Origin of the sequence: Gandjariella thermophila (assembly GCF_005405885.1) — a bacterium.
In the GTDB taxonomy this organism is placed as follows: Bacteria; Actinomycetota; Actinomycetes; order Mycobacteriales; family Pseudonocardiaceae; genus Gandjariella; species Gandjariella thermophila.
The window spans coordinates 113,581-321,675 of record NZ_BJFL01000004.1; the positions used below are offsets into that span (position 1 = coordinate 113,581).

General features: G+C 72.5%; 176 protein-coding genes and 4 pseudogenes (1 of these 180 only partly in view). 79 read left to right on the forward strand and 101 right to left on the reverse strand.

Annotated features, from left to right (window positions below; all coding sequences use genetic code 11):
* Positions 1 to 1,033 carry the 5' portion of a PfkB family carbohydrate kinase gene (locus tag FFT21_RS06355; RefSeq protein WP_137812828.1) on the reverse strand. The gene continues 50 nt to the left of window position 1, outside the view, so only the first 1,033 of its 1,083 coding nucleotides appear in the window; the start codon lies at positions 1,031 to 1,033; its stop codon lies off the left edge, out of view.
* Between the two features lie 133 nt (positions 1,034 to 1,166).
* On the opposite strand from FFT21_RS06355, the gene FFT21_RS06360 reads away from it, so the two are divergent.
* From FFT21_RS06360 to FFT21_RS06375, 4 genes are all read left to right on the forward strand, one after another.
* Positions 1,167 to 2,519 (forward strand): family 4 glycosyl hydrolase, encoded by a 1,353-nt coding sequence (locus FFT21_RS06360; protein WP_137812829.1) that lies wholly within the window; start codon positions 1,167 to 1,169, stop codon positions 2,517 to 2,519.
* 84 nt (positions 2,520 to 2,603) lie between these two features.
* Positions 2,604 to 3,437 (forward strand): alpha/beta fold hydrolase, encoded by an 834-nt coding sequence (locus tag FFT21_RS06365; RefSeq protein WP_137812830.1) that lies wholly within the window; start codon positions 2,604 to 2,606, stop codon positions 3,435 to 3,437.
* Positions 3,438 to 3,641: 204 nt separating this feature from the next.
* On the forward strand, positions 3,642 to 4,415 hold the full coding sequence (locus FFT21_RS06370) for an MgtC/SapB family protein (protein ID WP_137812831.1): 774 nt from the start codon (positions 3,642 to 3,644) through the stop codon (positions 4,413 to 4,415).
* Between the two features lie 57 nt (positions 4,416 to 4,472).
* Complete coding sequence (locus tag FFT21_RS06375) at positions 4,473 to 5,051, forward strand: nucleotidyltransferase family protein (protein WP_137812832.1); 579 nt, start codon at positions 4,473 to 4,475, stop codon at positions 5,049 to 5,051.
* Positions 5,052 to 5,055: 4 nt separating this feature from the next.
* Here the strand turns inward: FFT21_RS06375 and FFT21_RS06380 are convergent, their stop codons facing one another.
* Positions 5,056 to 6,285, reverse strand: coding sequence for an MFS transporter (locus tag FFT21_RS06380; RefSeq protein ID WP_137812833.1), 1,230 nt, complete (start codon positions 6,283 to 6,285; stop codon positions 5,056 to 5,058).
* Positions 6,286 to 6,392: 107 nt separating this feature from the next.
* On the opposite strand from FFT21_RS06380, the gene FFT21_RS06385 reads away from it, so the two are divergent.
* Positions 6,393 to 7,124, forward strand: coding sequence for an SIS domain-containing protein (locus FFT21_RS06385; RefSeq protein ID WP_137812834.1), 732 nt, complete (start codon positions 6,393 to 6,395; stop codon positions 7,122 to 7,124).
* 59 nt (positions 7,125 to 7,183) lie between these two features.
* Here FFT21_RS06385 and FFT21_RS06390 read toward each other — a convergent pair whose 3' ends face one another.
* Positions 7,184 to 8,773, reverse strand: coding sequence for a Na+/H+ antiporter (locus FFT21_RS06390; protein WP_225978135.1), 1,590 nt, complete (start codon positions 8,771 to 8,773; stop codon positions 7,184 to 7,186).
* Between the two features lie 314 nt (positions 8,774 to 9,087).
* Between FFT21_RS06390 and FFT21_RS06395 the strand changes: the two genes are divergently transcribed.
* Together FFT21_RS06395 and FFT21_RS06400 are read left to right on the forward strand one after the other, a co-directional pair.
* Entirely contained in the window at positions 9,088 to 9,564 is a 477-nt protein-coding gene (locus FFT21_RS06395) for a DMT family protein (RefSeq protein WP_137812835.1), read from the forward strand.
* Between the two features lie 261 nt (positions 9,565 to 9,825).
* Positions 9,826 to 13,125 (forward strand): arabinosyltransferase domain-containing protein, encoded by a 3,300-nt coding sequence (locus FFT21_RS06400; protein WP_225978136.1) that lies wholly within the window; start codon positions 9,826 to 9,828, stop codon positions 13,123 to 13,125.
* 55 nt (positions 13,126 to 13,180) lie between these two features.
* Here the strand turns inward: FFT21_RS06400 and FFT21_RS06405 are convergent, their stop codons facing one another.
* From FFT21_RS06405 to FFT21_RS06425, 5 genes are all read right to left on the reverse strand, one after another.
* Positions 13,181 to 15,772, reverse strand: a complete 2,592-nt coding sequence (locus FFT21_RS06405; RefSeq protein ID WP_225978137.1) for a glycoside hydrolase family 172 protein — start codon at positions 15,770 to 15,772, stop codon at positions 13,181 to 13,183.
* A 313-nt stretch (positions 15,773 to 16,085) separates the two neighbouring features.
* A complete protein-coding gene (locus tag FFT21_RS06410; RefSeq protein WP_137812836.1) occupies positions 16,086 to 17,093 on the reverse strand; it encodes a substrate-binding domain-containing protein in 1,008 nt (335 codons plus the stop codon).
* Positions 17,094 to 17,156: 63 nt separating this feature from the next.
* Positions 17,157 to 18,098 (reverse strand): ABC transporter permease, encoded by a 942-nt coding sequence (locus tag FFT21_RS06415; protein ID WP_225978166.1) that lies wholly within the window; start codon positions 18,096 to 18,098, stop codon positions 17,157 to 17,159.
* Between the two features lie 98 nt (positions 18,099 to 18,196).
* Positions 18,197 to 19,783 carry a sugar ABC transporter ATP-binding protein gene (locus FFT21_RS06420; RefSeq protein WP_137812838.1) on the reverse strand — a complete coding sequence of 529 codons (1,587 nt, stop codon included), beginning with the start codon at positions 19,781 to 19,783 and terminating at the stop codon, positions 18,197 to 18,199.
* Between the two features lie 163 nt (positions 19,784 to 19,946).
* Positions 19,947 to 20,942, reverse strand: a complete 996-nt coding sequence (locus FFT21_RS06425; RefSeq protein WP_137812839.1) for a LacI family DNA-binding transcriptional regulator — start codon at positions 20,940 to 20,942, stop codon at positions 19,947 to 19,949.
* Positions 20,943 to 21,189: 247 nt separating this feature from the next.
* Here FFT21_RS06425 and FFT21_RS06430 point away from each other — a divergent pair, with 247 nt between their 5' ends.
* From FFT21_RS06430 to FFT21_RS30655, 3 genes are all read left to right on the forward strand, one after another.
* The gene (locus tag FFT21_RS06430; protein WP_137812840.1) at positions 21,190 to 22,602 is read left to right on the forward strand and encodes an L-fucose/L-arabinose isomerase family protein; all 1,413 of its coding nucleotides are present in this window, start codon (positions 21,190 to 21,192) and stop codon (positions 22,600 to 22,602) included.
* Positions 22,603 to 22,604: 2 nt separating this feature from the next.
* Positions 22,605 to 24,095, forward strand: a complete 1,491-nt coding sequence (locus FFT21_RS06435; protein WP_137812841.1) for an FGGY-family carbohydrate kinase — start codon at positions 22,605 to 22,607, stop codon at positions 24,093 to 24,095.
* 300 nt (positions 24,096 to 24,395) lie between these two features.
* Positions 24,396 to 25,358: an anti-sigma factor RsbA family regulatory protein gene (locus FFT21_RS30655; protein WP_225978167.1), complete on the forward strand. Its 963-nt coding sequence runs from the start codon at positions 24,396 to 24,398 to the stop codon at positions 25,356 to 25,358.
* An 81-nt stretch (positions 25,359 to 25,439) separates the two neighbouring features.
* Here FFT21_RS30655 and FFT21_RS30660 read toward each other — a convergent pair.
* Positions 25,440 to 26,588: pseudogene (locus FFT21_RS30660) on the reverse strand (glycosyltransferase); the annotation flags it as partial.
* Positions 26,589 to 26,764: 176 nt separating this feature from the next.
* Here FFT21_RS30660 and FFT21_RS06455 point away from each other — a divergent pair.
* On the forward strand, positions 26,765 to 27,013 hold the full coding sequence (locus tag FFT21_RS06455; protein ID WP_137812842.1) for a DUF6457 domain-containing protein: 249 nt from the start codon (positions 26,765 to 26,767) through the stop codon (positions 27,011 to 27,013).
* Positions 27,014 to 27,552: 539 nt separating this feature from the next.
* Positions 27,553 to 28,341 carry an IclR family transcriptional regulator gene (locus FFT21_RS06460; RefSeq protein WP_137812843.1) on the forward strand — a complete coding sequence of 263 codons (789 nt, stop codon included), beginning with the start codon at positions 27,553 to 27,555 and terminating at the stop codon, positions 28,339 to 28,341.
* Positions 28,342 to 28,504: 163 nt separating this feature from the next.
* On the opposite strand, the gene FFT21_RS06465 is transcribed toward FFT21_RS06460, so the two are convergent.
* From FFT21_RS06465 to FFT21_RS06485, 5 genes are all read right to left on the reverse strand, one after another.
* Complete coding sequence (locus tag FFT21_RS06465; RefSeq protein WP_225978138.1) at positions 28,505 to 29,413, reverse strand: glycine betaine ABC transporter substrate-binding protein; 909 nt, start codon at positions 29,411 to 29,413, stop codon at positions 28,505 to 28,507.
* A 95-nt stretch (positions 29,414 to 29,508) separates the two neighbouring features.
* Complete coding sequence (locus tag FFT21_RS06470) at positions 29,509 to 30,441, reverse strand: ABC transporter permease (RefSeq protein WP_137812845.1); 933 nt, start codon at positions 30,439 to 30,441, stop codon at positions 29,509 to 29,511.
* The gene (locus FFT21_RS06475; RefSeq protein ID WP_225978139.1) at positions 30,434 to 31,618 is read right to left on the reverse strand and encodes a quaternary amine ABC transporter ATP-binding protein; all 1,185 of its coding nucleotides are present in this window, start codon (positions 31,616 to 31,618) and stop codon (positions 30,434 to 30,436) included. Before FFT21_RS06475 ends, FFT21_RS06470 begins: the two co-directional genes overlap by 8 nt.
* 260 nt (positions 31,619 to 31,878) lie before the next feature.
* A complete protein-coding gene (locus FFT21_RS06480) occupies positions 31,879 to 33,069 on the reverse strand; it encodes an NAD(P)/FAD-dependent oxidoreductase (protein ID WP_137812847.1) in 1,191 nt (396 codons plus the stop codon).
* 91 nt (positions 33,070 to 33,160) lie between these two features.
* The gene (locus FFT21_RS06485; RefSeq protein ID WP_137812848.1) at positions 33,161 to 33,478 is read right to left on the reverse strand and encodes a bifunctional 3-phenylpropionate/cinnamic acid dioxygenase ferredoxin subunit; all 318 of its coding nucleotides are present in this window, start codon (positions 33,476 to 33,478) and stop codon (positions 33,161 to 33,163) included.
* A gap of 450 nt (positions 33,479 to 33,928) precedes the next feature.
* On the opposite strand from FFT21_RS06485, the gene FFT21_RS06490 reads away from it, so the two are divergent.
* From FFT21_RS06490 to FFT21_RS06505, 4 genes are all read left to right on the forward strand, one after another.
* Complete coding sequence (locus tag FFT21_RS06490) at positions 33,929 to 36,379, forward strand: GcvT family protein (RefSeq protein WP_137812849.1); 2,451 nt, start codon at positions 33,929 to 33,931, stop codon at positions 36,377 to 36,379.
* Positions 36,380 to 36,394: 15 nt separating this feature from the next.
* A complete protein-coding gene (gene solA, locus FFT21_RS06495; RefSeq protein WP_137812850.1) occupies positions 36,395 to 37,540 on the forward strand; it encodes an N-methyl-L-tryptophan oxidase in 1,146 nt (381 codons plus the stop codon).
* Between the two features lie 36 nt (positions 37,541 to 37,576).
* Positions 37,577 to 38,695, forward strand: coding sequence for an aromatic ring-hydroxylating oxygenase subunit alpha (locus FFT21_RS06500; protein WP_137812851.1), 1,119 nt, complete (start codon positions 37,577 to 37,579; stop codon positions 38,693 to 38,695).
* A gap of 79 nt (positions 38,696 to 38,774) precedes the next feature.
* The gene (locus FFT21_RS06505) at positions 38,775 to 39,227 is read left to right on the forward strand and encodes a PIN domain-containing protein (RefSeq protein ID WP_137812852.1); all 453 of its coding nucleotides are present in this window, start codon (positions 38,775 to 38,777) and stop codon (positions 39,225 to 39,227) included.
* A gap of 3 nt (positions 39,228 to 39,230) precedes the next feature.
* Here the strand turns inward: FFT21_RS06505 and FFT21_RS06510 are convergent, their stop codons facing one another.
* Both FFT21_RS06510 and FFT21_RS06515 read right to left on the reverse strand, forming a co-directional pair.
* The gene (locus FFT21_RS06510) at positions 39,231 to 39,596 is read right to left on the reverse strand and encodes an MFS transporter (protein WP_192909409.1); all 366 of its coding nucleotides are present in this window, start codon (positions 39,594 to 39,596) and stop codon (positions 39,231 to 39,233) included.
* 79 nt (positions 39,597 to 39,675) lie between these two features.
* Positions 39,676 to 43,092 carry a choice-of-anchor D domain-containing protein gene (locus FFT21_RS06515; protein WP_192909410.1) on the reverse strand — a complete coding sequence of 1,139 codons (3,417 nt, stop codon included), beginning with the start codon at positions 43,090 to 43,092 and terminating at the stop codon, positions 39,676 to 39,678.
* A gap of 249 nt (positions 43,093 to 43,341) precedes the next feature.
* On the opposite strand from FFT21_RS06515, the gene FFT21_RS06520 reads away from it, so the two are divergent.
* Together FFT21_RS06520 and FFT21_RS06525 are read left to right on the forward strand one after the other, a co-directional pair.
* Positions 43,342 to 44,073, forward strand: a complete 732-nt coding sequence (locus FFT21_RS06520; RefSeq protein ID WP_225978140.1) for a TetR/AcrR family transcriptional regulator — start codon at positions 43,342 to 43,344, stop codon at positions 44,071 to 44,073.
* Between the two features lie 28 nt (positions 44,074 to 44,101).
* Positions 44,102 to 45,304, forward strand: coding sequence for a cytochrome P450 (locus FFT21_RS06525; protein ID WP_137812855.1), 1,203 nt, complete (start codon positions 44,102 to 44,104; stop codon positions 45,302 to 45,304).
* A gap of 187 nt (positions 45,305 to 45,491) precedes the next feature.
* On the opposite strand, the gene FFT21_RS06530 is transcribed toward FFT21_RS06525, so the two are convergent.
* Positions 45,492 to 46,610, reverse strand: a complete 1,119-nt coding sequence (locus FFT21_RS06530) for a S1 family peptidase (RefSeq protein WP_137812856.1) — start codon at positions 46,608 to 46,610, stop codon at positions 45,492 to 45,494.
* A gap of 192 nt (positions 46,611 to 46,802) precedes the next feature.
* Positions 46,803 to 48,317, reverse strand: coding sequence for a class I adenylate-forming enzyme family protein (locus FFT21_RS06535; protein ID WP_137812857.1), 1,515 nt, complete (start codon positions 48,315 to 48,317; stop codon positions 46,803 to 46,805).
* A 184-nt stretch (positions 48,318 to 48,501) separates the two neighbouring features.
* On the opposite strand from FFT21_RS06535, the gene FFT21_RS06540 reads away from it, so the two are divergent.
* The gene (locus tag FFT21_RS06540; RefSeq protein WP_137812858.1) at positions 48,502 to 51,741 is read left to right on the forward strand and encodes an acetyl-CoA carboxylase family protein; all 3,240 of its coding nucleotides are present in this window, start codon (positions 48,502 to 48,504) and stop codon (positions 51,739 to 51,741) included.
* A 9-nt stretch (positions 51,742 to 51,750) separates the two neighbouring features.
* Here FFT21_RS06540 and FFT21_RS06545 read toward each other — a convergent pair whose 3' ends face one another.
* On the reverse strand, positions 51,751 to 52,587 hold the full coding sequence (locus FFT21_RS06545; RefSeq protein ID WP_137812859.1) for a glutamate ABC transporter substrate-binding protein: 837 nt from the start codon (positions 52,585 to 52,587) through the stop codon (positions 51,751 to 51,753).
* Between the two features lie 227 nt (positions 52,588 to 52,814).
* A complete protein-coding gene (locus tag FFT21_RS06550; RefSeq protein WP_137812860.1) occupies positions 52,815 to 54,353 on the reverse strand; it encodes a long-chain-fatty-acid--CoA ligase in 1,539 nt (512 codons plus the stop codon).
* Positions 54,354 to 54,660: 307 nt separating this feature from the next.
* Between FFT21_RS06550 and FFT21_RS06555 the strand changes: the two genes are divergently transcribed.
* Entirely contained in the window at positions 54,661 to 55,896 is a 1,236-nt protein-coding gene (locus FFT21_RS06555) for an ABC transporter substrate-binding protein (RefSeq protein ID WP_137812861.1), read from the forward strand.
* Positions 55,897 to 55,902: 6 nt separating this feature from the next.
* Here the strand turns inward: FFT21_RS06555 and FFT21_RS06560 are convergent, their stop codons facing one another.
* Positions 55,903 to 56,715: an SAM-dependent methyltransferase gene (locus FFT21_RS06560; RefSeq protein WP_225978141.1), complete on the reverse strand. Its 813-nt coding sequence runs from the start codon at positions 56,713 to 56,715 to the stop codon at positions 55,903 to 55,905.
* 986 nt (positions 56,716 to 57,701) lie between these two features.
* Here FFT21_RS06560 and FFT21_RS06565 point away from each other — a divergent pair.
* The 3 genes from FFT21_RS06565 to FFT21_RS06575 are packed head-to-tail and all read left to right on the forward strand — an operon-like array spanning position 57,702 to position 61,248.
* On the forward strand, positions 57,702 to 59,048 hold the full coding sequence (locus FFT21_RS06565) for a prenyltransferase/squalene oxidase repeat-containing protein (RefSeq protein WP_225978142.1): 1,347 nt from the start codon (positions 57,702 to 57,704) through the stop codon (positions 59,046 to 59,048).
* Between the two features lie 5 nt (positions 59,049 to 59,053).
* The gene (locus tag FFT21_RS06570) at positions 59,054 to 60,322 is read left to right on the forward strand and encodes a cytochrome P450 (protein ID WP_137812864.1); all 1,269 of its coding nucleotides are present in this window, start codon (positions 59,054 to 59,056) and stop codon (positions 60,320 to 60,322) included.
* Entirely contained in the window at positions 60,310 to 61,248 is a 939-nt protein-coding gene (locus tag FFT21_RS06575; protein ID WP_137812865.1) for a UbiA family prenyltransferase, read from the forward strand. The genes FFT21_RS06570 and FFT21_RS06575 overlap by 13 nt, the downstream gene beginning before the upstream one ends.
* Positions 61,249 to 61,563: 315 nt before the next feature.
* Here FFT21_RS06575 and FFT21_RS06580 read toward each other — a convergent pair whose 3' ends face one another.
* Both FFT21_RS06580 and FFT21_RS06585 read right to left on the reverse strand, forming a co-directional pair.
* Positions 61,564 to 61,812, reverse strand: a complete 249-nt coding sequence (locus tag FFT21_RS06580) for a hypothetical protein (protein WP_192909411.1) — start codon at positions 61,810 to 61,812, stop codon at positions 61,564 to 61,566.
* A gap of 157 nt (positions 61,813 to 61,969) precedes the next feature.
* Positions 61,970 to 63,184 (reverse strand): helix-turn-helix domain-containing protein, encoded by a 1,215-nt coding sequence (locus FFT21_RS06585; RefSeq protein WP_137812866.1) that lies wholly within the window; start codon positions 63,182 to 63,184, stop codon positions 61,970 to 61,972.
* A gap of 242 nt (positions 63,185 to 63,426) precedes the next feature.
* On the opposite strand from FFT21_RS06585, the gene FFT21_RS06590 reads away from it, so the two are divergent.
* Positions 63,427 to 63,711 (forward strand): Rdx family protein, encoded by a 285-nt coding sequence (locus FFT21_RS06590; RefSeq protein WP_225978143.1) that lies wholly within the window; start codon positions 63,427 to 63,429, stop codon positions 63,709 to 63,711.
* 115 nt (positions 63,712 to 63,826) lie between these two features.
* Here the strand turns inward: FFT21_RS06590 and FFT21_RS06595 are convergent, their stop codons facing one another.
* From FFT21_RS06595 to FFT21_RS06605, 3 genes are all read right to left on the reverse strand, one after another.
* On the reverse strand, positions 63,827 to 65,149 hold the full coding sequence (locus tag FFT21_RS06595; RefSeq protein WP_225978144.1) for a PucR family transcriptional regulator: 1,323 nt from the start codon (positions 65,147 to 65,149) through the stop codon (positions 63,827 to 63,829).
* A 21-nt stretch (positions 65,150 to 65,170) separates the two neighbouring features.
* Positions 65,171 to 67,702, reverse strand: a complete 2,532-nt coding sequence (locus FFT21_RS06600) for an ATP-dependent Clp protease ATP-binding subunit (RefSeq protein WP_137812868.1) — start codon at positions 67,700 to 67,702, stop codon at positions 65,171 to 65,173.
* A gap of 269 nt (positions 67,703 to 67,971) precedes the next feature.
* On the reverse strand, positions 67,972 to 68,955 hold the full coding sequence (locus FFT21_RS06605) for a sigma-70 family RNA polymerase sigma factor (RefSeq protein WP_137812869.1): 984 nt from the start codon (positions 68,953 to 68,955) through the stop codon (positions 67,972 to 67,974).
* A gap of 321 nt (positions 68,956 to 69,276) precedes the next feature.
* Here FFT21_RS06605 and FFT21_RS06610 point away from each other — a divergent pair, with 321 nt between their 5' ends.
* Positions 69,277 to 70,116: an LLM class F420-dependent oxidoreductase gene (locus FFT21_RS06610; RefSeq protein ID WP_137812870.1), complete on the forward strand. Its 840-nt coding sequence runs from the start codon at positions 69,277 to 69,279 to the stop codon at positions 70,114 to 70,116.
* Between the two features lie 124 nt (positions 70,117 to 70,240).
* Here FFT21_RS06610 and FFT21_RS06615 read toward each other — a convergent pair whose 3' ends face one another.
* The 9 genes from FFT21_RS06615 to FFT21_RS06650 all read right to left on the reverse strand — a co-directional run bounded on the left by FFT21_RS06615 (position 70,241) and on the right by FFT21_RS06650 (position 76,866).
* On the reverse strand, positions 70,241 to 70,570 hold the full coding sequence (locus tag FFT21_RS06615; protein ID WP_137812871.1) for a TcmI family type II polyketide cyclase: 330 nt from the start codon (positions 70,568 to 70,570) through the stop codon (positions 70,241 to 70,243).
* 21 nt (positions 70,571 to 70,591) lie between these two features.
* Positions 70,592 to 71,095: an SRPBCC family protein gene (locus tag FFT21_RS06620; RefSeq protein WP_137812872.1), complete on the reverse strand. Its 504-nt coding sequence runs from the start codon at positions 71,093 to 71,095 to the stop codon at positions 70,592 to 70,594.
* Between the two features lie 2 nt (positions 71,096 to 71,097).
* Entirely contained in the window at positions 71,098 to 71,358 is a 261-nt protein-coding gene (locus FFT21_RS06625) for an acyl carrier protein (protein ID WP_137812873.1), read from the reverse strand.
* A gap of 49 nt (positions 71,359 to 71,407) precedes the next feature.
* Entirely contained in the window at positions 71,408 to 72,625 is a 1,218-nt protein-coding gene (locus FFT21_RS06630) for a beta-ketoacyl synthase N-terminal-like domain-containing protein (protein WP_137812874.1), read from the reverse strand.
* Positions 72,619 to 73,893 carry a beta-ketoacyl-[acyl-carrier-protein] synthase family protein gene (locus FFT21_RS06635; protein ID WP_137812875.1) on the reverse strand — a complete coding sequence of 425 codons (1,275 nt, stop codon included), beginning with the start codon at positions 73,891 to 73,893 and terminating at the stop codon, positions 72,619 to 72,621. The genes FFT21_RS06630 and FFT21_RS06635 overlap by 7 nt, the downstream gene beginning before the upstream one ends.
* On the reverse strand, positions 73,890 to 74,279 hold the full coding sequence (locus FFT21_RS06640) for a cupin domain-containing protein (RefSeq protein WP_137812876.1): 390 nt from the start codon (positions 74,277 to 74,279) through the stop codon (positions 73,890 to 73,892). Before FFT21_RS06640 ends, FFT21_RS06635 begins: the two co-directional genes overlap by 4 nt.
* Positions 74,276 to 75,046 carry a SchA/CurD-like domain-containing protein gene (locus FFT21_RS06645; protein ID WP_225978146.1) on the reverse strand — a complete coding sequence of 257 codons (771 nt, stop codon included), beginning with the start codon at positions 75,044 to 75,046 and terminating at the stop codon, positions 74,276 to 74,278. Before FFT21_RS06645 ends, FFT21_RS06640 begins: the two co-directional genes overlap by 4 nt.
* A complete protein-coding gene (locus FFT21_RS29580; RefSeq protein WP_225978147.1) occupies positions 75,043 to 75,366 on the reverse strand; it encodes an antibiotic biosynthesis monooxygenase family protein in 324 nt (107 codons plus the stop codon). The genes FFT21_RS06645 and FFT21_RS29580 overlap by 4 nt, the downstream gene beginning before the upstream one ends.
* A 465-nt stretch (positions 75,367 to 75,831) precedes the next feature.
* Positions 75,832 to 76,866 (reverse strand): C40 family peptidase, encoded by a 1,035-nt coding sequence (locus FFT21_RS06650; protein WP_153816537.1) that lies wholly within the window; start codon positions 76,864 to 76,866, stop codon positions 75,832 to 75,834.
* Positions 76,867 to 77,102: 236 nt separating this feature from the next.
* Between FFT21_RS06650 and FFT21_RS06655 the strand changes: the two genes are divergently transcribed.
* On the forward strand, positions 77,103 to 78,020 hold the full coding sequence (locus FFT21_RS06655; protein WP_137812878.1) for a ribonuclease Z: 918 nt from the start codon (positions 77,103 to 77,105) through the stop codon (positions 78,018 to 78,020).
* An 18-nt stretch (positions 78,021 to 78,038) separates the two neighbouring features.
* On the opposite strand, the gene FFT21_RS06660 is transcribed toward FFT21_RS06655, so the two are convergent.
* The 3 genes from FFT21_RS06660 to FFT21_RS06670 form a co-directional block, all read right to left on the reverse strand.
* Complete coding sequence (locus FFT21_RS06660) at positions 78,039 to 79,016, reverse strand: DUF3048 domain-containing protein (RefSeq protein ID WP_137812879.1); 978 nt, start codon at positions 79,014 to 79,016, stop codon at positions 78,039 to 78,041.
* 153 nt (positions 79,017 to 79,169) lie between these two features.
* A complete protein-coding gene (locus tag FFT21_RS06665) occupies positions 79,170 to 79,829 on the reverse strand; it encodes a UdgX family uracil-DNA binding protein (RefSeq protein ID WP_137812880.1) in 660 nt (219 codons plus the stop codon).
* Positions 79,830 to 80,176: 347 nt separating this feature from the next.
* Complete coding sequence (locus FFT21_RS06670) at positions 80,177 to 80,920, reverse strand: cobalt-precorrin-6A reductase (RefSeq protein ID WP_137812881.1); 744 nt, start codon at positions 80,918 to 80,920, stop codon at positions 80,177 to 80,179.
* A 49-nt stretch (positions 80,921 to 80,969) separates the two neighbouring features.
* Here FFT21_RS06670 and FFT21_RS06675 point away from each other — a divergent pair, with 49 nt between their 5' ends.
* Entirely contained in the window at positions 80,970 to 82,073 is a 1,104-nt protein-coding gene (locus tag FFT21_RS06675; protein WP_137812882.1) for a cobalt-precorrin-5B (C(1))-methyltransferase, read from the forward strand.
* Positions 82,074 to 82,326: 253 nt separating this feature from the next.
* On the opposite strand, the gene FFT21_RS06680 is transcribed toward FFT21_RS06675, so the two are convergent.
* The 3 genes from FFT21_RS06680 to FFT21_RS06690 form a co-directional block, all read right to left on the reverse strand.
* On the reverse strand, positions 82,327 to 82,659 hold the full coding sequence (locus tag FFT21_RS06680; RefSeq protein ID WP_137812883.1) for a histone-like nucleoid-structuring protein Lsr2: 333 nt from the start codon (positions 82,657 to 82,659) through the stop codon (positions 82,327 to 82,329).
* Positions 82,660 to 83,024: 365 nt separating this feature from the next.
* Complete coding sequence (locus tag FFT21_RS06685; RefSeq protein ID WP_137812884.1) at positions 83,025 to 84,419, reverse strand: wax ester/triacylglycerol synthase family O-acyltransferase; 1,395 nt, start codon at positions 84,417 to 84,419, stop codon at positions 83,025 to 83,027.
* 165 nt (positions 84,420 to 84,584) lie between these two features.
* Positions 84,585 to 86,150, reverse strand: coding sequence for an ArnT family glycosyltransferase (locus FFT21_RS06690; protein ID WP_307722901.1), 1,566 nt, complete (start codon positions 86,148 to 86,150; stop codon positions 84,585 to 84,587).
* A 235-nt stretch (positions 86,151 to 86,385) separates the two neighbouring features.
* Here FFT21_RS06690 and FFT21_RS06695 point away from each other — a divergent pair, with 235 nt between their 5' ends.
* From FFT21_RS06695 to FFT21_RS06710, 5 genes are all read left to right on the forward strand, one after another.
* Positions 86,386 to 88,485 (forward strand): ATP-binding protein, encoded by a 2,100-nt coding sequence (locus FFT21_RS06695; RefSeq protein WP_137812885.1) that lies wholly within the window; start codon positions 86,386 to 86,388, stop codon positions 88,483 to 88,485.
* Between the two features lie 30 nt (positions 88,486 to 88,515).
* Positions 88,516 to 90,858, forward strand: coding sequence for an ATP-binding protein (locus tag FFT21_RS06700; protein WP_137812886.1), 2,343 nt, complete (start codon positions 88,516 to 88,518; stop codon positions 90,856 to 90,858).
* A gap of 149 nt (positions 90,859 to 91,007) precedes the next feature.
* Positions 91,008 to 91,274 (forward strand): GlsB/YeaQ/YmgE family stress response membrane protein, encoded by a 267-nt coding sequence (locus FFT21_RS06705; protein WP_137812887.1) that lies wholly within the window; start codon positions 91,008 to 91,010, stop codon positions 91,272 to 91,274.
* Positions 91,275 to 91,294: 20 nt separating this feature from the next.
* Positions 91,295 to 91,453 (forward strand): hypothetical protein, encoded by a 159-nt coding sequence (locus tag FFT21_RS28770; RefSeq protein ID WP_153816538.1) that lies wholly within the window; start codon positions 91,295 to 91,297, stop codon positions 91,451 to 91,453.
* 43 nt (positions 91,454 to 91,496) lie between these two features.
* Positions 91,497 to 92,486: a malate dehydrogenase gene (locus FFT21_RS06710; RefSeq protein ID WP_137812888.1), complete on the forward strand. Its 990-nt coding sequence runs from the start codon at positions 91,497 to 91,499 to the stop codon at positions 92,484 to 92,486.
* 34 nt (positions 92,487 to 92,520) lie between these two features.
* On the opposite strand, the gene puuE is transcribed toward FFT21_RS06710, so the two are convergent.
* The 10 genes and pseudogenes from puuE to uraD all read right to left on the reverse strand — a co-directional run bounded on the left by puuE (position 92,521) and on the right by uraD (position 101,997).
* The gene (puuE, locus tag FFT21_RS06715; RefSeq protein WP_137812889.1) at positions 92,521 to 93,429 is read right to left on the reverse strand and encodes an allantoinase PuuE; all 909 of its coding nucleotides are present in this window, start codon (positions 93,427 to 93,429) and stop codon (positions 92,521 to 92,523) included.
* 3 nt (positions 93,430 to 93,432) lie between these two features.
* The gene (locus tag FFT21_RS06720; RefSeq protein WP_192909413.1) at positions 93,433 to 94,695 is read right to left on the reverse strand and encodes a Zn-dependent hydrolase; all 1,263 of its coding nucleotides are present in this window, start codon (positions 94,693 to 94,695) and stop codon (positions 93,433 to 93,435) included.
* Positions 94,692 to 95,108, reverse strand: coding sequence for an allophanate hydrolase-related protein (locus FFT21_RS06725; RefSeq protein WP_137812891.1), 417 nt, complete (start codon positions 95,106 to 95,108; stop codon positions 94,692 to 94,694). Before FFT21_RS06725 ends, FFT21_RS06720 begins: the two co-directional genes overlap by 4 nt.
* Entirely contained in the window at positions 95,099 to 97,426 is a 2,328-nt protein-coding gene (pucD, locus tag FFT21_RS06730; protein WP_137812892.1) for a xanthine dehydrogenase subunit D, read from the reverse strand. Before pucD ends, FFT21_RS06725 begins: the two co-directional genes overlap by 10 nt.
* The gene (locus tag FFT21_RS06735) at positions 97,423 to 98,781 is read right to left on the reverse strand and encodes an 8-oxoguanine deaminase (RefSeq protein ID WP_137812893.1); all 1,359 of its coding nucleotides are present in this window, start codon (positions 98,779 to 98,781) and stop codon (positions 97,423 to 97,425) included. The genes pucD and FFT21_RS06735 overlap by 4 nt, the downstream gene beginning before the upstream one ends.
* Positions 98,782 to 98,870: 89 nt before the next feature.
* A pseudogene (locus FFT21_RS06740) lies at positions 98,871 to 99,326 on the reverse strand ((2Fe-2S)-binding protein); the annotation flags it as partial.
* Positions 99,317 to 100,183 carry an FAD binding domain-containing protein gene (locus FFT21_RS06745; RefSeq protein WP_137812986.1) on the reverse strand — a complete coding sequence of 289 codons (867 nt, stop codon included), beginning with the start codon at positions 100,181 to 100,183 and terminating at the stop codon, positions 99,317 to 99,319. The gene FFT21_RS06745 and the pseudogene FFT21_RS06740, both read right to left, overlap by 10 nt.
* A 155-nt stretch (positions 100,184 to 100,338) precedes the next feature.
* Positions 100,339 to 101,211, reverse strand: coding sequence for a factor-independent urate hydroxylase (pucL, locus tag FFT21_RS06750; RefSeq protein ID WP_137812895.1), 873 nt, complete (start codon positions 101,209 to 101,211; stop codon positions 100,339 to 100,341).
* 10 nt (positions 101,212 to 101,221) lie between these two features.
* Positions 101,222 to 101,530 (reverse strand): hydroxyisourate hydrolase, encoded by a 309-nt coding sequence (uraH, locus tag FFT21_RS06755; protein WP_137812896.1) that lies wholly within the window; start codon positions 101,528 to 101,530, stop codon positions 101,222 to 101,224.
* The gene (uraD, locus tag FFT21_RS06760) at positions 101,527 to 101,997 is read right to left on the reverse strand and encodes a 2-oxo-4-hydroxy-4-carboxy-5-ureidoimidazoline decarboxylase (protein WP_137812897.1); all 471 of its coding nucleotides are present in this window, start codon (positions 101,995 to 101,997) and stop codon (positions 101,527 to 101,529) included. The genes uraH and uraD overlap by 4 nt, the downstream gene beginning before the upstream one ends.
* Positions 101,998 to 102,279: 282 nt before the next feature.
* Between uraD and FFT21_RS06765 the strand changes: the two genes are divergently transcribed.
* The 4 genes from FFT21_RS06765 to FFT21_RS06780 all read left to right on the forward strand — a co-directional run bounded on the left by FFT21_RS06765 (position 102,280) and on the right by FFT21_RS06780 (position 108,193).
* Positions 102,280 to 103,680, forward strand: coding sequence for a nucleobase:cation symporter-2 family protein (locus tag FFT21_RS06765; protein WP_137812898.1), 1,401 nt, complete (start codon positions 102,280 to 102,282; stop codon positions 103,678 to 103,680).
* A gap of 30 nt (positions 103,681 to 103,710) precedes the next feature.
* Positions 103,711 to 105,207 carry a PucR family transcriptional regulator gene (locus FFT21_RS06770; RefSeq protein WP_137812899.1) on the forward strand — a complete coding sequence of 499 codons (1,497 nt, stop codon included), beginning with the start codon at positions 103,711 to 103,713 and terminating at the stop codon, positions 105,205 to 105,207.
* Between the two features lie 219 nt (positions 105,208 to 105,426).
* Complete coding sequence (locus tag FFT21_RS06775; RefSeq protein WP_137812900.1) at positions 105,427 to 107,073, forward strand: FAD-dependent monooxygenase; 1,647 nt, start codon at positions 105,427 to 105,429, stop codon at positions 107,071 to 107,073.
* A 52-nt stretch (positions 107,074 to 107,125) separates the two neighbouring features.
* Positions 107,126 to 108,193: a hypothetical protein gene (locus tag FFT21_RS06780; RefSeq protein ID WP_137812901.1), complete on the forward strand. Its 1,068-nt coding sequence runs from the start codon at positions 107,126 to 107,128 to the stop codon at positions 108,191 to 108,193.
* 38 nt (positions 108,194 to 108,231) lie between these two features.
* Here FFT21_RS06780 and FFT21_RS06785 read toward each other — a convergent pair whose 3' ends face one another.
* Complete coding sequence (locus FFT21_RS06785; protein ID WP_137812902.1) at positions 108,232 to 109,602, reverse strand: NAD(P)/FAD-dependent oxidoreductase; 1,371 nt, start codon at positions 109,600 to 109,602, stop codon at positions 108,232 to 108,234.
* Positions 109,603 to 109,633: 31 nt separating this feature from the next.
* Positions 109,634 to 111,010, reverse strand: a complete 1,377-nt coding sequence (zwf, locus tag FFT21_RS06790) for a glucose-6-phosphate dehydrogenase (protein ID WP_137812903.1) — start codon at positions 111,008 to 111,010, stop codon at positions 109,634 to 109,636.
* 365 nt (positions 111,011 to 111,375) lie between these two features.
* Between zwf and FFT21_RS06795 the strand changes: the two genes are divergently transcribed.
* The 6 genes from FFT21_RS06795 to ahcY all read left to right on the forward strand — a co-directional run bounded on the left by FFT21_RS06795 (position 111,376) and on the right by ahcY (position 119,380).
* On the forward strand, positions 111,376 to 111,813 hold the full coding sequence (locus FFT21_RS06795) for a pyridoxamine 5'-phosphate oxidase family protein (RefSeq protein WP_225978148.1): 438 nt from the start codon (positions 111,376 to 111,378) through the stop codon (positions 111,811 to 111,813).
* A 53-nt stretch (positions 111,814 to 111,866) separates the two neighbouring features.
* Positions 111,867 to 112,778, forward strand: coding sequence for an SAM-dependent methyltransferase (locus FFT21_RS06800; protein ID WP_225978149.1), 912 nt, complete (start codon positions 111,867 to 111,869; stop codon positions 112,776 to 112,778).
* Between the two features lie 933 nt (positions 112,779 to 113,711).
* Positions 113,712 to 115,418, forward strand: a complete 1,707-nt coding sequence (locus tag FFT21_RS06805) for a glycine/sarcosine N-methyltransferase (RefSeq protein ID WP_137812905.1) — start codon at positions 113,712 to 113,714, stop codon at positions 115,416 to 115,418.
* A gap of 120 nt (positions 115,419 to 115,538) precedes the next feature.
* The gene (gene metK, locus FFT21_RS06810) at positions 115,539 to 116,741 is read left to right on the forward strand and encodes a methionine adenosyltransferase (protein WP_137812906.1); all 1,203 of its coding nucleotides are present in this window, start codon (positions 115,539 to 115,541) and stop codon (positions 116,739 to 116,741) included.
* A 70-nt stretch (positions 116,742 to 116,811) separates the two neighbouring features.
* On the forward strand, positions 116,812 to 117,789 hold the full coding sequence (locus FFT21_RS06815; protein WP_137812907.1) for a carbohydrate kinase family protein: 978 nt from the start codon (positions 116,812 to 116,814) through the stop codon (positions 117,787 to 117,789).
* A gap of 115 nt (positions 117,790 to 117,904) precedes the next feature.
* A complete protein-coding gene (gene ahcY, locus FFT21_RS06820) occupies positions 117,905 to 119,380 on the forward strand; it encodes an adenosylhomocysteinase (protein ID WP_137812908.1) in 1,476 nt (491 codons plus the stop codon).
* A 77-nt stretch (positions 119,381 to 119,457) separates the two neighbouring features.
* Here ahcY and wecB read toward each other — a convergent pair whose 3' ends face one another.
* The 7 genes from wecB to FFT21_RS06855 all read right to left on the reverse strand — a co-directional run bounded on the left by wecB (position 119,458) and on the right by FFT21_RS06855 (position 125,705).
* Positions 119,458 to 120,621, reverse strand: coding sequence for a non-hydrolyzing UDP-N-acetylglucosamine 2-epimerase (wecB, locus tag FFT21_RS06825; protein ID WP_137812909.1), 1,164 nt, complete (start codon positions 120,619 to 120,621; stop codon positions 119,458 to 119,460).
* A 4-nt stretch (positions 120,622 to 120,625) separates the two neighbouring features.
* Complete coding sequence (locus FFT21_RS06830) at positions 120,626 to 121,276, reverse strand: NUDIX hydrolase (protein ID WP_137812910.1); 651 nt, start codon at positions 121,274 to 121,276, stop codon at positions 120,626 to 120,628.
* 8 nt (positions 121,277 to 121,284) lie between these two features.
* Entirely contained in the window at positions 121,285 to 122,061 is a 777-nt protein-coding gene (locus tag FFT21_RS06835; protein WP_137812911.1) for a sugar phosphate nucleotidyltransferase, read from the reverse strand.
* A 104-nt stretch (positions 122,062 to 122,165) separates the two neighbouring features.
* Complete coding sequence (locus FFT21_RS06840; RefSeq protein WP_192909414.1) at positions 122,166 to 123,182, reverse strand: hypothetical protein; 1,017 nt, start codon at positions 123,180 to 123,182, stop codon at positions 122,166 to 122,168.
* Positions 123,179 to 123,925, reverse strand: coding sequence for a hypothetical protein (locus tag FFT21_RS06845; RefSeq protein ID WP_371856730.1), 747 nt, complete (start codon positions 123,923 to 123,925; stop codon positions 123,179 to 123,181). Before FFT21_RS06845 ends, FFT21_RS06840 begins: the two co-directional genes overlap by 4 nt.
* Positions 123,926 to 123,978: 53 nt before the next feature.
* On the reverse strand, positions 123,979 to 124,536 hold the full coding sequence (locus FFT21_RS06850) for a hypothetical protein (protein ID WP_137812912.1): 558 nt from the start codon (positions 124,534 to 124,536) through the stop codon (positions 123,979 to 123,981).
* Complete coding sequence (locus tag FFT21_RS06855) at positions 124,536 to 125,705, reverse strand: hypothetical protein (protein ID WP_225978150.1); 1,170 nt, start codon at positions 125,703 to 125,705, stop codon at positions 124,536 to 124,538. Before FFT21_RS06855 ends, FFT21_RS06850 begins: the two co-directional genes overlap by 1 nt.
* A 207-nt stretch (positions 125,706 to 125,912) precedes the next feature.
* Between FFT21_RS06855 and FFT21_RS30665 the strand changes: the two are divergent.
* From FFT21_RS30665 to FFT21_RS06865, 3 genes and pseudogenes are all read left to right on the forward strand, one after another.
* Positions 125,913 to 126,131, forward strand: a pseudogene (locus FFT21_RS30665) (carph-isopro domain-containing protein); the annotation flags it as partial.
* Entirely contained in the window at positions 126,132 to 126,311 is a 180-nt protein-coding gene (locus FFT21_RS06860; RefSeq protein ID WP_137812913.1) for a hypothetical protein, read from the forward strand.
* A gap of 38 nt (positions 126,312 to 126,349) precedes the next feature.
* The gene (locus tag FFT21_RS06865; RefSeq protein WP_137812914.1) at positions 126,350 to 127,303 is read left to right on the forward strand and encodes an FAD-dependent oxidoreductase; all 954 of its coding nucleotides are present in this window, start codon (positions 126,350 to 126,352) and stop codon (positions 127,301 to 127,303) included.
* Between the two features lie 160 nt (positions 127,304 to 127,463).
* Here the strand turns inward: FFT21_RS06865 and FFT21_RS06870 are convergent, their stop codons facing one another.
* The 12 genes from FFT21_RS06870 to FFT21_RS06925 form a co-directional block, all read right to left on the reverse strand.
* Entirely contained in the window at positions 127,464 to 127,784 is a 321-nt protein-coding gene (locus FFT21_RS06870) for a nucleotidyltransferase family protein (RefSeq protein WP_225978151.1), read from the reverse strand.
* Positions 127,785 to 127,894: 110 nt separating this feature from the next.
* Entirely contained in the window at positions 127,895 to 129,154 is a 1,260-nt protein-coding gene (locus tag FFT21_RS06875; protein WP_137812915.1) for an MCE family protein, read from the reverse strand.
* On the reverse strand, positions 129,154 to 130,320 hold the full coding sequence (locus FFT21_RS06880) for an MCE family protein (RefSeq protein WP_371856731.1): 1,167 nt from the start codon (positions 130,318 to 130,320) through the stop codon (positions 129,154 to 129,156). The genes FFT21_RS06875 and FFT21_RS06880 overlap by 1 nt, the downstream gene beginning before the upstream one ends.
* Complete coding sequence (locus tag FFT21_RS06885) at positions 130,317 to 131,531, reverse strand: MCE family protein (protein WP_137812916.1); 1,215 nt, start codon at positions 131,529 to 131,531, stop codon at positions 130,317 to 130,319. Before FFT21_RS06885 ends, FFT21_RS06880 begins: the two co-directional genes overlap by 4 nt.
* Positions 131,528 to 132,601 carry an MCE family protein gene (locus FFT21_RS06890; RefSeq protein WP_137812917.1) on the reverse strand — a complete coding sequence of 358 codons (1,074 nt, stop codon included), beginning with the start codon at positions 132,599 to 132,601 and terminating at the stop codon, positions 131,528 to 131,530. The genes FFT21_RS06885 and FFT21_RS06890 overlap by 4 nt, the downstream gene beginning before the upstream one ends.
* Complete coding sequence (locus FFT21_RS06895; RefSeq protein WP_137812918.1) at positions 132,601 to 133,632, reverse strand: MCE family protein; 1,032 nt, start codon at positions 133,630 to 133,632, stop codon at positions 132,601 to 132,603. The genes FFT21_RS06890 and FFT21_RS06895 overlap by 1 nt, the downstream gene beginning before the upstream one ends.
* Positions 133,629 to 134,987, reverse strand: a complete 1,359-nt coding sequence (locus FFT21_RS06900; protein WP_137812919.1) for an MCE family protein — start codon at positions 134,985 to 134,987, stop codon at positions 133,629 to 133,631. Before FFT21_RS06900 ends, FFT21_RS06895 begins: the two co-directional genes overlap by 4 nt.
* Positions 134,984 to 135,853, reverse strand: a complete 870-nt coding sequence (locus tag FFT21_RS06905) for an MlaE family ABC transporter permease (protein WP_137812920.1) — start codon at positions 135,851 to 135,853, stop codon at positions 134,984 to 134,986. Before FFT21_RS06905 ends, FFT21_RS06900 begins: the two co-directional genes overlap by 4 nt.
* 4 nt (positions 135,854 to 135,857) lie before the next feature.
* A complete protein-coding gene (locus FFT21_RS06910; RefSeq protein ID WP_137812921.1) occupies positions 135,858 to 136,649 on the reverse strand; it encodes an MlaE family ABC transporter permease in 792 nt (263 codons plus the stop codon).
* Positions 136,646 to 137,773 (reverse strand): ABC transporter ATP-binding protein, encoded by a 1,128-nt coding sequence (locus tag FFT21_RS06915; RefSeq protein ID WP_137812922.1) that lies wholly within the window; start codon positions 137,771 to 137,773, stop codon positions 136,646 to 136,648. Before FFT21_RS06915 ends, FFT21_RS06910 begins: the two co-directional genes overlap by 4 nt.
* Before the next feature lie 155 nt (positions 137,774 to 137,928).
* Positions 137,929 to 138,699, reverse strand: coding sequence for a glucose 1-dehydrogenase (locus FFT21_RS06920; protein WP_137812923.1), 771 nt, complete (start codon positions 138,697 to 138,699; stop codon positions 137,929 to 137,931).
* A gap of 51 nt (positions 138,700 to 138,750) precedes the next feature.
* The gene (locus FFT21_RS06925; RefSeq protein ID WP_137812992.1) at positions 138,751 to 139,653 is read right to left on the reverse strand and encodes a 3-oxoacyl-ACP reductase; all 903 of its coding nucleotides are present in this window, start codon (positions 139,651 to 139,653) and stop codon (positions 138,751 to 138,753) included.
* 678 nt (positions 139,654 to 140,331) lie between these two features.
* On the opposite strand from FFT21_RS06925, the gene FFT21_RS06930 reads away from it, so the two are divergent.
* The 3 genes from FFT21_RS06930 to FFT21_RS06940 are packed head-to-tail and all read left to right on the forward strand — an operon-like array spanning position 140,332 to position 144,281.
* A complete protein-coding gene (locus FFT21_RS06930) occupies positions 140,332 to 141,516 on the forward strand; it encodes an acyl-CoA dehydrogenase family protein (RefSeq protein ID WP_137812924.1) in 1,185 nt (394 codons plus the stop codon).
* Between the two features lie 15 nt (positions 141,517 to 141,531).
* Positions 141,532 to 142,641, forward strand: a complete 1,110-nt coding sequence (locus FFT21_RS06935; RefSeq protein ID WP_137812925.1) for an acyl-CoA dehydrogenase family protein — start codon at positions 141,532 to 141,534, stop codon at positions 142,639 to 142,641.
* A gap of 5 nt (positions 142,642 to 142,646) precedes the next feature.
* The gene (locus FFT21_RS06940; protein ID WP_137812926.1) at positions 142,647 to 144,281 is read left to right on the forward strand and encodes a long-chain-fatty-acid--CoA ligase; all 1,635 of its coding nucleotides are present in this window, start codon (positions 142,647 to 142,649) and stop codon (positions 144,279 to 144,281) included.
* Here FFT21_RS06940 and FFT21_RS06945 read toward each other — a convergent pair.
* From FFT21_RS06945 to FFT21_RS06955, 3 genes are all read right to left on the reverse strand, one after another.
* Positions 144,269 to 144,643 (reverse strand): hypothetical protein, encoded by a 375-nt coding sequence (locus FFT21_RS06945; RefSeq protein ID WP_137812927.1) that lies wholly within the window; start codon positions 144,641 to 144,643, stop codon positions 144,269 to 144,271. The genes FFT21_RS06940 and FFT21_RS06945 overlap by 13 nt on opposite strands.
* A 245-nt stretch (positions 144,644 to 144,888) precedes the next feature.
* Positions 144,889 to 145,251, reverse strand: coding sequence for a VOC family protein (locus FFT21_RS06950; RefSeq protein WP_137812928.1), 363 nt, complete (start codon positions 145,249 to 145,251; stop codon positions 144,889 to 144,891).
* Positions 145,252 to 145,336: 85 nt separating this feature from the next.
* On the reverse strand, positions 145,337 to 146,563 hold the full coding sequence (locus FFT21_RS06955; RefSeq protein WP_137812929.1) for a cytochrome P450: 1,227 nt from the start codon (positions 146,561 to 146,563) through the stop codon (positions 145,337 to 145,339).
* 206 nt (positions 146,564 to 146,769) lie between these two features.
* Here FFT21_RS06955 and FFT21_RS06960 point away from each other — a divergent pair, with 206 nt between their 5' ends.
* Positions 146,770 to 147,933, forward strand: coding sequence for a steroid 3-ketoacyl-CoA thiolase (locus FFT21_RS06960; protein ID WP_137812993.1), 1,164 nt, complete (start codon positions 146,770 to 146,772; stop codon positions 147,931 to 147,933).
* A 76-nt stretch (positions 147,934 to 148,009) separates the two neighbouring features.
* Here the strand turns inward: FFT21_RS06960 and hsaB are convergent, their stop codons facing one another.
* From hsaB to hsaA, 4 genes are read right to left on the reverse strand one after another with little or no spacing between them, the layout of a single operon-like run.
* Complete coding sequence (hsaB, locus tag FFT21_RS06965) at positions 148,010 to 148,591, reverse strand: 3-hydroxy-9,10-secoandrosta-1,3,5(10)-triene-9,17-dione monooxygenase reductase subunit (protein WP_371856732.1); 582 nt, start codon at positions 148,589 to 148,591, stop codon at positions 148,010 to 148,012.
* 4 nt (positions 148,592 to 148,595) lie between these two features.
* The gene (gene hsaC, locus FFT21_RS06970; protein WP_137812931.1) at positions 148,596 to 149,501 is read right to left on the reverse strand and encodes an iron-dependent extradiol dioxygenase HsaC; all 906 of its coding nucleotides are present in this window, start codon (positions 149,499 to 149,501) and stop codon (positions 148,596 to 148,598) included.
* Complete coding sequence (hsaD, locus tag FFT21_RS06975; protein ID WP_137812932.1) at positions 149,501 to 150,391, reverse strand: 4,5:9,10-diseco-3-hydroxy-5,9,17-trioxoandrosta-1(10),2-diene-4-oate hydrolase; 891 nt, start codon at positions 150,389 to 150,391, stop codon at positions 149,501 to 149,503. The genes hsaC and hsaD overlap by 1 nt, the downstream gene beginning before the upstream one ends.
* A gap of 15 nt (positions 150,392 to 150,406) precedes the next feature.
* Complete coding sequence (hsaA, locus tag FFT21_RS06980; RefSeq protein WP_137812933.1) at positions 150,407 to 151,582, reverse strand: 3-hydroxy-9,10-secoandrosta-1,3,5(10)-triene-9,17-dione monooxygenase oxygenase subunit; 1,176 nt, start codon at positions 151,580 to 151,582, stop codon at positions 150,407 to 150,409.
* A 331-nt stretch (positions 151,583 to 151,913) separates the two neighbouring features.
* Here hsaA and FFT21_RS06985 point away from each other — a divergent pair, with 331 nt between their 5' ends.
* The 3 genes from FFT21_RS06985 to FFT21_RS06990 all read left to right on the forward strand — a co-directional run bounded on the left by FFT21_RS06985 (position 151,914) and on the right by FFT21_RS06990 (position 153,701).
* Positions 151,914 to 153,065, forward strand: a complete 1,152-nt coding sequence (locus FFT21_RS06985) for a ferredoxin--NADP reductase (protein WP_137812934.1) — start codon at positions 151,914 to 151,916, stop codon at positions 153,063 to 153,065.
* Between the two features lie 211 nt (positions 153,066 to 153,276).
* Positions 153,277 to 153,423, forward strand: coding sequence for a hypothetical protein (locus FFT21_RS28775; protein ID WP_153816539.1), 147 nt, complete (start codon positions 153,277 to 153,279; stop codon positions 153,421 to 153,423).
* A gap of 86 nt (positions 153,424 to 153,509) precedes the next feature.
* Entirely contained in the window at positions 153,510 to 153,701 is a 192-nt protein-coding gene (locus tag FFT21_RS06990) for a ferredoxin (RefSeq protein ID WP_137812935.1), read from the forward strand.
* On the opposite strand, the gene FFT21_RS06995 is transcribed toward FFT21_RS06990, so the two are convergent.
* The 3 genes from FFT21_RS06995 to FFT21_RS07005 form a co-directional block, all read right to left on the reverse strand.
* Complete coding sequence (locus FFT21_RS06995) at positions 153,698 to 154,024, reverse strand: hypothetical protein (protein ID WP_137812936.1); 327 nt, start codon at positions 154,022 to 154,024, stop codon at positions 153,698 to 153,700. The two genes, FFT21_RS06990 and FFT21_RS06995, sit on opposite strands and share 4 nt — an antisense overlap.
* 174 nt (positions 154,025 to 154,198) lie before the next feature.
* Positions 154,199 to 155,056 (reverse strand): TIGR03619 family F420-dependent LLM class oxidoreductase, encoded by an 858-nt coding sequence (locus tag FFT21_RS07000; protein ID WP_137812937.1) that lies wholly within the window; start codon positions 155,054 to 155,056, stop codon positions 154,199 to 154,201.
* Positions 155,056 to 155,292: a hypothetical protein gene (locus FFT21_RS07005; RefSeq protein ID WP_225978152.1), complete on the reverse strand. Its 237-nt coding sequence runs from the start codon at positions 155,290 to 155,292 to the stop codon at positions 155,056 to 155,058. The genes FFT21_RS07000 and FFT21_RS07005 overlap by 1 nt, the downstream gene beginning before the upstream one ends.
* Positions 155,293 to 155,421: 129 nt before the next feature.
* On the opposite strand from FFT21_RS07005, the gene FFT21_RS07010 reads away from it, so the two are divergent.
* Entirely contained in the window at positions 155,422 to 156,072 is a 651-nt protein-coding gene (locus FFT21_RS07010) for a PaaI family thioesterase (RefSeq protein WP_137812938.1), read from the forward strand.
* 3 nt (positions 156,073 to 156,075) lie between these two features.
* Here the strand turns inward: FFT21_RS07010 and FFT21_RS07015 are convergent, their stop codons facing one another.
* The 5 genes from FFT21_RS07015 to FFT21_RS07035 form a co-directional block, all read right to left on the reverse strand.
* On the reverse strand, positions 156,076 to 157,287 hold the full coding sequence (locus FFT21_RS07015; protein ID WP_225978153.1) for a glycoside hydrolase family 64 protein: 1,212 nt from the start codon (positions 157,285 to 157,287) through the stop codon (positions 156,076 to 156,078).
* 105 nt (positions 157,288 to 157,392) lie between these two features.
* Positions 157,393 to 158,997 (reverse strand): FAD-binding protein, encoded by a 1,605-nt coding sequence (locus FFT21_RS07020; protein WP_137812940.1) that lies wholly within the window; start codon positions 158,995 to 158,997, stop codon positions 157,393 to 157,395.
* Between the two features lie 10 nt (positions 158,998 to 159,007).
* Positions 159,008 to 160,051, reverse strand: a complete 1,044-nt coding sequence (gene dmpG, locus FFT21_RS07025; RefSeq protein WP_137812941.1) for a 4-hydroxy-2-oxovalerate aldolase — start codon at positions 160,049 to 160,051, stop codon at positions 159,008 to 159,010.
* A 17-nt stretch (positions 160,052 to 160,068) separates the two neighbouring features.
* Positions 160,069 to 160,980, reverse strand: a complete 912-nt coding sequence (locus tag FFT21_RS07030) for an acetaldehyde dehydrogenase (acetylating) (protein WP_137812942.1) — start codon at positions 160,978 to 160,980, stop codon at positions 160,069 to 160,071.
* On the reverse strand, positions 160,977 to 161,774 hold the full coding sequence (locus tag FFT21_RS07035) for a 2-keto-4-pentenoate hydratase (protein WP_225978154.1): 798 nt from the start codon (positions 161,772 to 161,774) through the stop codon (positions 160,977 to 160,979). Before FFT21_RS07035 ends, FFT21_RS07030 begins: the two co-directional genes overlap by 4 nt.
* A 203-nt stretch (positions 161,775 to 161,977) precedes the next feature.
* On the opposite strand from FFT21_RS07035, the gene kstD reads away from it, so the two are divergent.
* The 5 genes and pseudogenes from kstD (at position 161,978) to FFT21_RS07060 (ending at position 166,552) form a co-directional block, all read left to right on the forward strand.
* Positions 161,978 to 163,714: a 3-oxosteroid 1-dehydrogenase gene (gene kstD / locus FFT21_RS07040; protein WP_137812943.1), complete on the forward strand. Its 1,737-nt coding sequence runs from the start codon at positions 161,978 to 161,980 to the stop codon at positions 163,712 to 163,714.
* Positions 163,715 to 163,934: 220 nt separating this feature from the next.
* Positions 163,935 to 164,243 carry an EthD family reductase gene (locus FFT21_RS07045; RefSeq protein WP_137812944.1) on the forward strand — a complete coding sequence of 103 codons (309 nt, stop codon included), beginning with the start codon at positions 163,935 to 163,937 and terminating at the stop codon, positions 164,241 to 164,243.
* 84 nt (positions 164,244 to 164,327) lie between these two features.
* A pseudogene (locus tag FFT21_RS07050) lies at positions 164,328 to 164,498 on the forward strand (MFS transporter); the annotation flags it as partial.
* A gap of 211 nt (positions 164,499 to 164,709) precedes the next feature.
* A complete protein-coding gene (locus FFT21_RS07055) occupies positions 164,710 to 165,639 on the forward strand; it encodes a dihydrodipicolinate synthase family protein (protein WP_137812945.1) in 930 nt (309 codons plus the stop codon).
* 172 nt (positions 165,640 to 165,811) lie between these two features.
* Complete coding sequence (locus tag FFT21_RS07060; protein WP_225978155.1) at positions 165,812 to 166,552, forward strand: type 1 glutamine amidotransferase; 741 nt, start codon at positions 165,812 to 165,814, stop codon at positions 166,550 to 166,552.
* A 13-nt stretch (positions 166,553 to 166,565) separates the two neighbouring features.
* Here FFT21_RS07060 and FFT21_RS07065 read toward each other — a convergent pair whose 3' ends face one another.
* Entirely contained in the window at positions 166,566 to 167,729 is a 1,164-nt protein-coding gene (locus FFT21_RS07065; RefSeq protein WP_137812947.1) for an NAD-dependent epimerase/dehydratase family protein, read from the reverse strand.
* Between the two features lie 202 nt (positions 167,730 to 167,931).
* On the opposite strand from FFT21_RS07065, the gene FFT21_RS07070 reads away from it, so the two are divergent.
* Positions 167,932 to 168,486, forward strand: coding sequence for a GtrA family protein (locus FFT21_RS07070; RefSeq protein ID WP_225978156.1), 555 nt, complete (start codon positions 167,932 to 167,934; stop codon positions 168,484 to 168,486).
* Here the strand turns inward: FFT21_RS07070 and FFT21_RS07075 are convergent.
* Both FFT21_RS07075 and FFT21_RS07080 read right to left on the reverse strand, forming a co-directional pair.
* Positions 168,395 to 170,683: a glycosyltransferase family 2 protein gene (locus tag FFT21_RS07075; protein WP_137812948.1), complete on the reverse strand. Its 2,289-nt coding sequence runs from the start codon at positions 170,681 to 170,683 to the stop codon at positions 168,395 to 168,397. The two genes, FFT21_RS07070 and FFT21_RS07075, sit on opposite strands and share 92 nt — an antisense overlap.
* On the reverse strand, positions 170,680 to 171,603 hold the full coding sequence (locus tag FFT21_RS07080; protein ID WP_137812996.1) for an NAD-dependent epimerase/dehydratase family protein: 924 nt from the start codon (positions 171,601 to 171,603) through the stop codon (positions 170,680 to 170,682). Before FFT21_RS07080 ends, FFT21_RS07075 begins: the two co-directional genes overlap by 4 nt.
* Positions 171,604 to 171,722: 119 nt before the next feature.
* On the opposite strand from FFT21_RS07080, the gene FFT21_RS07085 reads away from it, so the two are divergent.
* Complete coding sequence (locus FFT21_RS07085; RefSeq protein WP_225978157.1) at positions 171,723 to 173,108, forward strand: alpha/beta hydrolase; 1,386 nt, start codon at positions 171,723 to 171,725, stop codon at positions 173,106 to 173,108.
* 11 nt (positions 173,109 to 173,119) lie between these two features.
* Here the strand turns inward: FFT21_RS07085 and FFT21_RS07090 are convergent, their stop codons facing one another.
* A complete protein-coding gene (locus FFT21_RS07090) occupies positions 173,120 to 173,959 on the reverse strand; it encodes an SDR family NAD(P)-dependent oxidoreductase (protein WP_137812950.1) in 840 nt (279 codons plus the stop codon).
* A gap of 62 nt (positions 173,960 to 174,021) precedes the next feature.
* Here FFT21_RS07090 and FFT21_RS29585 point away from each other — a divergent pair, with 62 nt between their 5' ends.
* The 5 genes from FFT21_RS29585 to FFT21_RS07110 all read left to right on the forward strand — a co-directional run bounded on the left by FFT21_RS29585 (position 174,022) and on the right by FFT21_RS07110 (position 178,476).
* A complete protein-coding gene (locus FFT21_RS29585; protein ID WP_153816540.1) occupies positions 174,022 to 174,180 on the forward strand; it encodes a hypothetical protein in 159 nt (52 codons plus the stop codon).
* Positions 174,181 to 174,485: 305 nt separating this feature from the next.
* Positions 174,486 to 174,938 (forward strand): FHA domain-containing protein, encoded by a 453-nt coding sequence (locus FFT21_RS07095; protein ID WP_137812951.1) that lies wholly within the window; start codon positions 174,486 to 174,488, stop codon positions 174,936 to 174,938.
* A 158-nt stretch (positions 174,939 to 175,096) separates the two neighbouring features.
* Positions 175,097 to 176,206, forward strand: a complete 1,110-nt coding sequence (locus FFT21_RS07100; RefSeq protein ID WP_137812952.1) for an NDMA-dependent alcohol dehydrogenase — start codon at positions 175,097 to 175,099, stop codon at positions 176,204 to 176,206.
* A 281-nt stretch (positions 176,207 to 176,487) separates the two neighbouring features.
* The gene (locus tag FFT21_RS07105; RefSeq protein WP_225978158.1) at positions 176,488 to 176,961 is read left to right on the forward strand and encodes an Hsp20/alpha crystallin family protein; all 474 of its coding nucleotides are present in this window, start codon (positions 176,488 to 176,490) and stop codon (positions 176,959 to 176,961) included.
* A 51-nt stretch (positions 176,962 to 177,012) separates the two neighbouring features.
* The gene (locus FFT21_RS07110) at positions 177,013 to 178,476 is read left to right on the forward strand and encodes a bifunctional aminoglycoside phosphotransferase/ATP-binding protein (protein WP_137812953.1); all 1,464 of its coding nucleotides are present in this window, start codon (positions 177,013 to 177,015) and stop codon (positions 178,474 to 178,476) included.
* A gap of 30 nt (positions 178,477 to 178,506) precedes the next feature.
* Here FFT21_RS07110 and FFT21_RS07115 read toward each other — a convergent pair whose 3' ends face one another.
* Positions 178,507 to 179,538 carry an Acg family FMN-binding oxidoreductase gene (locus FFT21_RS07115; protein ID WP_137812954.1) on the reverse strand — a complete coding sequence of 344 codons (1,032 nt, stop codon included), beginning with the start codon at positions 179,536 to 179,538 and terminating at the stop codon, positions 178,507 to 178,509.
* A 38-nt stretch (positions 179,539 to 179,576) separates the two neighbouring features.
* On the opposite strand from FFT21_RS07115, the gene FFT21_RS07120 reads away from it, so the two are divergent.
* The 3 genes from FFT21_RS07120 (at position 179,577) to FFT21_RS07130 (ending at position 182,474) form a co-directional block, all read left to right on the forward strand.
* On the forward strand, positions 179,577 to 180,482 hold the full coding sequence (locus FFT21_RS07120) for a rhomboid family intramembrane serine protease (protein WP_225978159.1): 906 nt from the start codon (positions 179,577 to 179,579) through the stop codon (positions 180,480 to 180,482).
* Between the two features lie 259 nt (positions 180,483 to 180,741).
* Positions 180,742 to 181,782, forward strand: coding sequence for a sodium:calcium antiporter (locus FFT21_RS07125; protein WP_137812955.1), 1,041 nt, complete (start codon positions 180,742 to 180,744; stop codon positions 181,780 to 181,782).
* Between the two features lie 323 nt (positions 181,783 to 182,105).
* Positions 182,106 to 182,474 (forward strand): hypothetical protein, encoded by a 369-nt coding sequence (locus FFT21_RS07130; RefSeq protein WP_137812956.1) that lies wholly within the window; start codon positions 182,106 to 182,108, stop codon positions 182,472 to 182,474.
* Here the strand turns inward: FFT21_RS07130 and FFT21_RS29590 are convergent.
* The 5 genes from FFT21_RS29590 to FFT21_RS07155 form a co-directional block, all read right to left on the reverse strand.
* Positions 182,449 to 182,727, reverse strand: coding sequence for a hypothetical protein (locus tag FFT21_RS29590; RefSeq protein ID WP_225978160.1), 279 nt, complete (start codon positions 182,725 to 182,727; stop codon positions 182,449 to 182,451). The two genes, FFT21_RS07130 and FFT21_RS29590, sit on opposite strands and share 26 nt — an antisense overlap.
* Before the next feature lie 86 nt (positions 182,728 to 182,813).
* Positions 182,814 to 183,500, reverse strand: a complete 687-nt coding sequence (locus FFT21_RS07140) for a helix-turn-helix transcriptional regulator (protein ID WP_225978161.1) — start codon at positions 183,498 to 183,500, stop codon at positions 182,814 to 182,816.
* A 487-nt stretch (positions 183,501 to 183,987) separates the two neighbouring features.
* Entirely contained in the window at positions 183,988 to 186,795 is a 2,808-nt protein-coding gene (locus tag FFT21_RS07145) for an ATP-binding protein (protein WP_137812957.1), read from the reverse strand.
* A gap of 4 nt (positions 186,796 to 186,799) precedes the next feature.
* A complete protein-coding gene (locus FFT21_RS07150; protein ID WP_137812958.1) occupies positions 186,800 to 189,523 on the reverse strand; it encodes a LuxR C-terminal-related transcriptional regulator in 2,724 nt (907 codons plus the stop codon).
* 33 nt (positions 189,524 to 189,556) lie between these two features.
* The gene (locus FFT21_RS07155) at positions 189,557 to 192,454 is read right to left on the reverse strand and encodes a helix-turn-helix transcriptional regulator (RefSeq protein ID WP_225978162.1); all 2,898 of its coding nucleotides are present in this window, start codon (positions 192,452 to 192,454) and stop codon (positions 189,557 to 189,559) included.
* A 434-nt stretch (positions 192,455 to 192,888) separates the two neighbouring features.
* Here FFT21_RS07155 and FFT21_RS07160 point away from each other — a divergent pair, with 434 nt between their 5' ends.
* Entirely contained in the window at positions 192,889 to 194,253 is a 1,365-nt protein-coding gene (locus tag FFT21_RS07160) for an FAD-binding oxidoreductase (RefSeq protein WP_137812959.1), read from the forward strand.
* Positions 194,254 to 194,266: 13 nt separating this feature from the next.
* On the opposite strand, the gene FFT21_RS07165 is transcribed toward FFT21_RS07160, so the two are convergent.
* Positions 194,267 to 194,755, reverse strand: coding sequence for a MarR family winged helix-turn-helix transcriptional regulator (locus tag FFT21_RS07165; RefSeq protein WP_137812960.1), 489 nt, complete (start codon positions 194,753 to 194,755; stop codon positions 194,267 to 194,269).
* A gap of 251 nt (positions 194,756 to 195,006) precedes the next feature.
* On the opposite strand from FFT21_RS07165, the gene FFT21_RS29100 reads away from it, so the two are divergent.
* Positions 195,007 to 195,525 carry an SAM-dependent methyltransferase gene (locus tag FFT21_RS29100; protein WP_192909416.1) on the forward strand — a complete coding sequence of 173 codons (519 nt, stop codon included), beginning with the start codon at positions 195,007 to 195,009 and terminating at the stop codon, positions 195,523 to 195,525.
* A 3-nt stretch (positions 195,526 to 195,528) separates the two neighbouring features.
* On the opposite strand, the gene FFT21_RS07175 is transcribed toward FFT21_RS29100, so the two are convergent.
* Complete coding sequence (locus FFT21_RS07175; protein WP_137812962.1) at positions 195,529 to 195,825, reverse strand: hypothetical protein; 297 nt, start codon at positions 195,823 to 195,825, stop codon at positions 195,529 to 195,531.
* 107 nt (positions 195,826 to 195,932) lie between these two features.
* Between FFT21_RS07175 and FFT21_RS07180 the strand changes: the two genes are divergently transcribed.
* The 5 genes from FFT21_RS07180 (at position 195,933) to FFT21_RS07200 (ending at position 199,161) form a co-directional block, all read left to right on the forward strand.
* Positions 195,933 to 196,280 (forward strand): histidine triad nucleotide-binding protein, encoded by a 348-nt coding sequence (locus FFT21_RS07180; RefSeq protein ID WP_137812963.1) that lies wholly within the window; start codon positions 195,933 to 195,935, stop codon positions 196,278 to 196,280.
* 59 nt (positions 196,281 to 196,339) lie between these two features.
* Complete coding sequence (locus tag FFT21_RS07185) at positions 196,340 to 196,792, forward strand: nucleoside deaminase (RefSeq protein ID WP_137813001.1); 453 nt, start codon at positions 196,340 to 196,342, stop codon at positions 196,790 to 196,792.
* 378 nt (positions 196,793 to 197,170) lie between these two features.
* Positions 197,171 to 197,392, forward strand: coding sequence for a hypothetical protein (locus tag FFT21_RS07190; RefSeq protein ID WP_137812964.1), 222 nt, complete (start codon positions 197,171 to 197,173; stop codon positions 197,390 to 197,392).
* A gap of 93 nt (positions 197,393 to 197,485) precedes the next feature.
* The gene (locus tag FFT21_RS07195; protein WP_137812965.1) at positions 197,486 to 197,686 is read left to right on the forward strand and encodes a hypothetical protein; all 201 of its coding nucleotides are present in this window, start codon (positions 197,486 to 197,488) and stop codon (positions 197,684 to 197,686) included.
* Positions 197,687 to 197,799: 113 nt separating this feature from the next.
* On the forward strand, positions 197,800 to 199,161 hold the full coding sequence (locus tag FFT21_RS07200; RefSeq protein ID WP_137812966.1) for a hypothetical protein: 1,362 nt from the start codon (positions 197,800 to 197,802) through the stop codon (positions 199,159 to 199,161).
* Between the two features lie 26 nt (positions 199,162 to 199,187).
* Here FFT21_RS07200 and FFT21_RS07205 read toward each other — a convergent pair whose 3' ends face one another.
* Together FFT21_RS07205 and FFT21_RS07210 are read right to left on the reverse strand one after the other, a co-directional pair.
* Positions 199,188 to 200,687, reverse strand: coding sequence for a CoA-acylating methylmalonate-semialdehyde dehydrogenase (locus tag FFT21_RS07205; protein WP_137812967.1), 1,500 nt, complete (start codon positions 200,685 to 200,687; stop codon positions 199,188 to 199,190).
* The gene (locus FFT21_RS07210) at positions 200,684 to 201,988 is read right to left on the reverse strand and encodes an aspartate aminotransferase family protein (protein ID WP_137812968.1); all 1,305 of its coding nucleotides are present in this window, start codon (positions 201,986 to 201,988) and stop codon (positions 200,684 to 200,686) included. Before FFT21_RS07210 ends, FFT21_RS07205 begins: the two co-directional genes overlap by 4 nt.
* Positions 201,989 to 202,164: 176 nt before the next feature.
* Between FFT21_RS07210 and FFT21_RS07215 the strand changes: the two genes are divergently transcribed.
* The 4 genes from FFT21_RS07215 to hydA all read left to right on the forward strand — a co-directional run bounded on the left by FFT21_RS07215 (position 202,165) and on the right by hydA (position 207,973).
* Positions 202,165 to 203,775: a PucR family transcriptional regulator gene (locus FFT21_RS07215; protein WP_137812969.1), complete on the forward strand. Its 1,611-nt coding sequence runs from the start codon at positions 202,165 to 202,167 to the stop codon at positions 203,773 to 203,775.
* Positions 203,776 to 204,036: 261 nt separating this feature from the next.
* The gene (locus tag FFT21_RS07220; protein ID WP_137812970.1) at positions 204,037 to 205,605 is read left to right on the forward strand and encodes an NCS1 family nucleobase:cation symporter-1; all 1,569 of its coding nucleotides are present in this window, start codon (positions 204,037 to 204,039) and stop codon (positions 205,603 to 205,605) included.
* A gap of 100 nt (positions 205,606 to 205,705) precedes the next feature.
* Positions 205,706 to 206,548, forward strand: coding sequence for a nitrilase-related carbon-nitrogen hydrolase (locus FFT21_RS07225; RefSeq protein WP_137812971.1), 843 nt, complete (start codon positions 205,706 to 205,708; stop codon positions 206,546 to 206,548).
* Between the two features lie 21 nt (positions 206,549 to 206,569).
* Positions 206,570 to 207,973: a dihydropyrimidinase gene (gene hydA, locus FFT21_RS07230; RefSeq protein WP_137812972.1), complete on the forward strand. Its 1,404-nt coding sequence runs from the start codon at positions 206,570 to 206,572 to the stop codon at positions 207,971 to 207,973.
* Positions 207,974 to 208,095 lie beyond the last annotated feature (122 nt).

Sequence of the window (208,095 nt, forward strand, 5' to 3'; positions counted from 1 at the left end):
CCCTGGCCTCCGCCGGCACCACCGCGTCCAGGAACCGGTACCCGCGCAGCCCCTCGTCGTCCCGCCGGCTCATGTGCCGCCACCACGCGGCGATCTCCGACCAGCCGGGCGCGGACAGCGAGCCACCGAAATGCTGCACGGACAGCGCCGCGCACAGGTTGGCGAACCGCACTCGGTGGGCCAGCGGCCACGCGGCGAGGGTGCCCAGCACGAATCCCGCGCCGAACACGTCGCCGGCGCCGGTGGAGTCCAGGGCAGCCACGTTCAGCCCGGGGACGTCCACCAGCTCGCCGGTGGCCGCGTCCACCGCGCAGGCACCGGCGGCGCCCCTGGTCACCGCGACCACCGGGACGAAATCGGCGAGCGCGGCCGCGGCCTCCTCGGGGCTGTCCCGCCGGGTGTAGCGCATTGCCTCCACCGCGTTGGGCAGGAACACGTCGAAGCCCTCCAGCCGGCGCAGCGCGGACGGCGCCCACGCCTCGGTCGGGTCCCAGCCCACGTCGGCGAACAGCAGCGCGCCGTGCCGCTTCGCGGTGCGCACCCACCGCTCCTCGCCGTACGCCAGGTGCAGGAAGCACGCCCGGGTACGGGGCGGCGGGTCGAGCAGCTCGTCGGCGGCCACCGGCGGCTGGTGCCCGTGGGTGACCATGCTGCGCTCCCGCCCCACCGCCATGGACACCGTCACCGGCGAGTGCCAGCCGTAGAACCGGCGGCTGCAGGACAGGTCCACGCCCTCCTGGTTGGCCAGCACCTCCCAGCAGAAGTCGCCGTAGACGTCCTCGCCGAACGCGGCGGCGAGCGCGGTACCGAGTTGCAACCGGCGCAGTGCCACCGCCAGGTTGGCGATTCCCCCGGGGCAGGAGCCCAGCCCCTCCGCCCACACCTCGGTGCCTGGCGCCGGTGGCCGCGGCAGGCCGGTGAAGATGATGTCCAGAAACACCGTTCCGGACAGCAGCACGTCGAACGACGGCGCGTCGTTCGCCTCGCCCCGGACCGGGGCGGCGGCCGGATCACCGGACGGCTGCTGGGTCACCCTCCCGCTCCTCCCTCGATCCGCCGAAGACGCGTTGACCAGGGCATCGAGTCTGCACCCGAGGATCCGAGCCGGCCAAGGGCCATCGGTGCGGGAGATAGGGTCGGCGGGAGGTGGCGAAGGGGGTACGGGGATGAGGTTGGCGCTGCTCGGCGGCGGTGGCTTCCGGGTGCCGCTGGTGCACGCCGACCTGCTCGCCGACCCGGACGGGCTGGTCGACGAGTTGGTGCTGCACGACCTGGACGCCGAGCGGTTGGCCGCGATCACCGCCGTGCTCCGGCAGCAGGCCGGCGGCGCGACCCGGCCCCGGCTGCGCCCGACCACCGACCTGGTGACGGCACTGACCGGCGCGGACGCGGTGTTCGTCGCCATCCGCACCGGCGGTCTGGCCGGCAGGGCCGCCGACGAGCGAATCGCCCTGCGGCACGGCCTGCTCGGCCAGGAGACCGTCGGCCCGGGCGGGATCTGCTTCGCGCTGCGCGCGATCCCGGTGGCGGTGGACATCGCCCGGCGGGTCGCCGAGCGGGCGCCGGGCGCGTGGGTGGTCAACTTCACCAACCCGGCCGGGATGGTCACGGAGGCGATGGCCGGCGTGCTCGGCGACCGGGTGATCGGCGTGTGCGACTCGCCGGACGCGCTGTGCCGGCGGGTGGCCGGCGCCCTCGGCGTCGACCCGGAGCGGGCGGCTTTCGACTACGTCGGCCTGAACCATCTGGGCTGGTTGCGCGCCGTCGTGGTGGACGGCCGGGACCGGCTGCCGGAGTTGCTGGCCGACGACGCGGCGCTGCGCTCGTTCGAGGAGGGGCGGCTGTTCCACCCGGAGTGGTTGCGCGCGCTCGGCGCGTTGCCCAACGAGTACCTGCACTACTACTACGCCACCCGGGAGACCGTCGAGCGGCTGCGGGCCACCGGCGCCACCCGCGGCGAGTTCCTGCGCGCCCAGCAGGAGGAGTTCTACCGCGCGGCGCGCCGCGACCCCAGGGCGGCGCTGCGGCTGTGGCGGCGGGCCCGCGCCGAGCGGGAGGACACCTACCTGGCCGAGGCCAGGGACGCGGTGGGCGCCGGCCCCCGGGACGCCGCCGACGTCGAGGCCGGCGGCTACCAGCGGATCGCCCTGGACCTGCTGCGCGCCCTCGCCACCGGCCGCCGGGACACGATGATCCTCGACGTGCGCAACCGGCATGGCCTGGCCGGCCTGGACCGCGACGCCGTGGTGGAGGTGCCCTGCCTGGTCGACGCCGGCGGGGCGCGCCCGCTCGCGGTGGCCCCGGTGCGGGAACACCTCGCCGCGCTGATGCGCGCGGTGCGCGCGGTGGAACGCGACGCCCTGACCGCCGCGACCGAGCGGGACCGGGCGGCGGCGCTGCGGGCCATCGCCGGCCATCCGCTGGTCGACTCGGTCGGCGCGGCCCGCCGCGTGCTGGCGGACTACGTGGCCACCTTTCCCGAGTTGGCCGACCTGGGCGAGCAGGACGGCCCGGATTAATTCGGTCTACACTGAAGAAATAGGGACCATTACGTTAGCAGCGTTACCTAACAGCGTTCGCCCGCCTCCGCTACAGTCGCCGGCATGATCGAGCACGTTCGCATTCCGACTTCCGCCGGCACCTTCGACGGGCTGGCCAGCGGCCCCGCCGACGCGCGGGGCGTGCTGCTGCTGCACGGCTTCCCCGAGGCCGCCACCGAGTGGGAGCACCAGCTCACCGAGTTGGGCGCCGCCGGCTACCGGGCGGTCGCGCCCGACCAGCGCGGCTACTCCCCCGACGTCCGCCCGGAACGGGTCGAGGACTACCGGATGGAAGAGCTGGTCGGCGACGTGCTCGCCATGGCCGACCAGCTCGGCTGGTCCCGGTTCGACCTGGTCGGGCACGACTGGGGCGCCGCGGTGGCCTGGGCGGTCGCCGCCGCCCACCCGGACCGGCTGCGCACTCTGACCGCGGTCTCCGTGCCGCATCCGGAGGCGTTCCGGCGGGCGCTGAAGGAGGACGAGGACCAGCAGCGGCGGTCCGCCTACATCCAGGTGTTCCAGCAGGCCGGCACGGCGGAGCGGACACTGCTGGAGAACGACGCGGCGGCGCTGCGTGCGGTCTACGAGCACCGGGTGCCGGCCTCCCGGGTGGAGGACTACGTCATGCGGCTGTCCGAACCGGGCGCGCTGACCGCGGCGCTGAACTGGTACCGGGCCATGAAGTTCGGCGGCCCCCGCGACACGATCATCGTGCCCACCCTGTTCGTGTGGAGCACCGAGGACGTGGCGCTCGGCTCCACCGGCGCGTTCGGCACCGAGCAGTGGGTGGACGCGCCGTACCGGTTCGAGGTGCTCGAGGACGTCTCGCACTGGGTGCCGGAGGAGGCGGCGGAGAAGCTGACAGCGCTGCTGCTGGAGCACCTCGCCGCGCACTGACAGCCCGTTCCGGAACTCGACTGACCTGCGATGCTGATTTTGCGGAACGCGCCGGGGCGAAGCCCCGCGATCGTGGGGGCGGGACGAGACACCAGGACAAGCAGGGCGTGCCAGGTCACCTGCGAGTCCCGGCGACGCGATCGCGGCGCGCGTTCTCACAACAGGCACTGAGTCTCGCCCGCCGACATGATAGGCAGGTCGGCTATGACCAACGTCCTGGGCGAACCCTTCGGCCAGGGGTGGACGCAGGCGGTCGAGCTGTTCCTGGCCCTGCTGCTGTCCTCGCTGATCGGTCTGGAACGCGAGCTGCGGCAGAAGAGCGCCGGCCTGCGCACGCACACCCTGGTCGGCCTCGGCTCCGCGCTGTTCCTGCTGATCAGCAAGTACGGGTTCACCGACGTGCTGTCCGAGCACGTGGTGCTGGACCCCTCCCGGGTGGCCGCGCAGATCGTGTCCGGGATCGGGTTCGTCGGCGGCGGGCTGATCTTCGTCCGCCGGGACGCGGTGCGCGGGCTGACCACCGCCGCGGTGATCTGGGTGGTGGCCGCGGTCGGCGCGGCCTGCGGCGCCGGGCTGCCGCTGCTCGCGCTCCTGGTCACCGGCGCGCACTTCCTCGTGGTATACGGCTACCCGCCGCTGCTGCGCCGGATCACCCGCCGCCAGCCGTTCTCGTCCGCGGTCCGGGTGAGCTACCTGGATGGTCACGGCGTGCTGCGTGACGTGCTCGCCGCGGCCACCCGGCACCATTTCGTGGTCGCCGAGTTCGACACCGCGCGCCGCGGCTCGGCCGAGGACGACCTGGAACGCGGCCGCGCGCAGCGGCGCGACCGACTGGAAACGTCCGCGCACGGCGACGTGATCGACCTGTCGCTGCGCGTCGAGGGTTCCGCCGATGTGCACGACCTGGTCGCCGCGCTGTCCGAGATGGACGGTGTGCTGGCGGTCGGGGCGGGTGAGCCGGAGGGCGGCGGCGACTGAGATGAGCGAGCAACTGGCCAGGCACGCGCCGGCCGGCTGATCGCTACGCTGGCGGCCATGCCCCCATCCCCGGCCCCGGTGGCCGGTCTGCTGCTCGCGGCGGGGGCCGGCCGCCGGTTCGGGATGCCCAAGGCGCTGGTGTCCTGGCGCGGCCGGCTGCTCGTGGAGCGCGCCGCCGACGTGCTGCACCAGGCCGGATGCGCCCCGGTGGTCGCGGTGCTGGGCGCCTCGGCCGCCGAGATCCGGGCTCGGGCGGCGCTGCCCGGCACCCGGCTGGTCGACAACCCGGACTGGCCGACCGGCATGGGCTCCTCGCTGCGCGCCGGCCTCGAGGCGCTGGCCGGCACCGCCACGCCCGCGGTGCTGGTGCTGCCGGTCGACGTGCCCGGCGTGACCGCGGACGCGGTGCGCCGGCTCGGCGCGCTGGCCGCCCCGGACGCCCTGGCCCGGGCCACCTACCACGGCGCGCCAGGGCATCCGGTGCTCATTGGCCGCGACCACTGGCCGGGGGTGGTGGAGCGGGCGCGTGGCGACGCCGGCGCCCGGGAGTACCTGCGCGACCACCCGCCGCGCGACGTGCCCTGCGACGACGTGGCCACCGGCGAGGACGTGGACCGCCCCGAGGATCTCCGCTGAGCCGTCACGGCGCGCCCGCACGCGCGGGCCGGTTCGCGGACACGGCCACGGCGACCATCGCGCCGCACAGCACCGGCAGCAGGGCGAGCGCCCACGGCAGCGACACGGTCTGGGCGAGTAGCCCGATCAGCGGCGGGCCCAGCAGGAACCCCGCCCAGCCGCCGGTGACCACGCCGGCGATCGCCGGACCGGGGTGGCTGCCCGGCACCTCGGCCGCAGCGCTGAACACCACCGGCACCACGCAGGACAGGCCCAGACCGAACGCGGCCAGGCCGGCCAGCGCCAGCCACGGCGCCCCGACCGCCAGGGCCACCGCCATCCCGGCGCCGCCCACCCCGGCCAGCACACCCACCACGGGCAGCCCGCCGAACCGCGCCGACCACCGGTCACCCAGCGCCCGACCGGCGAACATGGCCACCGCGAACGCCGCGTACCCGGACCCGGCGAGTTGCGGTGGCGCGGCCAGCGAGTCACGCAGGTACACGGCGGCCCAGTCGGCGGCGGCGCCCTCGCAGAGCAGCCCGGCGAACATCAGCGCGGCGAGCGGGGCCAGCCGGCGGTTCCGCCACGGCCAGGCCAGCCGCTGCTGCTCCACCGCGTGGTCGTCGGCCAGCAGCGGCCGCACCAGCGGGCCGGCGGCCAGCACGGCGATCCCGGCGAAGATCGCCATCTGCCGGGTGAGGTCCAGCCCGCCGGCGAGCGCGAGCACGCCGAGACCGGTGCCAGCGAACCCGCCCAGGCTCCACGCGGCGTGGAAGCTGGCCAGGATCGGCCGCCCGTAGCGCCGCTGGACGGCGACGCCCTGCGCGTTCATCGCGATGTCCAGGGCGCCCTGGAAGCCGCCCCACACCAGCATCGCGGCGAACAGCCCGGCCGCCGAGCCGGCCAGGCCCAGCCCGACCGAGGAGGAAGCGTAGCCGAGCAGGGTGACCAGCATGACCCGCCTGCTGCCCCAGCGGCTCACCGCGCCGCCCGCGGTGAGGGTGGCGAGCACCGAGCCCACCGGCGCGCCGAGCAGGGCCAGGCCCAGCGCGCCCGCCGTCAGCCCGAGATGGTCCTTGACCAGCGGCACGTGCGGCGTCCACGAGGCGAACAGCGCGGCGTGCAGGGTGAACACCGCGGCCGTGGCCACCCGCGCGGCGCGCAGCGGCGCGGCGGCCCCCGCATCGACTTCCGGCTCCGGCACGCCGGCCATGGTCTCGGCCACCGCGGCCCGCCGGGAAATCCTTTCCACGGGATGGGAGTGACCGGCACTTGACGCGGGCCGCACAATGGTACAGACCAATTAGCCCGCGCGAGTCGTGGCCGGGAACATCCCGGCGGGCAGCGGAGGTAACGCAGATGACCGCACAGGCGGTGACCGGCAGCGACTACGGCAGCCTGGTCCGCGAGCACCTGACCACGGTGGAGCAGCACAACGCCACGGCCGTGGCGGACACCGCGGAGCTGCTGCTGCGCACCGTGGCGGCGGACGGCACGGTGTTCACCGCGGGCGCCGGCCACTCGCTGGCCGCGGTCGCCGAAACCTTCTACCGCGCCGGGGGCCTCGCCTGCGTGCACCCGCTCTACCGCCCGGAGCTGCTGCCGCTGCACGGCGCGGCGAGCAGCACGGCCGCGGAACGACACGCGGGGCTGGCCGCGGAGGTGCTCGCCGGCGTGCGGATCGGCGAGCACGACGTGCTGGTGGTGTTCTCCACCTCGGGCATCAACCCGTACCCCGTCGAGCTGGCCAGCTCCGCCGGCTGCCCGGTGGTGGCGTTCACCTCGGTGGCGGCCAGCGCGAACGGGCCGCGCCGGGCGGGCCGCACACTCGCCGAGTGCGCCACCGTCGTGCTGGACAACCGGGTGCGCCCGGGTGACGCCAGCTACCCCGCCGACGCGCCCACCACGGCGCCGATGTCCTCGATCGTCAACGCGTTCCTGTGGAACCTGGTGCTGGTCCGGCTGGCCGAGCGGGCCGAGGCGGCCGGTGTCGAGCTGCCACTGTGGCGCAGCTCCAACGTGCCGGGTGGGGACGAGGCCAACGCCGGCCTGCTGCGCCGCTACCGCGACCGGATCCCGGAACTGGACTAAGCGTCCCCTCGCGCGGCAGGGCGCCCGGCAGCCGGCGGAAGGCACGGCCCGGCCGCGGGTCACGGTTCGTCGGCGGCCAGCCGGGCGTCCTCCAGGTCGAGCATCCGCTGGATGCGGCGGCGGGTGCCGTCGCTGATCGCGCCGGTCTCGTAGAGCCGGTCCAGCTCGCCGCGCTCCACGGCGAGCAGGTCGCGGCGCAGCCGCCGGTAGGTGACCGTGTGGTCGCTGTCCGGCTCGGTGCCGGCCCGGCCGCGCTGCCGCATCCGGTCGATCCGGGCCTCGAGGTCGTGGCGGAGCCGGTCGATCACCGCGTCCGGCGCGGCCTCCAGATCGGCGAGTTGCTCCAGGTGCGCCAGACTCGCCTCGGTCATGTGCAGCCGGGCCAGGGTGTCCTCGTGGCGCACGTCGTCCGGACTGCGGGCGACCCCGCTGCGCCGGACCAGCGGGGCCAGCGTGAACCCCTGCACCACCAGGCTGACCACGATCACCCCGGTCGCCAGTACCAGCAGCAGGTCGCGCTCCGGCAGCGGCGTACCGGCCGCCGTGGTCAGCGGCACCGACAGCGCGGCGGCCAGCGGCACCACGCCCCGTGCCCCCGCCCAGGACACCACCGCGGGGATCTGCCAGGAGGGCCGGCCCGCGCCGCGTCGCCGCTGGGTGAGCGCGGACAGCGGGAACACCCACAGCACCCGCACCGCGAGCAGCGTCGCGGTGATCACCACGACCTGCATCAGCCACCACCGGTTGGCGCCGTCCAGTTGCCGGATCGCGGTCGGCAACTCCAGCCCGATGACGCCGAACACCACGCTCTCCAGCAGGAAGATCACCGTCTGGTAGACCGCGCCGACCTGCAGCCGGATGTGCGCGGTGGTCAGCCGGGTCGCCTGGGTGCCGAGCACCACGCTGGCCACCACCACCGCGGTCACGCCCGAGGTGTGCAGCGCCTCCGCGAGCACGTAGGCGGCGTACGGGGTGACCAGCGCGACAACGCTCTCCAGCACCGGGTTCTCGGTGCGCCTGCGGACCAGGAACACGCCGCCGGCGACCAGCACGCCGAGCGCCGCACCGCCGCCGGCCAGCAGCAGGAACTCGCCGCCCACGCCGCGCGGAGTGATCGCGCTCCCGGCGACCGCGACCAGCACGGCGAGACGGAACAGCAGCAGGCTGGTGGCGTCGTTGAAAAGGCTCTCCGCCTGCACCAGCACCTGGATCCGGGGCGGCAGCGACAGCCGGCGGCCCAGCGCGGTCACCGCCACCGGGTCCGTGCTGGCCAGCACGGTGCCGAGCACCACGGCCATCTCCGGGGGCAGCGGGGTGACCAGCGCGGCGACCGCGCCCACCGCCGCAGCGGAGGCCAGCACCAGGCCCACCGCCAGCACGGTCACCGGCCGCAGCACCGCGCGCAGGTCCCGCCACGGCAGTTCCTCCCCGGCGGCGTACAGCAGCGGCGGCAGCACCACCAGGCTCACCATGTCCGGGGTGACCTGCACCGGAGGGACCCCCGGCAGCAGGCCGACGGCCAGCCCGGCCACCACCAGCAGGGAGGGCGCGGGCACCCGCAGCCGGTGCGCGAAGCTGGCCACCACCGTGGCCAGCACCACGAGGAAGAGCACCGTCTCCACGCTGCGCATCCCGGTCAGCCTCCCCACCGACAGCGACGATGTTCGCTCGTGTGCCGACCAGACTTCCCGGCGCGCCGGATTCACCCTAACCGACCACATGGCCCGCCAACCGATGAATCGGTCGGCGTCCGGACGTGCCGCAACCGCCCCGGAAACCCCCTGCGGAACACCTGTCTCACCAGAATCGGTGATCCGATCGTGACGCTGCGCCCGGAAGAACCGCACCCGGCCGGTTGTTGCCGGAGGCGGAGGCCGCGGCGGAAGGTGGTGAGGCGGGTGAACTCCTCCGGCGCGTCACTCGCGATCGCGATTCCCTCGGCGGCGCTCGGCGCGGCGAGCACGTGCTGTCGCTCGCCCTGGCCACCGGCGTGTGCTATGGCGTCACCGCGGCGCTGCTGAAGATCATATCCGGTCAGCTCCGGACAGGGGTCACCGAGCCGCTGCACCACTGGGTGCTGTACGTGACCTGCCTGATCGGCCCGACGGGCTTCCTGCTCAGTCAGAACACCTTCCAGCAGGGGCGGCTGGTCTCCCCCGCGCTCGCCGTGATCACCACGGTGGACCCGCTGATCGGTGTGGCGATCGGCGTGTCCTGGTTCGGCGAGGAGATGGTGGGCGGGCCCCTGGTCACCGCCGGTGAACTGCTCTCCGGCCTGCTGATCGTGGCCGGCATCGGCGTGCTGGCCCGCCACGGCGCCCGGCTGCTGCACCATGCCGGCACGCCCGCCGGTCGGGTCCCGAGTTCGCCCACCGAGCCCGCGCCGATCGTGCTGGGCGAACCCGCACTGTCCGAGGGACAGCTGCGCTCCCGGCTGTGACGGCACGGCTCCGCACCGGCCGCTCACCCGATGGTGTTGCGGGAACCGGAAAAATCGCGCACCTGCCGCGGCAAACCCGTCAGCAACAACGCGGAACCGGTGAACAAACGCGGACCGAACACGGACGCGCGGGCAACCCGTTGCCGGGCCGCAGCGGATCATCGCGTAGTCTCGGCGGCCGATAAGCCTGCCACGTCCCGCGATGCGGTAAGAGGGGACGTGGCGACAAGCCGGTGATGAACGACAATTACGGTCTCCCTCGTGCTGACATCCGGGTACCCAACGAGCAAAACCTCCCCCGGCCCTACGGAGCGGGAGGAGGAGCAGTCGCACCCCACCCCCGGTGGCGACCCGAACCGCAGGCTGCGGTGGCTCGCCGTGCTCCTCGGACTGTTCGGCACAGCGATGGGCGTCGCCGTCCCGTTCCTCCCGGTCGTCAACGACATCGTCACCCTGCACTGGCCCACCCAGCAGGGCACCCGGCCGGTCAACGCGCCGCTGGTCTCCTACCAGCCGGTGTGGCTGCACGCCAACGTGCCGTGTACCGCCATGCGGGACCTCAACGAGCGGTCCTCCGGGTCGGCGGTGCTGGTCGACACCACTCCGCCGGAGTCGACCTACGGCAAGATGACCGGGATGTCGCTGCAGGTGCAGCGCGGCGAGCTGGTGGTGACCAACCGCGGCCAGCAGGTGGCCACCGCCAAGGTCCCGGCCGGCGACTGCATGGTGACGCTGAGTTCGGACGCCCACCGCACCACGGTCACGCTGGCCGGTAAGCCGCTGGTCGACCTGCGGGCGGACGCCCGCCCGCAGGTCACCGGGATCTTCTCCGACCTGGACGCCGGCAGGGACAACGTCAAGGGTCTGTCCGTCGACATCCGCACCGACACCCGGTTCCAGACCAGCGCGACCGTGCTCAAGGACGTCGTGATGGTGCTGGCGTTCGTCGGCTTGGCCGGCTGCGTGTGGATCCTGCACCGGCTCGATGTGCGGGCCGGTCGGCGCGCCCCGCGGCTGGCGCCGAAGGGGTGGTGGAAGCCCACCGGCCGGGACATCGCCGTCTACGCCGTCCTGATCACCTGGACGCTGATCGGCGCGATCACCTCCGACGACGGCTACATCCTCACCATGGCGCGGGCCCGTGCGGCGTCCGGCTACGTCGGCAACTACTACCGGTGGTTCAGCGCCCCGGAAGCCCCGTTCGGGTGGTTCTACGAGCTGTACTCGGCGTGGGTGCAGGTCAGTACCGCGACGCCGTGGGTGCGGCTGCCCGCCCTGCTGATGGGCATCGGAAGCTGGTTGCTGATCAGCCGGGAGACGCTGCCCCGGCTGGGCAAGGAGGTGCGGCGCAGCCGCGCGGCGGGCTGGGCGGCGGCCGCGGTGTTCCTGTGCTTCTGGCTGCCGTTCAACAACGGGCTGCGCCCCGAGCCGGTGGTGGCGCTGTGCGCGCTGCTGGCCATGTGCGCGGTGGAGCGGGCGGTCGCGGCCCGGCGGCTGGTCCCGCTCGCGCTGGGGCTCTTCGCCGCCACCCTGGCCATCGCGGCCACGCCCACCGGAGTGATCGCGGTGCTGCCCTTCCTCGCCGCGGCGCGGCCGGTGACCAAGCTGCTGCGGGAGCGGATCCGGCCGTTCGGCTGGGCGGCCGTACTGCTGCCCCTGGCGGCGTCCGCGACCGCGGTGCTGGCCATCGTCTTCCAGGACCAGACGCTGGTCGCCGAACTGCAGGCGAAGCGGATCGAGACCCAGATCGGCCCGGCCGAGCAATGGTACGAGGAGTTCGACCGGTACCAGGCGCTGTTCAGCGGCACCGCGGACGGCTCGCTGGCCCGGCGGTTCCCGGTGCTGCTGGTGATCCTCTGCCTGGCCATCTGCCTGGTGGTGCTGCTGCGCCGGCGACGCATCCGGGGCGCCGCGCTCGGCCCGAGCAGCCGGCTGATCGGCATCACGATGATGTCGTTCGTCGTGCTGGCGCTCACCCCGACCAAGTGGACGCACCACTTCGGCGCGTTCGCCGCGCTGGGTAGCTCGCTGGCCGCACTCACCGCGCTGGCCAGCAGCGCGACCGTGCTGCGGTCCAAGCGCAACCGGGCGCTGGTGGTCGCCGGCCTGATGATCATTCTGGCCCTGGCCTTCCGTGGCCCGAACGCCTGGTGGTACGTGTCCGCGTGGGGCGTGCCCTGGTACGACAAGCCGCCTTCGGTGGGCGGGCACCAGTTCAGCACGATCATCCTGATCGCGGCCGGCATCGCGCTGCTGATCGCCGGCATCGAGCACCTGCGCATCCCCGACCACGGCGTGGTGGAGCACCCGCCGGAGACGCGCGGCAGGGCACTGCTGCTCGGCTCGGCGCCGCTGGCCATCGTGTGTGCCCTCCTGGTGCTGTTCGAGGTGCTGTCCTTCGTCAAGGTGCTGCAGAAGCAGTCGCACACCTACAGCCTCGGTGCGGACAACATCACCCGGCTCACCCAGGACACCTGCGGCCTGTCCGACCACGTGCTGGTCGAGGCGGACCCGCTGCGGGACGTGCTCAAGCCGGCGGCGAACCAGGCGCCCAAGCCGGTGCCCACCACGCCGCCGCCCAACCAGCCGCCGAACCCCACGGGTACGACCCCGTCCCCGGAGGAGGCCCTGCAGCCGGCCATGACCGGATTCCGCAGGGGGCGGGACGGGTTGCCGCCCGGCAACGGGCAGGACCCGGCCCAGCCGGACTGGACCCCGCCCTACCGGCTGGGTGACGACAACGCCCCGGTGTGGGGGACCTACGCCCCGGGCGCCCCGCTCACCGGCGAACTGCGCACCCCCTGGTACACGCTGCCGGACAGCGCCCGCACGGGTCAGGCACCGATCGTGATCGCGCTGGCCGGGATGGAGGCCGGGCCGAACGCGGTGTTCCTCGAGTTCGGCAAGAACACCCCCAAGGGCTTCCAGGTCATCGACCGGCACCAGATCATCAAGGGGCCGGCCAACGTGTGGCGGGAGGCCAGCGTCACGCTCAGCGGGCCGGACGCGCAGGCGGACCAGGTGCGGATCGTCGCCGAGGCCAACGCGCTGGGCGTGGAGAACTGGATGGCGGTCAGCGCGCCCCGGGTGCCGACCTTCGTCCGGATGACCGACGTGATCTTCGGGCGGCCGGTGTTCCTGGAGTGGCCGGTGGGCCTCGCCCACCCGTGCGCCCGGCCGTTCAACACGCTGAACGGCGTGGCCGAGATGCCCGCCTACCGGATCACCGGGGACGCGGACTTCCGCCGCCAGGGGCAGGGCTGGTCCGCGCCGGACGCCGGGGGACCGTTCGGCTGGCTCAACGTCGACGCGACCGTGCGGAAGCTGCCCGCCTTCCTGGACGGCCAGATCGACCGCGACTGGGGCACGCTGTACGCGATCGACCCGTACGAGCCGAACGCGCTGCCGGCGTCCGCGGCGGAGCGAGTGACCCACGAGGTCCACTCCGGCCTGTGGTCGCCCGGCCCGATGCCGAACGTGATCTACCTGCCGGGCAACGCGCCGAAGTCGGACAACCGCACCAACGTGCCGAGCGGCGCGAACCCGGGCAGCAACCCGTAACCGGCGACGCGAAAGGGGCCGGCCCCGCCGGCCGGCCCCTTTCGCATGCGCTGGCTCAGGCCGGACCGACCCGGGAGAGCACCCGGTACTGGGACGCCGACCACGCCGGTGCCCCGCCGACCGGGTTGAGCCACACCTGCACCGAGCCCTTCCCCGCGGTGAGCGACGCCGGGATCTCGAAGGAGTCGTCCAGCCACCGGGAGTGCTGGTTGCCCAGCGGTTCCAGCCAGGTGCCCGCCAGCCTGCCGTCCACGAAGACGTCCGCCGACTGGTAGGCCTGGTTCTGGTCGCCCGTCCTGGTCAGGCGCAGCCCGGAGTTACCCGGGTCCACGGTCACCGTGAAGCGGATCGGTCCGGTCGCCGCGGTCACCGCGCGGGTCACCGGCACGGCCCGGTCGTCGCCCTCATAGGTGGACGTGAGCTGCCCGGAGGTCTCCCCCTGCGCGCTGTACCCGTGCAGTGAGCGGCCCGCCGGGTCGGTCGGATCGACCAGATCGGTCTGCCGCAGCGTGACCGCGGGCTGGCCGTACCAGTAGGCGGTGGAGCTGTAGTCGGCGGGCGCGTCGTCCACCGGGCCGTGCTCGATGCCGAACCGCAGGCCGGTGGCGAACGACACCGCGTCGCCGACCATCAACCGGTAGGCTCCGGTGCAGTCGTTGGCGCAGCCGTCCCCGTCCAACTCGTAGGCGGGGTTGCCGGCCAGCGGCATCTCGTACGTGGTGCCGTCCCGGAAGTACCAGCCGGACTCGTAGAAGTCCTCGGTGCCGGTGCCGTGCCAGGCGGGACTGGCCGCGCCGTCCACGAACACCCGCTCGTCGCCCTCCAGGTAGGCCCGCCGGTTGACCTCGGCCAGCGACTTGGGCTGGTTGTCGGCGACCGCCGAGTTGGCCGAGATCAGCCCGCGCATGCTGTGCGTGACCCCGTAGAACACACCGGTGCCCGCGGTGTCCAGGAACGTGTAGTCGGAGCCGGTGGCCGGCACACCCCTGCGGTGGGTGGCGTTGAAGTAGCCGATCGTGCCGGTACGCAGGTCGGTGCCCACCGAAGAGTCGGCCGCGGAGGTCACCTCGACCACCGCACCGTTGACCGGCACGCCGCTGCCGTTGACCAGCTCGACGGTGGCGTGCGCCCCGTAGGGCATCGGCCACCAGGACGTGTACCAACCATCAGCCGCACCGTCCACGGAGGACATCAGGTTCATCACGTCGTACTTGCCCAGGCCGGTGCCGAAGAACTCGCCGATCGGCGCGTCCACGGTGGTTCGGCCGTCGAAGGTGATGCGAAGGTGGGCGCCGTCCAGGACCGCGTCCGAGCGGCTCACCGTGGCCGGGTCGATCCAGGAGTACCGGTAGACCCGGGAGCCCTGCCAGGTGGGCGCGGTGATGGTGTAGCCGTGCGCCTGCTCGGCTCCGGGGTGTCCCGGCCCGAGGTCCATCACGTCGGTGCGGGTCCACTCGCCGCCCACCCTGCTGTGCACGTCGTAGCGGAACTCGTTGACGTCCAGGTCGGAGGAGACGAACCGGTTCGCCACGTGCAGCACCGACTTGCCCGCGGTGAGCGACGCGGGCAGTTCCAGGGTCTGCACGTCCCAGCTCCCGCCCGGCTGGGCGGGCCCACCGCTCCAGGTGCCCACCGGCTGGCCGTCGACGAACACGGTGGCCCGCTGGTTGCCGATCATCGGGTCGAACCGCCGTACCAGCCGAACACCGGTGTTGGCCGGGTCGATCCGGACGGTGAACGCGCTGCCGCCGCCCGCGCCGAACGCGCGCCCGTCGTCCCCGGCCCTCGGGCTGACCGACACCTGCGGCAGTTGCAGCCGAATCTGGGTGATCCGCCCCGATCCGGTGATGTCGGCGACCCGGCGGGTGGCGCCGACCGGAACATCGGTCACCACCCGGCTGGTGCGCGCGCCCGCCGCGGCCGGCTTGGGGTCGCGCAGGCCGAAGGCGCGCAGCCGGTCCACCACGTCCTGCGCCCGGTCGCCCGGGTCGAAGGTGCTGACCCCGTCACCGCTGGCGAAGACGCGGTAGTCGACATGGTAAAAGTCCGGGTTGTGCTGCACGGTGACCCGCATGGAGTGCCGGTAGGGCATCGGCACCTTGATCACCGCGCCGCCCGCGGTGTCGTCCCCGTTGCCGACCAGCGGCCAGACGAACGGGGCGCCCAACCGGCCGTCCACGACGTCCTGTAACTGGGCGTTGAGCACGGTCTCGCCGTCCAGTTCGATCCTGATCCACCCGGTGGCGCGGACCACGCCGTAGTCCCGGGTGAACCAGATGGAGGAGATCTCCCCGGCGCCGGACCGCTCGGCGATCACGCAGCCGTCGGTGATCCGCAGGCAGGAGTAGGCGCCGTCGAACCCGTCGTCGTTGCCGCCGGTGCGGTCGAAGCTGGAGAACTGGCGGGTCTGCTCGCCGCTGCGCAGCTGGGCCAGCGCGTCCAGATGCCGGTAGCTGGCCCAGCCGGTGGGGCCGGGAGACAGCGTGACCGCGGCCGTGGTCACGGCGGGCGGTGCCGCGGCGCAGGCCGGGGCGGCCAGGGCGGTCGCCATGATCAACACGGCGACGCCGAGCATCGGTAAGAACCCGATGCCACGTGTCACGCCGCGCCGGCGGGCGCGGTGACCAGATGTGTGTGTGCCGCGCATGGCGAGCTCCCTCGGTCGACGGACATCGGTGTCCGTTGTGGACGGTCACATTGAGCCGGTCACCGCGGCGGTTTCCGGGTAGCGGTCACCGCGGTCGGTTTCCGGGGGAGGCGGAAATCGGCGTCGGGAATACGCGTGGACGGTTTCGATGTAGACGGTTTCACCGCGGCGCGGACGGCGGCGGTTTCCCGAAGCCGTGCCGTGCCGCGGAGGCGGGCGGGGGTGGACGGAATCCCGTCCACGCCGCCGCGCCCGGTGACGAGCGCGGCGACGTGGACGGGTCCGGTGAGCGGGTTGCGGGTGGGAGGGCCGGTCAGCCCCCGTTGGCGGCGCGGTAGACCGCCTCGGCGTTGTCCTTGGTCACCAACTGGGTGGGCAGGGTCTGTTTCTTGGGCACCTGCTGGCAGTCGATCAGCAGCTTCTTCGCCGCCTCGACGGCCTCCTTGCCGCCGGTCGGGTAGACGAATGTGGCCGTCAGCCGGCCGTCCTCCACGGCCTTGATGCCGCCGGACGGGATGGGCAGGCCGTCGATACCGGTGAACCTGATGGAGTTCTCCCGGCCGACCGACTTCGCCGCCAGGTAGGCACCCTCGGCCATCGGGTCGTTCTCCGAGTAGACGACGTCGATCTGCGGCTGCGCCTTGAGGATCGCGTCCATCTGCTGCTGGCCCTTGTCCCGCAGCCAGTCGCCCACGCCGGTGGCGACCACCTGGATGTTCTTGCCGGCGATCGCCTGCTGGAAGCCGGCGTCACGCTCCTGGGCCGGGGTTGAGCCGGGCAGGCCCTTGAGCTCGACCACCTTGCCGCCGTTCGGCAGCAGCTTCTGCGCGATGAACGTGCCGGCCTGCCGACCGATGTCGGTGTTGTCCGCGCCGATGAAGGTGGTGTAGGCGTCCCCGTCCACCTTGCGGTCCAGCACCACGACCGGGATGCCCTTGTCGTAGGCCTTCTTCACCACGCCGGTCAGCGGGGTCGACTCGTTCGGGCTGATGATCAGCAGGTCGATCTGCTGGGTGAGGTAGTTTTCCACGTCGGAGACCTGCTTGGCGTTGTCCTGGGCGGCGTCGGCGAACTTCACCTCGAACTGGGGCACGCTCGCCGCGGCGTTGCGGATGTCGTCGTTCATCCGCTGCCGGTACGGCTCGGCCACGTTGGCCTGGCTCATCCCGATCACGTAGTGACCGTTCGGGCCCTTGCACTTGGTGTTGGTTCCGGCGTTCGGTGCCTGACCGGCGTTCTCGTGCGTGGTGCCGCACCCGGCGGACAACACGAGCACGGCGCACGCCGTGGCGGCGAGGGCGATGGGGACCGGACGTGCCATGGTGCTCTCTCTCCTTCGGAGTCTGCGCGCGATCATGGAGACTCCTTCCTCCGTCACCCGGAATCACAGCGCCGGGCGAAGCCGTTGCAGCCCCGCTGCCGCAACGATGACCAGACCTTTGATCAACAGCTGGATGTTGGCGTCGATGTTGTTCAGCGCGAGCACGTTGTTCAGCACGCCGAGCAGCAGGGCGCCGGCCACGGTGCCGACCACCGAGCCGCGCCCGCCGGCCAGGCTGGTGCCACCGATGACCACCGCGGCGATGGCGTCCAGTTCGTAGCCGGCTCCGTCGTTCGGGCTGCCCTGGTTGAGCTGGCCGGCGTGCACGATGCCGGCCAGCGCGGCCAGCGCGCCGGAGATGCCGAAGACGGCGATCTTCACCCGGTTCACCGGCACGCCGGACAGCCGGGCCGCCTTCTGGTTGCCGCCCACCGCGTACAGGTGCCTGGCGAACACGCTGACCCGCAGGAAGGCGATGGCCGCGGCGGCGACCACCACGAAGATCAGCGCCGGAATGGGCACCAGGCCGTTGAACGTTCGCTCGCCGAGCAGGGAGAACGCCACCGGCGCCTCACCCGGCCCGTCGCCGTAGGCGATGGCCACGCCCTGCCCGCCGGACCAGATCCGGGCCAGCCCCCTGGCGACCTGCAGGCCGGCCAGCGTGACGATGAACGACTGGATGCCGAACCTCGCCGAGGCGATGCCCTGCAGCAGCCCGAACACCAGGCCGATCAGCAGCACCAGCAGCACGGTGGGCACGACGCCCATGCCGTTCTCCACCATGAGCACGGCCGAGCCGACCGCGGCCAGGCCGAGCACGGCGCCCACCGACAGGTCGATCCCGCCGATCAGGATGACGAAGGTCATGCCCACCGCGATGATCCCGATCTCGGCGACCGCGCGGACCACGTTGAACAGGTTCTCGCTGGTGAGGAACAGGATCTGGGCGCCGCGGTGGGGGGAGAACAGCACGGCGGCGATGAACACCGCGACCAGTCCCAGCATGCTCTGGAACCGGAACAGCACGCTCACCACGTCGAGCCGCCGCTCGGCGGGCGGTGCGGCCGCGCCGTCGGACTCCCGCTGGATGGTCTCCCGCTGGGTCATGTGCCGCCTCCCACCCGCGACGCGGGCCGCTCACCCGGCGGCGCGGCACCCGCCTCCCCGCCGTCACCCATCACCGCGGCGAGCAGTTCCGCCGCGCGTGCCTCGCCGGTGCCGAACTCCCGCACGCTGCGCCCGTCGCGCAGCACGATCACCCGGTCGCACACGCCGACCAGCTCGTCCAGCTCGGAGGAGGCCAGCAGGATGCCGACCCCCTCCCGGGCCACCTCGCCGAGCAGCCGGTAGATCTCCGCCTTGGCGCCCACGTCCACGCCCCGGGTCGGGTCGTCCAGCAGCAGCAGGTCCGGCCGCAGCAGCAGCATCCGGCCGAAGACCACCTTCTGCTGGTTGCCGCCGGAGAGCGTGCCCACCGGCTGCCCCAGGCCGGCCAGCTTGACCCGCAGCCGCCGCACCGCGTCCGCCGCGGCGTCCGTCTCGGTGCGCCGGCGCAGCAACCCGAACCGCGCGATTCGGTCCACAATGGACAGCGCGGTGTTGGCCAGCACCGAGTGCTCCAGCACCAGCCCGGAGATCCGCCGGTCCTCCGGGACGAAGGCCAACCCCAGCCGCACCGCGTGCCGGGGCCCGCGCGGCCGCACCGGCCGGCCGCGCAGCAGCACCTCACCGGTCCACTGGCCCGGCGTGCCGGCGCCGTACAGCGTCTCCAGCAGCTCGGTGCGGCCCGAGCCGAGCAGCCCGGCGACACCGACGATCTCGCCGCGGCGCACGGACAGCGTGATGCCGGCCGGCTCCCGGCGGCCGGGGCGCGGGCGGCGCGGCCGGACCGCGAGCTCGCGCACCCGCAGCACCTCCTCCCCCGGCTCGCCGCTGGTGGTGCGGAACATGGCGGACAGCGGCCGGCCGACCATGGCCTCGGCGGCCTGGCTGGCGGTCATCGACCGGGCGGCGAACTCGGCGACCACGCGGCCGTTGCGCAGCACCGTGGCCCGGTCGGCCACCGCGCCGATCTCCTCCATCCGGTGCGAGATGTAGACCACGCCGGCGCCGGCCGCGCGCAGCTCGGCGATCACCTGGAACAGCCGCTGCACCTCGGCCGCGGACAGCGCGGAGGTGGGCTCGTCCATGATCAGCACGCGGGCGTCCAGGGACAGCGCCTTGCCGATGGTGACCAGTTGCTGCTCGCCGGTGCGCAGCTCCTCGACCGGCTGGCGCGGGTCGAGCCGGATGCCGACCTGGCGCAGCAGCCGCCCGGTCTCCCGCTCCATCCGCCGCCGGTCCACGCCACCCCACCGGCTGCGCGGCTCGCGGCCCAGGAAGATGTTGTCCGCCACGGACAGCGCCGGCACCAGGTCGAGTTCCTGGGGGATCATCGCGATGCCGGCCCGCTGCGCGTCCGCCGGGCCGCGGAACCGCACCGGCGCACCGTCGATCTCGATGCTGCCCTCGTAGTCGGTGATGTCCCCGGACAGCACCCGCATCAGCGTCGACTTACCGGCGCCGTTCTCGCCGAGCAGCGCGTGCACCTCGCCGGAGCGCACCGCGAAGTCGACGTCCCGGCAGGCCTGGACGCCGCCGTAGCGCTTGCCGATGCCCGTCATCGCGACCAGCGGGGGAGTACTGCCCATGACACCCCCTCATCCGCCGCACCTCGACTCCGAGCTGCACCGTCGAGAAATCGATTCCTGGAGTGTGGAGAAGGGCCGAAGGGTGTGGGAAGTGCTTCCGCCAGGTTTCACCCGGCTGTCGTAAGGGCGGTTGCGCGCCGCGGGTTCCGGCGCGCTCGATCGATCAGCCGCGGCGGGAGCTGTCCCGCTCGATCAGCTGGGCGCTCAGCGTGGTGGTGGTCGGCTCGCGGCTGCCGTCCGCGATCCGCGCGAGCAGCAACTGGGCGGCCACCATGCCCATCTCGTACGCCGGCTGGGAGACCACGGTGAGCGAGGGAACCACCAGCGGCGCCCACGGCGCGTCGTCGAAGGACACCACGCCCACCTCGGTGCCGGGACGCAGGCCCAGCTCCGCCAGTGCCTGCAGCGCGCCGATCGCCATGGCGTTGTTCGCCACCAGCAGCGCGTCCGGCCGCTCCGGCCGGTCGAACAGGTCCCGCGTGGCCCGCTGAGCCCCGGCGGCCCGGTAGTCGGCCCGCCGGACCAGCGCCGCCGAGCTGCGCCGCTTGGCCGCGCGCAACCCGTCCCGGTAACCGGCGAGCCGGTCGTCCGCGGTGCGCACCCCGCTCGGGCCGGTGACGCAGGCGATCCGGTGGTAGCCCGCCTCCACCAGGTGCAGCGTGGCCTGCCGGGCGGCGAGCCGGGTGTCCACCAGGACGGTGTCGCCGGCCGGCGCGGCCAGCGGCCGGTCCACCGCCACCACCGGGATCGACTGCTCCAGCAGCGCGCCGACGTCGGTCTGCACGCCGGCCGGCGAGATGATCACGCCGGCGGCCCGCTCGGCCAGCGCGACGTCGACGTACCGGCGCTCCTTGGCCGGGTCGTCGTCGGCGTTGCACAGCACCACGGAGTAGCCGGACGCCTGCGCCACGTCCTCCACGCCGCGGGCGATCGCGGTGAAGAACGGGTTCTCCACATCCGCGATGATCAGCGCGAGTACGGTGCTGGCCTGCCTGCGCAGGTTGCGGGCGAAGGCGTTCGGCCGGTAGTCCAGCTCCCTGGCCGCGGCGACCACCCGTTCGGCCAGCCCGGGGTCTACTGTGGACTTCCCGTTGAGCACTCTGGACACGGTCGCCGGGGAGACACCGGCCCGCGCGGCCACGTCGCTGATGGTTGCCATCCGGCCCCTCCCTTCCTCCCCACCCGCGCGCCGCCATCGTGCCGGCAGGGCGGGCCGCGGGTTGCGTGGGTCGCGGGGTCCGGCGGGGGTCGACCGGACGGTGGCTGGCCGCGATCGGCCTCTTGACACGCTGGTATGCCCAGAATAGCGTCAAGAAACCGATTTCTCGACATACTCCGGGCGCGCGCGACGACGGCGCTGGCTGCCGGCCCTCGACGAGTCCGGCCTTGCCAAGGGAGGTATCGGCGTGGCTCGCATCGGCGTGATCAGCTTCTCCGACGGCCGGGACTACGTGCACGACGGCATCGTCGACTTCATCCGGCGCACCGAGGACACGCTGGTGGCCCGGCTCGCCGACGCCGGGCACGAGGTGGTCCGGGGCAAGCAGGTGGTCAGCTCGAACACGCTGGCCACGTCGGTGGCGCGGGAGGTGGCCGCGGCGGGCGTGGACCTCACCGTCTTCCACTACGCGGTGTGGGCCTTCCCGCACTTCACCATGCTCGCCGCGGGCGCGACCCCGGGCCCGCTGCTGCTGCTGTCCAACATCGACCCGGTGCAGCCCGGCATGGTCGGCATGCTTGCCGCGGGCGGCGCGCTGGACCAGATCGGCCGCGCGCACACCCGGCTCTGGGGCGACCCGGAGCAGCGCGACCTGGTCGACGCGATCACCGCGCGGGCCACCGCGGCCGCGGCCGTCGCCCGGCTGCGCGGCGCCACCTTCGGCCGGTTCGGCGGCCGGCCGATGGGCATGAACACCGCGGTGGCCAACACCGACCAGTGGCAGCGACTGTTCGGCGTGGACGTGGAGGAGATCGACCAGTGGGAGATCGTCCGCCGCGCCGACCTCGCCGACGCCGCCGAGGTGCGGCTCGCCCGGGAGTGGCTGGAGCGGCACGCCACCGTGCACTACGACGGTAAGAAGCTCACCCCCGAACTGCTGGAGCGGCAGATCCGCTCGTACCTGGCGGTGCGCGAGCTGATCGACGAGTGGCACCTGGACTTCTCCGGGATCAAGGGCCAGCCGGAGCTCACCCAGTACTTCGCCACCATGGACATCACCGAGGCGTTCCTCAACGACCCGTACGACTGGCACGGGCCGAAGGAGACGCACGTGTGCGCCACCGAGGCGGACATGGACGGCGCGCTGACCATGCAGCTGCTCAAGCACATCGCCGGCACGCCGGTGCTGTTCGCCGACGTCCGGCACTACCACGCCGACCGGGACATCTGGGACCTGTGCAACTCCGGGCAGCACGCCACCTGGTACGCGGCGCGCAGCGACGACCCGGCGGAGAACCTGCGCCGCGTGCACCTCTACCCCGAGGTGTTCTTCTTCCCCGCAGGCGGCGCCTCCGTGCATCACCTCGCCGCGCCCGGCCAGATGACCCTGGCCCGGCTGACCCGCCGGGACGGGGCGTACCGGATGCAGCTCATGCTCGGCGAGTTCGAGAACTACGACGACGCCACCAACGAGACGCTGATGCGGCAGTCCACCTTCGAGTGGCCGCACGCCTTCGCCCGGCTGGACGCGCCGGCCGACGACTTCCTGTCCCGGTTCGGCGCCAACCACATCCACGCCGTGCCCGGTGACCGGCGCGCGGAGGTCCGGGCGGCCTGCGAGCTGCTCGGCGTCACCGTCGACGAGTTCACGCGGGGCTGAGCATGGCCGGCGGGTTGCTGCTCGGGGTGGACATTGGCACGTCCAGCTCGAAGGGGGTGCTGGTCGAGCCGGACGGCACCATTGTGGCCAGGGCGCAGCGGCCGCACGAGGTGTCCACGCCGCACCCGGGCTGGGTGGAACACGACGCGGAAACCGTGTGGTGGCAGGACTTCCTCGCGATCACGCGGGAGCTGGTGGCCGCCGCGAACGGCCGGCCGCTGGCCGGTCTGGGGCTCAGCGGGATCGGGCCGTGCCTGCTGCCCGCCGACGAGGCGGGCAAGCCGCTGCGCCCGGCGATCCTCTACGGCGTGGACACCCGCGCCACCGCGGAGATCGCCGAGCTGGACGCCGAACTCGGCGCGGCCGCCGTGCTCGAACGTGGCGGCTCGCCGCTGACCAGCCAGGCGGTCGGGCCGAAGGTGCGGTGGCTGGCCCGGCATGAGCCGGAGGTGTACCGGCGCACCCGCATGCTGCTGATGGCCAGCTCGTTCCTGGTGTACCGGCTCACCGGCCGGTACGTGCTGGACCACCACTCGGCGAGCCAGTGCGACCCGATGTATGACCTGCCGGCCGAAGCGTGGTCGGCGGAGTGGGCGGAGCGGGTCGCGCCGGGCCTGCCCCTGCCCGAGTTGGCCTGGCCCACCGAGGTGGTCGGCCAGGTCGACGCCGCGGCCGCGCGGGAGACCGGGCTGCCCGCCGGGCTGCCGGTCACCGCGGGCACGGTGGACGCCTGGGCCGAGGCCACCAGCGTGGGCGTGCGGAGTCCGGGCGACGCGATGCTCATGTACGGCACCACGATGTTCCTGGTGCAGGTGCTGCGCGAACCCCGGCCGCACCCCGGGCTGTGGAGCACCTGCGGGGTGTTCCCGGGCACCCGCACGCTGGCCGCGGGCATGGCCACCTCGGGCGCGATCACCGACTGGCTGCGCCGGCTGGTCGGCGGTGAGTTCGCCGAGCTGGTCCGGGAGGCGGGTGAGGTGCCGGCCGGCAGCCGGGGGCTGTTGCTGCTGCCGTACTTCGCCGGCGAGCGCACCCCGCTGTTCGACCCGGACGCCCGCGGCGTGCTGGCCGGGCTGACCATGCGGCACACCCGGGCCGAGATCTACCGCGCGGTCCTGGAGGGCACCGCGTTCGGCGTGCGGCACAACCTGGAGGCGATGCGCGAGGCCGGCGGTGCGGCGCGCCGGATCGTCGCGGTCGGCGGCGGCGCGCAGGGCGGCCTGTGGACCCGGATCGTTTCCGATGTGACCGGCACCGAACAGCAGGTGCCGGCCGAGACGGTGGGCGCAGCCTACGGCGACGCGCTGCTCGCCGCCGTGGCCACCGGGCAGGAGGTGGACCCGGAGCGGTGGAACCCGATCATCGAGGTGATCCGCCCCGACCCGGGCCGCGCCGAGCGCTACCAGGCGTACTACCGGCGCTACCGGGAGTTGTACAAGGCGACCAGGGAGATCGCCCACTTCCTGGCTGAGGAGCAGCGCGCCGCCGACTGACGGGCTCAGCCGGGCCTGTTGCCGGCAGGCCCGGCTGACGGCGCCGGTGGGCGCGGTCCCGGGCGCGCACTTGAGCGAACGGGTTTTGCCGCACATGGTGGGGGGTACCTCGCTGTCCAGGCCACCGAGCGGCGAGGTACGGCCACCGGTGGCCGGAGCACGATGGTTACCGCGTGACGAGTGGGAGGGAGGCCATGACGGGAGCGTTGAGCGCCGCGGCCGGTTTTCACGGCCCCTGATCGCCTGGCCGGGCCGACCGGGACGTTCCTGCCAGCGGCGCTGCTCAGCACGTACGAGGCGATGGCATTGACCACGGCTTCTCCCCCATCATCATCCGAAGACACGTTTCGCCACGAGGCCCTGCTGTACGCCGACCGGACCGAGTTCCTGCGCGGGGCCCTCGCGTTCATCCAGGGTGGGCTGGCCGGCGACGAGCCGATGCTGGTGGCGGTCCCCCCGGACAAGATCGACATGCTGCGTGCCGAGCTGGGCGCGGACGCGGACCGGGTCCGGTTCGAGGACATGACGACGGTGGGCCGCAACCCGGCGCGGATCATCTCGGTCTGGCGGGACTTCGTCACCGAGCACTGCATGCCGGACCGGCGGGTGCGGGGCATCGGGGAGCCGATCTGGGCGGAACGCAGCCCGGCGGAACTGGTCGAGTGCGAGCGTCACGAGGCACTGCTCAACCTGGCGTTCGCGGACTTGCCGGCGTGGTCACTGCTGTGCCCCTATGACGTGACCGCGCTGGCCCCGGAGGTGATCGACCGGAGCTGCCGCCACCACCCGCTGGTGCGCGGCGACGGCGACCACCGAGCGAGCGACCGCTACGCCGGTGCCCCGGCCGCGCTGGCCGGACTGGAACAGCCGCTGCCGGAGCCGCCGCCGGCCCGCGAGGAACTGGCCTTCACCGGCGCGGACCTCAGCGCGGTGCGCCGGGCCGTGGCCCGGATGGCGGAGCGGGCCGGGTTGACCGGCGACCGGTCGACCGAGCTGGTACTCGCGGTGGACGAGCTGGCCACGAACAGTGTCCGGCACGGCGGCGGCGGGGGCGTGCTGCTGCTGTGGTGCGAGGGTGGCGCCCTGGTCTGCGAGGTGCGCGACCGTGGCCATATCGCCGACCCGCTGGTCGGCCGGCGGCGCCCGCTGCGGGACCAGCCGGACGGCCGGGGACTGTGGCTGGTGAACGAGCTGTGTGACCTCGTGCAGCTGCGGTCGTCGCAGGCCGGCACGGTGGTTCGGGTACGCGTCGCGGCCGGGTAAGTTGCCCACCGATCCGGCGGAGGCGGCACGGTCGGCCTCGCCGGCCACCCGGCGGTAGACGGCCGCGGCGTCCGCCGCGATCCGGTCCCACGAGTAGCGGGACTGCACCCGGTCGCGGCCGGCGACGCCGTACGCGAACCGCATGCCGACGTCCGCGAGCAGCCCGCGCACCGTGCGGGCGAGCAGGTCGGGCCGGCGCGGCGGCACGTGCAACCCGGTCACGCCGTCCACCACGATGTCCGCCAGCGCTCCCACCGCGGCGGCGATCACCGGCAGCCCGCAGGCCATCGCCTCCAGCGCCACTGTGCCGAACGGGTCGTACCACGGCACGCACACCACGGCGTCCGCGGAGCGCAGCAGCGCGGGCAGGCGCTCCGCCGGGACGGGATCGACCAGCCGCACCCGACCGGCGACCCCGGTCGCTCCGGCATGCCCGAGCAGCCGGCGCACCTCGGGATGCTCGGCGAGCCGGCCGGGTGGTGGCCCGCCGAGGATCAGCAACTCGGTCTCCGGCAGCCCACGTAGCGCGCTGACCACGGTGTCCAGCCCCGCGGCCGGCGCGGGGTCGCCGGCGGCGGCCACCAGCCGGTGGCCGGAGGGCCGCCGGGCGGCGGGACCGTGCGGGCTGAACCGGGTGAGGTCGACGCCGTCGGGGACCACCGTGATCCGGGTCCGCGGCACGCCCATCCGCAGCAGCACGGCGACCTCGTCCGAGCAGTTTGCCAGCACGTGCGCCACCCGGCGCCCGAGCATGCGTTCCCAGCGTGCCCGCGGCGCGGCACGGGAACCGTGCGCGGCCTCGCGGGCCCGCTGCCGGGGCGGGGGCACCGCGGCCAGCCCGTGGTAGCTCTGCACCACGGGAGCCTCGGCCACGGCGGCCGCCAGCACCGACGCCAGGCCCGCGGTCCAACCGTGCGCGTGCACCACGTCCGGCGGGTCCCGCCGCCACCGGCCGGCCAGCCCCTCGCTGAACCGGCCGAGGTGGCCGGGTGGCTCGCCGGCCACGGCCCCCTCCCCCGGCTCCACCGCGCCGACCGGAATGCCCACCACCTCGAACCCGTCCGCCAGCGACCGTTCCCGCTGCTCGCCGGCGACGTGGACGACGACCCGATGACCCTGCCGGGCCAGGGCCGCGGCGAGCTGGGCGACGTGCCCGCTCCGCCGCCCGGTCGCCCCCACCTGGTGCGGAGCGGGTGGGCCGGTGCGGTCGCACACCATCGCGATCCTCATCCGGTGAACCCCACCCCCGGTTCATTGCCGGTGGTTCGCCGGGTAAACGCCCGGGGAAGGCCCACTACGCCGGGTGGTTCGCCGCCACCGCTGCCATATCGGCGCGCCCACCCGAGCGGCGGGTCCGTGCCGGGACCGGGATCATGGTGGCGGACCCGCGAACAGGAAGGAACGCGATGAGCGTGTTGGACGACTGGACCCGGCGGGTCGCCGAGGAACTCGCGCTGGACCCGGCCGTGCTGGACCAGACCGCGGTGCTCGACGTGGCCAGGGACGTCGCGCACGCGGTGGCCCGGCCGGCCGCCCCGCTGACCGCCTACCTGCTGGGCGTGGCCGTCGGGCGCGGTGCCGACCCGGCCACGGCAGCGGCGGAGATCGGCCGGCTCGCGCGGGACTGGGCCGGCCGTGCCGAGAACAGCGGCTGACCGGCCGGTACGCGAGGAGGGCTCGGCCGGCAGCGGCAACCGGCAGCGGGGTGCGCGGCAGGCCGACAGCGCGAAGCCGAACAGCTGGGCGGTACTGGCACAGTCCACATAGCCGGTGTGGTCCCAGGGCCGCACCGCCGCCAGCACCGGCGCCCCGATCCGCTCGCTCGGCCCCACCCGGCCGGCGTCGCGGCGATCGGACCCGTGTGCGAGGAAGCACCCGGCTCCGCGGAGCAGAAGGCCCGCTGGCCGCCGAGATGGGGCGGGCTCGAGTGGATCGGCGCGTTCGCACTGTCCGAGCCGCACGGCGGGTCCGGTGTGGCTGGACACGGCGGCGCTGGCCAAGTCGTTCTGCACCACCAAGTTGCGCGGCGTGAGGAGCGCTCGGCGAGGAGTCCTCTGTGGACAGTGTGTTGGTATGCCGTTCCACCGCGCGAAATGCGCGCTGAGCAGGCCGGCGGCCGGGCCAGTCGAGCGCCCCGGGGACAACCTTCCGCGCGGGGGTTAGGTTTGGTCCTCTTAGCGGTTAGAGTTGCGTCATGGGCAACACAGATGGCACAGGCCGGGGTTCGCCCGCCCTCGTTCAGTCGGTCGACCGAGCCGTCAGCGTGCTCGAGCTGTTGGCGACCCACGGCGAGTTGGGCATCACGGAACTGGCCAGAGAGATGGAGGTGCACAAGTCGACGGTGTCCCGCCTCGTCAGCGTGCTGGAGTCGCGCGGGCTGGTGGAGCAGCTCAGCGAGCGTGGCAAGTACGCCATCGGGTTCGGCGTGGTCCGACTGGCCGGGGCGGTGGCCGGCCGGATGGACTTGGCCAAGCTCGGCCACCCGATCTGCCAGGAGCTTGCCGAGGAACTCGGCGAGACGGTGAACATCGCCGTCTCCGACGACGGCGCCGCCATCAACGTCAGCCAGGAGCGCGCGACCGCCGCCATCGCGGCAGAGAACTGGATCGGCCGGCGAACCCCGCTGCATGCCACATCCAGCGGCAAGATCCTGCTCACCGCGATGTCGCCCGGCCAGCGGGAGAGGATCCTCAGCGATCCGCTGCCCAGCTACACGCCCTGCACGATCACCGACGTCGACGAGTTGCTGGCCACCATCGAGCGGGCGGCCAAGGACGGGTACGCCGTCTCCCTGGAGGAGCTGGAGGTCGGGCTGCACGCGGTGGCCGTGCCGGTGCGCGGCAGCCACGGCTCGGTGATCGCCGCGCTCAGCGCCAGCGGGCCGGCCTACCGCCTGTCCCGGCAGCGACTGCGGCAGATCGTGCCCACCATGAGCGCCGCCGCCGGGGAGCTCTCCGCGCAGCTCGGCTACTTCGCCGGCTGACACCGCGCCGCCGGGCCGCCGGAGCGCGCCCGCCGGGACGTCCCGCATCGGAGGGGGCCCTTCGACCGGCGCCGGCGCGCCCGACCGGGCGGTGTAGCCCGGCGGGCGCGCCGCGGCCGCCCCGGTGCGCATGCCTCGACGCCCGGCCGCCTCGCGCCGTTGCTCAGCCGGTGAAGCTGCTTGCCACCTGCGGGTTCTGGTTCAACCACTCCTTGGCGGCGTCCTGCTCGTGACCCTTGCCCTTCTGCTCGATGAGCTGTTCCAGGGTGCCGAGCTGGTGGTCGTCCAGGTGGAACTTCTTCAGCCAGCCCGTCACGTCGGGCTTGCTCTGGGCGAACTTCTGGCTGGTCACCGAGTGCAGCTCGTCCGGCTTACCCCAGGCGCCCTTCGGGTCCTGCAGCACCTTGATCGGGAACTTGGTGAACGCCAGGTGCGGGTGCCACAGCGTCACCACGATCGGCTTGTTCTCCTTGATGGCGCTGTCCAGCGAGGCCAGCATCGCCGGGGTGCTGCCCTCGGCGAGCTGGTACTCGCCGTTCAGCCCGTAGGCCGGCAGCACGTTGTTGCGCGCGATCCGCATCTCGCCCGCGCCCGGCTCGATACCGACGATCTTGCCGTCGAACTGGCCGGCCTTGCCCTTCAGCTCGTCGATCGAGTTGATCTGCACGTAGTTGGGCACGGCCAGCACCAGGTCCGCCGGGCTGTACCAGGACCCCACGTCGTTGAGCTTGCTGCCGAACTTCTCCCAGTAGGACTGGTGCGTGCTGGGCAGCCACGCGTCGAGGTAGGCGTCGACCTGGTTGTTCGCCAGCCCGGTGAACGTGCTGGCGATGTCCAGCTGCTGCAGGTTGACCTGGTAGCCCTTGCGCTCCAGCAACTCCTTCCACAGGTAGCTGGCCGCGATGTCCTCGTCCCAGCCCTGGACGACGGCGAGTGTCACGGACTTCGAGTTGCTGTCGCCCCCCGTGCCCCCCACGGTTGCCGACTTGCCGCTACAGCCCACCACCACCGCGAGCACGGCGGCGATGACGCCGGCCAGGACCATCCTCCCCCGTCGAGAGGTCACGAACACCAGATCCATCTCCTTCGTATCGATAACAGCCGCCGCGGGAAAGAAGCATCGGCGGTGCTTGACTGCCGCTTCCGCGGGGGAAGCTGCGTCGGCGGTCAGGACGAGACGGCCCCGAGCGGCGCCCGCTGGGCACCCGCCTCGGACGGCCGCGTCTGGGGACCCTTCCTAGGCCGCCACGGCAGCCAGGAGCCGGCGGGCCGCCGTGCCGTGGCCAGCGAGTTGGTCACGCGGTCGAGGAAGATGGCGAGGAAGACAACGGCGAGGCCGCCCTTGAAGCCCACGCCGACGTCGAGGGTGCTGATGCCCTGCACCACCACGGCGCCCAGGCCGCCCGCGCCGACCATGCCGGCGATCACCACCATGGACAGCGCCAGCATGATCACCTGGTTGACGCCGGCCATGATAGACGGCATGGCCAGCGGCATCTGCACGTCGCGAAGTAGCTGGCGCGGCTTGGTGCCGAAGGCCAGCGCGGCCTCGACGACCTCCTTGTCCACCTGGCGGATGCCCAACTCGGTGAGCCGCACGGCGGGCGGGATGGCGAACACCGTGGTGGCCATGACACCGGGAACCACCCCGATGCCGAACAGGAACACCGAGGGGATCAGGTAGACGAACACCGGCAGCGTCTGCATGAAGTCCAGGATCGGCCGCACCACGTTGCTCACCGTGGCGTTGCGGGCCGCCCAGATGCCCACCGGCACGCCGATCAGCACCGCGATCACCGAGGCGACGATGACCACGGCGAGCGTCTGCATCGCCTGGGTCCACAGCTGCATCTGCTGGATGAGCAGGAAGGCGATCAGGGTGAACACGGCGAAGCCCCACCGCCGGGCGAGGAACGCGAGCACGGTGAACACCGCGGTGACGACCATCGCGTGCGGCGCGGTCAGCACGAACAGCACCGCGTTGATCAGCTCCACCATCACCGCCGACACGGCGTCGAACAGCGGTCCCAGGTGGCTCTTCAGCCAGTCGATCGCGACGTTGACCGGCTGGCCGATGTCGAAGTTCAGCAGGTCAGACATGTGCCGCCCTCTCCGGGTTCGCCAGCGCGCCCAGCACCGCGGCCCTGGTCACCACGCCGAGCAGCCGACCGCCGTCGTCGGTCACCGCCAGCGGCACGCGGTGCTTGCCCACCACCGGGAACAGGTCGATGAGCGGGGTCTCCGGCCCGACTCTGGCGAAGTCGTCGCTGGTGCACTCGCCGACCGACACGACGGAGCCGCGGGCCGCCTGCGCCAGCCGGTCCTCGTCGGCCACGCCGAGCACCCGGTCGCCGGCGTCCAGCACGTACATCGCGGACGCCTCGATGTTGCTCAGCCGGCCGAGCACCTCCTGCGGGCTGTCCTGCTCGCCGGCGGTGACCACCGGCTCCCGCATGATGGTGCCCGCGGTCAGCACCCGCGAACGATCCACATCGGACACGAAGTCGGAGACGTACTCGTCGGCCGGCGCGGAGAGAATCTCCTGCCCGGTGCCGAGCTGGACGACCTTGCCGCCGCGCATCACCATGATCTGGTCACCGAGGCGCATGGCCTCGTTCAGGTCGTGCGTGACGAACACGACCGTGCGCCGCAGCTCGTGCTGCAGCTGCAGCAACAGGTCCTGCATATCCCGGCGGATCAGCGGGTCCAGCGCGCTGAACGGCTCGTCCATCAGCAGGATCTCCGCGTCGGTGGCCAGCGCGCGGGCCAGCCCGACCCGCTGCCGCATGCCGCCGGACAGCTCGTCCGGCCGGCTTTCCCCCCACTTCTCCAGGCCGACCTGGCGCAACGCCCACTCGGCGCGCTCGTTCTGCTCCGCCTCGGCGGCCCGGCGGACCCGCAGACCGTAGGACACGTTCTGCCGCACCGTGCGGTGCGGGAACAGCGCGAAGTGCTGGAAGACCATGCTCACCTTGCGGTTGCGCAGCTCGCGCAGTTCGGGGGGACTCATCGCGGCGACGTCGCGGCCCTCGATGAGCAACTCGCCGGCAGTCGGCTCGACCAACCGGTTGACCATGCGGAGCAGGGTGGACTTGCCGGAGCCGGACAGTCCCATCACCACGAACAGTTCGCCGCGGTTGACCGTGAAGCTCACCCCGTCGACGGCGACCACCCGCTGTCCGGCCTGCCCGGCGGCGCCGCGCGGGCGCCATCGCCTCCGTTGTCCAGAACGGTCATCCGAACCGAACACCTTGGTCAGCCCCCGACCTTCGATCACCGGATCCCCTGGGGAATCCGTTGGCCCGCTTGACACGGGCTCCGCGACCGCTGACCTGGTCGCCACCGTCTGCCACCTCCCGAAGCCGCCGTTTCGCATAGCGAAACAATCTTCTAATGTGGACAACCATGCGCCGCCCGTGACACAGCCGTCAAGTGTTCGAGCTTTCTCGTTTGAGATGCGTCACTCTCGGCAGAAGATTGCCTCACACAGCGCGTGGTGCCTGTGGCAGACGGTGTATCGGGTGTGTGCCGATCGGTCTACCGCGCGTGGATCGCGGCCAATTGGCGGCGAAGTTTGGTGAACAGTCGCGGACTGTCGAAGGCAAGCACACCAACCACTGCGCCGTCGCGGTGATACGTTGCCACGAAACGACGATCCGCCGGCGCACCGTCGACGAACCGCACCTCGCCGGTCGGATCGACCTGGCCGGCGAACTGGATACGCACCCCGTACTGCTCGGACCAGACATAGCCGTCGGCCGCGTGGCGGGCCACGGTGCGCCCGGCGAGCAGGTTGCGCACCGCGGTCGCCGGCGTCGCCGCGGCGTTCGACCAGTGCTCGTGGCGCACCCGGCGCCCGGTGGCGTCCGCCTGGTAGCGCGCCACGTCGCCGGCGGCGACCACGTTGGGCAGCCGCGTCACGCAACCGGCGTCGCAGAGCACCCCGTCGTCCACGGCGATGCCGGAACCGGCGAGCCACTCCGTGGCCGGACGCATCCCCACGCCGACCACCACGACGTCGGCGTCGACGCGCCCGCCGTCACTCAACTCGACCGCGGTGACCCGGCGGCCACCGGCACCGTCCGGGACGCTGACCAGCCCGGCGACCGACACGCCGCAGCGCAGGTCCACGCCGTGGTCGGTGTGCAGGTCCGCGCACACCGCGCCGATCCGCTCGCCGAGCACCCGGGACAGCGGCACCGGCAGCGCCTCGATCACCGTGACCGGCACGCCGAGCGCGTGGCAGGAGGACGCCACCTCGGCGCCGACGAAACCGCCGCCGACCACCGCCACCCGGGTCGCGCCGGCGAGCAGGTCCGCGCGCAGCGCCAGCGCGTCGTCCAGGGTACGCAGCACGTGCACGCCGCGGATCCCGCGCGCGCCGGGAAGCCGCCGCGCCACCCCGCCGGTGGCGATCACCACGCCGTCCACCGGCAGTTCCGACCCGGTGGACAGGACCAGGGCGCCAGCCGGCGGCACCAACCGCTCGGCCCGCACGCCCAGCCACATCTCGGCGGACAGCCGCGCCACCTCGCCGTCGTCCAGCAGCGCGATCTCCGCCCGAGTCGCCTTGCCCAGCAACACGTCCTTGGACAGCGGCGGCCGGTCGTACGGCTGATGTGCCTCCGCGCCGACGACGACCAGCCGCCCCGCGTAGCCCTGGGCGCGCAGTTCCTGGGCCGCGCGCACGCCGGCCAGCGACGCGCCGACCACGGCGATCGTTCTCACGCGACGCCCCCTTCTTCGCGAGGTCGCGCGCGGCCCTGCGGCCCGGGCGCGCGCGTGGTGTGCTTGCCGGCTGCCGCGCTCGGCACCGGCGTCACGCGACACCCTCGGTCGGCGGGGTGTCCACGTAGACCACGCCGTCGTACACGTGCACCGGGTAGACGTTCACCGGCCGCTTGGCGGGCAGGCAGGTGGGCATCCCGGTGCGCAGGTCGAAGGACGCGGCGTGCAGCGGGCATTCCACGAAGCAGCCTTCCAGCCAGCCGTCCGCGAGGGACGCGTCCTGGTGGGTGCAGGTGTCGTCGATCGCGTACAGCGCACCGTCGACGTTGAACACCGCGATTGGCACGTGCGCGGAGACGCGCACCGACTCGCCGGGAGGCAGGTCGACCAGGCGACAGGCTTCGATCATGAGTGAAGTCCCCCTCCGTTGCGGCATCCAGAACGTGGCTTGAATGCTGCAACAGCGTGCTGGTTTGCCGCGGTCGCGTCAAGGGGCTCCGGCAGGCTACCCGGCGGTCACTTCCGCCCAGGCTTTCTTGCTGCTCGCAACGGTTTCCCGGGGCGGGAGACCGACCACGAATGACGTATTGACACGGCCGCACGCGGCTCGCATCGTGTTGCATCACGCGAGTCGCGTCTCGCTTAACACAACAAATACCGGACGTTCTGACCGCCGTAACACCGCGCACCGCCGCGCCGTCGCCGTGCCCGCCGTTCCGCACCGATCCCAGGAGGACGTGGCCGTGACCCACCACACCGCCGCCCCGAGCCACCGCCGTACCCGTCGAAGAAGCGAGCGCCGACCGACATTCCACAGTGGACAAGTCCGCAGTGGACGGAGCGGGGAGGTGATGCGCTGATGGGCGGCGGGCCGCGGGTGGTCGTCATCGGCGCCGGCATCGTCGGTTGCGCGCTGGCCGACGAGCTCACCGCGCGCGGCTGGACCGACGTCACCGTGCTGGAGCAGGGCGAGCTGTTCGCCACTGGCGGATCCAGCTCGCACGCGCCGGGTCTGGTGTTCCAGACGACCGGCTGCAAGACGCTGACCGACCTGGCGCGCTACACCGTGGGCAAGTACCGCGAGCTGACCCTGGACGGCGCGTGGTGCTTCCGGCCGGTGGGCGGGCTGGAGGTGGCCACCACCCCGGAGCGCTGGGCCGACCTCAAGCGCCGGCACGGCTGGGCCACCTCCTGGGGCGTGCCGAGCCACCTGCGCACGCCGGAGGAGTGCGCCGCGCTGCACCCGCTGCTCGACCCGGACGCGATCCTGGGCGGCTTCCACATCCCCGGCGACGGCCTGGCCAAGCCGCTGCGCGCGGCCGAGGCACAGGCCCGGCGGGCGATGGCGCGCGGCGCGCGGTTCCTGGCCCGGCAGAAGGTGACCGCCATCCAGCGTTCCGCCGGCAAGGTCACCGGCGTGGTCACCGAGACCGACAGCTTCCGGGCCAACGTGGTGATCAGCTGTGCCGGCATGTGGGGCCCGCTGATCGGCCGGATGGTCGACCTGGTGGTGCCGCTGGTGCCGATGGCGCACCAGTACGCCAGGACCGGGCCGGTCGCGGCGATCGCCGGCGCCAACGACGAGCGCACCGAGGCGAGCCTGCCCATCCTCCGGCACCAGGACGCCGACCTGTACTTCCGCGAGCACGTGGACCGCATCGGCATCGGCGCGTACGGGCACCGGCCGATGCCGCTCGCCCCCGACGAGATCGGCGACCCGCGGGCGATGGCCGGGATGCCGTCGGAGCGGCCGTTCACCCCGCCCGACTTCGAGGAGTCCTGGCGGGCCGCGGTGGACCTGCTGCCCGCGCTCGGCGAGACCAAGGTCGAGGAGGGCATCAACGGCCTGTTCTCGTTCACCCCGGACGGCAATCCGCTGCTCGGGGAGCATCCCGACCTGGCCGGGTTCTGGGTCGCCGAGGCGGTGTGGATCACCCACTCCGCCGGCGCGGCCAGGGCGATGGCCGAGTGGCTGGTGGACGGCCAGCCCGGGGTGGACCTGCACGGCTGCGAGCTGTCCCGGTTCGAGCCGGCCCAGCTCTCCCCGGAGTACGTGCACGCACGGAGCTGCCGCAGCTTCGTCGAGGTCTACGACATCGTGCACCCGTCGCAGCCCGCCGAGGTGCTGCGCCCGCTGCGCACCGGCCCGTTCCACGAGCGCCAGCAGCGGCTGGGCGCGGTGTTCAGCGAGGCCGCCGGATGGGAACGCCCACTGTGGTACGAGGCCAACGCGGACCTGCCGGAGGTGGCGCGGGTGCCGCCGCGCACCGGCTGGGCCGCCCGGTACTGGTCGCCGACCGCCGGCGCGGAGGCGCTGGTGGCCCGGCAGAGGGTGGCGATGTTCGACATGACCCCGCTGAAGCGGCTGTCCGTCACCGGGCCCGGCGCGCTGGACTTCCTGCAGACCATGACCAGCAACCAGATCGCGAAGAAGCCGGGCACGGTGACCTACACGCTGATGCTGGACGAGGCCGGCGGCATCCGCAGCGACCTCACCGTGGCCCGGCTTGGCGAGCAGCAGTTCCAGGTCGGCGCGAACGGCAACCTGGACCTGGCCCGGCTGCGCCGCTGGCTGCCCCCGGATGGTTCGGTGCGGATCGACGACATCACCCCAGGCACTTGCTGCGTCGGCCTGTGGGGACCGCTTGCCAGGGCGGTACTGCGGCCGCTCACCCGGGAGGACGTCTCCGCCGAGGCGATGCGGTACTTCCAGGCCCGGCAGTTCTCCGTGGCCGGCGTCCCGGTCACCGCGCTGCGCCTGTCCTACGTGGGCGAGCTGGGCTGGGAGCTGTACACCACGGCGGACCTCGGCCGCGCGCTGTGGGACGCGCTGTGGGACGCCGGGCAGGAACACGGGATCATCGCGGCCGGCCGCGCCGCGTTCACCAGCATGCGCCTGGAGAAGGGCTACCGGTCCTGGGGCACCGACATGACCGGCGAGCACGACCCGTATGAGGCGGGGGTCGGTTTCGCGGTGCGGATGGACAAGGGCTACTTCGTCGGCCGGGACGCGCTGGCCGGCCGGTCCCCGGACACCGTGCGGCGCCGGCTGGTCCCGCTGGTCAGCGACGACCCGGGCGCGGTGGTGATGGGATCGGAGCCGGTGTTCGTGGCCGGCACGCCCGCCGGCTACGTCACCAGCGCCGCCTTCGGCCACACCGTCGGGCAGTGCATCGCGTACGCGTGGCTCCCCGCCGAGGCCGCGGTGCCCGGCCGGCCGGTGGACGTCGAGTACTTCGGCGACCGGCTGCCCTACCGGGTCGCCGAGGAACCGCTGTTCGACCCGCGGATGACCCGGCTCCGCGCCTGAGGCCGAGGAGTTGCCATGCCTCCCTACGACGTCATCGTGATCGGGCTTGGCGGCATGGGCAGCGCCGCCGCCTACCGGCTGGCCCGGCGCGGCCGGCGGGTACTCGGCCTGGAGCGGTTCACCCCGGTGCACACCCACGGCTCCAGCCACGGCGGCTCGCGCATCACCCGCCAGGCCTACTTCGAGGACCCGGCCTACGTGCCGCTGCTGCTGCGCGCCCACGAGCTGTGGCTGGAGGTGGAGCGCGACTCGGGCCGGCACATCCTGCGCCTCACCGGCGGGCTGATGATCGGGTCGCCGGGCAGCCGCACCGTGGCGGGCAGCGTGGCCAGCGCGCGGCAGTGGGACCTGCCGCACGACCTGCTCGACGCCGGCGAGATCCGCCGCCGGTTCCCCACCATGCGGCCCGCCCCCGGCGAGGTCGCGCTGTACGAGCCGAACGCCGGGCTGGTGGTGCCCGAGGAGAGCGTGGCCGCGCACCTCGACCTCGCCGCCCGCGCCGGCGCCGACCTGCGGTTCGGGCAGCGCGTGCGGTCCTGGTCGGCGCTCGGCGACGGCAGCGGCGTGCGGGTGGAAACCGCCGAGGCGGTGCACACCGCCGAGCGCCTGGTGGTCTGCCCGGGCGCCTGGGCGCCCGAGATGCTCGCCGACATCGGCGTGCCGTTCACCGTGGAGCGGCAGGTGCAGTACTGGTTCGCGCCGCGCGGCGGTGTCGAACCGTTCCGCGCCGACCACCATCCCATCTACGTCTGGGAGCGTGGTGGCCGCCAGTGCTACGGCTTCCCCGCGCTGGGCCGGCCGGAGGACGGCGTCAAGGTGGCGTTCTTCCGCGGCGGCCGCACCTGCACCCCGGACACCATCGACCGCACCGTGCACCCGGAGGAGGTGGCCGCGATCGCCGAGTTCGCCGGCGCGGCAATCCCGGACCTACCCGGCACCTTCCTGCGCGCCGCCACCTGCATGTACACCAACACCCCCGACGAGCACTTCGTGATCGGCATCCACCCCGAGCACCACCAGGTGACCGTGGCCTGCGGGTTCTCCGGCCACGGCTTCAAGTTCGTCCCGGTGGTCGGCGAGATCCTGGCCGATCTCGCGCTCGACGGCGGCACCCGCCACCCCGTCGCGCTGTTCGACCCCAAACGTGCCTTCACCGGGTAACCCGACCCCGCCCCGAAGCCCGAGAGGCGACCCAGCATGACCCAGACCGACCTGCCCGGCAGCCTCGTGCCCACGCTGCCCGGCCACTTCTACACCGACCCTGACCTGTTCGGCCGGGAGCAGCGGCGCATCTTCGAGTCGATGTGGTGCTGCGCGGTGCGCGCCGCGGACCTCCCCCGGCCCGGCGACTTCCGCACCGTCCAGATCGGACGCGAGAGCGTGATCGTGGTGCGCGGCCGGGACGGCACGCCGCGCGCGTTCCTGAACGTGTGCCGGCACCGCGGCGCACGGCTGTGCGTCGAGGAGTCCGGCACGGTGCGGCGCGCGTTCCAGTGCGCATACCACGCGTGGACCTACGGCACCGACGGGAAGCTCGTCGCCGCGCCGAACCTGACCTCGATGCCGGACGTGGACCGGGCCGGGTACGGGCTGGTGCCGGTGCACCTGCGCGAGTGGCTCGGCTACGCCTGGGTGTGCCTCGCCGACCCACCGCCGTCCTTTGTAGACACCGTAGCGGGCACGGTGGCCGAGCGGCTGGGCTCGGACACCGCGATCGACGCCTACGGCCTGCCCGGGCTGGAGCTGGGCAGGCGGATCCGCTACGACGTGGCGGCCAACTGGAAGCTCATCGTGGAGAACTTCATGGAGTGCTACCACTGCGCCACGATCCACCCGGAGCTCACCGAGGTGCTGCCCGAGTTCGCCGGCGGGTACGCGGCTCAGTACTACGTGGGCCACGGTGCCGCCTTCGGCCCGGAGGTCGACGGGTTCACCGTGGACGGCGGCGCGGGCTTCGACCGGTTGCCCGGCGTCGGCGCCGACCAGGACCGCCGCTACTACGCGATCACGGTGCGGCCGCAGGTGTTCCTCAACCTGGTGCCGGACCACGTGATCCTGCACCGGATGTTCCCGGTCGCGGTGGACCGCACGATCGTGGAGTGCGACTGGCTGTACGCGCCGGAGGTGGTGGGTTCCGGCCGGGACCTCTCCCGCTCGGTCGAGCTGTTCCACCGGGTCAACCAGCAGGACTTCGCCGCCTGCGAGCGCTGCCAGCCGGCGATGGGTTCGCGCGCCTACGCCCGTGGCGGGGTGCTGGTCCCCTCGGAGCACCACATCGGCCGGTTTCACGAGTGGGTCCTCGCGGCGCTGGGTTGAGCCGGCGCCACCCTGCGCGGGCCGGCTTGTCGGGCTGTCCGCGTCCCACCGGGACCGCCGCGGGTGGCAGGCTGGCGGCATGGCCGTATCCGACGAACCCGCCGCGCTGCCGCTGATGGTCGTGGACGCCGCCAACGTGGTGGGCTCGGTGCCCGACGGGTGGTGGCGCGACCGGTTCGGGTCCGCCGAGCGGCTCCGCGACGCGCTGGTCGAGGTGGCGGCCCGCGGGCTGCCCGGGGATCGGCGCGGCACGGTGCCGGCGTGGGCGCGGCGGCCGCCGTTCGAGCTGGTCCTCGTGGTGGAGGGGGCCGCGCGGGGGCTCGGTTCGGCGCATGGAGTCCGGGTGGTCTCCGCGCCGGGCAGCGGCGACGACGCCATCGTCGACCTGCTGCGCGAGCGTGGCGCGGACCGTCCCTGCCTGGTGATCACCGCAGACCGGGAGCTGCGCGGCCGGGTCACCGGGCTCGGCGCGTCCGTGGTGGGGCCCCGCGTGGTGTGGCCACCCCCGCCGGAGCGCGCCGAGATCCCGTGAAGATCACCGGCGGGGATCCGGCAGCCCGCGGCTGGCCACCGCGAACACCACCGGCACCGCGGCCTGCACCAGCAGCACGGCGACGAACGCTCCGCGCACCCCCACCCCGCCGGCGGCGAGAGACAGGAACAGCGAACCCAGCGTGGCCACGCCGAGGGCGAGCGAGGTCTGCTGCGTGGTGACGAACACGCCGCTGCCCACCCCGGCGCGGGCCGACGGCACGTCGGAGAGGACGATCCCGATCAGCGGGCTCATCACCATGCCCTGCCCGACGCCGGCGACGGCCATGCCGGGCAGCAGGTGGACCACCTCCACCCCGGTCGACGCGCAGAGCCGGCAGCGCCCGCACGCGCTGCACCGGATGGTCACCGGGGCCCCGGTCGGCGCGCCCGGCTGACCGGGCGGTCCGGTGGCGGCGACACTGCGGCCGCCGCCACCGGTTCTTTGATCAGTAGTAGATCACCCGGGTGGCGCCGTTGGACGCGTACCACTCGATGGCGCCGTGCTGGAAGTTGTTGCGGCGGCCGCCGGTGATGCCGAACTCGTCGCTGGTCGGGTAACCGAGCCGGCCGCGTTCCCAGCCGAGCGCCGCCCACTGCTGGCGGATCGCGCCGTACACCGCCCACGCACCGGTGCCCGGCGTCCAGTAGATCGACGCACCACCACTGCCGCTGAAGTGGTTGTACCGGCCCACGCCGTCCGGCGTGCCCCGCTCGTCGGTGACCGGGTAGCCCAGCGGGCCGCGCTCCCATCCCATGGCGGCCCAGTGCTGCCGGATCAGGCCATAGATCGCCCAGGCGCCGGTGCTCGGCGTCCAGTAGATCGACGCACCACCACTGCCGCTGAAGTGATTGAAGCGGCCGACCCCGTCCGGCGTGCCGGTCTCATCGGTGACCGGGTAGCCCAGCGGTCCACGCTCCCATCCCATGGCGGCCCAGTGCTGCCGGATCGCCCCGTAGACGGCCCACGCGTGGGTGTTCGGCGTCCAGTAGATCGACGCCCCGCCGGTGCCGTTGAAGTGGTTGTACCGGCCCACGCCGTCCGGCGTGCCGGTCTCGTCGGTGACCGGGTAGCCCAGCGGGCTGCCCGGACCGCCGATGGCCTTGTAGTGGGCGAGGATTTCGCCGTGCACCTCGTGCGCGCCGGTGCTGGGTGACCAGTAGATGGTTCCGGCCCGGTAGTCCTGGGCCATGCCGCCGCCCGGCGTGCTGTACACGGAGCCGACCGGGTCGGAGAGGAAGCCGCGGGACCCGCCCAGCTTCTCGTAGTAGTCCTCGATGGGATGGGTGTTCCCGGCGAGCTGGACCAGCGTCTCCGGGTTGCCGTCGTCGCCCTTCACCAGGTACGTGGCGGTCGCACCGAGCGTGTCGGTGGGGATGAAGGTGACGCTCTGGTGGATCACGTCGCCGGGCGCGATCACCTGGCCCTCGGCGATCGGGTCGGTGGTGGAGAACACGCCGGCGGGCGCCTTGGCCTTGGTGATGGTCAGCGGCACGGTGCCGGTGTTGCCGATGTCGAAGGTCTTCGTCACCGACTGTCCAACCGGGACAGTGTTGAAGTCGAGCCCCTTCGGGGTCACGGTGAGCAGCGGCTGGCCGGTCAGCGCGGTCCCGGATAGCGGCACGGTGACCGAGCCGGCGTCGCCGTTGACCACGAGCTGGCCGCTGTCCGCGATGCCGGTGTCGCTGCCGGCGGTGGGCGTGTAGGTGACCGTGACGACGGTGCTGTTGCCGGGTGGCAGCACGGTCCCCGCGGACGGCAGGTTGGTCACGGTGAACGGGGCCGACGGCGCGGTGGCGCCGGTGATCGTCTCCGGCTGGGTGCCGGTGTTCACGATGCTCACGCCCAGTTCCTTGGCGGCGCCGGTGCGCACCTCCCCGAAGTCGAGGGTGGCCGGGCTGGCGCCGAGCCCGGGCTGGGTGCCGTTGCCGTGCAGGTCGACGCCCACGGTGCCGGCGTCGGTGGTGAACGACAGCGTGGCGGTGGCGGCACCCCAGGTGGACGGGGTGTAGCCGACCGAGACGTCCAGCGTCTGTCCCTTGAGGACGGTCGCTGGGAGTTGCGGTGGGCTGACCGAGAAGGGGGCGTCCGTGGTGATCTGCGAGACGGTGAGGTCGCGGCTGGCGGTCACGGTAACCGTGCCGGTCGCGGTGCTGCCCACCGCCACCGAGCCGAAGTCGTAGGGCTGCGCGGTGAGCACCGCGGTGCTGGGCCGGCCGAAGCCGAGCACCTTGCCGTCCCGGGTGCCCACGTACACCCGGCCGCCGTCGGTGCCGGGCACGGCGAACTTCGCCGCCACGCCGATCGGCGCGGAGTAGCGCAGGTGCATGACCCCGTTCTGCGGCACCGCGTCATAGGCGCGAAGCTGCGCGCCGGTGCCGCTCGGGCCGGTGCTGTAGACCACCCAGACCAGCGCGGAACCGGACGTGGTGCCCGAGGAGGTCACCACCGGGGAGCCGGAGGTGTAGCCGAAGGTGTCCACGCTGGTGCCCACGGAGGTGAGCACCGGGTTGCCGCCCTGGACGCCGTACCGCAGCGCGCGCAGCGGACCGTTGCTCTCCACCGTGTAGACGTAGCCGCCGTCGCCGCCCCACACCGCGGGGTGGCCCCACACGCCGTGGAACGGGCCGGTCATCCCCACCACGGCGTCGCCGCCGTTCGCGCCCTGGCCGCTGCCGCCGAGGTTGTCCCGGTCCAGCAGGTAGACCCGGCCGTCCTTGCCGACCTGCACGAGCAGGTGCGGGTGGCTGGTTCCGGCGCCGAAGGAGTCCGGCAGCGCCACCGGCCCGCCGGAACCGAGATCCGCGTCGTCCTGGTTGAGCTTGAGGTTGTCGTACGGGCTGAAGAAGCTCTGCGCGGCCAGCGTGCCGTCCGCGTTGACGCCGAGCCGCACCACCGATTCGCCCAATGTGGACGGTGGCGGGCTGCCCGGCGCGGGCGCCGGGGCGATCCCGTTGCCGGTGGCGAAGAAGATCCGCCCGGAGTCGTCGGAGACCAGCCCGCCGCCGGCCTGCCAGATGCCGCCCTCGGCGGAGGACTGCCCCGCCTCGGTGGTCCACATCGCGGTCTGCTTCCCGGTGGCGGCGTTGACCCCGACCACGTAACCCGCGTACGGGGTGCGGTCGCAGTGACCGCCGAACCCCGCGTAGACCACGCCGTCAAGGAGCAGCAGGCCAGGTCGCTGGTGCTGGGTCTTGGGATGGAACGGGGTGAGCGGGTCGTTGTCCGGCGAACCCTGAATGGTCACCGGGAAGTTGGTCTTCGTCGCGCCGGTGGCCGCGTCCAGCGCGAACAGTTTCCAGTGCGGGTTGTCGACGTCGGGGCCGTCGTTGACCTTGGCCATCACGTACACCGCACCGGTGGCGGGGTTGTACACCGGGGTGGACGTCACGCCGATGTTCGGGGTGAGGTCACCGCAACTGACCGCGGACGCCGGCCAGGCGGGTCCGAGGTCCACCGTCCACTTCTGCGCGCCGGTGGCTGGGTTGAGCCCGTAGACCTTGTTGTTCTCGGTGGCCACCACCAGCGTCCCGGCCGCCACGATCGGTTGGGCGTACACCTGGCCGTCCACGGTGGCGGCGAACTGCTGGCCGAAGTCCGAGGAGGACACCGCGGACGGCGCGAGGTTCGGCTCGGCGGGGTCCCAGGCGGTGCGCTGGTTGTCGTGCGAGATCGTGACGGTGTCCGCGACCGCGCCGAACGGCGCCGCGAGCAGCGCCAGCCCGAACGCGGCGGCCGCGCCGAGCAGTAACCGGCGGGTGAGGCGGCGGGCTCCGCGTCTGCCGCCGGATTCCTCCTGCCCGGCAGTGCCGCGCGCTGAACGACTGGTTCGTCTGCTTTGCCTGCTACGGCGTGACGAGAACACGGGTCCCTCCCCAGTGCCGACAGTGCGCACGACCCTCGCCGCCCCGCCAACGAGCGCTCCGTGATCGCCGACGCGAGTCCGCCCTCGACGTCGTGGTCATGTGATCGCTCGACCCGGGGGCGGGCGTTACGCAGTGCGAACCCGACCAAGGACGGGTTGACGGCCGCCCCGAGCCGGTCTACCGTCAACGGTGACTCGATGACCAGATTTCAAGATTGGTCACAGCGTCACGTCAGGCGGGAGGATCGGGTGACCGCGGACCGGGCGGAGACACGCCTCGACGAGGACGCGCGGTGGGCCAGGGCCGAGCGGATCCTCGACGCGGCCACCGACCTGCTGCTGCGCTGGGGGTACAAGCGGGTCACCGTGGACGAGGTGGCCAAGCGCGCCTCGGTCGGCAAGGGCACCGTCTACCTGCACTGGAAAACCCGGGACGCGCTGCTCTACGCCGCCGTGCTGCGCGAGTGGCTGGAGATGTTCGGTGCGCTCATCGACGGCATCCGACGGGACCCGGAGGAGTTGCGGCTGCACCGGCTGATCCGGGCGAGTTTCCTGGCCAGCATGGAGCGGCCGCTGATCCGGGCCACGCTCACCCAGGACCAGGAACTGCTCGGCCGGCTGACCGAGTACGGCGCCGGTGGTGCGTTGCAGGCGGAGCAGACCGCGGCCCGCCGGGAGTACTACGCCATGCTGCGCGAGCACGGCCTGCTGCGCACCGACCTCGATCCGGACACCCAGGCGTACGCGCTGAGCGCCACCAGCACCGGGTTCTACCTGGCCACCCCACTGGTCATCGCGGAGCAGCGGCCCGACCTCTCGGCGCAGGCGGACGCGCTCGCATGGACGGTTCGCAACGCGTTCGAACCGGTGCCGCCGGCCGGTGCGGCCGCCGTCCGCGCGCTGGCACCCACGATCATCCGGCTCTTCGAGCGGCAGCGTGCGTTCGCGGAGCGGGAGCTGAGAGTTCAGCACCAGCCCTGACCGGGCGCTCACCAAGGGGGTTTCCGCCATGACCGCAACCGAGGGCGGCATCGGCCTCACCGCACCACCGGCCGACCCGGACGATCTGCTGGACTGGTTCGCCGACGCGCGCGCGAACCACCCGGTGGCCTGCGACGAGCACGGCGTGTGGCAGGTGTTCCGGTACGCCGACCTGTCGGAGGTGCTGGCGGATCCGGTTTCCTACTCCTCCGACCTGACCGGGCTGCTGCCGCCGCAGGAGGACTTCGAGCTGTTCCAGCGGGGCAACTTCGCGCGGATGGACCCGCCGCAGCACCGGAAGCTGCGCGGCCTGGTGAGCAAGGCGTTCACCCCGCGGTTGGTCGCCGGGCTGGAGCCACGGATCGCGAAGGTGACCACCGACCTGCTGGACGCGCTGGGCGGCGCCGACCGGTGGGACCTGGTCGACCGCCTCGCTTACCCGCTGCCGGTGACCGTGATCGCCGAGATGCTCGGCGTGCCGGCCGCGGACCAGCCGACGTTCCGCCGGTGGGCGGACGCGATGTTCGAGGACATCGACCAGCCGACGGTGCTGCCGGACGCGGAGTTCATGGAGTCCCGCGCGCGCCCGCTCCGCGAGATGAGCGCCTACCTGCTGGAGCACATCCGCGCCCGCCGCGCCGCCCCGCGGGACGACCTGATCAGCCACCTGGCACTCGCCGAGACGGACGGGGAACGGCTCACCGACGAGGAGATGATCGGCTTCGTCGGCCTGCTGCTGCTCGCCGGGCACATCACCACCACCCTGCTGCTCGGCAACGCGGTGACCTGCCTGCACGAGTTCCCGGAGGCCGCCGCCGCGCTGCGCGCCGACCGCGGGCTGATCCCGGCGGCGGTGGAGGAGGTGCTGCGGTTCCGCACGCCGTTCAGCCGGTTGGCCCGGCTGACCACCCGGGACGTGGTGCTGGGCGGGCAGGCGATCCCGGCGAAGCGGATGCTGCTGCTCTGGGTGACCTCGGCGAACCGGGACGGCGCGCACGTTCCCGAGCCGGACCGGTTCGACGTGCGCCGGCAGCCCAACACGCACCTCACCTTCGGGCACGGCATCCACTTCTGCCTCGGCGCCCCGCTGGCCCGGCTGGAGACGAGGGTGGCGCTCGGCATCCTGCTGGACCGGTTCGCGGAGATCGCCGTGGCCGGCGGGGCGGTGTGGCACGACCCGCGGATCATCGTCGGCCCCCGGAAGCTGCCCGTGGTCACCCGGCCGGTCTGACAGCCTGTTCCGGAACGGGACTGACCTGCGATGACGAGTATGGGAACGCGCCAGGGCGAACACCCGCGTTCCGGAACGAGCACTGAGCGACCCCGGGGCGTGCCGGCGCGGCCGCACGATCCCGGCGGCGCGGGCGGCGGGGTCCCCCGGCGGCCAGGGGGCGCCGGGGGACCCCGCCGCCCGCCGATCAGTTCAGGTTGACGCCGTACGCGCTCAGTGCGGCGGTGACGGGTTGGAAGTAGTCGGTCTGGCTGTCGCCGCCGGACACGGTGCCCAGCGCGGTGCCGCCGTCGAACAGCGCGCCGCCGCTGTCGCCGTGGTCGGAGTGCACGTCGGTCTGGATCAAGCCGTAGACCACGTCACCGTTGCCGTAATCGACGGTCTGGTCAAGCGCCTGCACCGTGCCGCAGGTGAGTCCGGTGGTGCGGCCGCTCTTGCAGACCTGCTCACCCACGGACGCGGAACCGGCCGAGGTGATCGGCTGGCTGGTGCCGTCGTAGAGGTCGACGGCGCCGGGCGCGTCCGAGGAGTCGTTGCGGATCAGGCCGTAGTCGGTGCTGGGGAAGCTGGAGTCCACCGAGGGCCCGATGCCCTGCCAGTCGGGCAGTCCCTGGGTGCAGTGGCCGGCGGTGATGATGTAGTTCTGGCCGTTCCTGTTCACGTTGAAGCCGGCCGAGCAGATGATCGCGCCGGTGGTGATCTCGTCGCCGTCGAGCACCTGCCGGGTGATCGGCCGGCTGGTGTGTCGCACGCGGACCTGGTCGCCGAACCGCGCGGCGGCGGCGAGCAGCCGGGTGGCACCGTCGGCCGGGGCGGCGTCGGAGACGGTGAGCACGACCTGGTCGGTGGACGGGTCGATGCCCCATGCCGTGTTGGGCACGCCGGCCATCGCGTCGAACGCCCGCTTGGTGGCCTGGAGTTGGTCCATGCCGTAGCGGACTAGTTTCGCGGTGACGCCGGCGGCCCTCGCCCGCTCGGCGCTGGTCGAGTCGAGCACGTTGACCACGGGCGCGCCGGTGCCGGCGTCGAGGAAGGAGCCCGCCGCGCCGGCGCCCAGTTGGCCGGCGACCTCGGCGGCGCGGGCGGCCGCCGCCCGCTGGCCCGCCAGCCGGCGCAGCGCGTCCGGTGCGGCGATCCCGGTGGTGCTGGTGAGCGAGTCCACCGCGGCGCGTTGCACGCTGGCGGCGAGCCCGGTTCCGGCCGGCGCGGGCCCCGCCTGGGCCGCGGGCAGGGCGAACAGGGCGGCGAGTGGTAACGCGGCGACGGCGGCGAGCACGACCCGCCGGCGTTTCGGTAAGAACCTCATGTGCTGACCCCTCCGGTGCAGGGTGACGTGGGGACCAGCGCAGCTTGGCCCGATCAGCGGTGGATCATCAACCTACTGGGGGTGGTTAAAGGTTGACGTATTTCCGTCCCGCCGAGGCGGCCGACGGCACCGCCGAGGTGCTCCCTCCCGCCGAGGCGGCAGGGAGCATCCTCCGGCCGGGTGCCCGGGCGTTCAGCGCACCGGTTGGCCCCACTGGGTGTCGCGGCGCAGCGGTCCCTTGAGGATCTTCCCGCCCGGGTTGCGGGGCAGCGGCTCGGTGCGCACCGCCACGTACTGCGGGACCTTGAAGTCCGCCAACCTTTCCCGCAGGTACTCCAGCATGGCGTGGACGTCGAAGCCGGTGCCCGGCGCCGGTACCACGACCGCGCCGACCTTCTCCCCCATCACCTCGTCCGGCACGCCGACCACCGCGGCCTCGAACACGCCGGGAGCGCCGGCCAGCGCGTTCTCCACCTCGACGCAGTACACGTTCTCGCCGCCGCGGTTGATCATGTCCTTGGCCCGGTCCACGATGTAGACCAGCCCCTGCTCGTCGATCCTGGCCACGTCGCCGGTGTGCAGCCAACCGTCCACAAAGGTCACCGCGGTGGCCTCCGGCTTGTTCCAGTAGCCGCGCACCACGTGCGGGCCGCGGATGAGCAGTTCGCCCGCGCCGGTGGCGTCGTCGAGCACGTCCAGCCTCACGTCGCAGACCGGCACCGGGAAGCCGACCGAGTCGGCGTGGTCGGCGGCGTACTCGTGCGGCAGGTAGGTGGACAGGCTGGAGGTCTCGGTGAGGCCGAAGCCGTTGCCGACCCGGGCCGCCGGGAACGCCTTCTTGATTTTCGACACCAGTTCGGGCGCGATCGGCGCGCCCCCGTAGGAGAGCATCCGCACGCCGGACACGTCGATGCGGGGGAAGTCAGGGTGGTTGATGGCCAGCCAGTGGATCGCCGGCACGCTGGTCAGCCAGTCGATCCGTTCCCGCTCGATGGTGCTGAGGAAGGATGTCACCTCGAACTGCGGCATGATCACGCTGGTACCGCCCAGGTAGGTGGCGGTGAGCATCTGGCTGTTGCAGCCGGTGACGTGGAACAGCGGCACGGAGATCAGCGTGCGCGGGTGCGGATCGGTGTCGACGGGCCGGACCCGGTTGCAGCTCTCGCAGTTGGACAGGAAGTTGGCGTGCGTGGTCACCGCGCCCTTGGGGAAGCCGGTGGTGCCGCTGGTGTAGAAGATCGCCGCGACGTCCTCGACGGCGGCGTCCTCGACCGCGTACGGCGCGCCGTCCGGCAGCGGGGATTCCGGCTCGGCCACGTACGCCGCGCCGCTGTCCTCGATCACGTAGCGCGCCTCGGACTCGGTGAACCGGGTGTTCACGGGGACGGCGACCGCGCCGGCGAGTTGGGTGCCCCAGAACGCCAGGGCCCAGTTGATCCCGTTGGGCAGCCGGATGGCGACCCGGTCGCCGCGGCCCACGCCGGCGGCGCGCAGCCCGCCGGCGACCCGCGAGGCCCGGTCCCACACCTCGCGGTAGCTCAGCCGCTCACCGCCCACCTCGATCAGCGCCTCCCCGGTGCCGTTCTCGTCCACCTGGGCGCGCAGCATGTGCACCAGACTCTCGGGCAGCGTGTCGTACCGGGATACGCCGTCGGGTCCCCGGGTGACCCCGGCGGTGTCGAAGGGTGTGGGCGCCGTTGCCGTCATTCGGTCCTCCTCGTCCGCGAAGCCGCTGGAGCCATCCAGCACAACGCCCGGCCAGGCGACGCGCGCATCATCAGACCGACCGGACGGTATGTCAGGGAAACTAAGTGGCGCGCACCACGCCGTCAACCGCCGGCCGGCGCCGCGACCCTTCCGGCTCATACCGACTGGTCGGTACAGTGCCGCCATGGGCGAGCAGACGGTGCTGGTGGCCAACCGCGGGGAGATCGCCATCCGGGTCATCCGGGCCGCCGCCGAACTCGGCTGGCGCACCTGCGCCGTCTACTCCCCGGACGACGCCGACGCGCGGCACGTGCGGTACGCCGACGAGGCCCGGCCACTGACCGCTGCGGGCGCGGCCGGCTACCTGGACGCCGAGCGGCTGCTCGCGGTGGCCGCCGAGGTGGGCGCCGAGCTGGTGCACCCCGGCTACGGCTTCCTCAGCGAGAGCGCGGCGTTCGCCCGCGGCTGCGCCGAGCGCGGGCTGACCTTCGTCGGACCGCCGCCCGAGGTGCTGGAGCTGTTCGGGGACAAGGCGGCCGCCCGCCGGTTCGCCGCGGCGCACCGGGTTCCGGTGCCGGCCGGCACCGGCGGCCCCACCACGGTGGCGCAGGCCAGGGAGTTCCTCGCCTCGCTCGGCGCGGGCGCGGCGATCGTGGTCAAGGCGATCGCCGGCGGTGGCGGGCGCGGCATGCGGGTGGTGACCGACCCGGCCGAGCTGGACGAGGCGTTCCGGCGGTGCCGCTCCGAGGCGGTCGCCGCATTCGGCCGCGGCGAGCTGTACGTGGAGGAGCTGCGCGCCCGTGCCCGGCACGTCGAGGTCCAGGTGCTCGGCGACGACACCGGCGCCGTGACGCACCTGTGGGAACGGGATTGCAGCATCCAGCGACGGCACCAGAAGCTGATCGAGGTGGCGCCCGCGCCCGGGCTGGGCGAACCGATCCGCCGGCGGCTGGTCGACGCGGCGCTGCGGCTCGCCCGCGCGGCCGGCCACCGCGGGCTGGGCACCGCCGAGTTCCTGGTCGACGCCAACGGCGAGTTCGTCTTCCTCGAGGCCAACCCGCGGCTGCAGGTCGAGCACACGGTCACCGAGGAGGTGACCGGCGTGGACCTGGTGACCGCGCAGCTCCGGCTGGCCACCGGCACGACGCTGGCCGAGCTGGGCCTGGGCACCACCGACGTGCCGCCGCCGCGCGGCTGCGCGATCCAGGCCAGGGTGAACGCGGAAACCCTCGCCCCGGATGGTTCCGCGGTGCCGTCCGGCGGCACGCTGACCGCGTTCGAGCCGCCCACCGGCCCCGGGGTGCGGGTGGACACCGCGGCGCACACCGGCTACCGCAGCCATCCCGCGTTCGACCCGCTGCTGGCCAAGGTGGTGGTGCGCGCGCCGGACCTGGCCGCGGCGGCGGCCAAGGCGGTGCGCGCGCTGGGCGAGTTCCGCGCCGACGGCGTCGCCACCAACCTCGGCCTGCTGCGCAACGTGCTGCGCCACCCGGACTTCGCCGCGCACCGGGTGCACACCCGGTTCCTCGAGGAGCAGCTGGCGGAGCTGCTCGGAGAACCCGGGCCGGAGACCGCGCTTGCGCCGGCAGGGCCGGACGGCACGGTGCCGGCCACCGCGCCGATGCCCGGCACCGTGCTGCGCGTCGACGTGGCCGAGGGCGACCGGGTCCGAGCCGGCGGCACGCTCGCCGTGCTCGAGGCGATGAAGATGGAGCACGAGATCCGCGCCGGCACCGCCGGTGTGGTGCGCGGGATCGGCGTCGCCGCCGGAGACACCGTGCTCGCCGGGGAGCCGCTGGCGTTCCTGGAACCGTCCGATGTGGACGACGAGGGCGTGGCCGGCGAGGAGGTGGTGGACCCCGAGGCGATCCGTCCCGACCTGGCCGAGTTGCACGGCCGCAAGGAGCTGACCCGGGACGCGGCCCGCCCGGACGCGGTGGCCCGCCGGCGGCGCACCGGGCAGCGCACCGCCCGGGAGAACCTCGCCGACCTGTGCGACCCGGGCAGCTTCGTGGAGTACGGCGGGCTGGCCATCGCCGCGCAGCGCGGCCGGCGCGACGTCCGGGAACTCATCGAGAAGACCCCGGCGGACGGGCTGGTGTCCGGCATCGGCCGGGTCAACGGCGCGCTGTTCGGGGAAGACCGGGCCCGCTGTGCGGTGCTCAGCTACGACTACACGGTGCTGGCCGGCACCCAGGGCAAGCACAACCACGACAAGAAGGACCGGCTGTTCGAGATCGTGGAGCGGCTGCGGTTGCCGGTGGTGCTGTTCGCCGAGGGCGGCGGTGGCCGCCCCGGGGACACCGACGCGCCCGGTGTGTCCGGTTTGGACTGTATGGCGTTCGCGCTGTTCGCCCGGCTGTCCGGGCTGGTGCCGACGGTGGGGATCGCCTCGGGGCGCTGCTTCGCAGGCAACGCCGCGCTGCTCGGCTGCTGCGACGTGATCATCGCGACCGAGGGCGCGAACATCGGGATGGGTGGTCCGGCGATGATCGAGGGCGGCGGGCTGGGCCGCTACCGCCCGGAGGACATCGGCCCGCTGCCGGTGCAGGCGGCGAACGGCGTGGTCGACCTGGTCGCCGCGAACGAGGCGGAGGCGGTCCGGCTGGCCAAACATTACCTGGGCTTCTTCCAGGGCGACCTGGCCGGGTGGGACTGCGCGGACCAGCGGCTGCTGCGCGCCGCGGTGCCGGAGAACCGCCGCCGCGCCTACGACGTGCGCGCCGTGCTGGGCATCCTCGCGGACACCGGCTCGGTGCTGGAGCTGCGGGCCCGGTTCGGCGCCGGCATGGTCACCGCGCTGGCCCGGATCGAGGGCCGGCCGGTGGGCGTGGTGGCGAACAACCCCGGGCACCTCGGCGGCGCGATCGACCGCGACGGCGCCGACAAGGCGGCCCGGTTCATGCAGCTCTGCGACGCCTTCGACATCCCGATCCTGTTCCTCTGTGACACCCCGGGGTTCATGGTCGGCCCGGAGGCCGAGGAAACCGCGCAGGTCCGCCACTTCGGTCGGATGTTCGTCACCGCGGCCAGCCTGTCCGTGCCGTTCTGCACCGTGGTGCTGCGCAAGGGCTACGGGCTGGGCGCGCAGGCCATGGCCGGCGGCAGCTTCCGCGCGCCGGTGCTCACCGTGTCCTGGCCCACCGGCGAGTTCGGCCCGATGAACCTGGAGGGCGCGGTGCGGCTGGGCTACCGGCGGGAGCTGGAGGCGATCGCCGACCCGGCCGAGCGGGCGGCGGAGTTCGACCGCATGGTCGCCGCCGCCTACCAGCACGGCAGGGCGCTCAACGTGGCCAGCTACTTCGAGATCGACGACGTGATCGACCCGGCGGACACCCGCGAGGTGGTGGCCGGTGTGCTGCGCGCAGCCCCGCCGCCGGCACCCCGGCAGGGCCGCGGGCGGCCCTGCGTGGACACCTGGTAGGCCGCCGGCTCACCGCTCGGTGACCTGCGGCGGCGGTGGGATCTTGTAGCCGCCGCCACCCAGGTTGCGCTGCACGATGTCCCGCCACGCCCCGCTGGAGATCATCTTCTCGATGGCCGCGTTGATCGCGTCCCGGCTGGCGTTGTCCCCCTTCTTCAGCCCGATCCCGTAGCGTTCCTGGGTGAACGGCTTGCCCACGACGCGCAACAGTTCCGGGTTCTGCGCGGCGTAGCCGGCGAGGATGGTGTCATCGGTGGTCACCGCGTCCACGATGCTGGCGAGCAGCGCGGTGACGCAGTCGGAGAACCGGTTGTACTCCACCAGCTGGGTGCCCTTCGCGAACCGGTCCTTGACCGCCTGGGCCGAGGTGGTGCCCTTCACCGAGCACAGCTTCTTGCCGTTGAGCGTCTCCGGGCCGGTGATGCTGTGGTCGTCCAGCCGTACCAGCAGGTCCTGGCCGGCGATGAAGTACGGCCCGGCGAAGGTGATGGTCTGTTTGCGCCCGTCGGTGATCGAGTACGCGTCGATGACGAAGTCCACCGCACCACTGGTGATCATCGTCCCGCGCTGCTCCATCTGGGTGTCTTTCCAGGTGATACCGCTTTCGTCGACACCAAGTTCCTTGGCCACGTAGCGGGCCACGTCCACGTCCAGGCCCCCGTAGTGGCCGTTGAGGTCGCGGAACCCGAGGCCGGGCTGGTCGCGTGCGACGCCGATGGTGAGCTTCCCGGAACGCGCGTGGCCCAGCGCCGAGTTGTCGTCCGTGGCTCCGCCGCCACCACAGGCGCCGACCAGCGCGACCATGGCCGCCACCACACCGCAGCGCACCCACCGGCTCGCCCGCATGCCGCTCCCCTCCAGACGCCGGCCCTCGCACCGAGGGTCTCTCGCCGATCTCGGGGCAACCTAAGGTCGTTGGGCCATCCGAGTCCAGCCGGTGGGGGAAGGTATTACCGTCCGTGTCGAAACGCGGGGGTGTGCGGGCCTGGCTGCTCCGTCGGTGTCGGCGCCTGTTCCGGAAGGCGCGTTCCCATGCTCGTCGCCGCAGGTCCGCCCAGTTCCGGAACCGGCGGTCAGCGCAGTTCCCGCTTGAGGATCTTGCCGGTCGCGGTCATCGGCAGCGAGTCGCGGAACTCGACGAGGCGCGGGTACTTGTAGCCGGCCATGTTCTCCCGGCACCAGGCGACCAGTTCCGCCTCGGTGATCTCCGCGCCCGGCTGGCGGACCACGTACGCCTTGATCTCCTCGCCGTGGCTGTCGTGCGGCACGCCGACGACCGCGGCCAGGCTCACCGCCGGATGGGTGAGCAGCACCTCCTCCAGTTCCCGGGGATACACGTTGAACCCGCCGCGGATGATCATGTCCTTGGCGCGGTCCACGATGTAGTAGTAGCCGTCGGCGTCACGGCGGCCGATGTCGCCGGTGCGGAACCAGCCGTCGCGGAGCACCTCGGCGGTGGCCTCGGGCCTGCGGTAGTAGCCCTTCATCACGTTGTGGCCGCGAATGGCGATCTCGCCGACGCCCTCGCCGGTCACCTCGTCCCCCTGCGCGTCCAGCAGCTTCACCGCCACGCCCCAGATCGGCAGGCCCACCGAGCCGACCCGCGGCTCGCGGTCGGGCCGGTTGAACGTGGCCACCGGCGAGGTCTCGGACAACCCGTAGCCCTCCAGGATCGACACGCCGAACCGGTCGGCGAACCTCCTGTGGATCTCGACGGGCAGCGCGGAGCCCCCGGACACCGCGATCCGGAGGTTCCGCGCCGCGTCGGCCACGGCCGCGTCGCCGGTTCCGGCGCCGAGCAGGCCCCAGTACATCGTGGGCACGCCGGCGAAGAACGTCACCCGCTCCCGGACCATCGTGGCCAGCGCGGCCGCCGCGTCGAACCGGGGCAGCAGCACCAGCGTGGCCCGGGCGCTGAACCCGTAGTTCATCTGCACGGTCTGGCCGAACGTGTGGAACAGCGGCAGGGTCACCAGGTGCACGTCGTGCGGGTGGTCACCGAAGAGCCGGTGGCAGGTGAGCGCGTTGAGGACGAGGTTGGCGTGGCTGATCTCGGCGCCCTTGGGTTGGCCGGTCGTTCCGCTGGTGTAGAGGATCACCGCGGTGTCGGTGGGTTCGGTCAGCGCGGTGCCGAACGTGGTCGGCCGGTCCCGCACCGCCTCGGCGAACGTGCGGTCCACCGCACCCGAAGGGGCGTGCGGATCGGCCGTCAGCAGGAAGAAATGCTCACACTTGGCGGCCTGCTCGAAACCGGCGCGGCCGTGCACGCCGACCGGAAGATCGGGTGTGCCCTCGAAGCAGAAGTACACCTTCGCCTCGGAGTCGTCCAGGTGGTAGGCGATCTCCCGACCCTTCAGCAGGATGTTCAGCGGCACCACGACCGCGCCCACCTTGAGGATTCCGTAGTAGATGATCGGGAAATACGGCAGGTTCGGGCAACTGATCGCCACCTTGTCCCCGGCGCCGACCCCGCATTCCACCAGCAGGTTGGCCACCCGGTTCGCGGCCGCGTCCACCTCCGCGTAGCTCCACCGCTGGTCACCAAGCACAACGGCGTCCCGGTCCGGCACCTCGCGGGCGCTGTCCTCGAGCATGACGGCGAGATTGAGCATTCCGGGCTCCTCGATGGGCGGTCGGCATCGGCGGCGCACGCGCGGCGCCACGGGTTGCGCACATCGTCCGGACGTCGGGCACACTTCGCCATGTGCCGCCGTCACCGTCTCGCTGTGCGCGCGCATAGCCATCCGTGGCTCCCTCGGTAGTTGACCCGAGGCCGTTCGGGCGGCACCGAATAGCCCGCGCGACGCATTTTCCGGGCGCCCCCCGGAATCCCGGCACGTGCGCATTTCATGCCGCTATCCTCGCGGTTACACAATCGGCGACCCCATCACCGCCGATGTGTCCAGAAGGGGTCCACGGATGCGCCTCTCCCTGCCGCGCGCGCTCGCCGCCGGAGTCATGGCCCTGGTCGCGCTGACCACGGGTTGCGCCGGAACGGACGGCAACGTGCTCACCGGTCCGGGAGTCACCGCCGACACCATCTCGCTCGGCGTGCTGGGCGATCTCAGCGGCCCGTTCGCTCCGCTGGGCAAGAACCTGATGCAGGGCAACCAGCTCTACTTCGACAAGGTCAACGCGGCGGGCGGGATCTGCGGCCGGCAGGTGCGGCTGGTGGTCGCCGACCACGGGTACAACGCGCAGCGCGCCATCGACCTGTACTCCCAGGTGGAGCCGAAGGTGCTCGGCTTCGTCCAGCTGCTCGGCTCGCCGATGACCGATGCGCTCAAGCAGGACATCCTGCAGGACCAGGTGCTCGCCGCGCCGGCGGGGTGGTCGTCGTGGCTGCTGCGGCACCCGTACCTGATGGTCACCGGCACCACATACGACCTGGAGATGGTCAACGGGCTGGACTACCTGGTCAACCAGGGCGGCGTGACCCGGGGCGACGCGGTCGGCCACGTCTACCTGGACGGGGACTACGGCGGCAACGCGTTGCAGGGCAGCACCTTCGCGGCCGGTCAACTCGGGCTCAGCCTGGTCCCGGTGAAGGTGGACGAGAAGACCCGGGACATGACCGCGCAGCTCGCCACGCTGAAGGCGCAGCGGGTGAAGGCGATCCTGGCGAGCGTGACCCCGGCGCAGACGGTCGCCATCGCCACCGCCGCCCGGGCCGCCGGGCTGGACGTGCCGATCCTGTCCGACAACCCCGGATTCGACCCGGCCATCCTGCGCACCCAGATGGCCCCGTGGCTGGAGCAGAAGCTGCTCATGGTGTCCTCCTACGCGCCGTTCGGCGCGGATATCCCGGCGGCCAGGGATCTCGCCGCCGCGTTCCGGGCGCGCTACCCGTCGGACGCGCCGAGCGCGGCGGTGGACTACGGCTACGCGGTGGCCAACGCCTACGGCGAGATCCTCGCGACCGCCTGCGCCAACAAGGACCTGACCCGGGAGGGGGTGCACCGGGCCTTCCGCAGCCAGCACACCATCGACACGGGAGGTCTGAACCCGCTGCTGCACTTCTCCGACGCCGGCAAGCCCTCCGCGGACGCGGTCTACGTGCTGCGCCCGGACAGTCACGTGCCCGGCGGCCTGGCCATCGTGAAGAACCTCTTCGTCAGCGCCCTGGCCAGCAGGTACGAGATCGCCGCGCTGTAGCGGAGGTCAGCGGGTTCGGCCGAGCGCGGCATAGCCGGCGAAGCGCTCCGGGTGGCGGTCGGCGGACGCGTCCGGCTCCGGCCGCCACAGCGGTACCGGAACCACACCCGGTGGGACGAGTTCCAGGCCGGCGACGAGACCGGCGATCTCGGCCGGGGTGCGGAAGTTGAAGCGGGGCAACTCGTCGGGGTAGATGCGGGTGAACAGGGCCAGTCCCGCGCGGATGCCCGGGTCCTCCCGAGCGGTGTGGGAGAGCGCCAGGTAGCTGCCGGGGCAGGCCGATGCTGTGTAGGCGGCGATCAGTCCCGCCGGGTCGTCGGCGTCCGGCACCAGGTGCAGGACGTCGATCATCAGCACGGCGACCGGTCTGCTGGGGTCCAGCAGGCCTTCGCCGGTGACGGCGCCGAGCACCGCGCCGGGGTCGCGCAGGTCCGCGCAGAGAAACGCGACGCCCGGCGTTCCGCTGAGCAGGCGGCGGGCGTGCGCGGCGACGCGGGGGTCGTTGTCCACGTACACCACCCGGCAGTCCGGGGCCAGGCTCTGCCCGATCTCGTGGACGTTGCCCGCGGTCGGCAGGCCGGACCCGAGGTCGAGGAACTGCCGTACCCCGGCGGCGACGAGGTAGCTGACCACCCGGCGCAGGAAATGCCGGTGCGTGCGTACCAGGTAGGGCAGGTGTGGCGCGCACACGACGAACTGGCTGGCCAGCCGGCGATCGGCGGCCACGTGCTGGCTGCCGTCGAGCCAGTAGTCACGGATGCGGGCGAGGCTGGGCCTGCCCTTGTCGATCGTGCCGCAGACCGAGACCGCCTCGTTCACGCTGCGCCCTTCCCCGATCATCCCGCGTAGTGGCGCACCCCAAGGTAATGGTACCGAGGCAGAGGGTAACAGATTAATCGGCCGGATGGAGCCGTCGCTGCTCGCGATGTCCGATCGGGCGGCAGCCGGCCGCGCGACCCGCCCCGGTCCGGGCGGCGGCGCCGGGACGCACCCGGATGCCATGGACGCCTGCGCCGACGGCCGGGGGCGGCCCGGGCGGCCGGGCCCGACCACGCCGGACGTCCGCACCAAGACGGCCAGGGAAAGCCGCGCCACCTGTCGCCGGCCGATTCCGCGGATCGCGCCCGTTGACCCGCCCGAAACATCGCACGCCGGCACGACCGATTTCCGGCCATACCGCAACACGCGAGTACGTCAACAGCTCTTCACGCGACTGTTGCGGAACCGCGACACGGCAGCGACACAAAGATGCCGAACCTCCCCCGCCACAGTAACCCGTTCGAGTGATCAATTTGTGGCACCCATGGGCGACATGCCCGCTGACCTGCCACTCTGCAGTGGACGCCCACTTGACCCCATGGACATACACCCGTTCGGATGTTGATGTTGGGACACACGGCCCAATACGCTACTCGGGGTAGCCGTTGGGATATCTGATCGTGTTGTCTCGTTAGTTACTTCGTGCGGACCTTGTCGGGGAAGGACGCGCTGTGGGGTCGTGGCATGCCCGCATCAAGAAGGAAGGCACAACACTTTTGACTGAAATGTGTTCCGATCCTTGGGGGAATACCTCCGTCTCCGTTTACGAAACTGCTCGGCTGGTCGCATTGGCACCCTGGCTGGCCGGACACCGGGCACGGACGGATTTCCTCCTACGGCAGCAGCATCCGAATGGCCGATGGGGCGGCCCGGACAGTTACGGACTGATTCCCACCCTGAGCGCGACCCAGGCTCTGCTCGCCGGCCTGCGCCCGCGGAGTACCGGGCCCGAACCCGGCTCTGACCGCGCTGCACTGGTCGGCGCGGTGCGGCGCGGGCTGGCCGCGCTGTTCGAGTGGCTGCGCCGCGGGCACCGGGTGCCGGTGCCGGACACCGTCGCCGCGGAGTTCATCGTGCCGGCGCTGATCGACGAGATCAACGCCGCGCTGGCCGGGCTGATCCCGGAACGGGTCAGCGGGCTGGACGCCTTCCATGGCGCCCGCCTCCCGCTGCCACGCGGCATGCGCGCCGAGCCGCTGGCCAGGCTCCGCAAGGCGGTGGGCGGCGGGGCCGCACCGCCCACCAAGCTGTGGCACTCGCTCGAGGTCGTCGGCGTGCAAGCGCGGGAGGCGGCCGGCGTGCGCCCGGTGCTGGGTGCGGTGGCATGCTCGCCCGCCGCGACCGCGGCGTGGCTCGGAAACCCGCCGCCGGCCAAGTCGGACGCGACCGCGCGTTACCTGCTGGCGGTGCAGGGCCGTCATGGTGGGCCCGTGCCGGTGGGTACGCCGGTCGCCTTCTTCGAACGCGCCTGGGTGTGCGCCGCGCTGCTCGGTGCGGGGCTCACGGTTCCGGTGCCGCGCGCGGTGCTGGACGGCCTGCACGCCGGCTTCGGAAGGCTGGGGGCGCCGGCGGGACCCGGTCTTCCCCCGGACGCGGACGACACGGCCACCGCGCTGCTGGCGCTGGTGCAGGTGGGCAGTCCCCGCTCACCGGAATGCCTGTTCGCCTACCAGCAGCCGACGCACTTCGCCTGCTTCCCGGCCGAGCGGACCCCGTCGACCAGCACGAACGCGCACGTTCTCGAGGCGTTCGGCGCGACGCTGGGGCTGCGATCCCTGCCGGGCGGACAGCCCGTGCCACGCGACCGCTACCGCGCCGCGATCGGCACGATCTCCGCCTGGTTGGCCGACCACCAGGAGCCCGAGGGACGGTGGCGCGACAAGTGGCACGCGTCGGCCTACTACGCCACCGTACGGTGCGCGACCGCGCTGGCCCGCTACGGCACTCCCGCATCGGCGGGCGCGGTGCGCAGGGCGGTCCGGTGGGTGCTGGACACCCAGCATCCGGACGGGTCCTGGGGGCAGTGGGGCGGCACATCCGAGGAGACCGCGTACGCCGTCCAGACCCTGCTGCTCGCCTGGCCACGCGCGCGGGACGCGGCATCCCGACAGGCCCTGGCGCACGCCGCGGCGCGCGGCTGCGCCTTCCTGCTGCGCGGCGCCGATCTTCGGGTGCATCCCGCGCTCTGGCACGACAAGGATCTCTACCTGCCGGTGCGTGTGGTGCGTGCCGAGGTGCTGGCCGCGTTGTCCCTGGCGCGCACGAGGTCGCGGGTCAGGGCGATGGTCGACCGGGTACGCACCGAGCAGCCAGCGATCTCCGGGGAGCAGTGATACCGATGAACCGCGACGAGTTCCGCCTCGCCGTCCGCGCACCGTCCTTTCTGGACTCCCACGCCACCGCACCGGGTGTGCTGGAGTTGCGCCCGCGGCCGCGGCCGCGGCTGCTGGTCTGGCACCCGGAGGCGGTGGCCTGGATCCACCGCAACGATCAGGACCTGCGCCATGCGGGCAGCCGGTTGCTGACCCGCATGCTGGGCCAGCGTTCCCTGCTGTGGACCGACGGCCCCCGGCATCTCGCCTACCGCCGGGTGCTCGGCCCGGCGCTGACCGGCCGCCGACGGGAGGTCCACCGGCAGATCGTCTCGGACACCGCGCACTCCGCGATCGACGCGCTGGGCCCGGGAGACGTGATCAGGGTGCCCCGGTGGACCCGCGACCTCACGCTCCGGGTCATCTCGCGGATCGTCCTCGGCAGGGCGGACGGTGCACTGCTCGCCCCGTTCAGCGCGTGGATCGAGAACACCCTGGGGGCGCCGCACCGCGCCCTGGCCAACCGGTTCCTGCGCACCCACGCGTGGTGGCCGATCGCGATGGCGCCACGCCCGATGTTCCGCCGCGACCTGGACCGCGCGCTGGTGCGCTCGGCGGAAGCCGCGGCGAGCACCCGGCCGGCCGGGCTGGCTGGCCTGCTGCGCGCCGGCGACGGGCCGCTGGGCCACCTCGACGACGGTGAGCTGCGCGACCAGGTGGCCTCCCTGCTCTTCGCCGGGTACGAGACGACGGCCTCGTCGATCGCGTGGACGCTGTACTGGCTGGACCGGCACGACGGCGTGCGCCGCGACATCCTCGCCGAACTGGCGGCCACCTCCGACGACGGTTCCGACGCCGCCCGGGTTCCGCTGCTGCACGCCGCCGTGCAGGAGGCGCTGCGGCTGACCCCGCCGGCGATCGTCACCGAGAAGCGGATCCTGCCCGCCGACGCCGACCTGCTCGGCAGGACGCTGCCGGCGGGAAGCGTCCTCACCCCCTGCGTCTACCTCGCACACCGGCACCCCGACCGGTTCCCCCGACCACACCGCTACGATCCCGGCCGCTTCCTCGGCCGCCGTGTATCGGGTGCCCACTACTTCCCGTTCGGCGGCGGGTCCCGGTACTGCCTCGGCCGCGACCTGGCACTGCTGGAGATCCGCATGATCGTCGCCGCTGTCCTCCGCCGCCGCGAGCTTCGCTGTGTCGACCCGGACGTGCCGCGGCCGGAACTCCGCGGGGCGGCGAGCGCCCCGCCGGCGAACCTGCGAATGGTCGTGACCGCGTGCCACCGTTGAACGTCCCCAGCAAACCGGGCACCATGTGGCGCGATCTTCGCCGCGTCCATCGCCTCGAGTACCCGTTTCCGGTCCGGTACCTGTGCTACGCGTGCTGTGGCGCCGCCTATGCCGCCGGTACGGCCCGGCAACTGGCCGGGCCGCCCGTGCTCACCGCGATCACCATCAGCTTCGTGCTCATCATCGCGCTGAACGCGCTCAACGCCGCCGCCGACGTGCGCACCGACGCGCTGGCCGGGGACAAGGGCCGCGTGGCGAGCGCGGTGCTGCGCATCGGCCGCGACCGTGTCGTGCTCCTGGCGGGGGCGGAGATGGCCTGGGCACTGGCCATGGCCGTCGCGGTGTCGCTGCGGACGCAGCACTGGCTGACCGCGGCCGCCGCCGCAGCGACCGTCGCGGTGAACCTGCTCTACAACCTCGAACCGGTGCGGCTGAAACGGCGGCCGCTCGCCAACCCGGTCGCCCTCGGACTGTCCGTCGGTCTGCTGCCGTGCCTGGTCTCGGCCGGCGCGGTCCAGCCCGACCCGGCGTGGTCGGCATGGCCGATCTTCCTCGGGCTGGGCCTCCTGGTCACCGGGCGCGCCTCCTGGTGGTCCATACCGGACCGGGCCAGCGACGCCGCGACCGGGATGACGACACCGGCCGTCCGGTTCGGTGCGGCACCCACCCTCGTGGCGGCGAGCGTGCTCGCCGCCACCGGGCTGGGCCTGCTGGGTTGGGGCCTGGTCCGGCAGTACGGGCTCGCCTGGGCATTGCTCGGCGTCGCGGTGAGCGCGGTCTTCCCGGTGGACGCTCTGGCGCTGCTCCGTCGCTCCGCGGCCGACCGCCTGGCCAGCTCGGTCGCTATGCGCCGGCGCGGCGCCAGCCTGGTGATGGTCGCCGACACGATCCTGGTGGCCATCCCGTTGATCGCCAACCAGCCGTGATCGGTCGGTAGGCCGAGTTCGCGCGGCGGAGACCCACGGGTGGCGCCGCGGGTTTCCGCCGCGTGGACGGCCGGTACCCAACACCGCGTTCCAGAAGATCCGGCCGCCCAGTCAGATCAGCACCGAGGAAAGCACTCGACGCAGAGCACGCGCCCGCCGGGAAGCCTACTTGCCACCGGGACGCACACCGCTCCGCAGCGGGCGACGTGGAGACGGACGCCACGGAGATTGATGGAGTACGCGCCCGGCTCGACACGGTGCACCAGGCGGCGGAACACGCCACTGCCGTGTTGCTCCCCGGGCCTAAGCGGGGCGTCAGGCACCGGCCGGCAGTTCGGAGGGCGGAGGCGGCAGCGGAGCGCGCCAAAGACACAGGGTGCAGGGCATCCCGCACGGCTTCGTCAGTGCCTCGGCGGTGCCTCGGAGGATCAGTTCTCCGCAGTAGGCCGTCAGCGACTCGGGTATCTCCTCACCGTCCGGAAACGCCACGATGTGCACGACCCGGCGCGACTCTCCCACGACGCCGCGCCGCAACCGGACGAGCAGCAGTCTCGGCGCCGTCACCGCGGCCGCCCGCTGTGATGGTCGGCGGGCACCTGGCCGGGGAGCATCGGGCGCGGCGTGAGATCGACATGAACCCCTGCGATCACCTCCTGTCGGAGGCGACGCTATGGATCTTCGAGTCCGCGGAAGGTACAGCGTGTACCTCCACCCGGTCGGGTTACACCGCGAGGCCGACCCGCGCGCACAAGCTCCGTACCTCGTCCCGCGTTCCCGACGGGGGTCGCGCCGAGAGGTCGAGCAGCATCTCCCGCGCGAAGCCGTTGTAGCGGATGGTTTCCGACGCGGTGCGTTCCGCCTTGTCGAGCAGGGCCAGCGCCGCGTGTCGCTCATCGCGCTGGTGGTGAGCGCGGGCCACTTCGATCAGGTGCCGGCTTCGCCGCGCCAGTGACGGGATCGCGTCCGCGTCGATGCTGCTGGCCGCCTGCAACGCCTCACCGGGCCGACGCAGCTCCACGCCGACCGTGGTCGCATGCGCGGCCATCACCGCCTGCGAGAACGAGGTCTGCACGTGCCGGTACGCGGAGCCCAACCGACGTGCCACCGCGTCCGCCCGCTCAAGCGCCGCCCACGCTGCGCCGGGCCGACCTCGGCGCGCGTGCACATACGCGATCTCCGCGTGGAGCGCCCCCGAAATGCCGCGCCAGTCCTCCGGGGCGCCCTCCAGGTGTGGTCGCAGGGCACGGTTGGCGTCCTCGGCAAGGATGATCGCCTCGGACCACCGGCCAGCATCCCGCAGCGCCTGCACCATCGCCCACGCGCCACCCGCGATCGCGTACGGATCATCTGCTTCCTGCGCTTCGTGTAGTGCCCGATCGGCGACCAGCCACACCAGCTCCGGTGCCGGCTGGTAGGCGACGTAGAAGTCGGCGAGACGGTACACACCGGCCAGCACCCGGCGGGCGTGCCGTCGCTCTTCACCGGAAGTGGCACGCACCGCCTGCTGCGCGTCACGAATCAACCCGGGCAGCAGTGCGCCGAGCTGGGTGCGGTGGTCGGGTGTGGAGTGACGCACCTGCCAGGCTTGCCGCAGCCGCAGCGCCAGGTGCGTCACGTTCGGCGGCGTGGCCGGCTGGTTCACCCGGTACTCGGTGAGTGCCGCCTGTACCGCCGACAGCGCCGCGTGCCGTTCGCCTGCGAAGAGCTGAACCGGCACGGCGTGGCCATTGCCGGTCAGCTCGGCGAGGTCGGAGAGTTCGAGCGTCTGCGCGATCTTCAGCAGCATGGACAACCGAGGCATCTGCAGCCTGCCGGTCTCGACCGCTTTGACCCACTCCGCGGAGCGTCCGACGAGTCCGCCGAGCACTGCCCGGGACATGCCGGTGCGGCGCCGATACTGCTGCAGTCGTCGACCAAAAGACGTGCTCGCGTCCACGAGACCACCGTCCCCTTCGCGGAAGCCGTGCGGACCTCTTTCACCAAGCCCCGGTACCGTCCGGGCAACCGCGGGCTCCGGTGAAGAGGTGGATCAAGCGTACGCGGGACACCGCTGGCGGAACATGGTCGTGGGTCGGGGCGCGCCGAGACGTCGGCCGACCGGACAGTCGGCTTGGAACTATGCCGAGTTGGTCCCAGTATCGGCGGCACAACCCGTGGCCTGCGGCGATACTGAACGCCGTGACAGCAGGGCAGCCCCGCCTGGAGATCGAGTACTGCACGCGGTGCCGGTGGTTGCTGCGCGCCGGATGGACGGCGCAGGAACTGCTGACCACGTTCACCACCGAGCTGGGCGAGGTCGCGTTGATCCCCGGGACCGGCGGCGTCTTCGACATCCGCATCGACGGCGAAACGGTGTGGTCGCGCGCGGAGCGGGGCGGGTTCCCCGAGCTCGCAACGCTGAAGCAGCTGGTACGGGACCGAATCGCGCCCGGCCGCGACCTCGGGCACACCGACCGTCGTTAGCCGGGCGAGAGCCCGGCCGAACGGGTCCGGCGATCCGCCATCCACCGGATCTCGGTGGGCGACCGACGGTGGCGGTGGGCGGAAGGTACGGCGGCGACCCCGGGTCAGTGGGACGTCAGGAGGTCGCGAGCCGGGGTTGGTCGCCGGGTCCCGGTGCGGGGGCGGTGCGCGGCAGGGTACGTAAGGCGACCAGGGCCAGCCGGCAGGCGAGCTGGTGCCGGTCGTCCTCCAGGGACCGCCCAGTGAGCTTCTCGATGCGGCGGAGCCGGTTGAGCACGGTGTTGCGGTGGCAGTGCAGCGCCTGGGCGGCGCGGCTCGCGGACCGCTCGCAGCCGAACCACACCTCCAGGGTGTCCAGCAGCACGTCCCGCTCGGCGCGGTCCAGGTCGAGCACCCGGGCCAGGGTGCCGTGCGCGAGGCGCTGGGCGATCTGGGGGCTGGACACCACGAGCGCCTCGGGCAGGCGGTCGTCCAGCACGGCCACCGCCGCGGCGCCCTCGGGCAGGGTGCGCAGCGCGGTCTCCGCGAGCCGGTACCCGGTGCCGATCTCGGCGAGCCCGTCGACCTCGCTGGACACGCCGATCCGGCCGCGCGGGCCGGCCTGCAGCAGCGCGACCACCCGGCGCAGCGGTGCCCGGCCCAGGTACACCACGCCGATCTCCCGGTCGGCGCGCACCCGCCAACCGGAGGCGATGCCGTGCGCGGCGAGCGCGTCGCGGGGTGCGCGCGGCAGCCCGCCGGCCGCCGGGGCGGGCACCAGCGTGACCACGACGTACCGGCCGTGCGCGGGCAGGCCGAGCACCGCGCGCGCTTCGGCGGCGACCGCCGGCTCGGCGCCCCGGCCGTCCAGCAGCGCGTCCAGCACGGCGTCCCGGCGGCGCGCGTCGGACCGGCGCGTCTCCGCCTCGCGGGCCCGGTACCCGTCGGCGAACGCCACCGAGTACCGGTCCACCACCGACCACAGCTGGCTGGCCCGGTCGATCAGGTGGCCGAGCACCTCGGGCGGCCGGGACCGCGCCTCGGCGAGCAGCGCCTCCCACAGCAGCTGGGCACCCAGCCGGTAGACGTGCAGCACGCACTCCAGGGGCACCCCCTGCTCGGCGCGGCGCCGCCCGGTCTCCCGGGGCACCGCCGCCGCCTCCGGCCCGTCCGGCGTGGTGCCGGCGAACACGCGCAGCACCCCGGCCATGTTGTCGTGGAAGGAGCGCCGCATGTCCGCGTCCGGGATCGCGCCGCCGCGCCGGTAGGGGTGCTCCGCGCCCTGCACGATCTCCACGAGCTGGTCGACCAGCCGGGGCAGGTGGGTGAGGACGACGCCAACGACGTCGCGGATCAGCGCGGTGCCGTCCGCCCCGGGATCCGTCGCGGCGGCGCCGCGCGCCGGGGCGGCCATGCCGGCGCGGGTGGGCGAGCCCACGTCATCGGGTTCTCGCGGCATGCGCCCACCCTAAGGCTTCGGCTACCTGCTGACGCTGCCCTGGGCCGCGTCCACCCGGAACGTCAGCCGGTCGTCGTCGGCGTCCACCACGACCCGCCGGCCCGGCATCAGCCGGCCGTCCAGCATCAGCCGGGACAGCTCGTTGTCCACCTCGCGCTGGATGGTGCGCCGCATCGGCCGGGCACCGAACTCCGGCTGGTGGCCGTGCCGGGCGATGAGGTCCACCGCGGCGTCGGTGAACTCCACCTCGATGCCCTGGCCGTGCACCCGCCGCCGGGTGTCCTCCAGCAGCAGTTCGGTGATCCGGCGAAGCTGCTCGGGTTCCAGCCGGCGGAACACGATGATCTCGTCGATGCGGTTGAGGAACTCCGGCCGGAAGGAGTCCCGCAGCCGGCGCATCAGCCGCTCGCGCAGGTTCTCGCTGGGGTCATCGCGCTCAGCCGAGACGAACCCGAGGCCGCCGCCGGTGGAACTGGTGATCAGGTCGGAGCCGATGTTGCTGGTCATGATGACGACCGTGTTGCTGAAGTCGACGGTGCGGCCCTGGCCGTCGGTCAGCCGGCCGTCGTCGAGCATCTGCAGCAGCAGGTTGAACACGTCGGGGTGGGCCTTCTCCACCTCGTCCAGCAGGACCACCGAGTAGGGCCGGCGGCGCACCGCCTCGGTGAGCTGGCCCGCTTCCTCGTAGCCGACGTAGCCGGGCGGGGCGCCGACCAGCCGGCTGCTGGTGTGCGACTCCTGGAACTCGCTCATGTCCACCCGGACCATCTGGTCCTCGCTGCCGAACAGCGCCTCGGCCAGCGCGCGCGCCAGCTCGGTCTTGCCGACCCCGGTCGGGCCGAGGAACAGGAAGCTGCCCACCGGGCGACGTGGGTCACCCAGGCCGGTGCGGGAACGGCGGACCGCCTCGGCCACCGCGGCGACCGCCTCCTCCTGGCCGACCACCCGCCGGTGCAGGTGCTCCTCCAGGCGCAGCAGCCGGTCCCGCTCCTCCTCGGTGAGCCGGCTGACCGGGATGCCGGTGGCCCGGGACACCACCTCGGCGATGTCGTTCTCGGTCACCTCGGGCACGCCGGAGCCGCCCTCGTCCCGGCTGCCGCGCAGCTGCTCGATCCGGCCGCGCAGTTCGGCGATCCGGTCGCGCAGTTCGGAGGCGCGCTCGTACTGCTCGTCGGCGACCGCCTGGTCCTTGTCCCTGGCCAGCTGTTCCACCTGCTGCTCCAGCTCGCGCAGGTCGGTCGCGGGCACGCCGATCCGCAGCCGCACCCGGGCGCCGGCCTGGTCGAGCAGGTCGATCGCCTTGTCCGGCAGGTACCGGTCGGTGATGTAGCGGTCCGACAGCTCGGCGGCGGCCACCAGCGCGGCGTCGGTGAACCGCACCTGGTGGTGCGCCTCGTAGCGGTCGCGCAGGCCACGCAGCATCGCCACGGTGTCCGCCACGCTCGGCTCGGGCACCAGCACCGGCTGGAACCGCCGTTCCAGCGCCGGGTCCTTCTCGATGTTCTGCCGGTACTCGGTCAGCGTGGTGGCGCCGATGACATGCAGCTCGCCGCGCGAGAGCGCGGGCTTGAGCATGTTGCCCGCGCCCATCGACCCCTCCGAGGAGCCGGCCCCGACCACGGTGTGCAGCTCGTCGATGAACACGACGAGCCGGTCCCCGTTGGTCCGGATCTCGTCGATCAGCTTGGTCATCCGCTCCTCGAAGTCACCGCGGTAGCGGGTGCCGGCGACCATCGCGGTGAGGTCGAGCTGGACCAGCCGCCGGCCGGCCAGGTTCCGTGGCACCTCGCCGTCGGCGATGCGCTGCGCGATGCCCTCGACGACGGCGGTCTTGCCCACGCCGGCCTCGCCGATGAGCACCGGGTTGTTCTTGGTCCGCCGGGACAGCACCTCGATGGTCTGCTCGATCTGCTCGTCCCGGCCGACCACCGGGTCCAGCCGCCCGGTGCGGGCCAGGTCGGTGAGGTCCCGGCCGAACTGGTCCACGGTGGGGGTGTTGCTGGGGCCGGTGCGGGTGGGCTGCTCGGCGCCCGGCTGCCCGCCGCCCTGCAGGCTCTCCGGCGTGACGTGCGCGGCGCGCAGCATCCGCCCGGCCACCGAGTCCGGGTTGGCGGACAGCGCGAGCAGCACGTGTTCCGGGCCGATGTAGGAGGAGCCGAGCATCCGGGACACCTGGTGGGCGTCCAGCAGGGCGCGCTTCGCCGCCGGCGCCAGCGCGGGTACCACGTCACCGGTGCCGCCGCCGCGGTTGGGCCAGCGGGACTCGATCTCCCGGGCCAGCGCGTCGGGGTCGGCGCCGGCGCGGCTGAGCAGCTGCCGGGTGGGGTCGCCCCGGGTGGCCGCCCACAGCAGGTGCTCGGCGTCCAGGTCGGGCATGCCGCGCTCGGCGGCCTGCCGCGCCGCGTCGGCGAGCAGTTGGCGGGCCTGGTCGCTCATCAGCCGGGTGATGTCCACCCGGCGCACGGGCCCCCGTGGGCTGGCGCCGAAGAAGTGCGCGAGGAACTCGTCGAACGGGCTCCCACCGAATCCGCCGCTTTCGAAGAAGTTCGTCATCACGCTCCTCCACTCACCCCACCCGGGACCGGGTGTTGCGCTTGTTCCGAAACGCGTGCCCCGATCGCGTCGCCGGGGCGCGGCGATGGCATCGCACCCGCCGGTTGTGCCTGATGGGGCGCCCCGCCCCCGCGATCGTGGGGCTTCGCCCGGCGCGTTCCCGTGCTCGCCGTCGCAGGTCTGTCCGACTCCGGAGCACGCTGTTGCCCGTGCACTGGGGTTGCCGTGCCGATCGGCCGGCCAAACCCGGCGGGAGCCGGTGGGCCGGCTCAGCCGGCCCACTCAAGCAGCGGCGGCCGCCGGTCCGGGTTGCGCAGCTCGGCCGGCGCCGCCTTCTCCAGTTGCCGCACCCGTTCCCGGGTCAGCCCGACCTGCTCGGCCACCTCCTGCAGGGTCTGCGGCTGACCGCCGTGCAGCCCGTAACGCAGGGTGACAATCCGTGCCTCCCGCGGTGGCAGGGTGTTCACCACGGCCCGGATGTCCTCGCCCAGCGCCTGGTGCTCCAGCGCCTCGACGGCCTGCAGCGTCTCGGTGTCCTCGATCAGGTCGGCCACCCGGGTCTCGCCGTCCTCGCCGATCGGCGTGTCCAGGCTGATCGCCTCGCGGGCCGCGCGGCGCAGTTCCACCACGCGGTGTGCCGGGGTGCCGGTCTCCTCGGCGAGTTCCTGCACCGTGGGCTCCCGGCCCAGGCGCAGACTGAGCTGCCGGTCGATGCGACCGATCCGGGACAGCTCCTCGACCACGTGCACCGGCAGCCGGATCACCCGGGTCTGCTCGGCCAGGCCACGCTCGATGGCCTGCCGGATCCACCACATCGCGTAGGTGGAGAACTTGTAGCCCTTGGCGTAGTCGAACTTCTCCACCGCGCGGATCAGGCCCAGGTTGCCCTCCTGAATGACGTCCAGGAACGGCAGCCCGCGGTGCGCGTGCTTCTTCGCCGCCGAGACCACCAGCCGGAGGTTGGCCCGGATCATGTGATCCTTGGCACGCCGACCGTCGGCGGCCACCGCGGCCAGCTCACGGCGCCGGTCCGGGGTGATCGGCGCCGCGGACAGCGGCTCCTCCCCCTCGGCGTCCCGGCGCAGCTGCTCGGCGGCGTACACGCCGGCCTCGATACGCTTGGCCAGATCCACCTCCTCTTCGGCGGTGAGCAGCGGGGTGGATCCGATATCCTTCAGGTAGTGGTGCGCCAGGTCGGGCTCGTCGTGGGTCGCCGCGTTGCGGCGCGGTGCCTCGGTGTTCCTCTCCAGCACGCAGTCTCCTTCTTGGTTGGCCGGACGCCGCCGGCCGGGCGCCGACGGTGACTGGTTCCCGCATGACCGTGTGCGTCACCACGGGAAGCCCGGTGGCACGCGACGCCGGGGGATGTCGGGGAATCTCGGGACGTGGGTGCCGCGCCGGGGTGGTTGGGCCGCCGTACGCGGGTCCGCAGGAGAGTCAACGGATAACCGGGCGGCAACATTCCTGGCCGGTGGCACCGTTCGGGCCGGCGAGTCGGCGGGGAGACGCCCCGCGTGGTTCCATGCGGGCATGGCGTGCTGTGTCCGGGAGAAGCACCACCCTGGAGCCGAGGTATGAGGTTCGGTATCGCGACGTTCGTCACCGACGAGGGCATCCGCCCGGCCGAACTGGGCAGGGCCGTCGAGGAGCGCGGCTTCGACTCGCTGTTCCTGGCCGAGCACACGCACATTCCCACCAGCCGGGAAAGCCCTTACCCGGGCGGCGGCGAGTTGCCCCGCAGCTACTACCGCACGCTGGACCCGTTCGTCAGCCTCACCGCCGCGGCGGTGGTCACCGAGCGGCTGCTGCTGGGCACCGGCATCGTGCTGCTCTCCCAGCGTGACCCGATCATCACCGCCAAGGAGGTGGCCAGCCTCGACCTGGTGTCGAACGGCCGCGTGGTGTTCGGCGTGGGAGCCGGCTGGAACCGCGAGGAAATGCGCAACCACGGCACCGATCCGCGTACCCGGGGTGCCCTGGTCAACGAGCGGCTGGCGGCGATCAGGCGGATCTGGACCGAGGACGAGGCCGAGTTCCACGGCCGATTCGTCGACTTCGACCCGATCTTCTGCTGGCCGAAGCCGGTACGGCGGCCGCACCCGCCGATCTATGTGGGCGGAGACAGCCCCGCCGCGTACGCCAGGGTGGCCGAACACGGGTCGGCGTGGCTGCCCAACCCGCGGCCGAACCCGGCCGACCACGCCAGCGCGCTCAAGGAGATCCGCGAGCGGGCCGGGCGGGACGTGCCGTTCACCGTCTACGCCGCGCCGAACGACCCCGAGGTGATCAACGGGTACGCCGAGCTGGGGGCCGAGCGGATCCTGCTGTACCTGCCGACCAGGCCGAGGGACGAGACGCTGCGGGAACTGGATGAGCTGGCGGCCACCGTCGCCGCGCATGCCGCTCGTTCCTGACCGCCTGTCCCGGAACCGGACCGACCGCGATGACGAGTACGGGAACGGGCACTGAGCGTCCCGCGGTCACCGGGGCCGCACGCGCGTGGCGTGCGGCCCGGGACGTCCGGCTCGACCCGGCGGCTCACCGCGGCGGGCGCTCCCACCGGTAGAACTCCACGCCCATGGCGTCGCGCGGGCCGCGCCACCGCTCCGGGTCGTAGGCCGAGACGTACTGGCGCAGCGCTTCGGACACGCGGCGGAACTCGGGATGCTCGCCGACCGCGGAGACGGCCTCCCCCACCGGGTTGTCGCCCTCGATGAAGTGCATGTACAGGTCGCCGAACTGGAACAGGCTGCGCGAGGACACGCCGACCAGGCTGGGCAGTTCGGTCTGGTCGGACTCGGCGAAGATCTCCGCGATGTCCGGCGCGGAACCCGGGCGCATGCGGGCCACGATCAACGTGCGGTACATCTCTCCCCCAGGTGGTTCGGCTCAGGAGGTCCGGCTGGCCCGGCTGCGGGGCGGCGGTGCCGGGCGGGGCCGCCGCCGGTTGGCCCGCTGCTCGATCTTGTCCTTGATCAGCGCCATCTGGATTCTCGAGTTCTTGTTGATGTTGCCGGTCATCCAGTCGTCGTCCACCGGCGCGTCCGGCCTCATCGCGAAGTCCTGGACCCAGCGCATCCGGGTGCCCCCGTCGACCTCGTGGTAGGTCCACACGATGTTCATGTACTCGAACGGTCCGGGCTCCACGCGGTGCGCGCGGACGGTGTGGGTGCGCGGGTCGGCCTCCCGCTCGGACACCCAACTCCACACCTTCCCGTTGCCGTCCGGGTGCATGGTGAGCCGGAAGCGCACCCGGTTGCCCTCCCGGTGCTGCACCTCCACCGAGGCGTACTCGCTGAACAGTTCCGGCCAGCGCTCCAGGTCGTTGGTGATCTCCCAGACCTGCTCCAGCGGCGCGGCGATGGTGACCTCGTTCTCCGTGTGCCCGGCCATGTTCACACTCCCGATCGAATCTCGTCGTTGACGAACGCCATCAGGTCCCGCGGTGTGCGGCACTCCAGTGCCTCGGCGCGGGACGGGATCCCGTAGCGGCGGCTGAGTTCGGCGACCACGCCGAGCAGCGCCAGCGAGTCCAGCCCGAGATCGGCGAAGGTCCGGGTCGGCGGGTCGGTCAGCGACCGCGCGGTCACCGTGACCCCGGCCACCGTGGTGATCACCTCAGCCAGTTCCTGCGGTTCGAGTTCCCTCGCGGACATCGGCTCTCCCTTCCTCGGTTTCCTCGTCCCGGGTACGCCCTGCGTGGTGTCAGCCGCTGGCCCGCCGCAGCAGCAGGGCCGAGTTGCTTCCGCCGAGGCCGCGGGCCAACACCAGTGCGCTGCGCGGTTCCACCCGGCGGGCCAGGTGGGTCACCACGTCCAGGTCGACCCGGGTGGCGGTGACGTTCGGGGTGGGCGGCACCACCCCGTGTTCCAGGCTGGCCAGCGCGGCCGCCACGTCGAGGGCGGCGGAGGCCGCGTAGCCCCGGCCGTAGCCGGTCTTCGGCGCGGTCACCGGCACGTTCGCGCCGAGCACGGCGCGGATGGCGGCGGCCTCGGCGTCGTCGGCGGCGCGGGTGCCGACGGCGTCGGCGAACACCACGTCCACCTCCTCGGGCGCGCACCCGGCCTCGGCCAGCGCGGCCCGGATCGCCGCGACCAGGCCCTCGCCGCCGGGGTCGAAGCGGTTCAGCCCGCTGAAGGTGGTGCCGTGCCCGGCGACCACGCCCCACACCTCCCCGCCCCGCGCCTCGGCCGCGCGCCGGTCCTCCAGCACGAACAGCGCGCCACCCTCGGCCGGCACATACCCGGCGGCCGCGTCGGTGAACGGCAGGTAGGCCGTGTACGGATCGTCCGATGCGGACAGCAGGCCGGTGCCGAACTGACAGGCCAGCGCGAACGGCGAGGACAGCGGCGCCTCGGTGCCGCCGACCAGCATGGCCCGCGCGCCGCGGCGGATCGCCCGCCCGGCGTGCGCGATGGCGTCCAGGCCGCCGGCCTCGTCGGTGACCAGCACGCCGCACGGTCCCTTCAACCCGCGCCGGATGGAGATCTGCCCGGTGCTGGCCGCGTAGAACCAGGCGATCGACTGGTAGGGGCCGACGTGGTCAGGCCCGTCCCGCCACAGCGCCTGGATCTCCCGCTGGCCGAACTCCACGCCGCCGGAGTAGCTCGCGGTGACCACGCCCACCTCGAAGGGGTCCAGTGTGGACGGATCGAGGCCGGCGTCGGTCAGCGCCAGGTCGGCAGCGGCCAGGGCGAACTGGGTGAACAGGTCGGTCTGCACGATGATCCGGCCTTCCAGGGCCTCGGCGGGGTCGAAGCCGCGGACCTCGCCGGCGACCCGCACCGGATAGCCGGTGCCAGCCAGCCGGTCCACCCGGTCCAGCACGCAGTTGCCCTGCTCGGCGGCCTTCCAGAAGGCGTCCAGCCCGATGCCGGTGGGCGCGATCACGCCGATGCCGGTGACGGCCAGTTCGCTCACCATCGGCGCCCTCCCGCCCGTGCCAGCACGACGGCGGACTGGAACCCGCCGAACCCGCTGCCGACCGAGAGCACCGCGCGCAGCTCGCGCTCCCGCGCCGTCCCGGGCACGTAGTCCAGGTCGCACTCCGGGTCGGGGTGCGTCAGGTTCGCGGTGGGCGGCACCACGCCGTGCGCCATGGCGAGCGCGCACGCGGCCAGTTCGATCGCGCCGATCGCGCCCAGCGAGTGGCCGATCATGGACTTGATCGAACTCATCGGGGTGGCGTAGGCGTGCGCGCCGAGCGCCCGCTTCACCGCGTTGGTCTCGTGCCGGTCGTTCTGCCTGGTGCCGGAACCGTGCGCGTTGACGTAGTCGACGTCCTCGGGCGCCATCCGGGCGTGGTCGAGCGCCCTGGTGATCGCCTCGGCCATCTCCAGACCCTCCCTGGTCAACCCGGTCATGTGGTAGGCGTTGCCGAAGGTGGCGAAGCCGGCGAGCCGGCAGTACACGTGCGCGCCGCGGGCCAGGGCACGGTCCAGTTCCTCCAGCACCAGCACGGCGGCGCCCTCGCCCATGACGAAGCCGTCGCGGTCCCGGTCGAACGGTCGGGACGCGTGTTCCGGGTCGTCGTTGCGCACCGAGGTGGCCTGGATGGCGTCGAAGCAGGACATGGCGATCGGCGAGATGGGCGACTCGGCGGCGCCGGCCACCATCACGTCCGCCCGGCCCTCCTCGACGAGCTGGGCGGCGTAGCCGACCGCGTCCAAGCCGGCGGTGCAGCCGGTGGACACGGTCTGCACCGGGCCGCGCGCGCCCACCTGCTCGGCGATCTCCGCGGCCAGCACGCTCGGCGTCAGCGCCAGGTGCAGGAACGGGCTGATCCGGTGGTGGTCGACCACCCACCGCCGGCCGGTGTCGCTGGTGACCACGTAGTCCTGCTCGAGCCGGGTGGTGCCGCCGACCGCGGACCCCATCGAGGTGCCGACCCGCCACGGGTCCTCCCGATCGAGGTCGAGCCCGGCGTCGGCGACCGCCTCGGCCGCGGCGACGGCGGCGAACTGCACGTACCGGTCCATCCGCCGGGCCCGGTCGGCGGAAAGGCCGTGCGCCGCCGGGTCCCAGTCGCACTCGGCCGCCACCTTGGACCGGAACCGGGTGGCGTCGAACAGGGTGGCCAGCCGGGTGGCGGTGCGGCCGGCGGTGAGCATGTCCCAGAACGCCGGCACGCCGATCCCGCCGGGGGCGACCACGCCGACCCCGGTGACCGCGACCTGCCGGCCGGTTGTCATGTGGTTTGCTCCGTGTCCACGTGGCCGAGTTCCGGTCGCGGCGCGAGCGGGCACAGGTGGAAGACCGCCCGCGCCTCGACGTCGCCGGTGTTGCGCAGCCGGTGCCGCACCTCTTTCGGCACCAGCAGGCCCTGACCGGCGGCGAGGTGGTGGGGCACGCCGTCCAGGTCGACGGTCAGCTCGCCGTCCGTGACGTAGAGGAACTCCTCCGAGTACGGGTGGTAGTGCTCGGCGATCCGCTCGCCGGGCTGGATGATCGCGACGCCCAGGAACCCGGTGGTGGCGCCCACCGTGGCCGGGCCGAGCAGGACGCGGATGTCGCCGCCGCGCCTGGTGTTCGGCGTGATCTCGGCGACCGAGACGACACGGATCGTCTGCGCGGTCATGACGTGGCACTCCCCTCGGGTTGCGGATGGGATCGCGGCGCCGCCGCCCGGCGGTCGGTGAGCAGCCGCATCGCGCCGGCGCGGAACAGCTCCCGCCAGCCGTCCGGGCCGCGCAGGTCGGCGTCCAGCGCGAGCGCCCCGGCGAGCGCGCCGGGCGCGGGGCCGGCGGCCGCGGTGCTGGCCAGGTCGGCCAGCGCGTGGTCCAGCGGCGCGGGTGCGTCGAGCAGCCAGACCACCACGTCGCCGCGGGCGAACACGGTGCCGCGGGCGCCGGCCGGCGTTCCCCGGTCCACGCCGGCCAGCGCGTGGGCGACCGCGCCGCCCCGGCCAGCCAGCACCGGCACGAGCACCGCGTGCCGCTGCGCGCCGTCCGGGGGCGGACCGTCGTCGCCCACCCGGTGCAGCGTGGCGCGGGCGAAGAAGGCGGCAGCGGTGGCCGGGTCGTCCAGGTCCCGCCGCTCCACCAGGTGCGGGTTGATCGCCGCCTCGACCTCGCGCACCGCCGGCTGGGCGGCCAGGTGCCGCAGCGCGGCCCGCATGTCGCCCTCGATGTCCATCACCCGCACCACCCGGGTGCCGCGCATGAACACCGACGTGCGCACCAACCGGGTGTACCGGTCGACGGTGGGCGCCGGCCGGCCGTAGTTGGACAGGATCCCGGCGACCTCGGCCTCCGATCCCGGTTTGACCACGAAACTCAGCGCGTAACGTTGCATGGCGGTCCGCTCCTTGCGCGTGTGCTCGTCGATGTCGTGCCGTGCGGTCACGTCTCGCGGACCACGTGAAAGCGCAGCGACTCGCGCTGTTCCAGGCAGTCCCGCATGGGTTTGACCATTTCCCGGTGTTCCGGGCTGCGTTCCCAGGCGAGAAAGTGTTCGGCGCTCTCCCATTCGCTGGTGATCAGCCACTGCCGGGAGTCCTCTGTGGACTGGCAGACCTGGTCGAGCAGGTGGCCGGGCACCCGGGCGACCTGGTGCCGGATCGCCTCGTAGGCGGCCAGGAACCGCTGCTCGGCGCCGTCCGCGACGCGGATGAGGAACAGCACCCTCAGCTTGCCGTCGCGGGAATTCCGCTGCCTGCGTCCCATCACCGACCCCCCCGTCGTCACGCCTACGTCAAGCCCTTCCTCCCGCACCGGATGCGCATACATGCGCGAGCCACTCGGCGTGCCGATTCCGCCGCGAATCAGCTCCGTACACCAACGGTCAGGGTCACGCCGACCGCCGGCACAATCACCACGCCCAGTGGTCCCGGTGACGGGAGATACGTCCCCCACTACTGGTTGGCGGGCTCCACGTTCGGACTGCGATGTCGAAAGCCGGAGAGCCAGCCGGAAGTCAGGTTAGGTCGCGATACCCCGGCCGGAGGACCCCAAACGGGGCCCTCCACACCATTGGGTGGGTGCGCAGCGCACGGATCGACAGCGCCGAAGGCGGCCGCCGATACTCTCCACGCGCCGGCGGCCCGCCTCGACCCGACCGTCGCGCGTTTCGCGGCGACGTGCGAGCCGGAACGGGCCTGCCGGCGCGCGCGCCGGTGACGGGGAAAGCGATTACAGCCGCTTGGCCGCGTAGAAGTCGCCGTAGCTGGCGATGGTGTGCACGCCGACCGGCACGCCCTCGGTGGGCGCGTCAACCATCTTGCCGCCGCCGACGGCGATGCCCACGTGGTGGATGGAACTGGCCGAGCTGCCGAAGAAGACCAGGTCGCCCGGCTGGATGTCGCCTTCGGACACCGGGCTGCCCTCGCCGTACTGGGAGCTGGCCGAGCGCGGCAGGTCCACTCCGGCCTGCTTCCACGCCCACTGGGTCAGGCCCGAGCAGTCGAAGCCGGTGCTGGGGCTGGAGCCGCCCCACACGTAGGGCTTGCCGCACTGGGACAGCGCGGCCTGCAGGGCGGTCGCGGTGGGGCCGCTGCCGACGTTGACCGAGCCGCAGCTCACGCTGCCGGTCAGCGTCGACTTCTGCGCCGAGCTCAGCTTGGATAGCGCCTGCCGCACCTGCGCGATCTGGCCCTGCAGGTCCCGCTGGTGCGCGGCGATGGAACTGGTCAGCTTTGCCGCGGCGTCGGTGGCGGCCTGGGCGCGGTTGCGGGCGTCCGCCGCGCGCTTGCGGGCGTCCGCGGCCTGCTGGGTCGCCGCGTCCAGCTTGGCCATGGCCTCGTTGTTCTCCCCGGCCAGCAGGTCCAGCGCGGCGGCCCGGTCCAGGTAGTCACGCGCCGATGTGCTGGTGAGTAACGCGGACAGCTGGTTGAACCGGGCGCCCTGGTAGGAGGCCGTGGCGAGCTGGTCGACCTGGCCGCGCACCTGGTCCTCGGCGGCGCGGGCCTGCTGCTCGGCTCCGCTGGCCTGGGCCAGGTCCGCGTTGTCCTTGTCCAGTTCGGCCTGCTTGGCCTTGAGGTCGTCCTGCGCCTTGAGCAGGTCGTTGTTCACCTGCTCGGCCTGCCTGCTCAGCTGCTGGAACTGCTGGAGCGCGTCCTGGGTGTTGTTGGGGTCGGCCTTCGCCGGGGAGGCCACCGCGGCCACGGCGACCACCGCGCCTGCCGCCAGCGCGCCACGGGTCGTGCGCTTCGGGAGTGACGAGGTCACCGCTCGGGGCTCCTTCCTCGGTCTGTCCTGGGACAGCCTGCGCCGTCGGGGGATCGGCTTCCGAAGGTCGCGGCGAGGCTACGCAACCCCACCCTGCCGTGTCCAATCCCCCGGTCACGGCGGCGCGAAGCGTTCAGCGCGCCGAACTGACCAGCGGAAAACCTTCAGGTCGCGGTACCGGTGTGTGGTGGTGGGATCACCGACCGTCCGGCGCCGGGCTGGGTAGCCTCGCCGGCGTGTCCGTTCGCGAGCTGGTGGTGCTGGGCACCGCGAGCCAGGTGCCCGGCCGGCGCCGCAACCACAACGGCTACCTGCTGCGCTGGGACGGCGAGGGGCTGCTGTTCGACCCGGGTGAGGGCACCCAGCGGCAGATGCTGCTGGCCGGCGTCGCCGCGAACGACATCACCCGGATCTGCGTCAGCCACTTCCACGGCGACCACTGCCTCGGTCTGCCCGGCGTGGTGCAACGGCTGTCCCTGGACCGGGTGGCGCACCCGGTGCACGCGCACTACCCGGCGTCGGGCGGCCACTTCTTCGCCCGGCTGCGCGCGGCCAGCGCTTTCCACGAGACGGCGGAGATCCGGGAGGAACCGGTCGATGTGGACGGTCCGGTCGCGTCCGGCGCGTTCGGCACGCTGGAGGCGCGGCGGCTGGAGCACCCGGTGGAGTCCTTCGGGTACCGGCTGGTCGAGCCGGACGGGCGGCGCATCGTGCCGGAACTGCTGTCCCGGTTCGGCGTCAGCGGCCCTCGGGTCGGCGAGTTGCAGCGCGCCGGCGCACTGGAGGTCGCCGGCCGCACGGTGACCCTGGAACGGGTCAGCGTGCCCCGGCCCGGCCAGCGGTTCGCGTTCGTCATGGACACCCGGCTCTGCGACGGGGTGTACGCGCTGGCCGAGGGCGCGGACCTGCTGGTGATCGAGTCGACGTTCCTGGCCGAGGACGCCGGCCTGGCCGCGGAGTACGGCCACCTGACCGCGGCGCAGGCGGCCGCGGTGGCCGCCGAGTGCGGCGTGCGCCGGCTGGTGCTCACCCACTTCTCCCAGCGCTACCCGGACCCGAAGCGGTTCGCCGAGGAGGCGGCGGAGGTGTTCGACGGGGACATCGTGGTCGCCGAGGACCTGACCCGCGTCGCGGTGCCCAGGCGCCGCCGGTGACCACGCGCGGGCGCGGGTTCAGGCCGGCACGAGGAGGATCCACACCTGGCCGGGGGCCAGCGGCAGCGGCTGCCCGCCGGGCGTGGTGTAGCTGGTCGGGTCCTGCGGGCCGGGCCGCGACCAGGTGGCCGGGAACGCCTGCCCGTCGCGGAGCACCGTGGCGGCACCCTGGCCGACGGTCTGCGCTACCGGCGACACGTTGCCCAGCGCGTCCTCCACGTACGGACTGTTGTGCGTGGCGACCCGCTGGATCACGACGGTGCTGGCGGCCAGCCGGCCGGCCTCGGTGGACACGAACGGGCTGCCGTCCATGGTCACCAGCCACTGGCCCGGCGGCGCCCAGTGGAAGTCGTAGGACGCCGCCTGGTACTGCACGTGCTGGTCGGCGGTGGGCACCCCGCCGGGCGGGGCCGGTCCGAACTGCAGCACCTGCCTGGGCGCTCCGGTGCCCAGCGGCAGGTCCGCGGGGTGCACGTAGAGGTTGTGCGGCGTGGGGCGGCGGTTGTCCCGGAAGTAGGCGTTCGGCACCTGCGCCGGGGAGGCATTGACCACGGAGGCGGCCTGGATCATCGGCAGCAGCGGCGGCGCGGCACCGGAGTAGCCGAGGGTCGGCCGGCCGTACTCGGGCAGCAGTTCCAGGTCGGACTCGCGGGCGCTGCGCACCGGGCCGACCACGGGGGGCAGGCGGGTGCCGAACACCGCGGCGATCCGGGTCAACCCGCCCTCGACGGGTTCGACGTAGATGACGTCCGCGCCGGCCAACCCGGTGTGCGGGCGCGCGGGGGCGACATTGTCGATCTTGATGACCCGTACCGGCGGCTGGGCCGGCGGCGGTGGCGGCGGCGTGGTGGTCGGCGTTCCGGTGGTGGTGAGCGGCAGGGGCGGGGGCGGCGGGGCGGCGTGCGGGTGACGGCTCAGCAGCACGGCCGTCACCGTGCCGGCCACGGCCACCGCGGCGACCGCCGCCAGCGCCACCACCGTCCGCCGCCTGCGCATGCGTCAACTCCTTGTCCGCGGGTTGAGCGCCGCGGTCGCTTCCGTGCCGCGGCTTGACGCGATCACCGGAACTCCCTTGGTCGCTCCCGGGATGAAACGGTACGCCCGGCTGGCGACGTGCGGGATCGGATGAAGCGGCCGAGGATGCCGCGGCTACCAGCCGGCCATCGCGGAGGCGGCCACGCCGAGGTCGGCGACCAGGCGCCGGTAGGCGTCCTCCCGGGCCTCCGGGTCGGGGGCGCGCAGCACGGACGACGGGTGCACGGTGGCCACCACGACCAGCGGGTCGGCGTCGTCGGCGTAGCGGGGGCCGTCCAGCAGCTCGCCGCGGTGCGCGGTGACCCGGAAGGAGGTGCCGAGCAGCGCCTGTGCGGCGGTGGCACCGAGACACACCGCGAACTCCGGGCGGACCACGCCCAGCTCGGCGGCCAGCCACGGCCAGCAGGCCACCACCTCGGTGCGGCTGGGTTTCTTGTGGATGCGCTGCTTGCCATGCACCCGCTCGAACTTGAAGTGCTTCACCGCGTTGGTGAGATACACCGAGTCACGCGGCAGGCCGGCCTCCTCGAGTGCGCGGTTCAGCAGCCGCCCGGCCGGCCCGACGAACGGCGCGCCCTGCCGGTCCTCGCGGTCGCCGGGCTGCTCGCCGATCATCATCAGCCGCGCCCGCGGCGACCCCTGGCCGAACACCGTCTGGGTAGCGTCGCGGTACAGGGAACATCCCCGGCATCCGCTCGCCGCCTCGCGGAGCTCGTCGATGCCGGCCCCGGAAGGCACGAACGGTGCCGCGCTCTGCCGCTGCGCCACGCCCATCGCCGTCCCTGGAAAGCGTCGGCTGTCAGTGCCCGTCCCCGAACGCGCGCCGCCGGGGCGCGACGGAGACATGGCACGTGTCCGGGAGCTCCCAGGGGGAGTGCCCGCATCGGCGGCCCGCGAAACCGGGCAGCGCACCCGCGGCGAGGCGGGTGATCCACGTGCGGTGGGTGACGGCGGGCCGAGGGACCCCACATCCCCTCGGCCCGCCGCGCTCGACCCCCCGACGTGCAGCTACGCGCTCCGGACGCGGCCGGTTCACCGCGACGCGGAAAATCGCCGATCCCGTGACGTGGCTTTCCGGATCGGCTGGCGCGGTAGCTCCCCGCATCAGCCGCCGGCGCGGTTCAGCCGAGCACACCGGCCAGCCAGGCGAGCGCGCCCGCCACGGTCTCCACGTGCGGCGCGTCCGGGGCGGGTGGTCGGCGCACGATCAGCACCGGCAACCGGAGTCGGCGGGCGGCCACCAGCTTGGCCGAGGTCGCCGCTCCCCCGCTGTCCTTGGTGACCAGCACGTCGATCCGGTGCCGGCGCAGCAACTCCAGCTCGCCGTCCACTGTGTACGGTCCACGGTCGCGCAGCAGGTGGGCGCGGCGCGGCAGCGGCGGTGCCGGGTCGTCCACGGTGCGGATCAGGAACCAGTGCGCGGCGAGGCCGGCGAACGCGGCCAACCCCTGCCGGCCGATGCTGAGGAACACCCGCTCGCCCAGCCCGGCGAGGGTGTCGGCGGCCGCCGGCAGGGACGGCACCCAGCGCCAGTCGTCGCCGGGTTCCGGTCGCCAGCCGGGGCGGCGCAGCACCAGCAGCGGAACCCCGAGCGCGGTGGTCGCGGCCACGGCGGAGGCGGTGATGTGCGCGGCGAACGGGTGGGTGGCGTCGATCACCGCGGCCACCCGTTCCGCGCGCAGCCACCGGGCCAGCCCCTCCGGGCCGCCGAACCCGCCGACCCGCACCTCGCCGTCCGGCAGGACCGGCGCCGCGACGCGACCGGCCAGCGAGGACACCACGCGCAGGCCGGCGCGCCCGGTCAGCGCCTCGGCCAGCCGCCTGGCCTCGGCCGTGCCGCCGAGCACCAGCACCGTGGCCGGCATCGCACCACCTCCCGTCCGGCTCGCCGGGGTCGCCCTGCATGCTGACGGGGTGGCACGGCGCGGCGGCAACGAACCCCCCGGCGGTCTGCGGTACGGGTGGACCACCGGCGCCTGCGCGACCGCCGCCACCAAGGCCGCCTACACCGCGCTGCTCACCGGCGAGTTCCCCGACCCGGTGGAGATCGCGCTGCCCAAGGGCCAGCGGCCGGCGTTCGCGCTCGCCCGCGAGGAGCTGCGGGACGCGGCGGCGTGCGCCGGGGTGGTCAAGGACGCCGGCGACGACCCGGACGTCACGCACGGCGCCCTGGTCAGCGCGACCGTGCGGATCGGGGCGGCGGGCGGCGGCGTGGTGTTCCGCGCCGGTCCGGGCGTGGGCACGGTCACCAAGCCGGGGTTACCGCTGCCGGTCGGCGAGCCGGCGATCAACCCGGTGCCGCGCCGGATGATCCGGGAGGTGGTCGCCGAGGTGGCCACCCGGCACGGCGGCAGCGGGGACGTGGTGGTGGAGATCGCCGTGGACGGCGGCGCGGAACTCGCCCGGCGCACCTGGAACCCGCGGCTGGGCATCCTCGGTGGACTGTCCATCCTGGGCACCACCGGCGTGGTGGTGCCGTACTCGTGCTCGGCGTGGATCGACAGCATCCGCCGGGGCGTCGACGTGGCCCGCGCCGCCGGCTACCGGCACGTGGCCGGCTGCACCGGCAGCACGTCGGAGCGGGTCGCCGCCGAGCTGTACGGGCTGCCCGAGGATGCCCTGCTGGACATGGGCGACTTCGCCGGCGCGGTGCTGAAGTACCTGCGCCGGCACCCGGTGCCCCGGCTGACCATCGCCGGTGGGGTGGGCAAGCTGGCCAAGCTCGCCGAGGGGCATCTCGACCTGCACTCCGGGCGCTCGCAGGTGAACCCTGCCCTGCTGGCGGAGCTGGCCCGCCAGGCAGGGGCGGGCGGGTCGCTGGCCGAGGAGGTCGGCGCGGCGAACACCGCGCTGGCGGCGCTGCGGCTGTGCGCCGACGCCGGCCTGCCGCTGGGCGATCTGGTGGCCGAGCGGGCCAGGCGGACCGCCGCGGGGGTGCTGCGCGAGGCGCCGGTCGCGGTGGACGTGCTGGTGATCGACCGGGCCGGCACCATCGTCGGCCGCGCCGGACCGGCCTAGTCCGCTCGCCGCGACCGGGCGCGGATGCGGAGACCTCGGCCGCCGCCGGCGCTGCCGTCAAAAAGCGGTTTGCCGACTGGGCTCGGCGGCCGGCAAAGGACGACCAAATTCCGAACAACCGAACGGAACCGATTCGGTGACCGGCGTCCCGACGACCGGTGGCGGACGTGACGGTGCCACCTCTGCCGCGGGCTATTGGGCCGTCCAGAGGCATTGGCTACGGCGTGCCCGGGTTAACGCCGCCCGAGGCTTCTTACTTCTTACTGTGCGCCTGCTCGTAACGGAGCTGCACATCCACCGGGATACGGCCCCGGTCGGAGATCTCAATGCCCTGGCTGCGCGCCCACTGCCGAATGGCCTGGTTCTGCTCGCGGCCGGACTTCGGCCGCTGACCGCCGCGAACCTTGCGGCCACCGACGCGCCGGGCGTTCTCCACGTACGGCGCCAGCACCTTCGTCAACTTCTCGGCATGCTTGTCGTTGAGGTCGATCTCGTACTCGCGGCCCTCGAAGGCGAACCGCACCGTCCTACTCGCGTCACTCCCGTCGAGGTCATCGACGAGAGTAACCTCCACCTTCTGCGCCATAGCTGCCTCCAACTGCGCTAATGGAATGACATAGAGATCGTGCGCGTTTCGCGGGCCGCGTGTCAACTCCGCTGCACCGCGCCCGCGATCACCTCCCCGTACGGCAACGTTCCGCCGATCCCACAACACGAGCCCACACGCCGGGTCCGGCCGTGCCGATGACGTTCTCGTGGCCGGTGATATGTATCGACGATCTGCCGTCACAACCGCCTGCGGAAAGGCGTTCCGATCCCGGGATGGCGGCATGATCTCCGCCCTTTCCGGCAACCGCGGCGCGCGCCCGATACTCCGCCGATCCGCGCGGCCGGCACCGCCGGTCGACGCGGCCGGCGGATGAATCCGGAGCCCGGGTGGCGGTGCGCGGCTCAGCGCGCCGCGGCCTGGTCCTCGGGCAGTTCCTGCAGGTCGGTGAGCGCCCGGGTGACGGCCTCGCCGAGCCGCTCGAGGTCCGGCAGGGCCGCGCGGCAGGCGTGCAGGCCGACGTGGACGGCGTCCCGGTAGCGGGACAGCGCGATGCCCAGCGCGTGGTCCGGGGCCAGCGGCGCCAGCGGGTACAGCTCCTGCAGCTCGGCGCCGTCCAGGTGCAGCGGAATGGCCGGCAGCGGGACGTTGGTGATCATCGTGTCGAAGAACAGCGGCGCGCACCGCCCGACCAGCGGGGTGACCAGGCGGTGCAGCGCGGCCGGGAGCGCGTCGGCGAGCACCGGGATCGCGCCGGGGCCGCGGCGGGTGCCGGTGGCCTTGTTCCGGTCCATCTCCGCGCGGATGGCGCGCAGCCGGGCCACCGGGTCGGGTTCTCCGACCGGCAGGTCGCACAGGTAGCCGGAGAGCTGGTTGCCGGCCGAGCCGTCGCCGCCGCGCAGCCGGGTGCTCACCGGGATGAGCGCGCGCAGGGTGAGGTCGTCCACGAAGTGGCCGCGCCCGATCAGCCAGTGCCGCAGCGCACCGGCCATCACCGCGAGCAGCACGTCGTTGACCGTGCCGCCGTGGCTGCGGCGGATCCGCTGCACGTCGGCGAGGTCGATGCGGAGCAGCTCCACCTGCCGCCCCGGGCCGGACACCGCGGCCAGCGGCATGGCCGGGGCGCTGCGCGCGCTGCGCAGCACCGAGGAGGCGATGCCGAGCGCGTCACCGGCCTGCCGGACCGCTCCGGGCAGCCCGGCGGCGGCGTCCAGCACGGTACCGAGCACCCGATTGGGCAGGCCGAACACCTCGCGCGCCGAGCGCAGCGCGGTGAGCAGGGGTGAGGACTCCGGCGGCTCCGGCGCGTCCACCGGCGGCACCGGCGGGTCGAACCCGTCCAGCAGGCCCATGCCCAGGCCGATGGCGCCGGCTCCGTCGCACAGCGCGTGGTGCAGCTTGACCAGCACGGCGAACCGGCCGCCGCCCAGGCCGGTGATCACGTGCAGCTGCCAGGGCGGGGCGGTGAGGTCCAGCGGTTCCGCCATCAGCTCGGCGACCAGGTCGGTGAGCTGCTGCTCGCCGTCGCCGCGGTGCAGGTGGTGGGCGCGCACGTGGTCGTCGATCCGGAAGTCGGGGTCGTCCGACCAGAACGCGGCGCCCGGCCGGGTCCACGATGTTCGGATGTGCCGGCGCAGCCGGGGCATCCGCTCCGCCCGCTCGCCGAGAAGCTGGGTCAGCCGGGCGGGATGCACCGGCTGGGACGAGCGGAAGGTCACCACCGCGCCCATGTGCATCGGGATGGTGTCCTCCAGGCACAGGAACGCCACGTCCAGCGCGCCCAGCTGCTCGGTGGTCATTGGCAGTCCTCAACTCCCCCCGGGTCCGAGCGGACCCGGTATCTCAGCAGTGCGGCGCCCCGCCGCCCTCCACCCCAGCAGCGCCGGATGGCCGGCGGGTAGCCGCCGTGTTACGAGCACAACGCCGCTGGTGGAGGTGCTCACGCCGGGTGCTTCCATCGGGTGTCACCAGATGCGCCGCAGCTCGGGCCAGAGCACCGACCACGGCTCCCGCTGGCCGGTGCACAGCCACACGGTGAGCCCCCGGTTCAGGCCGGGGAAGCCGTGCGGGTTGTCCGGTGCGGCCAGCGGGCGCACGTCGACGAAGTGCGCGCGCATGTCGTCCGGGCTGGCGGCGACGAACAGCGCGGTCCTGGCCTGCTCCGGCGGCCGGCCGAAGTACCAGTAGCCGCGGTTGCGGCCGTATGCGCGGGGCAGGCCGCGCTCCGGGCCGTACCGGTCCAGCGCGGCGGCCTGCCAGTAGGTGTCGGTGACGATCACCGTGTCGCGCCGGGTGTTCTCGGGCAGCGTCCGGTAGGACGCGGCCACCGCGTCGGCCAGCTCGGGCCAGCCGATGCTGCCCGCCGAGATGAAGTCGCCGCTGTCCACCTGGGACGGCGGCAGCACGGGCAGCTCGGCGTACGCGGTGAGCGTCGCGGACAGCAGGAACACCGGCAGGGTGGGCAGCCACCGCCACCACACCGCCGGGCGGTGCCGTTGCATGTCCACCGCGGCGGCCGCCCACAGCACCGCGTACATGCCGGCCACGTAGTACATTCGGCCGCCGGCCAGGACGAACACCGCGGTCACGCCGAGCGCGGTGAGCCCGAGGAACCGGTACGGCCGCAGCTCGGCCGAGCGCAGCAGCCGCCACAGCCCGTAGCAGACCAGCACGGCGCCCACCGGCAGCCCGGCCAGGGCCAGCGCCAGCGGCACGAACCACGCGCGGCCGCCCGCGTACCGCTGCTCCACGGCGACCGCGTGGTTCACCTCGAGCTGCGGCCAGCCGTGGGTGGCCTGCCAGAGCACGCTGGGCAGGGTGACCAGCAGGGCGAGGGCGCCGCCCAGCCAGAGCATGCGCCGCCGGAGCAGTTCCCGGGGGCCGACCAGGAGCGCGGCGCCGGCCAGCACCACCCAGAACACGAAGATCAGGTACTTGGTCTGCAGCCCGGCGGCGGTGGCCAGCCCGGCCCACAGCAGCAGCCGATCCTGGCGCAGCCGCACCCACCGGACCACCAGCCAGGTGACCAGTGTCCAGCAGAACGGGTCCACCGTGGAGGTGGCCAGGATGTGCCCGGTGCCGACCATGTTGGGCGCGACGGCGTAGGCCGCGGCGGCGATCACCTGAGCGCGCCGCGCGCCGCCCATCTCCCTGGCGATCAGCGCGGCGAGCACCACGCCCAGCGCGGTGAACAGGGTCGCGGGCAGCCGCAGGCCCACCACCGATCCGGGGAACAGCATGTCCATCGCCCGGGCGAGCAGCGGCACCAGCGCGGGGTTGTCGGCGTATCCCCAGCTCAGGTGGTATCCGGCGGCGAGGAAGTACAGCTCGTCGCCGAAGTAGCCGTACCGGAAGCTGGCCGCGAAGAGCACCATCGCCACCGCCCCGGCCAGCGCGAACACCGGGCCGCGGGCCAGCGGCGGCACCGCGTGCCGCTCGGCCGCGACCGAGCCGACATCGTGGGGCGCACTGGCCCGCGGGGTGTCCACCGACAGCGTTCGGCCGGCGACTCCGAGCGCTGGTGGTTGCACGGAATCCTCTCCCTGGTCGGCTCGCCGGGTTGTTCCGTTCGCGGCCCATGCTTCGGCCCCGCGGGACGCGGACTTCAGTCCCACGTTCGGACGTCACCCGATCAGGTGGTGGCCGACGGGTCAGCGGGGCAACGGCACGGAAGGTCATCCCCGAGGTTAGGGGGCCGGCGCGCCGGCCGTCCGGGGCGGGAGCGCGTTGACCGCCCCCGGAACCGGGCCTAGCGTGAGTCTCGTCATGGCCGTTGCCACCAGGGCGCCGGCCCGGCAGGTCGGGAACTTGCCTGTCGATGCCACCAGCTTCGTCGGCCGTTGGCGCGAGGCGCCGAGGGCCCGAGGTTACCTGTCGCATTCCCGCCTGCTGACCTTGACCGGCGTCGGTGGCGTGGGCAAGAGCCGGTTGGCGCTGCGGGTCGCGGGCACGCTGCGGCACCCGCCGCCGGACGGCGTGTGGACGGTGGACGTGTCCGGCGTCGGCAGCGGCGAACTGCTCGCGCAGGCCGTGGCGGACGCCATGGGGTTGTGCCAGCGCGCCGCGGAGCCGGTGACCGCGCTGCTGGACCATCTCCGCGACCGGCAGTTGCTGCTGGTGCTGGACAACTGCGAGCAGATGCGGGGGCCGTGCGCGGTGCTGGTGGAGCGGCTGCTCGCCGCCGCGCCCGGGGTGCGGGTGCTGGCCACCAGCCGGCAGCCGCTCGGCGTGCCCGGCGAGCGGCTGTACGTGGTGCCCGCGCTGTCCGTGCCCGAGCCGGACCACCCGGTGCCCGCGGACCTGCTCACCCGGTACGACGCGGTGAGCCTGTTCGCGCAGCGGGCCGCGGACATCCGGGCGGACTTCCGCGTCGGCGCGGAGAACCGGGAACTGGTGATCCGGCTGTGCCGGCAACTGGACGGCGTCCCGCTGGCCATCGAACTCGCCGCCGCGCGGTTGCGCACGCTGTCGCTGGAGCAGCTCGTGGCCCGGCTGGGCGACTACTTCGGCCTGCTGGCGATCGACGGGCCGGCCGGCGCGTCCCGGCAGCGGACGCTGCGGGCCACCATGGACTGGAGCTTCGACCTGTGCTCCCCGGTGGAGCGGGCGGTGTGGGCCCGGCTGTCGGTGTTCTCCGGCGGCGTGGACCTCGCCGCCGCCGAGGCGGTGTGCGCGGGCGAGGGCATCACCAGGGAGGACGTCGACGACGCGGTGCTCGGGCTGGTCGACAAGTCCGTGCTGGCCAGGGAGGAGATCGCCGGCTCGGTGCGGTACCGGTTGCTGGCCACGGTCCGCGAGTACGGCAGGCAGCGGCTGGCCGCGGCCGGCGAGGAGCCGACTCTCCGCCGCCGGCACCGCGACTGGTACCGGGACCTGGCGGCCGCCTCGGCGCGGGCCTGGACCACGGACGCCGAACTGGGCTGGCTGGCCCGGCTGCGGGCCGAGCACGCGAACCTGCGGTGCGCCCTGGAGTACTGCCTGACCGTGCCCGGCGAGGCCGAAGCGGGTCTGGCTATCGGCGCGTCGCTGGCCGACTACTGGTACGCGACCGGCCACCTCGCGGAGGGCCGGCACTGGCTGGGCCGGGCGCTCGCCGTCACCCGCCGGCCGACCGCGACGCGGGCCAGGGCGCTGTGGGCGGACGGGTGGTGCGGTCTGCTGCAGGGCGACACGGACACCGCCCTGCCGCTGGTGCGGGAGTGCGAGACGCTGGCCACCCGGCTGCGCGACGAGGCCATGGTCGCCTACGCCAAGCTGGACCGGGCCATCGCCGAGTTGAACCAGCAGCGCCCGGATCGGGCGAGCAGCCTGCTCGGCGAGGCACTGCCACGGCTACGCTCGGCCGGGGACAGCCACGGTGTGTGGCTCACGCTGTACCTGCGCGTGCTCGCCGAATCGGTCCGCGGCGACGTGGACCGCGCGGCCGCCAGTGGCGAGGAGTGCGTGGCCCTTTCCGAGGCCCGCGGCGCTGGCTGGTCCCGGTCGCAGGGGCTGTGGGCGCTCGGCGTGCTGCGCTGCCGGCAGGGCGAATGGGCGCGGGCCGCGGCGCTGGCCCGGGACAGCCTGCGGCAGAAGTGGCCGCTGCGCGACCGGTGGGGCATGACGCTCTGCCTGGAGTTGCTGGCCTGGGCGGCGGCCGGGGCCGGGCAGGCGGACCGGGCCGCCCGGCTGCTCGGCGCGGGGCACGCGTGGTGGCGGGCCGTCGGCTCGTCCCCTGCGGTGCTCGGCGCGCTGGCCGACTCACACCGGCACTGCGTCGAGGACACCCGCCGGCTGCTCGGCGAGCACGAGTTCACCACGGCGTTCCGGGAGGGAGGTGGCTTCGCCACCGACGACGCGATCGCGTACGCGCTGCAGGCCGGCTGACAGCCTGATCGAGAACGTGGTGGTGCGATCATGGCACGAGGGTCGAAAGCCCGGATACCTCCGGGCAACCTGCCGGCGGACGCCAGCACCTTCATCGGCCGCCGGCGGGAACTGGCCGAGGTGAAGCGGCTGCTGGCCCGCTCCCGGTTGGTGACGCTGACCGGGGTCGGTGGGGTCGGCAAGACGCGGCTCGCCCTGCGGGTGGCCGCCGAGTTGCGGCGCTCGTTCCCGGACGGGGTGTGGTTCGTCGACCTCACGCGGCTCTCCGACGCCACGCTGCTGCCCCGGTGCGTCGCCGAGGTGCTGCGGATCCGGGACCACTCCCCGCGTTCCGCGCTGAGCGTGCTGATCGACCACCTGCGCGACCGGCAGCAGTTGCTGGTACTGGACAACTGCGAGCACCTGCTGGAGCCCTGCGCGGTGCTGGTGGACCGTATCCTCGCGGCCGCCCCGCGGGTGCGCATCGTGGTCACCAGCCGGCAGGCGTTGAGCATCCGGGCCGAGCAGATCCTGCAGGTGCCGCCGATGTCGCTGCCGGACGCTGCCCAGCCGGCGCCGCCGATCCCCGCGCTCAGCCAGTTCGAGGCGGTGACCCTGTTCAGCGAGCGCGCCGCGGCCGCGCTGTCCGAGTTCCGGCTCACCGAGCAGAACAGCGACGCGGTGGTGAAGATCTGCCGCGACCTCGACGGCATCCCGCTGGCCATCGAACTGGCCGCGGTGCGGTTGCGGGTGCTCTCCCCGCAGGAGCTGGCCGCCCGGCTGGGTGACCGGTTCCGGCTGCTCACCGGGGCCCGCAAGGCGGCGACGCCGCGCCACGAGACGCTCCGTGCGCTGATCGACTGGAGCTTCGAGATGTGCTCGCCCGCGGAGCGGCTGTTCTGGGCACGCGCATCGCTGTTCGCCGGCACCCTCGACCTGACCGCCGCCGAGGAGGTGTGCTCGGCGGACGGTATCGACCGCGAGGACGTGGTCGAGCTGATATCGGCCCTGATCGACAAGTCGGTGCTGGTGAAGGAGAACCACCAGCGCACGGTGCGGTACCGGATGCTGGAGACGATCCGGCAGTACGGCCGGGAGCGGCTGGTCGAGTACGGCGAGTGGGACACCCTGCACTGCCGGCACCGGGACTACTACCGGCGGCTGGCCGCCCGCGCCAACGAGCACCGGTTCGCCCCGGACCAGGTCCGCTGGTTCGCCCGGCTGGAGCACGAGCACCCCGACCTGCGCGCCGCGCTGGCGTTCTGCCGGATCGGTTCCCCGGAGACCGGCCTGGGGCTGGCCACCGACCTGCTCTACCACTGGATCACCAGCTACTACCACGGCGAGGGCCGGAGCTGGCTGGACGCGATGCTCGCGCTCGCCACCGAGCCCAGCCGGGAGCGCGCGGCCGCGCTGTGGACCAACAGCTGGCTGGCGATCATCCAGGGCGACCTGCCCGCGGCCAAGTCGATGCTGGCGGAGGCCCGCATCCTCGGCGAGGAACTGGGCGACGAGTCGGCGCTCGGCTACGCCGCCCTGTTCTCCGGGTTCGTCGCCATGTACGGCGGCGACGCGGACACCGCGGTCGGGCTCTACGACGAGGCGCTGCGGCGGCACCGGGCCATCGGCAACCGGCACGGCGAGGCGCTCACCCTGATCCGCAAGTCCATGGCGCTGTCCTACCTCGGCGACGCCCAGGGGTCGATCGCGCTGGCCGAGCAGTGCCTGGCCGTCTGCGACGGCAGCGGCGACATCTGGCACAAGTCCTACGCCCTGATCGCGCTGGGCATCGAGGTGTGGCGGCAGGGCGACACGCACCGCGCCGCGGCCCTGGAGCGGGAGAGTCTCGGCTACAACCAGTCGCTGAACGACCTGCTGGGGATCGCGCTGAACCTGGAGGTGCTGGCCTGGATCGCGGCCAGCGAGGGCGAGTTCGAGCGGGCCGGCCGGCTGCTCGGCAGCCTGCGCACGGTGTGGCGGTCGGTGGGCTCGCCGCTGTCCGGTTACGGCCACCTCACCGGCTACCACGACGAGTGCGAGTGCCGTACCCGCGAGGCGCTGGGCGACGCCGGGTACCAGGCGGCCGCCGAGCGGGGCGCGCGGGCGTCCCTGGAACAGGCCGTGGCCTACGCCGCGCAGCGGACCGGCGGCAGCCGCGCGGCGGCCCCGGAGCACGCCGCCGGGGTGTCCTCGCCGCTCACCCCGCGCGAGCGGCAGACCGCGGCGCTGATCGCCCGGGGCCTGAGCAACCGCGAGATCGCCAAGACGCTGGTGGTCTCCCAGCGCACCGCCGAGGCCCACGTCGAGCACATTCTCAGCAAGCTGGGCTTCGGTTCCCGCGCGCAGATCGCCGCATGGGCGGTGGAGCACCTGCCCGACGGCGAGCCGAGGTGATCCGGTCCCCGCGGGCTGTCCGCGGCGGCGCCGCTCTGGCAGGGTGTCGGCCGATCGGGTGAAGGGGTGCGCGATGATCGCGGTGCGCCGTCCCGGTTCGGGGCCGGGCGCCACGAGCACGCGACACGCGGAAGGAAAGGAGGGTGCCCGTGGGCATCCTGAGCTGGATCCTGCTCGGCCTCATCGCGGGCGCTATCGCGAAGGCACTCATGCCGGGCCGGGATCCCGGTGGGTGCATCATCACCATGCTGCTCGGCATCGCTGGCGCGTTCGTCGGCGGCTGGATCGGCAAGACGCTGTTCCACGTCCGGCTGGGCAAGTTCTTCGACCTGCGCACCTGGGTGCTGGCCATCATCGGGTCCCTGGTGATCCTGCTGGTGTACCGGTTGGTGGTGGGACGGCGCAGCCGGGACTGACCGGCCACGGGCATCCCCAGGTGACCACGCTCACGGCGCCGGGGGCCCGGGCGGTCGCCGCCCGGGCCCCCGGCGCCGGGTTCGCCCTCGGCACACCCTCCGACCTGCGGCGCGGCCCGCGCCGTGCGGTCGCCCGGCGGCCCGGCACGGCACCGGAACGCGCCGGCACCGGCGGCTAGCATCCACCTTGTCCCCTTCATCGCGAGTTCACAGGAGAACGAGATGGCCCAAGCTCCCGTCAAGGTCACGGTCACCGGTGCGGCCGGCCAGATCGGTTACGCACTGCTGTTCCGCATCGCCTCGGGCCAACTCCTCGGCCCGGACAAGCCGGTGCGGCTGTCCCTGCTGGAGATCCCGCAGGCGGTCCGGGCGGCCGAGGGCACCGCGATGGAGCTCGACGACTGCGCGTTCCCGCTGCTGGCGGGCATCGACATCACCGACGACCCGCGGCTGGCGTTCGACGGCGTCAACGTCGCGCTGCTGGTGGGCGCCCGGCCGCGGACCAAGGGCATGGAGCGCGGCGACCTGCTCGAGGCCAACGGCGGCATCTTCGGGCCGCAGGGCGAGGCCATCAACGCCGGCGCGGCCGACGACGTGCGGGTGCTGGTGGTCGGCAACCCGGCCAACACCAACGCGCTGATCGCCCAGTCGCACGCACCGGACGTGCCGGCCGAGCGGTTCACCGCGATGACCCGGCTGGACCACAACCGGGCCATCTCGCAGCTCGCGAACAAGCTGAAGGCCCCGGTCAGCTCGGTGAAGAAGATGACCATCTGGGGCAACCACTCGGCCACCCAGTACCCGGACATCTTCCACGCCGAGGTGGACGGCACGAACGCGGCCGCCGCGGTGGACGACGAGGCGTGGGTGCGGGACCAGTTCATCCCGACCGTGGCCAAGCGCGGCGCGGCGATCATCGAGGCGCGCGGCGCGTCCTCGGCGGCCTCGGCGGCCAACGCCGCGATCGACCACGTGCACGACTGGGTGAACGGAACCCCGGCCGGCGACTGGACCTCGGTCGCGCTGCCCTCCGACGGCTCCTACGGCGTTCCCGAGGGTCTGATCTCCTCGTTCCCGGTGGTGTCCCAGGACGGCCGCTGGGAGATCGTGCAGGGCCTGGAGATCAACCAGTTCTCCCGGGAACGGATCGACGCCTCCGTCGCCGAGCTGGTCGAGGAGCGCGAGGCGGTCCGCAAGCTCGGCTTGATCTGACAGCCTGCCTGTCCGCGGCACCGCCGGGTGCGTGTCACCCGCCCGGCGGGTGGTGCCGGGCCCAGTGCCGGGCGATGTCCACCCGCCGGGCCACCCACACCTGGTCGTGGGCGAGCACGTGGTCCAGGAACCGGGCCAGTGCGGCAGCCCGACCCGGGCGGCCGACCAGCCGGCAGTGCAGCCCCACGGACATCATCTTCGGTGACATCGCGCCCTCCGCGTAGAGCACGTCGAAGGCATCCCTGAGATAGCTGAAGAACTGCTCGCCCGAGGAGAAGCCGGGCGCGGTGGCGAACCGCATGTCGTTGGCATCCAGCGTGTAGGGCACCACCAGGTGCGGCCGGCCGGCCACGCGCACCCAGTAGGGCAGGTCGTCGGCGTAGGAGTCGGCGTCGTAGAGGAAGCCGCCGTGCTCGACCACCAGCCGGCGGGTGTTCGGGCTGTCCCGGCCGGTGTACCAGCCCAGCGGCGCCGCCCCGGTCAGCTCCCGGATGATCTCCACCGCTTCGGCCAGGTGCCGGCGTTCGGTGTCCTCGTCGAGGAGCTGGTAGCTGATCCAGCGCAGCCCGTGGCCGGCGATCTCGTGGCCGAGTTCGGTGAACGCGGCCACCGCCTCCGGGTTGCGGCGCAGCGCCAGCGCCACGCCGAACACGGTGAGCGGCAGGTTCCGTTCCTCGAACAGCCGCAGCACCCGCCACACGCCGGCCCGCGAGCCGTACTCGTACAGCGATTCCATGCTCATGTGCCGCATCGGATACGGCTGCGCGCCGGCGATGTCGGAGAGGAATGTCTCGGCGTGCGGGTCGCCGTCCAGCACGCAGTTCTCCGCGCCCTCCTCGTAGTTGAGCACGAACTGCACGGCGACCCTGGCGTTCCCCGGCCAGTGCGGGTGCGGTGGCCGGCGGCCGTAGCCGGCGAGGTCGCGCGGGTAGGACGGGTCCATCCGCTACTCCGGGTCGAGTTCGCCGTCCGCGGCGAGCAGGGCGTGCAGCAGCACGTCCGCTCCGGCGACGAGGTCGTCCGGGTCGGTGCGTTCCCGCGGGGAGTGGCTGATCCCATCGACGCTCGGCACGAAGATCATGCCGATCGGGCCGAGCCCGGCCATCACCTGGGCGTCGTGCCCGGCGCCGCTGGGCAGTTCGATCCTGGTCAGGCCGAGCCGGTCGGCGGCGCCGGCGACGCAGCCGGCCAGCCGCGGGTCGGTGCGCACCGCCGGCACCGAAGGTCCGCGGCGCACCTCGACGCTGACGTGCCGCGTGGCGCCGATCTCGGCGGCCGCCGTGTCCAGCAGGTCGAGCGCGTGCGTGATCCGCTCGTCGTCCAGGTCGCGGAGGTCGACGCCGAGCAGCGCCTCGCCGGGGACGACGTTGCGCACCCCCGGGGAGACCTGGACGAGCCCGGTGGTGGCCACCCGGACGTGGCCGTCGGTGGCCAGCCGGCGCACGGCGAGCACCAGGTCGGCGGCGGCGACCGCGGCGTCCTGGCGGGCGACCATCGGGGTGGTGCCGGCGTGGTTGGCCAGGCCGCGCACCAGGATGTCGGCGTTGGCGCGACCGGTGATCCCGGTGACCACGCCGATCCGGGCCCCTTCGGCGCGCAGCACCGGGCCCTGCTCGACGTGCAGTTCGAGGAATCCGGCCACCTCCCCCGGCGGCCACGCGGCGGCCTCGATCCGGCCCGGGTCGCCACCGGCGGCGGCCAGCCGGTCGGCCAGCGGCACCCCCTCGTCGTCCGGGCGGGCCAGGTCGTCCGAGGTGAGCCGGCCGGCGATGGCCTGCGAGCCGACCATGCCCGGCGTGCCCCGGGCGCCCTCCTCGTTGCTGAACGCGATCACCGCGAGGTCGTGCCGGAGCCGCACGCCGTCGCGGCGCAGCGCTTCGGCCACGGCCACCGCGGCGACCACCCCGTACACGCCGTCCAGCCGGCCGGCGTCCACCACACTGTCCAGGTGGCTGCCGGTGGCCAGGGTGCCGGCGGCCGGCCCGGTGCCGGGCAGCCGGCCGACGAGGTTGCCGGCCGGGTCGACGGTGACCGCGAGCCCGGCGTCGGCGAGCCAGCCGGCGACCAGCTCGCGGGCCCGCACGTCCTCCGGCGAGTACGCCAGCCGTGTCACCCCGCCGCCCGGGGTGGCGCCGACCGCCGCCAACTCGTCCAGCCGGTCCAGCAGCCGCCGGCCGTCCACTCCGGACAGTGTGGGTCGCGCGGTCACCGGCCCAGCACCTCGCCGACGCGCGCGTTGGCCGCGAGGAACGCCTGGTATGTACGCCAACCACCGAGGTCGGTGATGTCCACGACCTTGTCGGCCGGGTCGAGGCGGTCCGGCCGCAGCCGCATGGCGTTGACCGTCCGCCCGTCGGCCAGCTCGATGGTGCCCAGCTCCAGCTCCGGCGGTTCCTCCGGGAGCAGGCCGTGCAGCAGCAGCTCGTCGGTCATCTCGTACAGCTCCCCCTCGATCGATCCGCCGCCGGTCCGCACCGGCAGCAGCCCGGGGAAGGCGTCGCGGACCGCGAAGAACCGGTAGTGGGGCGCGGTGCGGGCCGGGCCGAGCGGGGTGGCGGACGCGATCGTGGCGTGGTCCGGCTGGCCGGACATGGCGGTGCCGTTGAGGAACATCAGTCGCATGGGACCTCCGGGCGGGACGGGACGGGACGGCTGGCGCTGCCCGCTAACGCGATGTCGTCGGGGCGGACCGGGACGCGGGTGAGCGCCCGGCCGGTGGCGGCGCGGATCGCGGCCACGATGGCCGGGGTGGACGAGATCGTCGGCGGCTCGCCGACGCCGCGCAGCCCGTACGGCGCGTGCGGATCGGCCAGCTCCAGCACGTCCACCACCATTGGCGGCATGTCCACAATGGTCGGAATGAGGTAGTCGGTGAACGACGGGTTGCGCACCGTGCCGTCCACCACCTGGATCTCCTCCATCACCGCCAGCCCGAGGCCCTGCGCGGACCCGCCGTGGATCTGCCCGAGCACCGCCTGCGGGTTGATCGCCCGGCCGACGTCCTGGGCGCAGGCCAGCTCGACCACCTTGACCAGGCCCAGTTCCACGTCCACGTCCACCACGGCGCGGTGCGCGGCGAACGCGTACTGGGTGTGCGCGTTGCCCTGGCCGGTCAGCGGGTCCAACGGGAAGGTGGGGCGGTGCCGCCACTCGACGGTGCGCTCGATCACCTCATCGCCGAGCACGTCGGCGATGCTGGCGGCCACCGCGCCGTCCGCGGTGACCAGCTTGCCGTCCACCAGGCCGACCTCCCGGCCGAGCCGTGTCGCGGCCAGCGCGCACAGCGTGTCCCGCACCCGCTCGCAGGCGGCCTTCACCGCGCCGCCGGTGACGTAGCTCTGCCGGGACGCCGAACTGGACCCGGCGCTGCCCACGCCGGTGTCCGCGGGAAGCACGGTGACCCTGGCGATGCCGAGTTCGGTGCGGGCGATCTGCTGCTGCACGGTGACCAGGCCCTGGCCCACCTCGACCGCGGCGGTGTGCACCGAGACGACCGGCTCGCCGCCGAGGACCTCCAGCCGGACCCGGGCGGTGGAGTAGTCGTCGAACCCCTCGGAGAAGGCCACGTTCTTGATGCCCACCCCGTAGCCGACGCCGCGGACCACGCCGTCGCCGCGGGTGGTGTTGGCAACGCCGCCGGGCAGATCGCGCGGGTCGGTCGGGTCCGCCGGCGGCGGCAGCGGCTTGTCCCGGACCCGGCGGAGCAGCTCGGCGACCGGGGCGGCGGAGTCGACCACCTGCCCGGTGGGCATGGTGGAGCCCTCCCGCATGGCATTGCGGATGCGCAGTTCCACCGGGTCCATGCCGAGTCTCTCCGCGAGCTTGTCCATCTGGGACTCATAGGCGAAGCACGCCTGCACCGCGCCGAACCCGCGCATCGCGCCGCACGGCGGGTTGTTGGTGTAGACGCCCCAGCAGTCCATCCGCACGTTGGGCACCTGGTACGGGCCGATGCCCAGGGTGGCGGCGTTGGCCACCACGGCCGGCGTGCTGGACGCGTACGCGCCGCCGTCCAGCACGATCTCCGCGCGGACGGAGACCAGCCGGCCGTGGCGGTCCGCGCCGTGCTCGTAGCGCAGCAGCGCGGGGTGCCGGTGCACGTGCCCGAAGAACGACTCCTCCCGGCCGTACACCATCTTCACCGGCCGCCGCGTGCGCAGCGCCAGCAGGCACGCGTGCACCTGCATGGACAGGTCCTCACGGGCGCCGAACGCGCCGCCCACCCCGGCCAGGGTGAGTCGCACCTTCTCCGGGGGCAGCCCGAGCGCGTGCGCCACCTGGGACTGGTCCACGTGCAGCCACTGGGTGGCCACGTGCAGGTCCACGCCGCCGTCCTCGGCGGGCACGGCCAACCCCGACTCGGGGCCGAGGAACGCCTGGTCCTGCATGCCGACCCGGTACTCCCCGGTGACCACCACCTCGGCGGTGGCCTCGGGGTCGCCGCGGCGGATGCGCACATGGCGCAGCACGTTCCCGCCCGGGCACTCCGGGTGCAGCACCGGCGCGCCCTCGGCCATGGCCAGCTCGGCATCCACCACGGGGTCCAGGACCTGGTAGTCGACCGCGATGCGGTCCAAGGCGCGGCGGGCGGTCTCCGGGTGGTCGGCGGCCACCACCGCCACCGGCTCGCCCTGGTAGCGGACCACGTCCTCGGCGAGCACCGGCTGGTCGCGGTGGTCCAGGCCGTACCGGTTCTCCCCCGGCACGTCGGCGTGGGTGAGCGCGGCGTACACGCCGGGAAGGGTCAGCGCGGCCGTGACGTCGATGGACCGGATGCGGGCGTGCGGGTGCGGGCTGCGCAGCGTGGCGCCCCACAGCATGTCGTCGGCGAACAGGTCCGAGGAGTACGCGAACTCGCCGCGCACCTTGAGCGCGGCGTCCGGGCGCACCGCGGAGTCGCCGACCCGGCCCGCCACGGTCTCCCTCGTCGCCGTGCTCATGTTGGTACTCCCACCCGCTCGATGATCCGGCGGCTGGCGGAGCGCAGCCCGGCGGCGACCCGGTCCACGTCGGCGGTGCGCAGCTCGCCGCGCTCGACCACCGGAGTGCCGCCCACCAGCAGCACGTCCAGCGGCGGCAGCGCGCCGAACACCAGGGCGGCCACCGGATCGTCGATGCCGGCGTGGTCCATGCCGGACAGCCGCCACACCGCGACGTCGGCCCGCTTGCCGGGTTCCAGGGTGCCGAGGTGGTCGGCCCGGCCCAGGCAGGCGGCGCCGCCGGCGGTGGCCAGCCGCAGCGCGTCCCGGGCGGTCAGCGCGGACGCTCCCCCGGCAAGCCGGGCCAGGTAGGTCGCGGCGCGCAGCTCCACACCCATACCACCGTCCTCATTGGACGCCGCGCCGTCGGCGCCGAGGCCGACCGGGACACCGGCCTCGAGCAGCGCGCGCACCGGGGCGATGCCGGAGCCGAGCCGGGCGTTGGACGACGGGCAGTGCGCCACGCCGGTGCCGGTGTCGCCGAGCCGGCGCACCGCGTCACCGACGTGCACGGCGTGCGCCAGCCACACGTCCGGGCCGAGCCATCCCAGGTCGGCGGCGTACTGCACCGGGGTGCGGCCGAACTCGGCGAGGCACTGCTTCTCCTCGTCCAGGGTTTCCGCGAGGTGGGTGTGCAGCCGAACGCCGCGGGCGCGGGCCAGCTCGGCGGTGCGGGCCATCAGCTCCCGGGTGGCGGAGAACGGCGAGCACGGCCCGACCGCCACCTGGACGTGGGCGTCCGGCCCGGTCTCGTGGAAGCGGTCGATCGCCCGCTCGGTGCCGGCGAGCGCGGCGTCGGTGCCCTCGACGATGTCGTCCGGCGGCAGGCCGCCGCGGGACTCGCCGCGGTCCATCGACCCGCGCACCGCGTGCAGCCGCAGCCCGATCTCCCGGCCGGCGGCGACCACCGCGGCGAACGGGTCGCCGCCGGCGCGCGGGAACACGTAGTGGTGGTCTGCCGCGGTGGTGCAGCCGGTGAGCGCCAGGCGGGCCAGGCCGGCCGCGGCCGCGGCGTGCGCGATGTCCTCGTCCAGCCCGGCCCACACCGGGTACAGCGCGGTCAACCAGCCGAACAGGTCGGCGTCCTGCGCCAGGCCGCGGGTGGCCCACTGGTAGAGGTGGTGGTGGGTGTTCACCAGCCCGGGGGTGACCAGGCAGCCGGTGGCGTCCACCCGCTGCCCGGGCGGGTCGTCCGGTGCTGGCCCGGCGCCCACCGCCTCGATCACGCCGCCGTCCAGCACCACGTGACCGGTCCGGTACTCGGTCCCCTCGGCGTCCGCGGTGAACACCGCGCCGCCCGTGATCACCGTTCGCATTCTGGGTCTCCCGTGTCCCGCGGGGCACCCGCACCCGGTCGGCCGGCACGATCGGGGCTCCGCCATTCTTGATCACGCCTGCCTCCGCCCCTGGTCGCGGCCAGCCGGACGGCGTCGAGGATGTGCTCGTAACCGGTGCACCGGCACAGGTTGCCGGCCAGCGCCTCGCGGATCTCGCCGTCCGAGGGATGGGATACCCGGCTCAGCAGGTCGTGCGTGGCGACCAGCAGGCCGGGCGTGCAGAACCCGCACTGCACGGCGCCGGCCTCGACGAACGCCTGCTGCACCGGGTGCAGCGCGTCGCCGTCCGCCAGGCCCTCCACGGTGCGCACCGAGCGTCCCTCGGCCTGCCCGGCGGCGACCAGGCAGGCGCACACCGGCACGCCGTCCAGGTACACCGTGCAGGACCCGCACTCCCCCTGCTCGCAGGCGTTCTTCGCGCCGGGCAGGCCGAGCCGGTCACGCAGCAGGGAGAGCAGGCTCTCGCCCTCCCAGACGTTGTCCTCGGTCCGCTGCTCGCCGTTGACCTCGACGTTCACCCGCATGATCCCCTCCCGGTGTGGTCGCGCCACGCCCAGGTCAGCGTCCGCCGGGCCAGCACGGCCAGCGCGTGGCCGCGGTAGGCGGCGGTGCCGCGCACGTCGTCGATCGGCCGCGCGGCGGCGGCCACCAGCTCGCCGAACCGTTCGGCCACGCCCTCGGGCAGCGGCCGGCCGCCGGCCCAGTCCAGTTCGGCGGCAAGGAACTCCTCGGCGTCCCGGGCGCGCAGCGGGGTCGGGCCGGCCGACCCGATCCCGGTACCCACCGTGCCGTTCTCGGGGTGCAGTGCCAGCGCGAACGCGCACACCGCGATGACCATCGCGTTGCGCGGGCCGACCTTGGCGAACTGCTGCGGCCCGGTGGCCGGGGGCACGCGCACCGCGACGACCAGTTCGTCCGGCTCGACGACGCTGCGCTTGGGGCCGAGGAAGAACGCGTCGACCGGTACCCGCCGGCTGCCGCGCACCGAGGCCAGTTCCACGGTGGCGTGGCCGGCCAGCAGCGGCGGGTGGCCGTCCCCAGCCGGCGACGCGGAGCCGAGGTTGCCGCCCAGTGTGCCGCGGTTGCGGATCTGGGGTGAGCCCACCGTGCGGGCGGCCATGGCCAGCCCGGGCAGCCGGCTACCCAGCTCGGTAATGATCCGCGCGTACGGCACCGTGGCGCCGATCCGGATATGCCCGTCCACTTCGGACCATTCGGCCAGCTCGGTGATCCGCGTGAGGTCGAGCAGCGCGGGCGGGCGGCGGCGGTCGAAGTTCAGCTCGACCATCAGGTCGGTGCCGCCGGCCAGCGGCACCGCCTCCGGATGCGCCGCCTTGGTCTCCAGCGCCTCGGCGAGGGTGGCCGGGCGCAGGAACTCCATCGTGGACACCGCGGTGTTCATGCCGCCTCCGCGGGAAGAAGTACGTCGGCGGTGTTCATGCCGCCTCCGCGGGAAGAAGTACGTCGGCGGTGTTCATGCCGCCTCCGCGGGAAGAAGTACGTCGGCGCGCAATACGTCGGCGGTGCTCATGGCCGTCACCACCAGGCCAGCCCGGCCGGCGGGGCGTCCTCACGCAGCACGGTGCCCTCGATCAGCCCGTACGGGCGGTCCGCGGCGTGGAACACCTCGCCGGGGTTGTCCAGGTCGAACGGGGTGAGGTCGACCAGGAAGTGGTGCCGGTTGGGCAGGCTGAGCCGGATCTCGGCCACCTCCGGCCGATGCCGCAGCACCCGCTCCCCCATCGCGTACAGGGTCTGCTGCAGGGAGAGGCTGTGCGTGGTGGCGAACGCGTCCAGCAGGTGCCGGACCACCTCGGCGTGCGATTCGGCCCAGTCGGCGGTGCCCGCGCCGGTGTGCCGCCACCGCGCGTCGACCGCGGTGGCCAGGATGCGGTCCTTGGTCTCCGGCAGCGTGGTGTACCGGTCCTTGTGGTAGCCCCAGAACTCCGATCCGGTGCTGTTCAGCACCACCAGGTCGGTGATCCCGGATACCACGGTGGTGTGCTCGCCGTCGCAGGTGACCGTGGCGGTGCGGGTGCCGCTGCCGCGGACGAACGAGTGCGGCGCCGGTTCGTCGCCCACGCTCATGCGCTGCCAGGTGTACCGCTCGATGTGCACCCTGGCCCGGTGCACGGCCGGCACGGTGGTCACGAAGTGCCGGGCCAGCCGCACGGCGAACGCCTCGATCTCGCCGACGCCGTCGTGGGCGAACGCGAACACGGTGTTCTTCTGCGAGTCGGTGGGCAGCACGTCGGTGTTGTCGCCGGTGAGGTGGGTACGCGCGAGGTCGCCGGCGAGCGTGGTGGTGACGTTGAGGTCGATGATCCGGTGCTCCTCGCCGGAGCGGTCCACCCGGACCAGACGGGTCTCCGCCTTGCCGTACTGGTTGTCGCCCAACACGATGGCCATCGGGCCCCCTCTAGCTGCCGCGGTAGGTGGTGTAGCCGAACGGGCTGATCAGCAGCGGCACGTGGTGGTGCTGCTCGGCGTCGGCGATCCGGAACACCACGGTGACCTCCGGAAAGAAGCCCTCGTGCAGGTCCGCGACGTCGAACACCAGCCGGTGCACGCCGGCGCCGGGACACCAGCCGCCGATCCGGCCGTCCGCGTCGGTCTCGCCGCGGGCGACCTCCCGCCACCCGTCGCCGGTGCCCTGCTCCAGCCGCACGGCGATGCCGGCGGCGGGCCGGCCGCGCGCGGTGTCCAGAACGTGCGTGGACAGGCTCATGGCGCGCCCACCAGCCGGCCCAGCCGCAGCCGGACGATCTTCGCCAGCTCGGCGCGGACCGCCTCCCGCTCGGCGGCCGGGTCGTTGCCCAGCCGGTCGCGCAGCGCGGCCAGCACCGCCTCGACCGGCAGCCCGTCGGCGCAGATGAGGAACACGTGCCCGAACCGCCGCTCGTAGGCGAGGTTGGCCTCGGCGAGTTCGGCGGCCAGCCGGGGGTCCCCGGTGGCGGCCGCCGACTGCTCGGCACGCGACCAGCGTGCCGCTGCGCCGTCCCCGGCCGCGCGCTCCCCGATGCGCGGATGCTCGGCCAGCGCGCGCTCCACCTCCGCCCAGTCCAGTGCGGCGAGAGCGCGGCCGGCGGCGTCCAGCACCGCGGCCGCGCTCGGGTACGGCGCGCCGGCCAGCATCGCGTCCACCCAGCGCGGCGACGCGCAGCACGCCCGCAGCCGCTCCGCTTCCAGGTTCATCTCCCGCCTCGCTCGCCTGCCTGCCTGTCCCGCCATTAGGCACCCGCGCCCTCGGCCGGGTACAGCGGCGGAAACTACGAAAACCGGCCCTGACCGCCGGCCGACCATTGTAGGAAGATACAAACGTTGAAAAACCGCGTTACCGCTGGTGGATGGCCTGTTGACAATGAAGTTCCGGCTACTCACACTCCACCGGCAAGTATTTCGGGCGGCCCGCCCCGAAATGCGGTTCGTCCCACCCGGGCGTCCTCCCGCGGCCCGAAATCGAAAGGTGGAGCAGCAATGTCCGGTTCATCGCCACCCCGCGCGAACCACCTTCACCCCGTGGACGAGGTGCTCCCGCTGCCCCGGCTCGCGGTGCTCGGCCTGCAGCATGTGCTGATCATGTACGCGGGCGCGGTGGCCGTGCCGTTCATCGTCGGCAAGGCGCTCAAGCTGGACCAGGCCACCATCGCGCTGCTGGTTGACGCTGACCTGCTGGTCGCGGGGATCGCCACGTTCGTGCAGGGCGTGGGCGTGTCCCGGCTGTTCGGCGTGCGGCTGCCGGTGGTCGCCGGGGCCACCTTCACCGTGGTCAACCCGATGATCACCATCGCGTCGAAGTACGGGCTGCCCGCGGTGTACGGCGCGATGCTGGCGTCCGGCGTCTTCGGTCTCGCCATCGCCCGGCCGTTCGCCAGCATGGTCCGGTACTTCCCGCCACTGGTGTCCGGCTCGGTGATCACCATCATCGGGCTGTCGCTGCTGGGTCCGGGTGCGGCGATGATCGCCGGGCACGACACCGGGGCACCGGACTACGGCACGGCGTCGCACATCGGGCTCGCCTTCCTGGTGATCCTGCTGATCGTGGTGTTCACCCGGTGCCTGCGCGGCTTCTTCGGGCAGATCGCCCCGCTGCTGGCGCTCGCGGTCGGCGCGGTGGTGTCGATTCCGATGGGCCTGTTCCAGTTCGCCGGCGTGCGGCAGGCGGGCTGGTTCGGTGTCGCCGCGCCGTTCCACTTCGGGGCGCCCACGTTCAACGCGGCCGCGATCGTCTCGATGTGCATCGTGATGCTGGTGACCTACACCGAGTCGACCGCGGACATGCTCGCCGTCGGCGAGATGACCGGGCGGCGCCTCTCCGAGCGGGACATCGCCAGGGGCCTGGCCACTGACGGGCTGTCCGGAGTGCTGGGCGGGCTGATGAACTCCTTCCCGGACACCGCCTACGCGGAGAACGTCGGCTTGGTGCAGATGACCGGGGTGCGCAGCCGCTGGGTGGTCGCGGTGACCGGGGTGGTGCTGGTGCTGATGGGTCTGGTGCCGAAGGTGGGCGCGTTCGTCGCGGCCGTCCCGGAGCCGGTGATCGGCGGCGCGGCGGTGGTGATGTTCGCGATGGTCACGGCGGTGGGTATCCAGACGTTGAAGAAGGTGGACTTCTCCGGCACGCACAACCTGTTCATCGTGGCGGTGTCGCTGGGCGTCGGCATGTTGCCGGCGGTGTCGCTGGACCGCTACGGCGACTCGATCTTCTTCCGGAACTTTCCGGACTGGCTGCAGACCATCTGCGGAAGCCCGATCACGATTACCGTAGTACTGGCGTTCACGCTGAACCTGCTGTTCAACCACACCGGGGCCAAACGGTTGGTCCGTGCGGGCGAGCCGGCCGCCGCCGAGATGCCGACCGAGGAGCCCGCCTTGTAGGTTCGCACGGGTAGTCGGGAGGCGAGGCTGGTGCTGTTGCGGACACTGGTCGTGCATCCCGACCTGGACCTGCGCGTGCTGGCCGGCGAGGACGACCTCGACCGGCGGATCCGCTGGATCTACACCACCGATCTGCACGACCCCAGCCGCTACCTCTCCGGCGGCTGCCTGGTGCTGTCCGGGCTGCTGTGGTGGCGCGGCCCGGGAGACTCCGAGGCGTTCGTGGCCACGCTCGCCGAGGCGGGCGTGGCCGCGCTGGGCGCGGGTACCGCCGAGCACGGCTTCGTCCCGGACGACCTGGTGGACGCCTGCCGGCGGCACGGCATCGTGCTGCTGGAGGTGCCCGAGCACGTCTCGTTCGCCACCATCACGGAGCTGGTGGTGCTCGCGCTGGCCGCCGAGCGGGACGCCGCGGGTGGGCAGCGGGAGCCGGCCGGGTTGCCGGAGGCGCTGCGCCGGGCGGGCGCGGCGCTCGATGCCGGATGCTGGCTGCTCAGCCCGACCGCCCGGGTGATCGCGGGCAGCGGCCCGGTGCCCGCGCTGGCCCAGCGCCAGTCGCTGGTGCGCCGCGCGCTGACCGGTTCCGACGCCGAGGCCGGCACCCTGCACAGCCGGGGACGCAGCTACACGGTGCTGCCCACCGGGCCGGGACACCCGCTGGCCGGGTGGGTGCTGGTGGTCGAGGGTGAGGCCGGCCGCTGGAGCGGGGCGCAGCGGCGCGCGGTGGACGGGCTACTCGCCACCGCCCGCGCCGAGCTGTCCCGGCTGGACGACGCCCGCCGCACCCAGGCCGTCACCCGGACGGCGGTGGTCCGCGCGGTGCTCTCGGCCAGCCCCACCCCGCCCGACGTGGTCAGCCGGCTGCGCCAGGCGGGGCTGTGCGAGCGGCTGTGCGTGGCCACGGCGTCCACCGAGGAGGGCGGGCCGGCGCTGGCCGTGCCGGTGCTGGAGGAACTGGCCCTGCATCTCGGCGTGCCCTCGGTGGTGGCCGAGGTCAACGGCGAGGTGTTCGGTCTGCTCGCCATCGGCCGGGAACGACTGGACTGGGCGGTGGCCGAGATGGCCGAGGCGGTGCAGGTGCTCGAGCCCGGGCTGCGCAGGGCGGGGCTGGCGGTCGGCATCAGCCCGGCGATGTCCTGGTCGGCGATCCGGGGCGCGGCCGAGGAGAGCCGGCACGCCCGGCAGCTCGCCGAGCACCGGCACCGGCGGGCCAGCGTGGTCAACGGTGCCACGCTCACCGCGTACCAGCTGCTGCTGGCCGCGGTGCCACGGGACCTGCGGGCCTCCTACCGGGAACGGGTGCTGGGACCGGTGGCCGCCTACGACGCCGAGCACCAGTCGGACCTGGTGCACACGCTGCGGGTGTTCCTGGACTGCTCGGGTTCCTGGAAACGCGCCGCCCAGCGGCTGCACCTGCATGTCAACACGCTGCGCTACCGGATCGAGCGAATCGGCGAGCTGACTGGGCGCGACCTGACCACCCTGGCCGCGCAGGTGGACCTGCACATCGCGCTGCACCTCGACTGATGGGTTGTGCCTGGCCTGTTCGGAACGGGAGAGACCTGCGACGACGAGCCGCGGCGCGGTCGGGCGGGCACTGGATACGCCGGTGCGCGCACATAGCGGACGCCCACCTTCAATTCGGTTTGCATAGAGTTCTGCGACTCTGACGCGGCGGGCGGCGTCCCCTTATTCTCGGCGCAGAACAATTGCCGACGATGTCAATTCTTTGAGGGGGGAACGTCGGTGAGCGAGGAGACACCGGTTCTGATCGTCGGCGGCAGCATGGTCGGACTGGCGTCCGCGTTGTTCCTCGCTCACCACGGAATCCGCCCGCTGCTGGTGGAGCGGCATGCCCGGCTGTCCATGCATCCACGGTCGATCTCCGCGACCCCGCGCACCATGGAGATCCTGCGCGCGCTCGGGCTGGAGCGGGAGGTCCGCGCCGCGGAGAACCCCAACGCCCGCTACGGCCGCGTGGTGCAGGTCGAGTCGCTCGCCGGGCGCGAACTCGGCTGGTTCGACGGCCCGTTCCGGGAGGACGACGATGGCGTGAGCGCCACCGGCTGGACTCTGATCGGGCAGGACCGGCTGGAGCCGATCCTGTTCGCCCGCGCCGAGGCACTCGGCGCGGACATCCGGCTGGCCACGGAAATGGTGGACTTTCACGCGGACGTCGACGGGGTGACCGCGGTCATCCGCGACCGGGCCTCCGGCGCGACACGTACCGTGCGCGCGGCATACCTGATCGCCGCGGACGGGAACCGCAGCGGCATCCGCGCCACCCTGGGCATCGGCACCCACGGCCTGGGCACGTTCAGCCGGCAACTGAACGTGCTGTTCCGCGCCGACCTCACCGAGTACGTGGCCGGGCGGCGGTTCTTCCTCTGCTTCGTCAACCGCCCGGAGGTGCACGGCGTACTCGGCCAGCTCGACGCCTCGCCCGACGGCCGGTGGCGCTTCGCCGCCAGCGTCTCACCCGGGCAAACCCACGACCGCTACAGCGAGCGGCGCTGCGCGGAACTGGTACGCACCGCGGTCGGCGTCGCCGACCTCGACCTCACCGTGCTGGATGTGACCAGCTGGGAGATCGCCGCGCGGGTCGCCGACCGGTTCCGCGCCGGGCGGGTCCTCCTCGCCGGCGACGCGGCCCACGTCATGCCGCCCACCGGCGGTTTCGGCGGCAACCTCGGCGTGCAGGACGCGCACAACCTCGCGTGGAAGCTGAGCCTCGTGCTGCGCGGCGCCGCGGCACCCGGGCTGCTGGACAGCTACGACGCCGAGCGGCGGCCGGTCGCCGAGTTCACCGTCGACCAGGGCGTGCTGCGCTACCGCCAGCACAGCAACCTCGACGAGGCGGAGGCCGCGCGGTTCCGGCCGCCAAGCACCGTCCAGTTCGGACACATCTACCGGTCGCCGGCGGTGCTACCGGAGAATCCGGACGACGGCGCGGTGGTGGAGGACCCCACCCGGCCCTCCGGGCGCCCGGGTACCCGCGCACCGCACCTGTGGCTGCGCCACCACGGCCGGGACATCGGCGTCCACGACCTCGTGCGGCGCGACTTCCTGCTGCTGGCCGCCGCGCGGGGCGGTGCGTGGCTCGCGGCCGCCGAACGCGCGGCGACCGATCTCGGCATCCCCGTCGACGCCTACCAGGTCGACTCGGCCGGCCTGGTCGACGTCGACGGGGCCATCCAGAACCGTTACGGGCTCACCGACACCGGGGCGGTGCTCATCCGCCCGGACGGCTTCATCGCGTACCGGGCGGCACGCCTGCCCGGGGACGCCGCGGCGGCGCTGACCGGCGTGCTCGGCCGCCTGCTCGGCGGGCGCGGGCCCGTGCGCCGCCAACCCGGCGCCGACCGCGCCGGCCTGGTGGCGGACCGGCCGTGACCGGCCAGACCTCTCGATCACGCCCGCCGAGAACGTCACTGGGGAGGCAGCCGTGCGAAGGAGACCGTGGCTGAGCGGCGCGGTGACCACCGCCGCGGTGCTGGCGGTGCTGGTGACCGTCCCCGCGGCCGACCGCGTGACGGTGACCGAGGTGCCGTGTGACCCGACCGGCGCGGCCCTGCGGGTCGCGGTCAACGCGGCCCGCTCCGGGGACACCCTCGTGCTGGCCGCGGGATGCGTCTACAGCATCGCCGCCCCGGACCACAACCGGGACACCGCGCTACCGGTCATCGCCAAGACGCTCACCATCCTGGGCAACGGGGCGACCGTGCAGCGCGATCCGGCGGCTCGGGCGCACTTCCGGATCTTCAAGGTGGTCGCCCCCGGGGACCTCCGGCTGGACAGCCTCACCGTGCGCTACGGGCACGCGCCCAATGCCGGCGGCGCCGTCCTCCTCGGCGGCGGCCGGCTCACGCTCAGCCACAGCGCCATCGTGGACAACACCGCCGATCTGGTGGGCGGCGGCATCAACGAGGCAAACGGAATCCTCACCGCCACCGACAGCGTGCTCAGCCACAACACTGCCGCGGCGGGCAGCGGCGGCATGCTGATGGACGGCGGCAGCGCCACGTTCACGCGCAGCAGGATCGACGGCAACTCCGCCGGCGGGGTGGGCGGCGGCATCGGGGGCGTCGGCGTCGCCCCGAAGCTGACGCTGACCCACAGTTGGGTCACCGGCAACATCGCCGAGTTCGGCGCCGGCCTGATGAACGACGGCACCGCCACGCTCGACCACACCACGGTCAGCGGGAACACGGCCACCGGCGTCAACGCCCGCGGCGGTGGCATCGAGAACGACGGCACGCTCGCTCTGGACAACAGCACCGTCACCGGGAACCGGGTCATCGGAGCCAACCCGCGCGGCGGCGGCCTGTTCAACGTGGGTGACGCCACGCTGACGGACAGCCCGGTGACCGGCAACCACGCCGAGGGCAGCGGTGAGCAGGGCGGCGGGATCTTCGGCCACGTGCCACCCGGCACCGTGCGGATCATCGGCCATACCGTGGCCGACAACAGCCCCGACCAGTGCGGCACGCCGAGCACGGTGCCTGGCTGCTGACGGCCCCGCCGGCCGCGGGTGGCGCGGCGGCCCGCGACTCACGGCGACCGGGCGGTGTTCCGGCCGCGGGCGGCCTGTTCCGGGATGGCGGCATGCCGGCCGTCCCGAAGGTCCGCGACCTGGCCGGCGGTCAGCGCGCGTTCTCGCCGCGCCGCCCAGCCGATGGTGATCATCCAGGTGAGCAGGGCGCCGGCGCGGTTGCGGAAGCCGGTCAGGAAGCCGATGTGGATGGCGATCCACAGGCACCACGCGACGAAGCCGCCGAGCCGGACCCGCCCGAAGGACACCACGGCACGGCCGCGGGCGAGGTAGGCGGCGGAACCGAGGTCGCGGTACCGGAACGGCTTGCCCGTGCCGGCCGCCGCCCTGCCCTCCACCTGCCGCCGGATGCGCAGCCCCGCGTGGCGGCCGGACTGCATGGCCACCTCCGCCACGCCCGGCAGGTGGTCGAGCGCCATGAGGTCGCCGACCACGGAGATCTCCGGGTGCCCGGGGATGGTGCAGTCCGGGGCGACCCTGATCCGCCCCGCGCGGTCCTGCTCGGCCCCGGTCTGCCGGGCCAGCGCGTGTGCCAGGGGCGGCGCCTGCACGCCCGCCGTCCACAGCACGGTCCCGGCCTCGTAGCGGGTGACCGTGCGGTCCGGGCCGCGTACCGCCACGCCGCGCCGGTCGACCTCGGTGACGACGGAGTGGACGAACAGTTCCACGCCCAGCCGGCGCAGGGTCCGCGCGGCCCGCCCGGCCAGTTTCGGGCCGAACGAGGCCAGTGCGCTCTCGCCGCCCTCGAACAGCAGCACCCTGGTGTCGGCCACGGAGGCACGGTGGAACTCGTCGCGCAGCGTCCTGGTGGCCACCTCGCGGATCTGCCCGGCGAGTTCCACGCCGGTCGGGCCGGCGCCGACCACCACGAAGGTCAGCCACCGGCGCCGCTCCTCGGGGTCCGTCGCGGTCTCGGCCATCTCGAAGGCGCCGAACACGCGGCGGCGGATGGTCAGCGCGTCGGCGAGCGTCTTCATCCCCGGCGCGAGCGCGGCGAACTCGTCGTGCCCGAAGTAGGACTGCTCCGCGCCCGCGGCGACGATCAGGTCGTCGTAGGGAATCTCCAGCACGCCGCCCGTCGGCCGGGTGGCGATCACTGTCCGCGCGGCCACGTCGAAGCCGGTGACCTCGGCGAGCACGCACTCCACGTTGCTCTCGTGGCGCAGGATGTAGCGCAGCGGGGTGGCGATCTGGCCCTCGGAGAGGATGCCGGTCGCGCACTGGTAGAGCAGCGGCTGGAACAGGTGGTGCCCGGCCCGGTCCACCAGCGTCACCTGGACCGGCCGGTTGCGGAAAGCGCGCGCCGCGGACAGACCGGCGAACCCACCGCCCACGATCACCACTCGGCGCGGCCTGATGTGATCGTCCATTGTGGAACCTCACTGCTGCTTCCGGAACAGATCAGACGTTCGGGACGTGCCAGTGCTGGCCGGGCGGAAGCAGCCGGGCCGCCTCGTCCGGGCCCCACGTGCCGCGCTGGTAGCGCTGCAGCGGAACGACGTCGCCGAGGATCGGCTCGATCACCCGCCACGCGTCCTCCACGGTGTCCTCCCGGGCGAACAGCGACTGGTCGCCGTCCACGGCGGCGCCGATGAGCCGGTCGTAGGGCCGCTCGTCGGCGCCGGGCTGCTCGGCGAAGGCCAGATCCTCCAGTTGCGGGGTCCAACCCACGCCGGGACGCTTGCCGGCCAGGCTGAGCCCGATCTCGGTCTCCGGCCGTACGCGGAAGCGCAGCGCGTTGGCGCACTGGGACGGATCCACCCCAAAGAGGTTGTGCGCCGGCTGGCGGAACCGCAGCCACACCTCGGTGGCGGTGATCGGCATGCACTTGCCGGCCCGGATGTAGATCGGCACGCCCTCCCACCGCCAGGAGTCGGCGAACAGCTCCAGCGCGACGAACGTCTCCGTGGTGGACCCGGGCGCGACGCCGTCCACGTCCAGGTAGCCGCCGTACTGGCCGCGCACCGCCTGCTCCGGCGCGGCCGGCCGCAGCGAGCGGATCATCCGGGACTTCTCGTCCCGCCACCACGTCAGTCCGGACCCTGGCGGGGGGTCGGCGAGCACGCTCACCAGCAGTTGCAGCAAATGGTTCTGCACCACGTCGCGGATCGCGCCGGTGCGGTCGTAGAACCGTCCCCGGTCGGCGACGTCGAACGACTCGGCCATGGTGATCTGGATGCTGTCCACGTAGGTGCGGTTCATCAGCGGCTCCAGCACCGCGTTGGCGAACCGCGTGAACAGGATGTTCTCCACCGGGTCCAGGCCCAGCCAGTGGTCGACCCGGTAGATGGCCTCCTCCGGGAACACCCGGTGCAGGGTGTCGTTGAGTTCCTGGGCGCTGCGCAGGTCCGTGCCGAACGGTTTCTCCACCATCACCCGGGCGCCGTCGGCGCGGCCGACCCGGCCGATGCCCTCGCCGATGATGCCGAACAGTTGCGGCGGGACCTCCAGGTAGAACAGCGTCTGCTGGCGCGCTCCGAGCCGGTCCGAGACCAGCCGGTAGGTCGCGTGGTCGGTGAGGTCGCCGTTGACGTAGTCGAGCAGGCTCAGCATTTTCCGCGCCGCGGCACCGCTCGGGTCGATTCCATTCATTTTCAGCGACGACGCCGCGTAATCCCGGAACTGGCTGATTCCCCACCCGGTTTTCGCCACCCCGATGATGGGCACGTCCACCACGCCGCGTTCCACCAATCCCACCAGCGCGGGAAACGTCTGCAGCTTGGCAAGGTCTCCGGTCGCCCCGAAGACGACCAGCGCGTCGACTCGCTCGCCCGCCATTCGGATCTCCTCCCGCCAGCCCGATGTGTGGCCTCCTCGCCACCTCACCGTGCCCCGAGCGTGACCTGGCATTACCGCACCGGCATCACCCGTAACGGGTGACCCGCGACCGGCAGGGCTTTAACCCAAATGGGCGCACACCAACGGATTATGCGGCGCCGGGTCTTTCGACTCTGGCCACGTGCGACCATGGTCACCGAGCATGGCGTCCGTCCCGCGCAACGGGCAGGTCGGCCTGGGGGCACCGCCCGGTCGTCCCTGCTTCCGGTGGGAAGATCCAGGACCTTGGTCTCTGGCAGCGCCCGCGTGCGGTACCGACCGTGGAGGGAAAACCGCAGAGAACCTGAGGCGGAATGGACGGCTCCGTGCGTTTCGAAGTGCTGGACCGCGGCGAATGCCTGCGTCTCCTCGGCAGCGTGCCGATCGGTCGGGTGGTGTTCAGCGAGCATGCGCTGCCCGCCGCCCAGCCGGTCGGCTTCGCGCTGTTCGACGGCGCGGTGGTGTTCCGCACCGCCACCGACAGTGGGCTGTCCGCCGGGGTGCGCGGCACCGTGGTCGCCTTCGAGGCCGACGAGTTCGACCCGGTGGTGGGCTCCGGGTGGAGCGTGCTGGTGGTGGGCACGGCCAGCGAGGTCCGCGATCCCGAGCAACTGCGGTTGATCAGCGGTCTGCCGCTGCGGTGCTGGGTGCCCGGCCGGCAGGAGCACGTCATCCGGGTGTCGATCGACCGGGTGACGGGCCGGCGGGTGGAGTGCGTGCCACAGAACCACCTTCCGCACGCCTGTCATCCCTCGCCCGGATGAAGTGGCGGCATCGCCCGGACGCCCGACGCGACGCCGCTGGTCCGATCGATACGATGCGTTCGCTCGATCGGAACAGCGATCCGGAGGATGCCGTGGCCCGCATCCCGACCCACGCACCGGCGATGCCCGCCGATATCGACGTCTCCAAGCCGTCCGCGGCCCGCGCCTACGACTACTACCTCGGCGGCAGCCACAACTGGAAGGTCGACCGCGACTTCGGCGACCGGGTGCTCCAGCGGGTGCCCGCGGTGAAGGACTTCGCGCTGGAGAACCGGGCGTTCCTGCGGCGCGCGGTGACCTGGCTCGCCGAGCAGGGCGTCGACCAGTTCCTGGACATCGGTTCGGGCATCCCCACCGTCGGCAACGTGCACGAGATCGCGCAGAAGGTGAATCCGCGCGCCCACACGGTCTACGTGGACTACGAGCACATCGCGGTCGCGCACGCCCAGCAGATTCTCGACACCGAGGACCCGCGGCGGGAGCGCACCGACGTGATTCGCGCGGACCTGCGCGACCCGGTGTCCGTGCTGGAACACCCGAGCACCCGGCGGCTGCTGGACTTCGACCGACCGGTCGCGCTGCTGATGGTGGCGGTCATGCATTTCGTGGCACCGGCCGACGGGGTCGACGAGACCATGGCCCGCTACCGCGACGCGCTGGCGCCCGGATCGTTCCTGGTGATGTCGCATTTCACCCGGGAGGGCATTCCGGAGGACATGCAGCGGCAGGCCGCCGCGCTGGAGGAGCTGTACGCGGACACCCCCAACCCCGGCTACTTCCGAGACCGCGCCGAGTTCACCGGGCTGTTCGGTGATTTGGACATGGTGCCGCCTGGCGTGGTGTGGCTGTCCGACTGGCGGCCCGACCGGCCCTACGACGGGGATCCCGCGCGCACCATGGTGCTGGCCGCCGTGGGTCGGAAGGCCGGAACACCGCTGGCCGCGGGCCGCACACCGCCGGCCTGACGGCGCTTGCCCGACCCGCCGCGGCGCGGCACGATGCCCGGCCGCGGCGGCCGCACCGGGAACGAGTAAACAGCTCGGCGCGGAAAACACCGAAAACGGACAAATCCACATCCGGGCGCTGGTCTACCGATCCACTCGGCCGGGAACCCGGACCGTGAGCCACCCGCTCGCCGCTCACCCACGTGACCCCGTGACACGGATCGATCAATGGCAGCTACCCACGGTGACCCGACATCGGGGACCATCATCTAGTTGTTGCGTCAAGCGCACTGCCTTGCCTCATGAGCAACAACTGCGTCAACAAATTCTTGTAGTGTAGTGCACCTATTTTCACAAGTAAAGTACTTCGAGTCCAAAATCACCGGCGGGCGACAAATCTAAAGTCCTGCCCTACACTCCATGTGACATTTGAGGATCACACCATCGACGCATTGAGGTACGCTGATCGGTTGACGTAGGTTCGTGCTGCCGAGACCTTGCGAACAGATGTCCAATGGGGAGTGTTGATCCAGGTGGAAACATTCGCGAGTCGCTCGCGCGGCTTCGTATCCGACCCGGCGGCGGCACCGCGTAGCGGGCCGCTGAGATGCCCGGCACGGCACCGGAGCACGTCGACACATCGCCCTTCGCGCTAGGTCTCACCAGGATCCACGAGTTCCGTGTCGGCCTCCGACGGCAGCACCGACAATTCCAGTGACAGCGCTCGGACGAGCGAAAAGCGGGCGCCCTGACGTCGACCAGAGTGTTTCTTACCCATCTTCCTCGGGAGAGGGGTGTTTCGGCGTGCCGTTCGACGGTCCGGGTCACGGCGCGGGCTGCGCCTGACGAGTTTCGGGACCGCGTGCCCGGTCCGCGTGACCGCGAACGGCGGGGCCAGCCCTGGCGAGCCGGACCGGCCGTGCCCGGCCGCCGGCAACGTGTTTGGGAGACGTGATGAGCGAATTGGACCACGCGACGCCGCAGACCGACGTACTCGACGACGGAGCGGCCGGCAAGGACGCCGTCGTCGTGGCGACGGCGCAGAGCTTCGGCGACGACCCGCTGGCCATCCGCGACACCGACCACTACAAACAGGAGTACGTCAAGGGCTTCGTCGAGAAGTGGGACGAGCTGATCGACTGGAAGAAGCGCTACGAGAGCGAGGGCAGCTTCTTCATCGACCTGCTCAAGGAGCGGGGCGCCAAGCGGGTGCTGGACGTCGCCACCGGGACCGGGTTCCACTCGGTGCGGCTGATCGAAGCCGGCTTCGAAACGGTCAGCGTGGACGGCAGCCCGGAGATGCTGGCGAAGGCGTTCGAGAACGCCAAGGCCTACGGCGGGCACATCCTGCGCACCGTGCACGCGGACTGGCGGTGGCTGAACCGCGACGTGCACGGCGAGTTCGACGCGGTCATCTGCCTGGGTAACTCGTTCACCCACCTGTTCTCCGAGCGGGACCGGCGCAAGGCGCTCGCCGAGTTCTACGCGGTGCTCAAGCACGACGGCCTGCTCATCATCGACCAGCGCAACTATGACGCGATCCTGGACAACGGCTTCTCCAGCAAGCACACGTACTACTACTGCGGCGAGGCGGTCTCGGCCCGGCCGGAGTACGTGGACGAGGGGTTGGCCCGGTTCCAGTACACCTTCCCGGACTCCTCGGAGTACTACCTGAACATGTTCCCGCTGCGGAAGAACTACGTGCGGCGGCTGCTGCGCGAGGTGGGCTTCCAGCGGATCGACACCTACGGCGACTTCCAGGCCACCTACTCCGACGACGAACCGGACTTCTTCATCCACGTCGCGGAGAAGTACTACCGGCGCGACGACGAGCGGAACGAGGGCTACTCCTCGGCGGTGCAGACCGCGCGCAGCTACTACAACTCCTCCGACGCGGACAACTTCTACTTCTCCGTCTGGGGCGGCGAGGACATCCACATCGGCCTGTACGCCACCCCGGACGAGGACATCGCCACGGCAAGCCGGCGCACCGTCGAGCGGATGGCCGGCAAGCTGGGCCTGACCAGGGACACCCGGATCCTCGACGTGGGCGCCGGGTACGGCGGCGCGGCTCGGCAACTCGCGCACGCCTACGGGTGCCGGGTCACCTGCCTGAACCTCAGCGAGGTGGAGAACGAGCGCAACCGGCAGATGAACCGGGAGCAGGGCGTCGACCACCTGATCGAGGTGGTCGACGGCTCCTTCGAGGACCTGCCCTTCGAGGACTTCAGCTTCGACGTGGTCTGGTCGCAGGACGCGTTCCTGCACAGCGGGGACCGGGTGCGGGTGCTGGAGGAGATCAGCCGGGTGCTGGTCACCGGAGGTCAGCTGATCTTCACCGACCCGATGGCCGCGGACGGCGCGAGCAAGTCCTCGCTGGCGCCGATCCTGGAGCGGCTGCACCTGGACACCATGGGCTCGCCGAACTTCTACCGCCGCGAGTTGACCCGGCTCGGCATGACCGTCGAGTTCGAGGAGCACAACCAGCAGTTGCCCACCCACTATGGCCGGGTGCTGCAGGAGACCGAGCGACGGGAGCCCGAACTGGCCGGCAAGGTCAGCGACGAGTACCTCGCGCACATGAAGAAGGGGCTGCGCAACTGGGTCAACGGTGGCAACGCCGGTGACCTGATGTGGGGCATCTTCCACTGCCGCTCGTGACGTCGCGCCGGTCGCGCGCCACGCCGGCCCGGTACGGCCTCGTCCGGAGCCCCAGCGTGCCACGACCGGGACCCAAGCGGCCCGCCATAACGTTGTCGTCCCCGAACAGAAAGGTGAGCGGTGAGCGCTACCAACCGCAGGTTGTTCACATCCGAGTCGGTGACCGAGGGGCATCCGGACAAGATCTGCGACGCGATCAGCGACTCGATCCTCGACGAGATGCTGCGCCAGGACCCGCGGTCGCGGGTGGCGGTGGAGACGCTGGTGACCACCGGTCAGGTGCACGTGGCCGGTGAGGTGACCACCGAGGCATACGCGGACATCCCGAAGATCGTCCGCGAGAAGATCCTCGACATCGGTTACGACTCCTCGGCCAAGGGCTTCGACGGCCACTCCTGCGGGGTGAACGTGGCCATCGGGTCGCAGTCCCCGGACATCGCCCAGGGTGTGGACGCGGCGTACGAGTCCCGGGTGGAGGCGGCCGAGGACGAGATCGCCCGGCAGGGCGCCGGTGACCAGGGCCTGATGTTCGGCTACGCGTGCACCGACACCCCGGAGCTGATGCCGCTGCCGATCGCGCTGGCGCACCGGCTGGCCCGCCGGCTGACCAACGTCCGCAACGACGGCACGCTGCCCTACCTGCGCGCGGACGGCAAGACGCAGGTGACCATCGAGTACGCCGGCGAGCAGGCGGTGCGGCTGGACACCGTGGTGGTGTCCACCCAGCACGCCGAGGACATCGACCTGGACGCCACCCTGGAACCGGACATCCGGCGGTACGTCGTCGAGCCGGAGCTGGAGCCGCTGGGCATCGCCACCGACGACACCCGGCTGCTGGTGAACCCGACCGGGCGGTTCGTGGTGGGCGGCCCGATGGGGGATGCCGGTCTGACCGGTCGGAAGATCATCGTGGACACCTACGGTGGGATGGCCCGCCACGGCGGCGGCGCGTTCTCCGGCAAGGACCCGTCCAAGGTGGACCGGTCCGCGGCGTACGCGATGCGCTGGGTGGCCAAGAACGCGGTGGCCGCCGGGTTGGCCTCGCGGATCGAGGTGCAGGTGGCCTACGCGATCGGCAAGGCCGCGCCGGTGGGGTTGTTCGTGGAGACCTTCGGCACCGAGACGGTGGATCCGGTGAAGATCCAGGCGGCCATCAACGAGGTGTTCGACCTGCGGCCGGCGGCGATCATCCGGGATCTGGACCTGTTGCGGCCGATCTACGCGCAGACCGCGGCGTACGGACACTTCGGGCGGACCGACGTGGACCTGCCGTGGGAGCGCACCGACCGGGTGGACGCCCTGCGCGACGCCGCCGGCCTGTAACGCGGCGGGAATGCCCCGCAGCCTTCTCCCCCGCCGCCGCGGCGGCCTGTTGCGAAAGTGGTGATGTCGCATGCGCATCGCAGTCACCGGCTCGATCGCGACGGACCATCTGATGGTCTTCCCCGGTCGGTTCACCGACCAGCTCGTCCAGGACCAGCTCGACCACGTGTCCCTGTCCTTCCTCGTCGACCAGTTGGAGGTCCGGCGCGGCGGGGTGGCCGCGAACATCGCGTTCGGCATGGGCAGCCTGGGCATGAACCCGGCCCTGGTCGGTGCGGTCGGCGCGGACTTCGACGACTACCGCGCCTGGCTGGAGCGGCACGGCGTGGACACCCGCTCGGTGCACGTGTCGACCGAGCGGCACACCGCCCGCTTCCTGTGCACCACCGACCAGGCGCAGAACCAGATCGCGTCCTTCTACGCCGGCGCGATGACCGAGGCCCGCAACATCGAGCTGGCCCCGGTCGCCGACCGGCTCGGCGGCCTGGACCTGGTCGTCGTCGCCCCGAACGACCCGGAGGCGATGGTGCGGCACACCGAGGAGTGCCGCCAGCGGGGCTTCGCCTTCGCCGCCGACCCGTCCCAGCAGCTCGCCACGCTGACCCCGGAGGCGGTGAAATCGCTGGTCGAGGGCGCGTCCTACCTGTTCACCAACGAGTACGAGAGCTCCCTGCTGCTCAAGCACACCGGGTGGACCACCGAGGACGTGCTCGACCGGGTCGGGTCCTGGGTCACCACACTGGGCCCGGACGGGGTGCGCATCTCCGGTCGCCAGCACGACCCGGTCGTGGTGCCCGCCCCGCAGGAGAAGGAGAAGGCCGACCCGACCGGCGTGGGTGACGCCTTCCGCGCCGGGTTCCTCTTCGGCCTGCGGCACAAGCTGGGTCTGGAGCGCTCCGCCCAGGTCGGCTGCATGCTGGCGACCATCACCCTGGAGACGGTCGGCACCCAGGAGTACGCCCTCGACCGGGCCACCTTCTCCGACCGCATCGCCCGCACCTACGGCGAGGAGGCCGCCGCGGAGATCGAGCCCAGGCTCCGCGTCTGATCCGTCCACGCACGGCCCGAGCCGAGGGCGGTCCGCCCCGGCCCGGGCCACCTGCCATGTTCACCCGCACGAGCGACGAGTTCACCGCACCAGCGACGAGGAACGAGAGGAACCGATGACGAGCACGAGGCTGCGAGAGGCGAACGGGATGGAATTCGCCGTCGCTGATCTCTCCCTCGCCGAGTTCGGCCGGGACGAGATCCGGCTGGCCGAGCACGAGATGCCCGGCCTGATGGCGATCCGCCGCGAGTACGCCGAGGCCAAGCCGCTGCGCGGGGCCCGGATCGCCGGCTCGTTGCACATGACGGTGCAGACCGCGGTGCTGATCGAGACCCTGGTCGAGCTGGGCGCCGAGGTGCGCTGGGTGTCCTGCAACATCTTCTCCACCCAGGACCACGCCGCCGCGGCCGTGGTGGTCGGCAAGAACGGCACCCCCGACGCGCCAGCCGGCGTCCCGGTGTTCGCCTGGAAGGGCGAGACCCTGGAGGAGTACTGGTGGTGCACCAACCACCTGTTCAACTTCCACGACGCGGACGGCAACGTGGTCGGCCCGAACATGATCCTCGACGACGGCGGGGACGCCACGCTGCTGGTGCACAAGGGGGTGGAGTTCGAGAAGGCCGGTGCGGTGCCGCAGGCCGACGAGAACGACCCGGACGAGTACCGGGTCATCCTCGAGACGCTGCGCGGCAGCCTGGCCGCGGACGCGAACCGGTTCACCCGGATCGCCGCCGGCATCCGCGGCGTCACCGAGGAGACCACCACCGGCGTGCACCGGCTCTACGAGCTGGCCAAGACCGGTGACCTGCTCTTCCCGGCGATCAACGTGAACGACTCGGTGACCAAGTCGAAGTTCGACAACAAGTACGGTTGCCGGCACTCGCTGATCGACGGCATCAACCGGGCCACGGACGTGCTCATCGGCGGCAAGACCGCGGTGGTGTGCGGCTTCGGCGACGTGGGCAAGGGCTGCGCCGAGTCGCTGCGCGGCCAGGGCGCCCGGGTGATCGTCACCGAGATCGACCCGATCTGCGCGCTGCAGGCGGCGATGGAGGGCTACCAGGTCGCGCCGCTGGACGACGTGGTCGAGCAGGCGGACATCGTCATCACCGCCACCGGCAACAAGGACGTGGTGACCGCGCAGCACATGCTCCGGATGAAGCACCAGGCCATCGTGGGCAACATCGGCCACTTCGACAACGAGATCGACATGGCCGGCCTGGCCCGGGTGCCCGGCATCACCAGGAAGGAGATCAAGCCGCAGGTGCACGAGTGGGTCCGGCCGGACGGCCGGTCCATCATCGTGCTCTCCGAGGGCCGGCTGCTCAACCTGGGCAACGCCACCGGCCACCCGTCGTTCGTGATGTCGAACTCGTTCGCCAACCAGACGATCGCGCAGATCGAGCTGTTCACCAAGCACGACGAGTACGACAACCAGGTCTACGTGCTGCCCAAGCACCTGGACGAGAAGGTCGCCCGGCTGCACCTGGACGCGCTGGGCGCCAAGCTCACCAAGCTGACCAAGGACCAGGCCGAGTACATCGGCGTGGACGTCGACGGCCCCTACAAGCCGGACCACTACCGCTACTGATTCACTACTTTTTCTGTCGCGCGGTGTAGGGGCGGATATCCGCCCCTACACCGCGCTCGTCGCACCGCGAACCCGCGTCACGCTGTCGTTCGCGCTTGTTTGGTGATCCGCAGTGTGAGCCGGGCGATCTGCTGGCCTGCTGCTCCGTCGCCGTATGGCGACGGGATCGCGGCTACGGCAGCGAGCCGCACACCGGTCGCTGCAAGCTGGGCGCGTGCTGTCCCGGCGATCGCCTCCGGGGCGGGCACAAGCGTGGCGAACTCGGCGGCCTCGGGTCGTTCGGTAGATCGGCGCACCACGAGCAGCGGGCGCTTGAGCACCGTAACCTCCTCTTGGAGCCCGCCGGAGTCCGAGATGAGCAAGGCCGCGTGCTTGGCTATGGCGAGAAACCTGCGGTGCGGCATCGGATCGAGGACACGAAGCGGCGTCAGCAGGCTTGTGCACCCTGCTGTCCGCACCGCGTTCACCGTTCGTGGATGGATGGGCAGCATCACTGGCCACCCCTCCCGAGCAATCTCGGCGAACGCTTCCAGAATTGCCCGGAGGGTTTCGTGGTTGTCGGTGTTCTCCGGTCGGTGGATGGTGGCAAGCACGTAGTGGTCTGGCTGCACGCCGAGTTCGGCGAGGACTCTGCGTCGCTCCGCGAGCTCGGGTAGTTGGCTTCGCACCGCCTCCACCACGGTATTGCCGGTGACCACGATGCGCTCGCTCGGTATCCCTTCGCGCCGCATGTTGTCGGCGCTGATGGAGGTAGGGGCACAGAGCAGGTCGCCTAGGTGGTCGGTGATCACCCGGTTGTGTTCCTCGGGCATCCGCCGATCGAAACTGCGAAGACCGGCCTCCACGTGCACCAGCGGGATTGCGTGAGCGTTCGCGGCGAGCGCTCCGGCGACAGTCGAGTTCGTATCGCCCTGGACGACGACTGCCGAGGGACGACGGAGCCGGAACACGCGATCGAGCGCGTGGACCGCTGCTCCAATCTGTGAGCCTCGCGGCGAGCCACCGATAGCGAGCCGGACGGCAGGTTCCGGTAGGCCGTACTCGGCGAAAAGTCCACCACTCACCCCGGGCGCGAAGTGCTGCCCGGTGTGAATGACCTGCGCGGCGTCACCTAGGTGCCACACCACCGGCGCTAACTTGATGATCTCCGGCCGGGTCCCGAGCACGATCGCCACCGCTCCCGGCCGAAACCGGGTTCCGGTGTGCGGCGTCTCGCTTCCGCTGTTGGCTAACTGCACCATCGGGTCACCAGAACAGGTGCTCTCGTTCCCCGGAGCGGTAGCGCCGGGCGGCAACGAAGATCCGGATGTAGAGCTGATCGAGCTTCAGGTAGTTCGGGATCAGGTCCGAGCGGCCGAGGGTGGCTTCGGTATATGCCATCCCCTCTGGGCTGCGGGTGGCGTAGCGGGCGGGGGCGTCGTCGCGGACGCCGTCCGCCATCTCGATGGCGTGGTCGAGATCCAGCTCGACAAGGCCGCTGACCTCAGCGTCGGCCAGTGGAATCGCCTCCAGCTCGAGGTCCAAGGGCAGGAGGTGCCAGTGCTGGAACTCCCGCTCGATGTAGTCCGCGGCGAGCGTGACCGCAGTCTGCCGCAGCCCGATCGGGTGGAGATCGGCGTAGGCGACTGGCAAGCCCAGTTCCTCGTGCACCTCGCGCACGCCGTCCGGGATCATCTCCCCGGCTTGGTAGTGGCCGCCGACGGTGATGTCGGCGTAGTCGGGTCGGTCGAAGCTGTACCGCCCCGGTGCCTTCTTCTGGAGCAGGACCCGGCGGGCGATCGGGTTGAACGCCAGGCAGGAGAAGGTGCGGTGCCAGAGGCCCTGGACGTGCGCAGCCTTCTTGTCCTCCACTCCGACGTGCTCATACCGATCATTGAAGATGTCGATCAGTTTCACGTCTGTCCTCACCGGTCGGTGGCGGGCTCAGTCTGGAGCCGCCAGTAGGTACGAAGGGCGTCCAGATAGCGGCGCGGATCGCCGACAGTGATCCAGTGTCCCGTGATCCGGTGGACCCGGACGTCAGCCCGCTCCGCGAGTCGGCCGACCGCGACACCGAGGTCGACTTCACCACGCGCGAGATCGGTAGGCCGGAGCATGTCGAAGATCGACGGCCGCAGGATCAGCCGGGACACCACGGCCAGCGGCTCGCGAACCGTCGCCGGATCAGGCCGCTGTCGAATGCCGGTTACCCTGCTCGGGTCGCCCGGGGCGACGTCGACCACGCCGAAGGAGCCGACGTCCTCGCGATTGATGACCTGCGCGGCGATCACCGCTTCTGCGTCGGTCACCGCCAACTCGTACATCGCGGCTAGGTCCGCGCCACCCAGGACGACGTCATCCCCGAATGCGACGCCGAACAGCTCGTGACGCTGGAGCTGTTCCCGAATGGTCAGTAGCGGCGTCCCATTGCCGTAGCCGTGACCGAGGTCTTCGGCTACCGCGTCGACCGGTCGGCCTTTCTGCCGGAGTACCTCGACGTAGGCCGGAACCACGGTGTCGTCTGGTCGCGTGGCGACGAGTACCCGCGTCGCGCCGGCCCGGAGGCACTCGTCGATCACGTGTTCAACGGCTGGTGTGTCGCCGAGCGGAAGCATCTCCTTCGGTACGACCGTGCTGAACGGCCGGAAGCGGGTTGCCTGCCCAGCGGCCGTAACGACAGCCGTCCACCCTCGCCGCGTCATTGGAACCCCGTCCCAGGATGTCGAGGAGCGTCCGATCCAGATGCCTGATCGCGTTACGGACCCCGAAGTGGACCTCCACGCACGGCACGGTGTGAGCGATGTGATCAACTGCCGCGCTGGCTTGCTGCCGGAGCAGCGCGTCGAACCGCTGACGCGGCACACCCATGGGCGGACCCAGAACTCATCACGAGGGGTGAAGCAGCTTGCGGCGAGCACGTCACGTGCCTCGGCCGTGGAGAGTCGGCGCGCGGTCGCCGGGTCGGCGTTGTCGAAGAGCCGGGGCAGGAGCACCAGCCCGAGCGTGGAGGCAGGCGCAAGCCCGGCCCCGAAGGCGGAGGCGAACCTTCGGGGGCTGAACGGGTGCTTGGCCGTGGAGCCGAATTCTGCGCCCAGCCCGGCGGCCCATACACCGTCGCTCTCTGCCGCCTGCCGTAGCTCGGGGAATGCCTGGCGGTGCCGAGAGCGGTCGGCACCGGCAGTGGTACGGCGACCATGCGATTGCCGAGGACGATGAGCCGGTCGTTCGATAAGAGCGCGGTGTCCATCGACCGCAGGAGGAATGCCAGGGTGGTCGTTTTTCCCGCCGCACGCGGGCCGCAGATCATCACGCCGGTACCACCAACGTCGACACCGGCTGCGTGGAAGATCGTCCCGCCGGCATCTTCGTAGGTACGCAACATCGCTTCACGGATCAAGCGGAGCGGGTACCGGTGCCCGCGTGCTGACGCGCTGTGGAGGAACAGCTCGATGCTCGGTCCGCTCGCGGCGACGGCGTAGGCGCCGGCTTGGTGCTCCAGGCTGTCGACCGCGACGACGTAGCAGCGTCGGCCCGAGGACTGATGGGCTTCCAGAAGCACCAGGCCGGGGATCGGCTCGACATGGCCCACCGTGGTGTGCTGCACGACTTCCCGCATCACCCGCCGAAACGCGAGATCGTCGACATGCACGGTGAGGGTGAACCGGCCGAGGTCCAGTTCGCCAGGTGGGCTGATAAGGAACTCGGCGAGCCGCGCGCGTTGGACCTTCGCCCAGGTTTCCGGTGCGCTCACTCCGAACACCACGTCCCCGGCGTGGCACTCCCAATCCGACAGCGCGGCCGAGGTTTCGGTCGCTGCGCTCATCGCACGCCGAGCCCCCTCAACGCTTCCCGGACCTGTTCGACGCGACGAGCGCGCCGCTGCTCGTCCAGCTCTCGGAACGCCCGAACGGAGGTCAACACGAAGAACGACCGCACCGGATCGGCGGGTAGCTCGCCCGCGAGTGCACGCAGTGCCAGCGTGGCGCGCGACCGAAACCACACTTCAGCCAGTGGCCCGTCCGGGTACCCGCTCACCGGTGGCGACAGGTCTCGCCCTACCGCGACGAACTGCCGGGCTGCGGCCGGGTCGGCGGCGCGCAACAGGGCACGGGCGGCGTATCCAACGAGGGCCGCGAGGATGATCTCGGTGTCGAAGCACAGTGCGGCGAACAGCACCTCGAAGAGGTTCGTCGGCTGCTGGCGAAGGCTGGGGATCAGCGGAGGAAGCACGTCCACCAGCACAGGCCGCCCTTCCACCACACAGAAGTTGGCGAGGTTCGTGTCGATCCGGGCGTCAGTGGCGGCGAGGTCGCACACCCACCGACCGATCTCCCGGACCGAGTTGACGAACAGCTCAGGTACCGACTCGACCGCGTTCAGCAGGCCGGGGCCGAAGACCCACCGGTGCCGCACCGCGAGCGGCTCGTCACTGATCACTGTCAGTTCCATAGGGAGCCGGACGCCGACCGCCGCGATGGTATCGAGGTAGTTCTCCGTGACGGTTCGGCCAGCGGTGAGCGTCGCGCCAAGGAGCCGAGCGCTGGCCGGGTGCTGCACGTCGAGCAACTTCACCACCTGGTCCCCGTCCCGGTGGTGCGTGGTGAACTCGCCCTGGTGGTTCACGGTGCATCACTCCTGGAGTCGAGGAACTCATCGGCGTCCGCGGCCATCGCTCGGAACTCGGCGCGCAGATCCAGGCCGAGCCGCCGGGCGAATGCTTCGCAGGCGGTCAACATGGCAGAGCCGGCCTCGGCGACCGACGGTGGCGAACCGGTAGGGCGATGCCGGTAGCCCTGGGAGACGAGCCCGGCCTCGGCAACCCACCCGGCAGTCACCAGCAGTCGGAGAAAGGCTTCGATCTGGTCGCCTTGGGAGGTCTCGGCGCGTTGCTCGGGTGCCGGTTCGCTGCCGGCGAGCACGCTTGCGCTCAGGCCTGCCAGCACCACGTCGGCCAACTCGTCGCCGATGTCGCTGATCGGCCGGTCGGGGTCTTCGAGGTCGGACACGTCGGTTCCGCGCTGCCGCAGCAGGCACAGCGCAAGGTGACCCAGTTGGACGGCCAGTTCTGCACCGGCCGTTGCCGCGTCCCAGGCACGCGGCGCCGTGGTGGCGAATCGGCCGCGCAGCCTGCGCACCTCACTGAGCAACTCCTGTACGGCTTCCGGTTGCACAGCCATCACCCGAGCACCAGCGGCACCGCACCGGCCGTGCCGCTGCTCCAGTAGGCGTCCGCGTCCTGCCGTGCCGCCTTGACCCGAACGCCGAGGTCCTGAGTCAGTGCGGCGGTGATGCTGGTCGCCACTGCGGCATGGATCACGAGTTCCTGTCCGTCCGCGGTGAGCGAGAAGCGCACACCGGCCAGGCCCCGCTGCTCCAGGGCAGCCCTGACCTGTTCCGCTCCTGGTGATGCTCGGTGCATGGCCGCGACGGTGCACCGATTCCGCTGCGCGGTAGGACAGTTGTTGCGCGTTCGGCACGTCGTGCTGCGGAAGACGCCGAACCGGTCCGCCTGGGCGAACACGTAGGCCAGCGCGCACGAGTTCGTGTGAAACAGCGGATAGCCCGGGTACTGCTGCCACGTCCGGTGGATGAAGTCCCAGAACGGGCGCGGATAGACGCCCTCAGCCTCGGCGACGCCCGGCGTTTCGGCCAGCTCGGGCCACACCTCGGCCAGGCGAGCGACCGGCGCACGTTCGACCTTGAGGCCGGCGGCGACAGTGCACCGCGCGAAGCGGGACGCCAAGGCGATGACCCGCTCCATCTTCTCGGGGTTTGCCGACTCGGGGAACGCAGGTCGCCAGTAATGGACGACAGGGATGTCGGCCTCCGCGAGTCGCGGGAAGTTGTCGGCGATGGCCTCATGCCGGATACCCCGCTCGATGTCACGACCCAGCCCGGAGTAGCTCAGGTACACGATCACGCGCAGACCAAGTCGCCGAGCCGCCGCGATGGTCTCCACCGTTTCGTCTGGTACGTGGCATTTGGTGATCAGCACGAGCGGGTTAGTGAACTGCCGATCAGCAAGCACGCCAAGTAACTCAGCCAGGTGCGCGCGGGAAGCCGGCAGCGCCATCACATCGGTCCAGGTGTAGAGCGCGACGGGACGCGACGGCTCGTAGAACTGCGAGGCCGTCAGCAGGTTCACCGTCTCGACTGGCGTGGCGAACTGCTCGGATCGCACCGCAGTCTGGCCGCGCTCGTTCAGGAAGCAGTGCACACACGCCATCGGGCATCCCTGGACGGGGTTCACTGCGATCCAGGTTGCGTGCTGGTCAACGATCGGCGTGCGGGTTCGGGGTGGTCGCGGTCGGCTGCCGCTTCTGGCGTCGCGGACCTGGCTGCTCATGCTCGCCCTCCTCGCCGCTGGTGAGTGCGGCGGGGCGAGGGAGTCGGGGTCAGCTTCCGCCCCGCCGCGCTCTTAGCACACCGCGACCCGGCGAACACGCACAGGTGGTGAAGGCGTCAACACTGTCAACTCGGCACCGAACGGCGGATGACCGGTCCGAGGATGTCCTGTTAGGACCGATATGGACGCAAGAAAGTGAGGCGGCGCATGGCATCCGAGCAGCCGAACGAGGTACTCGCTTCCCTACTGGCAGAGCTCGGGTGGTCTCCCCGTGCGCTGGCACGCCGCATCAATCGGGTGTTCGGCCCCGGTACCGTCGCCGACACCGCGCCATACCACTGGCGCGATGACGGGCGGGTACCACGGCCCCCACTACCAGCGTTAACCGCCTGGGTCCTGTCCCGTGAACTCGGACGCCCCATCACCGTGGCCGAGCTGTGGCAAGGCCAGGCGGCCGACTCGCCGCTCACCATGCCTGCCGATGTCGAGATGTCCCTTCCCTGGTCGCGCTCCGGGGCGCTGGGGATCATCGACGACTGGGTGGTCTCCGGTGACTTCCTGCCCGCGCTCGACGCGATACTGGCCGCGCCGCCGACATCCACCTGACGTGCCGCGCGCAGTCCCGCCGGGGATATGGTCACCGTGTGGACGTGCTCGTGCTGGGCGGCGGCGTCATCGGCCTTACCGTCGCAGTGGCCTTGGCGGAAGCCGGGCACGCCGTGCTGGTGCGCGCCGCCGAACCACCGCACGCCACCACCTCGGCCGCAGCCGGCGCACTGTGGGGACCGTGGCTGGCCCAGCCGCGCGCCCGGGTGCTCCGCTGGGCAGAACGCAGCCTGAGCGCGCTCACCGAACTGGCCGCACATCCTGACACCGGCGTGCACCTCGCCTCCGGCAAGGGCGTGTCTGCCGTCAAGCACGAGCCGCCGGAGTGGTTCCGCCTGCTGCCGGACGCCAGACCGTGCACCGCCGACGACTTGCCTGCTGGACATCTCCACGGCATCCGGTATACGGCTCCACTGGTCAACATGCCCGTCCACCTGGCCTACCTGGTAGACCGCCTTCGCTCGGCCGGTGGCGCTGTGGAGATCGGCGCGGTGACAACTCTTGACCAAGCCGCTGAGTCTGCGCCCATCGTGGTGAACTGCACCGGGCTCGGTGCGCGGGTGCTCGTCGGTGACCGCCAGCTCTACCCGGTGCGCGGGCAACAGGTCGTGGTCACCAATCCGGGCATCGACGAGTTCCTGGAAGTGGATACGGGCGACTCGACCGACCTGATCGCAATTTACCCACACGGTGATCACGCTATTCTCGGCGGAACCGCGCAGCCTTATTCATGGCAGCGCGAGGCGGACAAGGCCACGACAAAATCGATCCTCCTGCGCTGTATAGTGCTCCAACCGAAATTGAAAGCAGCTGAGATTATCGGCGAGCGCGTCGGCCTACGACCCACCCGCCCAACCGTACGACTTGAGGAGCAACGCGGCCCAGGAAACACCCGGATCATCCACAACTACGGGCATGGTGGAGCAGGTATAAGTCTTTCCTGGGGATGCGCCGAAGAAGTACTCACACTGATCGATTCTGGAGCGCAGTGAGCTAACTTCGCTGCCTCGCCCACAACGGCAAGGTTCCGGAGAACGGCTTCGAACGCCATCTCCGACACGGTCTCGTCCTCGGATTCGATATGCGCACGGAACCGCATACAACGATGGAGCGCGACCAGCATGTTCCGAAGGCGTTGGATGTCGCTCCTGCTCACAGAGCGCGGGCTTCCGCATGCGCGGCTGCGGAAACCGGCTCGCGCAGCAACTCGTCGCAGACCACGTCAACCCGCACTCCGAGCAGACCGGTCAACTCCTCGCTCGTGCCCGCGATGCGGAGCAGCGGATTCCCACCCTCGGGGTCGAGGTCCACGAGAATGTCGAGATCGCTTTCCGGCCCTGCGTCTCCCCTGGCGACCGAGCCAAACAACCTGGGGTTGGAGGCGCGGTAGCAACGCAACACGGACAGCACCTCATCGCTGCGACGCTCAAGCATCGTCCGCAGCCGCTGGGCCCGTGAACCCACCCGGCTCACGGAACCAGAATACAGCAGGTGGGCCTGCCTTATGCCCTGCGCGGTCGACGGCCATGCGAAGGTCAAAGAGTTGGTCTGCGTCCCATGTCACCGGCTCGGCGCCTACCGGCTCAGCCGGGGAGGCCGAGGAGTTGGGCCATGTTGCGCGGGCCGGATCCGAGGGCGGAGAGCATGCCGATGGCGCCGGGGAGTTGCGGCGGGGCCGGTGGCTGGCCGGTGGGGGACGGCTGGGCGGTCCCCGGCGCGGACACGGGGGCCGGCCGGCCGCCGAACGGGGCGTTCTGCGAGCCGCGCACCTCGATCGGGCTGCCCGGCGGTTCGGCGCAGTAGGCGTGCAGGTTCGCCGGGACTGGGGTGGTGTCGTTGGCCGGCCGTGTCTTCGTGGTCTCGTAGCCCTTGTAGCACTCCGGCGGGTCGGCGTAGTTCATCACGAACGCCTCGTGGCCGGTGTCGTTGGCGTCGGCCAGGCCAGGTGTCATCGAGGTCATCACCGGGAAGGTGACGAGGAACTCCTCCAGCCCGTCGGTGCGGGTGGTGGTGATGTTGACCGTGGTCAGCAGGTTGGCGACGAGCACGCCGAGTTGTGGCCCGGTGGCACGGAGGATGCTGTCCACCTGCTGCGCCACCTGCGGCGCGATGGCGATCAGGTTGCGCAGGTCCGGGTCGGACTTCTTGAGCTGGGCGGCGATCTCGTTCAACCCGTTGCTGAAGGTGAGGATCTGGTCGGCCTGCTGCTGCTGGGTGTGCAGCACGATGCGACCGTTGGACAGCAGGCCGCGGGTCTGCGCCAGGTGCTGGCTGGCGGTGGTGACGAACGAGTTCGCGTTGTCCAGCAGGGTCTGCAGTGATGGCCCGGCGCCGGTGAACGCGGTGTCCAACTCGTCGACGACGGTGCGCAGCGAGTTGGTGGGCACGCTCGCCACCAGGCTGTCCAGGTTGGTCAGCACGCTCTGCGGGGTGGGCGGCAGCGAGGTGCGGCCGCGCGGGATCATCGAGCCGTCGGTGAGGTACGGCGGGTTGTCGCTGTCCGCCTCCAGGTCCACGTACTGCTCGCCGATCGCGGACCGGTCGGCGACCACGGCGCGGGTGTTCGCCGGGATCTTCGGCGTGGACGGGTCGATGTTGAGGTCCACGTCCACGCCGGTGTCGGTGAGGTGCAACGCGCCGACCCGGCCCACGGTCACCCCGCGGTAGCTGACCTCGGCGTTGGTGAAGATGCCACCGGAGTCGGCGAGTTGCAGGGTGACCCGGTAGCCGGTGTGCCCGAACAGCCGGCCGAGGCCGGCGTACGCGCCGCCGGCGTAGGCCACCCCGCTGATCGCGATGATGAGGAACAGCGCGATCTGGAACTTGATCCGGCGGCTGAACATCAGTGGCCTCCCAGCAGCCAGCCGAGCAGGCCGGACTTGTTCTGGTTCTGGCTGGGTGGTGGCGCCGGGACGGTGGGCAGCATCAGGCCGGGAATGGTGACCACGGGTGGCTGCTCGGCGTTGCCCGGCGGCGCACCCGGCGGGTTGACCTTGCCCCCGGTCATGTTCTGCACCAGATCGGACAGATCCATGTCGACGTAGAGGTCGGCGTTGAAGTAGTCACCGACCAGGGTGTCCGTCGCGCCCGGCGGGAACGGGTAGGTGATCAGGTAGGTCAGCGCCCTGGGCAGGTTGCTGCCGGCCTCGGCGAGCTTCTGCAGGATCGGCTGGAGCAGCCGCAGGTCGGCGACCATGTCCTCGCGGCTCTTGTTGACGGTGTCCACGGCCGTGCCGGACAGCTTGTCCAGTGCCCTGAGCATGGTCACCAGTTCGTCCCGCTGCTGCGCGATCACCCGCAGGCCGGGGCCGAGGTTGTCCAGCGCGTTGGCGATGTGGCCCTGCTGTGCGACGAAGGTGCCGGAGACCCGGTTGAGCGCGTCGATGGCGTTGGTGATCTGCGCCTTCTGCGCGTCCAGGTCCGCGGTCATCTTGTCCACCTGGGACAGGAAGGCGCGGATCTGCGGCTCGTTGCCGGACATCGCCGCGTCGAGTTCCCGGACGATGGTCTGCAACTGGCCGATGTCGCCGCCGTTGAGCAGCAGGGACAGTGCGCCGAGCACCTCCTCGATCTCCGGGTTGCGGTTGGTGCGGCTCACCGGGATCACCGCGCCGTCGGCGAGCCGGCCCTGCGGCCTTTCGCTGACCGGCTCGGCGAGCGCGACGTACTTCTCGCCGAGCAGGCTGGACTGGCGCAGCTGCGCCTCGGCGTTCGCGGGCAGCCGGACGTCGCCGTTGACCGCCATGGTGACCTCGGCGGTCCGGCTGTCCGGCGCGAGGTCGATCTGCTCCACCCGGCCGACCGGGACGTCGTTGACCTTGACCGCGGACTGCGGCACCAGGTCGAGCACGTCGGTGAAGTTCGCGGTCACCCGGTACGGGCGCGGACCGAGGTCGGCGCCGCCGGGCAGCGGTGTGCCGTACAGCCCGGAGAAGCCACCGGAGCCGCAGCCGGCGAGCAGCGCGGTGACGGCCACGGCGGCCGCGGCGGCGGTCATGCGGGGCCTCACCGCGAGCCACCTCCCTTCGCGGCGGGCAGCTCGCCGGCCTGCCGCATCGCGTCCACCAGGGGCAGCGGCAGCGACGGCGTCTTCCCCTGCTGCAGGCTCGCGATCACGTCGTTGACGGTGGGCAGCTTGAGCGTGCCGTCCAGGACCGGGGCGAGCTTCTGGCAGGTGTCGGTGAGCGTCGGGGGCACGTTCTTCGGGGTGGACAGTCGGAGCAGCACGCACACCATGAGCACCGGCGGGTAGGTGAACTCGTTGAACGTGCCGCGTACCGCGATCGCCGCGGACGGCGCGTCGTAGGTGTTGACGAAGTTGGTCGCGGCCAGCGGCGCGACGTCGAGGATCTCCGCCACCGCGGCCCGCTGGTCCACCAGCGCCCTGGTCACTCCCGCCAGGTTGTCCACATTGGACTGCAGCAGGTCCTTGTTGTTCTTGACGAAGCCGTTCACGTCGTTCAGCGCGTCGGCCATCGCGGCCAGCGAGGTGCCCATCTGGTTGCTGTCGCTGGCGAGGAAGCTGCTGACGTCGGCGAGCCGGTTGCTGAACTCGCGGATGTCGGCGTCGCTGGCCGCCAGCGTCGCGGTGAACTTGTTGAGGTTGTCGATGGTGGCGAACAGGTCGCCCTTGGAGTCGGACAGCGCCGCGGCCGCGTCACCGAGGTTGCGGATGACGTCGTTGAGGTTCTGCCCGTTGCCGGCCAGGTTGGCCGCGCCGGTGTTGAGCAGGTCGGACAGCGCGCCGCCCGCGTTCGCCCCGTTCGGGCCGAGGGCCTGGGAGAGCTGGTTGGCGCTGCGATAGAGGTCGTCCAGCTCCATCGGGGTGGCGGTGTGCTCGCGCGGGATGACCGCGCCTTCGGCCATCCTCGGCCCGCCGGTGTAGGCGGGGGTGAGCTGCACGTACCGGTCGCTGACCAGGCTGGGCGCCACCATCACCGCCTTCGCCGAGGCGGGCACCGGCACCGTCGGGTCGATCGACATGTCCACCCGCACCACGTCACCCTGCGGCTGGACCCGGTCCACATGCCCGACCTGGACGCCGAGCACGCGCACCGTCGACCCGGCGTACAGGCCGACGGTCTTGTCGAAGTACGCGGTGAGGTGCGTGCCGGTGTCCCGCCGCACCCACCACAGCACGCCGGCCGCGGCGAGGGCGACCACGCAGGCCAGGGCGAGGAGGCGGAGCAGGTTGCGGCTCGGCCTGGTGTTGACGGTCATCGTCCACCGCCGGTGGTCGTGGCGTAGTTGGGCGGGGGACACCCTTCGGGGTTGAGCTGGAAGACCTGCCCGATGTTCGTGGTGGGGGGCAGGATTCCGCACAGGTAGCCCTCGAACCAGCGGCCGTTGCCGATGGTGTTGTTGAACACCCGGATGAACGGTGCCATCTGCTGCAGGCCGCGGCTGAGGTTGTCCTGGTTGCGTTGCAGCATGGCGGTGAGCTGGTCGAGCTTCTGCAACGCCGGGGTGAGTTGCGCCTGGTTGTCCTTCACCAGCCCGCGGAGCTGGGTGGCGAGGTTCTGCGTGCCGGTGAGCAGCGCGTCGATGGCCTGCTTACGTTGCTGCAACTCGGCGAGCAGCAGGTTGCCGTCGGCGATCAGCTTCTGGATCTGGGCGTCCCGGTCCGACACGATCTTGCTGACCTGGTTGGTGTTGGCCAGCAGGTTGGCCAGTTGCTCGTCCCGCGAGGAGATCGTCCTGGACAGCGCGGACAGCCCGTCGAGCGCGCTCTTCATCTCCGGCGGGGTGTTCTTGAAGGTGGCGCTGATCGCCTCGAAGCTCTGCGCGAGCCGCCTGGTGTCGATCTGGTTCGCGGTCTGGGTGAGCTGGGTGAGCGCGTCGGTGATGTCGAACGGCGCGCGGGTACGGCTGGTGGGGATCGGTGTGTCCGGGTCCTGCGCCCTGCCACCCTCCGGGTCGACGGAGAGGTACTTCTCCCCGAGCAGCGTCTTGATCTCGATGGACGCGGTACTGCGGTCGCCGACCCAGGCGTCCTTCACCTGGAAGGTGACCCGCACCTGGTTGCCGGCCAGCCCCACGCCGGTGACCTTGCCGACCTTGACGCCGGCGATGCGCACCTCGTTGTCCGGTTGGATGCCGGCGGACTCGGTGAACATGGCGGTGTAGCTGGTGCCACCGCCGATGACCGGCAGCTTGTCGGCGTTGAAGGCGAGGATCACGCCGATGATGAGCACCGCCAGGGTGACGGCGCCGACCACGGCCTGGTTGCGGTCCCGCAGCGGCTTCCGTGCGCGTTCGCGGACGCGCGCGGCGATCGTGTTGGCAGCCATCACTTGCACCTCGCCGGCAGGTCGGACGCGGGCAGCGGCAGGATCGGCACCTGGATGCCCAGCGACTTGATGCTCACGCTCCCGGACATCCGGCAGGCGAAGTAGTTGAACCAGCTGCCGTAGCTGGCGGTTCTGGTCATCGCCTCCAGCCGGCTCGGCATGCCCTTGAGCATGTCGTCCAGCAGCGGCTCCTGGTCGTCGAGGTTCTGCGCCAGCACGCCGAGCTGGTTGATGTCCTGCTTCAGCCCCGGCCGGGTGTCGGTGAGCAGGCCCGCGGTGGTGTTGGTGAGGTCGCCCAGCGCGCTGATCGCCGCGCCGACGGACTGCCGCTGCTGTGCCAGGCCGGTGACGAGCTGCTGCATGTTGTCGATCAGGTCGGGCAGCTCGGGGCCGCGCTGGCTGATCGTGTTCAGCACGCTGGTGAGATTGTCGATGACCTGGCCGATCACCCGGTCCTTGCTGGCGATCGCGGTGGTCAGCGACGCGGTGTGGGTGAGCAGGCTGTCCACCGTGCCGCCCTCGCCCTGCAGCACCTGGATGATCTCGTAGGACAGCTTGTTCACGTCGTCCGGGGACAGCGCCTGGAACAGCGGCTTGAAGCCGTTGAACAGCACGGTCAGGTTCAGCGCCGGCTGGGTGCGGTCCGCCGGGATGGTGGCGCCCGGCCGGAGCACGTCGTTCGGGTTGCCGACATCGGTGCCCAGCGCGACGTAGCGCTGGCCGACCAGATTGCGGTACCGGATGGTGGCCGTGGTCGCGGCGGGTAGCCGGCGGTGGCCGGTGATCTCGAAGCGCACCGCGGCGTACTTGCGGTCGGCCAGCTCGATGGCGTCGACCTTGCCGACCTTGACGCCGGCGATGCGCACGTCGTCGCCGACGTTGAGGCCGGTGGCGTCGGTGAACCGCGCGGTGTAGGTGTCGACGTGGGAGAACGACGTGTTCGCGATGGTCGCGCCGAGAATCCCGGTGAGCCCGAGAGTGATCGTGGCGAACACGCAGAACTTGACCAGCGGGCCGAGGGACCCTCTCACCGCGCTTCCACCTCCTGCCCACGGAACATCGGCCCGACCAACAGGCCGGCCCAGTTCGGCACGTCCTGCGGCATCACCCCGAGGGCCGGGGCCTCCATGAGGGCGACCAGGTTCCGCTCGGCCGGGGAGAAGGCCAGTGACGGGACGTTCCCCGTGCCGCCGCCAGCGGACTGGGGCACGGTGCCGGTGGGCCCGCCGAGCGGGCCGATCGGGGTGGCCGCGCTGCCGGCCGGCGGGTGCGTCGACCCGTCCCTGATCGCGCCGTCCGGCGGGTACTGCGGGTACTTGTTCGGCGGCTGCGGCGCGTCGTAGCAGCGTGGCCCGCGCTTGTCGGTGAAGCGCGGGGTGTCCACCCCGGGCACGTACTTGCCGCGGCTCTGGGTGAACTCGATGGTGATCCGGCCCATGTGCGGGTACTGCTGGCCCTCGCCCATGGTGCGGTTGCCCTTGGCGATCTGGTCGGCGACCTGCTTGAGCACGCACGGGTACTCGGGCGCGTACTTGGCCAGTACGGCGAGGGACGCCTCGGAGTTGTTGGTCAGGTTGATCAGGTTGTTCCTGTTCGCCTCGAGGAAGCCGTTCAGGTCCACCGAGGCGGTGGTGAGCGTGCCGTACAGGGTCTGCAGGTTGTCCCGCTGCTCGACCACGGTTCTGCTGGTGGTGGTCAGGTCGGACAGCGCCTGGAGCAGTCGCGGTCCGGCCTTGTTGTAGACGTCGGAGACGGCGGCGAGGCTCTTCATGTCGGCGTTGAAGTCCGCGAGGGACGGGTTGATCTGGCCGAGGTAGCCGCCGACCCGGGCCAGGGTGTCGCCGAGTTGCTGGCCCCGCCCGTCCAGCGCCTGGGACACCGCGGTGAGCGTGGTGGCCAGCTTCTGCGGCTGCACCGCCTGCAGCACCGGCATCAGGTCGTCGAGGACCTTCTCCACCTCCATGGCGGCGCTGCTGCGGTCCTGGCCGATCACGTCGCCGGCGGACAGGTGTGCGGTGGACGGGTGGTCGGGGATCTGCAGGGCCACGTACCGCTCGCCGAACAGGGTCTTCGGCAGCAGCTGCGCGGAGACGTTGCGCGGGATCGCCTTCACCCGGTCCGGGGCGAGCGCCAGGCTGAGCACCGCGTGGTCGCCGGCGCCGCGGATCTGCCGGACCTCGCCGACGATGACACCGCGGATCTTCACGTCGGCGCCCTGGGCGAGCTGGCTGCCCACGTGGTCGGTTTCCAGGGTGACCGGCACGATCGGGGTGAAGGACTTGCGGTACAGGCCGACGCTCACCGCCACGAACAGGGCGACCACGAGCAGGAACGCGACTCCCAGGAGCTGGAAGCCGAGCCGGCTGAGCGTGCCGCGGCGGTTCATCCGGCGATCCTCACCGTGGTGGTGGAGCCCCAGATGGCGAGACTGAGGAAGAAGTCGAGCAGGGTCTGGGTGACGATGGCGGCGCGCACCGCGCGGCCCACCGCGACGCCGACCCCGGCCGGGCCGCCCCTGGCGTGGTAGCCGTAGTAGCAGTGCACCAGGATGACCACCACGCTGAACACCATCACCTTGAGGAAGGACCAGAGCACGTCCTCGGGCGGCAGGAACAGGTGGAAGTAGTGGTCGTAGGTGCCGGCCGACTGCCCGTAGAAGAGCACGGTGACCTCGCGGGAGGCCACGTAGGAGGACAGCAGGCCGACCACGTACAGCGGGATCACCGCGGCGACCCCGGCGACCACCCGGGTGCTCACCAGGTAGGCCAGGCTGGGGATGCCCATCACCTCGAGCGCGTCGATCTCCTCGGAGATGCGCATCGCGCCGAGTTGGGCGGTGAACCCGCAGCCGACCGTAGCGGACAGTGCCAGGCCCGCGGACAGCGGCGCCACCTCGCGGGTGTCGAAGTAGGCGGCGATGAACCCGGTGAGCGCCGAGGTACCGAGCTGGTTCAGCGCGGCATAGCCCTGCAGACCGACGATCGTGCCGGTGAACATGGTCATGCCGATCATTACGCCGAGTGTGCCGCCGATGATGGTGAGCGCCCCGGTGCCGAAGCTGACCTCGGTGAGCAGCCGCAGCACTTCCTTGAAGTACCGGCGGACGGCCAGCGGCGCGGCCACCGGCACCCGGCCGTAGAAGTACAGCTGCCGGCCCAGCGCCTCCAGCCCGTCGAACGGCCGAGCCACCGCCTGCAGCGCCCGGTCGCCGACCGACGGTCGACCGTTGCGGGTCTCGCTGACCGACGCCACCGCCTCACATCCCCTTCGCCGGGACGATCTGCAGGTAGATCCCGGTGATCACCACGTTGACCAGGAACAGCAGCAGGAACGTGACGACCACCGCCTGGTTGACCGCGTCGCCGACGCCCTTGGGCCCGCTGGACGGGTTGAGGCCGCGGTAGGCGGCCACGATGCCGGCGACGAAGCCGTAGATGAGCGCCTTGAACTCGCTGACCCACAGGTCGGGAAGCTGGGCGAGGGCGTTGAAGCTGGCCAGGTAGGCGCCCGGGGTGCCGCCCTGCATGACCACGTTGAAGAAGTAGCCGCCGAGCACGCCGACCACGCTGACCAGACCGTTGAGCAGCATGGAGACCACGACCGCGGCGAGCACCCTGGGCACGATCAGCCGGTGGATCGGCGAGACGCCGAGCACCTCCATCGCGGCGATCTCCTCGCGGATGGTGCGCGAGCCGATGTCCGCGCACATCGCCGAGCCGCCGGCTCCGGCCACCAGCAGGGCGGTGATCAGCGGGCTGGCCTGCTGGATGATCGCCAGCGCGCCGGCCGCCCCGGTGAACGACTGGGCGCCGATCTGCTGGGTCAGCGAGCCGAGGTGCAGCGAGATCACCGCGCCGAACGGGATGGACACGAGCGCGGTGGGCAGCCAGGTCACGCTGACGAAGAACCAGCACTGCTGGATGAACTCGCGGCGCTGGAACGGCCGCCGCGGGGTGTTTTTGAGCACCTCCCAGCCGAGCGTGGCCATCCGCCCGACCTGCCGCAGCGCGGCGACCCCGGGGAACCCGGCGGCGTTGGTGCTGCTCATCGGCGGCCGCCCCACGGCCGGCGGGTGAACGCGGCGCCCAGGTCGCGCGGCGTCCGGGCCACCTCGTGAAGGGAGCCGTGCACGGAGGTTACCGGCGCGGGCCGCTGCGGCAGCGGCGCGGTCAACCCGTAGCGGTGCCGGTCGGCGTCGGTCAGGCTGGCCAGCACGCTCTGCCTGGCGCCGGCCGGCAGGCTGGACAGCATCCGCATGACCCGGTCCTTGCGCCGGCGCACCGCCATCCGCTCGGGCAGCCCCGCGGTGGGTTCGAGCTGCGGCGGCACACCCCGGACGTCCTCGGCGAGCTCGGCGTCCATGTGGCCGGCCTCGGCGTGCGCCCGCTCCCGGTCCATGGTCGCCTGGTCCTTCTCCTCGCTCATCCCGATCGGGCCGACCCGGCGACCGCCCAAGAACTGGGCCACCACCGGCTCGTCGCTGGTGAGCAGCACCTCGCGCGGACCGAACATGACCAGCTCGCGGCGGAACAGCATGCCGAGGTTGTCCGGCACGGTGCGGGCCACGTTGATGTTGTGGGTGACGATCAGGATGGTGGCGTCGAGCTGCGCGTTCAGGTCGATCAGCAGTTGGGACAGGTACGCGGTGCGCACCGGGTCCAGGCCGGAGTCCGGCTCGTCGCAGAGGATGATCTCCGGGTCGAGCACCAGCGCCCTGGCCAGCCCGGCGCGCTTGCGCATGCCGCCGGAGATCTCGCCGGGCAGCTTGTGCTCCGCCCCGGTGAGGCCGACCAATTCCATCTTCTCGCCCACGATGCGCCGGATCTCCGACTCCGACTTCCTGGTGTGCTCGCGCAGCGGGAAGGCGACGTTGTCGTAGATGTCCATCGAGCCGAACAGCGCGCCGTCCTGGAACAGCACGCCGAGCAGCTTGCGGATCTCGTACAGTTCGCGCTCGGAGCAGGAGCACACGTCGGTGCCGTTGATGACGCACGTGCCGCGCTCCGGCCGGAGCAGGCCGATGATCGACTTGAGGAACACCGACTTGCCGGTGCCCGACGGTCCAAGAAGGACGGACACCTCGCCGGCCGGCAGGGTGAGCGTGACGTCCCGCCAGATGGTCTGCCGGCCGAAGGACTTGGTCAGGCCCTCGACCTTCACCTCGACGCCCATCGCGCCTGCCTCTCTTTCCGCGGGTTCGCGCGCCGCCGCGACCGCGTCGAGTCGCGGCCTGGGCGCGCGCCATGGCCCGTCCAGGTGCGGCGGCCTGCGCCAGTCATCTGGGGACCGCTGGTTGGCGACGTCGTTGTCACGGCTTTCCCTCGGGGTCAGCTGATGTTGTAGAAGGCGTGGGTCGCGGTGACGCCCCCGTCGGCCACGAACTCCGCGCCGGTGCAGTAGCGGCTCTCGTCGCTGCCGAGGAAGACCACCACGCCGGCGACGTCCTCCGGCTGGCCGATCCGGCCAAGCGGGATGTACTGGCCGATCGGCGAGAGGTCCAGGTCGTCTCCGCCACCGGCGGCGTCCCGCACCATCTGGGTGTCGATCATGCCGGGGTGCACGGAGTTGACCCGGATGCCGTGCCTGCCCAGTTCCATCGCGGCCGACTTGGTCATCCCGCGGATGGCGAACTTGCTGGCCGTGTAGGCGAGCAGCAGCGGCATGCCGCCCAGCCCCTCCACCGAGGAGAGGTTGATGATCGAGCCGCCGCCGGCCTCGGTCATCGCCGGCACCGCCGCGCGGATACCCAGGAAGGTGCCGGTCTGGTTGACCCGGATGATCCGCTCGTAGTCCGCCAGGGTGGTTTCCACGATCGACGAGAAGTGCAGGATCCCGGCGTTGTTCACCAGCACGTCCAGCCGGCCGAACGCGTCGGTGGTGACCCGGACCGCGGCGGCCCAGTCCTCCTCGCTGGCCACGTCGAGGTGCTGGTACCGGGCCGCGTCGCCGAGTTCGTCGGCGAGTTGCTTGCCCGCATCGTCGGCGATGTCGGCGAGGACGACGCGGGCGCCCTCGGCCACGTACCCGCGGGCCATGGCCGCACCCTGCCCTCGCGCCGCGCCGGTGATCAGCGCGACCTTGCCGGAAAGTCGTCCCATCCGCCTCCGCCTTCCTCGCCGGTCCTGCTGGTGTGTCCGCCCGCCCCTGGGTCACTCCGCCCCGGCCGCCCGGGACAGTGACAGCACGTCGGGGCACGCGAAGCCGCGCCCGGGGTCGCGTGCGGCGAAGTAGTCACCGACGGTTTGGTTCAGGTCGGCGAGCGTCCAGGTGGGCCCGGTCGCGTCGAAACGCCGCTCCACGGTGGGCGCGGCGAGCAGCGCCACCATGCCGCCGTGCACCACGAACACCTGCCCGGTGATCGCGTCGGCGGCCGGGGCGGCCAGGTAGGCGACGAACGGGGCGACGTGCTCCGGCGACAGCGGGTCCATGCCGCCCTCCGGGGCGTCGCCGAACACGCGGGCGGTCATCGCGGTCCGTGCCCGGGGGCAGATCGCGTTGGCGCGCACGCCGTAGCGGGCCATGGCGCGGGCGGTGGACAGGGTCAGCGCGGCGATCCCGGCCTTGGCCGCGGCATAGTTGGGTTGGCCCTCCGAGCCGACCAGGAACGCCTCCGAAGCCGTGTTCACCACCCGCCCGTACACCGGCCCGCCGTCCTCTTTGGACTTCGACCGCCAGTAGGCCGCGGCGTTGCGGGACAGCAGGAAGTGCCCGCGCAGGTGCACCCGGATGACCTGGTCCCACTCCTGGTCGGACATGTTGAACAGCATCCGGTCGCGGATCACGCCGGCGTTGTTCACCACCACGTGCAGGCCGCCGAACCGCTGCACCGCGGTGTCCAGCAACGCGTCCGCGGTGGCCCGCTCGGCGATGTCGCCCTCCACCAGCGCCGCCTTGCCGCCGCGGCCCTCGATCTCGGCGAGCACCGGAGCGCCCGCCCCGGGCATGTCGTTGAGCACCACCTCGGCGCCGGCATCGGCCAGCGCGAGCGCCTCGGCCCTGCCGAGGCCGGCACCGGCCCCGGTCACCACGGCGACCTTGCCTTCCAGGCTCAGCGACGCTGCTGTGCTCTCCACGGGCGACTCCTCGTTCCGCTGGGGTCGGCGACGTCCGGAGGGGTTCGGCCCGGTTGGCGGCGTGGGCCATCACCGACCATCGCGGCAGTTACCTGGCTCACAGTAGAATACTGTTCTACCTGAGTCAACGCCGCTGCGGCGGCCCACAATCGCTCTCTACCTGGTGTTTCTCTGCACCGAAGGCAACGATCTGGAAACACGTTCTACGTGACGTGGTCGCGCCGGAGCGGGGGCCCGTGCACCCGGCCGCGCCACCCGCCGGGGGACCGCCCGCCATCTCCCGCGAAGCCGCCGGCGCGCGGCGCGCCGAGTCCCGCCATCACCCACCGCCACCACTACGCTGCGTACTTGCTTCACTCAACGAGCGGGCAGAGACGCAAGTCACGCCCCGGCCCGGAACTCACAGCATTGGCGCAGCGTGACGAGCGGCCGGACGGGCGCCGGTCGCCAGGCCGAGGGTGGTACGACGGGCCGTCGCCGCGCCGGGACGCGGGGTGCCCGACCGGACCGCGCCAGACTATGAGAACTCGTTCTAAGTATTCCGGGCGTTGCGGTGCTCAGTCAGGGTCCGCCCTGGCAGGAGCCCCTGGATTCAGGCATGAGAATCTGTTTCACTTGGCGGGTGGCCACGATGGTCACCGCGCACGGGAGGGGCGGATGCACATCACCTACACGCCCGAGCAGGAGGGGCTCCGCGACGAGCTGCGGGCGTACTTCGCCAAGCTGATGACGCCGGAGCGGCGCGAGGCGCTCACCGCCAGCGAGGGCGAGTACGGCGACGGCACCGTCTACAAGGAGGTCGTCCGGGAGATGGGCCGGGACGGCTGGCTGGTGCTCGGCTGGCCGACCGAGTACGGCGGCCAGAACCGGTCGATGATGGAGCAGCTCATCTTCAACGACGAGGCCGCCGTCGCCGGAGTGCCGGTGCCGTTCCTGACGCTCAACACCGTCGGCCCGACCATCATGCGTTTCGGCACGGACGAGCAGAAGGCGTACTACCTGCCGAGGATCGCCGGCGGGGAGATCCACTTCTCGATCGGCTACTCCGAGCCCGAGGCCGGCACCGACCTCGCCGCGCTGCGCACCCGCGCGGTGCGCGACGGCGACGAGTACGTGGTCAACGGCCAGAAGATGTGGACCAGCCTGATCCAGTATGCCGACTACGTGTGGCTGGCCTGCCGCACCGACCCGGACGCGGCCCGGCACCGGGGGCTGTCCGTGCTGATCGTGCCAACCGACTCCGCCGGGTTCTCCTGGACCCCGGTGCGCACCGTGTCCGGGCCGACCACCAGCGCCACCTACTACTCGGACGTGCGGGTGCCGGTGTCCGCGCTGGTCGGCGAGGAGAACAAGGGCTGGGGTCTGATCACCAACCAGCTCAACCACGAGCGGGTAGCGCTCACCTCGGCCGCGCCGATCACGGCGGCCCTGCGTGACGTGCGGGAGTGGGCGCAGACCACCAAGCTGCCCGGCTCGGACCGGCGGGTCATCGACCAGGAGTGGGTGCAGCTCCACCTGGCCCGGGTGCACGCCAAGGTGGAGTTCCTCAAGCTGATCAACTGGCGGACCGCGTGGGGCGCGGGCGGGTCGCTCAGCCCGGCGCAGGCGTCGGCCACCAAGGTGTTCGGCACCGAGTTCGCCACCGAGGCGTACCGGCTGCTGATGGAGGTACTCGGCGCGCACGCCTACCTCCGGCGGGACGCCCGCGGCGCGGTGCTGGCCGGGCGGATCGAGCGGCTGCACCGCGCCTGCCTGATCCTCACCTTCGGCGGCGGCACCAACGAGGTGCAGCGCGACATCATCGCCGCGGTCGCGCTCGGCCTGCCCGTTTCCCGACGCTGACCCGGAGGTCGTTCGATGGACTTCACGCTCACCGAGGCCCAGCAGGACCTGGCCGGGCTGACCCGCCGGATCGTCATCGACCGCGCCACCCCCGAGCGGCTGCGCGAGGTCGAGGCCGGCGGCGACCGGTTCGACCGCGAGCTGTGGGCCGCGCTCGCCGAGGCCGGGGTGCTCGCCGCCGCGCTGCCCGAGGACGTCGGCGGCAGCGGGTTCGGCCTGCTCGAGCAGTGCAGCGTGCTCGTCGAGCTGGGCCGGGCCGTCGCACCCGTGCCCTACCTGCCGTCCATCGTGATGGCCGCCTCGGCGATCGCCAGGTTCGGCGACGCCGGGCAGCGCGAGCGGTGGGCCGCCCCGGCGGCGCGCGGCGAACTAGTGCTCACCGCGGCGCTGGTCGAGGAACTCGGCGAGGACCCGGCCGCGCCCACCACCCGGGCCGACCAGACGACGGGGGGCTGGCTGCTCACCGGGTCGAAGACCACCGTGCCGGCGGGCCCGCTGGCGGACGCGATCCTGGTGCCGGCGACCACCCCGCGCGGCCTGGCGGTCTTCCTGATCACCCCGGACGACCCGGGGGTGAGCGTCGAGCGGCAGCGGATCGTGGACGCCGACAGCGAGGCGTGGCTGGACCTGGCCGGGGTGCCGCTGGCCGAGGACCGGCGGCTCGGCGGCGCCGAAGTGCTGGAGTGGCTGGCCGCGCGCGGCACGATCGGGCTGGCCGCCGCGCAGCTCGGAGTCACCGAGCGGGCCCTGGAGCTGACCGCGGAGTACGCGCGCAGCCGGGTGCAGTTCGACAAGCCGATCGGCGCCTTCCAGGCGGTGGCCCAGCGGCTCGCCGACGCCTACGTGGACGTCGAGGCCATCCGGCTCACCCTGTGGCAGGCGGCGTGGCGGTGCGAGACCGGTTTGCCGTGCGACACCGAGATCGCCACCGCGAAGTTCTGGGCCGCGGACGGCGGGCACCGGGTCGCGCACACCGCGGTGCACGTGCACGGCGGGGTGGGCATCGACGTGGACCACGTGCTGCACCGGTACTTCGTGGCCGCCAAGCGCAACGAGTTCGCCCTCGGCGGGGCCACCGCCCAGTTGCGCCGGATCGGCGCCACCCTGGCCGCGGTGCCCGCGTAGCCGCCATGGTCGACGGCACGCCCACCGTCACCGAACTGCTGCTCGCCCGCACCGGGGACGAGCATCCCGGCCTGCGGTTCGAGGAGTCCACGTGGTCGTGGGCGGAGCACGTGGCCGCCTCCGCCGAGCGGGCCGCGCTGCTGCGCGCGCTGCGGTGTCCCGGGATCCCGTTCCACGTGGGCGTGCTGCTGGACAACGTGCCCGAGTTCTCCCTCCTGCTCGGCGCGGCGGCGCTGGCCGGGGCGGTGCTGGTCGGGCTGAACCCGACGCGGCGCGGCCCGGCCCTGGCCCGGGACGTGCGGCTGGCCGACTGCCAACTCGTGGTCACCGAGCGCCGGCACGCCCCGCTGCTCGACGGGCTGGACCTCGGCGCGGCGGTGTGGGACATCGACTCCCCCGCCTGGGCGGACGCGGTGGCCGCGCACACCGGCGCCCCGGCCGACGCGGTACCGGCTGGACCCGACGACCTGCTCATGCTGATCTTCACGTCCGGCACCAGCGGCGACCCCAAGGCGGTGCGCTGCACCCACGGCAAGATCGCCTTCCCCGGCGTGATGCTGGCCGACCGGTTCGGACTGTCCACTGCGGACACCGTGTACGTGTCGATGCCGATGTTCCACTCCAACGCCATCATGGCCGGCTGGTCGGTGGGCCTGGCCGCCGGCACCACGATCGCGCTGCGCCGCCGGTTCTCCGCGTCCGCGTTCCTCGCCGACGTCCGCCGCTTCGGTGCCACGTACGCCAACTACGTGGGCCGGCCGCTGTCCTACCTGCTGGCCACCCCGGAACGGCCGGACGACGCGGACAACCCGCTGCGCATCGTCTACGGCAACGAGGGCGCCGAGCGGGACATGACGCGGTTCGCCGAGCGGTTCGGCTGCCACGTGGTGGACGGGTTCGGCTCCACCGAGGGCGGGGTGGCCGTGCAGCGCACCCCGGACACCCCGCCGGGCGCGCTGGGCCGGCTCGCCGACGGCGTGGACATCCTGCACCCGGACACCGGCGAACCCTGCCCGCCCGCGCGGTTCGACGCCGACGGTCGCATCCTCAACGGCGAGGAGGCAGTCGGCGAGCTGGTGAACACCGCCGGCGCAGGCGCCTTCGCCGGCTACTACCGCGATCCGGACGCCGACGCCGCGCGGCTGCGCGGCGGCCGGTACTGGAGCGGGGACCTGGCCTACCGCGACGAGGACGGGTTCTGCTACTTCGCCGGCCGTTCCGCGGACTGGTTGCGGGTGGACGGCGAGAACCTGGGTACCGCGCCGATCGAGCGGCTGCTGCTGCGCCACCCCGACGTGGCCGAGGTGGCCGTGTACGCGGTGCCGGACGTGACCGTGGGCGACCAGATCATGGCGGCCCTGGTGCTGCGCGACGGCGCGGCGTTCGACCCGGACGGCTTCGTCGCCTTCCTCGCCGCCCAACCCGACCTCGGCGCCAAGCAGCTCCCCCGCTACGTCCGGATCGCCACCGAGCTGCCCCGCACCTCCACCTACAAGGTGCTCAAACGCCAACTCGCCGCCGAACGCTGGAACTGCCCGGACCCGGTCTGGCACCGCGAGGGCCACGAGCGCGTGTTCCGCCGGCTCACCCCGGCCCGCGCTGCCGAACTCGAGGAGGCCGTGGCGGCTCATCCGGCCTGACGGTCAGCCTCGGTCGCCGATGTCTTTGATCGGCCGATTCGGCGCAGCAGATCTCGGCATTCGTCGAGATCCCGCACCACATCGTGGGCACCGATGGTTTCCGCGGCAAGCTCGGCGAGAGTTGCACGGGCGCCCGGCAGTGCGCGCCCGACCCTCCTCATTTCCTCGCGGGCGTCGTCATATCCGCGGATCAGGGCGTCCGCGAGGCTCTCGATCCGCTGAGCGGTCGGTTCAATGCCGTTGATGCGCAGACGTTCGGCCATGATGTCGGATTCAGTGCGACCGGAGATCGACGCCAACTCTGCCAGCGGCTTGCCGGCTGCGGCCAGGAAGGCACGGTCGTAGATCGCCCGGCCGACCACCTGGTTTCGATCAGCGTGTGGTCGACATCCCACAGCACGATGAGCCGTGGGCTGGTAGGGGACGGCAGCGGAGCAGGCATGAGCGCAGTCTGTCACCAGGCGGCATCAACTCTCACGACCAGTGACTGGCCCTTCCGGAGCGTAGGGGCGAAGCATGGCCCCGGCTGGCTTTCGGCGAAGGTCAGAAGAGATCACATCCACACGGGCACGCTCGGGTCGGTTTCCGGCGGCGGACGGGGCGCCGATCAGCCAGGCGGGAGTACGCAGAACTCGTTGTCTTCGGGGTCGGTGAGGACGACCCACGGGAGGTCCTGCTCACTGGAGACGACCCGCGCGCCCAGGCCCACCAGCCGGCGCACCTCGGCGTCCTGGTTGCCGTCCGTCGGCCGGAGGTCGAGGTGCAGCCGGTTCTTGCCGGGGGTCTTGCCCTCGGGGACGGGGTGGAAGAGCAGCGTCGGTCGGCCGTCCGTGGCGGCCTCGACGTACTCCTTGCCGCGGGCGTCCTGCCAACGCCGCACCACCTGGTAGTCGAGCGCCGCGCACCAGAACGCGGCAAGCGACTCGGCGTCGCGGCAGTCGACCACAACGGCGATGATCCGGCTGGCCACGAAGGACACCTACCGCATCGCCGGGCTCGGCCGCAACCGACCGCGGCGGGTCGGCGGTCGGTTGCGACGTGGCCGGCGAACGGCGTCAGGAGTACTGGACGCGGAACTCCTTGATGCCGTTGAGCCAGCCGGAGCGGAGCCGGCGGGGTTCGGCGACCTGGCGGATGTTCGGCATCTGGTCGGCCACCGCGTTGAAGATCAGCTCGATCTCCAGCTTGGCCAGGTTGGCGCCGATGCAGTAGTGCGCGCCGCTGCCGCCGAAGCCGAGGTGCGGGTTGGGGTCGCGGGTGATGTCGAACCGCTCGGGGTGGTCGAAGACCTCCTCGTCGAAGTTGGCCGAGCTGTAGAACAGGCCGAGCCGCTGGCCCTTCCTGATCCGCTGGCCGCCGAGTTCGGTGTCGGCCAGCGCGGTGCGCTGGAAGACCATCACCGGGGTGGCCCAGCGGACGATCTCGTCCGCGGTGGTGGCCGGGCGCTCGGCCTTGAACAGCTCCCACTGGTCGGGGTGGTCGACGAAGGCCTTCATGCCGTGGGTGATCGCGTTGCGGGTGGTCTCGTTGCCGGCGACGGCGAGCAGCAACACGAAGAAACCGAACTCGTCCGAGGAGAGCGCGTTGCCGTCCACGTCGGCCTGGATGAGCTTGGTGGCGATGTCGTCCATCGGGCAGCGCTTGCGCTCCTCGGCCATGTTCATCGAGTAGCCGAGCAGTTCCGCGGCGGCAGCGTCCGGCTCGACGTCGTACTCGGGGTCGTCGTACGCGATCATCTGGTTGGACCAGTGGAAGATCTTGTGCCGGTGTTCCTGCGGGACGCCGAGCAGCTCGGCGATGGCCTGCAGCGGCAGCTCGCAGGCCACGTCGGTGACGAAGTCGCCGCTGCCGTCGGCCAGCGCGGTGGCCACGATCCGCTCCGCCCGCTCCTGCAACGCGTCCCGGAGGCTGTTGATCGCACGCGGCGTGAAGCCCCGGGAGATGATGCCGCGCAGCTTGGTGTGCTGTGGCGGGTCGATGTTGAGCAGGATGTAGCGCTGCATCTCGATCCGGTCCCGGGTCATGTCCGGGCCGAACCGGATGATGGCGGTGTTCTCCCAGGTCGAGTAGACGTCGGTGTTCCGGGAGACCTCCTTGACGTCCGCGTGCCGAGTGACCACCCAGTACCCGTCGTCACCGAACCCGGCGATGTTGTGCGGCTGGGCGTTCCACCACACCGGGGCGGTCCGGCGCAGCTGGGCGAGTTCCTCGACGGGCAGCCGCTGCGCGTACATGTCGGGGTCGGTGAAGTCGAAGCCTTCCGGGATGCGGGGCGAAGCCACGGCTGCCTCCTGCACTCGTCGCTCGTCGGTGGGGTCGCAACGCGGACAACGACGATGGAACACGTTCTTATTGGCATTGAAGCACAGGGCGTCTACCCAAGGAAAGGCAAGGACATGAGGTGACCATGGAAACCTCGTACGCCTTGCCCGAGATCGTGAACCTGTTCTACTTTCTAGGCCAGGTCCTCACCCGAGAGGAGTCCCGAGTGGGCAATCCGGTGATCGTGGAAGCGGTGCGCACCCCGATCGGCAAGCGCGGCGGCTGGCTGTCCGGCCTGCACGCGGCCGAGATCCTGGGGGCGGCCCAGGCGGCGCTGGTCGAGCGGGCCGGCATCGACACCGCGCTGGTCGAGCAGGTGGTCGGCGGCTGCGTGACGCAGGCCGGCGAGCAGTCCAACAATGTCACCCGCACCGCGTGGCTGCACGCCAGGCTGCCGTACCAGACCGGGTGCATGACCGTGGACGCCCAGTGCGGGTCGGCGCAGCAGTCCACCCACCTGGTCGCCGGCCTCATCGCCGCGGACGCCATCGAGGTCGGCATCGCCTGCGGCGTGGAGGCGATGAGCCGGGTCCCGCTGCGGGCCAACGTCGGCGAGAGCGCCGGCATGCCACGGCCCGAGTCGTGGGACATCGACCTACCCAACCAGTACGTCGCGGCGGAGCGGATCGCGGAGCGCCGGGGCTTCTCCCGGGAGGAGATCGACCGGTTCGGGGTGCGCTCGCAGACCAGGGCCGGGCAGGCCTGGGCGGAGGGCCGCTTCGACCGCGAGGTGGTGCCGGTGAAGGTGCCCGTGCTGGACGCCGACGGCAGGCCGACCGGAGAGATCCGGACGGTGACCCGGGACCAGGGGCTGCGGGAGACCAGCCTGGAGGCGCTGGCCGGGCTCAAGCCGGTGGTCGAGGGCGGCGTGCACACCGCAGGCACCTCCTCGCAGATCTCCGACGGCGCGGCCGCGGTGCTGGTGATGGACGCCGACCGGGCCCGCGCGCTGGGCCTGCGGCCGCGTGCCCGGATCGTGGCGCAGTGCCTGGTCGGCGCGGAGCCCTACTATCACCTGGACGGCCCAGTGCAGGCCACCGAGCGGGTGCTGGCCCGCAGCGGCATGAAGATCGGCGACGTGGACCTGTTCGAGGTGAACGAGGCGTTCGCGTCCGTGGTGCTGTCCTGGACCAGCGTGCACCGGCCGGAGCTGGACAAGGTCAACGTCAACGGCGGCGCGATCGCGCTCGGCCACCCGGTCGGCAGCACCGGCGCCCGACTGATCACCACCGCGCTGCACGAGCTGGAGCGCCGGGACGCGGCCACCGCGCTGGTCACCATGTGCGCCGGCGGCGCGCTGTCCACCGGAACCATCCTGGAACGCGTCTGAAACGCGTTCAGTGGGCTCATTGGGGATTCCGGAGTACCCGGAATCCCCAATGAGCCCGCTGAATGCGGAACCGGGGTCAGATCCAGTCGCCGTGGCGGGACCAGCTCAGCAGCGTGTCCAGCAGCTCGTCGGCGCGCGGCGGGGCGGTGTCCTCCGGGGTCTCGGTGACCGTGTAGGCGCCGCGATAGAACAGCAGCGGCCGGCCCTCGGCCTGCGGGCCCAGCTCGACGACCCGACCGATCACCACGTCGTGGTCGCCGGCCTCGTGCACCGTCTCGATCACGCAGTCCACCCAGGTGAGCACTCCGGCCAGCACGGGGGCTCCGTTCGGCGACGGCGTCCAGGACAGGCCGGCGAACCGATCCGTGCCGGGCCGGCCGAACACCGCGGACACCTCGCGCTGGTCCTCGGCGAGTACGTTCACGCAGAAGTACCCGGCCCGGCGGATGCGGGCCCAGCTCGACGACGTCCTGCTGGGGCAGAACAGCACCAGCGGCGGGGACAGCGACAGCGAGGAGAAGGACTGGCAGGCGAACCCCACGGGCTCGCCACCGTCCACACTGGTCACCACGGTGACGCCGGTGCAGAAATGGCCCAGCACGGCGCGGAACGCCTGCTGGTCCACGGTGGTCGCAGAACCCTGCGGCACGTTGCTCACCGCCTCACTGTGTCTGCGCGCCGACACTGAAGTCGTGGCCCCACAGGCTGACCGCGGTGCTCTCCCGGGCGATCCAGGTGTCATCGTCCACCTGCCGACCCTCGGCGCCGAACTCGACGTCGAACCCGCCGGGCGTCTTCATGTAGAACGACAGCATCAGGTCGTTGACGTGCCGGCCCATGGTGGCCGACATCGGCACCTTGCGGCGCAGCGCGCGGTCCAGGCACAGGCCGACGTCGTCGACGTCCTCCACCTCGATCATCAGGTGCACGATGCCGCTCGGCGTGGGCATCGGCAGGAACGCCAGGCTGTGGTGGCGCGGGTTGCAGCCGAAGAAGCGCAGCCACGCGGGCGGGCCGTCCTTGGGCCGGCCGACCAGTTCCGGCGCCAGCCGCATCGAGTCGCGCAGCCGGAACCCGAGTACATCCCGGTAGAAGTGCAGCGCCGCCTCATCGTCGTGGGTGGACAGCACCACGTGGCCGAGCCCCTGCTCGCCGGTGACGAACCGGTGCCCGTACGGGCTGACCACCCGCCGGTGCTCCAGCGCGACGCCGTGGAACACCTCCAGGGTGTTGCCGGACGGGTCGGCGAAGCTGACCATCCCGTTGACCCGGCGGTCGGCCAGTTCCGCGGCGGTGGCCTCCTTGAACGGCACGCCCGCCGCGTCCAGCCGCTGCCGCACCTCGTCCAGTTCACCGGAGTTGGCCACCTCCCAGCCGGAGGCGGCCAACCGGTCGTGCTCGCCCGGCACGATCACCAGCCGGGCCGGGAAGTCGTCCATGCGCAGGTGGAGCGCGTCCGGGTCGGCGCCCCTGCCCTCGACCATGCCGAGCACCTTCAGACCATACTCGCGCCAGGCCGGCATGTCGGTGGCCTCGATACGGAGGTAACCCAGCGACCGGATGCCCATCAGCACGCCCTCCCCTCGGATGGCTCGGCCAGGAACGCGGTCACCAGCCGGTTGAACTCGTCGAACTGCTCCAGTTGCGCCCAGTGCCCGCAGCGGGAGAACACGTGCAACTGGGCGCGCGGGATCTGCTTGAGCGCGAGCAGCGCACCGTCCAGCGGGTTGACCCGGTCCTCCCGGCCCCAGATCAGCAGCACCCGCTGGCGTAGCCGGTGCACCTCCCGCCAGAGCATGCCGTCCTCGTAGGTGTCCGGCTGCAGGAACGAGGCGCCCATGGACGCCATCGCGCGCAGCGACTCCGGGTCACTGGCCAGCCGGTAGCGCTCCTCGATCAGCTCGTCGGTGACCAGCGACTGGTCGAACACCATGGTGCGGAGGAACGCCGCCAGCTTCTCCCGGCTCGGCCCGGGCGGCGCGGCGAACTCGTACAGCCGCTTGATGCCCTCGGTCGGGTCCGGGGAGAACACGTTCACGCTCAGGCCGCCGGGGCCCATCAGGGCCAGCCGGCCGGCCCGGTCCGGGTGGCGCAACGCGAACCGCACCGCCGTGCCGCCGCCGAGGGAGTTGCCGACCAGGTGCGCCCGCTCGATGCCCAACTCGTCCAGCAACCCGAGCAGCGCGTCCGCGGCGAAGGTGAAGTAGTGGCCGCGCACCGCCGGCTTGTCCGAGTGGCCGAAACCGGGCTGGTCGACGGCCAGGGTGCGGTACTGCCGGGCGAACACCGGGAGGTTGCGGCCGAAGTTGCTCCACGCCGAGGCGCCGGGGCCGCCGCCGTGCAGCATCACCACCGGAGTGCCGCCGGCGGTGCCGGCCTCGTGGTAGTGCAGCGTGAACTCGCCCGCGTGGGCGTACCGGCTGGTCGACGCGAAGTCGACGGTGGAAGCCGTGGTCATGAACGTCCCCCTCGGTTACAGCCAGGCGTCGGTGACCCGTATGCCGAGTTCCGCCTGGCCGTACATGGCCAGCGTCTTCTCCGGGTCGTTGATGGCGTGTACCCGGCCGGCGTGCGCGTCCCGCCAGAACCGCTGGATCGGGGTGCCCAGCCGCAGCGCGCGACCGCCGGCGCTCTCGAACAGCCGGTCGACCGCCTCGATCGCCGCGCCGGTGGCGCTGACCTGGTCCCGGCGCACCCGCATGCGCAGCGACATCGGGATCTTCTCGCCGGCGGTGGCCAGTTCCAGTTCCTCGGTGACGTTGCGCTCGATCATCGTCCAGGCCAGGTCGATCTTGCGGGCCGCCTCGGCGATGCGCACCTGGCCGAACACGTCGTCGGCGGCCTTGGCGCCGGTGGACGCGCGCACCCGCTCCCGGGTGTAGCTGACGTAGGCGTCGTAGGCGCCCTGCGCCATGCCGATCACCGGGACCGCGATGGACGGGGCGAACACCGAGGCGAACGGCAGCTTGTACAGCGGGGCCGGGTTGACCTCCTGGCCGGGGCAGACGCACCTGGCGGTGTCGGTGAAGCTGAGCGTGCGGTACTCCGGCACGAAAACGTCGTCCACGATGATGTCGTTGCTGCCGGTGCCGGCCAGGCCGACGGTGTGCCACACGTCGTCGATGGTGTAGTCGGCGATCGGCAGCAGGAAGGTGCGGAAATCCACCGGGTTGCCGTCCTCGCCGAGCACCAGCCCGCCGAGGAACGCCCAGGTGGCGTGCGCGCAGCCGGAGGAGAAGCTCCACCGGCCGCTGAAGGAGAACCCGCCGTCCACCGGCTTGGCCCGGCCCATCGGTGCGTACGACGAGGACACCCGCACGTCGGTGTCCTCACCCCACACCTCCTCCTGCGCCCGCGCGTCGAACAGGGCGAGCTGCCACGGGTGGATGCCGAGCACCGAGGTCACCCAGCCGGTCGAGCCGCACACGCTGGCCACCAGCTTGACCACGGTGTAGAAGTCCACCGGGCTCGCCTCCATGCCGCCGTACCGGCGCGGCTGCAGCATCGTGAACACGCCGAGTTCGGTCAGCGACTTCATCGACTCGTCGGGGACGTTGCGGGCGTCCTCGGTCTCCTGCGCCCGGTCACGCAGGACGGGGAGCAGCTCCCGCACCCCGTCGATCACCTTCTGGGCGTCCTGCCCGCTCATCGCAAGCTCCCGTCGTCGCTCTGCTGACCCGGGCCGCGCGGAACGTGTTGCCGTCGCGCGGCTCCCCTCGGCGAGGTTGAGACTAGAACACGTTCTCATTATTGTCGATAGCCGCCCGCGGGGCCGGCGTCCGCCACGCCGCCGTGGCCGCCGTCCCGTCCCGGGTCTCGGCGCGGACGGCCGGCTCGACCCGGACAATCCCGGTAGTATGAAACGTGTTCTCGCTTCTGTACCGGCCCGCACTAGCAGTTACCGGGGCAAAACTATAACCTGTTTCAGTATTGGGTACCGGACGGCGGCGCGCCCGACGTCGCGGAGGTGACGGTTCGACATGACCGACGTGGTGTTCCACCGGTTGCGGGTGGCCGAGGTCATCGCGGAGACGGCCGAGGCACACTCGCTGGTCTTCGACCCGCCGCGTGGCCGCACCGAACCGCTGCCCTACCGGCCGGGGCAGTTTCTGACCCTGCGGATCCCCAGCGAGCGCTGCGGGTCGGTGGCGCGCGCCTACTCGCTGTCCAGCTCGCCGCACGTGGACCCGCGGCTGCAGGTGACCGTGAAGCGGACGCCGGACGGCTACGCGTCCAACTGGATCTGCGACAACGTCACCGCGGGCACCGAGCTGGACGTGCTGGAGCCGGCCGGCGTGTTCACCCCGAGGTCGCTGGAGGAGAACCTGTTGCTCTTCGCGGCGGGCAGCGGTATCACGCCGATCATGTCGATCGTCAAGTCCTCGCTCACCGCCGGAAGCGGCCGGGTGGTGCTGATCTACGCGAACCGGGACGAGCGGTCCGTCATCTTCGCCGGCGAGCTGTCCCGGCTGGCCGAGGCGCACCCGGACCGGCTGGTGGTGGTGCACTGGCTGGAGTCCGTGCAGGGGCTGCCCACCGTGGCGGGCCTGCGCGGGCTGCTGCGGCCGTTCACCGACCACGAGGCGTTCATCTGCGGGCCCAAGCCGTTCATGTCCGCGGTGCGCACCGCGCTGCGCGAGGAGGGCGTTCCCCGGGAGCGCACCCACCTGGAGCGGTTCGCCTCGCTCGGCGGCAACCCGTTCGAGAGCGCCAGGCCCGCGGACGGCACCGCGACCACCGGCACCACGCCCGCGGCCACTCGCGCCGCGGAGAACGGGCATGCGGACACCGGCAGCGAGCCGGACGCGGCCGGGCCGGCGGCCACCGACCGCGCTGACGGCGCGGCGGTGGGTGGGCGGACCGCGACGGTCGAGGTCGAACTGGACGGCGAGCGGCACACCCTGCCCTGGCCGGAGGGCAAGCCGCTGCTGGACCTGATGCGGGAGCACGGGCTGGACGCGCCGTTCTCGTGCACCGAGGGAAGCTGCGGGGCATGCACGTGCCGGGTGACCGAAGGCGAGGTGCGCATGCGGCGCAACCAGGTACTGGAGGACGAGGACCTGGCCGAGGGCTACGTACTCGCATGCCAGGCGCTCCCGGTCACCGACGCGGTGCGCGTGGACTACGGCTGACCCCTCGGACCGAAACAGGTTCTCGTAGGCGGGCGCCTTGCCGGCCGGACATCTTGTCGGCCGGAACTCACCACACTACTGTCTAGACACGTGTCCGATAGTGTGACCACCGCGTCCGGACGGCTCCCCGTACGAGGTTGCCGGCATCGGCGGAAGCTGGTTCCGCTACGCCGGTGACTGGCGGTGGTGCTGGCAGCGGGACTTCTTCGACATGGGCAGCGCGGCCGCGCTGTTCGTGGAGATGCTCAGGGCTGGCGCGCTCTCCGCGGGGATGCGGCAGCGCATCGAGCAGGCCGCTTCGGGTGAAGCCCAGCCCGGGCACTACCGGCGCGGCGAGTCCCCGATCGAGATCTGGTAGCCGGCGCCGTCGGCGCGTTACCGTCCAACGTCGGTGGCGCCGGTGCGGCACCGGGCACGCGGTTCGAGTAGGTGCGGAGGCATGCGGTGAAGATCGAGGTCGACTACGACGCCTGCGAGGCGAACGGTGTCTGCGAGGCGGTGGCGCCCGAGGTGTTCCACGTGGACGACGAGGACAACCTGAACATCATCGCCGACCCCACCCCGCAGACGGCCGACAAGGTGCGGCAGGCGGTGCAGTCCTGCCCCAAGGCGGCGCTGAGCCTGCGGGAGGACTAACCGGCCGCCTCCGGAGACCGGCTTTCGGCCGGCTGGCTTTCCGGCGGCCGGCCCTCCGACGCCGTGGGCGGGACGTGCGGCGTGCCGTCCCGCAGCACATGCCGCGCACGGCCCCGCTCGCCGTACGGTTCGACGTCCAGCAGCGCGCCGCACGAGGCCAGCGAGAAGTAACCCCTGGTCTCGCTCTCCACCTCGTGGCGGACGTCCATGTAGTGCTGCGGGAAGCCGGGGTCGAGCTGCAACTGCTTGAAGATCGCCGGTACGCCGTCGCCCTCATGATCCTCCGGATCCGCTGCGTGTAGACGGAGCTGGCGCCGCGCCACTCGTCGACGGCGATCTCCTCCACCGCCCGCTGGCCGTACCGCAGCCCGATCGCGGCGAACACCGAGCGGTCCAGCAGGTGCACGATCAGCGCGTACTCGCGCACCAGCCGCACCAGCGCCGCCTTGGACAGGTCCTCGTACCGGAAGTCCGGGTCGAACTCGCCGGAGTAGTCGTCACGCTCGGGCATGGCGCGGGCTCCCTTCCGGCAGGTACGCCGTGTACGCATCGAGGACGGGAAGCACCTCGTCGCGCGGCCCGGCCGGCACCCGCAGCACCACCTCGCCCAGGCCGAGTCCGGCGTAGTAGTCCAGTTTCGCCGGGGTCGGTTCCACCCCGAACGGGATCACGGTGAGCGTGGCCGGGTCCCGGCCGGCGGCCTCGGCGGCGCGGTGCAGCGCGGGCAGCGCGTCCCGCACCCCGGACCCGCCGATCGGCAGCCACCCGTCGGCGTACTCGGCGACGTGCCGGAACAGCGTCGCCCCCGGAGCACCGCCGATCAGCACCGGTGGCCCGGGCGCCGGCTTGGGCCAGGACCAGCTCGGCGCGAAGCGGACGAACTCGCCGCGGTAGCCGGCCACGTCCTCGCGCCACAGCGCGCGCATGGCCAGCACGTGCTCGCGCGCCCGCGCCCGGCGGGTGGCCGGGTCGACGCCGTGGTCGGCCATCTCCTCGCGGTTCCAGCCGAACCCGATGCCGAGCACGAACCGGCCGCCGGAGACGCGGTCCAGGGTGGCGATCGCCTTGGCGGTAACGATCGGCTCCCGCTGCGCCGGCAGGCACACCCCGGTGCCGAGCCGGATGGTGCTGGTGACGGCCGCGGCGGCGGACAGCGCGACGAGCGGGTCCAGCGTCCGCGCGTAGTCCTCGGGCAGCACGTCCACCCCGGTCGGTGGCGGGCTCTCCCGGCTGACCGGGATGTGCGTGTGTTCCGGCAGGAACAGCGAGGCGAAGCCGCGGTCCTCCGCCTCCCGGGCCAGCTCGACCGGTGACATGGTCCGGTCGGTGGCGAAGATGGTGACGCCCAGCCGCATCAGCCGCTCCCCTGGTTCGTCTCGGCGGGCGGTTGCTCGCCGAGGATCTTCTCGATCCGCATGGTCAGCTTCGTGCCCAGCGGCCACCCCACGTAGTGGGTGAGGAACAGGCCGATCTCGCGCAGTTGCTCGGCGTCCAACTCGCCGCCCGCCAGCGCGGCCCGGACCTGGATGTCGGCCACGTCGACCAGCCCCTGCGCGGCCAGCGCGCCGAGCAGCAGCAGACTAGAGTCCATCAATACTCACCGGCAAGGGATCGAAGAGTAGAACCCGTTTCGTGCCCTCGGCGCGAACGCCGTTGACACAAGGTATCGAAACCGTGGAACGTGTTCTACATCTGGCGGCGGGCGGAAGGAACGGGTGACATGGCGGCGAGCGCGCGTACCACGGAAGATGATCGGCGGCGGGTGCCGGTGCTCGCCGAGGTGCCGGCGGAGCGGCGGGAACTGGCCGCCCGGGTCCGGGAACTGGTCGAGGAGATCGTGCACACCGACGCGCCCGCCGCCGACCTGCTGACCGCCGCCGAGTGGATCGCCGGCGCCACCGCGCTGCTGCGCACCGCCCGGCGGGACCGGCCGATGCTGCTCGCCCACGACGGCGGCTACCAGGTCAGCATGCACAGCCCGGTGGAGGGCCCGGGAAACCCGCTCGCGCCACCGATGACCGGCCTGGTGGCCGCGGACGGCGAGATGCGCGCCACCGCCGTGCTCAGCGGCGCGTACGAGGGACCGCCCGGCCGGGTACACGGCGGCTGGGTGGCCGCGCTGCTGGACCACGCTGTGGGCCGGGCGGTGGCGTGCGCCGGGCTGCCCGCGATGACCGTGTCGCTGACCGTGGACTACCGGCGCGGCACCCCCTACGGCGTGCCGCTCACCGTCCGCGCGCGGTTCACCGGTAGCGAGGGCCGCCGGGTCTTCGCCACCGGGGAGATCGTCGCGGACGGCGAGGTCACCGCCGAGGCGTCGGCGATCCTGGTCGCCATCCGCGGGCTGCCGGCCAGCACCCAGGACGGGTAGGCATCAGTGAGGTGATCCCACGGTGACGGTGAGCGTGCCGGGCTGGGCGGACTGCACCTTCCCCTCGAAGTCCACCCCGTCGGGGTGCACGTCGTCGTACGGGAAGGCGTAGCCCAGCCCGTCGGGCAGCGTGGCGTGCACGATCCGGGCGTAGTGGTTGGTCGCCGGCTCCCGGTAGAACGTGGCCGGGTTCTCCCCGGTCGGCTGCCTTGCGTTGACCAGCAGCGTGGTGCGGTTGAACGCGGCGGCCAGCCGGGCGCTGAGGTTGCCCATCTCGTCGTTGCCGGTGGTGAACGGCGGCTGGCTGCAACTGAACACCGCCGGCGTGGACGGCTTGGCGAAGCCGCCGACCCCCGGGAAGGTGAGCGTGCCGTTCGACACCCGGCCGGTGACCGTGCCCCAGCCGGACTGCGTGTCGATGACCAGGTCGGTGCCGGCGTAGTGCTGCCACACCGCGTCGATGTAGCCGTCCAGGTACCCGGCGAACAGCGAGCCGTCCGCGGCGATGGCCTGGTTCGGGCTGAGCGCGCGCAGCGGCCGGTCGTCCGGGCCGTTGACGACGAGCTTCGCCCAGTCGCCGCCCTGGGCGCGCAACGCGCCGCACACGGTGTCCAGGCCGCCCCGCGGCAGCCCGCGCACCACCTGGGTGCCCTGCGGAGTCTCCAGGGAGAGCGCGATCGGCAGCGAGACGAGGTCGACGAAGCTGATGTTGGCGTAGAGCTGTGTGGTGTCGTAGGTCAGCTCGCAGAAGCCCCAACTGACGTCGATGTTCGGATCGGAGCGGTTGGTCGCCGAGGGCATCACGATCGCCGGGCCGGGATTGACCAGGAAGGTGAGCTTCTTGCCCACGGAGAACCAGATCCGGCCGCCGACCAGGTGCGGAACGGCGATCGTGCGGGCCGGGCCGCCGGTGCCGCCCAGCGCGATCGCGCAGTCCACGTCCAGCGGCGCGCCCGGCGCGGGGGGCGACGGCGGGTGGTAGACGGTGCGGCCGTCCGCGCGCAGCAGCATCCACGCGTTGCCGTTGCTCGGGTCCTGGCCGGTGACGTAGGCGTAGACGGTGTCCGACCCGGTTTCGTTGGCCAGCGCCACGGTCAGCGTGCCCGGGGTGTCCGCGGCGGCCAGCGGTATGCCGGGGGATCCGGCCGACGGCCGGCCCAGCGTGGTGACCAGGGCGGCCGCGGAGGCGCCGAGGAAGTTCCTGCGGGTGATCACGGTTCGACCCCTTCGACGTCGTTGTCTCGGATCGACGTCTATGGGAGCGCTCTCACGGCCGGCCGGGCAAGCCGGCGTTCGACGGGCGCGGTACATCCGAACGGCTCACGCCGATGGTCGGCCGGCGGCGGTCGCCACGGCGCGGCCGGCGCGGCGGCCGGAGAACACGCAGTCCGCGATGGACAGTCCGCTCACGTACGACTCCGAACACACCCCGACGGCGTTGCGGCCGGCCGCGTACAGCCCGGGGACCACGGTGCCGTCCTCCCGGGTGACCGCCCCGGACTCCTCGTCCACGGTGAGCCCGCCCAGGGTGATCATCGGGCAGGGGTAGCCGCGCCGGGTGCGCAGCGAGCAGTCGAACGCGTAGAACGGCGGCCGCGCCAGTGGGTGCACGTGGTCCGGGTCCTTGCCCATCGCGTCCCGCTCCCCCGCGCGGGCCGCGGCGTTGTACGCGTCCAGGGTGGCGCGCAGGCCGCCGGCGTCGATGCCGGCGCGCCGGGCCAGCTCCTCCAGGCTGTCCGCCTTAACGTGGCCTACGGTGAACAGGTACGTGGCCTGCAACCGCTGGAACCACAGCGTCTGCTCGGGTAGCTGCCGCCTGGCCTCGCGCAGGATGCGCTGGTCCACGACCAGGTACGCGTGGCCGCCGTGGTGGTTGACGATCCGGTCGCCGACGGTAGCTCCGTAGAGCATCTCGTTGCACACCCGCCGCCCGTCCCGGTCCACCAGCACGCCCTCGACCAGTGCCAGCGGCGGGTTGTAGAACCGCCAGGCGGACACCCGGTGCATCTGCCCGGTGCCGCCGCCCGCGCGCTGGCCGAGCCGGATGCCGGTGCCGTCGTCGCCGATCGTGCCGAGTGCGGAACCCGCGCGGTAGGCGGGCGCGTGCGCGGCGAGCATCCTGCGGTTGAACACGAACCCGCCCGCGGCGAGCACCACGCCGCGCCGCGCCCGCACCCGGTACGGCACCGCGTAACGGTCCTCGATCCGGCGCAGCGGCCGGTCCAGCAGCTTGCCGGCGGGCCGGAAGTAGATGTTCAGCTTGCGGTTGGCCCGGGACAGCAGCCGGTGCATCGCGCGCGCCGCGCCGGGTGGGACACGCCGGCAGGCGACGCCGACCACCCGGCCGGTCTCGTCGGTGACCAGGTCGGTCGCCGCGGTCTGGGTGGACACCCGGACACCACGCCGCCGCGCGGCGGCCAGCAGCCTTGCCGCCAGCACCTTGCCCGAGGTGCCCCGGCCGCGCACCCGGTGCCCGCGCGGTGCCGGGGCCGCCTTGTCCGCGTACGGCGGGGCCAGCTCGTTGCCGGAGTAGTAGAGGTAGTGGCGGTTGGTCGGGTAGGACGTCTTGTACGGGCACAGGCTTGCCTCGAACGGCACGCCGTGCGACTCCAGCCAGGCCAGGTTGGCCACGCTGTCCGCGCAGAACCGGCGCAGCGTCGCCTCGGACACCACGTCGCCGGTCTCCAGCCGCAGGTAGTCGAGCATCGCGTCGACGGTGTCGTCGAACCCGGCCTGTTCCTGGTAGGGCGTGCCGCCGCCGGCGTAGACGATGCCGCCGCTGATCGCGGTGGCGCCGCCGCCGCCGTAGCGGTCGATCGCGAGCACGTTCGCGCCGTGCTCGGCGGCCTCGATCGCCGCGCAGGCGCCGGCACCGCCGAAGCCGATCACGACCACGTCGGCCGCGTCGTCCCACTGCTGCTCCATCGGGGTTCCCTCAGGCACTCGCGGCGGCTTCCCGCCGCAGTTCCAGCGCGATGTCGATGAGCTGGTCCTCCTGGCCGCCGACCAGCTTGCGCGCCCCGGCCCGGATGAGGATCTCCGCGCCGGACACGCCGTAGCGTTCGGCCTGGTGGTAGGCGTGCTTGAGGAAGCTGGAGTACACCCCGGCGTAGCCCATCATCAGCGCCAGCCGGTCCAGCCGGCACTCCTCGGGCATGGCCGGGCGGACCACGTCCTCGGCCGCGTCGACGATCCGGAAGAAGTCCACTCCGGTGCGGATGCCGAGCTTGTCGCACACCCCGACCAGCGCCTCGACCGGGGTGTTGCCCGCGCCGGCACCGAACCGGCGGGTGCTGCCGTCGATCTGCACCGCGCCGGCCCGGGCCGCGATGATCGAGTTGGCCACCGCCACGTCGAGGTTCTCGTGCCCGTGGAAGCCGATCTGCGCGTCGTCGCCGAGTTCCGCGGCGATCGCCTCGACCCGCTCGCCCACCTGCTCCAGCACCAGCGCGCCCGCCGAGTCGACCACGTACACGCACTGGCAGCCGGCGTCCACCATGATCCGGGCCTGCTTGGCCAGCACCTCCGGCGGCTGGGAGTGCGCCATCATCAGGAACCCGACGGTCTCCAGGCCGAGGTCCCTGGCCAGCCCGAAGTGCTGCACCGCGACGTCGGCCTCGGTGCAGTGGGTGGCGATCCGGCACACCGAGGCGCCGTTGTCCCGGGCGATGGCGATGTCCTCCTTGACCCCGACGCCGGGCAGCATCAGCACCGCGATCTTCGCCTGCCTGGCGGTCTCCGCGGCGATGGTGATGAGCTCCTGCTCGGGGGTGCGGCTGAAGCCGTAGTTGAACGACGAGCCGCCCAGCCCGTCGCCGTGGGTCACCTCGATCACCGGCACCCCGGCACCGTCCAGCGCGGCCACGATCGCACGCACCTCGTCCGCGGTGAACTGGTGCCGCTTGTGGTGCGAGCCGTCCCGCAGCGAGGTGTCGGTGATCCGGATGTCCAGCGTGTCGGAGAACGTCTTCGGCAGCATGGCATCTCCTCGCGGCGTCACACCGTGGCGGTGGCGGTGGCCAGGGTCCGGGCGATCTCCTCGCCCACCTTGGTCGCGGCGGCGGTCATGATGTCCAGGTTTCCCGAGTACGGCGGGAGGAAGTCGCCGGCGCCCTCAACCTCCACGAAGATCGAGACCCGGGCGAGCCCGCCGCTGGTCTCCGACGGCGGGTCGAACTGCGGGTCGGCCAGTAGCCGGTAGCCGGGCACGTAGCCGGCGATGTCGGCGACCATCCGGTGGACCGAGTCGGCCACCGCGTCCGTGTCGGCGTCGGCGGGGACGGCGCAGAAGATGGTGTCCCGCATGATCATCGGCGGTTCGGCCGGGTTCAGGATGATGATCGCCTTGCCGTGCTCGGCGCCGCCGATCACCTCGATACCCCGGCCGGTGGTCTTGGTGAACTCGTCGATGTTCGCCCGGGTGCCCGGCCCGGCGGACACCGAGGCCACCGAGGCGACGATCTCCGCGTACGGCACCGGCACCACCCGGGAGACGGCGTGCACCATCGGGATGGTGGCCTGCCCGCCGCAGGTGATCAGGTTGACGTTGGGCGCGTCCAGGTGCTCGCCGAGGTTGACCGGGGGCACCACGTACGGGCCGACGGCCGCCGGGGTCAGGTCCACCGCCCGGATGCCGGCCTCGGCGTAGCACGGCGCGTTGGCCCGGTGCACGGAAGCCGAGGTGGCCTCGAACACCAGGTCCGGCCGATCGTCCCGGGCAAGCAACCAGTCCACGCCGTCCGCGGTGGTTTCCAACCCGAGCTTGGCGGCGCGGGCCAGCCCCTCGCTGGCCGGGTCGATGCCGACCATCCACCTCGGCTCGACGAACTCCGAGCGCAGCAGCTTGTACAGCAGGTCGGTGCCGATGTTTCCCGACCCGACGATCGCCGCCGATACCCGCTTACTCATGTCTCTCCCCGATCGAAGGTCAGCGACACCGCGCCGAGGCCGGCGAACTCGGCGCGGAAGGCGTCACCCGGCCGCACGTCGATGGCCCTGGTGCAGGATCCGGGCAGCACCACGTTCCCGGCTTCGAGCCGGACGCCGAACCCGGCGACCTTGCGGGCCAGCCAGGCGACCGCGGTCACCGGGTTGCCCAGCACCGCGTCCGAACGTCCCTCGGCGACCCGCTCGGCACCCCGCCACAGCACCGCGTCGATGCCGCAGACGTCCACATCGGACGGTGGTACCCGGCCCCGGCCCAGGACGAACGCGGCGGACGAGGCGTTGTCCGCGACGGTGTCCGGCAGGCTGATCCGCCAGTCCCGGATCCGGCTGTCGATCAGCTCGATCGCGGGAGCCAGCGCCCCGGTGGCGGCCAGCACGTCGTCCTCGGTGCAGCCGTCGCCGGGCAGGTCGCGGCCGAGCACGAAGGCGACCTCCACCTCGACGCGCGGGTAGCAGAACCGGTCGACCGGGACGGGGGTGTCCTCGGACAGTTCCATGTCGGCGAGCAGGTGGCCGTAGTCGGGCTCGTCCACGCCCATCATCTGCTGCATGGCCTTCGACGACAGCCCGACCTTGTGGCCGACCACCCGGGCGCCGCCGGCCACCCGGCGCCGGATGTTGACCAGTTGGATCTCGTAGGCGTCCACCACGTCCATCGCCGGGAACTTCGTCACCAGCGGCTCGATGGGCGTGCGGTTCCGCTCGGCGGTGCGCAGCGCCTCCGCGGCCGTCGCCCGCTCCTCAGCGCTGAGCACCGCAACTCCCTCGGTCGCACCCCGCACCCACCGGCGCCTCCACCAAGACGTGTAACAGGTTCCTCAAGCTATCCAACCGTTCCGGGGGAACACTGTCTATGGGAACCGTAGCATTTCACGGCGACTGAACTATAACCTGTTTCAGTCGTACCGAGCCCGGGAGTTTCCATGATCGGCGCAAGCCGTCGAGGCAAGGAGGTGCCATGACCGGGAACGCGCCCGGACTCCCCGAGGACCGCGCCGGGGACGCCACGTTCGACGTCGTCGTGGTGGGCAGCGGTGCCGCCGGCATGACCGCCGCGCTGGCCGCGGCCGACGCCGGCCTGCGCACCGTGGTGGTGGAGAAGGCGGCCCACTTCGGCGGCTCCACCGCACGCTCCGGCGGCGGTCTCTGGGTGCCGAACAACGAGGTGCTGCGGCGGGCCGGCGCCCCGGACAGCCCGGAACTGGCCAGCCGGTACCTGGAACACCTGGTCGGCGACCTGGTACCGGCGGAGCACCGGCGGGCGCTGCTTTCGGCCGGCCCGGCGATGCTGTCCTTCGTATGCGCGCACACCCCGCTGCGGTTCACCTGGGTGCGCGGCTACTCGGACTACTACCCCGAGGCGCCCGGCGGCCTCGCCGAGGGCCGCACCGTGGAGCCGGTGCCGCTGGACGGCCGGGTGCTTGGCGCGGAACTGGCCAAGCTCAACCCCCCGTACGTGGCCCCGCCGAGCGGCATGACGGTGACCGCGGCCGAGTACAGGTGGCTCAACCTGATCGCCCGGCACCCGCGGGGCATGCTCACCGCGGCCCGGGTGTCGCTGCGCCGGATCGTCTCGCTGGCCCGCCGCCGGCAACTGCTCGCGCTCGGGCAGGCGCTGGCCGCCGGGCTGCGCGCCGGCCTGCAACGTGCCGGGGTGCCGGTGTGGCTCGCCACCCCGCTGGTGGACCTGCACGTCGAGGCCGGCCGGGTGGCCGGCGTGGTGGTGCTGCGCAACGGCGCCGAGGTGCTGCTGCGGGCCCGGCACGGGGTGATCCTCGCCTCCGGCGGGTTCGAGCACAACGAGCGCATGCGCAAGCAGTACCAGCGCAAGCCGATCGGTACCGAGTGGACGGTCGGTGCGGCGGAGAACACCGGAGACGGCATCGAGGCGGGCCAGCGGTTGGGTGCCGCGGTGGCGCTGATGGAGGACGCGTGGTGGGGGCCGTCGATCCCGCTGTCCGGCGGCCCGTACTTCTGCCTGTCCGAGCGGACGCTGCCGGGCTGCATCATGGTCAACGCCGCCGGCCGCCGGTTCGTCAACGAGGCCGCGCCGTACGTGGACGCGGTGCATGCGATGTACGCCGGCAACGAGACCGGCGTCTCGCACATCCCGGCCTGGCTGATCGCCGACCAGCGCTACCGCAACCGGTACACGTTCGCCGGGCTGCCGCCGCGGCAGCGCTTCCCGGGCCGCTGGTACAAGGCGGGCGCGGTGTACAGCGCCGGCAGCATCGAGGACCTGGCCCGGCTCATCGACGTTCCCGGCGACGAGCTACGGGCGACGGTGCGGCGGTTCAACGGCTTCGCCCACGCTGGCCGGGACGAGGACTTCCACCGCGGCGAGAGCGCCTACGACCACTACTACGGCGACCCGCGGCTGCCCAACCCGAGCCTGGCGCCGCTGGAGCAGGCTCCGTTCCACGCGGTCCGGATCGTGCCCGGTGACCTGGGCACCAAGGGCGGCCTGCGCACCGACGCGCACGCCCGGGTGCTGCGCGAGGACGGCACCGTCATCCCCGGCCTGTACGCGGCGGGCAACGCCAGCGCCGCCGTCATGGGCCACACCTACGCCGGCGCCGGCGCGACCATCGGGCCCGCGATGACCTTCGGCTACCTGGCCGCGCTGGACATCGCCGCCCGCGCCCAGGTCGCCGCCGAGCCCGCACGGCGCCCCGGGCCAACGCGCCGGGCATGAACCCGGGCGGCGGTCACCGGCCGACCAGTTGCTGCTGCTCGACGGCGCGATCACCAACCGCGGCGGTCACCGGCAGGCGGGATGCGGCTACGCACGCCAGGACGGCGGCCGCCACCCTGCTGGCCGCGGCGAGCGGCGACCGGTGAACCCGGTGCGACCCGGCTTTCGGTGCGCCATACTCGCCGCACCGAGGCAACGGATCGGAAGGCAGGGGTAGGCGATGCACAAGGTCGTGGTGCTGTACCCGGAACCGGAGGACCGCCAGGCGTTCAAGGAGCACTACGAGCGCACCCACCTGCCGCTGGTGGCCAAGCTGCCCGGACTGCGGGCCATGCGGTACAGCTTCGACGTGTCCGCCTTCGGCGGCGCCGACTCGCCCTACTTCGCGATCTTCGAGGGCGACTTCGACGACGCCGACGCGATGGCCGCGGCGTTCGCCTCGCCGGAGGGCCGGGCGGTGCAGGCGGACGTGCCCAACTACGCCACCGGAGGGGCCGTGGTCATGCACTACCCCGTTCGCGAACCGTAAGCGCCGCAGCCTCGGCGCCGCGATCGCCGGGCGGGTGAGCGACCTGCTCGGTCGTCGCGGCTCGATCACGCTGAGTCGCTCGGCCTCGCCTACTCGGCGTGGATCTTCGCGGCGATCGGCGTGGTGCTGTTCGCGCTGGTGGCCAGGTTCGTGCCGGAGACCAAGGGCCGCAGCCTCGAGGAGATCGAGCTGGACCTGCGGGCCCGCGCGCACCTGCGCACCTCCGCGGCACCGGCCACCCCCGCCGGGATCTGACGGCTGTCCGGAAGTGGACTGACCTGCGATGACGAGCACGGGAACGCGCCAGGGCGAAGCCCGCGATCGCGGGGGCGGGCCGCCTCGCCAGGCAAACCGGACTGCCACGACCCTGTCCCGCCCCGGCGACGCGATCGCGGCGCGCGTTCGCGGAACAGGCACTGAGACGACCCCGGCGTCGCGGGGCGGGTTCCGACGAGAAAGGCACCGAATGAGTCTGGACAAGCTGGCGGAGAAACTGGCGGGCGTGGTCGCCATCCCGGTCACCGCGTTCGACGGCGACGGCGCGGTGGACGAGCCGGCATGCGTGCGGGTAATGGAACGCATTGTCGGCGCCGGGGTCGACGTGGTCACGCCGAACGGGAACACCGGCGAGTTCTACGCCCTCGGCACCGACGAGGCGCGGCGGGTGGTCGAACTGACCATGCGCACCGTCGGGTCCGGGGCGACGGTCGTGGCGGGCGTCGGCGGGTCGGTGCCGGAGGCGGTGGCCGCCGCCCGGCACGCCCGGCGGGCGGGCGCGCAGGCGATCATGGTGCACCAGCCCGTCCACCCCTACGCCTCCCAGGACGACTGGGTGGAGTACCACCGGGCGATCGCGGGCGCGGTCCCCGACCTGGGTGTCCTGCTCTACCTGCGCAACCCGCGGATCGGCGGGGCGCACCTGGCCCGGCTGGGCGAGCTGGCACCCAACGTGATCGGCGTCAAGTACGCGGTGCCGGACCCGGTGCGGTTCGCCTCGGTCGCCCGGGACGCCGGGCTGGGGCGCTTCGTGTGGATCGCCGGCCTGGCTGAGCTGGCCGCGCCCGGCTACTGGGCGGTGGGCGCGACCGGCTTCACCTCGGGGCTGGTCAACGTGCACCCGGAGCTGTCGCTGTCGATGCTCGCCGCGCTGCGGGCCGGCGACTACCCGGCCGCCATGCGGGTGTGGGAGTCGGCGCGCCCGTTCGAGGAGCTTCGCGCGGAGGGCGAGTCGGAGAACAACGTCAGCGTGGTCAAGGAGGCGCTGGCTCAGCTCGGCCTGTGCCGGCGGACCGTGCGCCCGCCGAGCCACCCGGTGGACGAGCCCACCCGGCGGCGCATCGGCGAGCTGCTCGAGTCCTGGGGGCTGGGGTCACCGGAGATGCGGATGGCCGGATAGCTCCCGCCACCTGTGCCGCTGGCCGGTCACCCCGGGGTGGCCGGCCAGCGGCGCTTCACCGGGATGCCGGCAGGTACCTAGAGTTCTCTCGCCGGACGTACAGGTTCTCCCCAGGTACGCCGGGAATTCTGGGGACGGCAGTTGTTCCCCGATGACCTGTCTGGAGCCGACCGTGCCGGTATCTCCCGCCGCCCACCAGCCGTCGCAGGTGCGCATCGCCCTGGTCCTGCCGCAACTCGTCGGCGGCTACGGCGACCGCGGCAACGCGGTGGTCCTCGTCCAGCGGCTGCGCTGGCGCGGCATCGGCTGCGAACTCGTCGAGGTCACCGGCGCCACCCCGGTGCCTTCCGACTGCGACGTCTACGTGGTGGGCGGCGCCGAGGGCGGCGGGCAGCTCACCGCGGCGCGGCGGCTGCGGGCCGACCCGGGGCTGTCCCGGGCCGTCGCCCGGGGCGCGACCGTGCTCGCAGTGTGCGCCGGTTTCCAGCTCCTGGGCACCGGGTTCGCCGGCCCGGACGGCACGATGCATCCCGGGGCCGGCCTGTTCGACGCGGTCACCCGGCCGATGCCTCGGCGGGCGATGGGCGAGGTCGTCGTCGACCCCGCGCCCGGGTTGGGCATCCGGGCGATCACCGGGTACGAGAACCACGCCGGCGCCACGCGGTTGGGCCCCGCCGCCGGCCCGCTGGGCCGGGTGGTCACTGGGGTGGGCAACGGCGTCGACGACGTCGAGGGTGCGGTGCAGGGCCGGCTGGTCGGCACCTACCTGCACGGCCCGGTGCTGGCCCGCAACCCCGACCTGGCCGATCTGCTGCTGGGCTGGGCCACCGGGCACCGGCTCGCCCCGCTGGTACTGGAGGAGATCGAGGCGTTGCGCCACGAACGCCTCCGGCACCGGCCGGTCACCACGTAGCCGGGGCGCGGGGTCAGGACCGCACCGGGCTGCTGGTGCGCCGCCACCGCACGGTCGGGCGCAGCGCGGCCCGGTCGACCCGGTGCCGGTGCTCCTTGGCGATGCGGAACAGCGACTCCAGCAGCGTGTCGGAGAGCAGGTGCGGCCGCAGGCCCAGCTCCACCAGCCCGGTGTGCCGGACGTTGTAGTAGTGCGACGCCTGCTCGACCCTCGGGTTGGCCAGGTGCTCCACCTCGATCGGCCCGGGGAACTGGTTGGCCACCACCTTGGCCATCTCCAGCACCGACATCGCCTCGGTCAACTGATTGAACACCCGGAACTCACCGGGCTCGGCCGGATGCTCGACGGCGAGCCGGATGCACTCCACGGTATCCCGGATGTCGATCAGGCCCCGGACCTGCCCGCCGGAGCCATACACGGTGAGCGGCTCGCCGAGCACGGCCTGGATGACGAACCGGTTGAGCACCGTGCCGAAGACCGCGTCGTAGTCGAACCGGGTGGCCAGTCGGGGATCGCGGGCGGTCTGCGGGATTTGCTGGCCGTACACCACGCCCTGGTTCAGGTCGGTGGCCCGCAGTCCCCACGCGCGGCAGGCGAACTCGATGTTGTGCGAATCGTGGACCTTGCTCAGGTGGTAGAACGAACCGGGCTTTTTGGGATAGAGCACGCGATCGGTGCGCCTGTTGTGCGTGATATCGAGCCAACCCTCTTCGATGTCGATGTTCGGCGTGCCGTACTCCCCCATCGTGCCGAGCTTGACCAGGTGCGTGTCCGGATTCTCCTCGGCGATCGCGAAGAGCAGGTTGAGGGTGCCGATCACATTGTTGTGCTGGGTGTAGACCGCGTGTTTCCGGTCGATCATCGAGTACGGCGCCGAGCGCTGTTCCGCGAAGTGCACGACGGCATCCGGCCGGAACCCGCGGATCGTCGCCGCCACGAACTCCGCGTCGAGGAGATCACCGACGTAGCTGGTCAGCCGCTTGCCGGAGACCTCGTGCCAGGCGTCGAGGCGGGCCCGGAGCGGCTCGATCGGCACCAGGCTCCGCACGCCGAGTTCGTGGTCGTACTGGCGGCGCACGAAGTTGTCCAGCACCGCGACCTCGTGCCCGGCGTCGGACAGGTGAAGCGCCGTGGGCCAACCGAGATAGCCGTCTCCCCCGAGAATCAGAACGCGCACAATTCCCGCCCTTTCCGGTCCGCACAGCGACCGATGTGCCGTGTTCGAGCGGGCCCGGCAAGCGACCCGTGGCCGAAAAAGATCAACCACCGTGGGAGCTAACCCGCGCCAGTTGTGAGCCGTGTCGACGGAGGCTGGAAATTCCCTGAAGATTCGCCGGCGCGTTGGTCGGGACGACCGGCCGGGACGACAGGATGGCGGTATGGCGGTCAGCACCGAGGCCGGCGAACGGCGGGCGCGGCAAGCCGGGGGGTCTGGGATCGCGCGGTGGGTGGCCGTCATGGTCCGCGGCGACCGGCTGGTGCCGCGCTTCGCCCGGTACGCCGGGGCGTCCGCGCTGTCCACCCTGGCCAGCCAACTCACCCTGGCCGGGCTGTACGGGCTGGGCCGGACCACCGCGGGCGTGGCCGGTGTCCTTGCCTTCGTGGCCGGCGCGGTGCCGAACTACCTGCTCAACCGCTACTGGACGTGGCGCCGCCGGGGCCGGCCGCCGGTGCGCGGTGAGTTGCTGCCGTATGTCGCGGTGATCGTCGCCAACGGCCTGGTCGCGGTGGCGCTGACCATCGCGGTGGGCCATCTCGTGGAGCCGCTGGTGCACGCCCGCCCGGTACGCGCGGTGCTGCTCGGCGTGACCTACCAGAGCAGCTACGCGGTGATGTTCGTGGTCAAGTTCGCGGTGCTGGACCGGCTGGTGTTCCGGCGCGGGCCGGCACCCGGCGGCGCGGCAACCAGCCCCGCGCCCACGCGGTCAGCATGACCCGCGCGTAGTTGGCGCCGTAGCGCAGGTTGCCGCCCTTTTTGCTGCGGCCCGCGCGGCGGGGCCGCATCGTGGCGGGAACCTCCAGCACCCTGCCGCCGCCGGCGAGCACGCCGAGCAGCAGTTCCGCGGACTGGTACTGGGGTTCCCGCAGCACCGTGGCGGCGGCCAGGTCGGAGCGCATGGCGCGGAAGCCGAACGAGGTGTCGGTGATCCGGCGCGCGGTGAGCACGCTGGCCAGCACGGCGAACACCCGCACGCCGAGCCACCGCACCCGGCTGGTGGCGCCCTCCCGGCCCAGCCGCCGCGATCCGGTGACGAAGTCGGCGTCCCCGTCCACCAGCGGCCGCACCAGCCGGGGCATCTCCGCGTTGTCGTACTGGCCGTCCGCGTCGGTGGTCACCACGTAGCGGGCGCCGCCCCGCTCGGCCAGCCGGTAGCCGAGGCGCAGCGCGGCGCCCTGGCCCCGGTTGCGCGGCGCGACGCAGGTGTAGGCGCCGTGCGCCAGCGCCACCTCGGCGGTGCCGTCGGTCGCGCCGTCCACCACGACCAGCACGTCCACCGACAGGCCCAGGCAGTGGGTGGGCATCGCGTCCAGCACCGCGCCCAGCCCGACCGCCTCGTTGTAGGCGGCGACGACCACCAGCACCGGGGCGAACCGCGGCTCGCCGTACCGGTCGGCGAAGTCGCGCAGCGCGGCCAGGTCGGTCGGGTCGGGGAAGTCGGCGAGGCGGGCGCGGGGCCGGGGCGGTGCGGGCCGGCGGAGCGGGCCACCCAGGGCGGTGGCGCCGAGCACGCCGGCCAGCGGCAGCAGGGCCAGCCCGGGAAGCTGGTAGCGCCAGGAGAACTCGAACGCGGCCGCGGTGAGCAGTACTCCCAGCCCGCAGGCGGTGACCAGCAGGGTGGCCGAGCGGATGCCGCTGCGGCGGGCCCGGCCGGGCGCCAACCCGCCGGCCAGGCCGAGCAGGGCGGCCGCGGCGAGCAGCGGCCCCGGGGTGTAGCCGGCGCCGCGCTGGTAGCCACGCAGGAAGGTGGCCAGCGGGCGGTTCACCTCGGGCGGGGTCCCGTCGTGGGCGAGCGTGGCGGCCCGGGTGGTGGCGTCGTCCAGGTAGCGCGGGTAATCCGTCTGGAACTGCCAGCGCTCCACCGGCACGTCTCCGGGCGCGGTGGTCCGCGTCGGCGCGAAGCCTTTGGCGAAGTCCGTCAGCACCCCGCCGAGCACGTCCAGCGGCTGGGCGCGCAGCACCGCGACGGCGAACGCGTGCTGCAGGTCGGTCACGGTCGTACCGGGCGGCAGGTAGGCGGGCCAGCTCGGATCGCCGTCGCGGTGCGCGTACACGTCGACGCCGGGACGCCGGCCGAGCGGCAGGCCGGGGCACATCTGCGCGGTGACCGGGTCCAGCCGGAGGCGCGAGCAGTCGGCGACCTGCGCGGTGCGCCCGTACAGCACGTTGCCGGACGACGGGGAGAGCCCCCACCGGCCGGTCTGCGCCTGGAAGTAGGCGGCGTACCCGCCGAGCACCGCGGCGAAGCAGGCCAGCGCGGCCGCGGCGGAGCTCCACGCCCGCCGCCGCGCCGCCCGGTCCCGCCGGGCGCCGCCGGCCACCAGCAGGTACCCGAGCAGCGGCACGATCAGCGTGATGCCGACCAGCCGGACCAGCACGGCGACGGCCAGCGCCAGCCCGGCCGCGCCCGCCCTCGGCCAGCGGGGCGCGCCGCGGCCGGCGGCCAGCCACAGCACGGCCACCAGCAGCGCCTCGAAGGCCGTGTCGGAGAGGATGTTCTGCTCGATCTGCAACTGGTAGCCGTCCAGCAGGATGGGCGCGGCGCCCAGCGCGGCCAGCCAGTGCCGCGCGCCGTGGCGCAGCCCGAGCGCGTACAGCGCGGCCGCCATGCCCAGTCCCGCGAGGTGCTGTACGGCGGCGACCAGGCGCAGCCCGCCGGCGAGCAGCGGGCGCAGCACCAGCAGGTCGTAGCCGATCGGGTCGAGTTGGTCGGGCCGCAGCGGCCCCACGTTCGCCAGGTAGTGGAAGGAGTCCACGTACAGCAGCGCCGGCTGGTAGGCCAGCCACACCAGCACGCGCAGCACCAGCCCGAACCCGAGCAGGATGAGGAACACCCGGTGCCGGGCGAACCACGCGGACCGGCGGGCGCGCTCGGCGACCGGCGACGGGAGCGCCCGCTCCTCGACGGTCACCGGGCCGGTCCCGGCGCCGCGGCCGGGGTTCCGGCGCGGAAGTCCTGCCACACCGTGGTCAGCCCCTCGGCGAGCGCCATCGTGGGGTGGTAGCCGAGCGCGGCGCGCGCCCGGGAGATGTCCACCACCACCGCCGGCATCTCGCCGCGCTTGGCGGGCACGTGCTCGACGGGCAGCGGGCAGCCGGTTGCCGCCCGAGCGGCGTCGACCAGTTCCAGCACGGACACCGACCGGCCGGCGCCGATGATCGCCGTCCCGGTGTACTCCCGCTCGACGGCCAGCAGCACGGCGCGGGCCACGTCGGTCACGTGCACCAGGTCCCGCCGCTGGGTGCCGTCCCCGTACACCTGCACGCCCTCGCCGGCCAGGGCGGCCCGCATCAGCCGGGGCACGAAGCTGTCCTTCTCCGCCATGCCCGGCCCGTAGACGTTGGTGAACCGCAGCGCGCAGGTGGCCATCTGGTAGGCGTGCGCGTAGCCGGAGAGCAGCATCTCGCAGGCCGCCTTGGTGGCGCCGTACGGCGTGAGCGGCCGCAGCGGGGCGTCCTCGGTGATCGTCGCGGTGCCCACGTCGCCGGTGACCGCGTTGGTGGAGGCGAGCAGGAAGCGGTGCGCGCCACGCTGCCGGGCCAGTTCCAGCAGGTCCTGGGTGACCGCGACGTTCTCCGCGTAGGTGCGCGCCGGGTCGGCCACCGAGCGCAGCACCGAGGTCACCGCCGCCAGGTGCACCACGCCGGCGGTGCCGGGCAGCAGTGCCGCGTCGCGCACCGCCGCCTCGGTGAGGTCGCCGACCACGCTGATCACCCCGGGATCGGTGGCGGGAAACGGTCGGCGGTCGGCGACCGTGACGAGCATGTCCCGCCGCCGGAAGGCGGCCACCACCGCGCGGCCGATGAACCCGCAGCCGCCGGTCACCAGCATCCGCGCCCGGCCCGCCGCCCCTGCCGTGGTCACCCCATCAAGCTACCTGCCGTTTTCCCATGCCCGGGCCCGGGCGGGGCGGGCGGCGCGATGGTGACGATCACGGGCACACTGGCAACGTGTCCCTGTTGCATGGGTGGCTGCCGTGGGCCGTGCAGGCCGCCGCGGCCGCCGTACTCCTCGCCGGCACGGGCTGGCGCAACCGCACCTGGCGGATGCGGCTGGTGCCGCTGGTGCTCGCCGTGGGCGCCGCGGGCACCGGGGCCGCGATGCTCGCCGTGCAGACCACGGTGCGCGAGCCGTTACCGGCGTCGTTCTGGATCTGGGTCGGGGCCTGCCTGTGCGCGGCCGGGGTGGCCGCGCTCGGCTGGCGCGGCGCGCGCTGGTGGCGCCGCACGGTCGCGGCGCTCGCCGTGGTGCTGACCGCGCTGGCCGCCGGAGTGCGGCTGAACGAGTTCGTCGGCTACTACCCCACCGTCGGCGACGCCCTGGCCGACCTGCGCGGCCAGCCGCTGCCGGGGCAGGTCAACGTCGCGCAACTGCCCGCGGTGGGTGGCGGCGTCCGCGCCGGCCGGCTGGTCACAGTGGACATTCCAGACACGGCCAGCCATTTCCGGCACCGGCAGGAGCTGGTGTACCTGCCGCCGGTGTGGTTCAACGCGGTGAAGCGGCCGAAGTTGCCGGTGCTGGAGATGATCGGCGGCGAGTACGCCGAGCCGACCAACTGGGTGCGGGCGGGAAACGCGGTGCAGACCGCGGACGTGTTCGCCGCCCAGCACGGCGGGTGGGCGCCCATCCTGGTGTTCGTCGACGCGACCGGCGGGTTCCGGGTGGACACCGAGTGCGTCAACGGCCTCGCCGGGCCCGCCCAGGACCACCTGACCAAGGACATTCCGCCGTTCGTCGCGGCCACCTTCGGGGCCTCCCCGGACCCGAGGAACTGGGGCGTGGTGGGCTGGTCGATGGGCGGCACCTGCGCGATCACGCTGGCCGTCACGCACCCCGAGGTGTTCGACCACTTCGAGGACATCTCCGGCGATCTCGGCCCGAACATCGGGGACCGGGCCAGCACCATCGCCAAGCTCTACGGCGGGAACGCGGCCGCATGGGCGGCCAACGACCCGCTCACCGTAATGCGCGCGCACGGCCCCTACCGGAACGTGTCCGGCTGGTTCGAGCAGGGCGACGCCGAGGCGTCGCACATCCGGCAGGCCAACCAGCTCGCCGCGGCCGCCGCCCGGGTCGGCATCCTCACCCACGAGCAGCAGCGGCCGGGCAAGCACGACTGGCAGCTCGGCTCGGCCGCGTTCGCCGACGCGCTGCCGTGGCTCGCGCAGCAACTCGGCCTGCCCGGTGTCACCCCGACCCCGCCGGCCGTCCCGCCGAGCGCCGTCCCGCCGGCCGCGCACGGTCGCACGGTGCTGGGCCAGCCCGCCGGGCCCGACGCCCGGCCGCCGGGCGCACTGCGGCCCCCGATCGCCCGGCCCCACCTCCGGCGGTTCTGACCGGCCCCGGACTACCGGGGGTTCAGCTGGTGCAGGCCGAACCGGCGGGCCATCACCGCGTCCAGCACCCGGTTTGGCAGCAGCCGCTTCAGCAATGGCAGTTGCCGGCTGTGCGCGCCCAGCCGGACCACCGCGCGCGGCCGGGGGCGCAGCATCGCCTCGGCGGCCGCGCGGGCGAACTCGCCGGTGGGCGTGGCACCTTCCTGCGATGCCGACGCCCGCCGCTCGATCGCCTCGGTGATGGACGCGTACCGGGAGCCGTCCCGCAGGGCGAGCCGGTCGCGGGCGGTGTCCCCGAACCGGGACCGCACCCCGCCCGGCTCCAGGGTGATCACCTGGACGCCGAACGGGGCCAGCTCCATCCGCAGCGCGTCGGACAGCGCGCTGACCGCGGCCTTGCTGGCGCAGTAGGCGCCGGCGAACGGGGTGGGAACCACCGCGGAGATGCTGCTGACGTTGACCACCCGGCCGCCGCCGGCGTCGGCCATGTCCGGCGCGAACGCCTGGGTGGTGCGCAGCAGCCCGAACACGTTGACCTCGAACTGGTGGCGCAGCTCCGCCGGGTCGATGTCGACGGCCGGTCCCATGAGCCCGTAGCCGGCGTTGTTGACCAGCAGCTCGACCCGCTCACCCGCGGCACGCAGCCGGTCCCGCACGGCCGCCACACTGTCCGGGTCGGTGACGTCCAGCCGGTCGGTGCGGATGCCCCGGGCGGCGAGGTCGGCCAGCGTCTCCGGGTCGCGGGCCGTGGCGTACACCGTGAGACCCCGCGCGGCCAGTTGCTCGGCCAGCGCGTGGCCGATCCCGCTGCTGCACCCGGTGATCAACGCGGTCCGGCACGGCGGCTGCATGGCGACTCCCGTCTGGTTTCAGGGTGTGCCGGCAGGCATAGCACAGGCCGGTTACCCGACTCGTGGCGGACCTACCCTGGCGGGCCCGCCGCGCCGACCACCCGGTCGACGACGTCGACCAGGCGGCGCAGGCGCGGGACAGCGTCCTCGCGCAGGGCCCGCTCCGGGTCCGGGGCACCGACGCAGCCGCGCCACACCGCGCGGCCGGCGAGGAACCCTGAACCGCCGGTCCAGCAGGACACCGGACGCGTACGGGGTGAGCAGGCGGGTCGAGACGATCTTGCCGTGCCCGGGAATCGCGGAGCGGCCGTCCACCACGAGCCAGATGGGCGGGCCGGTCCCGGTGATCCACGTGCGCCAGCCGGGCGCCGACGCTGGGTGGCCGACCGGGTACGGCCCGGGACCGTTCCGCGGCGTCGGACCGGAACGGCCCGCCGTCCTGCGGAAATGCGCCTACCCTGGCCGACAGAGAGCAGGCGTGGCCGGCCGTTCCGGGACGACCGGCCCCATCCTCCGGGACGCCACCATGAACCCACCGCGGACCGTCGACCCGGACCCGGAGCACCCGGTCACCGGACGGATCGACCATCCCGCCCAGGAGCGCACCCGCCCGTCCAAGCAGGACGCCGCCGACGGCGCGGTCCCGAGCCGGTCCCTGCCGGACATGGACGATCTCGCCGTGCCCGCACAGCTGATCATCGTGCGCGGCAAGGATGCGGGCACCCGCTTCCCCATCACCGAGGCGGGTGTCTCCATCGGTCGGCACCGGGACTGCGACATCGTGCTGGACGACATCACCGTCTCCCGCAACCACGCCGAGCTACACCACGACGGGCGGCGCTACACCATCGACGACGCCGGTTCGCTCAACGGCACCTACGTCAATCAGCGTCCGGTGGAGGACCCGACCGAACTCGCCGACGGCGACGAGGTGCGCATCGGCACCTTCCGGCTCGCCTTCCGGGTCCGCGGGTCCTGACGGCGATCACCCGCCGTGGCCGCGGATCCGCCACTCCAGTGGCGGATCGGCGATTTCCGCGAGATATGGTCACCGGCCCTTGTCCCACACGCCGCCCCTTGGTCGCATGCGAGGGCGCCACAACCGGTTCCCTTCCGCAAGGGCGCGAGGAGGACGTGATGAAGACCAGGGCAGCGGTACTCCACGACGTGCGCAAACCCTTCGAGATCATGGAGCTGGATCTCGACGGTCCGCGCGATGGCGAGGTTCTGATCAAGTACTCGGCGGCCGGGCTGTGCCACTCCGACCTGCACCTCATAGACGGCGACATCGTGCCGCGGTTCCCGATCATCGGCGGCCACGAGGGCGCGGGCATCATCGAGGAGGTCGGGCCCGGCGTCACCAAGGTCAAACCCGGTGACCACGTGGTGTGCAGCTTCATCCCGAACTGCGGTACCTGCCGCTACTGCGCGACCGGCCGGCAGAACCTCTGCGACATGGGCGCCACGATCGCCGAGGGCTACATGCCGGACGGCAGCTTCCGGTTCCACGCGAACGGCACCGACGTCGGCGCCATGTGCATGCTCGGCACGTTCTCCGAGCGGGCCACGATCTCCCAGCACTCCGTGGTCAAGGTGGACGACTGGCTGCCGCTGGAGACCGCGGTGCTGGTCGGCTGCGGCGTGCCCACCGGGTGGGCGACGGCCAACTACGCCGGCGGCGTGCGGGCCGGCGACACCACGGTCATCTACGGCATCGGCGGCGTCGGCATCAACGCGGTGCAGGGCGCCGCGCACGCCGGCGCCAAGTACGTCGTGGTGGTCGACCCCGTGCAGTTCAAGCGGGACACCGCGATGAAGTTCGGCGCCACGCACGCGTTCGCCACCGCCGAGGAGGCCGCCGCCAAGGTCAGCGAGCTGACCTGGGGCCAGATGGCCGACCAGGCGCTGGTCACCGTCGGCACGGTGGAGGAGCAGGTGGTCACCGACGCGTTCAACGTGGTCGGCAAGGGCGGCACCGTGGTGATCACCGGCCTGGCCAACCCGGAGAAGCTGACCGTGCACGTCTCCGGCGGCATCCTCACCCTGTTCGAGAAGACCATCAAGGGCACCCTGTTCGGCTCCGCCAACCCGCAGTACGACATCGTCAAGCTGCTCCGGCTCTACGACGCCGGCCAGCTCAAGCTGGACGAGTTGGTCACCCGCCGGTACACGCTGGACCAGGTCAACGAGGGCTACCAGGACCTCCGCGACGGCAAGAACATCCGCGGCGTCATCGTCTACGACTGACAGCCTGTTCCGGAACCGGACAGACCCTGCGATGACGAGTATGGGAACGCGCCAGGGCGAGTTCAGGAACAAGCACTGAGGCGGCCGGTCCCGGTCCGCCGCCGGGTGCCGGTGGCGGGCCGGGCTGTCACTATCCGGCTCGCTGAGCCAGTCCGCACGCCTCAGCCTTCCGCGTTCGTCCACTATGGACGACCGGGCAGGACCGCCCGCGTGGCCGGGCCGAAAGTCCCGCGCGCCGGGGAGCCGGCGACTCTGCCCGGGCCGGCCGGAGCAGGAGTGCCATGAGAACCGTTGCGGGCACGCTCACCGGAACGGAGACGACCATGACGCTGCCAGCCCACCGCCGCACGCGCTCGCTGCTGCCGGATCTCGCCGACTGGTTCGAGTCGTTCCCGGCGCTGCCGTCCTGGTGGGGTGGGACCACGCCGGGCGCGTACGGCATGCGGATCGAGGACTACACCGAGAAGGACCGCTACGTGGTCCGCGCCGAGATTCCCGGGATCGACCCGGAGCGGGATGTGGAGATCACCGTCGAGGAGCACGTGCTGACCATCCGCGCCGAGCGCCGCGAGGAGGAGCGGGACAGGCGGCACTGCGAGTTCCGCTACGGCTCGTTCACCCGCAGCATCCCGCTGCCGGTGGGAGCCAAGGAGGACGAGATCAGCGCCGGCTACGGCAACGGCATCCTCACCGTGACCGTACCCCTGGCGGAGATCGGCCAGGCCAGCCGGCGCATCCCCATCCAGGGACGCTGATCCGGGCGGGCGGAACCGTGCGCCGGGGTCGACGTCCGGACGGGAACTGACATGGGCATGGGTGGCCGGCACGAGCCGTTCGCCGCGGTGCGCGAGACACACGTCGCGGTGGTGCTGCTGCTCGGTGCGCACGCCTACAAGCTGAAGAAGCCGGTGGACGTCGGGTTTCTCGACTTCTCCACGCGGGAAAAGCGGCTTTCCGCCTGCCGCCGGGAGGTCGAGCTGAACCGGCGGCTGGCCCCCGATGTCTACCTCGGCGTCGCGGACGTGTCCGGCCCGGGCGGCGCGCCGTGCGACCACCTGGTGGTGATGCGCCGCATGCCCGACGATCGGCGGCTGTCCGCGCTGGTCGCCGCGGGCGAGCCGGTGGCGGACGTGCTGCGCCGGATCGCCCGGATGATCGCCGTGTTCCACGCCGGTGCGGAGCGCGGTCCGGAGATCTCCGCGCAGGGCGGCCGGGACGCGCTCCGCGCCCGCTGGCGGGCCAGCTTCGACCAGGTCCGCGGGCTACGCCTGGCGCGGCGGGACGAGGCGCTGGTCGCCGAGATCCAGCGGTGCGCCTTCGGGTTCCTGGACGGCCGGGAAGCGCTGTTCGACGCCCGCGTGGCGGACGGGCGGATCGTGGACGGGCACGGTGACCTGCTCGCCGACGACATCTTCTGCCTGGCCGACGGGCCGAGGGTGCTGGACTGCCTGGAGTTCGACGACAAGCTGCGCTGGCTGGACGGCTTGGACGATATCGCGTTCCTGGCCATGGATCTGGAGCGGCTGGGCGCCGCGGACCTGGGCGCCCGCCTGCTGGACTGGTACGCGGAGTTCGCCGCCGATCCGGCGCCGCCGTCGCTGCGCCACCACTACCTGGCCTACCGGGCGTTCGTCCGGGCCAAGGTGGGCTGGGTGCGGTGTGAGCAGGGCGAGGCGTCGGCCGCGGCCGGGGCCACCGCGCACGCCGAACTGGCCCTGCGCCACCTGCGGGCCGGTGAGGTGCGCCTGGTCCTCGTCGGTGGGCTGCCGGGGACCGGGAAGTCCACGCTCGCCGGCCAGCTCGCCGACCGGCTCGGCATGGTTCTGCTGTCCAGCGACCGGCTGCGCAAGGAGCTGGCCGGCATCTCCCCCATCACCAGCGCGGCGGACGACTACCGGCACGGCATCTACGCGCCGGAGCACACCGACCGCACCTACCGGGAGCTGCTGGTCCGGGCGGCGGCCCTGCTGGCCCGGGGCGAGTCGGTGGTGGTGGACGCCTCGTGGACCAGCGAGCGGCACCGCCGGCTGGCCGCCGAGGCGGCCGAGCGCACCTCCAGCGCGCTCGTGCCGCTGCGCTGCACGGCACCAGCCGAGGTCACGGTCCGCCGGCTGCGCTCCCGCCGCGGCGGGGTCTCGGACGCCGGTCCCGGCGTGGCGGCGGCGATGGCGGTCGACGCCGACGACTGGCCGCAGGCGTGGACGGTGGACACCACCGGTTCCCCGCGCACCGCACTGCGCCAGGCGCTCCGCGTGCTGCCCACGGCGTGAGGTCGCGGTGAGCCGGCCGGGGCGGTGCGGTCAGCGTGGCCGCGGGATGCGGTCCAGCACGTCGTCGACGGGCCGGCGACCGCTGGCCGGGATGGGCGGGCTGGACGGCGGCGCCCAGCCGACCCGGAGCACGATCTGCGGCGCGGCCCGGCCGCCGAGCACGTGGTCGTGCAGGGCGGCCCGGGTGGTGCCGATCTCCAGCGGCTGGCTCAGCGGGCAGGTGGCCAACCCGAAGTCGGTGGCGGCCAGCAGCACCGCGCTGAGCGCCTCCCCGGCACGCAACCGGGCCACCGTGTCGTCCGAGGTGGTGGCGAGCACCAGCAGCTCGGCGGCGTCCGGCTCGCCGGTCTCCGGGGTCGGCGCCAGCTCGCCCGCTTCGTAGGTGCGCATCGTGATGTCGCCGTAGCCGGGGCCCAGCGGCGCTGCCACGCCCTGGCGCCGGCCGTGCTGGAGGGGCACGTTCGCGGCGGGGACGCCCTCCACCGCGCCACGGCCGCGGCCGCTCCACGCCGCCAACTCGGCCGCGTAGACGGGGTCGGCGTGCTGCCGGATCGCCGCCTCGTCGATCGCCGCGGCGAGCCGGCGGCGCTGCGCCGGGTCGGTCACCGCGACCAGGGTGGTGCCCTGCTCGGCGGCCCGCTCGGCGAGCTGGGCGAGCAGCACCGGGGGCACCGGCCAGGAACTGAACCTCCGCCGGTCGGTGCGGCGCCGGCCGATCGCGGTGGACAGCGCCCTGTCCTCCTCGGCCGGGTCCCGCCGGGTGAACTCCACGGCGGCCAGGTGTTCCGGCCGGGCCGGGTCGGGCAGCCGGCGCACGGTGCTGGCCCAGCCCAGGGCGGCGAACGCCACCCTGGCGTGGTGCAGCATCGCGCCGCAGCTCAGCACCAGGTCGCGGCCGCCGGGATCGGTCGCGGCGAGGTGGCGGTCGGGGTCGGCGAACAGGTGCAGCGCGCGCTCGGCGACCTGCCATCGCCACGGCTGCGAGTTGTGGATCGAGGGTGCGTGGACGGCCAGGGCGATCGCGGCCCGCACGGTGTCGCCGTCGGGTAGCCCGGCATGCATGCCTCCCCACCTCCCGGGTCCACGATGTCGCGGCCGGGGTGGGCGTTCGAGAGTCCTTCGACCTCAGCACGGTCGGCGTCGGTCCCGGCAGCGTGCCGATCCCGTCACGCCGCGCCGGCGAACACATGGCCGTCACCGGGATGAGGTATGCAGGTGACGTGATACCCGTGCACGACACCAACCCGCTGCGGCGCACGCCGTGGGTCACTTTCGCGCTCGTCGCGATCAACGTCGTGGTGTTCCTGCGCATGCCGGCGGCGGCCCACTCGCTGGTCGGCGGCACCACCCTGGGTCAGCTCTGCGACCTGCAGGCCTTCGTCGAGCGCTGGGGCGCGGTGCCCCGCGAGCTGCTGCTCAACCGGCCACCGCGGCTGGTGCCCACCGGCGCGGCGGCGATCGGCGCGCATGGGCCGGGTTGCCTGCTGGGCCCACCGAACTACCAGAAGTCGCCGGTGCTGTCCGTGCTGACCGCGATGTTCCTGCACAGCAGTTGGACGCACCTGCTGGGCAACATGCTGTTCCTGTGGATCTTCGGCAACAACATCGAGGACCGCCTCGGCCGCCTCCGCTTCCTGCTGTTCTACCTGGTGTGCGGGTACGCCGCGGGCTACGGGTTCGCGCTCACCGACCCGTCGTCCGCGCAGCCGCTGGTCGGAGCATCCGGCGCGATCGCCGGGGTGCTCGGCGCGTACCTGGTGCTGTATCCGCGGGTGCGGGTGTGGGCGCTGGTGCCCTTCCTGTTCTTCCTGCCGCTGCGGGTCCCGGCCTGGCTGATGCTGGGGATGTGGTTCGTGCTGCAGGCGCTCTACGCGACCGGCTACGGGACGGCGCAGGCCGGCGCGGTCGCCTATGCCGCGCATGTGATCGGCTTCGCGGTGGGCGCCCTGATCGCCTGGCCGCTGCGGTCCCGCACCTCCGCCCCGCCGCTGGGTTACGCCCGCTGACGCGGAGCACACGTTGCTTGTCTGCCGGCAAGCAACTGACGTGGGCGGGTATCCGCTAGCATGGCCCGCGAAGGGGAGTAGTCCTTCGCCGGTCGTCGACATGCTGGAGCCCCGGTGGGCTCCCGGTGGCCGGGCCCCGCGTGCGGCGGGGTGGGCGAGACCTTCGACCAACGGCTGACGTCTGTCGTCGGCGGGGTCGAGGTCTCGGCGTGTTCCCGGGTTCGTGTCCCCGCCGGGGACGCGAAGGGATACCGCGCTCGTGATTCATTTCGTCCTGCTGATCGGCTGTGCCGCGGCGATCTACCTGTGCTGCGAGTGGTTCGTCAACGCGGTGGAGTGGTTGGGGCACCGGCTGAAGGTCGGGCCGCTGGCGGTGGGCACCATCCTGGCCGCGTTCGGCACCGCGCTGCCGGAGAGCGTGGTGACCTTCGTCGCGGTGATCTTCGGGAACGGCGCCTCCGCGAAGGACATCGGCGTCGGCGCGGCCATGGGCGGTCCGCTCGTCCTGGCCACCATCGCGTACGCGGTGACCGGCTGGATGCTGCTGGCCCGGCGGCGCGTGCCGGCCCGCGCCCCGGTGGACGGCGTCGGCGCGGCGGCGGCCACCGGCGTGGCGCGGGCCGACGTCCTCGGCGACACCCGCAAGCTGGCCAGGGACCAGACCTGGTTCCTGACGGTCTTCGTGGTCAAGGTCGCGCTGGGGTTGGTCGCCTTCGCCGTGAAACCGTGGCTGGGGCTGCTGTTCTTCGCCGCCTACGCGGTGTACTTCTGGCGGGAGATCCGCGCCGAGTCCGCCGGCGACGAGGCGGAGGCGCTCGCTCCGCTGCTGCTGCAGCGCCGCCGGCCGGCCCCGCAGACCTGGGCGGTGGTCGTGCAGACGGCCGCAACCGTGGTGCTGATCTTCCTGGCCTCCCAACTCTTCGTCGCGGAGTTGGACGCCATCGGCCCGATGCTCGGGCTGCCGGCCGCGGTGACCGCGCTGCTGCTGTCCCCGATCGCCACCGAGCTTCCCGAGATCATGAATGTGATCATCTGGGTGCGGCAGGGCAAGACGCCGCTGGCGCTGGCCAACATCTCCGGCGCGATGATGATCCAGGCCACCGTGCCCAGCGGCCTCGGCCTGCTGTTCACCCCGTGGCGGTTCGACGCCGCCCTGGTGGCCTCGGGGATCGCCACCATGGCCGCGATGGGTTACCTGCTGGTCCTGCTGCGCACCCGCCGGCTCACCGCCGGGACACTGTCGCTGGCCGCGCTGTACTACGCCGGCTTCGGCGCCTTCCTGATCGCGCTGCTCCGATAACCCGAACGGAAGAGGATCGACACAGAGCCGGCTACTCCGCGTCATGATGTCAGGGAATCGCGGGAAAATTGTTTCGACCGCCTGCACTATTCACCGCGGCAGGTCACGACAATGTCACAATCGCGCTACTCCAGCATGCCGTCGAGCGTCCCACCAGCATTCCGGTTCCGGCCGCACAGTACGCGCTGACCTGCGCCGACGTCGCTCCCGGGCGGGTGCCACACCACCCGATTCCGGGCGGCGCGACGCGAATACGGCGACGCCGGGCGCGAATTCCTCAGCCCGGTGCCGGCGGGATGGCGCCGGCCAAATACGGTGATCTCGTGAGCTACGACCTGATGTTGTTTCGCCCGCCAGACAACACGAATCCAGAGGTCGCGAGCCTGGAGTTGGACGACATCCTGGACGGGCGCCGGACCTGGCCGTGGCGCGAGGTGCGCGCGGAGGAACGGGAGGCGCGCACGCGGTTGGCCGGTCTGGGGCGGGTCGTCCAGCGGCACCGCGACGTGCTGGTGCTGCTGCTGCCGGACGAGCGGGACCGGTGCCGGGCCCGCGCGGTGATCCGGGCGGCGTTGCCGCACCTGGAGGCGCTGGCCGCGATCGGGTTCCAGATCGAGGACCCGCAGCAGGACCGCCGGCTCCGGTTTCCCACCGACGCCATCGCGCTCACCACGGCGTACGCCGGCTTCTGAACCGGCCCGGCGCCGCGGCGGGCGCGGTGACCGCGGTCTGGTCCCGGACGGCGAACACCCCGAGCGCCGCCGCCCAGGTGACCGCGACGATCGCCAGCAGCCCCCACACCGCGCTGCCGGCCTGGGCGATCCAGCCGATCGCGTACGGCCCGGCGAAGCCGGCAGGGTTGCCGATCAAGTTGATGAACGCGATGCCGGCCGCGGCCGCCGCCCCGGTGAGGAACCGGGCGGGCACGAGCGCGCCGGTGCCCACAGGTGAGCACGCCGAGCAGCACCGCGGGCAGTCCCTCGGCGAGGAACACGGTCTGCCAGCCCAGCAGGGGCACGCGCCGCCACCGGTCACCTGACGAAGTCCTCGACCACCTTGGGCGGCCAGGTACCGGCGGTGAACACCCCCATGGCGTAGGCGCGGGACACCAGCGCGGCCCGGTTGGTCGCCTTGAACTTCCGGAGTAACCCGGTCACGTGGTACTCGACGCCCTGCCGGCTCAGGTAGAGCCGGGCCGCCAGTGGAACGGTGGACAGCCCGGCGGCGATGCCCTCCAGGACGCGCGCGTCGGTCTCGGTGAGCAGTTTCCTGCGGTCGGCCACCGCGCCGGTGCCCATGCCGCCGTGCGCCGGCCGCATCAGCACCAGGATCGCCGTGACGCCAGGCGACCGGCCGCGCACCGCCACTCCGGTGAGCGTGCTCGGGAACGAGGGGCCTTCCAGCCGCACGGCGATCACCTGGGTGGCGAACCGGTCCCGCCGGCCGTCCACCAGGCGGGCGAGTTCCCGGAGCACCGGCCGCCGCGCGCTCGGATGGACCAGGTCGGCGAAGCCGCGGCCGCAGAGATCCGTGGGGGCCCCGCCGAACTGGGCGAAGAACTCCCGGTTGGCGTACTGGACGGTGAGGTCGCGGTCGAGGTGCGCCAGGCACAGTCCGGGCTGGTCGCCGCCCTCGTCCCCGGCGGCGCGGGCGCGGTGCCGCGCCGGCCCGCGTCCGCTGCCGGTTTGCGCGGAATCGTCGAGTGCGGAAACCGTCACGAGACCGCCGTCCCTTCGTCTCCGTCGAAATGCTCGGAATCTCTCGTCGCCGTGCCGCGGGAAACAGAGGCATGGAGGGAGCAGGCCCTCCCAAAAACGTCAGTTCCTTTTGCCGAATGCGGGCCGCGATCCACTGAAATCGACCGTAAGGAGATGGCGGCGCGGTCGTCAACGGCGATCGGGCGGGTGCGGCTAAACCTGTGGTCGCCCACCCGGCAGGTACGGTCGGCGGGCCGGGGCTTCGGTAGTTCGGTTCGGTACGGCGATCTCCGCCCCGCCGAACGAGGCACATTCTGCGGGTTTAAGGTGCTCTTGATGTTCGTTCCGCGGACCGGACCCGAACCGTGCCCGGTGCGCACCGAACCATGCCGACCGCGGCGCAGCAGGGCTGCACGCCGTTCGGCACCGCGAGCGAACGCACCGCATTCGCGGGAGGTGGGGAAAGGAAGGCGTGTTTCGCCGGCCCGGCCGTCGATCCAGCCGGAGGTCAGGACGTGCCGGCCAACTCCAGGGTGGACAGCGCCGCGACGAGTTCCCGCCGCCCGGAAACACCGAGCTTGCGGTAGGCATTCGTCAGGTGCTTCTCGACCGCTCGGGAGGTGACCCCCAACTCGCCGGCGATTTCCTGGTTGGTCAGGCCGCGGCCGGCAAGCGCGGTCACCCGGCGCTCGGTGCGGGTCAGCGGCACCTGCGACCCGGCGGCCGCACCGCTGCCGCACCGGGCCCGCTCCACCAGCCACGGGGCACCACAGGCGGCGGCGAGCGTGCCGCCCTCCCGCAACGCAGCCCGCGCCTCGGCACCGTCGCCGAGGCGGAGACCGAGCAGCACGAGGGCACGGGCCAACTCGAGTTCGTTCGCCGAGCCGCGGAGCGTGTCCACCGCCTCGCGCAGCAGGTCCACGCCGCGCCGGCCGCTGTGCAGCTTGCCCCGCAACCGCAGCGCCCGGCCGAGTGCCGCGGGCGCGCCCCAGGCCACCGCGCCGGCGTGCTCCTCCTCGGCCAGCGCCAGGGCGGAGCGGGCGTCGCCGAGCCGGTGGTAGAGGCTCACCGCCCAGGGCCGCCACGGGAACAGCGCCGGGTTGCGCCAGCCCGACGCCTCGAGTTGCCGGCCGCAGGCCAGCAGCGTGTCCAGCGCGCTGGTCCAGTGACCGCGCTGCGCCTCCAGCGCTGCGTCGACGGTCCGCAGCAGGACCGCGAGTGCCAGGGTGTCGCCGCGGCGGTGCCCGCCGCGCAGTACCCGCTCGCTCAGCGCGGGATCGCGCACCTCCAGCGCCACCGCGCCGAGCACCATGGTGGCCAGCGCGCCGACCTCGTGCCCGTCCGCCGCGGCCAGCCGCATGGCCTGCTCGGCCCGTTCCCTGGCCTGGGCCAGCCGGCCGCGGGCGGTGAGCAGCAACGCCCGCTCCGCGTCGACCAGCGCGTCGCCGAGGGTCGCGTCCCGGCGGCGGGTCCGCTGCTCGACGGACAGCCAGGAGCCGATCTGCCGCACCGAGTCGGCCGCCACCAGCGTGATCGCCACCAGGGGCAGCGCCGAGTGCACGTGCGCGGCGGTGGCCGGTTCTCGTTCCAGGATGCGGTTGCCCAGCTCGGCGACCTCCGCGGCGGTCAGCTGGCAGGTCAGCGTCGCCGCGTTGAGCAGCACGACGAGCAGTTCCCGTTCCGCCGCGGATCGCAGCGGCGGGTCCTCGCCCAACCCGCGCAGCCGCTCCGTCGCCGCGGTGAGTTCGGCCGGGTCCTCGTGCCCGCAGTGCCGCAGCCGCGCCTCCAGCCGCAACGCGGCCTCCCGCGCGCCGCCCTCCAGCGCGTCCGGGGCGCCGAGTTCGCCGGCGACGTCCCGGAGCAGCTCGACCACGGACGGCGGCGCCACGCCGAGCACGGTGGGTGCGATCCGCAGCGCGGCGGCCGCCCGGTCCGTGGCCGTGGTGAGCAGCGGCACGGCCTGGGCGACGTGCCGCTCGCAGGCCGCCGGGTCGAACCCGCGCTCGGCGGTGGCCAGGTCGATCAGCAGCCGCGCCCGATCCTCCCCCTGCGCGGAGCTGTCCATCAGCGCGCGGCGCAGGTAGCGGGCGGCGGTGTCGGGTGCGCCGCGGCGCAGCGCCGTGTCCGCCGCGGACCGCAGCACCACGACCGCCCAGGGCTGCCGCGAGGTGGTGACCGCCATCAGCTGGGCGGCCACCTGCTCCGCCGGGCAACCGTAGCCGTAGAGCAGGGCCGCGGCCGCGTCGTGCAGCCGCTCCCGCTCGGCCACGGTCATCGACGACTCCACCGCGTCCCGCACGACGCGGTGCACGAAGCGCGGTTCCTGCTCGCCGGCCAGCAAGCCGAGCTGGTGCAGCGTGCGCAGTGCGCCGGCGAAGCCGATCGTGTCCAGCCCGGCCAGCCGGGCGATCAGCTCCTGCTCGCCCGCCCCGTCGAAGGCGGCCATGGCGGCGGCCAGGTCGCGGACCGGCCGCGGCTGGGCGCGCAGGCAGCAGACCAGCCGGTCGCGCAGCTGCGCGGGCCGCATCGAGCGGGCCTGCTCGGCCCGGTCGGCGGTCGGCCGGCCACCGGCCACCGCGACGCCCAGCAGGATGGAGCGGAGGAACAGCGGGTTGCCCGCCGAGGTCTGGTGGCAGGCGCGGGCGAACTCCTCCTCGCCCGGCTCGCCGAACTGGTCCAGCACCATGGCGGCGGCACCGGCCGGGGACAGCGGGCGGGGCCGCAGCAGCCGCGTCGCGGCGTCTGCGACCTCGCGGACCAGCGGATGCCGCGCCCTGGGGTCGCCGTCGCGCAGCGTGCAGACCAGCACCGCGCGCAACCCGTGCAGCCGCTTGGCCAGGTAGGCGAGCCAGCGCAGCGAGGGTTCGTCCGCCCACTGCAGGTCGTCCACCAGGAGCAGCAACCGGGAGTCGGCGCTGACCTCGGCGAGCAACGACCGCAGCGCGTGCAGCACCGCCTCGGGCGCGGCGGCGTGGTAGCCGCCGGGTCCGCACACCGCGTCGTCAGCGAACACCAGCCGCACCAGGCCGCCGCGCTCCCGCGTCCAGTCCTCGCGGATCCGGTGCCGCGCCCCGGCCAGCAGGCTGTCGAAGAGTTGGCGCACCACGCCGAAGGCGAAGTCCTGCTCCATGGTGGCCGCGGACGCGCGCAGCACCCGCACCTCCTCGCCGGTGACCAGCGCGGGAAGCTGGTGCAGCAGCGCGGACCGGCCGATGCCGAGCGGGCCGCGGATGAGGACGACGGAGGACTCGCCGTCCTCCGCGGCCCGGAGGGCGGCACCGACCAGCGCCAGCTCGGTGTCCCGCTCGAGCAACATGTGTCTAGGTCCCCTCCATGGCTCGGACCAGCTCGCCGAGTTCCGCGCGGCCGCCGATGCCCAACTTCCGGTAGGCCGAGGACAGCCGGTGCTGCACGGTGCGCGTGCTCACCGCGAGTCGCTCGGCGATGTCCCGGTTGGCGTGGCCGCGGGCGGCCAGCGTCGCCACCCGGCGTTCCGGCTCCGACAGCGCCGTCCACGCCGGGCCCGGTGGATCACCGCCGGCCGGGCCGGTCATCCGCGCGGCGACCTCGCGCACCCGCCGGGCGAGCAGGCCGGACGGGTACCGGGCGGGGATCGCGGACGCCTCGGTGAGCAGCGGTTCGGCGGCGTCCCGGTGGCCGGCGGCAAGCTCGGCGGCGGCGCGTTCGGTCAACGCCCAGGCAGCGGCCAGCCCGGCCGGCGCCGCCCGCGGGGTGCGGCTCGCCGGCCGATCGCCGTCCAGCAGCGCCAGGCAGTGCTCGGCCCAGTCGAGGGTGCCCGGCGTGCCCCACCGGCGGGCCAGCGCGACCTCCTCGCGGGCGAGCCGCACCGCCTCGGCGTGGTCGCCGAGCGCCCCGCTGGCCCTGGCGGTCAGCGAGCGCCAGGGCAGCAGCGCCGGATTGGTCCACTGCCGGCGCAGCAGCCGCCGACCGCATTCCCGGCTCCATGCGGCGGCATCCGCCCACCGCCCCTTCAGCGCGGCCAGCCACGCTTTGGTGAACAGGACGCAGGACCACAGCACGCTCTCCGCCACGCCGCTGGGTGCCGGTGCGTCGGCGAGCGCGCGGGCCTCGTCGAAGCGGCCGCTTTCCAGCGCGGCGGCGACCCGCACGGCGATCAGGTGCGGCACGGCGTGGGGGTGCCAGCCGGACCGGGGCAGCGCCCGCTCGGCGGCGGCCAGGTCACCGGAGACGGCGGCGAGCCGGCCACGCCGCAGGTTCAGCTCGGCGCGGGTGGTGAGCACCCGGGCGGCGGCCGCGGGCGCGTGCTCCGGCCGCACCGCGGCGAGCAGCGCGTCGAGCCGGTCGCCGGCCTCCGCCCAGTCCTCGGTCAGGCACAGCGTCCAGCAGGCCGCCAACCGGGGCAGCACCAACGGGTCCGAGCCGACCAGCGCACGGCGGGCCAGCTCCCGGGCGGCGTCCGGGTGCTCGCCGCGCAGCGCGAGTTGCCAGGCGCGGACTCCTGCCTGCGCCGGGGTCCCGGGGCGGTCCGGCAGCCCGGGGACCGCGGGCACCATCAGCTCGGTGTCGTCCTGCCGGGTCTGCTCGGCCAACCAGAACAGGGCGATCAGCCTGTCCCGTTCCGCGCCCAGCGCACCGGGCAGCGCCTCCGCGGCCGCGCGCAGCGCCCAGCCGGCGTCGCCCCGGGCCAGGCCGAGGTCGACGGCGCGGGCACGCAGCCCCGGTTCGGCGGTGGCCGCGCGGGCCAGCTCGCCGAGCCGGCGGTCGCTGGCCTCGGGCGTGGTCACCGCCTCGATGCCGGCCCGTTCCAGGCTCAACCGCACCCGGTGCGCGGGGGCCAGCGGCTCGGCCAGCGCCCGGGACAGGTAGCCGGCCGCCCGCCGAGGGTCCCGTTCCCGCCGTGCGGTGGCGGCAGCACGGCGCAGCGCGAGAAGCGCCCACCGCGCGCCGCTCGGTTCCGCCCGCACCAGCAGTTCGGCGATCTGGTCGTCGGGCAGCGCCGCCCGGTACGCGAGTTCCGCGGCGCGGCCGTGCAGGTCGGCCCGCTGGGCGGCGGGCATGTCCTCCAGCACGCGGGAACGCACCACCGGACCGCAGATCCGGAGCGTGTCGCCGTCGGTGACGGCGAGCCCGGCCGCTTCCAGCGTGTCCCGCACGCGTCGCTGGTCGGGCGGGCGCGGCTCGGCCAGCGAGCAGACCAGCGGGAAGTCGAGCAGGTCGCCGCACACGGCGAGGGCGCGCAGCACGGCGACCGCCTCGCCGGGCAGGCCCCGCAGCACCCGGGTGACGTGCTCGCCGGTGACCGCCGCCGCGGCCGCGCACAGCTCCGGGACGCGCTCGGCGACCGGCGGGTATCCCCGCCCGGCGAACGCGCGGAGGGCCTCCTCGAGTACCGCCGGACTGCCCGCGGTGGCCGCCGCCGCCGCGACGAAGTGCTCGTCGCCCGGCACGCCGCAGATCGACTCGACCGCGGTGGCCACGCCGCGCGCGCTCAGCGGGGCCAGCGGCAGCTCCATGGCGAGGACCGGACCGGCCGGCACCGCGTCCACGGCCGGCCACCCGGGTTCCGGCGGCGGGGCGCCATCGCGGCTGGCGACCAGCGCGACCGGCGCGCTCGGTAACCGCCGCGCCAGGGCCCGCAGCCAGCGCAGCGACGCCGCGTCGAGCCACTGCGTGTCCGCCACGGCGACCAGCGTCGGCAGCGCCCGCGCCGCACCCAGCAGGGCGGGCAGGCCCGGGAGGTGGTGCCCCGGGTCGCCGCCGACCAGCGCGCGCACCGGGCCGGCGGCGGGTCCGAGCAGCGCGGTCAGCAACTGAACCACCACACCGTGCGGCAGGTCGCGCTCGGCGGGGGTGGCCCGCGCCCGCAGCACCCGCAGTCCCCGGGCGTGCCCGAGGTCCGCGGTCCACCGTAGCAGCGCGTCCTGCCCGCGGCCGGGCCGGCCGGTGACGGTGACCATCGCCGAGCGTCCCCCGGCGAGTTCGGCGACCACCGAGGCGAGCACCGTCTGCTCGCGTTCCCGTTCCACCAGCGGCGGCTCGGCGTGGCGGCGGTCGTTCCGCATGCTGGCCGTCGGCACGGTGCCGGCCCGTCCCGCTCAGCGCCGCCCGCGCGACGCGAGCACCCACTCCGGGGGCCGCGCGTCGCCGGCGGTCCGGTCCTGCGGCACGGCGCCCAGCGCGGTGGCCAACTCGCCGCGGCGCAGCACGCCGAGCTTGCGGTACACGCTGGTCAGATGCGTCTCCACGGTGCGGACGGTGACGAACAGCGACTCCGCGATGGTCCGGTTGCTCTGCCCCGCCGCGGCCAGCGCGGCGACCCGGCGCTCCATACCGGTCAGCATGGCGACCGGGGACGCGGCGATCTCCCGCATGCGCCCTCCCGCGGCGACCAGGGCGGAACGGGCAGCCCCGGCCAGCGGAAGCGCGCCGCAGCGCCGGGCGCCGTCCACCGCCGTGCGCAGGTGCTCGCGTGCCCCTCGGTGGTCGTCGAGGCCGAGCAGGGCCGCCCCGAGCAGGTACTCGGCCTGCGCGTGGTCGAGCCGGGCCGGTGAGCCGGACAGCTCGTCCACCGCCTCGATGAGGTGGTCGACGCCGGCGCGGCCGGGGCTGATGACGCCGCGGGCCAGCGCGGCCAGGCCGCGCACCCGGGAGGTTCCCCACCGGTCGGCCAGTTCGCCGGCCTGCTCGACGATCTCCCGCGCCTCGGCGGGCCGGCGCAGCTCGGCCAGCAGGCACGCGGCGTGCACCCACCAGCGGGTGTAGGCGGGGTTGACCAGCCCGCACTCCCGCAGGGACCGGCCGCAGTCGAGGAAGAGGCGCAATGCCCGCTCCCGGTCGCCGAGTGCCCACCGCACCCGGCCGTGGGCGACCAGGTACCAGTGGTACTCCCAGACGAACCGGTCCAGGTTGGGCCGGGTGATCCGGGCGAGCACCCGCGCGGCGCGGTCCGGCTGGCCCCGCTCCACAAGCGCCGTGGCCAGCGCGATCTGCGGGGTGCTCATGCCCGCGCCCCACCGCTCGTCACCGGTGATCTCCAGCGCCGTCTGCGCGTCGGCGAGCGCATCCGCGACGGCGCCCAGGCCGTGCAGCACCCGGGAGCGGGTGGCCAGCGCGAGCACGTACGTCCACACCGCGGCGTTCCGCTGGGCGCCGGCCAGCACGCGGTCCAGCACGTCGAGCGCGTCCCGCACCTCGTCGGCGAGGTGGAGGACCAGGGTGGCGGGCAGCAACACCCAGGCACCGAGGTCGGTGTTCGGCGGGCGCACGGCGCGGCGGGCCGCCTCGACCACCCGCGCCCGGTCGCGGCCGTCCATCGCGGCCAGCACGCCGCCCATGGCGAGCATCTGCCGCTGGGCGGGTGTGTCACCGGGCGGCGTGGGCAGCCGGGCGGCCCGCTCCCGCACCGCGGCGATCGTGCTCTTCTCGTCCGCGCCCACGATCATCAGGGTGGCCTCGGCGAGGGTGCGCAGTTCCCGGTCGGCCGGGTGGGGGTCCGGTTCGGCCGCCAGGTCGTCCAGCGCGCCGGTGAGCACCCGCACCGCGTCCGGCGAGCGCTGCACGGGCAGGCAGGTGACCCCGTACTGCACGGCGATCGCCGTCCGGGTGCGCGCGTCGGGGCACCGGGCGAGCGCCTCGTCCAGCAGCCGCAGCGCCTCCGCCGGGTCGAACTCGGCCAGCGCCCCAGCCAGCTGACGCCGCACCCCGACGCTGTCCGGCTCCGCCTCCAGCACCCGGTACAGGTAGCGGGCCGCGGACTCCGGAGCGCCCCGGCCGGCCGCCTGCGCCGCGGCGTCCCGGAGCACGGCGACCATCCATGGCGCCTCCAGCGCGGGTACCAGCAGCACCTGGTTGGCCACCTCGTCGGCAGGGCGGCCCGCGTCGCTGAGCAGCAGCGCCGCCCGCACCCGCCACCGGCCCACCGCCGCGGCGTCCAACCGGTCCAGCACCGCCGCCCGGACCAGGTCGTGCACCAGGTCGAGGTGTCGCGGGGCGACCAGTTCGGCCCGCCGCAGCACGGCCACCGCGTCGTGCAGCACCGCCGGCGACACACCGGCGAGCGCGGCGAGGAACTCCGGCGGCTCCGGCCCGGCGACCGCGATCGCGGTGGCCACCGCCGTGACGTCGTCGGGTTGGCGGTCCAGCCAGCCGCGCACCCGCCCGGCGACGACCTGGCCGCCGATCTCGTCGACCCGCTGCGCGCCCTGCGCGTCCGGCCGCACGCCGCCGTCGCGCAGTTCGTGCAACAGCCGGGCGAGGGTGAGCGGGTTGCCGCCGGAGACCACCGCGACCCGCCGCACGAACGGCACGGCCACCGGGGCGGTGAACGCGCGCCGGGCCAGTTCCGCCACCTCCGGCTCGCCCAGCGGCGGTAACGGCAGCTCCACCAGCCGTGGATCGGCCAGCACGTCGCGCAGCGCGGCCGGGGCCGCCGGCGCCTGCTCCGCGCGCCGGGCGAGGACCACCAGCAGCGGTAATCGGTCCGCGCGCCGGAGCAGGAACTCCACCCAGCGCAGCGACCGCCCGTCGCACCAGTGCACGTCGTCGATCATCAGCACCAGCGGGCGGTCGGTGACCAGGTTGACCACCAACCAGTACAGCCCGTGTAACACCGGGTACGTGGCCGCGCCCGCGTCCTCGGGCGCGGGCCGGTCGCCGAGCGCCGGCAGCGCGCGCCGGGCACTCCCGCGCAGCAGCGGCGACTCCGGGTTCTCCGCCAGCCGCAGCGGCGCGAACAGCCGCCGCACCGCGCCGTATCCGGTGGCGGCGACGACCTCGCAGCACGGCGCGTGCAGCACGGTCATCCCGTGGCAGGCGCCGCCGTCGCGGAACGCGCGCAGCAGGCTCGTCTTGCCGATCCCCGTCGGGCCGGACACCAGAACCAGCCCGGACCGGCCGTCGCGGGCGGCACCGGCGCATTCGGCCAGGAGGGCCAGTTCGTCGGCCCGACCGACCAGCGTGCTGGACACGCCGGCAGCCTCGGTGCGGTCCAGCACGGCTGTCCTCCTCGAGCGTGGGAACCGCGACGACCACTCGCCGACTCACGCCGCGTGATGGGTGTCACCCACGACAGTAGCAAACCGATCACCCTATTTGGCTACGTTGAGTCAGAAAGAGCGACATGCCTTGGCACAGAACGTCGTAGTAGCTAACCCGTTCAGCCTAGGTACTGGCCAGGGTTAACACTGTGTGCGACATCGAGCGGCGGGGTCCGGCCGCAGTCAGCGAGGAAGCCGCGCGCCATCGCCCGGGCCGCCACCGGGCCGCGGGTCACGGCGTCCACAGAGGACCGTGCACGGCGGATCAGACAGCGGGCCATTGTTCTCCTACCCGGTCCGTTCGGGCTGACCTAACCTGGGCGGGCTGGTCCCGGCCAGCGGACGAGGAGGACGCCGCGCCGAGCGGCCCGACGAAGGGGTTTGCCGTCACCGTGTCCCCGCTTGCCGAACTCGAGGCCGAACTCCCGCCGGGCACGCTGGTCACCGACCCGGACGTGGTGGCGGGCTACCGGGCGGACCGGGCCGACCTGGTGCCCGCCGGTCACCCCCTGGCCGTGGCCCGGGTCACCGACACCGAGCAGGTGTGTACGGCGATGCGATGGGCGCAGCGGCACGGGGTGACGGTGATCCCGCGGGGCGCCGGCACCGGCCTGTCCGGGGGCGCGAACGCCGTGGACGGCTGCCTGGTGGTCAGTCTGGAGCGGATGACGGCCATCCGGGAGATCGACGCCGAGAACCACCTCGCCGTGGTGGAGGCCGGGGTGATCAATGCCGACCTGGGGCGCGCGGTCGCCGAGCACGGGCTGTTCTACCCGCCCGACCCAGGCAGCTTCGAGATCTCCACCATCGGCGGCAACCTGGCCACCAACGCCGGCGGCATGCGCTGCGTGAAGTACGGCGTGACCCGGGACGCCACTCTCGGCCTCGAGGTCGTGCTGGCCGACGGCCGGGTGCTGCGCACGGGCGGCCGCGCGGTGAAGAACGTGGCCGGCCTGGACCTCACCCGGCTGTTCGTCGGCTCGGAGGGCACCCTCGGCATCATCACGGCGGCCACGCTGCGGCTGCGGCCCGCTCCCCCAGCGCCGCCGGCCACCTTCGTGGCCACCTTCCCGAGCGCTCCGGCCGCCGGTGCCGCGGTCAGCGCGATCATCGCCGCCGGCGCGGTGCCCAGCATGCTCGAACTCATGGAGCACGAGGCGATCAACGCGATCGAGGACTACCGGCGGATGGACCTCGACCGGAACGCCGCCGCGCTGCTGATCGGCCAGGCCGACGGTTACGACGCCGCGCGGCAGGTGGCGACGATGATCCGCTGCTGCGAGGAAGCCGGCGCGGACTTCGTCGTCGACACCCAGGATCCGGCCGAGGCCGACGGTCTGCTGCAGGCCCGCCGGCTAGCCGGCCTGGCGCTCACCGAGCAGGGGCCCTCGGTGATCGAGGACGTCGGGGTGCCCCGGTCCCGGCTGGCCGAGATGCTCGCCGCGCTGGCCGACATCGCCGAGTCGACCGGGGTGCGCATCGCCACTGTGGGCCATGCCGGCGACGGCAACCTGCACCCGACCCTCATCCTTCCCGATCTGGAGCCGGCGACCCGGGAGCACGCGCTGAAGACCGCCGAGGCGGTCTGCCGGGCGGCGCTCGCCCTCGGCGGCACGGTCACCGGCGAGCACGGCGTGGGCATCCTCAAGCGGGACTGGCTGGCCGGCCAGCTCGACGACACCGCACTGGACGTGCACCGGGCGATCAAGGCCGCGCTCGACCCCCGGCAACTGCTCAACCCCAACCGGGGCTGGTGACCGCCGGCGCGGGTCAGCGCTCCGTATGCGGATCGAAGGCGGCCAGCGCCGGGAGGTTGCCGTGCATACGGCGGAGGAACTCGAAGAGCAGCCCCCGCTCGGCGGCGGAGAAGCCGGTGAGCAGGATTTCCTGGCGCCGCAGCGCGATCCCCGTCATGTGATCGTGTAACCGCTCGCCGGCCCGGGTGGCGAAGACCCGGCGCCGGCCGCGGTCCGGCTCGATCGACAGGTACCCCCGGTCACGCAGCAGCCGCACGCTCCGGCTCACCACCGCCTTGTTCAGCCCGACCACGTCACCGATCACGCTTGCGGTGCTGCCCGGTTCGTTGACCACGGCGGACATCACCCGCCATTCGTTGGTACCGACGCCGAACTCGCGGAGGAAGATCCGGGAACCGCCCCAGCACAGCGCGTTCGAGATCAGACTCAGATAGGCCGGCGCGTACGTGTCGCGGGTGACACTCCTGGATAACTGGCGTTTCTGCGGCCGCTCGCGACTCATCGTCGAGTGGTCCCGTCCGTTTCGATTCGGTTGCGCGGGTCGCACGCACTGTATCGACCACGATCGCCCGACCGGCCGCGAGCGGACTAGTTGACAAAGCAATTACATTGCCCAGTGAGGCGGTCGCGCCCCCAGGCCGCCGAAGGACCCCTGGCCTCACCCCCCGGGCCAGGGGTCCCCCTCTTTCCCGGCCGTCCCGGCCAGGAAAGGGCTCTCCTGGCCGTCCCGGGTCCGCTCCGGCGCTCCGACGCGTGGTCTACGTGGACAACGAACCGGTCGCGGTGAGCCATGCCCGGCACATGCTGCGCGGCAACCCGCACGCCACGATGATCGAGGGCGACCTGCGGGACGTGGACGGGGTGGTACGCCACCCGGAGACGCGGCGCCTGCTCGACTTCGGCCGGCCGATGGCGGTGCTCATGGTGGCGGTGCAGCACTTCCTGCCGGACGGCGACCGGCCGGCCGAGGTGGTGGCCCGCTACCGGGACGCCGTGGTGCCCGGGAGCTACCTCGCGCTGTCGCACATCGCCAGTGACGGCAGCGAGGACGTGCGCCGCGCCGCCGCGTGGTTCGCGCGGACGCCGGCGCCGATGACGCCGCGGACGCATGGCGAGTTCGCCGCGATGCTGGCCGGCCTCGATCTCGTGCCGCCCGGCGTCACCTGGACCACGCAGTGGCATCCGGACGGCAGCGACGCGGAGTTGCCCAGCCCGCGGCACGCCGGGATCCACGTCGGGGTCGGCCGGGTGCCCGGCGCCGCCGCGTCCTGACGCTCAGGCCACGGGTTCGCGATCCGTGGCGCGGCCGTTGCTCGGCAGGATGCCGAGGCCGAGGTGCACGCCCAGCCACACCAGCCCGATGCTCAGGGCCGCCATGCCGCCGGGCGCCCAGGGCTGCCACGGGCTGAGCCCCAGACCGCGCCGGACATATGCCGAGAGCGTTCGCTCCGGGTGACCGTCAACGACCATGGCGATCTCGTAGCCGATGCCCGCGGCGCCGATCAGCGCCCAGCCGAGCGCATACGGGTCGACGACGATCGCCTTCCGGGCAAACAACCGTGGCGTTCTCATCGGGGCCTCCGCACGACGTGACATCCGTGCCAGGAACCCAAGTATGGCGGGCACCACGCCGGTGGTACGGCCGCTTGGGCTTGCCCAGGGAGGTTAGGGTGCGCGGAGTGAGCAGTGAATGCCTCTTCTGCCGGATCGTCGCCGGTGCCATCCCGGCGAAGGTCGTGCACGAGACCGACACCGTGCTGGCGTTCCAGGACGTCAACCCGCAGGCCCCCACGCACGTGCTGGTGATTCCCAAGGAGCACTACCCGGACGCCGCCACGATGGCGAACGCGGACCCGGCGCTCGCCGGCGAGGTGCTCGCCACCGCCGGTGAGGCCGCCAAGATCAGCGGGGTGGACGCGTCCGGGTACCGGTTGGTCTTCAACACCGGCGCCGACGCCACCCAGACGGTGTTCCACGTCCACTGCCACGTCATCGGTGGGCGTGCCATGACGTGGCCGCCGGGCTGAGCCACCGGCGCGACCGCCGAGATTACAGTAACCGGGTGCCAGCCTTCGATTCCGGCGCGATGCTCGCGGTGGCCCGCGAGGAGGCGATGCTCGGCAGGTCCGAGGGCGGTGTCCCGATCGGGGCCGCCCTGTTCACTGTGGACGGTGCACTGCTCGGTCGAGGGCGCAACCGCCGGGTGCAGGACGGCGATCCTGCCATGCACGCGGAGACCTCGGCCTTCCGCAACGCCGGTCGGCGGCCGCACTACCGCGACACCGTCATGGTGACCACGCTGTCGCCGTGCTGGTACTGCAGCGGCCTGGTACGGCAGTTCGGTATCGGCCATGTCGTGATCGGCGAGGCCACCACGTTCTCCGGCGGCCACGACTGGCTGGCCGAGCACGGCGTCGACATCACGATCCTCGACGACCCCGACTGCATCGCGATGATGCGCGCGTTCATCGAGAAATGTCCCGAGTTGTGGTTCGAGGACATCGGCGTGGACGGGACCGGCACTCGTCGAGGTGAGTAGTCCGCGGCGATTGCCGCGGCCACCTGGCTTCTCGCCGGGACGGGAAAATGGCGGGTGGAGTCCGCGTTGATTTCCGCGTTCCCTGCCCACCCACCGGGAAACGTCCCGTGCCCGTGGGCGGCCCGAGCCGAGTGACGTCGAGGTCACCCGCCGTGGCACCTGTCCAGGCGAATCCACCCTGGGGCATTGGTCACGGAAAAGGCCTTCCTACCTGGCCTGTTCCGCATCGTTCCCCCGTTCGCGACGTGCTGGCCAACCGATTGACGTATGCGGCCGTACTCGCACCGTGACGAACGCGTGATGGGACCGCTGGTCGTATTCCAGCCGCGGTCCGACAAACCGGGCCGGCGAAGATCCCACAACAACAGGGAGTTCCCAATGGAAAACACCATCATCAACCTGGCGGCCCAGGAGACGGAGCTGCTGCCGAGCCGCGTCGCGCTCTCCAAGGTCGACATCGACGACTTCGACTTCCGGCCCGACATCGACCAGGACATCGACCAGGACAACGACGCCCACATTGACGCCGACGACTCCACCGTCCACAACACCCAGCTGAACATCGCGAGCCAGACCGCGAACAGCAACATCAAGTTCTGATACTTGCCATTACCGCAGTGCCGGTGGCCGCCCGTGGGCGGTGGTTACCGTCAACGGGCGGCCACCGTTCGGTTCGCGAAAGGATTCCGCTCAATGGTCAAGTACCGCACGCGTCTGGAGCGGGAGCACATCGAACTGCTGCCCACACGCGAGGCACTCGGTGCCGGTCTGGTCAATGTCACTATCGCCCCGATCATTCAGATCGGGCCACAGTTCAACGTCGCATTCGTGCTGTTCGGTGGAACGATCAACGAGCACAACGTGCTCAGCCAGCACGGTGATCCGGAACTGTGAACAGTCGCGGATCTCGTGGGAAGCAGTCTGTTTCCGTTGTTTCCACTGCTTCCCACGAGATCCGTCCCACGTCACCCGATGCGACACGGGCGGAAACGACCGAGGAGAGAAGCATGCAGACGGGCTCCCCGTTCACGGCGACCGCGGCGGTGACCGCCGCCCCGGAGTCTCCGGGCGCCCTCGTGCCCCGGGTCGCGGAGGGAGTGGAAGCGCTGGGCGAGTACCAGGGTTCCGGCTACCAGGAAGGCCGCTACCTCGTCTACCGCGCTGACCAGCAGGCCGTGCTCCTCAGTCCCCTGCTCTACCTGCTCCTCACCCAGGTGGACGGCCATCGTGACATCGCGACAATCGCCCAGCGGCTCAGTACGGCATACGACCAGCCGCTGGACGCGGACGGGGTCCGCTATCTCATCGAGGAGAAACTGGAACCGCTGGGCCTCGTGCTCCTTCGCCAGCCCCCGACCACACCGCCCCGTGCCGACCCGCTGCTGGCACTGACCCTGCGGGGCGTGCTGCTGCCGACCCGAGCCGTCCAGCGGATCGCGCGGCTGTTCGCGCCGTTGCACCTGCCACCCGTCGTGGCCGCATTCATCGCCGCGTTCGTCGCCATGGACGGCTGGATGTTCGGGACCGGGCACGCCGACGCCGCCATGCGGGAAACCGTGGCCGAGCCCGGACAGACGCTGGCCTTCATCCTGCTCATGCTCGCGACGATCGTCTTCCACGAGTTCGGGCACGCCTCGGGATGCCACTACGGTGGCGCGCGGCCGGGAGCCATCGGCGTCGGACTCTACCTCGCGTTCCCGTGCTTCTACACCAACGTGACCGACGCCTACCGCCTGAACCGCGGCGGCCGGCTACGGACCGACCTCGGCGGGGTGTACTTCAACGCCGTCTTCGTCGTCGCGCTGGGCTGCTGCTACCTCGCCGTGGGCTACCCGCCGTTGCTGGCGGCGGCCATGGTCGGGAACTTCCTGATCCTCCAACAACTGTCGCCGTCGCTACGACTGGACGGCTACTACATCATGGGCGACCTGGTGGGCGTGCCCAACCTGTTCGGCCAGGTGCGACCGATCCTCCGCAGCCTGCTACCGCGGAAACTGCGCCGAGACTCCCATCCGGTAAGTATCAACCTGCGCCCACGAGTGCGTTGGATGGTCACCGCGTGGGTCGTGACGGTCGTTCCCTTCCTGATGGGCAGCCTGATCCTGATGCTGATCCGCCTGCCGGCCTACACCTCGAGCGTCTGGCACGGTTCGATACGGCACTGGACGGCGGCCGTGCACGCATACCAGCACCATCAGATCCTCGGCGCGGTACTGGCCGGATTCTCGACACTCCTGCTCTGGCTGCCCTGGATCGGCATGGCGACCATCGCGGTTCGGACACTCAGGCGCCTGTACCGCGCGCTGGTCCGGCTGGTCGACCGCCGCCGGACGAAGATCGGCGCCACCGCCGGCGTCACCGTGGCCTGACGCCTCGGCGCTCCCTCGCCACCCGGTCAGGAGTTCTGCGGGAAACCGAGGTTGACGCCGCCGTGCGAGGGGTCCAGCCAGCGGCTGGTGACCGCCTTCGTGCGGGTGAAGAACCGCACCCCGTCCGGCCCGTACGCGTGCGCGTCACCGAACAGGGAGGCCTTCCATCCGCCGAACGAGTAGTAGGCCACCGGGACCGGGATCGGCACGTTGACGCCGACCATGCCCACCTCGACCTCGTTCTGGTAGCGGCGCGCCGCCCCACCGTCGTTGGTGAAGATCGCCGTGCCGTTGCCGTACGGGTTGGCGTTGACCAGCCTCAGCGCCTCGTCGTAGCTGGACACCCGCACCACGGACAGCACGGGACCGAAGATCTCGTCGGTGTAGACCGGCATCTCCGGCGTCACGTGGTCGAACAGGGTCGGGCCGAGCCAGAAGCCACCGGCGTCGCCGTCCACCGGATGCTCGCGGCCGTCCACCACCAGCGACGCGCCCGCCCGCACCCCGGCATCCAGATACGACACCACGCGGTCCCGGTGCGCACCCGTGACCAGCGGTCCCATCTCGCAGCCGGCCCGCCGGCCGTCGCCCACGCGAACGTCGGGCATGCGCCGGCGGATCCGCTCGACCAGGTCGTCGCCGACCGGGTCCACCGCGACCACCACGGAGATCGCCATGCAGCGCTCCCCTGCCGAGCCGAAGCCGGCGGACACGGCGGCGTCCGCGGCCAGGTCGAGATCGGCGTCCGGCAGCACCACCATGTGGTTCTTCGCCCCACCGAGCGCCTGCACCCGCTTGCCGTGCCGGGTGCCCGTCTCGTAGACGTACCGCGCGATCGGGGTGGAGCCGACGAAGGACACCGCGCGCACGTCCGGATGCTCCAGCACCCGGTCCACCGCGACCTTGTCGCCGTGGACCACGTTGAACACGCCGTCCGGCAGCCCGGCCTCGGCCCACAACTCGGCGAGCAGGTTCGCCGCCGACGGGTCCTTCTCGCTGGGCTTGAGCACCACCGTGTTGCCGCAGGCGATGGCGATCGGCGCGAACCACAGCGGCACCATGGCGGGGAAGTTGAACGGGGAGATCACCCCGACCACGCCGAGCGGCTGCTCGATCGAGTACACGTCGACCCTCGTCGACGCGTTCTCGGTGAACCCGCCCTTGACCAGTGCGGGCACGCCGCAGGCGAACTCCACGACCTCCAGCCCGCGCTGCACCTCGCCGGCCGCATCGGAGAGCACCTTGCCGTGCTCGGCCGTGATCACCTCGGCCACCTCGGACGCCCGCGCGTTGAGCAGTTCCCGGAACGCGAACAGCACCCGGCCGCGCCGCGCGTGCGAGGCGTCCCGCCAGGCCGGAAACGCCCGCTTCGCGGCGGCCACCGCATCGTCCACTTCGGACGCCGACGCGAAGTCCACCCGGCCGGCGACCTCGCCGGTCGCCGGGTCGAACACGTCGCCGGTCCGCTCGGCGACGCCGTCCCACGGCTTGCCGCCGATCCAGTGCGTAATCCGCCGGCGGGTCATCGGGACACCTCCGCCTGCACGGCCGCGATGGACGCGGTGAGTACCTCCAGGCCCTCGTCCGCCTCCTCCTCGGTGAGCGTCATGGGCGGCGCCAGCCGGATCACGTTGCCGTGCAGGCCGCCCTTGCCGACCAGCAGGCCGCGTGACCTGGTCTCCTCCAGCAGCAGGCTCGCCGCGCGCGGATCCGGGTCGGTGCCGCCCGGCCGGACGAGTTCGACGCCGATCATCAGGCCCTTGCCGCGCACGTCGCCGACCACGTCGTGACGCTGCTGCGCGGCGCGCAGCCCGGCCAGCAGCTTGGCGCCCAGCTTGGCGGCGTTGGCCTGCAGGTCGTGGTCGAGGATGTACTCCAGCGTGGCGCGGGCGCCCGCGGTGGACACCGGGTTGCCGCCGAACGTGGAGATCGAGTTCGCGGTCAGGCAGTCCATGATGTCCGCGCGGGCCACCACGCCGCCGATGGCCAGCCCGTTGCCCAGCCCCTTGGCGAACGTCATCACGTCGGGTACCACGTCGTGCGCCTGCATACCCCAGAAGTGTTCCCCGGTGCGGCCCCAGCCGGTCTGCACCTCGTCGGCGACGAGCAGGATGCCGTAGGAGTCCAGCACCTCCTTCATCGCGCCGAACAGGCCGTCCGGCGGAACGGCGAACCCGCCGACGCCCTGGATCGGCTCGGCGATCAGGCACGCCACGTCGCCCGCGGTGGTCGTGGTGATCACGTCCCGCAGGTCGGCCACGCAGGCACGGATGTAGTCGGCGTCCGAGTAGTCGCGGAACGGGCTGCGGTACCGGTAGCCGCCGTGCACGTAGCTGACGTTGACCGGGGTGAGGCTGGATGCCGACCAGCCACGGTTGCCGGTGACGCCCATGGTGGCGAAGGCGCGGCCGTGGTAGGAGTTGCGCAGCGCGAGCACCTGGTTGGACCGCCGGTACTGGGTGGCCAGCAGCAGCGCCGCCTCGTTCGCCTCGGTGCCGGAACAGGTGAAGAACACCTTGGCGTCCGGAATGCCGGACAGTTCGGCGATCCGCTCGGCAAGCTCCACCTGCTGGCGGATCAGGTACAGCGTCGACGTGTGGAAGATCCCGGTGTCGACCTGGGCGCGTACCGCGTCGGAGATCTCCGGGATGTCGTAGCCCACCGCGTTGGTCAGGATGCCGCCGAAGAAGTCCAGGTAGGTGCGGCCCGCACCGTCGGTGACGCGCCGCCCGTGGCCGCTGGTGATCTCGATGGGCTCGTCGTAGAACAACGCCAGCCACCGCGGCATCACCGCCCGATGCCGGGCCAGCAGATCGGCGTGCGCCATGCCCGCTCCTCGCCTCGCTGATCCCCGTCCGGCGGGGCTGTCTCCGAGTGTGGCCGGCGGCCTCGGCAGGGCTCCACGTGCAGGGTGTATCGAAATCGCGCGTTCTGGCTTACGGTGTGTTCAGCCGCGTGCCCGGGCGGGCCTCCGCGCTGGGGAACACGCACCGAGGGAGCCGCATGTACCCGACCGTTTCCGACGTGCTCGCGATGCCCGTGGTACAGCGGGGGCGCCCGGCCGTGGTGGCCGGATCGGCCGGCCTGTCCCGGCGGGTGCGCTGGGTGCACGCGGCGGAAGTGGCGGAGATCGCACACCTGCTCCGCGGCGGCGAGCTGGTGTTGACCACGGGCATCGCGCTGCCGGAGGACGCGGTCGGGCTCACCCGCTACATCGACGACCTGGCCAGGGTGGGCGCCGCGGGCGTGGTGGTGGAGATGGTCCGGCGCTGGCAGGACCGGCTGCCGCCGGCGCTGGCGGCAGCCGCGGAGCGGACCGGGCTACCGCTGGTCACGCTGTCCCGGGAGACCCGCTTCGTGTCCGTCACCGAGGCCGTCGCCGGGGTGATCGTCCAGGCGCAGATCGCCGAGCTGCAGGCCGCCGAGCAGATCCACGAGACGTTCACCGCGCTGACCGTCTCCGGCGCGGAACCGGCGGAGATCCTGCGCGAGGTGGCGCGTAGCTCGGGCCTGCCGGTGGTGCTGGAGAACCTCGCCCACCACGTGCTCGCCTACGACGCCGCCAGCGAGGACCCGGCCGAGCTGCTGGCCGACTGGGAGGCGCGGTCACGGCGGGTCCCGTTCGCCGGTCGCACCCGCTACGACGCGTCGATCGGCTGGCTGATGACCAGCGTGGGCGCGCGGGGCGACGACTGGGGCCGGCTGGTGCTGCTCTCCCCCACCGAGCCGCTGCACCGGCACGTCGTGGTCGCCGAGCGCGCCGCGTCCGCACTGGCCCTGCACCGGCTGATCGCCAGGGACCGGGAGAGCGTGGAACGCCAGGCACATCGCACGCTGCTCGCCGAACTGCTCGGCGCGGGACAGCCGTCGGACGACCTGATCGCCCGTGCCGCCGCGCTCGGCGTGCCGCTGGCCGGCCGCCGGCTGGTCGGCGCCACGGTGCGGCCCCGGGTCACCACGCCCGCCGCGGCCCTGGACACCCAGGAGGTGCTGCGCGATCTCGCCGAGGCCACCGCCCGCGCGGCCCGGGGCGCCGCGGTGCCCGCCCTGGTCGGCGTGGTCGACGAGACCGGGGTGCGGGCACTGCTCGCGCTGCCGGCGGACGAGCCGGACGGCACGCTGCACCGGCTGGCGCGCGAGGTGCACCGCGCGGCGTCCGGGCTGGCCCGGCCGGTGCCGGTGCTGCTGGCGGTGGGCACGCCGGCGGGTTCGCTGGCCGACGCCCGGCGCAGCCTGGCCGAGGCGGCGCACGTGTCGGCGGCCGCGCTGCGCGCCTCCGGCGACCGGGACTACTACTGCCTCGAGGACGTCCGGCTGCGTGGCCTGCTGCACCTGCTGCGCGACGACGAGCGGGTGACCGCGTTCGTGGAGCGGGAGCTGGGCCCGCTGCTCGCCAGTGACGGCCGGCTGCTGGACCTGCTGCGCGGCTACTGCCGCCACGGCGGCAACAAGTCGGCCGCGGCCGCCGCGGCGCACCTCTCCCGCACCGCGTACTACCAGTACCTGACCCGGATCGAGCAGTTGCTCGGCGTCTCCCTGGACGACCCGGAGTCGATGCTGTCGCTCCACGTGGCCCTGCTGGCGCGCGAGGCGGTGCGAGCAGAGGTGCGCTGACCCGGTTTCCCGACCGTCATGTGGCCGTAACGGGTGCCTGGACAAGCTGTGCGCATGGGGCCGCAAGGCCGCACACTTTGCCACTACTCTGCCACCCGGAGGCGCACCACGATTCCCCGCAACGGATTGCGACGTCTGGTCAGCTCACCGCGTTGTCGGGGTGGCTGGCGTACGGCTCGCGGGCCACCGTGAGCCGGGTAACGAAGCCCACGGACAGGGCTTGCCACCACCGGTGCCACGTCTTCCGACTGCGAGCCTCCCATGACACTTCCGCACCCTTCGACGGCGCAGATCACCCAGCCGGACGGACGCGTCGAGCTCCGCGACGACACCGCCATCCGCGACAGCCGCTTCTGCAACGACGAGCTGGCTCCGGTGCCCGTCCAGCGGCGCACCTGGACGACCTACAACTACGCGGCGCTGTGGATCGGCATGGCGCACAACATTCCCAGCTACCTGCTCGCCTCCGGGCTGATCGCGCTGGGCATGAACTGGGCGCAGGCGCTGCTCACCATCGCGCTGGCCAACCTGCTGGTGCTGATCCCGATGCTGTTCAACAGCCACGCCGGCACCAAGTACGGCATCCCGTACCCGGTGTTCGTCCGCGCGTTCTACGGGGTTCGTGGGGCGAACCTGCCGGCGCTGCTGCGGGCGTTCATCGCGTGCGGCTGGTTCGGCATCCAGACCTGGGTCGGTGGCGAGGCGATCTACGTGATCGCCGGCAAGCTGTTCGGCTCGTGGTGGACCAACGCGCCGACCGTGTTCGGCCAGCCGTGGACGGTGTGGCTGGCGTTCGCGATCTTCTGGGTGATCCAGATCGTGATCATCTGGCGGGGCATGGAGACGGTGCGCTGGCTGGAGAACTGGGCGGCGCCGTTCGTCATCGTGGTCGCCGTGGTGCTGCTGGCCTGGGTGGTGGCCAGGGCCGGCGGGCTCGGGCCGATCCTGCACCAGCCCACGCAGCTCGGCTGGGGCGGGAAGTTCTGGGCGGTGTTCGCGCCGTCGCTGATGGGCATGATCGGGTTCTGGTCGACGCTGTCGCTGAACATGCCCGACTTCACCCGGTTCGGCGGCAGCCAGCGCCAGCAGGCCTGGGGCCAGGTGCTCGGGCTGCCCACCACGATGTCGTTCTTCGCCATCCTGTCCATCGTGATCACCTCCGGGTCGGCGGTGATCTACGGCCAGGCCATCTGGGACCCGATCCAGCTCGCCGCGAAGTTCGACAACCCGGCCGCGGTGATCCTCGGCCTGGTCACGGTGATGGTGGCGACCGTGTCGGTGAACGTCGCGGCCAACGTGGTCAGCCCGTCCTACGACTTCTCCAACGCCGCGCCCCGGCTGATCAGCCGGCGCACCGGCGCGCTGATCACCGGCGTGATCGGCGTGCTCATCCAGCCGTGGCGGCTGGTGTCCGACCCGCACGTCTACATCTACACCTGGCTGGGCTTCTACGGCGGCGTGTTCGGCTCGATCGCCGGGGTGCTGATCGCCGGGTACTGGGTGGTGCATCGCACCGAGTTGCGGCTGGCCGACCTGTACCGCGACGAGGGCGCCTACTGGTTCACCGGCGGGTGGAACTGGCGGGCCGTGGTGGCCACCGTGGTGGGCGGCGTGCTGGCCGTCGGCGGCGCGTACTCCGCGCCCGGCGAGGGCCCGTTCCCCGCGGCCGGCCTGATCCCGGTGTTCAAGCCGCTCTACGACTACGGCTGGGCGGCCGGGCTGGTCGCCGGGTTCGTCGTCTTCCTCGTCCTTTCCCTGCCGCTGTCCCAGCGCGTCGGCACTCCGGTGCGCACGGCCACCGCATCCGCCACCCCGGTACCCGAGGACTGACAGTCTGTTCCGGAAGTGGGTGGACCTGTGGTGACGAGCCGAGGAACGCGCCGGGGCGAATCCCCCGCGATCGCGAAAGAGCACTGAAGGAGGACGTCTCGTGGCAGAGATCATCAGGGCCGGCCTGGTCCAGCAGAAGTGGACCGGCGAGAAGGAGTCGATGATCCGCAACGCGGTCGCGCACATCGCCACCGCGGCCTCGCAGGGCGCCCAGGTGGTGTGCCTGCAGGAGCTGTTCTACGGCCCGTACTTCTGCCAGGTCCAGGACGCGGACTACTACTCCTACACCGAGCAGATCCCGGACGGTCCGACCACGCAGCTCATGTGCGAGGTGGCCAGGCAGCACGGGGTGGTGCTGGTCGTCCCGATGTACGAGGAGGAGCAGCCGGGCGTCTACTACAACACCGCCGCGGTGATCGACGCGGACGGCACCTACCTCGGCAAGCACCGCAAGAACCACATCCCGCAGGTGAAGGGGTTCTGGGAGAAGTTCTACTTCCGTCCCGGCAACCTCGGCTATCCGGTGTTCGACACCGCGGTCGGCCGGATCGGCGTCTACATCTGCTACGAGCGGCACTTCCCGGAGGGCTGGCGGGCGCTGGGCCTGGCCGGCGCGCGAATCGTGTTCAACCCGTCCGCCACCAGCCGCGGCCTGTCCGCCTACCTGTGGCGGCTGGAGCAGCCGGCGGCGGCGGTGGCCAACGAGTACTTCGTCGGCGCGATCAACCGGGTCGGCGTGGAGCCGTTGGGCGACAACGACTTCTACGGCCAGTCCTATTTCGTCGACCCGCGCGGCCAACTGGTCGGCGAGGCGGCGTCGGACACCGACGACGAGGTCGTGGTGCGCGACCTGGACATGGGCGCGCTGGCCGAGGTGCGCGACCTGTGGGCGTTCTACCGGGACCGCCGGCCGGACACCTACGACGTCCTCACCCGGCCCTGACCATCCGTTAGGAGGCACGGCATGCGCATCCTCATCCGCAACGGCACGGTGGTCACCGCGACCGGCGCGTCCGAGGCCGACGTGCTGGTGGACGGTGAGCGGATCGCCGCGCTCGCCGCCAGGGACAGCGGCCTCGCCGACGCCTGGTCGCCCACCGCGGACCGGGTGATCGACGCCGCCGGCAGGTACGTGCTGCCCGGCGGGATCGACGCGCACACGCACATGGAGATGCCGTTCGGCGGCACCTTTTCCGCCGACACCTTCGAAACCGGCACCACCGCGGCCGCCTGGGGCGGCACCACCACCATCATCGACTTCGCCGTCCAGGCCAAGGGCACCTCACTGCTGTCCACTCTGGACAAATGGCACGCCAAGGCGGATGGCAACTGCGCCATCGACTACGGCTTCCACATGATCGTCTCCGATGTCAACGACACCACGTTGAAGGAGATGGAGACCTGCGTCGACGCCGGCGTGAACAGCTTCAAGATGTTCATGGCCTACCCGGGCGTGTTCTACGCGACCGACGGCGAGATCCTGCTGGCCATGCAGAAGGCCGCGGCCACCGGCGGCCTGGTGATGATGCACGCGGAGAACGGCATCGCGATCGACCAGTTGGTCGCGCAGGCGCTCGCCGCGGGCCGCACCGACCCGGTGCAGCACGGCCTGACCCGGCCGCCGGAGTTGGAAGGCGAGGCGACCAGCCGGGCGATCGCCCTGGCGAAGGTCACCGGCTCGCCGCTGTACATCGTGCACCTCTCCGCCGCGCAGGCGCTGGACGCGGTGACCGAGGCCAGGGATGCCGGCCAGAACGTGTTCGCCGAGACCTGCCCGCAGTACCTGTACCTGTCCATTGAGGACCTCGCCAGGCCGGACTTCGAGGGCGCCAAGTACGTGGCCTCGCCGCCGCTGCGGCCCAGGGAGCATCAGCCGTCGCTGTGGCGGGGGCTGCGCACCAACGACCTGTCCGTGGTGTCTACCGACCATTGCCCGTTCTGCTTCAACGAGCAGAAGGAGCTGGGCCGCGGTGACTTCGCCAAGATCCCGAACGGGATGCCCGGCGTGGAGCACCGGATGGACCTGCTGCACCAGGGCGTGGTGGCCGGCGAGCTGTCCCTGGCCCGGTGGGTGGAGGTCGCCTCGACCACGCCGGCGCGGATGTTCGGGCTGTACCCGCGCAAGGGCACCATCGCGCCCGGGTCGGACGCCGACATCGTGGTGTACGACCCGACCGCGCGGCAGACGCTGTCCGCCGCCACCCACCACATGAACGTGGACTACTCCGCCTACGAGGGCATGGAGATCACCGGCCGGGTGGAGACCGTGCTGTCCCGCGGGCGGGTCGTCGTCGACGCGGGCGCCTTCCACGGCGGCGCCGGGCACGGCCGGTTCCTGGAGCGCGAACTCTGCCAGTACCTCAGCTAAGGGGGATTCCCAATGAAGTTGTCAAGTCATGGGGATGAGGCACCGTGAGTGGCTCAGGCTGCCGCGGTAGGGGGAACGGACTGGTAGAGGGCGCCGTCGCGCAGCATGGCCCACAGGACGTT

Bases quoted from the DNA above. Each gene is read 5' to 3' on its own strand.
- FFT21_RS06935 (WP_137812925.1), top strand. From the start codon at position 141,532: ATGGACTTCACGCTCACCGAGGCCCAGCAGGACCTGGCCGGGCTGACC.
- FFT21_RS06420 (WP_137812838.1), bottom strand. From the start codon at position 19,783: ATGGGCAGTACTCCCCCGCTGGTCGCGATGACGGGCATCGGCAAGCGC.
- hsaA (WP_137812933.1), bottom strand. From the start codon at position 151,582: ATGAGCGGGCAGGACGCCCAGAAGGTGATCGACGGGGTGCGGGAGCTG.
- FFT21_RS07095 (WP_137812951.1), top strand. From the start codon at position 174,486: ATGAACCCACCGCGGACCGTCGACCCGGACCCGGAGCACCCGGTCACC.
- FFT21_RS07080 (WP_137812996.1), bottom strand. From the start codon at position 171,603: ATGCTGGTGACCGGCGGCTGCGGGTTCATCGGCCGCGCGGTGGTGGCC.
- puuE (WP_137812889.1), bottom strand. From the start codon at position 93,429: ATGGACCCGTCCTACCCGCGCGACCTCGCCGGCTACGGCCGCCGGCCA.
- FFT21_RS06595 (WP_225978144.1), bottom strand. From the start codon at position 65,149: ATGCCGCGAGAACCCGATGACGTGGGCTCGCCCACCCGCGCCGGCATG.
- hsaD (WP_137812932.1), bottom strand. From the start codon at position 150,391: ATGACCACGGCTTCCACCGTCGACTTCGCGTCGACCAGCCGGTACGCC.
- FFT21_RS06615 (WP_137812871.1), bottom strand. From the start codon at position 70,570: ATGTACCGCACGTTGATCGTGGCCCGCATGCGCCCGGGTTCCGCGCCG.
- FFT21_RS06685 (WP_137812884.1), bottom strand. From the start codon at position 84,419: ATGACCACCGAGCAGCTGGGCGCGCTGGACGTGGCGTTCCTGTGCCTG.
- FFT21_RS07210 (WP_137812968.1), bottom strand. From the start codon at position 201,988: ATGGCGCACGCCGATCTGCTGGCCCGGCATCGGGCGGTGATGCCGCGG.
- FFT21_RS06745 (WP_137812986.1), bottom strand. From the start codon at position 100,183: ATGGAGTTCCTGCGCCCGGCCACCCTCGCCGAGGCGCTGGAGACCAAG.
- FFT21_RS30655 (WP_225978167.1), top strand. From the start codon at position 24,396: ATGGCATTGACCACGGCTTCTCCCCCATCATCATCCGAAGACACGTTT.
- FFT21_RS07200 (WP_137812966.1), top strand. From the start codon at position 197,800: ATGCAGACGGGCTCCCCGTTCACGGCGACCGCGGCGGTGACCGCCGCC.
- FFT21_RS06540 (WP_137812858.1), top strand. From the start codon at position 48,502: ATGGGCGAGCAGACGGTGCTGGTGGCCAACCGCGGGGAGATCGCCATC.
- uraD (WP_137812897.1), bottom strand. From the start codon at position 101,997: ATGAACCTGGAAGCGGAGCGGCTGCGGGCGTGCTGCGCGTCGCCGCGC.
- FFT21_RS07020 (WP_137812940.1), bottom strand. From the start codon at position 158,997: ATGGAGCAGCAGTGGGACGACGCGGCCGACGTGGTCGTGATCGGCTTC.
- FFT21_RS29580 (WP_225978147.1), bottom strand. From the start codon at position 75,366: ATGGGACGCAGGCAGCGGAATTCCCGCGACGGCAAGCTGAGGGTGCTG.
- FFT21_RS06415 (WP_225978166.1), bottom strand. From the start codon at position 18,098: ATGCTGGGACTGGTCGCGGTGTTCATCGCCGCCGTGCTGTTCTCCCCC.
- FFT21_RS06765 (WP_137812898.1), top strand. From the start codon at position 102,280: ATGTCCGGTTCATCGCCACCCCGCGCGAACCACCTTCACCCCGTGGAC.
- FFT21_RS06405 (WP_225978137.1), bottom strand. From the start codon at position 15,772: ATGCGCGGCACACACACATCTGGTCACCGCGCCCGCCGGCGCGGCGTG.
- FFT21_RS07110 (WP_137812953.1), top strand. From the start codon at position 177,013: ATGGGCATGGGTGGCCGGCACGAGCCGTTCGCCGCGGTGCGCGAGACA.
- FFT21_RS06365 (WP_137812830.1), top strand. From the start codon at position 2,604: ATGATCGAGCACGTTCGCATTCCGACTTCCGCCGGCACCTTCGACGGG.
- FFT21_RS06850 (WP_137812912.1), bottom strand. From the start codon at position 124,536: ATGGCTGTGCAACCGGAAGCCGTACAGGAGTTGCTCAGTGAGGTGCGC.
- FFT21_RS07090 (WP_137812950.1), bottom strand. From the start codon at position 173,959: ATGCAGCCGCCGTGCCGGACCGCGTTGATCACCGGGTGCAGCAGCGGG.
- FFT21_RS06610 (WP_137812870.1), top strand. From the start codon at position 69,277: ATGAGGTTCGGTATCGCGACGTTCGTCACCGACGAGGGCATCCGCCCG.
- FFT21_RS06635 (WP_137812875.1), bottom strand. From the start codon at position 73,893: ATGACAACCGGCCGGCAGGTCGCGGTCACCGGGGTCGGCGTGGTCGCC.
- FFT21_RS06840 (WP_192909414.1), bottom strand. From the start codon at position 123,182: ATGAGCGCAGCGACCGAAACCTCGGCCGCGCTGTCGGATTGGGAGTGC.
- FFT21_RS06890 (WP_137812917.1), bottom strand. From the start codon at position 132,601: ATGGCTGCCAACACGATCGCCGCGCGCGTCCGCGAACGCGCACGGAAG.
- FFT21_RS06410 (WP_137812836.1), bottom strand. From the start codon at position 17,093: ATGGCACGTCCGGTCCCCATCGCCCTCGCCGCCACGGCGTGCGCCGTG.
- FFT21_RS06625 (WP_137812873.1), bottom strand. From the start codon at position 71,358: ATGTCCGCGAGGGAACTCGAACCGCAGGAACTGGCTGAGGTGATCACC.
- FFT21_RS07030 (WP_137812942.1), bottom strand. From the start codon at position 160,980: ATGAGTAAGCGGGTATCGGCGGCGATCGTCGGGTCGGGAAACATCGGC.
- FFT21_RS06460 (WP_137812843.1), top strand. From the start codon at position 27,553: ATGGGCAACACAGATGGCACAGGCCGGGGTTCGCCCGCCCTCGTTCAG.
- FFT21_RS06710 (WP_137812888.1), top strand. From the start codon at position 91,497: ATGGCCCAAGCTCCCGTCAAGGTCACGGTCACCGGTGCGGCCGGCCAG.
- FFT21_RS07005 (WP_225978152.1), bottom strand. From the start codon at position 155,292: ATGGACTCTAGTCTGCTGCTGCTCGGCGCGCTGGCCGCGCAGGGGCTG.
- FFT21_RS06800 (WP_225978149.1), top strand. From the start codon at position 111,867: ATGCGTTCGCTCGATCGGAACAGCGATCCGGAGGATGCCGTGGCCCGC.
- FFT21_RS07195 (WP_137812965.1), top strand. From the start codon at position 197,486: ATGGTCAAGTACCGCACGCGTCTGGAGCGGGAGCACATCGAACTGCTG.
- solA (WP_137812850.1), top strand. From the start codon at position 36,395: ATGCCTCCCTACGACGTCATCGTGATCGGGCTTGGCGGCATGGGCAGC.
- FFT21_RS06375 (WP_137812832.1), top strand. From the start codon at position 4,473: ATGCCCCCATCCCCGGCCCCGGTGGCCGGTCTGCTGCTCGCGGCGGGG.
- FFT21_RS06370 (WP_137812831.1), top strand. From the start codon at position 3,642: ATGACCAACGTCCTGGGCGAACCCTTCGGCCAGGGGTGGACGCAGGCG.
- FFT21_RS06670 (WP_137812881.1), bottom strand. From the start codon at position 80,920: ATGCCGGCCACGGTGCTGGTGCTCGGCGGCACGGCCGAGGCCAGGCGG.
- FFT21_RS06620 (WP_137812872.1), bottom strand. From the start codon at position 71,095: ATGGCCGGGCACACGGAGAACGAGGTCACCATCGCCGCGCCGCTGGAG.
- FFT21_RS06505 (WP_137812852.1), top strand. From the start codon at position 38,775: ATGGCCGTATCCGACGAACCCGCCGCGCTGCCGCTGATGGTCGTGGAC.
- FFT21_RS06530 (WP_137812856.1), bottom strand. From the start codon at position 46,610: ATGAGGTTCTTACCGAAACGCCGGCGGGTCGTGCTCGCCGCCGTCGCC.
- hsaC (WP_137812931.1), bottom strand. From the start codon at position 149,501: ATGGGCATCCGGTCGCTGGGTTACCTCCGTATCGAGGCCACCGACATG.
- FFT21_RS06725 (WP_137812891.1), bottom strand. From the start codon at position 95,108: ATGCGACTGATGTTCCTCAACGGCACCGCCATGTCCGGCCAGCCGGAC.
- FFT21_RS07145 (WP_137812957.1), bottom strand. From the start codon at position 186,795: ATGTTGCTCGAGCGGGACACCGAGCTGGCGCTGGTCGGTGCCGCCCTC.
- dmpG (WP_137812941.1), bottom strand. From the start codon at position 160,051: ATGCTGCCGAAGACGTTCTCCGACACGCTGGACATCCGGATCACCGAC.
- FFT21_RS06485 (WP_137812848.1), bottom strand. From the start codon at position 33,478: ATGATCGAAGCCTGTCGCCTGGTCGACCTGCCTCCCGGCGAGTCGGTG.
- FFT21_RS06815 (WP_137812907.1), top strand. From the start codon at position 116,812: ATGCGCATCGCAGTCACCGGCTCGATCGCGACGGACCATCTGATGGTC.
- FFT21_RS06900 (WP_137812919.1), bottom strand. From the start codon at position 134,987: ATGAACCGCCGCGGCACGCTCAGCCGGCTCGGCTTCCAGCTCCTGGGA.
- FFT21_RS06385 (WP_137812834.1), top strand. From the start codon at position 6,393: ATGACCGCACAGGCGGTGACCGGCAGCGACTACGGCAGCCTGGTCCGC.
- FFT21_RS06940 (WP_137812926.1), top strand. From the start codon at position 142,647: ATGGTCGACGGCACGCCCACCGTCACCGAACTGCTGCTCGCCCGCACC.
- pucL (WP_137812895.1), bottom strand. From the start codon at position 101,211: ATGGCCATCGTGTTGGGCGACAACCAGTACGGCAAGGCGGAGACCCGT.
- ahcY (WP_137812908.1), top strand. From the start codon at position 117,905: ATGACGAGCACGAGGCTGCGAGAGGCGAACGGGATGGAATTCGCCGTC.
- FFT21_RS06680 (WP_137812883.1), bottom strand. From the start codon at position 82,659: ATGGCGCAGAAGGTGGAGGTTACTCTCGTCGATGACCTCGACGGGAGT.
- FFT21_RS06885 (WP_137812916.1), bottom strand. From the start codon at position 131,531: ATGACCGTCAACACCAGGCCGAGCCGCAACCTGCTCCGCCTCCTCGCC.
- FFT21_RS07205 (WP_137812967.1), bottom strand. From the start codon at position 200,687: ATGACCCGCCGGCGGATTACGCACTGGATCGGCGGCAAGCCGTGGGAC.
- FFT21_RS06700 (WP_137812886.1), top strand. From the start codon at position 88,516: ATGGCACGAGGGTCGAAAGCCCGGATACCTCCGGGCAACCTGCCGGCG.
- FFT21_RS06425 (WP_137812839.1), bottom strand. From the start codon at position 20,942: ATGGCAACCATCAGCGACGTGGCCGCGCGGGCCGGTGTCTCCCCGGCG.
- FFT21_RS06640 (WP_137812876.1), bottom strand. From the start codon at position 74,279: ATGACCGCGCAGACGATCCGTGTCGTCTCGGTCGCCGAGATCACGCCG.
- FFT21_RS06570 (WP_137812864.1), top strand. From the start codon at position 59,054: ATGAACCGCGACGAGTTCCGCCTCGCCGTCCGCGCACCGTCCTTTCTG.
- FFT21_RS06735 (WP_137812893.1), bottom strand. From the start codon at position 98,781: ATGCGAACGGTGATCACGGGCGGCGCGGTGTTCACCGCGGACGCCGAG.
- FFT21_RS06535 (WP_137812857.1), bottom strand. From the start codon at position 48,317: ATGACGGCAACGGCGCCCACACCCTTCGACACCGCCGGGGTCACCCGG.
- zwf (WP_137812903.1), bottom strand. From the start codon at position 111,010: ATGGCGGGCGAGCGAGTCGACGCGCTGGTCGTCTTCGGGGCGACCGGA.
- FFT21_RS06785 (WP_137812902.1), bottom strand. From the start codon at position 109,602: ATGGACGATCACATCAGGCCGCGCCGAGTGGTGATCGTGGGCGGTGGG.
- FFT21_RS06435 (WP_137812841.1), top strand. From the start codon at position 22,605: ATGGCCGGCGGGTTGCTGCTCGGGGTGGACATTGGCACGTCCAGCTCG.
- FFT21_RS06630 (WP_137812874.1), bottom strand. From the start codon at position 72,625: ATGGTGAGCGAACTGGCCGTCACCGGCATCGGCGTGATCGCGCCCACC.
- FFT21_RS07070 (WP_225978156.1), top strand. From the start codon at position 167,932: ATGGCGGTCAGCACCGAGGCCGGCGAACGGCGGGCGCGGCAAGCCGGG.
- FFT21_RS06835 (WP_137812911.1), bottom strand. From the start codon at position 122,061: ATGACGCGGCGAGGGTGGACGGCTGTCGTTACGGCCGCTGGGCAGGCA.
- FFT21_RS06930 (WP_137812924.1), top strand. From the start codon at position 140,332: ATGCACATCACCTACACGCCCGAGCAGGAGGGGCTCCGCGACGAGCTG.
- FFT21_RS07000 (WP_137812937.1), bottom strand. From the start codon at position 155,056: ATGCGGCTGGGCGTCACCATCTTCGCCACCGACCGGACCATGTCACCG.
- FFT21_RS06490 (WP_137812849.1), top strand. From the start codon at position 33,929: ATGGGCGGCGGGCCGCGGGTGGTCGTCATCGGCGCCGGCATCGTCGGT.
- FFT21_RS06805 (WP_137812905.1), top strand. From the start codon at position 113,712: ATGAGCGAATTGGACCACGCGACGCCGCAGACCGACGTACTCGACGAC.
- FFT21_RS28775 (WP_153816539.1), top strand. From the start codon at position 153,277: ATGGGCAGCGCGGCCGCGCTGTTCGTGGAGATGCTCAGGGCTGGCGCG.
- FFT21_RS07190 (WP_137812964.1), top strand. From the start codon at position 197,171: ATGGAAAACACCATCATCAACCTGGCGGCCCAGGAGACGGAGCTGCTG.
- FFT21_RS07185 (WP_137813001.1), top strand. From the start codon at position 196,340: ATGCTCGCGGTGGCCCGCGAGGAGGCGATGCTCGGCAGGTCCGAGGGC.
- hydA (WP_137812972.1), top strand. From the start codon at position 206,570: ATGCGCATCCTCATCCGCAACGGCACGGTGGTCACCGCGACCGGCGCG.
- FFT21_RS06920 (WP_137812923.1), bottom strand. From the start codon at position 138,699: ATGGGACGACTTTCCGGCAAGGTCGCGCTGATCACCGGCGCGGCGCGA.
- pucD (WP_137812892.1), bottom strand. From the start codon at position 97,426: ATGAGCACGGCGACGAGGGAGACCGTGGCGGGCCGGGTCGGCGACTCC.
- uraH (WP_137812896.1), bottom strand. From the start codon at position 101,530: ATGAGCCTGTCCACGCACGTTCTGGACACCGCGCGCGGCCGGCCCGCC.
- FFT21_RS06665 (WP_137812880.1), bottom strand. From the start codon at position 79,829: ATGGGCGTGGCGCAGCGGCAGAGCGCGGCACCGTTCGTGCCTTCCGGG.
- FFT21_RS06550 (WP_137812860.1), bottom strand. From the start codon at position 54,353: ATGCTCAATCTCGCCGTCATGCTCGAGGACAGCGCCCGCGAGGTGCCG.
- FFT21_RS06695 (WP_137812885.1), top strand. From the start codon at position 86,386: ATGGCCGTTGCCACCAGGGCGCCGGCCCGGCAGGTCGGGAACTTGCCT.
- FFT21_RS06360 (WP_137812829.1), top strand. From the start codon at position 1,167: ATGAGGTTGGCGCTGCTCGGCGGCGGTGGCTTCCGGGTGCCGCTGGTG.
- FFT21_RS07175 (WP_137812962.1), bottom strand. From the start codon at position 195,825: ATGAGAACGCCACGGTTGTTTGCCCGGAAGGCGATCGTCGTCGACCCG.
- FFT21_RS06470 (WP_137812845.1), bottom strand. From the start codon at position 30,441: ATGTCTGACCTGCTGAACTTCGACATCGGCCAGCCGGTCAACGTCGCG.
- FFT21_RS06555 (WP_137812861.1), top strand. From the start codon at position 54,661: ATGCGCCTCTCCCTGCCGCGCGCGCTCGCCGCCGGAGTCATGGCCCTG.
- FFT21_RS07150 (WP_137812958.1), bottom strand. From the start codon at position 189,523: ATGCGGAACGACCGCCGCCACGCCGAGCCGCCGCTGGTGGAACGGGAA.
- FFT21_RS06660 (WP_137812879.1), bottom strand. From the start codon at position 79,016: ATGCGCAGGCGGCGGACGGTGGTGGCGCTGGCGGCGGTCGCCGCGGTG.
- FFT21_RS07010 (WP_137812938.1), top strand. From the start codon at position 155,422: ATGGCGGCGAGCGCGCGTACCACGGAAGATGATCGGCGGCGGGTGCCG.
- kstD (WP_137812943.1), top strand. From the start codon at position 161,978: ATGACCGGGAACGCGCCCGGACTCCCCGAGGACCGCGCCGGGGACGCC.
- FFT21_RS07220 (WP_137812970.1), top strand. From the start codon at position 204,037: ATGACACTTCCGCACCCTTCGACGGCGCAGATCACCCAGCCGGACGGA.
- FFT21_RS07055 (WP_137812945.1), top strand. From the start codon at position 164,710: ATGAGTCTGGACAAGCTGGCGGAGAAACTGGCGGGCGTGGTCGCCATC.
- FFT21_RS06915 (WP_137812922.1), bottom strand. From the start codon at position 137,773: ATGGGCGTCGAGGTGAAGGTCGAGGGCCTGACCAAGTCCTTCGGCCGG.
- FFT21_RS07115 (WP_137812954.1), bottom strand. From the start codon at position 179,538: ATGCATGCCGGGCTACCCGACGGCGACACCGTGCGGGCCGCGATCGCC.
- FFT21_RS06455 (WP_137812842.1), top strand. From the start codon at position 26,765: ATGAGCGTGTTGGACGACTGGACCCGGCGGGTCGCCGAGGAACTCGCG.
- FFT21_RS07165 (WP_137812960.1), bottom strand. From the start codon at position 194,755: ATGAGTCGCGAGCGGCCGCAGAAACGCCAGTTATCCAGGAGTGTCACC.
- FFT21_RS07045 (WP_137812944.1), top strand. From the start codon at position 163,935: ATGCACAAGGTCGTGGTGCTGTACCCGGAACCGGAGGACCGCCAGGCG.
- FFT21_RS07100 (WP_137812952.1), top strand. From the start codon at position 175,097: ATGAAGACCAGGGCAGCGGTACTCCACGACGTGCGCAAACCCTTCGAG.
- FFT21_RS06525 (WP_137812855.1), top strand. From the start codon at position 44,102: ATGACCGCAACCGAGGGCGGCATCGGCCTCACCGCACCACCGGCCGAC.
- wecB (WP_137812909.1), bottom strand. From the start codon at position 120,621: ATGGTGCAGTTAGCCAACAGCGGAAGCGAGACGCCGCACACCGGAACC.
- FFT21_RS06855 (WP_225978150.1), bottom strand. From the start codon at position 125,705: ATGAGCAGCCAGGTCCGCGACGCCAGAAGCGGCAGCCGACCGCGACCA.
- FFT21_RS06875 (WP_137812915.1), bottom strand. From the start codon at position 129,154: ATGTTCAGCCGCCGGATCAAGTTCCAGATCGCGCTGTTCCTCATCATC.
- FFT21_RS07105 (WP_225978158.1), top strand. From the start codon at position 176,488: ATGAGAACCGTTGCGGGCACGCTCACCGGAACGGAGACGACCATGACG.
- FFT21_RS07215 (WP_137812969.1), top strand. From the start codon at position 202,165: ATGTACCCGACCGTTTCCGACGTGCTCGCGATGCCCGTGGTACAGCGG.
- FFT21_RS06910 (WP_137812921.1), bottom strand. From the start codon at position 136,649: ATGAGCAGCACCAACGCCGCCGGGTTCCCCGGGGTCGCCGCGCTGCGG.
- FFT21_RS06985 (WP_137812934.1), top strand. From the start codon at position 151,914: ATGACCGACGTGGTGTTCCACCGGTTGCGGGTGGCCGAGGTCATCGCG.
- FFT21_RS06600 (WP_137812868.1), bottom strand. From the start codon at position 67,702: ATGACGAACTTCTTCGAAAGCGGCGGATTCGGTGGGAGCCCGTTCGAC.
- FFT21_RS06500 (WP_137812851.1), top strand. From the start codon at position 37,577: ATGACCCAGACCGACCTGCCCGGCAGCCTCGTGCCCACGCTGCCCGGC.
- FFT21_RS06545 (WP_137812859.1), bottom strand. From the start codon at position 52,587: ATGCGGGCGAGCCGGTGGGTGCGCTGCGGTGTGGTGGCGGCCATGGTC.